Source organism: Paenibacillus sp. JT31N17, from assembly GCF_056269255.1.
Genome location: NZ_JBWDNP010000007.1, coordinates 115,344 through 330,114, shown reverse-complemented (window position 1 = coordinate 330,114; position 214,771 = coordinate 115,344). Strand labels below are relative to the sequence as shown.

Annotated in this window: 187 protein-coding genes, 16 tRNA genes, 1 rRNA gene and 2 pseudogenes (1 of these 206 running past the window's edge); 160 read left to right on the top strand and 46 right to left on the bottom strand. The window is 51.2% G+C overall.

Annotated features, from left to right (window positions below):
- The 19 genes from AC0YOB_RS23180 to AC0YOB_RS23090 all read left to right on the top strand — a co-directional run.
- Positions 1 to 182: ribosomal RNA gene (locus AC0YOB_RS23180) — 23S ribosomal RNA — on the top strand; the annotation flags it as partial.
- Positions 183 to 306: 124 nt separating this feature from the next.
- Positions 307 to 382 (top strand) — tRNA-Asn (locus AC0YOB_RS23175).
- A 3-nt stretch (positions 383 to 385) separates the two neighbouring features.
- Positions 386 to 476: transfer RNA gene (locus tag AC0YOB_RS23170), tRNA-Ser, on the top strand.
- A 55-nt stretch (positions 477 to 531) separates the two neighbouring features.
- Positions 532 to 606: transfer RNA gene (locus tag AC0YOB_RS23165), tRNA-Glu, on the top strand.
- Positions 607 to 685: 79 nt separating this feature from the next.
- Positions 686 to 761 (top strand) — tRNA-Val (locus AC0YOB_RS23160).
- Positions 762 to 788: 27 nt separating this feature from the next.
- Positions 789 to 865, top strand: a tRNA-Met gene (locus AC0YOB_RS23155).
- Positions 866 to 900: 35 nt separating this feature from the next.
- Positions 901 to 977 (top strand) — tRNA-Asp (locus tag AC0YOB_RS23150).
- A 12-nt stretch (positions 978 to 989) separates the two neighbouring features.
- A tRNA-Phe gene (locus tag AC0YOB_RS23145) sits at positions 990 to 1,065 on the top strand.
- Positions 1,066 to 1,085: 20 nt separating this feature from the next.
- Positions 1,086 to 1,161 (top strand) — tRNA-Thr (locus tag AC0YOB_RS23140).
- Between the two features lie 5 nt (positions 1,162 to 1,166).
- Positions 1,167 to 1,252 (top strand) — tRNA-Tyr (locus tag AC0YOB_RS23135).
- A gap of 9 nt (positions 1,253 to 1,261) precedes the next feature.
- Positions 1,262 to 1,335, top strand: a tRNA-Trp gene (locus AC0YOB_RS23130).
- Between the two features lie 15 nt (positions 1,336 to 1,350).
- A tRNA-His gene (locus AC0YOB_RS23125) sits at positions 1,351 to 1,426 on the top strand.
- A gap of 30 nt (positions 1,427 to 1,456) precedes the next feature.
- Positions 1,457 to 1,531: transfer RNA gene (locus tag AC0YOB_RS23120), tRNA-Gln, on the top strand.
- A gap of 7 nt (positions 1,532 to 1,538) precedes the next feature.
- Positions 1,539 to 1,613, top strand: a tRNA-Gly gene (locus AC0YOB_RS23115).
- A gap of 8 nt (positions 1,614 to 1,621) precedes the next feature.
- A tRNA-Cys gene (locus tag AC0YOB_RS23110) sits at positions 1,622 to 1,695 on the top strand.
- Between the two features lie 19 nt (positions 1,696 to 1,714).
- Positions 1,715 to 1,791, top strand: a tRNA-Arg gene (locus AC0YOB_RS23105).
- Positions 1,792 to 1,798: 7 nt separating this feature from the next.
- Positions 1,799 to 1,880 (top strand) — tRNA-Leu (locus tag AC0YOB_RS23100).
- Positions 1,881 to 2,975: 1,095 nt separating this feature from the next.
- Positions 2,976 to 3,788 carry an SDR family NAD(P)-dependent oxidoreductase gene (locus tag AC0YOB_RS23095; RefSeq protein ID WP_475794754.1) on the top strand — a complete coding sequence of 271 codons (813 nt, stop codon included), beginning with the start codon at positions 2,976 to 2,978 and terminating at the stop codon, positions 3,786 to 3,788.
- A gap of 71 nt (positions 3,789 to 3,859) precedes the next feature.
- Complete coding sequence (locus AC0YOB_RS23090) at positions 3,860 to 4,216, top strand: VOC family protein (protein WP_475794753.1); 357 nt, start codon at positions 3,860 to 3,862, stop codon at positions 4,214 to 4,216.
- A 242-nt stretch (positions 4,217 to 4,458) separates the two neighbouring features.
- Here AC0YOB_RS23090 and AC0YOB_RS23085 read toward each other — a convergent pair whose 3' ends face one another.
- Both AC0YOB_RS23085 and AC0YOB_RS23080 read right to left on the bottom strand, forming a co-directional pair.
- Positions 4,459 to 4,878, bottom strand: coding sequence for a TetR family transcriptional regulator C-terminal domain-containing protein (locus tag AC0YOB_RS23085; protein ID WP_475794752.1), 420 nt, complete (start codon positions 4,876 to 4,878; stop codon positions 4,459 to 4,461).
- 6 nt (positions 4,879 to 4,884) lie between these two features.
- Positions 4,885 to 5,004 (bottom strand): annotated as a pseudogene (locus AC0YOB_RS23080) (TetR/AcrR family transcriptional regulator); the annotation flags it as partial.
- A gap of 352 nt (positions 5,005 to 5,356) precedes the next feature.
- On the opposite strand from AC0YOB_RS23080, the gene AC0YOB_RS23075 reads away from it, so the two are divergent.
- The 11 genes from AC0YOB_RS23075 (at position 5,357) to AC0YOB_RS23025 (ending at position 17,003) form a co-directional block, all read left to right on the top strand.
- Positions 5,357 to 7,072 carry a sensor histidine kinase gene (locus AC0YOB_RS23075; RefSeq protein ID WP_475794751.1) on the top strand — a complete coding sequence of 572 codons (1,716 nt, stop codon included), beginning with the start codon at positions 5,357 to 5,359 and terminating at the stop codon, positions 7,070 to 7,072.
- Positions 7,050 to 8,654 carry a response regulator transcription factor gene (locus tag AC0YOB_RS23070; RefSeq protein ID WP_475794750.1) on the top strand — a complete coding sequence of 535 codons (1,605 nt, stop codon included), beginning with the start codon at positions 7,050 to 7,052 and terminating at the stop codon, positions 8,652 to 8,654. The genes AC0YOB_RS23075 and AC0YOB_RS23070 overlap by 23 nt, the downstream gene beginning before the upstream one ends.
- 99 nt (positions 8,655 to 8,753) lie before the next feature.
- Complete coding sequence (locus AC0YOB_RS23065; RefSeq protein ID WP_475794749.1) at positions 8,754 to 9,737, top strand: ABC transporter permease; 984 nt, start codon at positions 8,754 to 8,756, stop codon at positions 9,735 to 9,737.
- Between the two features lie 19 nt (positions 9,738 to 9,756).
- Positions 9,757 to 10,692: a carbohydrate ABC transporter permease gene (locus AC0YOB_RS23060; protein ID WP_475794748.1), complete on the top strand. Its 936-nt coding sequence runs from the start codon at positions 9,757 to 9,759 to the stop codon at positions 10,690 to 10,692.
- A 120-nt stretch (positions 10,693 to 10,812) separates the two neighbouring features.
- A complete protein-coding gene (locus tag AC0YOB_RS23055; protein ID WP_475794747.1) occupies positions 10,813 to 12,381 on the top strand; it encodes an ABC transporter substrate-binding protein in 1,569 nt (522 codons plus the stop codon).
- Positions 12,382 to 12,858: 477 nt separating this feature from the next.
- Positions 12,859 to 13,149, top strand: coding sequence for a LiaF transmembrane domain-containing protein (locus AC0YOB_RS23050; RefSeq protein WP_210038114.1), 291 nt, complete (start codon positions 12,859 to 12,861; stop codon positions 13,147 to 13,149).
- Between the two features lie 54 nt (positions 13,150 to 13,203).
- Positions 13,204 to 13,899 carry a PspA/IM30 family protein gene (locus AC0YOB_RS23045; RefSeq protein WP_475794746.1) on the top strand — a complete coding sequence of 232 codons (696 nt, stop codon included), beginning with the start codon at positions 13,204 to 13,206 and terminating at the stop codon, positions 13,897 to 13,899.
- On the top strand, positions 13,896 to 14,408 hold the full coding sequence (locus tag AC0YOB_RS23040; RefSeq protein ID WP_475794745.1) for a PspC domain-containing protein: 513 nt from the start codon (positions 13,896 to 13,898) through the stop codon (positions 14,406 to 14,408). The genes AC0YOB_RS23045 and AC0YOB_RS23040 overlap by 4 nt, the downstream gene beginning before the upstream one ends.
- Position 14,409: 1 nt before the next feature.
- Positions 14,410 to 15,129, top strand: a complete 720-nt coding sequence (locus AC0YOB_RS23035; RefSeq protein ID WP_475794744.1) for a PspA/IM30 family protein — start codon at positions 14,410 to 14,412, stop codon at positions 15,127 to 15,129.
- Between the two features lie 89 nt (positions 15,130 to 15,218).
- Positions 15,219 to 16,304 carry a sensor histidine kinase gene (locus AC0YOB_RS23030; RefSeq protein ID WP_475794743.1) on the top strand — a complete coding sequence of 362 codons (1,086 nt, stop codon included), beginning with the start codon at positions 15,219 to 15,221 and terminating at the stop codon, positions 16,302 to 16,304.
- 21 nt (positions 16,305 to 16,325) lie between these two features.
- Positions 16,326 to 17,003, top strand: a complete 678-nt coding sequence (locus AC0YOB_RS23025) for a response regulator (RefSeq protein WP_210038118.1) — start codon at positions 16,326 to 16,328, stop codon at positions 17,001 to 17,003.
- Between the two features lie 134 nt (positions 17,004 to 17,137).
- On the opposite strand, the gene mobB is transcribed toward AC0YOB_RS23025, so the two are convergent.
- Positions 17,138 to 17,749 (bottom strand): molybdopterin-guanine dinucleotide biosynthesis protein B, encoded by a 612-nt coding sequence (mobB, locus tag AC0YOB_RS23020; RefSeq protein WP_475794742.1) that lies wholly within the window; start codon positions 17,747 to 17,749, stop codon positions 17,138 to 17,140.
- A 107-nt stretch (positions 17,750 to 17,856) separates the two neighbouring features.
- On the opposite strand from mobB, the gene AC0YOB_RS23015 reads away from it, so the two are divergent.
- The gene (locus AC0YOB_RS23015) at positions 17,857 to 19,242 is read left to right on the top strand and encodes a molybdopterin molybdotransferase MoeA (protein WP_475794741.1); all 1,386 of its coding nucleotides are present in this window, start codon (positions 17,857 to 17,859) and stop codon (positions 19,240 to 19,242) included.
- A gap of 128 nt (positions 19,243 to 19,370) precedes the next feature.
- Here AC0YOB_RS23015 and AC0YOB_RS23010 read toward each other — a convergent pair whose 3' ends face one another.
- Complete coding sequence (locus AC0YOB_RS23010) at positions 19,371 to 20,648, bottom strand: hypothetical protein (RefSeq protein ID WP_475794740.1); 1,278 nt, start codon at positions 20,646 to 20,648, stop codon at positions 19,371 to 19,373.
- Positions 20,649 to 21,258: 610 nt separating this feature from the next.
- On the opposite strand from AC0YOB_RS23010, the gene AC0YOB_RS23005 reads away from it, so the two are divergent.
- The 3 genes from AC0YOB_RS23005 (at position 21,259) to AC0YOB_RS22995 (ending at position 25,498) form a co-directional block, all read left to right on the top strand.
- A complete protein-coding gene (locus tag AC0YOB_RS23005) occupies positions 21,259 to 22,089 on the top strand; it encodes a YwmB family TATA-box binding protein (protein WP_475794739.1) in 831 nt (276 codons plus the stop codon).
- 136 nt (positions 22,090 to 22,225) lie between these two features.
- Entirely contained in the window at positions 22,226 to 23,782 is a 1,557-nt protein-coding gene (zwf, locus tag AC0YOB_RS23000; protein ID WP_475794738.1) for a glucose-6-phosphate dehydrogenase, read from the top strand.
- A 126-nt stretch (positions 23,783 to 23,908) separates the two neighbouring features.
- Entirely contained in the window at positions 23,909 to 25,498 is a 1,590-nt protein-coding gene (locus AC0YOB_RS22995; RefSeq protein ID WP_475794737.1) for a peptide chain release factor 3, read from the top strand.
- 579 nt (positions 25,499 to 26,077) lie between these two features.
- Here the strand turns inward: AC0YOB_RS22995 and AC0YOB_RS22990 are convergent.
- Positions 26,078 to 27,241: an iron-containing alcohol dehydrogenase gene (locus AC0YOB_RS22990; RefSeq protein WP_475794736.1), complete on the bottom strand. Its 1,164-nt coding sequence runs from the start codon at positions 27,239 to 27,241 to the stop codon at positions 26,078 to 26,080.
- Between the two features lie 414 nt (positions 27,242 to 27,655).
- On the opposite strand from AC0YOB_RS22990, the gene AC0YOB_RS22985 reads away from it, so the two are divergent.
- From AC0YOB_RS22985 to AC0YOB_RS22910, 16 genes are all read left to right on the top strand, one after another.
- The gene (locus AC0YOB_RS22985) at positions 27,656 to 28,405 is read left to right on the top strand and encodes an IclR family transcriptional regulator (protein WP_475789408.1); all 750 of its coding nucleotides are present in this window, start codon (positions 27,656 to 27,658) and stop codon (positions 28,403 to 28,405) included.
- 181 nt (positions 28,406 to 28,586) lie between these two features.
- The gene (locus AC0YOB_RS22980; protein WP_475794735.1) at positions 28,587 to 30,032 is read left to right on the top strand and encodes an NAD-dependent malic enzyme; all 1,446 of its coding nucleotides are present in this window, start codon (positions 28,587 to 28,589) and stop codon (positions 30,030 to 30,032) included.
- 32 nt (positions 30,033 to 30,064) lie between these two features.
- On the top strand, positions 30,065 to 31,669 hold the full coding sequence (aceB, locus tag AC0YOB_RS22975; RefSeq protein ID WP_475794734.1) for a malate synthase A: 1,605 nt from the start codon (positions 30,065 to 30,067) through the stop codon (positions 31,667 to 31,669).
- 470 nt (positions 31,670 to 32,139) lie between these two features.
- Positions 32,140 to 33,153 (top strand): HoxN/HupN/NixA family nickel/cobalt transporter, encoded by a 1,014-nt coding sequence (locus tag AC0YOB_RS22970; protein WP_475768447.1) that lies wholly within the window; start codon positions 32,140 to 32,142, stop codon positions 33,151 to 33,153.
- 122 nt (positions 33,154 to 33,275) lie between these two features.
- Positions 33,276 to 34,532: a nickel pincer cofactor-dependent isomerase, group 22 gene (locus AC0YOB_RS22965; RefSeq protein ID WP_475794733.1), complete on the top strand. Its 1,257-nt coding sequence runs from the start codon at positions 33,276 to 33,278 to the stop codon at positions 34,530 to 34,532.
- Between the two features lie 410 nt (positions 34,533 to 34,942).
- On the top strand, positions 34,943 to 36,274 hold the full coding sequence (locus AC0YOB_RS22960; protein ID WP_475794732.1) for a four-carbon acid sugar kinase family protein: 1,332 nt from the start codon (positions 34,943 to 34,945) through the stop codon (positions 36,272 to 36,274).
- The gene (pdxA, locus tag AC0YOB_RS22955; protein WP_475794731.1) at positions 36,271 to 37,269 is read left to right on the top strand and encodes a 4-hydroxythreonine-4-phosphate dehydrogenase PdxA; all 999 of its coding nucleotides are present in this window, start codon (positions 36,271 to 36,273) and stop codon (positions 37,267 to 37,269) included. The genes AC0YOB_RS22960 and pdxA overlap by 4 nt, the downstream gene beginning before the upstream one ends.
- 60 nt (positions 37,270 to 37,329) lie before the next feature.
- Positions 37,330 to 38,313, top strand: coding sequence for an amidohydrolase family protein (locus AC0YOB_RS22950; RefSeq protein ID WP_475794730.1), 984 nt, complete (start codon positions 37,330 to 37,332; stop codon positions 38,311 to 38,313).
- 17 nt (positions 38,314 to 38,330) lie between these two features.
- Positions 38,331 to 39,200, top strand: a complete 870-nt coding sequence (locus tag AC0YOB_RS22945; RefSeq protein WP_475794729.1) for an aldo/keto reductase — start codon at positions 38,331 to 38,333, stop codon at positions 39,198 to 39,200.
- Between the two features lie 72 nt (positions 39,201 to 39,272).
- Positions 39,273 to 41,411 (top strand): hypothetical protein, encoded by a 2,139-nt coding sequence (locus AC0YOB_RS22940; protein ID WP_475794728.1) that lies wholly within the window; start codon positions 39,273 to 39,275, stop codon positions 41,409 to 41,411.
- 176 nt (positions 41,412 to 41,587) lie between these two features.
- Positions 41,588 to 42,298 carry a cyclase family protein gene (locus AC0YOB_RS22935; protein ID WP_475794727.1) on the top strand — a complete coding sequence of 237 codons (711 nt, stop codon included), beginning with the start codon at positions 41,588 to 41,590 and terminating at the stop codon, positions 42,296 to 42,298.
- Between the two features lie 31 nt (positions 42,299 to 42,329).
- Positions 42,330 to 43,124, top strand: a complete 795-nt coding sequence (locus AC0YOB_RS22930; RefSeq protein ID WP_475794726.1) for an aldo/keto reductase — start codon at positions 42,330 to 42,332, stop codon at positions 43,122 to 43,124.
- Between the two features lie 317 nt (positions 43,125 to 43,441).
- Positions 43,442 to 44,482 (top strand): LacI family DNA-binding transcriptional regulator, encoded by a 1,041-nt coding sequence (locus AC0YOB_RS22925; protein ID WP_475794763.1) that lies wholly within the window; start codon positions 43,442 to 43,444, stop codon positions 44,480 to 44,482.
- A gap of 109 nt (positions 44,483 to 44,591) precedes the next feature.
- Positions 44,592 to 45,755, top strand: coding sequence for a Gfo/Idh/MocA family protein (locus AC0YOB_RS22920; protein ID WP_475794725.1), 1,164 nt, complete (start codon positions 44,592 to 44,594; stop codon positions 45,753 to 45,755).
- 33 nt (positions 45,756 to 45,788) lie between these two features.
- Positions 45,789 to 46,415, top strand: a complete 627-nt coding sequence (locus AC0YOB_RS22915; RefSeq protein WP_475794724.1) for a ThuA domain-containing protein — start codon at positions 45,789 to 45,791, stop codon at positions 46,413 to 46,415.
- 119 nt (positions 46,416 to 46,534) lie between these two features.
- Positions 46,535 to 47,629 (top strand): Gfo/Idh/MocA family protein, encoded by a 1,095-nt coding sequence (locus AC0YOB_RS22910; protein ID WP_210038142.1) that lies wholly within the window; start codon positions 46,535 to 46,537, stop codon positions 47,627 to 47,629.
- A 219-nt stretch (positions 47,630 to 47,848) separates the two neighbouring features.
- On the opposite strand, the gene AC0YOB_RS22905 is transcribed toward AC0YOB_RS22910, so the two are convergent.
- A complete protein-coding gene (locus tag AC0YOB_RS22905) occupies positions 47,849 to 48,142 on the bottom strand; it encodes a small acid-soluble spore protein SspI (RefSeq protein ID WP_379113916.1) in 294 nt (97 codons plus the stop codon).
- Positions 48,143 to 48,228: 86 nt separating this feature from the next.
- On the opposite strand from AC0YOB_RS22905, the gene AC0YOB_RS22900 reads away from it, so the two are divergent.
- The 22 genes from AC0YOB_RS22900 (at position 48,229) to AC0YOB_RS22795 (ending at position 75,431) form a co-directional block, all read left to right on the top strand.
- Positions 48,229 to 48,894 (top strand): potassium channel family protein, encoded by a 666-nt coding sequence (locus AC0YOB_RS22900; protein ID WP_210038143.1) that lies wholly within the window; start codon positions 48,229 to 48,231, stop codon positions 48,892 to 48,894.
- Positions 48,895 to 48,902: 8 nt separating this feature from the next.
- Positions 48,903 to 49,700 carry a TrmH family RNA methyltransferase gene (locus AC0YOB_RS22895; protein WP_475794723.1) on the top strand — a complete coding sequence of 266 codons (798 nt, stop codon included), beginning with the start codon at positions 48,903 to 48,905 and terminating at the stop codon, positions 49,698 to 49,700.
- Positions 49,701 to 50,125: 425 nt separating this feature from the next.
- A complete protein-coding gene (locus AC0YOB_RS22890; RefSeq protein WP_475794722.1) occupies positions 50,126 to 51,043 on the top strand; it encodes an oxidoreductase in 918 nt (305 codons plus the stop codon).
- A gap of 500 nt (positions 51,044 to 51,543) precedes the next feature.
- On the top strand, positions 51,544 to 52,131 hold the full coding sequence (locus AC0YOB_RS22885; RefSeq protein ID WP_475794721.1) for a GNAT family N-acetyltransferase: 588 nt from the start codon (positions 51,544 to 51,546) through the stop codon (positions 52,129 to 52,131).
- A gap of 329 nt (positions 52,132 to 52,460) precedes the next feature.
- Positions 52,461 to 54,227: a sensor histidine kinase gene (locus tag AC0YOB_RS22880; protein ID WP_475794720.1), complete on the top strand. Its 1,767-nt coding sequence runs from the start codon at positions 52,461 to 52,463 to the stop codon at positions 54,225 to 54,227.
- On the top strand, positions 54,202 to 55,230 hold the full coding sequence (locus tag AC0YOB_RS22875; RefSeq protein WP_475794719.1) for a response regulator transcription factor: 1,029 nt from the start codon (positions 54,202 to 54,204) through the stop codon (positions 55,228 to 55,230). The genes AC0YOB_RS22880 and AC0YOB_RS22875 overlap by 26 nt, the downstream gene beginning before the upstream one ends.
- Before the next feature lie 254 nt (positions 55,231 to 55,484).
- Complete coding sequence (locus tag AC0YOB_RS22870; RefSeq protein WP_475794718.1) at positions 55,485 to 57,152, top strand: extracellular solute-binding protein; 1,668 nt, start codon at positions 55,485 to 55,487, stop codon at positions 57,150 to 57,152.
- Positions 57,153 to 57,190: 38 nt separating this feature from the next.
- Positions 57,191 to 58,087, top strand: a complete 897-nt coding sequence (locus tag AC0YOB_RS22865; protein ID WP_475794717.1) for an ABC transporter permease — start codon at positions 57,191 to 57,193, stop codon at positions 58,085 to 58,087.
- Between the two features lie 16 nt (positions 58,088 to 58,103).
- The gene (locus AC0YOB_RS22860) at positions 58,104 to 58,988 is read left to right on the top strand and encodes a carbohydrate ABC transporter permease (RefSeq protein WP_475794716.1); all 885 of its coding nucleotides are present in this window, start codon (positions 58,104 to 58,106) and stop codon (positions 58,986 to 58,988) included.
- A gap of 136 nt (positions 58,989 to 59,124) precedes the next feature.
- Complete coding sequence (gene melA, locus AC0YOB_RS22855; protein WP_475794715.1) at positions 59,125 to 60,423, top strand: alpha-galactosidase; 1,299 nt, start codon at positions 59,125 to 59,127, stop codon at positions 60,421 to 60,423.
- A 186-nt stretch (positions 60,424 to 60,609) separates the two neighbouring features.
- A complete protein-coding gene (locus AC0YOB_RS22850) occupies positions 60,610 to 61,356 on the top strand; it encodes a class I SAM-dependent methyltransferase (RefSeq protein ID WP_475794714.1) in 747 nt (248 codons plus the stop codon).
- A 67-nt stretch (positions 61,357 to 61,423) separates the two neighbouring features.
- Positions 61,424 to 61,702 (top strand): hypothetical protein, encoded by a 279-nt coding sequence (locus tag AC0YOB_RS22845; RefSeq protein ID WP_475794713.1) that lies wholly within the window; start codon positions 61,424 to 61,426, stop codon positions 61,700 to 61,702.
- A 253-nt stretch (positions 61,703 to 61,955) separates the two neighbouring features.
- Positions 61,956 to 62,702, top strand: a complete 747-nt coding sequence (gene uppS, locus AC0YOB_RS22840) for a polyprenyl diphosphate synthase (protein ID WP_475794712.1) — start codon at positions 61,956 to 61,958, stop codon at positions 62,700 to 62,702.
- Between the two features lie 158 nt (positions 62,703 to 62,860).
- The gene (locus tag AC0YOB_RS22835; protein ID WP_475794711.1) at positions 62,861 to 63,448 is read left to right on the top strand and encodes a TetR/AcrR family transcriptional regulator; all 588 of its coding nucleotides are present in this window, start codon (positions 62,861 to 62,863) and stop codon (positions 63,446 to 63,448) included.
- A 240-nt stretch (positions 63,449 to 63,688) separates the two neighbouring features.
- Complete coding sequence (locus AC0YOB_RS22830; protein ID WP_475794710.1) at positions 63,689 to 64,432, top strand: SDR family oxidoreductase; 744 nt, start codon at positions 63,689 to 63,691, stop codon at positions 64,430 to 64,432.
- Between the two features lie 127 nt (positions 64,433 to 64,559).
- On the top strand, positions 64,560 to 64,718 hold the full coding sequence (locus AC0YOB_RS22825; RefSeq protein ID WP_475794709.1) for a hypothetical protein: 159 nt from the start codon (positions 64,560 to 64,562) through the stop codon (positions 64,716 to 64,718).
- A 221-nt stretch (positions 64,719 to 64,939) separates the two neighbouring features.
- Positions 64,940 to 66,505 (top strand): extracellular solute-binding protein, encoded by a 1,566-nt coding sequence (locus AC0YOB_RS22820; protein WP_475794708.1) that lies wholly within the window; start codon positions 64,940 to 64,942, stop codon positions 66,503 to 66,505.
- A 151-nt stretch (positions 66,506 to 66,656) separates the two neighbouring features.
- Positions 66,657 to 67,619, top strand: coding sequence for an ABC transporter permease (locus AC0YOB_RS22815; RefSeq protein WP_475794707.1), 963 nt, complete (start codon positions 66,657 to 66,659; stop codon positions 67,617 to 67,619).
- A 15-nt stretch (positions 67,620 to 67,634) separates the two neighbouring features.
- Positions 67,635 to 68,495 carry a carbohydrate ABC transporter permease gene (locus AC0YOB_RS22810; protein ID WP_210038162.1) on the top strand — a complete coding sequence of 287 codons (861 nt, stop codon included), beginning with the start codon at positions 67,635 to 67,637 and terminating at the stop codon, positions 68,493 to 68,495.
- Between the two features lie 113 nt (positions 68,496 to 68,608).
- The gene (locus AC0YOB_RS22805; protein WP_475794706.1) at positions 68,609 to 71,005 is read left to right on the top strand and encodes a helix-turn-helix domain-containing protein; all 2,397 of its coding nucleotides are present in this window, start codon (positions 68,609 to 68,611) and stop codon (positions 71,003 to 71,005) included.
- Positions 71,006 to 71,010: 5 nt separating this feature from the next.
- The gene (locus AC0YOB_RS22800) at positions 71,011 to 74,352 is read left to right on the top strand and encodes a glycosyl hydrolase (RefSeq protein ID WP_475794705.1); all 3,342 of its coding nucleotides are present in this window, start codon (positions 71,011 to 71,013) and stop codon (positions 74,350 to 74,352) included.
- A complete protein-coding gene (locus tag AC0YOB_RS22795; RefSeq protein WP_475794704.1) occupies positions 74,349 to 75,431 on the top strand; it encodes a mandelate racemase/muconate lactonizing enzyme family protein in 1,083 nt (360 codons plus the stop codon). The genes AC0YOB_RS22800 and AC0YOB_RS22795 overlap by 4 nt, the downstream gene beginning before the upstream one ends.
- 126 nt (positions 75,432 to 75,557) lie before the next feature.
- On the opposite strand, the gene AC0YOB_RS22790 is transcribed toward AC0YOB_RS22795, so the two are convergent.
- Positions 75,558 to 75,986: an Lrp/AsnC family transcriptional regulator gene (locus AC0YOB_RS22790; RefSeq protein ID WP_475794703.1), complete on the bottom strand. Its 429-nt coding sequence runs from the start codon at positions 75,984 to 75,986 to the stop codon at positions 75,558 to 75,560.
- Positions 75,987 to 76,115: 129 nt separating this feature from the next.
- On the opposite strand from AC0YOB_RS22790, the gene AC0YOB_RS22785 reads away from it, so the two are divergent.
- Positions 76,116 to 76,862 (top strand): MBL fold metallo-hydrolase, encoded by a 747-nt coding sequence (locus tag AC0YOB_RS22785; protein WP_475794702.1) that lies wholly within the window; start codon positions 76,116 to 76,118, stop codon positions 76,860 to 76,862.
- A 238-nt stretch (positions 76,863 to 77,100) separates the two neighbouring features.
- On the opposite strand, the gene AC0YOB_RS22780 is transcribed toward AC0YOB_RS22785, so the two are convergent.
- The 3 genes from AC0YOB_RS22780 to AC0YOB_RS22770 all read right to left on the bottom strand — a co-directional run bounded on the left by AC0YOB_RS22780 (position 77,101) and on the right by AC0YOB_RS22770 (position 84,539).
- A complete protein-coding gene (locus tag AC0YOB_RS22780; protein WP_475794701.1) occupies positions 77,101 to 78,300 on the bottom strand; it encodes an aspartate aminotransferase family protein in 1,200 nt (399 codons plus the stop codon).
- A 201-nt stretch (positions 78,301 to 78,501) separates the two neighbouring features.
- Positions 78,502 to 81,612 carry a hybrid sensor histidine kinase/response regulator gene (locus tag AC0YOB_RS22775; RefSeq protein ID WP_475794700.1) on the bottom strand — a complete coding sequence of 1,037 codons (3,111 nt, stop codon included), beginning with the start codon at positions 81,610 to 81,612 and terminating at the stop codon, positions 78,502 to 78,504.
- A gap of 263 nt (positions 81,613 to 81,875) precedes the next feature.
- A complete protein-coding gene (locus tag AC0YOB_RS22770) occupies positions 81,876 to 84,539 on the bottom strand; it encodes a family 78 glycoside hydrolase catalytic domain (RefSeq protein ID WP_475794699.1) in 2,664 nt (887 codons plus the stop codon).
- Between the two features lie 142 nt (positions 84,540 to 84,681).
- On the opposite strand from AC0YOB_RS22770, the gene AC0YOB_RS22765 reads away from it, so the two are divergent.
- The 3 genes from AC0YOB_RS22765 to yunB all read left to right on the top strand — a co-directional run bounded on the left by AC0YOB_RS22765 (position 84,682) and on the right by yunB (position 87,374).
- Complete coding sequence (locus AC0YOB_RS22765) at positions 84,682 to 85,548, top strand: AraC family transcriptional regulator (protein ID WP_475794698.1); 867 nt, start codon at positions 84,682 to 84,684, stop codon at positions 85,546 to 85,548.
- 149 nt (positions 85,549 to 85,697) lie between these two features.
- Positions 85,698 to 86,384, top strand: coding sequence for a TerC family protein (locus AC0YOB_RS22760; RefSeq protein ID WP_475789444.1), 687 nt, complete (start codon positions 85,698 to 85,700; stop codon positions 86,382 to 86,384).
- Between the two features lie 126 nt (positions 86,385 to 86,510).
- Complete coding sequence (yunB, locus tag AC0YOB_RS22755; protein WP_475789445.1) at positions 86,511 to 87,374, top strand: sporulation protein YunB; 864 nt, start codon at positions 86,511 to 86,513, stop codon at positions 87,372 to 87,374.
- A 147-nt stretch (positions 87,375 to 87,521) separates the two neighbouring features.
- Here yunB and AC0YOB_RS22750 read toward each other — a convergent pair whose 3' ends face one another.
- Positions 87,522 to 88,556, bottom strand: a complete 1,035-nt coding sequence (locus tag AC0YOB_RS22750; RefSeq protein WP_475789446.1) for a M23 family metallopeptidase — start codon at positions 88,554 to 88,556, stop codon at positions 87,522 to 87,524.
- A 67-nt stretch (positions 88,557 to 88,623) separates the two neighbouring features.
- Between AC0YOB_RS22750 and lipA the strand changes: the two are divergent.
- The 3 genes and pseudogenes from lipA to AC0YOB_RS22735 form a co-directional block, all read left to right on the top strand.
- Positions 88,624 to 89,577: pseudogene (gene lipA / locus AC0YOB_RS22745) on the top strand (lipoyl synthase); the annotation flags it as partial.
- Positions 89,578 to 89,599: 22 nt separating this feature from the next.
- On the top strand, positions 89,600 to 90,346 hold the full coding sequence (locus tag AC0YOB_RS22740) for a YutD family protein (protein WP_475789558.1): 747 nt from the start codon (positions 89,600 to 89,602) through the stop codon (positions 90,344 to 90,346).
- Positions 90,347 to 90,529: 183 nt separating this feature from the next.
- Complete coding sequence (locus AC0YOB_RS22735; RefSeq protein WP_210038177.1) at positions 90,530 to 91,129, top strand: nitroreductase family protein; 600 nt, start codon at positions 90,530 to 90,532, stop codon at positions 91,127 to 91,129.
- A 104-nt stretch (positions 91,130 to 91,233) separates the two neighbouring features.
- Here the strand turns inward: AC0YOB_RS22735 and AC0YOB_RS22730 are convergent, their stop codons facing one another.
- The 3 genes from AC0YOB_RS22730 to ylbJ form a co-directional block, all read right to left on the bottom strand.
- Positions 91,234 to 92,973, bottom strand: coding sequence for an ABC transporter ATP-binding protein (locus AC0YOB_RS22730; RefSeq protein ID WP_475794697.1), 1,740 nt, complete (start codon positions 92,971 to 92,973; stop codon positions 91,234 to 91,236).
- Between the two features lies 1 nt (position 92,974).
- On the bottom strand, positions 92,975 to 93,772 hold the full coding sequence (locus AC0YOB_RS22725) for an NAD kinase (protein ID WP_210038179.1): 798 nt from the start codon (positions 93,770 to 93,772) through the stop codon (positions 92,975 to 92,977).
- 66 nt (positions 93,773 to 93,838) lie between these two features.
- Positions 93,839 to 94,864 (bottom strand): sporulation integral membrane protein YlbJ, encoded by a 1,026-nt coding sequence (gene ylbJ, locus AC0YOB_RS22720; RefSeq protein ID WP_475794762.1) that lies wholly within the window; start codon positions 94,862 to 94,864, stop codon positions 93,839 to 93,841.
- A gap of 512 nt (positions 94,865 to 95,376) precedes the next feature.
- Here ylbJ and AC0YOB_RS22715 point away from each other — a divergent pair.
- Positions 95,377 to 95,775 (top strand): globin domain-containing protein, encoded by a 399-nt coding sequence (locus tag AC0YOB_RS22715; protein WP_475794696.1) that lies wholly within the window; start codon positions 95,377 to 95,379, stop codon positions 95,773 to 95,775.
- 4 nt (positions 95,776 to 95,779) lie between these two features.
- A complete protein-coding gene (locus AC0YOB_RS22710) occupies positions 95,780 to 96,484 on the top strand; it encodes a DUF2225 domain-containing protein (RefSeq protein ID WP_475794695.1) in 705 nt (234 codons plus the stop codon).
- Positions 96,485 to 96,584: 100 nt separating this feature from the next.
- Here the strand turns inward: AC0YOB_RS22710 and AC0YOB_RS22705 are convergent, their stop codons facing one another.
- Both AC0YOB_RS22705 and AC0YOB_RS22700 read right to left on the bottom strand, forming a co-directional pair.
- Positions 96,585 to 96,815: a hypothetical protein gene (locus AC0YOB_RS22705; RefSeq protein WP_210038183.1), complete on the bottom strand. Its 231-nt coding sequence runs from the start codon at positions 96,813 to 96,815 to the stop codon at positions 96,585 to 96,587.
- Positions 96,812 to 97,003, bottom strand: a complete 192-nt coding sequence (locus tag AC0YOB_RS22700; protein WP_475789450.1) for a YycC family protein — start codon at positions 97,001 to 97,003, stop codon at positions 96,812 to 96,814. The genes AC0YOB_RS22705 and AC0YOB_RS22700 overlap by 4 nt, the downstream gene beginning before the upstream one ends.
- 193 nt (positions 97,004 to 97,196) lie before the next feature.
- Between AC0YOB_RS22700 and AC0YOB_RS22695 the strand changes: the two genes are divergently transcribed.
- The 12 genes from AC0YOB_RS22695 (at position 97,197) to AC0YOB_RS22640 (ending at position 110,481) form a co-directional block, all read left to right on the top strand.
- On the top strand, positions 97,197 to 99,020 hold the full coding sequence (locus AC0YOB_RS22695) for a M3 family oligoendopeptidase (protein ID WP_475794694.1): 1,824 nt from the start codon (positions 97,197 to 97,199) through the stop codon (positions 99,018 to 99,020).
- 136 nt (positions 99,021 to 99,156) lie between these two features.
- Positions 99,157 to 99,630, top strand: coding sequence for a nucleoside-diphosphate kinase (gene ndk / locus AC0YOB_RS22690; RefSeq protein WP_475794693.1), 474 nt, complete (start codon positions 99,157 to 99,159; stop codon positions 99,628 to 99,630).
- Between the two features lie 210 nt (positions 99,631 to 99,840).
- The gene (locus AC0YOB_RS22685) at positions 99,841 to 100,983 is read left to right on the top strand and encodes an AAA family ATPase (protein WP_475794692.1); all 1,143 of its coding nucleotides are present in this window, start codon (positions 99,841 to 99,843) and stop codon (positions 100,981 to 100,983) included.
- A complete protein-coding gene (locus AC0YOB_RS22680; protein ID WP_475794691.1) occupies positions 100,949 to 102,187 on the top strand; it encodes a CpaF family protein in 1,239 nt (412 codons plus the stop codon). Before AC0YOB_RS22685 ends, AC0YOB_RS22680 begins: the two co-directional genes overlap by 35 nt.
- Complete coding sequence (locus tag AC0YOB_RS22675) at positions 102,184 to 103,023, top strand: type II secretion system F family protein (RefSeq protein WP_475794690.1); 840 nt, start codon at positions 102,184 to 102,186, stop codon at positions 103,021 to 103,023. Before AC0YOB_RS22680 ends, AC0YOB_RS22675 begins: the two co-directional genes overlap by 4 nt.
- A 19-nt stretch (positions 103,024 to 103,042) precedes the next feature.
- Complete coding sequence (locus AC0YOB_RS22670; RefSeq protein WP_475794689.1) at positions 103,043 to 103,924, top strand: type II secretion system F family protein; 882 nt, start codon at positions 103,043 to 103,045, stop codon at positions 103,922 to 103,924.
- A 95-nt stretch (positions 103,925 to 104,019) separates the two neighbouring features.
- Positions 104,020 to 104,208 (top strand): Flp1 family type IVb pilin, encoded by a 189-nt coding sequence (locus AC0YOB_RS22665; protein ID WP_210038191.1) that lies wholly within the window; start codon positions 104,020 to 104,022, stop codon positions 104,206 to 104,208.
- Between the two features lie 43 nt (positions 104,209 to 104,251).
- Complete coding sequence (locus AC0YOB_RS22660) at positions 104,252 to 104,911, top strand: pilus assembly protein (protein ID WP_475794688.1); 660 nt, start codon at positions 104,252 to 104,254, stop codon at positions 104,909 to 104,911.
- A 28-nt stretch (positions 104,912 to 104,939) separates the two neighbouring features.
- Entirely contained in the window at positions 104,940 to 107,171 is a 2,232-nt protein-coding gene (locus AC0YOB_RS22655) for a hypothetical protein (RefSeq protein ID WP_475794687.1), read from the top strand.
- The gene (locus AC0YOB_RS22650; protein WP_475794686.1) at positions 107,134 to 108,105 is read left to right on the top strand and encodes a TadE/TadG family type IV pilus assembly protein; all 972 of its coding nucleotides are present in this window, start codon (positions 107,134 to 107,136) and stop codon (positions 108,103 to 108,105) included. Before AC0YOB_RS22655 ends, AC0YOB_RS22650 begins: the two co-directional genes overlap by 38 nt.
- Before the next feature lie 30 nt (positions 108,106 to 108,135).
- Entirely contained in the window at positions 108,136 to 108,654 is a 519-nt protein-coding gene (locus AC0YOB_RS22645; protein ID WP_475794685.1) for an A24 family peptidase, read from the top strand.
- An 18-nt stretch (positions 108,655 to 108,672) separates the two neighbouring features.
- Positions 108,673 to 110,481 carry a DUF6382 domain-containing protein gene (locus AC0YOB_RS22640; RefSeq protein WP_475794684.1) on the top strand — a complete coding sequence of 603 codons (1,809 nt, stop codon included), beginning with the start codon at positions 108,673 to 108,675 and terminating at the stop codon, positions 110,479 to 110,481.
- A 41-nt stretch (positions 110,482 to 110,522) separates the two neighbouring features.
- Here AC0YOB_RS22640 and AC0YOB_RS22635 read toward each other — a convergent pair whose 3' ends face one another.
- The 3 genes from AC0YOB_RS22635 to AC0YOB_RS22625 form a co-directional block, all read right to left on the bottom strand.
- Positions 110,523 to 111,425 (bottom strand): TIGR01777 family oxidoreductase, encoded by a 903-nt coding sequence (locus tag AC0YOB_RS22635; protein ID WP_475794683.1) that lies wholly within the window; start codon positions 111,423 to 111,425, stop codon positions 110,523 to 110,525.
- Between the two features lie 87 nt (positions 111,426 to 111,512).
- Complete coding sequence (locus AC0YOB_RS22630) at positions 111,513 to 112,097, bottom strand: hypothetical protein (protein ID WP_475794682.1); 585 nt, start codon at positions 112,095 to 112,097, stop codon at positions 111,513 to 111,515.
- A gap of 157 nt (positions 112,098 to 112,254) precedes the next feature.
- Entirely contained in the window at positions 112,255 to 112,692 is a 438-nt protein-coding gene (locus AC0YOB_RS22625; RefSeq protein WP_210038199.1) for a DUF2621 domain-containing protein, read from the bottom strand.
- 299 nt (positions 112,693 to 112,991) lie between these two features.
- On the opposite strand from AC0YOB_RS22625, the gene AC0YOB_RS22620 reads away from it, so the two are divergent.
- From AC0YOB_RS22620 to ppnP, 4 genes are all read left to right on the top strand, one after another.
- Positions 112,992 to 114,119, top strand: coding sequence for a deoxyribonuclease IV (locus tag AC0YOB_RS22620; protein WP_475794681.1), 1,128 nt, complete (start codon positions 112,992 to 112,994; stop codon positions 114,117 to 114,119).
- Positions 114,120 to 114,182: 63 nt separating this feature from the next.
- Positions 114,183 to 115,082: a formyltetrahydrofolate deformylase gene (purU, locus tag AC0YOB_RS22615; RefSeq protein WP_475794680.1), complete on the top strand. Its 900-nt coding sequence runs from the start codon at positions 114,183 to 114,185 to the stop codon at positions 115,080 to 115,082.
- Between the two features lie 421 nt (positions 115,083 to 115,503).
- Entirely contained in the window at positions 115,504 to 117,516 is a 2,013-nt protein-coding gene (tkt, locus tag AC0YOB_RS22610) for a transketolase (protein WP_475794679.1), read from the top strand.
- Positions 117,517 to 117,665: 149 nt separating this feature from the next.
- Positions 117,666 to 117,983 carry a pyrimidine/purine nucleoside phosphorylase gene (ppnP, locus tag AC0YOB_RS22605; protein WP_475794678.1) on the top strand — a complete coding sequence of 106 codons (318 nt, stop codon included), beginning with the start codon at positions 117,666 to 117,668 and terminating at the stop codon, positions 117,981 to 117,983.
- Between the two features lie 188 nt (positions 117,984 to 118,171).
- Here ppnP and AC0YOB_RS22600 read toward each other — a convergent pair whose 3' ends face one another.
- On the bottom strand, positions 118,172 to 119,479 hold the full coding sequence (locus tag AC0YOB_RS22600; RefSeq protein ID WP_475794677.1) for an NAD(P)-binding domain-containing protein: 1,308 nt from the start codon (positions 119,477 to 119,479) through the stop codon (positions 118,172 to 118,174).
- A gap of 315 nt (positions 119,480 to 119,794) precedes the next feature.
- Here AC0YOB_RS22600 and AC0YOB_RS22595 point away from each other — a divergent pair, with 315 nt between their 5' ends.
- The 6 genes from AC0YOB_RS22595 to AC0YOB_RS22570 all read left to right on the top strand — a co-directional run bounded on the left by AC0YOB_RS22595 (position 119,795) and on the right by AC0YOB_RS22570 (position 125,797).
- Positions 119,795 to 121,144 (top strand): glucose-6-phosphate isomerase, encoded by a 1,350-nt coding sequence (locus AC0YOB_RS22595; RefSeq protein ID WP_475794676.1) that lies wholly within the window; start codon positions 119,795 to 119,797, stop codon positions 121,142 to 121,144.
- Positions 121,145 to 121,174: 30 nt separating this feature from the next.
- On the top strand, positions 121,175 to 121,807 hold the full coding sequence (locus tag AC0YOB_RS22590; protein WP_475794675.1) for a YigZ family protein: 633 nt from the start codon (positions 121,175 to 121,177) through the stop codon (positions 121,805 to 121,807).
- 188 nt (positions 121,808 to 121,995) lie between these two features.
- Entirely contained in the window at positions 121,996 to 122,802 is an 807-nt protein-coding gene (gene cysT / locus AC0YOB_RS22585) for a sulfate ABC transporter permease subunit CysT (protein ID WP_379114083.1), read from the top strand.
- Positions 122,799 to 123,596 (top strand): sulfate ABC transporter permease subunit, encoded by a 798-nt coding sequence (locus AC0YOB_RS22580; protein ID WP_210038208.1) that lies wholly within the window; start codon positions 122,799 to 122,801, stop codon positions 123,594 to 123,596. Before cysT ends, AC0YOB_RS22580 begins: the two co-directional genes overlap by 4 nt.
- Before the next feature lie 3 nt (positions 123,597 to 123,599).
- Positions 123,600 to 124,664 carry a sulfate/molybdate ABC transporter ATP-binding protein gene (locus tag AC0YOB_RS22575; RefSeq protein ID WP_210038209.1) on the top strand — a complete coding sequence of 355 codons (1,065 nt, stop codon included), beginning with the start codon at positions 123,600 to 123,602 and terminating at the stop codon, positions 124,662 to 124,664.
- A gap of 62 nt (positions 124,665 to 124,726) precedes the next feature.
- Positions 124,727 to 125,797 carry a sulfate ABC transporter substrate-binding protein gene (locus AC0YOB_RS22570; RefSeq protein WP_475794674.1) on the top strand — a complete coding sequence of 357 codons (1,071 nt, stop codon included), beginning with the start codon at positions 124,727 to 124,729 and terminating at the stop codon, positions 125,795 to 125,797.
- 107 nt (positions 125,798 to 125,904) lie between these two features.
- Here the strand turns inward: AC0YOB_RS22570 and gpmA are convergent, their stop codons facing one another.
- The 8 genes from gpmA to AC0YOB_RS22530 all read right to left on the bottom strand — a co-directional run bounded on the left by gpmA (position 125,905) and on the right by AC0YOB_RS22530 (position 134,053).
- Positions 125,905 to 126,636, bottom strand: a complete 732-nt coding sequence (gpmA, locus tag AC0YOB_RS22565) for a 2,3-diphosphoglycerate-dependent phosphoglycerate mutase (RefSeq protein ID WP_475794673.1) — start codon at positions 126,634 to 126,636, stop codon at positions 125,905 to 125,907.
- 55 nt (positions 126,637 to 126,691) lie between these two features.
- Entirely contained in the window at positions 126,692 to 127,834 is a 1,143-nt protein-coding gene (locus tag AC0YOB_RS22560) for a stalk domain-containing protein (RefSeq protein WP_475794672.1), read from the bottom strand.
- 132 nt (positions 127,835 to 127,966) lie between these two features.
- Positions 127,967 to 129,082 (bottom strand): GerAB/ArcD/ProY family transporter, encoded by a 1,116-nt coding sequence (locus AC0YOB_RS22555; RefSeq protein ID WP_475794671.1) that lies wholly within the window; start codon positions 129,080 to 129,082, stop codon positions 127,967 to 127,969.
- Positions 129,083 to 129,103: 21 nt separating this feature from the next.
- Entirely contained in the window at positions 129,104 to 129,328 is a 225-nt protein-coding gene (locus AC0YOB_RS22550) for a hypothetical protein (RefSeq protein WP_210038214.1), read from the bottom strand.
- Positions 129,329 to 129,334: 6 nt separating this feature from the next.
- Positions 129,335 to 130,534: a Ger(x)C family spore germination protein gene (locus tag AC0YOB_RS22545; protein WP_475789474.1), complete on the bottom strand. Its 1,200-nt coding sequence runs from the start codon at positions 130,532 to 130,534 to the stop codon at positions 129,335 to 129,337.
- Positions 130,535 to 130,545: 11 nt separating this feature from the next.
- Entirely contained in the window at positions 130,546 to 132,072 is a 1,527-nt protein-coding gene (locus AC0YOB_RS22540) for a spore germination protein (protein ID WP_475794670.1), read from the bottom strand.
- A 242-nt stretch (positions 132,073 to 132,314) separates the two neighbouring features.
- Entirely contained in the window at positions 132,315 to 133,115 is an 801-nt protein-coding gene (locus tag AC0YOB_RS22535) for a Cof-type HAD-IIB family hydrolase (RefSeq protein WP_475794669.1), read from the bottom strand.
- Positions 133,116 to 133,204: 89 nt separating this feature from the next.
- Positions 133,205 to 134,053, bottom strand: coding sequence for a helix-turn-helix transcriptional regulator (locus AC0YOB_RS22530; protein ID WP_475794668.1), 849 nt, complete (start codon positions 134,051 to 134,053; stop codon positions 133,205 to 133,207).
- Between the two features lie 138 nt (positions 134,054 to 134,191).
- Here AC0YOB_RS22530 and AC0YOB_RS22525 point away from each other — a divergent pair, with 138 nt between their 5' ends.
- The 3 genes from AC0YOB_RS22525 (at position 134,192) to AC0YOB_RS22515 (ending at position 138,195) form a co-directional block, all read left to right on the top strand.
- Complete coding sequence (locus AC0YOB_RS22525; RefSeq protein ID WP_475794667.1) at positions 134,192 to 135,136, top strand: aldo/keto reductase; 945 nt, start codon at positions 134,192 to 134,194, stop codon at positions 135,134 to 135,136.
- A 193-nt stretch (positions 135,137 to 135,329) separates the two neighbouring features.
- On the top strand, positions 135,330 to 136,757 hold the full coding sequence (locus tag AC0YOB_RS22520; RefSeq protein ID WP_475794666.1) for a S41 family peptidase: 1,428 nt from the start codon (positions 135,330 to 135,332) through the stop codon (positions 136,755 to 136,757).
- Between the two features lie 220 nt (positions 136,758 to 136,977).
- Positions 136,978 to 138,195 (top strand): CapA family protein, encoded by a 1,218-nt coding sequence (locus AC0YOB_RS22515; protein WP_475794665.1) that lies wholly within the window; start codon positions 136,978 to 136,980, stop codon positions 138,193 to 138,195.
- A 29-nt stretch (positions 138,196 to 138,224) separates the two neighbouring features.
- On the opposite strand, the gene AC0YOB_RS22510 is transcribed toward AC0YOB_RS22515, so the two are convergent.
- Both AC0YOB_RS22510 and AC0YOB_RS22505 read right to left on the bottom strand, forming a co-directional pair.
- A complete protein-coding gene (locus AC0YOB_RS22510) occupies positions 138,225 to 138,833 on the bottom strand; it encodes a DUF2087 domain-containing protein (protein ID WP_475794664.1) in 609 nt (202 codons plus the stop codon).
- 715 nt (positions 138,834 to 139,548) lie between these two features.
- Positions 139,549 to 140,313: a tryptophan-rich sensory protein gene (locus tag AC0YOB_RS22505; RefSeq protein WP_475794663.1), complete on the bottom strand. Its 765-nt coding sequence runs from the start codon at positions 140,311 to 140,313 to the stop codon at positions 139,549 to 139,551.
- A gap of 235 nt (positions 140,314 to 140,548) precedes the next feature.
- Between AC0YOB_RS22505 and AC0YOB_RS22500 the strand changes: the two genes are divergently transcribed.
- The gene (locus AC0YOB_RS22500) at positions 140,549 to 141,250 is read left to right on the top strand and encodes an MBL fold metallo-hydrolase (RefSeq protein WP_475794662.1); all 702 of its coding nucleotides are present in this window, start codon (positions 140,549 to 140,551) and stop codon (positions 141,248 to 141,250) included.
- A gap of 119 nt (positions 141,251 to 141,369) precedes the next feature.
- Complete coding sequence (locus AC0YOB_RS22495; protein WP_475794661.1) at positions 141,370 to 141,843, top strand: MarR family winged helix-turn-helix transcriptional regulator; 474 nt, start codon at positions 141,370 to 141,372, stop codon at positions 141,841 to 141,843.
- 16 nt (positions 141,844 to 141,859) lie between these two features.
- Here the strand turns inward: AC0YOB_RS22495 and AC0YOB_RS22490 are convergent, their stop codons facing one another.
- The 4 genes from AC0YOB_RS22490 to AC0YOB_RS22475 all read right to left on the bottom strand — a co-directional run bounded on the left by AC0YOB_RS22490 (position 141,860) and on the right by AC0YOB_RS22475 (position 145,267).
- Positions 141,860 to 142,915, bottom strand: coding sequence for an RluA family pseudouridine synthase (locus AC0YOB_RS22490; protein ID WP_475794660.1), 1,056 nt, complete (start codon positions 142,913 to 142,915; stop codon positions 141,860 to 141,862).
- A gap of 175 nt (positions 142,916 to 143,090) precedes the next feature.
- The gene (locus tag AC0YOB_RS22485; protein ID WP_475794659.1) at positions 143,091 to 143,900 is read right to left on the bottom strand and encodes a hypothetical protein; all 810 of its coding nucleotides are present in this window, start codon (positions 143,898 to 143,900) and stop codon (positions 143,091 to 143,093) included.
- Positions 143,901 to 143,903: 3 nt separating this feature from the next.
- Positions 143,904 to 144,719 (bottom strand): DUF4367 domain-containing protein, encoded by an 816-nt coding sequence (locus tag AC0YOB_RS22480; protein WP_475794658.1) that lies wholly within the window; start codon positions 144,717 to 144,719, stop codon positions 143,904 to 143,906.
- Complete coding sequence (locus AC0YOB_RS22475) at positions 144,716 to 145,267, bottom strand: sigma-70 family RNA polymerase sigma factor (protein ID WP_475794657.1); 552 nt, start codon at positions 145,265 to 145,267, stop codon at positions 144,716 to 144,718. Before AC0YOB_RS22475 ends, AC0YOB_RS22480 begins: the two co-directional genes overlap by 4 nt.
- Before the next feature lie 244 nt (positions 145,268 to 145,511).
- Between AC0YOB_RS22475 and AC0YOB_RS22470 the strand changes: the two genes are divergently transcribed.
- The gene (locus tag AC0YOB_RS22470) at positions 145,512 to 146,288 is read left to right on the top strand and encodes a squalene/phytoene synthase family protein (RefSeq protein ID WP_475794656.1); all 777 of its coding nucleotides are present in this window, start codon (positions 145,512 to 145,514) and stop codon (positions 146,286 to 146,288) included.
- A 134-nt stretch (positions 146,289 to 146,422) separates the two neighbouring features.
- Here the strand turns inward: AC0YOB_RS22470 and AC0YOB_RS22465 are convergent, their stop codons facing one another.
- Complete coding sequence (locus tag AC0YOB_RS22465; protein WP_475794655.1) at positions 146,423 to 147,235, bottom strand: phytanoyl-CoA dioxygenase family protein; 813 nt, start codon at positions 147,233 to 147,235, stop codon at positions 146,423 to 146,425.
- A 150-nt stretch (positions 147,236 to 147,385) separates the two neighbouring features.
- On the opposite strand from AC0YOB_RS22465, the gene AC0YOB_RS22460 reads away from it, so the two are divergent.
- The 4 genes from AC0YOB_RS22460 to mgrA all read left to right on the top strand — a co-directional run bounded on the left by AC0YOB_RS22460 (position 147,386) and on the right by mgrA (position 153,188).
- Complete coding sequence (locus AC0YOB_RS22460) at positions 147,386 to 148,267, top strand: helix-turn-helix transcriptional regulator (protein WP_475794654.1); 882 nt, start codon at positions 147,386 to 147,388, stop codon at positions 148,265 to 148,267.
- A 119-nt stretch (positions 148,268 to 148,386) separates the two neighbouring features.
- Positions 148,387 to 149,955, top strand: a complete 1,569-nt coding sequence (locus tag AC0YOB_RS22455; RefSeq protein WP_475794653.1) for a stalk domain-containing protein — start codon at positions 148,387 to 148,389, stop codon at positions 149,953 to 149,955.
- A 146-nt stretch (positions 149,956 to 150,101) separates the two neighbouring features.
- A complete protein-coding gene (locus tag AC0YOB_RS22450) occupies positions 150,102 to 151,928 on the top strand; it encodes a B12-binding domain-containing radical SAM protein (protein ID WP_475794652.1) in 1,827 nt (608 codons plus the stop codon).
- 270 nt (positions 151,929 to 152,198) lie between these two features.
- Positions 152,199 to 153,188, top strand: coding sequence for an L-glyceraldehyde 3-phosphate reductase (gene mgrA, locus AC0YOB_RS22445; protein ID WP_475794651.1), 990 nt, complete (start codon positions 152,199 to 152,201; stop codon positions 153,186 to 153,188).
- 62 nt (positions 153,189 to 153,250) lie between these two features.
- On the opposite strand, the gene AC0YOB_RS22440 is transcribed toward mgrA, so the two are convergent.
- The 3 genes from AC0YOB_RS22440 to AC0YOB_RS22430 form a co-directional block, all read right to left on the bottom strand.
- The gene (locus AC0YOB_RS22440) at positions 153,251 to 153,622 is read right to left on the bottom strand and encodes an EamA family transporter (protein ID WP_210038233.1); all 372 of its coding nucleotides are present in this window, start codon (positions 153,620 to 153,622) and stop codon (positions 153,251 to 153,253) included.
- The gene (locus tag AC0YOB_RS22435) at positions 153,619 to 153,981 is read right to left on the bottom strand and encodes a DUF2304 domain-containing protein (protein ID WP_475794650.1); all 363 of its coding nucleotides are present in this window, start codon (positions 153,979 to 153,981) and stop codon (positions 153,619 to 153,621) included. Before AC0YOB_RS22435 ends, AC0YOB_RS22440 begins: the two co-directional genes overlap by 4 nt.
- A gap of 80 nt (positions 153,982 to 154,061) precedes the next feature.
- Complete coding sequence (locus tag AC0YOB_RS22430; RefSeq protein WP_475794649.1) at positions 154,062 to 154,766, bottom strand: glycosyltransferase family 2 protein; 705 nt, start codon at positions 154,764 to 154,766, stop codon at positions 154,062 to 154,064.
- Positions 154,767 to 154,880: 114 nt separating this feature from the next.
- Here AC0YOB_RS22430 and AC0YOB_RS22425 point away from each other — a divergent pair, with 114 nt between their 5' ends.
- The gene (locus AC0YOB_RS22425; protein WP_475794648.1) at positions 154,881 to 156,170 is read left to right on the top strand and encodes a glycosyltransferase family 39 protein; all 1,290 of its coding nucleotides are present in this window, start codon (positions 154,881 to 154,883) and stop codon (positions 156,168 to 156,170) included.
- 250 nt (positions 156,171 to 156,420) lie between these two features.
- Positions 156,421 to 157,059, top strand: a complete 639-nt coding sequence (locus AC0YOB_RS22420; RefSeq protein WP_475794647.1) for a hypothetical protein — start codon at positions 156,421 to 156,423, stop codon at positions 157,057 to 157,059.
- A 30-nt stretch (positions 157,060 to 157,089) separates the two neighbouring features.
- Here the strand turns inward: AC0YOB_RS22420 and AC0YOB_RS22415 are convergent, their stop codons facing one another.
- Entirely contained in the window at positions 157,090 to 158,505 is a 1,416-nt protein-coding gene (locus AC0YOB_RS22415) for an NAD-dependent malic enzyme (RefSeq protein ID WP_475794646.1), read from the bottom strand.
- Positions 158,506 to 158,659: 154 nt separating this feature from the next.
- Positions 158,660 to 159,775 (bottom strand): MGDG synthase family glycosyltransferase, encoded by a 1,116-nt coding sequence (locus AC0YOB_RS22410; protein WP_210038239.1) that lies wholly within the window; start codon positions 159,773 to 159,775, stop codon positions 158,660 to 158,662.
- A gap of 347 nt (positions 159,776 to 160,122) precedes the next feature.
- On the opposite strand from AC0YOB_RS22410, the gene kapB reads away from it, so the two are divergent.
- The 4 genes from kapB to AC0YOB_RS22390 all read left to right on the top strand — a co-directional run bounded on the left by kapB (position 160,123) and on the right by AC0YOB_RS22390 (position 163,979).
- Positions 160,123 to 160,521, top strand: coding sequence for a kinase-associated lipoprotein KapB (kapB, locus tag AC0YOB_RS22405; protein WP_210038240.1), 399 nt, complete (start codon positions 160,123 to 160,125; stop codon positions 160,519 to 160,521).
- A gap of 15 nt (positions 160,522 to 160,536) precedes the next feature.
- Complete coding sequence (pyrE, locus tag AC0YOB_RS22400) at positions 160,537 to 161,070, top strand: orotate phosphoribosyltransferase (RefSeq protein WP_475794645.1); 534 nt, start codon at positions 160,537 to 160,539, stop codon at positions 161,068 to 161,070.
- Positions 161,071 to 161,239: 169 nt separating this feature from the next.
- On the top strand, positions 161,240 to 161,827 hold the full coding sequence (locus AC0YOB_RS22395; RefSeq protein ID WP_475794644.1) for a TetR/AcrR family transcriptional regulator: 588 nt from the start codon (positions 161,240 to 161,242) through the stop codon (positions 161,825 to 161,827).
- Positions 161,828 to 161,954: 127 nt separating this feature from the next.
- Positions 161,955 to 163,979: a YhgE/Pip family protein gene (locus tag AC0YOB_RS22390; protein WP_475794643.1), complete on the top strand. Its 2,025-nt coding sequence runs from the start codon at positions 161,955 to 161,957 to the stop codon at positions 163,977 to 163,979.
- Between the two features lie 122 nt (positions 163,980 to 164,101).
- On the opposite strand, the gene AC0YOB_RS22385 is transcribed toward AC0YOB_RS22390, so the two are convergent.
- Positions 164,102 to 165,484 (bottom strand): stalk domain-containing protein, encoded by a 1,383-nt coding sequence (locus AC0YOB_RS22385; protein ID WP_475794642.1) that lies wholly within the window; start codon positions 165,482 to 165,484, stop codon positions 164,102 to 164,104.
- Positions 165,485 to 165,906: 422 nt separating this feature from the next.
- On the opposite strand from AC0YOB_RS22385, the gene gltB reads away from it, so the two are divergent.
- From gltB to AC0YOB_RS22365, 4 genes are all read left to right on the top strand, one after another.
- The gene (gltB, locus tag AC0YOB_RS22380; RefSeq protein ID WP_475794641.1) at positions 165,907 to 170,511 is read left to right on the top strand and encodes a glutamate synthase large subunit; all 4,605 of its coding nucleotides are present in this window, start codon (positions 165,907 to 165,909) and stop codon (positions 170,509 to 170,511) included.
- A gap of 193 nt (positions 170,512 to 170,704) precedes the next feature.
- Entirely contained in the window at positions 170,705 to 171,742 is a 1,038-nt protein-coding gene (locus tag AC0YOB_RS22375) for a right-handed parallel beta-helix repeat-containing protein (RefSeq protein WP_475794761.1), read from the top strand.
- A gap of 506 nt (positions 171,743 to 172,248) precedes the next feature.
- Positions 172,249 to 172,395: a hypothetical protein gene (locus AC0YOB_RS22370; RefSeq protein ID WP_475789504.1), complete on the top strand. Its 147-nt coding sequence runs from the start codon at positions 172,249 to 172,251 to the stop codon at positions 172,393 to 172,395.
- Between the two features lie 198 nt (positions 172,396 to 172,593).
- Positions 172,594 to 172,734 carry a hypothetical protein gene (locus tag AC0YOB_RS22365; protein WP_475794640.1) on the top strand — a complete coding sequence of 47 codons (141 nt, stop codon included), beginning with the start codon at positions 172,594 to 172,596 and terminating at the stop codon, positions 172,732 to 172,734.
- Between the two features lie 172 nt (positions 172,735 to 172,906).
- On the opposite strand, the gene AC0YOB_RS22360 is transcribed toward AC0YOB_RS22365, so the two are convergent.
- A complete protein-coding gene (locus AC0YOB_RS22360; protein ID WP_210038249.1) occupies positions 172,907 to 173,275 on the bottom strand; it encodes a helix-turn-helix domain-containing protein in 369 nt (122 codons plus the stop codon).
- A gap of 297 nt (positions 173,276 to 173,572) precedes the next feature.
- Between AC0YOB_RS22360 and AC0YOB_RS22355 the strand changes: the two genes are divergently transcribed.
- From AC0YOB_RS22355 to AC0YOB_RS22305, 11 genes are all read left to right on the top strand, one after another.
- Positions 173,573 to 174,307: a YveK family protein gene (locus AC0YOB_RS22355; RefSeq protein WP_475794639.1), complete on the top strand. Its 735-nt coding sequence runs from the start codon at positions 173,573 to 173,575 to the stop codon at positions 174,305 to 174,307.
- Positions 174,288 to 174,977, top strand: a complete 690-nt coding sequence (locus AC0YOB_RS22350) for a CpsD/CapB family tyrosine-protein kinase (RefSeq protein WP_475794638.1) — start codon at positions 174,288 to 174,290, stop codon at positions 174,975 to 174,977. The genes AC0YOB_RS22355 and AC0YOB_RS22350 overlap by 20 nt, the downstream gene beginning before the upstream one ends.
- 241 nt (positions 174,978 to 175,218) lie before the next feature.
- A complete protein-coding gene (gene galU, locus AC0YOB_RS22345; RefSeq protein ID WP_475794637.1) occupies positions 175,219 to 176,115 on the top strand; it encodes a UTP--glucose-1-phosphate uridylyltransferase GalU in 897 nt (298 codons plus the stop codon).
- An 11-nt stretch (positions 176,116 to 176,126) separates the two neighbouring features.
- A complete protein-coding gene (locus tag AC0YOB_RS22340) occupies positions 176,127 to 176,825 on the top strand; it encodes a sugar transferase (protein ID WP_475789507.1) in 699 nt (232 codons plus the stop codon).
- Positions 176,826 to 176,862: 37 nt separating this feature from the next.
- Entirely contained in the window at positions 176,863 to 177,801 is a 939-nt protein-coding gene (locus tag AC0YOB_RS22335; protein ID WP_475794636.1) for a GDP-L-fucose synthase family protein, read from the top strand.
- 24 nt (positions 177,802 to 177,825) lie between these two features.
- Positions 177,826 to 178,818, top strand: coding sequence for a GDP-mannose 4,6-dehydratase (gene gmd, locus AC0YOB_RS22330; protein WP_475794635.1), 993 nt, complete (start codon positions 177,826 to 177,828; stop codon positions 178,816 to 178,818).
- Positions 178,809 to 180,134, top strand: coding sequence for a hypothetical protein (locus AC0YOB_RS22325; RefSeq protein ID WP_475794634.1), 1,326 nt, complete (start codon positions 178,809 to 178,811; stop codon positions 180,132 to 180,134). Before gmd ends, AC0YOB_RS22325 begins: the two co-directional genes overlap by 10 nt.
- Positions 180,135 to 180,190: 56 nt before the next feature.
- A complete protein-coding gene (locus tag AC0YOB_RS22320; protein WP_475794633.1) occupies positions 180,191 to 181,255 on the top strand; it encodes a glycosyltransferase family 4 protein in 1,065 nt (354 codons plus the stop codon).
- A 4-nt stretch (positions 181,256 to 181,259) separates the two neighbouring features.
- The gene (locus tag AC0YOB_RS22315) at positions 181,260 to 181,820 is read left to right on the top strand and encodes a putative colanic acid biosynthesis acetyltransferase (protein WP_210038258.1); all 561 of its coding nucleotides are present in this window, start codon (positions 181,260 to 181,262) and stop codon (positions 181,818 to 181,820) included.
- Complete coding sequence (locus tag AC0YOB_RS22310; protein ID WP_475794632.1) at positions 181,817 to 183,052, top strand: glycosyltransferase family 4 protein; 1,236 nt, start codon at positions 181,817 to 181,819, stop codon at positions 183,050 to 183,052. The genes AC0YOB_RS22315 and AC0YOB_RS22310 overlap by 4 nt, the downstream gene beginning before the upstream one ends.
- A 95-nt stretch (positions 183,053 to 183,147) precedes the next feature.
- Positions 183,148 to 184,422: a UDP-N-acetylglucosamine 1-carboxyvinyltransferase gene (locus AC0YOB_RS22305; RefSeq protein ID WP_475794631.1), complete on the top strand. Its 1,275-nt coding sequence runs from the start codon at positions 183,148 to 183,150 to the stop codon at positions 184,420 to 184,422.
- A gap of 89 nt (positions 184,423 to 184,511) precedes the next feature.
- Here the strand turns inward: AC0YOB_RS22305 and AC0YOB_RS22300 are convergent, their stop codons facing one another.
- Positions 184,512 to 184,667, bottom strand: coding sequence for a hypothetical protein (locus AC0YOB_RS22300; protein ID WP_475794630.1), 156 nt, complete (start codon positions 184,665 to 184,667; stop codon positions 184,512 to 184,514).
- Between the two features lie 42 nt (positions 184,668 to 184,709).
- Between AC0YOB_RS22300 and AC0YOB_RS22295 the strand changes: the two genes are divergently transcribed.
- The 13 genes from AC0YOB_RS22295 (at position 184,710) to AC0YOB_RS22235 (ending at position 198,389) form a co-directional block, all read left to right on the top strand.
- Positions 184,710 to 185,006, top strand: coding sequence for a serine O-acetyltransferase (locus AC0YOB_RS22295; protein WP_475794629.1), 297 nt, complete (start codon positions 184,710 to 184,712; stop codon positions 185,004 to 185,006).
- Entirely contained in the window at positions 184,999 to 186,291 is a 1,293-nt protein-coding gene (locus AC0YOB_RS22290) for an oligosaccharide flippase family protein (RefSeq protein ID WP_475794628.1), read from the top strand. The genes AC0YOB_RS22295 and AC0YOB_RS22290 overlap by 8 nt, the downstream gene beginning before the upstream one ends.
- A gap of 27 nt (positions 186,292 to 186,318) precedes the next feature.
- Positions 186,319 to 187,365, top strand: coding sequence for an NAD-dependent epimerase (locus tag AC0YOB_RS22285; RefSeq protein WP_475794627.1), 1,047 nt, complete (start codon positions 186,319 to 186,321; stop codon positions 187,363 to 187,365).
- Positions 187,366 to 187,369: 4 nt separating this feature from the next.
- Positions 187,370 to 188,383: a glycosyltransferase family 2 protein gene (locus tag AC0YOB_RS22280; RefSeq protein WP_475794626.1), complete on the top strand. Its 1,014-nt coding sequence runs from the start codon at positions 187,370 to 187,372 to the stop codon at positions 188,381 to 188,383.
- Between the two features lie 25 nt (positions 188,384 to 188,408).
- A complete protein-coding gene (locus AC0YOB_RS22275; RefSeq protein WP_475794625.1) occupies positions 188,409 to 189,779 on the top strand; it encodes a sugar phosphate nucleotidyltransferase in 1,371 nt (456 codons plus the stop codon).
- A 10-nt stretch (positions 189,780 to 189,789) separates the two neighbouring features.
- A complete protein-coding gene (locus AC0YOB_RS22270) occupies positions 189,790 to 190,902 on the top strand; it encodes a hypothetical protein (protein ID WP_475794624.1) in 1,113 nt (370 codons plus the stop codon).
- Between the two features lie 34 nt (positions 190,903 to 190,936).
- Positions 190,937 to 192,274 (top strand): UDP-glucose dehydrogenase family protein, encoded by a 1,338-nt coding sequence (locus tag AC0YOB_RS22265; RefSeq protein ID WP_475794623.1) that lies wholly within the window; start codon positions 190,937 to 190,939, stop codon positions 192,272 to 192,274.
- A 155-nt stretch (positions 192,275 to 192,429) separates the two neighbouring features.
- A complete protein-coding gene (locus tag AC0YOB_RS22260; protein ID WP_475794622.1) occupies positions 192,430 to 193,674 on the top strand; it encodes a sulfotransferase family protein in 1,245 nt (414 codons plus the stop codon).
- Positions 193,671 to 195,605: an asparagine synthase-related protein gene (locus AC0YOB_RS22255; RefSeq protein WP_475794621.1), complete on the top strand. Its 1,935-nt coding sequence runs from the start codon at positions 193,671 to 193,673 to the stop codon at positions 195,603 to 195,605. Before AC0YOB_RS22260 ends, AC0YOB_RS22255 begins: the two co-directional genes overlap by 4 nt.
- A gap of 26 nt (positions 195,606 to 195,631) precedes the next feature.
- The gene (locus AC0YOB_RS22250; RefSeq protein ID WP_475789520.1) at positions 195,632 to 195,775 is read left to right on the top strand and encodes a paeninodin family lasso peptide; all 144 of its coding nucleotides are present in this window, start codon (positions 195,632 to 195,634) and stop codon (positions 195,773 to 195,775) included.
- A 101-nt stretch (positions 195,776 to 195,876) separates the two neighbouring features.
- Positions 195,877 to 196,827: an aldolase gene (locus tag AC0YOB_RS22245; RefSeq protein WP_475794620.1), complete on the top strand. Its 951-nt coding sequence runs from the start codon at positions 195,877 to 195,879 to the stop codon at positions 196,825 to 196,827.
- Between the two features lie 35 nt (positions 196,828 to 196,862).
- Positions 196,863 to 198,044: a nucleotidyltransferase domain-containing protein gene (locus AC0YOB_RS22240; protein ID WP_475794619.1), complete on the top strand. Its 1,182-nt coding sequence runs from the start codon at positions 196,863 to 196,865 to the stop codon at positions 198,042 to 198,044.
- A gap of 198 nt (positions 198,045 to 198,242) precedes the next feature.
- Positions 198,243 to 198,389 carry a paeninodin family lasso peptide gene (locus tag AC0YOB_RS22235; RefSeq protein ID WP_210038272.1) on the top strand — a complete coding sequence of 49 codons (147 nt, stop codon included), beginning with the start codon at positions 198,243 to 198,245 and terminating at the stop codon, positions 198,387 to 198,389.
- Between the two features lie 183 nt (positions 198,390 to 198,572).
- Here the strand turns inward: AC0YOB_RS22235 and AC0YOB_RS22230 are convergent, their stop codons facing one another.
- Entirely contained in the window at positions 198,573 to 199,835 is a 1,263-nt protein-coding gene (locus AC0YOB_RS22230; RefSeq protein WP_475794618.1) for a right-handed parallel beta-helix repeat-containing protein, read from the bottom strand.
- A 330-nt stretch (positions 199,836 to 200,165) separates the two neighbouring features.
- Here AC0YOB_RS22230 and AC0YOB_RS22225 point away from each other — a divergent pair, with 330 nt between their 5' ends.
- The 7 genes from AC0YOB_RS22225 (at position 200,166) to AC0YOB_RS22195 (ending at position 207,253) form a co-directional block, all read left to right on the top strand.
- Complete coding sequence (locus AC0YOB_RS22225; protein ID WP_475794617.1) at positions 200,166 to 201,107, top strand: glycosyltransferase family 2 protein; 942 nt, start codon at positions 200,166 to 200,168, stop codon at positions 201,105 to 201,107.
- Between the two features lie 22 nt (positions 201,108 to 201,129).
- On the top strand, positions 201,130 to 202,011 hold the full coding sequence (gene murB / locus AC0YOB_RS22220; RefSeq protein ID WP_475794616.1) for a UDP-N-acetylmuramate dehydrogenase: 882 nt from the start codon (positions 201,130 to 201,132) through the stop codon (positions 202,009 to 202,011).
- Between the two features lie 309 nt (positions 202,012 to 202,320).
- The gene (locus AC0YOB_RS22215) at positions 202,321 to 203,502 is read left to right on the top strand and encodes a right-handed parallel beta-helix repeat-containing protein (RefSeq protein WP_475794615.1); all 1,182 of its coding nucleotides are present in this window, start codon (positions 202,321 to 202,323) and stop codon (positions 203,500 to 203,502) included.
- Between the two features lie 191 nt (positions 203,503 to 203,693).
- A complete protein-coding gene (locus AC0YOB_RS22210) occupies positions 203,694 to 204,665 on the top strand; it encodes an aldolase (RefSeq protein ID WP_475794614.1) in 972 nt (323 codons plus the stop codon).
- Entirely contained in the window at positions 204,637 to 204,945 is a 309-nt protein-coding gene (locus AC0YOB_RS22205; protein WP_475794613.1) for a lasso peptide biosynthesis PqqD family chaperone, read from the top strand. The genes AC0YOB_RS22210 and AC0YOB_RS22205 overlap by 29 nt, the downstream gene beginning before the upstream one ends.
- 67 nt (positions 204,946 to 205,012) lie before the next feature.
- Positions 205,013 to 205,453 carry a lasso peptide biosynthesis B2 protein gene (locus AC0YOB_RS22200; protein WP_475794612.1) on the top strand — a complete coding sequence of 147 codons (441 nt, stop codon included), beginning with the start codon at positions 205,013 to 205,015 and terminating at the stop codon, positions 205,451 to 205,453.
- Entirely contained in the window at positions 205,454 to 207,253 is a 1,800-nt protein-coding gene (locus tag AC0YOB_RS22195) for an ABC transporter ATP-binding protein (protein WP_475794611.1), read from the top strand.
- Positions 207,254 to 207,361: 108 nt separating this feature from the next.
- Here AC0YOB_RS22195 and cysC read toward each other — a convergent pair whose 3' ends face one another.
- Positions 207,362 to 207,994: an adenylyl-sulfate kinase gene (gene cysC, locus AC0YOB_RS22190; RefSeq protein ID WP_475794610.1), complete on the bottom strand. Its 633-nt coding sequence runs from the start codon at positions 207,992 to 207,994 to the stop codon at positions 207,362 to 207,364.
- Positions 207,995 to 208,313: 319 nt separating this feature from the next.
- Between cysC and AC0YOB_RS22185 the strand changes: the two genes are divergently transcribed.
- The 5 genes from AC0YOB_RS22185 to AC0YOB_RS22165 all read left to right on the top strand — a co-directional run bounded on the left by AC0YOB_RS22185 (position 208,314) and on the right by AC0YOB_RS22165 (position 212,913).
- Positions 208,314 to 209,279, top strand: coding sequence for an LCP family glycopolymer transferase (locus tag AC0YOB_RS22185; RefSeq protein ID WP_475794609.1), 966 nt, complete (start codon positions 208,314 to 208,316; stop codon positions 209,277 to 209,279).
- A 64-nt stretch (positions 209,280 to 209,343) separates the two neighbouring features.
- Positions 209,344 to 209,850, top strand: a complete 507-nt coding sequence (locus tag AC0YOB_RS22180) for a hypothetical protein (protein WP_475794608.1) — start codon at positions 209,344 to 209,346, stop codon at positions 209,848 to 209,850.
- 181 nt (positions 209,851 to 210,031) lie between these two features.
- Positions 210,032 to 210,493: a PilZ domain-containing protein gene (locus tag AC0YOB_RS22175; protein WP_210038281.1), complete on the top strand. Its 462-nt coding sequence runs from the start codon at positions 210,032 to 210,034 to the stop codon at positions 210,491 to 210,493.
- 703 nt (positions 210,494 to 211,196) lie between these two features.
- Positions 211,197 to 212,126 (top strand): ABC transporter ATP-binding protein, encoded by a 930-nt coding sequence (locus AC0YOB_RS22170; RefSeq protein WP_475794607.1) that lies wholly within the window; start codon positions 211,197 to 211,199, stop codon positions 212,124 to 212,126.
- Positions 212,119 to 212,913, top strand: a complete 795-nt coding sequence (locus AC0YOB_RS22165; protein WP_475794606.1) for an ABC transporter permease — start codon at positions 212,119 to 212,121, stop codon at positions 212,911 to 212,913. The genes AC0YOB_RS22170 and AC0YOB_RS22165 overlap by 8 nt, the downstream gene beginning before the upstream one ends.
- Positions 212,914 to 213,013: 100 nt before the next feature.
- Here the strand turns inward: AC0YOB_RS22165 and AC0YOB_RS22160 are convergent, their stop codons facing one another.
- On the bottom strand, positions 213,014 to 213,460 hold the full coding sequence (locus AC0YOB_RS22160) for a bactofilin family protein (RefSeq protein ID WP_475794605.1): 447 nt from the start codon (positions 213,458 to 213,460) through the stop codon (positions 213,014 to 213,016).
- A 210-nt stretch (positions 213,461 to 213,670) separates the two neighbouring features.
- On the opposite strand from AC0YOB_RS22160, the gene cls reads away from it, so the two are divergent.
- Positions 213,671 to 214,771, top strand: partial view of a cardiolipin synthase gene (gene cls / locus AC0YOB_RS22155; protein WP_475794604.1) — the 5' portion only. 327 nt of this gene lie beyond the right edge of the window; 1,101 of the gene's 1,428 nt are visible here — the first part of the coding sequence; the start codon lies at positions 213,671 to 213,673; its stop codon lies beyond the right edge, outside the window.

Genomic DNA, 214,771 nt, shown 5'->3' with positions numbered 1-214,771 from the left:
CACCGCTGGGTAGCTACGTACGGACGGGATAAGCGCTGAAAGCATCTAAGCGCGAAGCCCCCCTCAAGATGAGATTTCCCAATTCGTAAGACCCCTGGTAGACGACCAGGTCGATAGGTTCGAGGTGGAAGCATCGCAAGATGTGCAGCTGACGAATACTAATCGGTCGAGGGCTTATCCTACACCGGAACAAGAGAAAGTCTTGTTCCACCCGTCAGCCGAAGGGCTGGAGGGAATCAAGCCGCTAAACGTTTCGCAAACGTTCGTATCCAGTTTTCAGGGTGTAACAACCCGAAGTATTACCGTTCCCTGATAGCTCAGTTGGTAGAGCACTCGACTGTTAATCGAGTTGTCACAGGTTCGAGTCCTGTTCGGGGAGCCATATGGAGAGGTGTCCGAGTGGTCGAAGGAGCACGATTGGAAATCGTGTAGGCGCTAACCGTGTCTCGAGGGTTCGAATCCCTCTCTCTCCGCCATAATCTCATCATTATTACTCAATATTACATACTGATCGATGAGAAATCTTATCATGGCCCGTTGGTCAAGCGGTTAAGACACCTCCCTTTCACGGAGGTAACAGGGGTTCGATTCCCCTACGGGTCACCAAATTCTTTTACAAAAACTTAGAATTAGGACTTGCAAAGCACACTTAATATGATGTATAGTATTAAATGTCGCGCATTATGGAGGCTTAGCTCAGCTGGGAGAGCATCTGCCTTACAAGCAGAGGGTCGGCGGTTCGATCCCGTCAGCCTCCACCATTAACTGCATAAGCAGTACTATATTGACGCGGGGTGGAGCAGCCCGGTAGCTCGTCGGGCTCATAACCCGAAGGCCGCAGGTTCAAATCCTGCCCCCGCAACCAACTTTACCTTCGGAGTCATCCGAGATCCATATTGTGGAGCTGTGGTGTAGTGGCCCAACATGCCTGCCTGTCACGCAGGAGACCGCGGGTTCGAATCCCGTCAGCTCCGCCATTTACACCAGATGGCTCGGTAGCTCAGTCGGTAGAGCAGAGGACTGAAAATCCTCGTGTCGGCGGTTCGATTCCGTCCCGAGCCACCATTCTTTAAAGAATTGAATATGCCGTTGTAGCTCAATTGGTAGAGCAACTGACTTGTAATCAGTAGGTTGGGGGTTCAAGTCCTCTCGACGGCACCACTCATGGAGGATTAGCGAAGTGGCTAAACGCGGCAGACTGTAAATCTGCTCTCTTACGAGTTCGGTGGTTCGAATCCATCATCCTCCACCAGTTTACCTTAGGGGCATAGTTTAAAGGTAGAACAGCGGTCTCCAAAACCGTTAGTGTGGGTTCAATTCCTGCTGCCCCTGCCAAAACTTAATACCGTGGCGGTCGTGGCGAAGTGGTTAACGCATCGGTTTGTGGATCCGACATTCGGGGGTTCAATTCCCCTCGTCCGCCCCATTTTTATCCTAAAAAAAGAAAAGAAAATGTTGGGGATTAGCCAAGCGGTAAGGCAACGGACTTTGACTCCGTCATTCTCAGGTTCGATCCCTGAATCCCCAGCCATTTATATGCGGAAGTGGCTCAGCGGTAGAGCATCGCCTTGCCAAGGCGAGGGTCGCGGGTTCGATTCCCGTCTTCCGCTCCATTTTTTTTGGCGCCATAGCCAAGTGGTAAGGCAGAGCTCTGCAAAAGCTCTACCCCCAGTTCGAATCTGGGTGGCGCCTCCACCATTGTTTTATAATTGATGTGCCCTTAGCTCAGCTGGATAGAGCGTTTGACTACGAATCAAAAGGTCGGGAGTTCGAATCTCTTAGGGCACGCCATGTCCATGCCGGCGTGGCGGAATGGCAGACGCGCGCGACTCAAAATCGTGAGGGAAACCGTGGAGGTTCGAGTCCTCTCGCCGGCACCATATTGAATATTACAAAGTCTAAAGGAGATTATCCTTTAGACTTTTTTTGTTGGTCATTTAGGCATGTCCATAAGAATGGAATTAACGAAGATGGATAGGTTCCGGCAGACTTTATTGCAAGTTTTCACGTTTATAATAAAATAACTGATTAATTGTTCCATAATGAATGCTCAACTTAATTCCGACTAAATTACCCGATTGTTTCCTCAAGTATTTCCTTATTTTCAACCCTACAATAGTCTTCCCTTCAGCTTTCTGAAATTGATCTGATGAACCCAAGCGCTATTATAATACTTCTTAAATTAAGGCCATAAGACAAAAATGTATTGCGACTTACTGGTTGGGTATTATTGCGTATCCGGTTTCTGAAAACGTTCCTTCTTTATTGTAAGTATATCAAATTAGCCGATTAATCCTTACTGGTTACCTTGCCGGTTTCCATGACCATATTCACATTGGGATTGGCGGCTGTAATTTCCGCCTGCTTGCGGCTGATGAGCGCATTAACCTGATCCTGGGAGCTTAAATCGTCGATAAGCTGGCCGTCCCTGTATCAGGATAAACGTCACTTCCTGGGATTAATTCTTTGTGTGAGCAGAGAGTTCCTTTTGGTGCATACAAATCGGTGTGTACGAGATCCTAAAGAGGCGCACTCAATGGAATTAAAGAAGTTTATTGGTTGCACCGGATGTAATTATTAAGAGAGTGCTGGAGAAAGGGCTGGATTAATTCGCATATTTGAGAATGCTCGATTGTGGGAGTTTCCAGGAAATGTTATGGATGACTTTTTGCCAGTTGAGATATGTAGAAGAAACAAGATTACCAGCATGTGTTATAAGGAAAAATTCCTTTTCTGCGTCAAACAATCTTGGATTTCGTTAACAATCAGGCTTTTCAAATAAGGCTTGTATAATCCAGCCAAACCATTTTTTGATCGGCGGGTTACTTTATTTATTTGCTGCGGATATTGACTTATCTGCTTATAATGAATATAATAAAAAAACGAACGGTCTGTCTTTATTTTGTTTCGAAATGTATATTTCTAATCAATATAAAACGGTATCAGTAAAAAACACAGAAAAAGGAGAGATTTTCATGAGTAAGGTATGGTTTATTACAGGAACCTCAACAGGATTTGGTCGTGAGTTTGTAGAGCAATTGATCAATACAGGTGATAAAATTGTCGCGACTGCACGTAATATTGATTCGATTGCTGATTTAAAGGAAAAATCACCTGAGAATGTCCATATTGCAGCGCTGGATGTGACTAAAAAAGGTCAGATTCAATCTGCGGTCGCAGAGGCTTTGGAGGTTTTCGGAAAGATCGATATTGTTGTCAATAATGCTGGATATGGACTTTTCGGCATGCTTGAAGAATACACGGATGAGCAAATTAGAGATCAGTTTGATGTCAATGTTTTTGGTATGATTGATGTGATTCGTGAAACACTCCCTATTTTTAAGAAGCAAAAGTCAGGGCATTATGTCAATATTTCATCCATCTTTGGAGTCTGGGCAGTCCCTGCATTCAGCATGTACGCTGCATCCAAGTTTGCAGTAGAAGGTCTTTCAAAGGCCATGGCTGACGAGCTTGCGGCATTTGGCATCAAAACAACGATTGTAGAACCAGGTGTATTCGAAACAGAATTTATGGGAAGTTCAAGAAAGCTGAGCGAATCGAAACCGGAATACGCTCCTGTATATGAGGCATTCTACAAAGGTTATGATGCCTTGGAAAAAGGGAAGCAGGATAAAGCGGTAAAAGCAATAATCACCATGATCAACAGCGAGAAACCGCCTCTTCATTTCCCGGTCGGATCATTGGCGTCATATGGCATTCGCGATTCGTTGAGCAAAAGAATTGATGAGGTTGTGGCATGGGAAAAGGTATCGGGAATAGCGGACTGATTATTGTAACGTACTTTGAATTGCACCTTAAGATATGAATAATCGCTGAGGTATTTCGGGGAGATGTAAATTTGAAAATCAATGAAATGTTCGTGACGGTTCATTTGAATAATATGGATGATGCATTGCCTTATTATGAAAAATTAGTAGGTAAATCCTGTGAAAAACGTTGGAATGCGCCTCAAATTAATCTTGAATTCTCTGTAGTAGGCCAATTTGTTCTTGTTGCAGGTACCGATGAAGCATTATCATTTGTATCGGATATTCATAATATTCTCTATGTGGACTCGCTTAAAGACTTTCAGAATTTCTTTGCTGAAAATGGGGTATCTATTCTCCGTGGTCCAATATCCAACCCTGTAGGAACGCTCATCGTTGTTAAGCATCCGGATGGCAGTGTTCTGGAATATTTGGAGCCGTACTCTTAAAAGCAGCTGAACTAAAAAACAGAGCCGTCTTGCCAGTAAAGAGCGATCTGAGGCTAGTGAAACGATTTTCGGATCCCGTGTATTATCAATTATAATGTCCGTTCCGTTATCATGGATGGGTACGAATTCTTTTTCTTGTACAGAAGAATTTGATGTACCCATCTCATGAAGGGACTTGGCTCTCACCCGGAAGTTTAATGGTTGAATCATTGTCCAGAGCCGTTTGATTTTTGGCGGTATGATTATTTCAAATCACTGCTTATATACCGAACGAGCTGATTCCTGACCGCTGTCATTGAACTGGAGGAAGGAAAGAGCTTTTTCATCAGAAGGCCTCCCTCAATTGCCGAGAGGATGACTAATGCGGTATCTTGAGGATTAACGTCTGGTCGAATCTCACTCTTGGTAATACCTGTGCTGATAATCTCTTCAAGCCGAATCAATAATCCTTTCATAGCCTCCTGAGCATGGCGATAAAGGGGTGCTGATACGGCATCCGCTTCGACAGCCGCATTGGTTATCGGACATCCGCCGGGAAAATCCAGATTACAGTAAAGCTCAGTAAAGGCTAGGAGTTGATCGATGGATGTTAATTCAGATGCGATTGCTGACTCTACGCGTTCATTAACCAGCATGCAGCAGTATTTGAACGATTCGATCATCAGGTCTTCCTTATCTCTGAAATGATTATATAATCCTCCCTTTTGCAGACCTGTAGCATCCGTTATTTCAGCTAGAGAGGTGGATAAATAGCCGCGTTGATTAAGTAAAAGAGATGTCTTCTCGATTACAAACTGTTTAGTTTTTTCACCTTTTCGAATTTTTAGTCTCTCCCTTTAAGCCCGATTGTTTATCTTATTTTATGGGGTATAAGAGATACGTGTCAATAACACAATAAAAGACAAACCGATCGTATTTACGGTGAAAATGAAACGATCGGGTAAACAAACACTCCCGTAGATCCTCCGTATTTTTGATGCCCCACACAGTTCGAACCGCGAACTCTTTATTGCTTAACCGATTCCCTCCTGATAGACTTACACTAATTAGGAGCTAAGGGGATGGGCCACGCTGAGACGCTCTGTAAAGACCCAATTAATTATCAGCTTTTTTGCGGTTATGCTGCCGGTTGTCGCCTTTTTGGTCATCAATAATTGGTATGCCAAAAACATCGTCCGTGACAAGGTATCGGAAACGTATCAGAATACCCTCAATATTTTCGTCAGCCAAACCGATCGAAGCCTGCTTGAGGTAGACGATTATTTGAAGAAGCTCGCCGTTTTGGATTCCGATGCCGGTCTGCTTATGTCCTTTCCCTATGGAAGCGATAATTACGTACTGACGAAGATCAGAATTTTAAATAAGCTTAACCGGGATATCGGATTTTACAAGCCGATTGACACTGTCTTTCTATTTCATGAAAGCGATATCATTTTCAGTACTTCCGGACCCTACACGAACACACAGCAGGTGTTAAAAAATAATACCGCACGCATTGTTGCCACGCAGAAGCCTGGGGAGGTCAGCCAGTGGATGCTTTGGGAGGACGATCTGGTGCCAGGGCGTGATTTTCTCGTCAAAGTGTTCCAGGTTACCGATGGCCTGTATGTAGGGGCCATTATCAATATTGCCGATTTGCTGAACTTGTTATCGATTCAATGGGATCACGGGGACATCGGGGAGAGTGCCATTTACCGCCGCAATGGCATTCAATTGGCCAAATCGCTGGCAAACCCGAACCCTAAGGTCCCGCTCAACGATATGATGCTGCTGAGCAAGCCTTATCAGATTATTAAAAATAAAGTTGACGGTCAGAAATATATGGTTATAGAACGCTCCAGTAAAGTTGCCGATATGACGATCAGCATCATTATACCGGAGAGCTATATGCTGCAGGGGCTGCCTTATTTTCAGAAGGCTGCTTATATAATGGCATTCGGCTTCATCCTGGTGCTTGTTTTGTATCTCCTATTTATCCGGCAAATGATTTTTAATCCGCTTCATCAGCTCATCAAGGGAATGAAAAAGCTGTCGCTTGGCATTCTTGACGTCCGCTTGCACACGAATGAAACGATAGAATTCGTATTTCTGGCCAATACCTTCAATAATATGGCGCAGCAGATCAAGCTGCTGAAGATTGGAATGTATGAAGAACAAATCCGGGCGCAGCGAATGGAACTGAAGCAGCTGCAGGCCCAAATCAATCCCCATTTCTATATGAACAGCCTGAATATAATTTATAATTTTGCCGCGTTGAAGGATTATGACTCGGTGAAGAAGATGTCGCTCCATCTGGCGGATTATTTCCGCTTCATAATGAGGATAAATCAGGATTCTATTCGTCTGGCGGAAGAGCTGAAGCATATTGAGAGCTATATCGAAATTCAAAAGTTTCGGTTTCCGAACAAGCTCTACTGCAGTTATGATATTCCGGAACGCCTGAAATCGGTCACTCTGCCGGCATTATCCCTCCAGCCTTTTGTAGAAAATGCCATTATCCATGGCTTTGTCAACCGGAAGGAGCCATTCTTCATTCAATTGACAGGCTGCATCGTATTTGACGGGGGGAATCGATTCGTGTCGATTGTAGTCGAGGATAACGGCGTTGGTTTCCCAGATGATGTGCTGGAGCAGTTGAACGGCGATGGAGCACTTCCCCAGGCGGAAACAAGCAGGCTCGGCATTCTCAATGTCATCCAGCGGCTCAAGCTGCGCTATCATGGCGAAGCGGATATTGCATTTGACAATAAGTCGGCGAGCGGAGGGGCTGCCGTACGAATCAGGCTGCCCCTTCAGGCTATGGATTCAGAAGCAGAGCACGAGGAGGATGACGATGTTCAATCTGTTGGTCGTTGACGATGAGGAAATTGCTATTCGGGGGATAGCGGAGGGGATTGACTGGTCGGCTCTTCCCATCCTGAATATTTATAAAGCCTACGATGCGGAAGAAGCACGTCAGATATTCGCCCAATATCCGATTCATGTTCTGATTTCGGACATTGATATGCCCAATGAGAACGGAATTGACCTGCTCGCCTGGGTCAATGAGCATTCACCGGATACAGCGACTCTTTTCCTAACCGGACATGCCGATTTCCTGTACGCCCAGCAGGCGATTCAGCTGAGCAGCTTTAACTATTTGCTCAAGCCTATAGATCATGAGCTATTGAGGGATAGTGTGGGTAAAGCAATAGAGAGTATCCGCGAACAGGCTCAGAAGGAATCCCTTCGTAAAACGTATGAGGTTTATTATGAGCAGTGGAACAGACAGCTCCCTTTTCTGATTGAGCGTCTCTGGCAGGATGTGCTGAGTATGCGGATCCCCGCCACTGCCGGCAAGCTCGAGCCCTTGTTTGCTCTTTACGGATTGAAGCTGGATATGAGCAAGAGGATTCAGCCCATGCTGATCAGCGTGGAAGAATGGAAACAGGAATGGAATGCGCAGGATGAGGAAATTATGGCTCATGCATTGAAGAACGCAGCAGCCGAGATTTTGTTGAAGGACTGGTGCGGGCATGTCATCAGCGATCGGAACGGTTTGATTTTTGTGCTGCTGTATGATCCGGACGAAAGCCATACGGCTGAGCTGAACGCCCGAAGTGAGGAATATATTCAAAAATGCAGCAAATTTTTGTATGGGGTGGTGTCCTGCTATATCGGGGAACCGGAAATGATTGGTGATTTGCGCTCCGGCACACAGCTTTTATTGGAGATGGAAAGATGCAATGTTGCTCAGACAGGCCGTGTATTACATCTGGAGGCGTTTACCAGGCCCAAAAGCTTAACGGTACCCGTGCCAAGCTTCCAGGACTGGGCGGTATTGATTGAGCAAGGCAAAAAGCAGGACGTCAGGCTAAGAGTTATCGAGCTGTTTGAGCGTCTGAGGAATGAGCAGGTGGATCATAATTACATGGTCAATTACTATTATAGTCTCGTAACGATGGTGTTTCAGCTGCTGCAGAAGAAGCAGCTGGCACCTTCGGTTGTGTATCCCCATGGGGATTGGAAAGATGGCGAGCCGGCCATGAAGACGCTGGTCACCATGAAAGCATGGAGCTTGCAATTCATCGATGAAGCTGCGGATTATCTATTCACTCAGGGAAAAGAGGTATCGAACACCATTGTGAAGGTTCAGCAGTTCATCGAGTTTAATATGGATAAGGATCTAAACAGGGAGATGATCGCCGGGCATGTATATCTGAACCCCGCTTATCTGTCGAGATTGTTTCGGAAGGAAACCGGTCAATCCCTGACGGATTACATGGTTGAATTGCGTTTGTCCAAAGCGAAGTCTGAGCTGAAACAAACCAATCATAAAATCAGCGATATTGCGATGTCTGTCGGTTACTGCAATTTTTCGCATTTTTCCAAACTATTCAAGAAAATAACCGGACTCACACCGCAGGATTACCGCAAGAAATACCAGGATGTGCAGTAAGAGGTCACCACAGCGTTAATCAAGTCACGATGCCGATAGAGCGCGGCATCGTTTTTTATTATGATGGATTTATCAATAAAGAGAAGGAGGAGGAAGACGGTGGATAGTGCAGCAACCCCGGAGGTAATTGATAACGCTTACAGATTGGAACGTGCGACGGGCCGGAAATTCACGCTGTTTCGAACGATCAGAAAGTTCTGGATGTTTTATCTGATGATGCTGCCGGCAATTGTTCTTCTCGTGCTGAATAATTACATTCCCATGTTCGGCATTATTATCGCATTCAAGACGGTTAATTATACCGACGGGATCCTGAACAGTCCTTGGTCGGGGCTGACCAATTTTCAATATTTGTTCAAAACCTCGGATGCCTGGATCATTACACGCAATACGCTTCTCTATAATTCCCTGTTTATTGTGCTGAACCTGATTTTTCCGGTGGCTTTCGCCATTATGCTGAACGAAATGAAGAACCGGTTCCTCTCCAAGATGCATCAAACCATTATGTTTCTGCCTTACTTTCTTTCTTACATTATAATTGCATACCTGGTATTCGGATTTATGAGCGATGAGCATGGCTATTTAAACGGGACACTGCTGCCGGCGCTTGGTCTGGATCCAATACGGTGGTATTTCACCAAAGAGGTATGGCCTTTCATTCTGCCGCTCGTCAATCTGTGGAAAGGGATAGGCTATTATACCGTCATCTATATGGCCGCCATTATCGGCATTGACGATGAATACTATGAAGCCGCTACGATTGACGGAGCAGGCAAGTGGCAGCAGATGACAGGCATTACGATTCCGCTCATTATGCCGATTCTCACAATTATGACGCTGCTTCAGGTCGGGAGGATCTTCAATGCGGACTTTGGATTGTTCTTCCAGGTGACAAGAGATTCGGGCGTGCTTTTCCCGGTTACCAATGTTATCGATACCTATGTGTACCGGACTTTCCTCACGGTTGGCGACATTGGGCTCTCTTCTGCGGCGGGACTGTTGCAGTCGGTTGTAGGGTTTGTGCTGGTCTTTCTGGCCAACTGGATCGTCCGCAGGTTTAATAGCGACAATGCTTTATTCTAGTCTCCAAGGAGTGAAATGAATGGAAGCTGTAAAAGCAAACCTCCCGTCCATGTCCAATCCGCAAAATAGACTGCCGTCTGCGGCATCATGGGGAATTAATCTGTTCTTCATTATTTATTCATTCCTATGTATTATACCGCTGCTCCTGATCATCTCGGTGTCCTTCTCCAATGAGCAATTCGTTGTTCGTGAAGGCTATAAATTCATCCCGGAGCAATTTGATATGAGCGCCTATAAGTTCCTTATGCGGGATATTCATCAAATTGTTCATTCTTACGGGATTACCATCTCGGTCACCGTGATTGGAACGATATTGAGCATGCTCATTATCGCTTTATATGCATACCCCATCTCCAGAACGAATTTCCCCCATGCCAAATTTTTCACCTTCTTTGTTTTCTTCACGATGCTCTTCTCCGGCGGGCTTGTTCCGTGGTATCTGGTGTATGTGCAAATGCTGGATTTGAAGGATACGTTATGGTCGTTAATCATGCCGCTTATCGTATCCGCTTTCTTCGTGCTTATTGTCAGGACTTTCTTTCAGACCACCATTCCTGCTGCCGTTCTTGAATCCGCCAAGATTGACGGGGCAGGCGAGATGAGGATTTTCATTCAAATTGTGATGCCGTTATCGCTGCCGGTGCTTGCCACGGTCGCGCTGTTTCAAACGCTGAACTATTGGAATGACTGGTTTCTTAGCCTGGTGTTCATCACCAACAATGAGAATATCTCGGTTCAGTATCTGTTGTATAAAATGATGGCTAATATCCAGTATCTGGCGAGCAATCCTACTGCTGCTGCAGAGATTGCCAAAGCAGGCGGCATGATGAATTTTCCCAGTGAGACGGTTCGCATGGCAATGGCGATCATCGGAGTAGGGCCGATTGTGCTGGCTTATCCGTTTTTCCAGAAATATTTTATTAAAGGACTGACGGTTGGTGCGGTAAAAGGGTGAATGCGCTTCAAATGAATCTGGAGCGACTCGGCATTTATTGATAAGAGCAAGAAATCTGTTCAGCTGCAACCGGCGGTGCCGGATTAACCTATAAAAAAGTTTAAGGAGGTATATCCGCTCATGAAACAGACGAAAAGTAAAATATCGTTGACAGGTATATTGATTTTAGCCATCATTCTGGTAACCACAGCGTGCGGGGGAGCAGGTAATAATGGGGGCAACGATAACAGCGGAGGAAATAAGCCGGCAAATGAAACCGCAAGCAGTAATAATGCAGCAGGCAAAGAAGATAACGCAGCGGCCCCCGCATCGGATCTGGAGCCCTATGAGCTGAAGGTGGTTTATGAAGGACCGCCTCAGCCGGATGAGAAGAAAGTGGAAGAGGCCATGAATAAGCTGCTGAAGGCCAAAATCAATGCGACAATCGATCTGATGCCGATTGATTGGGGCGCATGGGACGATAAAATGAACCTGATGATCGCTTCCCGCGAGCCGGTGGATGTACTGTTCACTGCAGCATGGAACGGATACGCCAAGAATGTGGCCAAGGGCGCCTACCTGGAGGCGGATGATCTGCTGCAGGAATATGGCAAGGGTATCCTGGAATCGCTTGATCCGGCATTTCTGGAGGGCTCCAAAATCAAAGGGAAGAATTACGGGATTCCGACGAACAAGGAGCTTGCCGCAGCAGGCGGCATTGTGTACCGCAAGGATATCGCGGATGAGCTGGGGCTGGATATGAGTGCGGTAAAAACAGCTGAAGATCTGGATGCGATTTATAAAGTGGTCAAAGAAAAGAAGCCGGATATGATTCCGCTGTATACGACCGGCGGCCTGTTCACTTCTCATTTTTTCGCTGAAACCGATTTCCTCGGGGACAGTACGATCCCAGGGGCGATCATTAAAAGCTCGGATGATGCCGCAGTACGGATGGAACAGGATCTGGACATCTACAAACGTTATTTGAAGGTGGCCCGCGATTTCTATGTAAAGGGTTATGTGAACAGCGATGCCGCGACAACACAGCTCGCCAGTGGAGACGCCTATAAAGCCGGCAATGTATTCTCTACCGTTGAACCGATAAAGCCGGGCAAAGCGGCGGAAATAGCCAATGCGGCCGGACTGTCAGGCAAATTGGATCAAATCACCCTGACGGGCAAAACGGTGTCCACGGATGAAACGGCAGGCTCGATGCTGGCCATTTCCTCGACCTCCAAGGACCCGGCGCGCGCGATGATGTTCATTAATCTGCTGCACACAGATAAGGAGCTCGTCAATCTGATCAATTTTGGCATCGAAGGAGATCATTACACGCGCAATGGCGAAATTATTACGTCCTCGGCCAATTCCCAGCAGTATGCGCCTGGCGTAGCCTGGGAGCTTGGAAACCAGTTCCTGAATTATGTGTGGGATTCGGAGGATCCGGACAAATGGGAAAAATTCCGTGAGTTTAATAGGAATGCCAAATCGTCGCCTGCTCTTGGATTTGTATTCGACAGCGCGGAGGTGAAGTCCGAGGTAGGCGCTATCGCAAACGTCGATAAGCAATATAAGAAAGCGTTGGAAACCGGATCGGTTGACATTGACAAGGTGATGCCGGAATATATGGCCGCATTGAAAGCGGCAGGAGTTGACAAAATCATCAAAGCCAAGCAGGAGCAGTTCGATGCTTTCCTGGCTGGGAAATAGTAATTCATGCGAGCCGGTCATGCCCTTCCTGAAATACGAGCGAGAAAAGGCTTTCTGGGAATAACTGTGTGGTCCGGTTATCCAGCCCGTGTCCCTTTGAGACACGGGTTTTTATTGATTATCCAATATTAGGAGCATATCAGTTATAATGTATATGCCATCATTACTGCACTGGCCATCAATAGCAGCAATTGCCGGGAAAGGACGCTTGTTGCTTCCCATCTTAGCAGCGCATCTTATGTACATATATTCAGGTTCAAATAGGCTGCTTAGTTGAAAAGTGAGCCGTTTTCGGTCCGCGGGTGGGGCGTATCCCCGACTGAGGTCTAGGAACAAAAACCGTCGCGGGTCCGTTTTGAAACCCCTGAAAATAACCTACAATGAGTACATAAGCAAAGCGGTGAAACAAATTCAAGCGCAGCGAGGTATCAACGAAAACAAAAATATAAAAAAGGTCGAAAGGCGGTGACACAAACAATGAACGGAAAATCGGCGCTTGGTGTTATACTCGTTATTGTTGGCGGTCTGGTGGCAATGAATTTTTTCGGTATTCATCTCGGTGGAATTATCGGATTCCTGATGCCATTCATACTGATCGGGTTGGGCGTTGTCGGTTTGAAGAACGACAGCAAGGTGATCGGCGGCATTCTGATTGTAGTTGGAGCATTCATGCTGCTTGGCAAAATGATGGGCCTGATTACGCTTTTGCTGGCAATCGGCTTGATCGTATGGGGCGTATCCATTTTCAAACGTGAGAAACGTGTTTAAATACATGCGATGTCAGCAAGGAAGCAAGAACAACGGGACTAAGGAGGTATACCGATGAGTATTATTCGCAGGGTTCGTGACTTGACAGTCGCGACATTAAATGAGCGGCTGGAGAAAGCGGAAGATCCGGTCAAGCTGATCGATCAATTTCTATGGTCGACGCGTGAAGAGATCATCCAGGCCGAGCGGCTGTATCAACAATATATGGGACACGGGAACCACCTGAAAAACCAATGGCTGCAAGCCGAGCAAATGAAGGAAAAGCGGGAGCAGCAAGCGATTATCGCTCTGAAGGCCGGCGAAGAACAGGTAGCGCGCATTGCGCTGCAGGATAAAGCGGGAAGCGAAGAACGCGCCCTGCAGTATCGCGAATTGTATGAACAGACCCTTAACAACATTCAGGACCTTGAGCAGCAGCTGCGTGAGCTGCGCAGCGAGTATCAGGCTGTCTACGATAAACGTGAGTATTACGCCGCAAGGATGGAGTCGCTTCGACTGCAGCAGCGGATGAATGCCCGCTATGCCGGAGGCCCAACAGCAGCCGTTCCCGGACAGCAGCCATCAGGCATGTTCCGCAGGCTGGAGGACCGCATCACCGATATGGAGCTGGAAGCTAAAAGCCTGCGTGAAATACGCCGGGCCGGGGCAGAATTTCTCTCTGAAGCGGGCTCTACGATCCAGTCGGCCATCGAGCGGGAAATGGAACAGCTGAAACGCAAATTACAGCAGGAAGGATGGAAATCGTCATGAAGAAACTGTATCGGTCGCGACGGGACAAGAAGCTCTTCGGATTATGCGGCGGCATCGCCGAGATGCTCAATGTTGATGCGACACTGCTGCGGATTCTTCTGATTGTCCTGACTGTGTTTACAAGCGGCGCTTTAATTGTTGTTTATATATTAGCCGGTCTGGTCGTTCCCAAGGAGCCTATCCCATATAATGGATTTGGCCCAGGCGGATTCGGTCCCGGTCCTGGCGGCTATGGCGGCGGGAACTACAATAACGGTGGCTGGAATAATGCTGGAGGCTACTACTCCAATCCAGGCCAAGGTCCGGGATATAACGGTTCTTATACGAATACAAACCCGAACCCGAACATACCTCCATCCGGTCCCCAACGCGGTTCTGCCAACTGGCAGCAGGGGCAGCCTGCATCCAATCTGGATGCGATGATGGAAGAGCTGGAAATCAAGGCGCTGCGCCGTGAAATTGACGAACTGAAAGCCAAACTAGCCAAGCAAGAGAAGGGAGAGTTTTAAAATGAGTATATTTAAACGTATGAAAGATATGACGAAGGCATCGATGCATGAGCTTTTGGATAAAATGGAGGATCCGGTAGTGATGCTGAATCAGTATCTGCGGGATATGGAGGCCGAGATCCATCAGGCAGAGCTGACCGTCGCCAAGCAAATGGCCAACGAGCGCCGCATGAAACAGCGCCTGGACGAAGCAGTCCGCAGCGCGGCAGACCGGGAGGCAAAAGCCGAAACGGCCATTCGCGCCGAACAGGAAGAGCTTGCACGCAAGCTGCTGGAAGAGAAAATTTTCTTCGATCAAAAAGTAACGGAATATGGTGAAATGCATGCCGGGGCAAAAGCGCAGGCAGAAGAGCTCATGCAGCAGCTGCACGGTATGAAGGATGAGTTCTACCAGCTTCGCAACAAACGCAATGAGCTGGCGGCCCGCGCTCAAATGGCGAAAGCCAAGAAGCAAATGGCGCAGGTAACAACCGTTCATTCCATCGAAAGCGGAAATGCTTCGCGCGGCTTTGGCCGGATGGAAGAGAAAATTATGCAGCTGGAAGCGGAAGCCGATGTAATGCGCGTTCCATTCAGCACGCATGGCAGCAGCACTTCTGCCGGGATCGTGGATCCTTCCAAACAGCTGAAGGTGGAAGAGCAGCTGCAGGCCCTTAAAAACAAGCTGAACCCTCCTTCATCCTCGCCATCACTTGAGAAAGCAAGTGTTACAGAAGAATAAGCATAAACAAACCTGCAGTCGGGGCTTCAAAAAGAAGCGCCGGCTGTGGCTTGTCTTTATGCTCTTTACATAGAGAGGAGCAACCTTTAATGGCTGACAAGTCGCCTGCGGATTTGCCGCCGGATGGCCATTCACGTAAACCGGAAAGCGCGAATACGGAAGGGCAGCGTCAAGCTCCATCCTTGCTGCGCAATGATGGCGGGATTCCTCAGGGAGTCCGGGATCAGGGTAAACGGGGAAATGCCGCCGAGACAGTCATATGGCTGCTCGTCATTCTTGGATTGATTGTACTGGTCATGCAGGGAACGAACTATGTGCAGCTGTTCGCTCTGCAAACGAAGGCGGCCGCTATCGGTCTTTCCGTGATTGGGGTTGGACTTGCTGCTGCTGCGGTTTACAGCTATCTGCAGGGAATTAAACTGCGGGCCGCGATCAAACGGTTAACCGATCAGCAGCGGCGGAAGAAGCAGCGTGTGACGCTTCCTTCCGAAGATCATGAAGCGGGAACTGTGGATGAAATGACCAAGGATCAGGAAGTATGGACCGAGCAGGTCCGCTTCTCGGCTGTTATTCAGGAGCGGGAACGGCTTGCGCGGGAGCTTCATGATGCGGTCAGCCAGCAGTTGTTCGCGATTTCGATGACGGCGACGGCGGTCAGCCGTACATTGGAGAAGGATTGGGAGCGGGCGAAACGACAGGTGCAGCTGATTGAAGAAATGGCATCTGTCGCCCAATCCGAGATGAGAGCGCTGCTGCTGCATCTTCGGCCCATTCATCTGGATGGCAAGAACCTGGGGCAGGCTTTATACAGTCTGGTCGAGGAATTGAAACAAAAGGTGCCGATGCACATTACGCTGGAAGTGGATGATTCGATTATGCTCGACTCAGAGGCGGAGGATCATCTGTTCCGGATCGCTCAAGAGGCATTATCCAATACGCTTAGACATTCCAAGGCAGATCAGGTTCTGATCCGGCTGAAGGGTTATGGAAATGATGTGCAGCTCACCTTTCAGGACAATGGGGTCGGCTTTGATCTGGAAGCGAAGAAACAAACTTCGTATGGGCTGCTGACGATGGAAGAGCGCGTCAATGTGCTCGGCGGTTCCATACGTCTGACTTCTGCACCCGGACAAGGCGTGCATATTGACATTAAGGTTCCGGTTACGGTTCAATGAAGAGAGGGGAATCGCACCTTGATGGAGGCGACGAATTCAGTGGATATATTGGAACAACCGATTAAAGTGCTGCTTGTCGACGATCACGAGATGGTGAGAATTGGTTTGGCTGCTGTGCTTAATACCGAGGATGGCATCGAAGTCGTGGGTGAAGCGAGCAATGGCATGGAAGGCATCCGTCTGGCCCAGGCCTATAAGCCGGACGTTGTCCTGATGGATCTGGTTATGGAAGGGATGGACGGCGTCGAGACGACACGCAAGCTGCTGGAGCTGTATCCCGATTGTAAAGTCATTGTATTAACCAGCTATCTGGACGACAGTAAAATGTATCCGGTTATAGAGGCCGGAGCGTTCAGCTACCTGCTCAAAACCTCGCGCGCAAACGAAATCGCCGATGCGATCCGCGCTGCCGCAAGAGGACAGTCGGTGCTGGAGCAGCAGGTTGCCGCGAAGATGATGAACCGTTTTCGCCAGCCCAAGGCAGACTCGGTGCGCCCTGCGCATGAGCAGCTGACTGAGCGGGAAATGGATGTATTGAAATGTGTAGCCAGAGGACAGTCCAACCAGGAGATTGCCGAAACGCTGTTTATCGGCATCAAGACCGTCAAATTTCATGTGACGAATATTTTTGCCAAGCTTGGCGTGGATGACCGTACGCAAGCCGCGATTTATGCGCATAAGCAGGGATTGGCGGATTAATTTAATTATGGACTGTGCCGCATTGCAGCTGTGACCGCATGAGAGGAAAAACATGGAAGCCGTTCCCGTTTTGTTGGGGAAGCGGCTTTTATCCATTCTCAAGGATACCGGCCCATCCCCGTATTCACTCACTCTCACTCACGATGTATCATCAATTGAGTATGCATCCATTCAAATATACCGGTTAAATCCTCCAGTTGGAACAACTTCCGGTCTTTTTCCAGAGAGAATGACGCGGCGGCGGAAACATGATCGCTAATCGGTTGCGGAGTATCCGACGGCCCACCGCTATTCGCAGCAGGTATGCAAAATGACGGCCAAACTGCGGCGGCCGCTACGGCATGAAGCGTAAGAAGAAGCTTTATATCCTCCGGTTCTTTCAGCAGAACAAGCTTGGGATAAAGCTCTTGCTTGAAGCCTTCGACAAAAACGATATCCATATCGGCCATCTGTGCCAAAAGCCGATGAAGGGGCTCCGGGCTGTTTCTCATGATGGCGCTGCGCTCCGGCGAGCTGATAGCCGTGGCATCCGCACCGGCTTGCTGGTGCTTCCACGTATCCGTGCCCGGCGTGTCGATCGTGAAATGATGGGCATCATGCTTGACGGTGCCGACTTTGAAGCCAAGTCCCTTGAAGCGTTGGATCATTTCCGCGATTATTGTAGTTTTGCCGCTGTTCTTGAAGCCGACAATTTGCAAAACAAAGACCGAAGTGGTCCGGGAAGGGTTCGAATTAGAAGTTGTCATACCATTACTTTATCATAATATTGTGAATGCCGGGACAGCCCTTTTTCTGCTCCAGCTATGGAGCGGTTCTGCCGGTAATGATACAATTGAAGGGTTAGCAGGTATGCATGGCAAAATCAATTGGTAGCGTCATCATTATACAGCCTAGCCTGGATGACAGCAGCAGGAGGAGGACGATTGTGCAGGACCTGCAGGGATCGTCGCGATTTGACAGGCGCGCGGTGAAGGTGGATGAAGCGGCGCGTCTTGTGCTTGAGGCAGTCCGGCCTTGCGGGCACGAAATCGTGCCGCTTGAACGGGCTGCCGGCCGGCGGCTGTCGGAGCAGATGCGCGCAAGCTGCGACTGGCCGCCCTTTGCGCGGTCGGGACTGGACGGTTATGCCGTCCGCAGCGCCGATACGGCGCAAGCCTCGCCGCAGGCTCCAGTGGCGCTGCGCGTGGTTTACGCCGTGGCCGCGGGGGAGCTTGCCCCGGTGGCCGTTGAACGGGGAACCGCCGTGCGCATCATGACCGGCGGGGCGGTTCCCGAAGGGGCGGACGCCGTCGTCATGCTGGAGCAGACGGAGGACGCCTGGGAGGGCGGGCAGCCGGTGGTGCGGGTGAAACGCGCCGCCGCGCCGGGCCAGAACATTGCGCCGCCCGGCGAGGAATTCCGCCGGGGAAGCCTGCTTGCGGAGGCCGGCGCGCTGCTGCGGCCGGGCCATCTGGCTCTGCTCGGCACATTCGGCTATGCCAATGTGCCGGTGTTTGCGCGCCCGCGCGTCGCGGTGCTCGCAACCGGCGCGGAGCTGCTGCCGGTTGCAGCTCCGCTTGCGCCGGGCAGCATCCGCGACAGCAACAGCGCCATGGTCGCGGCAATGGCGGAGCAGAGCGGCGCGGTTGCGCTGCCGCTCGGAAGGCTTGCGGACGACCGGACCACGGTCGTCCAGGCGCTTGCTTCGGCGCTTGCCCAAGCCGATATCGTGGTAACCACCGGAGGCGTCTCGGTGGGTGACTACGATATCATGGCCGCCGTTATGCACGGCCTTCGCTCCGGTGAGCCTGACAAAGACCCTTCCAATGAAGGGTCCGGACAGGCAGGCGACAGGCTGTTGTTCAATAAAGTGGCGATGCGCCCGGGAAGCCCGACTTCCGCAGCCATTGTGCAAGGCAAGCTGCTGCTCGCCTTGTCAGGCAATCCCGGAGCCTGCTTCGTAGGCTTCGAATTGTTTGTCCGGCCGGCGATTCTGCATATGCAGGGCGCCTCCAGGGAGGCAGCGCTGCATAAGGTCCTGACGGCCAGGCTTGCTGCCTCCTATGAGAAAGGCTCTCCGCATGAGCGGTTCGTACGGACCCGCTTGTATGTGGATCAGGGAATGCTGCATGCCGATCCGCTTGCCTTCGGAAAGTCGAGCATGATGGCTTCCATCCCGGACGCGGAAGGGCTGATCCGGATTCCGGCCGGACCCTCAGGGCCGCGTGCAGGCACGCTTGTTGATGTGCTGCTTCTATAGCTGTGGTCGACCGCCGTCATGCAGCGCCCCACCGCGCGCCGGGAGCTGCGCACGGTGAAAATCTCTTATGTACTTATTTCTAACATAACCTGCTTGGGGGCGGGCCACCTACATGTTCTTTTCACTCTTCAAATGGTGGAATTGACAAGCACTCCATTCATTTGCAGCTGCAGGTAGGACTGCATGGAGGCCTGATAGGCCATAAAGGATTGGAATTCCGGGGAGGAAGGGCTTAATAAGGCATCGGTGGGCAGCTGCTCGAAGCGGGCCAGAGACTTGGCCAGCCGCGGTGCTATCCCGTCCAGCCCGGTGACGATCCGCCGAACCTCTTCCGGCTGCCCGGCAATAACCGCGCTGAGTTTTTTTTCATTCAATTTCCATTCACCGGCGGCTGATTGCCAGATCCCGATACGGGCCGACGCAGCTTCTTTTAATGGCTGATCCACGCTTTGCTTGAGCGATTTATTCAAATAATCGGAGGCATCGTCATAGGCCGAATTAAGCTTGTTGGCTTGATTTAACAAAGCTGTCAGCTGCTCAGATATAGCTTTCTCATTGTAGCCGATACTGATCTTTACAGGAGATTTGGTTGTATCTCTTAGCTGAATGGAGGCCTTCCCGTCCTGAAGCAGAATTTCGTTGCTATGGGAATTCCGGGGTTGGTCGTCATTCAGACGGTACACTGCGTTTGTTCCGGGGACCGCAGCTGTGCCGATGCCAGTTGCCGCAATCGCGCTGCCGCCAAGATCAGTCAATGAAAAAGAATACTCCGCACCTGTCTTATCTGCTTCCGCTTCGAGTCTGACGGTGCCTTCGGCCGTATCTTCCCTAACCATCACGGTAATCCCGAACTTAGCGCTGTTGAGTGCATCCCGTATCTTGCCAAGCGAAGCGGCGTTGCTGCTTGATGTGCCGACCGATACGGCAATAACACGCTGACGGCCATCAACAGCTATAACGAAGGTATGGGTTCCGGCGCTGATAATAGACGGCGCTGATCGGGTAAGATCGTAACCGGCATTACGCTGCGGTTTGGCGATGGCAAGTGCCTGAACCTCGAAGGAGGCCCGGCTTGCTTCGAAAGAGGCTTGTCCCGTTACGGCATCAGGATCGGTAGAATTAACCGAACGCTGCTCAAAAGCAGAGGTGCTCTTGTTAGCCAGCGCATTGGCGGCAGCCCTCAGCTCGAAGCTCTGTCTCAGCCACGACGCGGCAAAATCAGCCGCATGCTTCATTGTTTTCACTGCATGAGGCGGAATCTGGAAGGATCTGTTATTATGGAAGGAGCCGCCTCTGTTAGAGGAAGAAGGCTCTCCATCATATGTAAATGGATACTGATCTGTCTCAATAGCGGGCTGCACGGAATAAAGCTGATTACGCGAAATGGATGATACAGGATCGATCATGAACCATCACCTCCGGGAATATTTTAAGCGCCTGCCAGAAGACAGCCTTCGCGGGTTTTGTGCAAGATGGCGCGCGGGCTGTCTGATTCTGGCATTCATCTGCTGCTCGACTTACCTATATAAGAAGAAACAAGAACGCAATCAATGATAAATCAATAAATGATTCAACAAATGGATTGTAGCCATATCCGTAACCGTACGGGCCGAAAGCTTTGACTTGCGCCTTGGCTGTCTGCGGGATTGCGGCTTTTGTTTTCAATTTTGTGGATTTGCCTTTTTTCTTGGATATATGGGGTACGCATAGGAGTCCGCTCTGTAACTCTGCTGAAGTGCTCAGCAGTTGGTCGGGTCTTTCGTTTAAATATACCCTGCCGCCTTCGCATCTGCTCAAAATGCCGATATGCCGACTGCCATCGTGGGTGATAATGCATACGGGCATTCCGCAAAATCGGTTGATATGCTCCTCATGAAGCGGGAAACTGAATCCCATCCTTAGATTGATACCTCCCTGATTGCTTTTCAACAGTGTATTCAACCAGGTACGGATGTGTATGGTTACTTACCCACTCCAGCCGCGTTTTGAAGCTGATGCTTAAGGAGGAATTTGTTCATGGGAGTCAAGACGCATACGCAGAAGGACCAAGTACCCGGATCGAAAAAACGGACAGGTATTTTTGCCGCTCTGATTGTCGTCGCATTGGCGGCAGCGGCAGGATTATGGCAGACCAGGCATAATCAGCCTGATGGTTCTGAGAGCAGCCAGCTGCTCGCGGATTTAACTGCCTTCTGGGAATGGGGGGACCGCGAATTCGCAGAGGGGGCGCAGCAGGCGGGCTGGACATTCCGCTGGGATGGAGAAGCTGCTGCAGACACCGCCAGCCGTTTGGCGGAAAGGCTTCATATAGAAATGTCCCCCATAAGCTCCCCGCTTGGCTATGCGTATCAAGGATCAATTGGCGGCGGGCCGGACAACCCGGCCGTTACGGTTTGGTATCAGGAACAGGCGGATCGTCAGAAGAATCCGTCCGAGGGAGCGTTTATCCAAGCGGACGGGAAGGCACCCGTGCAATTAATTATTTTGCTGCAGCCGGATAAAGGCAGCAAATTGGATATCATAAAAGCATCGGCCGCCGAAATCGAGGAGATGGCAGTGGAAGAGGAAGTTCCGCTAAAGGGGAGCTTTACCGTCCGCGCAATGCCTGCCGCGGGCGCTTCGGCGAAAGCATTCGTCAGGCTTGCTGCTGCCAAGCAAATCGAATCCTATGATGACGGACATACGCAGAGCGTCACCTACTTGAGCCCGAAGCTGCGCTCGGAAATCATGAGCGGCACTCAAAGTGTGAATATGCAGATTGCCCAGGTCCACTCTATGTCCGGGGACGAAGGGGAGCTGGTAATCGGAGTGCCGCTCATAACGGGTGATTATTCCGCAGGGAATTAGGATTTATTGAGGCTAGGATCAGATTTTTTTATGGGCTGATGAATAGCATCTCTCGTTCTGATATGCTAAACTACATAACATGATCCATGTAGGAATTCGGCTTTGCTGCTTAAAAATACATAAGAGAGAATGAGGAATGACCGACGTGAGCAACCATGAATCAATTGCCGCAGCGGGCGCGGTTTATTATTTGTTTGGCGCTACAGGTGATTTAGCGCGGCGAAAGCTTTTTCCTGCGCTCTTCAGCTTATATAAAGAAGGCAAGTTGGCCGAGGATTTCGCCGTAGTGGGGCTGGCCCGCAGACCACGTACGAATGAGGAATTCCGTACTGACGTTTATGATTCCATCGGCGAATTTTGCCGGTACAAGCAGGGCGACGATGAGACTTGGCAGAAATTTGCGCAGCATTTTGTCTATATGTCGCTCGACATCAATAATCTGGACGGCTTCCGGGCGCTGAACAACCTGACGGAAGAGCTTGACGCTAGATTCGACATTCCCGGCAACCGCCTGTTCTATCTGGCCTTGTCTCCTGAGCTGTTTGGACCGGTATCGCTCAATCTGCGTGATGGAGGCCTGCTGGAATCCAAGGGATGGAACCGTCTTGTTATCGAGAAGCCGTTCGGTTACGATTTGCAATCTGCCCGCGAGCTGAACGAGCAGCTCAGTCATGTGTTCAAGGAAGAGGAAATTTTCCGGATTGACCACTACCTGGGCAAGGAAATGGTTCAGAATATCGAGGTTATCCGCTTTGCCAACGCGTTCTTCGAGCCGCTCTGGAACAATAAGCACATCGCCAATGTGCAGATTACATTGTCCGAAACCGTCGGCGTTGAAGAACGGGGAGGCTATTATGATAAATCCGGCGCCCTGCGCGACATGGTGCAGAATCATTTGCTGCAAATGCTGGCGATGATTGCCATGGAGCCGCCAAGCAGGCTTCATCCCGAGGATATCCGCGACGAGAAGGTTAAAGTATTCCGCTCGCTCCGCCGCTTCGCCAGCGGCGAGGAAGTAAAGCAGAATGTTATACGGGGCCAATATTCAGAGGGCTCAGCCAAGGATAAATCATTGAGCGGGTACCGGCAGGAAGACTCCGTGAATCCGGAATCCAAAACCGAGACCTACTTTGCAGCCAGGGTGTTTGCGGATAATTTCCGCTGGGCTGGCGTGCCCTTCTACATCCGCACGGGCAAACGGCTTCCGGTCAAGACAACGGAAATCGTCATCGAATTCAAAAACGTGCCTGACAATATTCTGTTCGCGCGGCGTCATGATCTTTCACCAAACCTGCTCGTCATCCGCGTTAATCCGATGGAAGGCATCTACATCAAAATCAATGCCAAAAAACCGGGCGTCGATAATGTTGTACAGCCGGTTGCCATGGAGTTCTGCCAAAGCTGCCAGGTCGGCTTGAATACGCCGGAGGCATATGAACGTCTCATCTATGATGCTGCGCGCGGCGAATCGACTTACTTCACCCGCTGGGATGAAGTGGCCCAGGCCTGGTCGTTCGTTGACCGGATCGCCGAGGCATGGAGAGAAGATGACGACAGTCTGCAGTTTTACCCGGCCGGTTCATGGGGACCCGAGCAAACGGACAAGCTCCTTGCCGAGGACGGTTATCATTGGTGGCCGGTAAACGGCCAGGATGAGGATAACGTCATCTGGATATCGGGAAGCTCCAAATAGTAGTTTCACCATAAAAGTCCACTCGCATCGGTCCCAATATCCTTATGTGATATTACGGATCGATGCTTTGCTGCATATGTTAGTTGAAGGCAAGCAGCGTTACGTAAAAACGAAGGGAACAGGGTAATGAGTAAAAGTTTAAAGGACGAAATCAAGCAAGAAGTAGATAAGCGGCGGACCTTCGCCATTATCTCCCACCCGGATGCGGGGAAAACTACCTTGACGGAAAAGCTGCTGCTGTTCGGTGGCGCAATACGTCTTGCCGGAACGGTTAAAGCGCGTAAAGCAAGCCGTCACGCAACAAGCGACTGGATGGAAATCGAGAAGCAGCGTGGTATTTCGGTCACCTCTTCGGTCATGCAGTTTGACTACAATGGGCACCGGGTCAATATTCTGGATACCCCGGGCCATCAGGATTTCAGTGAGGATACCTATCGGACCTTGACTGCCGCGGACAGCGCAGTGATGCTTATCGACGTGGCCAAAGGCGTCGAGGCGCAGACGATCAAGCTGTTTCAGGTCTGCCGCAAGCGGGGAATTCCGATCTTTACGTTCATCAACAAGCTGGACCGCGAAGGCCAAAGCCCCTTTGACTTGATGGAGGAACTGGAACGCGTTCTCGGTATCCGGGCGGTCCCGATGAACTGGCCGATCGGCATGGGACGTGAGCTCTGCGGCGTCTATGACCGGATGAAGAACCAGGTTGAGCTGTTCAAGGGCAATGATGATCATTCCAGCATCTCTGTGCGCAAAGTGGATGACTACAATGATTCGATCATTCGTGAAATGGCCGGCGATTATTTGCATAACCAGCTCGTTCAGGATCTCGAATTGCTGGATGTTGCAGGCGACCAGTTCGACTTTGAGAAAGTGCGCGCCGGCGAACTGACGCCGCTGTTTTTCGGCAGTGCAGTTAACAATTTCGGTGTGCAGACATTTCTGGAGAACTTCCTGCAGCTTGCGCCGTCCCCGACGCCCCGCAATACGACAGACGGGCCGCTTGACCCGACGAATGAGAAGTTTTCCGGATATGTGTTCAAAATCCAGGCCAACATGAACCCGGCTCACCGTGACCGGATCGCTTTCCTGCGCATCTGCTCCGGCCGGTTCGAGCGCGGAATGAGCGTTCGACACACGCGCGTGGGTAAAGAAATCAAGCTCGCGCAGCCGCAGCAGTTTCTGGCTCAGGACCGGGATATTGTCGAATCGGCATATCCGGGCGATATTATTGGACTATTCGATCCCGGCATTTTCCGGATTGGGGATTCGCTTTCCCAAGGAAGCGAGATCGTCTTCGATGAGCTTCCAACCTTCTCGCCGGAGCTTTTCGCCAAGGTAACCGTCAAGAACGCGTTGAAGCACAAGCAGTACCAGAAGGGAATCGACCAGCTGACCGAAGAGGGGACCATTCAGGTCTTTCATTCCACAAGCGGTTTTGACGAAACGATTCTGGGTGTGGTCGGCCAGCTGCAGTTTGAGGTTTTTGAATACCGGATGAGAGCGGAGTACGGTGTGGAAATTCAGCTTCACCGGATGCAGTTCCAATTTGCCCGCTGGATCGTGGATGACAAGATTGACCCTTCCAAATTCCGGATCAACTCATCGCTGGTTAAGGATAAGAAGGATAATTACGTCGCTTTGTTCGAGAATGAGTATGCCATGCGTACCGCGATTGATAAGAATCCGACATCCAAGTTTCTGGAGATGGCGCCATAGATTGGGGGTGAAGCTGCCAATGAAAATTTCACGGGTCTTGCGATTTATTTCCGCGATATTGGAAGCGTGTCTGGGAATTCCGATTATTGGGGGTATATTCGTTATCTCAATGTCCTATTCCCCGTTGGTCTTTATGTTTGTACTGCATCTAGTTACCTTGTTCTTCTGTTTCAGAGAACGTTCAGGGAAGATCGGAAGCATAGTGGGAATTGTTACTTCCTTGATTGCATGGATTCCTATTGTCGGGATGATTATGCATATCATTAGCGCCATCATTCTCTTGATCAGTGCGGCCGGTGACCGGTCATCGAATAATGCGGGGAACCGTATTTAAGAATAGCTTCAGCTTCGTCAAATGATAACAGCCGTCTCATCCCCTCTGGATTCCGATTCCAGGGGGGATTTTTTTAGAAGTCAGATCTTGTCGCAGGACGATCGGAGTTTAATGGGGGCGTCCGCTTCATGGTCTGTTAAAAAACAAAGAAAACTTGCACAACGGTGTGCAAGTTTTCTTTGTTTTTTCAAAAATTATATTAAAACTATATGCCTCCAAACACTGCCGAACCCTATGAGGAACTCTTACAGGGAGCTCACGTAAATAGCCCGGACATCCTCGCGGTCCAGCTTCTTGAAGTTGCCGAAAGGACCGTTAATCATCGCTTTGTCGACCATGATGTCAAGCTTGTCGTCGCCGATTCCGTAATCAGCCAGCCGACTTGGGGCGCCGATCGAGTTCCAGAAGACGCGGAGCGCCTGTATGCCTTCAAGCGCGGTTTCACGGTCGGATTTGCCAGCAGGATCGACTCCGAACACATTTACGGCAAATTGCTTGAAGCGGGGAACGCCGGCATCCAGAACATGCCCCATCCAGTTCGGGAACAAGATGGCAAGTCCTCCGCCATGCGGGATATCATAGACTGCGCTGACCGCATGCTCGATATTATGGCTTGCCCAGTCGCCCACTGTGCCCATGGAGAGCATGCCGTTCAGGGCCATCGTGCCGCTGTACAAAATCGTTTCGCGCTGCTCGTAGCTGTACAGGTCGGCGATCAGTTTGGGAGCCGCATCAATTACGATGCGCAGCAGGGACTCAACAAACGCCGACTGGATCGGTGCGTTGGCGGTATGGTTGAAATAGTGCTCGAACAGATGGGACATGATGTCCGCGATGCCGTAGATCGTATGGTCCTTGGGTACGGAGCTGGTGGATTCGGGATCAAGGATGGAAAATTGCGGATAAGTCAAATTGCTGCCCCATCCGTATTTCTCCTGTGTGTCCCAATTGGTAATGACGGAGCCGCTATTCATTTCGGAGCCGGTTGCGGCGAGCGTCAGCACGGTTCCAAAAGGAACTGCGGCCTTCGGCTCGGCTTTGCGCGTAACGATATCCCAGGCATCGCCGTCATATTTGGCTCCGACCGAAATGGCTTTTACGCAATCGATGACGCTTCCTCCGCCGACGGCAAGGATAAACTCAATGCCTTCCTTCTTGCACAAATCCGCACCTTTGTTCACCGTGGTATGCCGCGGGTTGGGCTCTACGCCGCCGAGCTCATGAATTTCGGCACCGATGCTGCGGAGCTGCTGCATGACGCTATCGTAGATGCCATTGCGTTTGATGCTGCCTCCTCCGTAAACGACAAGTACCTTGCTTCCGTATGGCTTGACCAGATCAGAGAGTCTCTCAAGCGTCCCCTTGCCGAAAACCAGCCGGGTTGGATTATGGTAAACGAATGTGTTCATAATTTCGATCTCCTCCTGAATGATTTTGGAATTTTATATGTAGCATTCCCCAGCATTTATTATTATACCTGAGCGTTCATCCAGATTACATCTTAAGAAGCTGTGAATGTCTTAAATATATGAACGTATGAAATCCCATGATGCGCTGCTAATATTTCTGAGGGGAGAAATCAGGCTGCACCGCCGAAGGTCGAAGACTGTCTATTTCTTGGAAAAATCACGATTCAAGTTCAAGAAGGTGAATTGACTGAACTGGACCTGCATGATAAGATGACTTTGTTCGAAATACGGAACAAGGGTTTGTAATTTATTTGACCGTTTGATCTGTATTAATCAGCGAATGCCCACCATGCAAGGATAGCATTCAGAGTGAAGAGCGTTAGAGATGAGAAGGAAGAAAGAGGGAACGGGATTATGAATCAAAAATATGCTGTGCCGGCTCTTGACCGAGCACATGCCGTCATGGCGCTGCTCGCGGAGGAGCCGTATGTGTGGAAGCTGTCGGATCTCTCCAGAAGGCTTGAAATCAGCAAAAGCACGCTGTTTTCGCTGCTCAGCACGCTTGAGCGGCTGCGGTGGATTGACCGCGACCGGAACGAAACCTACGCGCTGGGGAGCGTCATGGGCGATTTCGGAGGCGCTTACTTCCGCCAATATGATCTGATCGACCAATTCAAGCGCAATGCGGAGCCGGTTGTCCGCCGGCTGCAGGAGTCCATCCAGCTGGCGAGGCTGGATGGCGGGGATGTGCAGTATCTGGCGAAGGTGGAAGCGCCATCCCCGGTGCAGATGGTATCGGGCGCCGGCATTCGCTTCCCCGCCCATGCGACCGGGCTTGGCAAGTCGCTGCTGGCCTTCAGGAGCGAGGAGGAGGTGCGGGCAATCCTGCCGCAGGAGACGCTCAGCAAGATCACGGTGCATACAATCGGCTCGCGCGAAGCGCTGCTCAAAGAGCTGGAGGAGGTGCGCGCAAGCGGATGCTCCATGGATATTCAGGAAGGGGTTATGGGCTTCTGCTGCGTAGCCGCGCCCATATTCGACCGCAGCCGGCAGGCTGCCGCAGCGATCAGCTGCTCCATGCCCATTCACCATTGGGAAGGCAAGAAGATGGAAGCCATACGCGAGATTAAGGCCCTCGCCCAGCTGCTGTCCATTGCCGTCTGAGGCGTTCGCGAGGCAGGCGCATGGCGGTTGCAGGCGAGCCCGCGGATCCCATTTTCGGAAGCGACCCGGAAAAGGGATCTTTTTTTATATTGACAGAGAGTAGGATGTATGAAAGAATAATCTCAATCATAATAATAAACGTTGTTCATAATAATGAACAACAGGAGGTGTACAGCAGTCGATGGCGATCAGCACAACGATTATTTTTCGTATTGAGATGGATTTGTCGCTCATCAAGTTCAGTGATATCGCTGCAGTTGTACATCAAGGAGGCGGCGATATTGTCGCAGTCGACGTGATCCGCGCTTCCAGGGATGTAACGGTCCGCGACATTACCGTGCAGTTGAATGTAGACGTACACGAACAGCTTGCCGGGGCGCTCCGGGCTCTTCCCGGCCTTCGGATCGTGAACGAGTCGGACAGCACCTTTCTGGCTCATCTGGGCGGCAAAATTCAAGTCACTCCCAAGATCCCTATCAAGAACAGGGAGGATCTCTCCCGCGTCTATACACCCGGGGTGGCCAGGGTATGCATGGCGATTCGCGACGATCCGTCCAAGGTGTTTACTCTCACTGCGAAACGCAATTTGGTAGCGGTTGTCACGGATGGCACCGCAGTGCTGGGCCTTGGGGACATTGGGCCGGAAGCGGCTATCCCGGTGATGGAAGGCAAAGCGGTGCTGTTTAAACAATTTGCCGATGTGGATGCGTTCCCGATTTGCCTGGCGACAAAGGACACAGAGGAAATTATTTTGATTGTCAAAGCGATGTCGCCGATGTTCGGAGGCATTAATCTGGAGGATATCAGCTCGCCCCGCTGCTTCGAGATCGAGCGGCGCCTGCAGGAGGAGCTGGATATTCCGGTCTTCCATGACGACCAGCACGGTACGGCTGTCGTGCTGCTGGCGGGTCTATTGAATGCGCTTCGCCTTACCGGCAAACGCATCGAAGAGGTATCGGTGGTCGTCTGCGGCGTCGGTGCCGCCGGTGCGGCATGCATCGAAATGCTGCTGGCAGCGGGAGTAACCGAGCTTGTGGCGGTGGATCAAGCGGGCGCTCTGATCGCCGGCGAGCATGATGACCATCCGGCGCATAAGCGGATTGCGGCCAAGACGAATCCGAAAAGCAAGCGCGGCTCGCTGTCCGATGTGATTGATGGAGCTGACGTCTTCATCGGCGTGTCCCGCGCCAATCTGCTTAAGCCGGACGATGTCAGGCGCATGGCCCCTGAGCCGATCGTCTTTGCGATGGCCAATCCGGAGCCGGAGATCGATCCGGAGGTTGCAGAGCCGCTGGTTGCGGTACTGGCAACGGGTCGAAGCGATTATCCGAATCAGATTAATAATGTATTGTGCTTCCCCGGCATTTTCCGCGGGGCTCTGGACTGCCGGGCCAAGGTAATCAATGAGGAAATGAAGCTGGCAGCCGCCTATGCCATTGCCGCCATCGTAAGCGATGACGAGCTGGGCAAACAGTATATCATCCCAAGTATTTTCAATGAGAAGGTGGTTCCGCGTGTACGGGATGCCGTGATCGAGGCGGCTATCCGCACCGGCGCTGCGAATCGGATACCGCGTGCGCTGCAGCCATCGACACGCCAGCCGGTCGCGGCCGATGAGGTTTTCTGAAATGATTTCAAATCAGAGAGGAACGTGAAGACATGAACGCTAACAACCAGGCTTTGCAAAATGCAGGGATTCAACTGACCGCCGACCTGACCCCGGAACAGCTTGAAATTCTGACCCCTGAGGCGCTGGGCTTCGTCGCCGAGCTGCACCGGTCGTTCAACGGTACGCGCGAAGAACTGTTGAAGGTCCGCATTGAGCGGCAGGAACGGATTGATGCGGGCGAGCTGCCTGATTTTCTTCCAGAGACGCTTGCCATCCGGCAGGGAGATTGGAAAATCACCTCCGTGCCTGCCGATCTTCAGGATCGCCGTGTGGAAATAACCGGGCCTTCCGGCGACCGGAAAATGGTTATCAACGCGCTTAACTCGGGCGCCAAGGCCTTCATGACCGATTTCGAGGATGCGAATTCCCCGACCTGGGATAATTCAATCGGCGGACAAATCAACCTTCGAGACGCGATCCGCAAAAGCATCGACTTCGTGAGTCCGGAGGGAAAAGCTTACAAGCTGAACGAGCAGGTTGCTGTACTGATTGCCCGCCCGAGAGGCTGGCATATGACGGAGAAGCATATGCTGGTGGATGGCCAGGAGGTATCGGCAAGCCTGTTCGACTTCGGTCTTTATTTCTATCATAATGCCAGAGAGCTGCTGGCCCGCGGCAGCGGTCCATATTTCTACCTTCCGAAGCTGGAAAGCCATCAGGAGGCCCGTTTGTGGAATGACGTATTCGTTCAGGCGCAGCGGACGCTGGGTATTTCGCAGGGAACCGTCAAGGTAACGGTTCTGATCGAGACGATCATGGCGGCGTTTGAGATGGATGAGATCCTGTATGAGTTGAAAGAGCATATCGCGGCACTCAACTGCGGCCGTTGGGATTATATTTTCAGCTACATCAAAAAACTGCGCAAGCAGCCGCACATCATCCTGCCTGACCGCAGCGTTGTCACGATGACGGTTCCTTTCATGCGCTCCTACTCGCTGCTGGCGATCCAAACCTGCCATAAACGCGGCGCTCACTGCATGGGCGGGATGGCGGCGCAAATTCCCATCAAGAATAACCCTGAAGCCAATGAAGAAGCGCTTGGCAAGGTCAGAGCGGACAAATGGCGGGAAGCCTCGGATGGCCATGACGGCACATGGGTGGCGCATCCCGGCCTCGTGCCGATAGCGCTTGCGGTATTCGACGAGCTGATGCCGGAAGCCAATCAGGTGTCCAAGCAGCTGGATGTCACCATTACGGCAAGCGATCTGCTCACTCCCGCTGCCGGCGATATTACCGAGACCGGGCTGCGTACCAATATCAGCGTCGGCATCCAGTATATCGAGGCATGGCTCAGGGGAATCGGAGCCGTACCGATCAATAACCTGATGGAGGATGCGGCGACAGCTGAGATTTCGCGGGCGCAGGTATGGCAGTGGATCAAGCATCCCCAAGGCGTTCTCAGCGACGGACGCCGCATAACGGTTGAACTGACCCGTACCTTGATTGACGAGGAGCTGCAGGCAATCCGTACGAAAATCGGGGAAAGCGCGTATGAGAGCGGAAAATTCGATGTGGCCAGCCGCTTGTTCGCCGAGATGAGCGAAGCGGAGGATTTCGAGGAGTTTCTGACACTGCCCGGTTATCGTTATTTGTAGGATGGCAGGCAGATGCCCGGCAAGAAGCATATCTTGGAGGCTTGAACTTGCAGACTTGGAACAGACATTCCTTCATCTGACTTCTCTGGTTCAGCGTCTTGGCGGCCGATGACAGCAAGCGGCGCTGGAACATGTTTATCAGGCGGAGCGCGGAAATGCGCTCCGCCTGTATACGTTAAGCGGCGCAGGCAGCGGGCGCGGGGAGCGACAGGGATCGCTTTTCGCACCTCGGGCGCCCGCCGCGCGCGGTTTTTCACTGCATGACGGCGGTCGGTTGACCACATGCAGCCCTTGCAGCACGGAGAAATTTCCGGGAGGCAGGTTACTTTCTGGCGATCAATTCGTTACAATGGATGTGGGAAGCTTGTCGCAGCTGCAGCTTGAATTGTCTTCTACATAAGTCCGCAGATTTTAATTTCCCCAAGGGAGGCAGGCCCGCATTTCGAAGAGGAAAAGAGGAAAGACCGACCATGTCTGAAAAGGTAAAAAAAGGCTCATGGATCCACTACGCCATTATTATCGCGGTCCTTCATATTGCCGGTCTTGCAGGGCTGCTCACGGTTGTGCATGATCTTCCCGCTTTCTGGAGCATGGGCTTGTTGGCGTATACACTTGGTCTCCGCCATGCTTTTGATGCTGATCATATCGCGGCTATCGACAATTCGGTACGGAAGCTGGTGCAGGAGAAGCGGAATGCGCTGGGGACAGGATTTTATTTTTCCCTTGGCCATTCTTCGGTTGTTTTTCTGATGGTTGTCGCTTTATGCATATCGCTCCAGTGGGCGCAGGGCTTCATGCCGGATATGCAGCGGGTCGGCGGTGTGATCGGAATGAGCGTATCGGGGATCTTTTTGCTGATCGTGGGGCTTATCAATCTGGTGGTTCTGGTGAAGCTGGTTGCCATCATACGCAAAGGCCGCCATGTCAGGACGGATCCGGCCAAGCTAGAGCAGCTGCTTGAATCGCGGGGACTGATCGCCCGGCTGGCCAAGCCTGCATTAAAGCTGGTAAGCCGCAGCTGGCATTTGTACCCGCTCGGGTTCCTGTTCGGTCTGGGCTTCGATACCGCTACGGAGATTGGGCTGCTTGCGCTGTCTGCTTCAGCCGTGCAGAACGCCGCACCTGTATGGGGCTTGCTTTCGCTGCCCCTGCTGTTCGCTGCAGGCATGAGCCTGCTGGATACGGCAGACGGCGTATTTATGACGAGAGCCTACAACTGGGCGCTCATCACGCCGATGCGAAAGCTGTATTACAATACGACGATCACCGCAGTCTCGGTAGCTGCTGCTCTTATCATCGGAGCAGTAGAATTGCTGCAGACGTTTTCCGGAGAGATGGCGCAGGAAAATCCGCTCTTCAGTTGGGTGAACCGCCTGAATTTCGATTACATGGGTTACGGCCTGGCGGCCCTCCTGTTTGGAGCGTGGCTGGTATCGGTGCTTCGCCGGAGATCGAATCCAATCATTAAAAATGTTGAAAGCTGATATTGAGTTCTCTGGACTACCTGCAAAGCATTGGGCGGATTTTAGTGATGAATCCGTCCTTTATTATGATGATTGGGATGAGGGGCTGAATTATACTTATTTCATGAGGAGGCGTTGTGCATATGGCCTTGCCGAAAATGATAAAAATCCGTCAGCATTTTCATGCACCAGCGGTCGAAAATATAGAGGCGACAGTTGCCGCGGAGATCAGGAAACCGGAAATTGCCGGGCGAATTCAACCGGGTCAGCGGATTGCGATTACGGCTGGCAGCAGGGGAATTGCGAATATATCCCGGATCATTGCAGCAGTCGCAGCTGAAATCAAGTCATACGGGGCTCATCCTTTTATTGTGCCGGCTATGGGCAGCCATGGAGGAGCGACCGCAGAAGGACAGATTGAGGTGCTGGAAAGTCTGGGCGTTACCGAGGAGAAGTGCGGGGCGCCTGTGATCAGCTCCATGGATGTGGTAGAAATCGGGCAGACGCAAGGCGGAACCGCCGTCTACATGGACCGTCATGCTTCTGAGGCGGATGGCGTCATATTGGTCGCACGCATCAAGCTGCATACCGATTTCAAGTCGCCTGTCGGTATTGAGAGCGGCCTGACGAAAATGGCGGCGATCGGGCTGGGCAAGCATAAGCAGGCGCTGCTGCTTCACTCCTACGGAGTACCCGGCATCCGGGATATTATGCCCGAAGTTGGCAAGGTTGTGATTGAATCGGGCCGGATTGTGTTCGGCCTCGGGATTGTGGAAAATGCCATCGAGCAGACATCCATCCTGGAAGCCATAGAACCGGATAGGATCAATGAACGCGAGCAAGCGCTGCTGCTTGCTTCTGCGGCCATGTATCCGAAGCTTCCGACGGATGAACTGGATATTCTCATTGTCGACGAAATCGGCAAAAACCACAGCGGCACCGGGATGGATACGAATATCATCGGCCGAATGCGGATTCAGGGAGAAGCGGAGCCGGTATCGCCCCGGATCAAATACGTCATCGCAGGCGATCTGAGCGAGGAATCCCACGGCAATGCGCTTGGTATCGGACTTGCAGATCTGACCACGACCCGTCTGGTTGATAAAATCGACCGGAAGATAATGAATGAGAATGTTATTACCAGCACGTTTCTCTCCCGGGCATCGGTACCGATCACCCTGGACAATGACCGGGAGGCGCTGGCGGCGGCGCTGCGGGCCAATTGGAACGTACCGGAGGAGCGGGCGAGAATTGCCCGCATCGTAAGCACGCTTCACGTCGAGCATGTCTATGTATCGGAGTCCGTTTATGAGGAAATTCAAGCTTCGCCGAACATCGAGACCGAAGGCGGGTGGGAGGAATTCCGGTTCGACGAGTACGGGAATTTACCGTCATTCTAACAGGCCGGTGATAGTCCGGTGAAGCAGGCGGAAACAGAATGGTAAAGCTACAAGCTGCCTGTGGAAAGATGCCTTGTAAGCTTCTGGTTGCGAGCAATGTGCCTCGAATTAGCAGCATTGCGCTTGCGAGCAAAGTGCCTCGAATTAGCAGCATTGCGCTTGCGAGCAAAGTGTCTCGAATTAGCAGCATGCGCTTGCGAGCAAAGTGCCTCGAATTAGCAGCATTGCGCTTGCGAGCAAAGTGTCTCGAACTAGCAGCATTGCGCTTGCGAGCAAAGTGTCTCGAATTAGCATTGCGCTTGCGGAGCTTTGTTCCTCGAATTTAACAGTATGCGCAGCCGACTTTTTTGAGCCTGCAAGCCAACCGGGCTGAGGGCAAGTGATCCTCTTTGATTACGAAAGGAGAAGCTATGGAATTTGCTATGATCGCTGATGATCTTACAGGTGCTAACGACAGCGGCGTGCAGCTGGCTGCGAGCGGCTACAGCACGTCGGTGCTGTTCCGGCTTGACGGGGAAGCCCTGGGCAGTCTTGATGCGGTTGTGCTCAATACGGACAGCCGTGCGGATTCGCCCCAAACAGCCTATGCCAAGGTGAGGAATGCTGCCGATTATGTGAGCCGGCTAACCGCCGGAATCGTATATAAGAAGCTCGATTCGACGCTTCGGGGAAATATCGGAGCCGAGCTTGATGCAGTGTACGATGCGTTCAAGCCGGATTTTATCGTGCTTGCGCCGGCATACCCCGGCAATGGCCGGACAACCGAGAACGGGTACCAATACCGGAGCGGGACGCTTGTTCATAATACAGAAGCGGCCCATGATCCGGTGACGCCGGTGACGGAATCCTATATTCCAAGACTGGTGGGGATGCAAAGCCAGCGGGCTTGCGCGCTCATCACCCGCGATGAGCTGATGGATCAGCCTGCGCTGGCCGTACGGCTGGACTTGCTGCGGAAGGCCGCGGTTCCGTACCTTCTGTTCGATGCCCTATATGATGAGGATCTGAATCATGTAGCAAGGTCGATGGCAGGCAGCGGTCTGCGCATCGTCTGGGCAGGCTCGGCAGGGCTTGCCCGCAGCCTGGCGCTGCAAGCTGCGGATCGGGCATGGGGCGGCGGGGCCGGATTGAAGTCACAGAAACCGGGGACCGGACAAGGCCCAACCTCCGGAATGGGGACACAGCCGGCGCTTGCCGTTATCGGCAGTGTCAGCGGCATCTCCAGAGGACAACTGACCTATATGCTGGAAGCGGGAGTGAACGGTGTGGCCGTTCAATCCGATTTGCTTGTTGGCGGCGGCGACGCCTGCAATCAGGAGATTCACCGTGCGGCGGTTGAAGTTGGAGCTTCCCTGTCGAGCGGGAAGGACACCGTATTGTACTGCTCCGCCAGTGAAGAAGATATCGTTCGCGCGAAAGCGATGGGAGAGCGGCAGGGACTGCATCCCACAGAGGTGGGGGCAGTCATTGCCCAGGGGCTTGCGGAAGTATTGGTGGAAGCGCTGCCAGAATGTGAGCCGGCCGGGCTTGTCATGACCGGCGGCGATACCGCGGGACATATCTGCTCGCTGATCGGGGCGAAACGATTCGACCTGCTGGGCGAAGTGGAGACGGGCGTTCCGTTGGGGCGTCTGATCTGCAGGGACAAGCAATGGACGGCAGTGACCAAAGCGGGCGGATTTGGTACGAAGGCAGTACTGCTGGAGGCAATGAAACGAATTAAGGAGGCGAGTCGGATATGAAGCCGATTATTGGTATTACGATGGGCGATGCGGCGGGTGTGGGCCCGGAGGTAATTGTAAAAGCACTGGCAACCCAAGAGGTGTTTGACCTGTGCCGGTCAGTTGTTATCGGGGATGCCGGAATTCTTGAGCGGGCCGTTCGGGTAACAGGGTCGCCCATAACGATCAGACGCATCCAATACGTGAGCGAGGCGTTATATGACAAGGGGAGCATCGATTGCATCGATCTGAATGTGCTGCCGGATGATCTGCCCTTCGGCATTCTGTCGGCAAGCGCGGGCGATGCCGCATACCGTTTTATCGCCAAGGCGGTGGAACTGGCGCAGGCTGGGGAAATCGATGCCATCTGCACGGCTCCGCTCAATAAAGAGGCGCTCCATATGGGCGGCCACCGGTTTCCGGGGCACACGGAGATTCTGGCTCATTTGACGGAAACCGAGGATTACTCCATGATGCTGGCCACGCCAAATCTGAAAGTTATCCATCTGACAACGCATCTCGGACTTATCGATGCGATCGCAAGTATCAATCCGGAGCGGACCTACCGCGTAATCAAACTGGCACACGACACATTGGAGCAGGCGGGCTTCCCTAATCCGACAATCGCGGTGTGCGGCATTAATCCGCATGCCGGGGAGAACGGATTGTTCGGATACGGCGAAGAGGAAGAGAAGCTGATTCCCGGCATCAAGCGTGCGCTTGAAGAGGGTATTCAGGTATCCGGTCCTTATCCGGCGGACACGCTGTTCTACCGGGCGGCCCGCGGCGATTTTCAGATGGTGGTGGCTTGCTACCACGACCAGGGGCATGCGCCGATCAAGGTGCTCGGAATCGAGGCCGGGGTCAATATTACGGTCGGACTCAAGGGCGGCGTGATCCGCACATCGGTCGATCATGGAACGGCCTTCGATATCGCGGGCACGAACAAGGCCGACGAACGCAGCATGATCGCGGCGATCCGCTATGCCGCAGAGCTTGCCCCGAAGAAACGCTAGAGCTATTATTCCATAAAACAATTTCATAGTAGATGGAATCACGTCTGATGGGGGGAATAGATGATGAAATGGCATGCGACAGATGCATACTCTCATTTCGGACTGCCTCGTTTCGGTTCGGTTGAGCAGCTGCTTCACTATATGGACGTTCATGAGGTAGAGCGCGCGGTCACGGTGCTGGGTCCGCTTGTGCCGGACCTTCAGTCGCTGGCACGGGCAAACGCGGAGCATGCCGATCGTCTGCGGTGTGTCGGCATCCCTTTCGGGGAAACGAAAGCGCAGCGTCAGGAGATTACCCGGCTCCAGCTGGATGCCGGCGCGATGGCGATCCGGTTCGAATACCGCGAAGCGATGGAAGACCCGGAGGTGCTGGATATCGTCGGGGAACGGGGACGGTGGGCTTACGGAATCGACGCCTGCCGCGACCAGCGGATAGCGAAGCTTTATCTGGAATGGCTGGCCCGTTATCCGGATGCGCGGCTGGCTGCGCCGCACTTCATGTACGCCGGCTTTCAGGCAAATGATGCAGAGCGTGCAGGAGGTTTCATCACCGAGCTGATGGGTCATCCGCGTTTCTACGGTATTCTGGTACGGAACCTGGGGATGTGCGGTTCTATTCCCCCGCATGGCGAATATAAAGCGTGGATCAACTATGTGCTGGAGCATTGCGGAGCGGAGCATCTCATGTGGGGCAGCGAGTATCCTGTCCTCTTCTGGCGCAATGAGCGCGCGGAAGCGGCGCTTGAGCTGTTCCGCGGATTTATGGACACATGCAGCGAGGAGCAGTTCCGCCTGATCGCCGGTACTAATGCGAATGAGCAGTTTTTCTCCGGCGAGCCTCCGGCATCCCGGGCGATCGAAATTCCGGGATGGGTAGAGGAGCAGTTCCGCAGGAACCGCAATGTGACCTTCTTTCCGAAGGGGCTTGAGCTGCCTGTTGACGATTACGAACGGCTTCTGGCGGCTTATATGAATTCACCTGCGTTCAGCCAGGGCGCAAGCATGTCGGATTATTTGCTGAAGACCTGGAAAAGCGATATGTAAGGAGGCAGCCAGCTGATATGGAGTACACGAAACTTGGCAAAACAGGAGCAACCGTCAGCCGCGTCGGCTATGGCGGGGCGGCGGCGGGACTGAAAAATTATTTGCATGCCTTTGACCCGGAAAATGCCGAAGACCGTGGCCGCATCATCGCTTCCATCGAAGAGTCGCTTGCTTCGGGCATCAATTATTACGATACAGCGCCTGCCTATGGTGATGGTCAAAGCGAAGCGATACTGGGCGAGGCCCTTGAAGGAGTCAAGGCGAGCGGCTCTTATCCGCTGTTCCTCTCTACCAAGATCGCCTACAGTCAGCGCGGGGAGCTGCGCGCCTCGCTTGAGGCCAGCTTGAAGCGGCTGCGCCGGGACCGGATTGATTTGCTGCAAATCCACGGCGACTCCTTCAAGCCGGAGCAGACCGACGATATCCTCAGCAGCGGCGGCATGGCCGAGCAGATGCTTCGGTTAAAGGAAGAAGGGCTTGTCGGCCATATCGGCTTCACAAGCGAAGATAATAATGACGCGGTGTACCGTCTGATCCGCAGCGGCGCGTTTGATACGGTACAGCTCTGCTACAATTTTATTTTCCAGCATCCCTATGAGCCTAGCCGACCCTTCGGCAGCCTGCTGGAAGCGGAGAAGGCCGGGATGGGCATTCTGACGATGCGCACCCCGACCTCGGGCACCTTCCAGCGCTGGATTCAAATGGTGAACCCCGGCAATACCTTCGACTATACGCCAGCGCTGATCCAGTTCGTGCTGTCCAACCCTTATGTGGACGTGGCCCTGATGGGCATGCGCGATGCGGAGATTGTACGCAGCAATGTGAGCATCTGCAATGATTTCGAAGGCCGGATCAGCCTCGATGAGCTGCACAGCCGCTACGTATAGGATGCGGTTAAAAAGTTGAACGGGACGTTGCATATACAGGCTACTATGGTTACTAAGGAAAGGAAATGACCCATGACGGATAATACCTTCTGGTACCAGAAGCAGCTGCGCATTCTGCAGACCGTGCTTCGCGAGCCCGATATCGTCGATTATGACGCCCAATCGGTGGTGGCGTATTTGGAGAGCATTCACTCCAACTGCATTATTATTAACGGCGGCGGGATTGTCGACTTCTTCCGGCATAATCTGGTCACCGCCAATCCCAATCCCTTTATGCAAGGCGAGGATATTCTGAAGGACCTCACGGATGCCTGTCATGCAAAAGGCATCAAAGTGGTTGTCCGGGTTGATTTTCGCGGCGTGGACAAAAGGATTTATGAGCTGCGTCCCGACTGGTTCAGCGTCAATGCGCAGGGCGAGCCGCTTATCCGCGACAATCCGCTGCATTCGGCTATTTTTCAACCCTGCTATCAGAGCAAATACCGCAATGAGCATGCCTATGCCTTTATAGATTACCTGTTTCAGAATTACGATATCGACGGGGTATGGGAAAATTCCTATAACCAGTGGGGCATCTGTTACTGCAAAAGCTGCTCGGACCGCTACCGCAGCGAAATCCGCAAAGAGCTGCCGCGCGGGGATGATTTCTTCGATCCGCATTACGACGAGTACCGTATCTGGAAAGCGGCCTGCGTCGAGGAGCATTTGCGCGACTGCCGCGCCGTTGTGAAGAAATATGGAGAGGACAAAGCTTTTGCAGCGGAGATATTCGGCTTGTATCATGACCAGTTCAAGGGCAGCAGCCATGATCTGTACGCCATCAGGGAGCATTTTGATTTCCTGGTCACGCCGTTGTTCACTGCCGATTATGAACCACTTAACGGTCCATCCACGCTGATTAAATTTCTAAAGAGCCTGTCGCCGGACAAGACGCCGGTTATGCTGTTCGGCCATCTGGGCACCAACAACAATTTGCGCTACATCTCTTCTCCGAAGCAGGAGACGAGGCTGTGGATGTGGGAAGCCATCAGCGCCGGCGGTTCGTTCTGGAATGTGATCTTCAACGGAGCGCATCCCGGATCGACCTATGACCGCCGCAACGCCATGCTTCCCGCGGATATTTATGACTATATGGAACGCCATGAGGATGTTCTGACCATTCAGAATACGGACCCTGAAGTAACGGTTCTCTATTCACGGGCATCCAATGCGGCGCTGGGTAACCATGACCGTTCCAAGGACGCTTATATGACGCATCTGATCGGGCTGGAGCAGGTGCTTACCGACCGCCGGATTCAATACCGGCTGCTGACGGATGACAGGCTGAACCTGGAGACGCTGGCTCAAACCCGCGTACTGATTCTCGCCAATGCGGCTTGTCTGTCCGACAGGGAGATAGAGACGATCCGCAGCTTTGTGAAGGCTGGAGGCAAGCTAATTTCGACCGACCGCACCTCGCTGCTCCGCGAAGATGGAACCGAACGCCATGATTACGCGCTTGGCGATGTATTTGGCTGCTCGTTCACGGGGATCGTCAAGGATAATTCGACGTCCGGCTACCAGAAGATAAGAGAGCGTCATCCCCTGGCCCGAGGGTTCGAGGATACGGAGCTGCTGGCAAGCTGGGGGCCGCAGCGTCTGGTCCGCAGAACGGCGGATACCGCAGAGTCCATCGCAACCTATGTGCCGCAAATTTTCCCTCAACCGCCTGAGCGCTCCTGGCTGAGAAGCTACGATACCGAATATCCGACGCTTCTATTGAATCGTTATGGACTTGGCGAATCGGTGTTCTTCCCGTATGGCGTAGACCGGAATATCTGGCTGCACGGCCATGCCGATTTTGCCGGGCTGCTGGCGGGCAGCGTGGATTATTTGCTCGGCAGCCAGTATAAAGTCAGCACGACTGCGCCATCCAGCGTCCATTTCAGCCTGAATTGCAGCGGCTCAGACGGGGATGCCTACATTTTGCATGCGGTGAACACAACATCGCTGCCAAGGCGCCCCATTCTGGAGACGATTCCCGTAACGGATATAGAAGTCTCGCTGACGCTTGCGGGCTCGCGGGTTCAAGAATTCCGCAGTCTGCACGAGGATGCGCCGGTTCAGCTTATCTCCTCCGATACCCGGGATGACGGCAGCATCTTGCTGCGAATCGCAATTCCAAAAATCTATGAGTACTCCGGACTTTATATCAAAGTTGGCGAGGCGTGAATTCATCCATCCTGTCAAGCGGCGGAGAAATGAACATGATTCGAGAGGCTTTTTTCCCGCATCAGAAGCCTTGCCTGCTGCATGGCGTCATGAGAAGCTTGAAGAGAAGCCGCAAGGTCCCGTTCTCAATTCCGCAAATCTGTTCCATGCACAATATTTACAAGGAGGGGATCAATATGTCTAAAGTCAGTCAGCTGGCGGAGCTGCTGTCCACGATGAAGGTCGTGGATCTGTCCCACACGCTGGAGGAAAATATGCCTGTCGTTCAGTCGCATTCCCGTTACTATCACACGCTTCTGGATTCTTTCGAAACGGGAAGCATCGCCCTTGCCTATCAGCTGATGATGAGCGAGCATTGCGGAACGCATATGGATGCGACTGCGCATTTTATTAAGGAAGGGCACCCTGCCCACCTGTATATGGATGAAACGCCGGTCGCCAAGTTTTACGGCCGCGCGTTGACGCTGGATTTCTCCCATTACACAGCCGAGGATGAAGTAACAGCAGAGGAAATTGAGCAGTGGGAGCGGGATAATCAGCCGATTCTGCCTGGCGATATTGTATTCTTCCGCTTCGGCTGGGACCGTTATTGGATTCCCCGGACCAAAAGTCTTGATTTCAGCCTTGCCTGGCCGGGTATTAATAAAGAAGCGGCCGAGCTTCTGGTGGCGCGGGACATTAAAGTTGTCGGCTGTGACGCTATTGCCATCGATGGCAGCAGCGCCGGTCAATCGCCTGCCCATTATGTGCTGCTGGGCAATGGGGTGAACATTATCGAGAATCTGACCCGGCTGGATCAGATTCTTGGTGAATCCTATGTTATGGCAGCGCCGCTTAAGGTAAAGCAAGGTTCCGGCGCGCCGATGCGCGCGCTTGCTTTTGTATAGAAAATACAGATAGTCGAGAGGACGATGACCGATGAACCGGAGTTTTGGAATGGGTCTTGGAGGCCACTCGTTTATCGAAGCGCTAGGAAGCGACCCGCTTGCTTCCTTCGAGGAGCAGTGCGCTATCGTCGCTGCTTGTCTGGATAACGGCATCGCGGTTATCGATACGACCTATTATCAGGAGCGCGTGGCGCTGGGCAGAGTTCTGGAGCAGCTGGGCCGGCGGGATGAGGCGCATATTATGGCCTGGAATTTCTTCAAGCCCGCAGTTGAATCAGATGAGCTTCCGGGGCCGACGCCTTATGAGGCGGAGCATATCGATATCATGCTGGAGGAGCTTGGAACCAACCGGATCGATACGCTTGTGATTCATGTGCACAACGATAAAAGCAGGTTCGGGCAGGAGCTGGAGCTGGCGCAGGAATGGCTGTCCGCGGGGAAGATCAAACGCGTGGCGCTGGGCATGGCTCGTGCGGAGGATCTGAAGGGGCTGCCGGACAAGCATCCCGTATCGTGTGTGCTTGCGCCTTATAACGCGTTTAACCTGGGCGCGGAGGAAGTCTTCAAGCTGGCCAGGACTGCGGGTATGGAGGTGCTTGCCTTATCTCCCTTCATACGCGGCTGGAAGCTGGAGGAGATCGGGGAGAAAGAGGATGCGCCAGGCATTCTGCTGCGCTGGGTCGCGCAAAGCCCGCTTGTCGATAAAGTGATCGTTTCCATGCGCAAACCGGAATATGTGAGGGGCAACCTGCAAATATTGAAGCAGGGCCAGTTGAGCATCAGTGAGCAGGAGAAGCTTGTGGGCTGGGTGAACCGGTTCAAATGAAATCCCGGACGCATCAGACCGGGTTCAAAGATAAACATGAGAAGCGGAATCAGGCGCAGTGCCGGATTTCCGCTTCTTAATTGAGGTCATAACTCTGCTGCAAAGGACGGCGGAGCCGTTTCTTCCTGCCATGCTTACCAGGAGCCTCGAGAAGACATGAAACTTCCGGGAGCGGACGCCTTATTTAGGATTGACACGGAGGCGCTTACATGAGAAAATGTACGCGTGTACACTGCGTGGGTTTTCCATCTGACAAGACACAATGAAGTGAGGTTTAATCGCGGATTAAACCCAAGCAGAATTGGGAGGAAGGACTTATTCGCAGAAGAGAGGTCGCTAGGCTTGCGGGTGTGTCGGAAGCTACCGTTTCGCGGGTGCTTAATGGGGTCGGACCGGTTAAGGAGGAGACGAGAGAGCGGGTGCTGGCTGCGGCCAGGCAGCTGAATTATGTTCCCAGTGCGCTGGCGCAGCGGTTTGCACGCAGCAAAAGCGGCAATCTGGGTGTCATACTGCCGCTGCTGCCCAAGGTCAATCTGTTCTCGACCTATTATTTCTCGGAAATTCTGAGCGGGATCGGCGTAACGGCCAAGGAACGCGGCTACGATCTGCTGCTCTTGTTCCGAAAACCGGATGAGTCCAGGGATTACGCGAATTTGTTCCGCACCCAAAAGGTGGACGGCTGTATTATTCTTGGCGCACAGGATGTACCGGGCGAGCGTGCGGCATTAGCAGAGCTGCAGGAGGGGAATTATCCTTTTTGCCTGGTGAATCAGCGGTTCGACGGCGAAGCCTATAATACGATTGACGCCGACCAGCGCATGGGCAGCCATGAAGCTGCGAGAACTCTCATCGGACAGGGCTGCAGACGAATCCTGTTCCTGAACGGACCGGGTGTGTACTCCAACAGCTTGGATCGTTTGGACGGCTATAAGCAGGCGCTGGAAGAAGCCGGACTGCCCTTCGATCCCGCGATGGTGCTGACCGGCAATTACAGCCGGACAAGCGGCTATCAGCATGCGGAAGCCGTTGCCGCCATGATAGGCGCAGGTCTCGCGGACGCGGTTATCGCCGCCAATGACCGGATGGCGATCGGTCTGCTGCAAGGCTTGAAGGAGCGCGGAATGCGCGCCGGCGTGGATGCCGCCATTATCGGCTGCGATGACTCCGAAGGCGCAAGATTGACAGATCCGCCGCTGTCCTCCATTATGGTCCCTTTTTATCAGATCGGGTGCGAGGCTGCTTCCCAACTGCTGGGTATTATAACGGCGGATAGCAATGATCAGGACCGGCAGGAGGCTATTCATGTCAAATTGCCCGTACGGCTCGTGGTAAGGGCATCATCCAGGACTCCGACCTAACGTGTTTGATTCTTAATCCGGAACCCGCCACTTTCTATCTGCGGCGGAATCCGGATGTATGGAATGAGCTTGACTTATGATATCCAATTGAATGAGGAGGGCACAATGTATGAGTAATATTCGTGTCGGTATGATTGGTTATAAATTTATGGGCAAAGCCCACAGCAACGCTTACCGGGCCCTGCCGATGTTCTTCCCGAATGTGCCGAAGCCGGAGATGAAGGCGATCTGCGGCCGCGATCCGGAAGGGCTGGAGCAGGCACGAGCCCAGTTCGGCTGGGAATCGTCCGAGACCGATTGGCGCAATCTGATCGCCCGCGACGATATTGATCTGATCGATATTAACGCCCCAAGCGACGCCCATAAGGAGATCGCGCTTGCTGCAGCGGCCGCGGGCAAGCATATCTTCTGCGAAAAGCCGTTGGCGCTTAACCTGGCTGATTCTGTGGAAATGCTGGAAGCTGCGGAGAAAGCGGGAATCAAGCATCTGGTTGGCTTCAACTATCGGTTTGCGCCTGCGGTCCAGCTTGCGAAGAAGCTGATCGCGGAAGGGCGGATCGGCAAGATTTATCATTTCCGCGGCATGTTTCTGCAGGATTTTATCGTGGACCCGGACTTCCCTCTTGTCTGGCGTCTGCAGAAGGAAATTGCCGGCTCCGGCTCGCTTGGCGATCTTGGCGCGCATGTGATCGATATGGCCCGCTTCCTGGTAGGTGAATTTCAGGAAGTGATCGGCATGAACGAAACTTTCATTAAAGAGCGTCCGCTTCCGTCCGCCATGACCGGACTCAGCGCCAAAGGCGACAAGGATGCTCCGCGCGGTCCTGTTACCGTCGATGATGCCACGCTGTTCCTGTCACGATTCGATAACGGGGCGCTTGGCAGCATTGAAGCGACGCGTTTTGCTCCAGGACACCGCTGTACGAATTCCTTTGAAATCAACGGCAGCAAGGGCAGCATCAAGTTCGATTTCGAGCGGGTCAACGAGCTTCAGGTTTATTTCACGGATGATGCCGCAGATGTTCAGGGCTTCCGCCGTGTGCTGGCAACCGATCCGGCGCATGCGTACAGCGAAGCCTGGTGGCCGCCGGGCCACACGATCGGATACGAGCATACCTTCACGCATGAGCTGCATGAGTTCATGCTGGCTCTGTCGGAAGACCGTCAGCCGGTTCCGAATTTCCATGACGGGGTAGCGTGCCAGGCAGTACTGGAGGCCGTAGACAAATCAATTGAGGAACGCCGCTGGGTCGCGATTTCCGAGCTGCGCTAGAAACCAAAGCGAGATGAAGAAAGGTGTGTTGTAATGAGAAAGGCATTGATCGTATGGGGTGGATGGGATGGCCATCAGCCAAAGGAAGTCGCGGCTATTTTCGCCGATTTGCTGCGCAAGGAGAACTTCGAGGTAACCGTGTCCGATACGCTTGACGCCTATAAGGATGCCGAACTAATGGCGCAGCTGGATCTGATTGTTCCCGTGTGGACCATGGGGACGATTGAGAAGGAGCAGCTGCGTCCGCTGCTGGATACCGTTCAAGCGGGCTGCGGTATTGCCGGCTGTCATGGCGGGATGTCGGACTCCTTCCGCAATGAGGTGGAATACCAGTACATGGTCGGCGGCCAATGGGTGGCTCACCCGGGCAATGACGGGGTGCTGTATGAGGTGAACATGGTGGATGCCGAGGATTCGCTTACGCAGGGAATCGGCGATTTTGAAGTTTCTTCGGAGAAATATTATATGCATATCGACCCTGCCGTCCGGGTTCATGCGACAACCTCTTTCGGCGATGTCAAGATGCCGGTTGTCTGGAGCAAGACCTGGGGTGAGGGCCGCGTATTCCATAACACATTGGGACATCAGGCCAATATTGTGGAAATCCCGCAGGTGCTTGAGCTCATGCGCCGCGGCTTCTTGTGGGCTGCGCGCGGTTAGTTAATGTCTAACGGGGTCAGCCGTCTCTTCATTATATACCTGCGGCGTTCTGCACGGAGCAGGCCGCCGCGGCTTCACGGCATGTATTCATTGTCATAACCTTAGGAGGGTTCCCTATTATGAAGCGGGTTAAAGTCGGTATTGTCGGCTGCGGTAATATCAGCAAAATTTATTTCACCAATTTGCAAAAATATCCAGAGCTCGAGCTTGTCGCTGCGGCTGATCTGGATCTATCCCGTGCCGAGCAGCGCGCGCAGGAATTTAATCTGGATAAAGCCTATACCGTCGATCAGCTGATGGCCGATCCGGAGATTGAAATTGTCGTGAATCTGACGATTCCCAAAGCGCATGCATCGGTATGTCTTCAGGCATTGGAGTCCGGCAAGCATGTTTACGTAGAGAAGCCCCTGGCTGTAACCCGCGAAGAAGGGCAGCAGGTGCTCAAGCTGGCGAAGGAGAAGGGGCTGCGCGTTGCCAGCGCGCCGGAAACGTTCCTGGGCGGGGGCATTCAAACCTGCCGCAAGCTGATTGATGACGGCGCTATCGGAACGCCGATCGCGGTTAGCGGGTTCATGATTGGCGGCGGACATGAGAGCTGGCATCCGGATCCGGAGTTTTATTATGAGGTCGGCGGCGGTCCGATGTTTGATATGGGACCGTATTATTTGACCGCTTTTGTCAATTTGCTGGGACCGATCAGACGCGTAACGGGCTCTGCCGTTATTTCTTATCCGGAGCGCACCATCACAAGCGAGAAGAAACGCGGTCAGAAGATCAAGGTCGAGACGCCGACGCATATCGCGGGTGTGCTGGATTTTGAAAGCGGCGCGGTCGGAACGCTGATTACCAGCTTTGACGCCAAGGGAGGAACATCGCTGCCGAACATTGAAATACACGGCAGCGCAGGGACCCTGCTGGTGCCGGACCCGAACGGTTTCGGCGGCAAAGTGAAGCTGAGGAAAGCGGGCGGCGAATGGGAAGAGATTGCGCTGACTCACGGCTACACCGACAACAACAGGGGAATCGGCGTTGCCGATATGGCCCGGGCCATCAATGAAGGCGGACCGCATCGTGCGAACGGGGAGCTTGCCTATCATGTGCTTGAGGCTATGCATGGGTTCCATGATGCTTCGCGTGACGGCAAGCACTACAACATGGAGAGCACCTGCGAGCGTCCTCAGCCGATGCCGGCGCTTGAAACCCAATCCAAATAAGCAAACAATCAATCAGCTTGCCTTCCCGGCAAGCTGGTTTTTTTATATGACTCAGGAGCATAGGATATGGAAAAAGAATTGGCGCTATGGCGGTTCGTTATGTATATCCGGGCGCGCCAAAGAATAATAGCCGGCGCGGCCCGTCATGAAGAAGGATTAGGAATCAATTCCGTTTTACGGGCAACAGAAAACACCGGATATGAGACTAAGATTCGTTCCTTAACTTGGACTTGGAGGAGCATTCTCTGCGGAACGCAGATGGTTATATAAGGTTTGCACCATTCGGTTCTGATCGGGAGAAGGGCTGTTCTTCCAGATCATTTCGAACAGGACGCCAAGACCTGGAAGCGCCTTTTCATCGGTGCCGATGGACCCTTCGATGACTTCTGTCAATTCTTCACCTGTTTTGTCATGAACGCGCTGGACGATGGCCTGACGCAAATCAAGTATGTTCAAGGGGATCCCTCCATTATCGATTTCGGGTTTAATATATCCCGCAGCGTCTGGTTTCATCCCGCCTCCCTCGTATCGGATATAGAGGAAAGCTGTGGTATAATAAGAAAAGTGTGTTCACCTGAATACAAGGAGTGTGCGGACTTTTGGCGAAGAAGCAATTTGCAGTCATTGGAATGGGACGTTTCGGTTCAAGTGTCGCCAGCGCTTTGTCCAATCTGGGTTTTGAAGTGCTGGCCATCGATTCTGATGAACAAAAAACACAGGATGTCGCGAGTATAGTGACTCATGCCGTTTCTGCGGATACGACGGATGAGGACGCGCTTCGGGCGCTTGGCATCCGCAACTTTGACGTGGTTGTCGTCGCGATTGGAGCGGATATCCAAGCGAGCATTTTGACCACCCTGATCTTGAAGGATCTGGGCGTGCCCAAGCTGATCGTCAAGGCGCAAAATGAGCTGCACGGCAAGGTGCTCAGTAAAATTGGCGCAGACAAGGTTATTTTTCCGGAACGGGATATGGGCCTTCGGGTTGCACATCATCTGATCTCGCCCAATATTCTGGATTTTATCGAGCTGTCGGATGACTACAGCATTGTCGAGATGAAGGCGCCTGCCCAAGCGGTTGGGAAAAACCTGAAGCAGCTGGATATCCGGGCTAAATATAAATGCAATGTGCTGGCGATAAAAACCGATAATCACATGAATATATCTCCTTATGCGGACGATATTATAAAGGACAACGATATTCTGGTTATCGTCGGTAAAAATCAGGATTTGACAGATCTTGAAATCGTATATGCGGAAGGCTGAAACAATCTGTGAATAAACCAATATCCCATATTACTTCCATACAAAATGATACCGTGAAGGCGATGGCCGCCTTGCTGGACAAGAAGCATCGTGACCGCAGCGATGCTTTTCTGGTTGAGGGTGTTCATCTAGTCCAGGAGTCGCTGCTTGCCGGCGCTGACGTCCTGAAGGTTGTCTATGATGCTGCACGCGGCATCCCGGCCGAGCTTCTGGAGCTGCTGGAACAAAGCAGCTGCGAGCTGATTGCCGCTTCTTCCGCAGTTATGTCCAAATGCACGGGAACCGACAGCCCGCCGCCGGTATTCGGCATCGTTGCCAAGCTAAAGCCCGACTTGTCCGCTTTATACCGGGAGCATTCGCTGGTTGTGGTGCTTGACGGCGTCCGCGATCCCGGCAATGTCGGGACCATTATCCGGAGCGCGGATGCAGTGGGAGCGGATGCGGTGCTGATAGGCGATGGCAGTGTGGATTTATACAATCCCAAGACCGTCCGTTCCACGATGGGCTCGTTGTTTCATTTGCCTATTATTGAAGGAAGCCTGTCGGACTATCTGCCGGAGGCGGCAAGCAGAGGAATTCAGCTGGTTGGCACCAGTCTGCAGGCGGAGAAGAGCTGCTACAGCCATAACTGGACGGTGGCGACCTGGCTGCTGCTGGGCAGCGAGTCGCACGGGTTGTCGCCGCTTGCGCTTGAATCGGTCAGCGCCAGCGTAATTATTCCCATGCGCGGGCAATCGGAGTCGTTGAACGTAGCTATGGCCGCCACGGTGCTGCTGTATGAGACGCTGAGACAGCGGGAATTTTAAACAAATAATAATTCCTGTCCGCTGTGAATTATAAGGTAAAATGGAGACTGATTTATAAGATAGTTTGCGACTGTTTATAACATCAAAATGAAACGGCTGGATGGCAGCAGATCCTTGTATTACAAGGGTTTGCTGCCATTTGGTTTATGTGAGTTTTTTATAGTGAAGTTTATCGATTTTGGAAACACGATGATTATTTGCTAAAAATGTAAATTTCATATATTCATACACCAGCATCCGGCCGAAAGATGGAGCCTTTAGGGGACTCCTTTTTTTTATTATTGAACACTTCCGGCGCAGTTGTTGGATATGAAACAAAACTGCATTGATTAGCGATTGAATTAGCTTGTCAATCCGATATAATAATCAACATAAGTTAAATAAACAACGATAGTTGAATTAATAATATCACGGGGGGAATCATTGTGGAAAGCATTTGGACAGCCGAAAAAATGCCGAACCAACAAGGGACGAGAGTGGTGATTACCGGCGCGAGCAGCGGTATCGGTTATGAAACCGCCCGGGCTTTTGCCTCGAAAGGCGCTGAGGTGGTGTTTGCCATTCGAAATTTAGAAAAAGGAGAGGTGGTCGCCAGACAACTTAAAAAAGAGTATCCGAACGCATCGCTGAAAATGATGAAGCTGGACCTTAGCGATCTTTCCAGTGTCCGCCGATTTGCCCAAGAGTATAAGCAATCTTATGATTCGCTCAATCTTCTCATCAATAATGCCGGCGTCATGACTCCGCCTTTTCAAAAAACCAAGGATGGTTTCGAGCTCCAGTTCGGCAGTAATCATCTCGGTCATTTCGCGCTTACTGGACTTATGTTGCCGATGATGAGTCATATCCCTTCTTCTCGCGTCGTCACTCTAAGCAGTACCGCTATAAGAGGAGCCAAAATTAATTTCGATAATCTCGATGGCAGCAATGGCTACAACAGAGTGAAATTCTATGGTCAAAGCAAGCTAGCCAATTTATTATTTGCCCAAGAGCTGAATGTACGATTGAGGGCAAACGGCTCGAATACCATCAGTCTGGGCAGCCACCCGGGAAGAGCGAATACCAATCTGTTCTCGCTAGGATCCGAAAAAACAGGACCCCTGATGAAAATTGTAAAGGCACTCTTAGCCCCGCAATCCGCGGAGATGGGTGCTTTACCGACCTTGTATGCGGCAACTTATCCCATACTCAAGGGAGGCGAATACATTGGTCCGGACGGAAAAGGCGGAAATAAAGGGTATCCGAAGGTGGACACGTCCGTTCTGAAATTATATGATCCGCAGATTACCAAACAGTTGTGGGACGTGTCGGAGTCCCTTACAGGTATTTCGTATTTATCTTAAAGAGAGTTTAACCGGCAAATACGGCAAGACTAACGGCCATAACTGAATTTGCTGGAACTGCCAATGTTATGGTGGATGCGTCCGGAGCTGTAGGATCGCTAGTAGTTAAAATGAAATCCGAGTCGGATAAACTTACAAGTGTTGCGGCCACCGACTCTGCCCGGTACGAGCAGCGCTTGAAGATGACCCGACGAATAAAGCCGGTTGTCCAGAACTCCAGGGCAGCCAGGCTTTTTGCCGCGAGCAGACAATCCGTTCAGTGGCCGACTATTTCAGAGGAGTCGGTCCATCTAGAAGGGGCTGTTTTTGTCATAAATGATCTTATAACTCACAGGAATTGTAATTCCGAACACGTTTGGGATTGTTTTTTCAAGAATGTGCAGGTACCGAAGATCGGAATTTCAGCTCCAAGGGGGTGCCGCGCAGCATCCTTTCTTTCATATGCGGGCAGTATAACGGGAAGGCTATTTGAGTGATATGATATTGATAGGAGGGATAACATGCAGCTTAGCTCTAAAGAAATTTTTATTCGTCGACTTCAAATGGAGGACATGAATTCCTTGCTTGATCTGCGCATTCGAAATCGACAGTTTTTTCAGCCATTTGAACCTATCAATACGGATTCTCACTATAGCCCGGCAGGACAAAGAGAATTACTTGAAAAAGTGCATCAAAGCTGGGAGAACGGATCTGGATATGGTTTTGGAATCTTCTTAAATGACAATAGTCGCTTGATCGGAAGGGTTAATTTAAGCAACGTTGTTCTTGGCGCATGGGAAAGTTGTACAATTGGTTATTTTCTGGATGAAGCATGTAACGGACGGGGATTAACTACCGAAGCCGTTTATTTGGCTGTCCGGTTTGCATTCGAGCACGCTGCATTACATAGGGTACAAGGCGCCGTTATGCCCAGGAACGTGGGATCCATTCGGGTTCTTGAGAAGGCAGGATTTCGTTATGAAGGTTTCTCAGAATATTATTTGAAAATTAATGGAAAGTGGGAGCATCATAATATATACAGTATTACCCGTGAATTATGGGATCCCGGGAAGACGGCGATGAAACATTTGAACCAGGCAAAGCCGTGATTGTTATGCCAATAGTGCTCCGATTGAAGAAATGAAGGAGGACCTTCGCCCAGATCGAGACGAACCTCTTCGGTGTCGTAAACGTACGAGCGGCGCTTCCGATGCTGCGCAAGCAGCGTTCGGGTCATTTTATCCAATTCTATCCCTTGCCTCCACACTAAAAAGCCCGACCTCACACGGCGGGTTTTTCGGTGTGCCGGAAACAATAATCACCATGAAACAATTCAGCTGCAAAAATTCATGCTAAAAGTTCCACACTGCATTACCCACCACCCTTGTGATAAGATAATCCTGTTCTTTACACTCATCGCATTGGAGGCGCCTGGCGCATGGAACAGGACCACCGCTTTTCATTGATCAGGTCACTTAAGGGCAGACTGGCCATTATCTTGACGATCGCGACGATCATTCCTATTTTGCTGACCGGATATATCTCTTACCGGTGGATCTATATTGTGCAGACCCAGAAGATCGAGGCGGATTGGCTGGACAAGGTGCAGCGGGAGCGGGACGAGCTTGAACGGAAGCTCGACGAACTCGGCAGGGTTTCGCAGCTTATGGATATCGAGGGCGGGATCGGCCGGGACGTTGTGACGTTCATTACCAGCAAGGATTCGTTCAACCGCTCGATCCTGTTCCGCAATATTAATCAGTCCGTAGCGAACGTGAATTTCTCCAACCCCAATTTAGGGGTTATGTTCTATTATGCGCCGGAGCTGGCGGAGCCTTTATTATTTCCCAATGCCAGTGTGAAGATTAATTTCAAGCCGGAAAATCTGAAAGCGTTCTTCAAGCAGAAGCTGTTCACTTATTATGGGCCTTATGAATCACTGGACCAAGGAAATCAGCAGGAGCTCGTGTTCTCTCTGCTCCGCAAGCTGGAATATGGGAATGGGCGCTCGATCTATGCCTATATTGAGACGAAGGTCGTCGGACTCGAAGCGCTGTTCACTGCGGCGGGCGAGCCGGATTCCACGGTGGATTATCCCGTATATCATGTGCTGACCACGCCGACGGGGCAGGCTGCATTCAGCAATATGGCGGATGAGTCGGTTGATATCGGGGCAACATTTGCTGTGCCAGAAGGGACGTATCAGACCTTTCAGGCTGCAGGAAGGCAGGGCTGGACGCTATACCAGCTTATTCCCAAGGATGCGTACAACCGCGAGATGAACAAATGGCTGTCGCAGTTTATCCTGTTTGCTTCGTTCTCGCTCATTCTGGGCATCGTTCTCGCCTGGCTGATCTGGCGGATGGTGTACAGACCTATACGCATCATCAACAGGGAAATCACGAGATTCAGCTACAATCCGTCTCTGACGAGCGTATCGGCAACCGGGCTTGCGGAGTTCAATCACATACTGGCTAACTTTCACCAAATGAGCCGGCGCATATCGGAGCTGATCTCGGATGTGGAGGACAAGGAGAAGCGAAGAGGCCAGCTCGAGGTGGAGAAGCTGCTTGTGCAGATCAATCCGCATTTTCTTCATAACACGTTGAATACGATTCAATGGCTGGCCAGATTGGAGGGTCAGACAAATATTGCGAGGCTCGTATCGATTTTTACGAGGGTATTGCATTATAATCTGGGCAAGAAGAATATTATCGTTACCGTGAAGGAAGAGGTAGACGCCGTCCGCGATTATATCGAGCTCCAGAATATCCGGTATGATCATTCCTTCAATGTGAAGCTGCTCGTAGACCCGGACTGCCTTGATGTCCCGATTCCGCGCTTCATTCTTCAGCCGCTTGTGGAAAATGCGCTGTATCACGGCTTCGACAACGACGATAAAGGTGAAATCGAGGTTGCGATAAGCCGGGAGAAGCATGCGCTCTATCTGCGGGTGACAGACAATGGCAAGGGAGTGCCGGAGGAAAAGCTGCTGGAGATGCTGGAGGAAAGTGACGGCCAGCTGCACAAGTCGGGGCTTGGGATCGGTTTAAGATATGTGAAAAAAATGTTATCCGTCTATTATGGCGCAGAAGCGCAGCTGATGATTGAAAGCGGGGCCGGCATCGGTACGACGATCGCCATTCGGCTCCCGGATACCTTAAGAGGAGTGGATGTCCTTGATTCAGGCCCTGATCGTGGATGACGAAAGCCTGGTGCGCAAAGGGATGCGGCTCATGTTCCCGTGGGATAAATTCGGAGTTGAGATTGCAGGGGAAGCCGCGACGGGCGAGAAGGCCATGGAGTTTCTGCGGTCGCATCCCGTTCAGCTGCTGATGACCGATATTACGATGCCCGGGATGTCAGGGCTGGAGCTGGTCAGACAAGCGCAGGAGCTCGATCCCGCAATCAAGGTCGTCATTCTGACCTGTCATCAGGATTTTGATTTCATCCAGGAAGCGCTCCGCATGGGAGCGGTCGATTATATCGTCAAAACCCAGCTTGAGGAGATTGATCTGGACCTCACGATGGAGCGAATCCTCAGAGCTGTCCGGCAGGATCTTCCAGGGAGCGCTCTTGTCAAAACGAAGCCTGCGCATGCGCGGAAGGCGGCAGCCGAGCGGGCGGCGGGAGTGCTGTGGGTCATGGATGACGGTAGCTTCCAGGCGCTGGCGGATGCGGTCGCGGAGCTGGAAGGAAGCGATGCTGCGGAGCTTCAGCCGATTCTGCTAGACGCCATGGAACGATGGAGGCGGAGCTTCCCGATGTTCGGCTGGGACAAATGGTCCAGTCCGCCTGGGGAGGAGACAGCAGTATGGCTGCTACGGCTTCGCGCTGAGTTGGCCGCATGGCTGCGTAGCTCCGCCTATTCCGAGGATGTCATACGCTCAATCGTCAAGGCGGTTGATCTGATCACGGAGCAGCCTGGCGTGCATATGAAGCAGAGTGAGATCAGCCAATTGGTGAATCTGAGCAAAAGTTATTTCAGCACCAGCTTCCGCGGTATTACGCGGCTGACGTTCAGCCACTTCCTGCAGGCCGCAAGCCTGCATGCGGCAAGGGAACTGCTCCTTGCAACGAACCATCCCGTCTATTGGATCGCCGAGAAATGCGGCTTTACGGATCAGCGTTACTTCAGCAAATTATTCAAGGAACAAACCGGACTGCTGCCAAGCGAATACAGACAGCGGCATGCGGAGCGAGCCTGAATCTATTCAAACCCGCGAGCGGATCACGGCCATTCGGCCTGAACGCGATCGGGTTTTTGTGCTTTTTCATGATGAATCAGCAGCTGAGAGAGAACATTTTCTTCAAAAGGTGCGGCGATTATTTTCTCCAGGCTCCAATGAGAAGAAAATATTCGAACTTACTTAGAATCAGAGCCGCTCACAGGGCTGTGCAAGCGTTTGCTATAATCATGGTGCAATAGAAAATAGATAAGGGGAAAGGTGATATCCTCATCATGAAAAAACGAAAACAGGGAATTGCGCTTTTACTATCCGTCATTCTCATCCTGACGCTTGCCGCATGCAGCGGAGGCAACGGGAATAACGAAGGAGCGGCGCCCGAAGCGAACGCACCAACTAATGAAACTCCCAAACCGGATGCTCCGGCAGAGCCTTTGGGCAAATATGATCCGCCGATTGAAATAACGGCTGTGCGGGGGATAACCGAGGGAACGAAGTACAATGAAGGAGAATCGCTTGAAAATAACGTCTGGTCAAAAGCATATGAGAACGACCTGGGCGTTAAAGTCAAATACTTATGGACGACGCCTACCGCCCAATATGACCAGAAGCTGAATATTGCCATCGCTTCGGGCGATCTGCCCGATATTACGCCGGTCAGCGCATCGCAGCTGAAGGGCCTTGTCGAAGACGATGCACTGGAGGATTTGACCTCCCTCTATGATCAATATGGATCCGGGCTTACGAAGGACATCATGTCGCAGGATGGAGGCAACGCCATCAAATCCGCGACCTTCGACGGCAAGCTGTACGGCCTCCCGAACATGACCTCCGGACTTGGCCAAACACATATTTTGTGGGTGCGGACCGATTGGCTGAAGAAGCTGGGGCTGCCAGAGCCCAAGACAATGGATGATGTGGTCAAAACCGCTGAGGCTTTCGTCAAGTACGACCCGGACGGCAATGGCAAAGCGGATACTTACGGCCTGGGCATCAACAAGGATATTTTCGGGTTCTACGCCGGTATGCAGGGCTTCTTCAACGGTTTTCATTCCTACCCCAACACCTGGGTGAAGGACGCTTCCGGCAAGTTGGTTTATGGAAGCGTGCAGCCTGAGACCAGGGCAGCTTTGCTGAAACTGCAGGAAATGTACAAGAATGGACTGCTCGACAAGGAATTCGGCACGAAGGATGCGACGAAGGTAAGCGAGTCCGCCAATTCCGGCAAGCTGGGATTATTCTACGGCTTCTTCTGGAATGCGGGCTGGCTCCAGGATGGCAAGAATGTGGATCCCGCTATGGAATGGAAGCCGATTCCGATCGTTTCGGCGGATGATCAGCCGGCCAAGGCACAGGTTCCTTTTGCCATCAGCACGTATTATGTGGTCAAAAAAGGTGCCAAAAATCCGGAAGCCGCAGTCAAGCTGCTGAATTTCGATTTCGAGAAGCTTTGGGGCAAAACGGCACAGCCGGATGTGTACAGCTCGAGCAACAACATCGCGCTGTTCGAATATGCGCTCCTCTACGGCGAAGCGCCGCGCAAGAATCTGGACGCTCATCTGAATGTGGTCAAGGCACTGGAGTCCAAGGATCCTTCTGCCCTGAATACGGAAGAGAAGGGCTACTATGACAATATTCTGGCCTACCGCGCAGGCGACAACAAGATGTGGGGCAATAATCTGATGTACGGTCCCGAAGGCGCACTGGCGGTTATCGAGGGCTACTCCGAGAAATCCCGGCTTGTCGACGATGCCTACTACGGAGCTCCGACGCAGGGAATGACGGATAACAATGCGACGCTTCAGAAGCTGCAGCTTGAAGTGTTTACCCAAATCATCATGGGCGGCTCCATCGACGGGTTCGATAAATTTGTAACGCAGTGGGATGAGCTTGGCGGCAGTACGATTACCGGAGAAGTGAATGATTGGCAAGCCTCCCGCTAAGGGAGAGCTTCCTCCGGCAAGGAAGAGGCGAATACGCAATGAAACGTAAGACCATCCGGGAACTGCCCTTTCACCTGATGATTCTTCCCGGATTTCTCCTGGTGCTCGTCTACAGCTACGTGCCGATGGCAGGGATCATAATGGCGTTTGAGAGATTTGTTCCGTCCAAGGGGATGTTTCATTCCCCATGGGTTGGATGGAAGAACTTCGAGTACATGCTGCATCTCCCCGGAACGTTAAGCGTGTTAGGCAACACCTTCTTCATCGCGGGGATGAAAATGATCGGGGGCATTATCGTTCCCGTCACCTTCGCCCTGCTGCTGAACGAAGCCCGTCACCGCCTGTTCAAGCGGAGTGTGCAGACGATTATTTATTTTCCGCATTTCCTGTCATGGATCATTCTGAGCGGGATTCTGATTGATATCCTCTCTCCATCGTCAGGCATTGTCAACGGATTGCTTGGTTCGCTCGGCATTCCCTCCGTTTATTTTCTGGGCGATCCCGGCTGGTTCCCTTACACACTGGCGCTGACCGATGTCTGGAAGGAATTCGGGTACGGAACGATAGTCTATCTGGCTGCCCTGACCAGCATCAATCCGGCCCTCTATGAAGCCGCTTCAATTGATGGGGCAGGGAGAATCCGGCAGACGGTGAGCGTGACGCTGCCCGCCCTGCTGCCGATGATCGTGCTTATGTCGGTGCTCAGTCTGGGGAATGTGCTCAATGCGGGCTTCGAGCAGGTATTCAATCTGTACAGCCCGCAGGTCTACAAAACAGGCGATATTATCGATACGCTTGTCTTTCGCATCGGCCTTGAAAATGCCAATTACGGCGTAGCAACAGCTGTCGGCTTGTTTAAATCGGTCGTTTCCTTCGTCATGATCGGCGTGTCCTACGTACTCGCTTACCGGCTGACGAACTATCGGATTTTCTAGGAGAAGTGGGTTGATCATGAATAAACACGCATCTATGGGCAGACGGACGTTTCTCGCGTTCAACTACTTGTTCCTGACTGCGGTAGCCGTGGCCTGTCTGTTTCCGTTGCTGAACGTGCTTGCCATTTCGTTCAGCTCCAGCGCCGCAGTGGGATCGGGAAAGGTAAGTCTCTGGCCTGTCGGCTTTAACCTGAAATCCTATTCTTTTGTCCTGAACAAGCCCGAGTTCGGGCAAGCCTTCCTTATTTCACTGGGCAGGGTGGCTGTAGGCGTTCCGCTGAACATGCTGCTTACGATACTGATCGCCTACCCGTTATCGAAGGGGATCAGGGAATTCCGTTTCCGGAACCTCTATGCCTGGTATTTCGTCCTGACCATGCTGTTCAGCGGGGGATTGATTCCCTGGTATATGACCATCAAGATGACAGGCATCATCGACACGTTCTGGGCGCTTATTCTTCCCGGAGCGGTGCCGATATTCAACGTCATCCTGCTGCTGAATTTCTTCAAGTCGCTGCCGGATGAGATCGATCAGGCTGCACAGATCGACGGGGCAGGCAGATGGCAGGCGCTGTGGCGGATTGCCGTTCCCTTGTCGGCTCCGGCGGTCGCTACACTGACGTTGTTCTGCATTGTCACGCATTGGAACGCCTGGTTCGACGGGTTGATTCTGATGAACAGGCCGGACAATTATCCGCTGCAAAGCTATCTTCAGACCGTTATCATCAACCGCGACTTATCGCTGATGACGGCGAATGATGTCTTGAAGTGGGCGGAGGTTTCCGACCGGACGTCGAAGGCGGCTCAGGTATTCGTCGCGGTGCTTCCTGTCCTGTTCGTCTATCCCTTCCTGCAGAAATATTTCGCGGAAGGCATCGTAATGGGAAGCGTGAAGGGATAATCGCCCAAGCGCAAGCGCCATGCCAAGTGTACAACAGCGGTCGGAAGATCACATGGCACTGGAGCGCCTCTCGGGTGAACAGATATTATTTACACAATTAGCAGGAGCACACCAAAAAAAGGAGTAGAGAGAAGCCATGCCAAAAATCGCATTCATCGGTGCAGGCAGCACCATTTTCGTCAAAAACGTGCTGGGGGATTGCATGCTCACCCCGGCTCTTGCCGATGCGCATATCGCGCTGCACGATATCGACCTGGAGCGCTTGAAGGAATCGGAGAAGATGCTTGTCAATTTGAACCGGAATCTTGGCGGGAAGGCCACCATCAAGGCTTATGCAGACAGACGTGAAGCGCTTAAAGGAGCTAACTACGTGATCAACGCGATTTCCGTCGGTGCTTTCGAGCCCGTCATCCGCAGCGATCACGAGATCCCGCGCAAATATGGCTTGAAGCAAACCTATGCGGATACGCTGGGAATGGGCGGCCTCATCCGGGGGCTGCGGACCATCGACGTCATGCTGGAATTCGCCCGGGATATGGAAGAGCTGTGTCCCGACGCCTGGTTCCTGAATTACACGAACCCGATGGCGATTCTCACGGGAGCCGTCTTGAGGGAAACCGGCATTAAGGCGGTCGGTCTATGCCACAGCGTGCAGGTATGTGCCAAGGAGCTTCTGGAAGGCCTGGGTATGAGTACCGAAGATGTGCGCTGGAGGATTGCCGGCATTAATCATCAAGCCTGGCTGCTGGATATTACGAGGGGCGGCGAGGACCTTTATCCGGAGATCAAACGGCGGGCGGCCGCACGGCCGGGACCGCATGACGATATGGTCCGGTACGAAATGATGAAAACCTTCGGCTACTATGTAACCGAGTCCAGCATGCATGGAGCCGAGTACGTGCCTTATTTTATCAAAAACGCGTATCCGGAGCTTTTGGAAAAATACAATGTCCCTACGGAAAATTTCAAGGGATGGGGAGGCAGCAGCAAGGCGTATTGGGAGCAGGCGATGAATGATCTGGTGCATAACACGTCGGTATCCCATGTCCGTACGCACGAATATGCTTCCTATATCATGGAGGCCATGGAGACGAACGTGCCGTTCAAAATCGCGGGCAACGTCCTGAACACAGGCGGCCTGATCTCGAACCTACCCGAGGAAGCCTGCGTGGAGGTTTCCTGTCTCGTTGACGGGGAGGGCGTGACGCCGACCCGGTTCGGTGCGCTTCCACCCCAATTGGCTGCGCTTAACCGGACGAACATCAACATGCAGCTGCTGACCATAGAAGCCGCCGTAACCCGCAAACGCGAGCACATCTACCATGCTGCCCTGCTCGATCCGCATACTTCCGCAGAGCTGCCGATCGACACAATTAAGGCTCTGGTGGATGAAATGCTCGAAGTAAATCAACATTTTCTGCCGGATTACCGGTAAGAGCTGAAGCCTGCTAAAGAAGCAGTTATCGTGTGCCTATGCACGATGGCTGCTTTTTTTCATGTGAAGCCAAGCCGGCCTCGTGATAAGGAGGGAAAAGCTGAGGGAAACTCGAATACAGAAAGAGGAAAAAATGGATATCGGCAGCTCGGTTTTTGATCTCATTTGAAAAGGCGGAGAAACGTTATGAACGAGTTGGAATACAGGAAGTTTTACGATCGGGTTGGACAATTAAACGGCTGGGATTTCAGTAAGGTGAAATGCGTGTCTGAGGGCGTGAAATGGGACTTTTATTCTGAGGTTACCCGGAGGTGCAGGAAATCCGACCTGCTGCTGGATATCGGGACTGGCGGCGGGGAAGCTCTCTTATCGATAGCCGATTGTGCCGCACTCCTGGTGGGAATTGACGATTCGCCCGGCATGATTCAAGCTGCCCTTGCCAACCTGGAACAATCGAAGACATCCAATGTACGTATTTTGCCGATGAATGCTGAAAAAATCGATTTTCCTGCGGCATTTTTTAATGTGGTGTCCTGCCGGCATGCGCCCTTTTCCGCACAGGAAATTGCCAGGGTTTTAGAAGGTGGCGGTGTTTTCCTGACCCAGCAAGTAAGCGAAGACGATAAGCTCAATCTCATCCAAGCGTTTGGAAGAGGCCAGAAAGCGGCTCAGGACGGGACACTGAAAAATATATATAGTTCAGAATTGAGTGAAGCCGGGTTCAGCGATATCCAGTCGTTTGACTTCGATGCATCGGAATATTACAAAACATACGAAGACCTGGTGTTCCTGTTGAAGCATACCCCGATCATTCCGAATTTCGGTCAAGGCTCGGATGATTTTGCCATACTTGAAGCATTCATTCATGACAACCAAACCAGTAAAGGAATCAAGACCAACTCCAAACGCTTCATGATTGTAGCCAGAAAATAATTCGAAGAGGGCAGGGGCAAATTAGCGCTTGGCTTCCTCCTCTTCTCCAGTTGAAGGAGAAAATGATATGTCCAAAAACAATATATTTCTTGGTCTGATGATGATCTGGCTTACAATTTTAACGGTTTGGGCGGTAAACCGTTTAACGACCTCATTTGAAAATACTCGATCGCTCCATCTTACTGGCATTCCCGGCCAGGCGGCGACTTCCCAAATTTCAACCGTTCAAATCGATAAAGATACGATATGGTTAATTGATGCGAACAGCAGCTATATAAAAGTAATCACACATGATGAAAACGGCTATCATATCACGCAATCCGAGATGTCCTTTCAAGAGAAATGAATTGCTCTCTTTTCATCGGAAATTCACTGCAGTAAACAAGAATTCAAATATGGTAAAATGAATTGGAAATGAAGCACACAAGGATCCTGCGTGAAGAATATGAATTATTACGCAATTATCAGCGAACCAGCGGTTGGTTATTCTGGTAAGACATTAAATAGCGGGAAAAAACCAAGAGGAGAATAAGCATCTCCTCTTATTTTGTTTACTGCTGAAGAGCGTAAATCCCTAGAACTGTATATTCAAAAAGGCGGTGTGGAACTTGTTTTTTGGCTTAAATCATTCGGTACGAGCAAGGTTTTGGAGGAAAAAAATTAATTGGAATGCCGTGCTGCCAAGACATATCGCGATTATGATGGACGGTAATGGAAGGTGGGCAACCCGAAGGGGATTGCCTCGTACGGCAGGACATTTTGCAGGAATGCAGACCATGAGAAGAACCATACGCTTTTGCAAGAAAAACAACGTGGAATTTCTGACTCTGTATGCCTTCTCCACGGAGAACTGGAAGCGTCCCAGGGCAGAGGTTGATTATATTATCAGTCTGATTCATGAATTTATAACCGATGATACATTGGACGAAATGAACAGAAACAAGATCAGGATAAACTTTATTGGCGACATCTCCAGATTTTCAGCAGAAACTCAGGATATGATGAGGCACGCCGCCGCACTAACGAAATCGAACACGGATATGACCGTTAATTTTGCTGTGAATTACGGCGGACGCAGTGAAATAATTCATGCAATGAAGTCGTATTTGAAAGACGGAGCACATGAGCTTACCGAAGAGGAATTCGAACGTTTCCTGTACACCTCCAAATCCCCTTGTCCAGAACTTATCATCAGAACAAGCGGGGAGAAGAGATTAAGCGGTTTTCTGCTTTGGCAGTCTTCGATGTCCGAACTATGGTTTACTGATGAGATGTGGCCAAGCTTTAATGAGTATCTGTTTTACAAGGCTATTTATGATTATCAGTGCCGTAAACAGCATGCATGAAGCAATGAAAGACAGGATGCGAATAACAAAATAACAATATTGATACTTTATTATTGTTATGTTATGGTTGGTTGTAATATAAACAAGGAGGTTGAGAAGAAGGGCAGGGAAATATAACCGGCTCCTATACCGGGATTTGTTTGCTCTTCGACTAGAATATGATAAATGATCTGCCATTAACGAGAGAAACGATTTTAGATGCGGCAGAGCAGGTGCTGCGGCGCTTTGGACCAGACAAAACCTCCGTTGTGGATGTGGCCCGCGCGCTTCAAGTCAGTCATGGCACGATCTACCGCCACTTTCCCAGTAAAGCCGCTCTGCGGGAGGCCGTAACCGAGCGCTGGCTGCATCAGATATCCGATCCCCTGGCCACGATCTCCGGAATAACCGAAGCCGGAGCTGCTGAATGCTTGCGGATGTGGTTTGAGACGCTGGTACAAAGTAAAAGGAAATACGCCGCGGATGACCCGGAGATGTTCGCGATGTATACAGCTGTTACCCTGGAATCTGTAGACATGATTAAGTCCCATATCCACAACCTCATTCTTCAGGTTTCCCGAATCATCGAGAGGGGGATGCAGCTCCTTGAGTTTAAATCAGGTGAGCCTGAGCCAATGGCCAATGCAATGTTTATCGCGACTTCACGCTTTCATCATCCGGCTCATGCCTATGAATGGTCGCTCTCCACGATTGATCTGGAATTTGATGCCGTCTGGGACCTGCTCTTTTCGGGAATTACTCGATGATATACAAGAGGAAGAACTTCTGACGCTAACCGTCCGAAAGACTTTCTCTTTTTTGTTACCCTGATAAACAAATGACAAAAATTAAAATATGTCACTTGATTATTGATTTTCGATATTATATAATCAAAGCACAGGAACGAGTTGAACATTCGGTATCGACTTTTAAATGAAGCGAACCGGTTTGTCCAGGTATAGTTGGGTCATCATAATACTTAACAAGAAATTGGGAGGTTCATCATAATGGAAAATAAACTTGCAGGCAAAGTAGCGTTAGTCACAGGCGCATCAAGAGGAATGGGGCGTGAAATAGCTGAGGAGCTGGCACGGAACGGGGCCAGGGTAGTGGTTAACTATGCGAGCAGCCCGGGCAAAGCGGAAGAGGTTGTTTCCGGAATCAAGAACAGCGGCGGGGAAGCGGCAGCCATCCAGGCGGACATCAGCAGCGCAGCTGAAGTGGAGAAGCTGTTTGAGGAGACATTGAAGGTCTACGGACGAATCGATATTCTTGTCAATAACGCAGGCATTATGATAACCAAACCGATTGCGAGCATGACGGAAGAGGATTTTGACAAGCAGTTTGCCATTAATGTAAAAGGGACCTTCTTTGCGATCCAGCAGGCCTCAAAACATATGGAACACGGCGGCCGTATTATCAACTTCTCCACTTCGGTTGTCGGTCAGATGTTCCCTACTTACAGTGTGTATGCTGCAACCAAGGGAGCCGTGGAGCAGTTTACCCGTCAGCTTGCCAAAGAGCTCGGTCCCAAAGGGATCACGATCAATGCGGTTGCGCCAGGCCCGATTAATACGGAGCTATTCACCGTTGGCAAAACGGAGGAGCAAATTGATGCTACCCGCAAAACGAACGCCTTCGGACGCATGGGAGAGCCCGATGATGTCGCGAATGTCGTGTTATTCCTGGCAGGCGGAGAATCTCAGTGGATTACCGGACAAACCATTCGTGTCAATGGAGGCTTTATTTAAAATCATTCAAAAGCATGATGAAGGAGCTGCCGCCGGCGGCTCCTTTTTTGCCATATAGGATAAGCGGCGGTTTGAGCACCTCATATATGATAAAATATTGGATATAAAGAAAGAGGAGACGTTTGAAATGAGAACGAACAACTTTCAGACTTTCAGATATACGGCCGATAAGACCGCATCAGACGCGAGCATCCGGATCGTCCCCGCCTTTGATAAGGCAGGGGGCGATTTTTCCATATCGCTTCAGGCAACCCGGAAGGGATTGCTGCGGGCAGCGGGCCTCTAACCCGTCGTGTACCTGAAAACGCTGCAGTGCTGCGGGTTTCAGCGTATTTATCCCTCTTTTGCAGAGCCCTGATAATTGCAATAATGTGCAAATGCATGCCCATCCGGCGATACAAAAAAGTCAGCTTGTTGGAAAACGCGGACTCATATAGACTTCAAGTCGTATCAGGTATTCTACAATCACAGTTCAAATGTTGACCGCAAAGAAAAGGGAGGATGTACATGAAAAGAAAGAAACAAATGATGCTGGCAGCGGCACTGGTGCTCGGCTTGACGGTATTGTCGGGCTGCGGCGGAAATGCTTCGCCAGGCGGCAGTGAAGGAAATGCCCCATCCGGAGCATCGGGAGAAGCGGCAAGCGCACCAACAGCAATCAAAATTATGAGTGCGTTTTCAACCGCAAATCCGCCGGATCCCAAAGGCGACGTGCAAAAGGCGATTGAGGAAGCGACCAACACGAAACTGGACATTCAATGGGTATCCGCCAACAACTACAAGGAGCGCCTCAATGTAAGCTTGTCGTCCGGCGATATTGCGGATGTGGTCATGATTGACGATCCGTTCTCCACGGTATTCCGCACATCGGCGAAGCAGGGAGCATTCTGGGATTTGACTGAGCTGTACGGCAAATATCCCAATATTCTCAAACAGGTTCCGGCTGCAGCCTGGGAAGCGTCCAAAATGCAGGACGGCAAAAACTACGGCATTCCGAGACCCCGCGGTGCGGAGGGCGCACGTTATTTTGTCATCCGCAAGGATTGGCTGGATAAACTGGGCCTTCAAGTGCCAACCACAACCGATGAGCTGTACACGGTTATGAAAGCGTTTAAAGAACAGGACCCAGACGGGAACGGCAAGGACGATACAATCGGCTTCACAGCAAATGTGCTGCCGACAGATATGGGAACATTGGGCATCATTATCAACAGCTTTACCGGGGCAAATGGAACGGGAGCAACCGGAAGCTGGGTCGTTCGTGACGGCAAGCTGGAGAATGCGGATCTGCTGCCGGAAACCAGAGAGGCATTGGAGTATTTAAACAAGGCCTATAAAGACGGCTTGATCCCGGCCGACTTCGCATCCCTGAAGCCAAGCCAGGTCGATGAAATTTACGCATCAGGCAAAGCCGGCATCATTGCCGACAAAACAGGCAATATGCAGGAAATGATCAGCAAGCTGGGGAAGGTTGACCCCACCGCCAAGGATGAGCAGGCCTTCTACCCGGTAACCTCGATTAACGGTTATAATCCCAAAGGCCCCGGGTTCCTGGGCATGCTCGCGATCTCCAAGAAAGTGCCTGAAGAAAAGCTGGATGCCATCCTGACCGCGATTGACAAGTGGATGACTCCGGAAGTATTCGATCTGCAAACATGGGGGATAGAAGGCACGCATTACACGGTCAAAGACGGCAATAAGGAACCGATCCAGGATAAATACGAGGCTTCCGGGATCGAAAATTATAATCAGATTGTGTACGTAGCCGATCCGTATGCCAACTCGCTGCACCGTAATTTTCCTCAAGCCAGCATCGATCTGTATACCAAGCTGCAGGACGAGAAGGCCAAAACAAGCAAGCCGGATGAAAGCATCGGACTTTATTCCGAGACCTTCCAATCCTACGGTCCGGAGCTTGCCAAGCAGGCGCAGGATATAAAGACGAAAGTTATTTTGGGTGTTACGCCGTTTACCGCATGGGATGATTTCGTCAATAAAATGAAAAGCGATCCGCAAATGACGAAAATCGTTCAGGAAATGAACGATGCTTATCAGGAGCGAAGCGGCAAGTGATGAATGAGCCTTATTAGATCCAAGCCCCCAACCGGCAAGGAAAGCTGGGGGCTTTCTTTAACAATAACAAGAAGCGAGGTGACTAGAAGACGGTTCCGCATGCGCAGCCCGTCTTTTTCACTGGACTTTCAAGAGAGGAGGCTGCTAAAGAATGGCCGATCAGCACACTTACGCAGGCACCATAGCGGGCTATGAGAAGCGGGGCAGGCTGCATACTTTTTTCAGACGGTTAAGACGCGATAAATATATGTACTATTTGGCGATTCCCGGCTTGTTGTTTTTTCTTATTTTCAAATATATCCCCATCACGGGAGTCGTCATTGCCTTCCAGGATTATTCCCCTATAGCGGGAGTATGGAACAGCCCCTGGGTCGGATTCCAGCATTTCCAGCGCTTCTTTTCCGATCCCCAGTTCTGGATTCTGTTTCGAAACACGATGATGATCAATATACTCAGCCTTGTTTTTTTCTTTCCGCTGCCGATTTTATTGTCCCTGCTCATGAACGAGCTGAAGAACGAAGTGTTCAAGCGGATTATTCAATCGATTGTCTATTTGCCCCACTTTCTGTCGTGGGTCATCATTGCCGGTCTGACGTTCATGCTCTTGTCCGTATCGCGCGGATTTGTCAACGAGGTTCTGACGGCCTTGGGCATGGCCAAAATCCAGTTTCTGAACGATCCCCATCTGCTCTGGATCATCCTGACGGTGCAGACGATCTGGAAGGAAACCGGCTGGGGAACGATTATTTTCCTTGCGGCCATTGCCGGAACCGATCCTCAGCTTTATGAAGCGGCCCGTATGGACGGAGCGGGCAAAGCGAGGCAAATGTGGCATGTTACGCTGCCGTCCATCCGTAATGTGATCTTCATTTTGCTGATTCTTCGTCTGGGCCATATGATGGATATCGGCTTCGAGCAGGTTTACCTCATGTATAACGGAGCTGTATCGAATGTAGCCGAAGTATTCGACACTTATGTGTATCGGCTCGGCGTCCAGCAGGGACAGTTCAGCTTCAGTACGGCCGTAGGGCTGTTTAAATCGGTCATCGGGCTGACGCTGGTTATTGCTGCGAATAAACTTGCAAAAAAATTCGGCGAGGAAGGCGTCTATTGACGGGAGGTGAAACATATGGACAACAGCACCGGAAGCCGGACGTTTCATGCCGCTAATATCGTGTTTCTGACTGTCGTTGCTTTAATTACCTTATTTCCGATCTATTATGTGTTCATCGTTTCTTTTACGGATATTGGGGAATATTTATCAAGAACCATCATTTTATTTCCGGAAACCTGGTCCTTCGACTCCTACGAGTATTTATTAAGCAGTCCGACCATCATCCGGGCAATCGGCGTCAGCGGGTTTCTGGCCGTTGCCGGAACAGCCTGCAGCCTGATCATAACCGCGTCGCTTGCCTATACGCTGTCGAGGAAAAAGCTGATGGGCAGACGCGTTATCCTGATGCTCATCCTATTTACGATTTTGTTCAATCCCGGCATTATTCCGAACTATATGCTTGTCCGCAATTTGGGTCTGATCGATAATATCTGGTCGCTTATCCTGCCTGTGCTGTCCAGCGGCTGGTACGTTATTTTGATGAAGGGCTTTTTTGACAACATCCCGGACAGTCTGGACGAAGCCGCCGCCATTGACGGCTGTAATGAAATAACGGCGTGGTTTCGCATCGTGCTGCCCTTGTCATTGCCTGCGATTGCGGCGTTCGGCTTGTTCTATGCGGTTGAGTTCTGGAACTCGTATTTTACGGCGCTGCTTTATATAAACGACTATCACAAATGGCCGATTCAGGTGCTTCTGCAAAATATGCTGGCGGAGAATCCGCTCGCCGAGGCGGACCCTCTCCATCAGCCTCCTCCGGCGGAAATGCTCAAGATGGCGGCGGTCGTCATCGCGACCGTACCGATTTTATGCATCTATCCGTTTTTGCAGAAGCATTTTGCCCAAGGCGTTATGGTAGGTTCCATTAAGGGATAAAAAGTTGTTCAGATAAGAAGGACATCAGGTCCCTCATCCCTAATTGGTTACTTGAAGCGAGGGAAGGGGGACTTACGATTTCTACGAACAGCATTAAGAAATTTCTTCGCTCGGTGTACGGATTTCAAGGTGAAGGACGCTTCTTCCGCCGCAGTCTGGTCACGGTCATTGTCATTGCCAGCCTGCCGGGGCTGCTGATTGGAACGGGGATTTATTTTGTCGGCAGCGAGCAAATTGCAAGCGAAACCAACCGGCTTCATCAGGAGCAGCTGGAAAAGGCGCGCCAAAGCATTGACGATCAATTTGCCGCTTTGGAAATTTCCCTCTCGCATTGGGCGTTCGATCCGCAGTTCGACGATAAGCTGAAGCAGCTTGACCCGGTTTATGGCTACAACCAGGTACAGGATATTTATAAGACGCTGCTCGTTATGAAGCAGCTCAATCCGGTGATCCAGCAGGTCAGGCTGTATGTGGAAGAGCCGGCTCCGCTGCTGTTTACCGAGGCGGGTTTTGTCCGCTTGACGGACGATCAGTACCAGGAGTACCACGACATTATGATGAATCAGCAGAATCAGGCGGCATGGAGCGGCTTCGATCCCGAACAAGAGGGATATATCGGGCAAGGGGAAGATCCCGAACAAGGAGCAGCAGGCAAGGAGCCGCAATTGGCGGCTCCTCTGTCGCTGATTCATAAAATTCCGGGCGGCAGCCCCCGTCCCTTCGGGATGTTCCTGGTGACCGTCGATCCGGATAAGCTGCAGGAGATTGTCACAATCCTGACTCCCCGCAATGAGGGGACTTCGTTTCTGATGAAAGGAAACGGGGAATGGATCCCGCCGTTCGGGCAGGGCGGTGACGCGAAGGGCCTGAACGGAGCTTTGCGAGCACGGGTGCTGGAGGAGCACGCGGCGGAGGATCATTTTATCTTCAAGTGGCAGGAGGAGAGCTACTCGGTTTCGTACGGCACTTTGAACCGGCTCGGCGAGGAATGGATCTATATCTCGGCAACGCCGCTCAAAGCGTTGACCGGGCCAGTCGTGTTCATATCGCGGATTATTCTTGGCTTCAGCTGCTTCGGGCTGCTGCTGGCCGTTGTGCTGTCCTGGTTCGTGTCCAAACGGCTCTATAAGCCGGTGGCCCGGCTTGTAAACCTGCTTGGCGGCCACGGCAATCAGGCCAAGCATGCCGGCAGGGATGAATTTGAGCTGTTCGAGAGTGTCTGGAATGATGTGACGCGGGAGAGCCAGACGCTGCAGGTGCGTCTTGAAAGCCAGCTGCCGCAGGTTCGCGAGGGCTTCCTGCTGCAGTTTGCCCAAGGGTATTTGTATTATTTGTCCGAGTCGGATCTGCAGGAGCGGATGGGAAATTTGGGCTGGGACGCGGGAGCCAGCCGGTTTACGGTCGTGTTCGTGCAGCTGCTCGGATTCTCAAGCCTGATGGGGCGTTTCTCCGAAGGCGACGAGGTGCTGGTCACGTTTGCCGCTGCAAATATAGTGCAGGAGCTGGCCGAGGAAGCCTTTGAGCAGGCGGATTCGATTAACTTTCATGATTTGACGATCGGCCTGCTGCTGGGCGATACGCTGGAGGAGCCTTTGGACCAGTGGCGCGACCGCATATACCGTCTGCTCCACGACATCACAAGCAGGCTGAATACATTCCTGCATGTGAGAGTCGCGATTGGCCTCGGGCGGCCGGTATCGCAGATTAAGGATGTTCCGGCGACGCTGGAGGAAGCAAGGCATGCTCTGCGTTTCCGCGATTTGCAGGAGGATAATCAGATTATCGACCTCAGCAGATGGGTGACGCAGGGGGAGAAGGCTTCCGAGTTCCCGTTTCAGCTGGAGAAAGAGGTGCTCCGCGCCTTCCGCTCAGGGCTTGAAGAGGAGACGGCGCTGGCAGTCAAGCAGTTCCTTCAGGAGCTGCGGGTATCCGCGGGCAAGGAGCTGTGGGTGCAGCAGGGCATGCTTCATTTGCTGGGGTCCGTGCAGCATTCGATGATGCAGACCGGGGTCAGTCTCAGCGAGCTTTACGAGGGGGCCAATCTATACGGGCAGCTGTGCCAGATCAAGGAGCCGGAGGAGATCGAGCGATGGTTTTTGAACCAGGTTATAACGCCCTTTATGCAGGAAATGACGCGTAAACAGGACGTTTTTTTGCAGCAGGCAGTGGATCGGGTCGTCACGAGAATTCACGAGAACTATATGGAGGAGCTATCGCTCGATTCGCTTGCAGAAGCGGAGGGACTGAGTTCCTATACGCTGAGCCGCATGTTCAAGCAGGCGGCCGGCCTCAACTTTATTGATTATTTGACCGAAGTGCGGCTGGAGAAAGCAAAAGAGCTGCTGCGGGAAACGGACATGAAATTGAATGATATCGCCGAGCATGTGGGCTACCAGCACAGCTATTTCAGCCGGATCTTCAAGAAACATACGAGAGTTACGCCAAGCCGGTACAGGGAGAACAGCAGGAACGGCGAAGACGATGCCGGCAATGAAACGGATGGAGAGTGATCGGATTGATAAACGACAGCTGGTTTCAGAATCCGCCTGTGGATTATCGCGTGCAGCCGTTCTGGTTCTGGAATGGGGATATGGAAGAAAGCGAGATTCTAAGACAGATAGAAGAAATGAAAGAGAAGGGCGTAGGCGGATTCTTCATCTGCGCCAGGCAGGGCATGACGATTCCGTATTTGTCCCGTGTCTGGTTCGACCGGGTGAAATTCGCTGTGGAGGCGGCCAGGCAAGCGGGCCTTAACGTCTGGCTGTATGACGAATACCCGTATCCCAGCGGCATTGCCGGAGGCGAAGTAACGCTGGAGCATCCGGAAACGGTCCAGCGCATGCTGTCGCGAACGGCGCAGGAAGCGGATGCGGGCGAGCATATCGAGCTGAATTTGCCATGGGGCAGGGTGCTGACAGCCAAGGCGGTTCCTCTCTCCGGTAACGGTGCCCGGGAATGGGGGCAGGCGGTGGACATTGCGCCGTGGATCGGCAGCTTTCAGGACGAGACTGTGTTCCAGCAGACGGGTTTGACCAAGCACAGCCATAAGCGCTATTTTACTTATCATACGGTTAAGCGGCTGGACTATAGATTGCCGGAGCATGCCGCAAAGTGGGAGATCATTGTCATTGTCGAGCAGGAGGTAGAAGACTTTAAATATTACGGAACCTTTGTTGACCCGCTGCACCCCAAGGCCGTCGATACATTCATGCGGTTGACGCATGAGCGGTACACGCAGGAGCTGGGCCAATATTTCGGAAATACCGTGAAAGGGATGTTCACCGATGAAGTCGGCCTGCGGGCCGGCAAAATTCCATGGTCTCCGCTCATTGCGCCTTTCTTCGAGGAACGGTGCGGATACAGCCTGCTGGACCGGCTTCCCTGCCTGTTCGAAGATGCCGGGCCCGATACGGCGAAGGTCCGCTATGATTTTTATCAATGCATTCATATGATGCTCCGGGACAACTTTCACAAGAAGGTCGCCGAATGGTGCGATGAGTATCGGATGGAATATATCGCCGAGGTACCCGGCGTCCGGATGACCACGCAGCTGTACAGCCATATTCCGGGCGGCGACAGCGCCCATGAGAAGCTCGGCAAGCCGCTGTCGGCCATTATGGAAAGCTACGCGCACAGCCTGAGGCATAATCCGAAGATGGGCAGCTCGCTGGCCCGCCAGCTTGGCAGAAAACGGGCGCTCATTGAATGCTTCCACAGCATCGGCTGGACGATGACCCTGCAGGATGCGCGCTGGATGATTGACTGGATGGCCGTCATGGGCACGAATATGTTTAATTTTCATGCGTTCTTCTATTCGGTCGACGGGCTCCGCAAGCATGACGCGGCTCCCTCGCAGTTCGATCAGAATCCGTATTGGAAGCATTTCCGGCAGCTGGGTGATTACATTGGGCGCATCAGCTACATCATGAGCGAGGGCAGCGCCAAGATCGACATTGCGGTGCTGGATCCAACCACCTCGTTATGGACGAAAATGGGCAATCCGTTTCACCAGTTCGGCTTTGCCGGAACGGACCCGCAGGACAAGCAGCGGCTGGAGAGAATGAAGTCGGATTGGATTGCCATTCAAACCGCCCTGCTGAACAACCAGCGCGACTATGATACGCTTGACCCGGAAATGCTGATGCAGGCTGAGATTGCGGATGGTTCACTGAACATCGGCGCAGGCCGGTACAAGGCGCTGATTATTCCGCCGGTATCCAATCTGGAGGCTGCCGCCTGGGAACGGATTCAATCATTCGCCGATCTGGGCGGAATTGTTATCAGCGTCGGGCTGCTTCCCTATGAGCAGATAGAGGCTCATAGCGTAGCCGTTGAAGGGGCTGCGGCGCTGTTTCACGCTCAGGCAGAGGATCCCGCGCATTATTGGCAAGGCCTGCTGCCGGACGAAGCGTCGCCTGCGGCTTGGAGGAAAGGCGAGAAGGAAGCCTATTTCGTCCCGCATGGTCCAGCTTTCATAAATTCCTCACGTCCTGCCGGGGTTGACGGCATAACATCCCTGCTGCAACTGCTGGACCAAACACTTCCGCGCGCTGTTGAACTCAGCTCGGAGGATGGTCGAACCGGCTGTCTGCTGCTCCAGCACAGACAGCTTGACGGGCAAAGCGACATTATATTTATCGCCAATCACGAGGGCTTGGAGAAAAAGGTGCACATCCGGCTCGCGGAGTCTCATTTTGGCTCCCGTCCGAAGTGGCTGTACCGGAACCTGGAGACTGGCGAAATCCGTCCGCTGTCATCGCAATCCGGAGCCGGCGACAGCATGGCGTTATTGACATTCGCGCCGTATCAGTCGCATCTGATCGAAATCGTTCGGGTTCAGGACGAAACTGCCGTGCAACCGGGCGGCCAAGCCGATACTGTCAGCCAGCTTGACGGCAGGCAGCAGACGGCTCCCCATATTCAAATCGAAGCCGACACCAACTGGGAATTCGAGCTGGCGCAGCCGAATCTGTTAAGGCTGGGGCAGCTTCAAATGTCGCTGGACATGAAGGATGAGGGGTTAGATCAGGGGTGGCAGTTGAATCACAGCTCCCTGCCGGGAGCAGAGTGGCTGGATGTGGAGGCAAAGCCGTGGATTAACCAATGCGCCGATCATAAAGAGGTTCTCCGGCATGCCTTGGGCTTCAGCAGCCGTTCGTTCGGGACGCCATATCAAGTGACGGTCGCCTATCCGGTCATCTGCTGGTACAGAATCATTTTCGATGCCGACCGGATACCGGAATGGTGTGAATTGACGATGGACCGCGAGGCCATCGCGGGCGAATACCGCCTGTTCGTCAACGGCATCGAGTGGGACGGCGGGCAGCCTGAATTGATCAATGGAACCAATACGATCATGATCAGAATGGTGATCAGGCATGGGCATGACGGCGTTGTCGATCCGCTTTATTTGCGCGGTAAGTTTGGCGTTCGCTTCACGGCGGAGCAGCGTCCCGTGATCACCGCCCTGCCGTTAGCCGGCAATCCGAATCGTCCCGTGCCGGATGGATCTCCCTACTATTCGGGAACGCTGGTATTCCGACGCCAGATTGCCGTACAGGATGAAGCGGCCCGGTCAGAGACATTCGAGCTGTCGTTCACAGGATTAAGCGAGCATTTCCATGATTGTGCGGAAGTGATCTTGAACGGGCATTCGTTGGGAGTTCGCCCATGGACGCCGTATGTTTGGAAGGGACCCGGACAATGGTGGAAGCCTGGAGAGAACCTGCTTGAGCTGCGGGTCGACAATGCGCTGGGTCTCAGGCTGGACGGCTCTTATTTTGACTATGACAGCCATCAGGTGAAGGAATCAGCCCGGTTTGGCTCTGAAGTGAATCCCAAGGAGGCGCAGCAATGAAAGTAACGAATGTGATTTGCTATTTTGCCAAAGGTCTGTTCTATGTGAAGGTGGAGACGGACGAAGGCGTGTCGGGCTTTGGGGAATGCAGCCCCATGCAGGTCGATGCGGTGCTGTCGATTATTCAGACCGTCATTAAGCCTCAACTCATCGGCCATGATGTGTTCGAAACAGAGAAGCTGGAAGAGATTATTTTAAGAAAAAATTATAAAATCTCCGGGCAGCTGCTTGCCATGGCGTACAGCGGCATCGAGATTGCATTATGGGATGCCAGAGCGCGGTTCCTGAAGCAGCCTTTGTACAATTTGCTGGGCGGCAAATACCGTGGGGAAATTCCGCTGTACGGCTCCAGCATGAGCCGGGACCTCAGTCCGGACGAGGAAGCCGAGAAGCTGCTCGAAGGCATCGAACGCTTTCAATTCAAGGCGGTCAAGATCAAAACAGGCCCGCGCATGGGCTCGGGACTGCCGGTTGACCTGAACCGGGACGCCCTGAAGGTCAAGACCGTGAGGGACGCGATCGGCCCCGACTGCCGCCTGATGGTAGACGGCAACAGCTCGTATACGTATATCCAGGCGGTGCAATTTTATGAGAAAATAAGCCAATATCATTTGCATCATTATGAGGAGCCATGCCCCTATTATGACCTTGATACGTATATCAAGCTGTGTCAGACGCTGCCGGTACCGATCCATGTAGGGGAGCAGGACTGGAATATTTTCACGTTCCGCGATTTTATCGCCAAGGGTGCCTGCCACCTGTATGCGGCAGACCCGATCAAATGTGGCGGTATCGCACAGGCGAAGCGCGCTGCGACATTATGTAGGGCCTTCGGCATCCATTATGTGCCCCACAATACGACCAAGGGTGTCGGTTTTGCCGCAGCTCTCCATTTGGCGGCCAGTACGCCGGAATGCACCAGCTATTATGAATATTCAATCGAGAAGGATACGGTAAGAGAGCAGTTCGCGCCTTCTGAGTTCGTAGTTGCGGACGGGTTCATCCAGATCCCCGACGGAGACGGGCTTGGCATTCAGCCGGACGAGGAGAAAATGAACCGGCTGCTTACCCGCGTATAGCGTATAAGCCGGGCCATCCGGTACAGAATATAAGGGACGCTTGGAATTGCCTTCATAATTAAGCATGGAATCCTGAAATAAATACTGGAAATCAGAGCATGAGAATTCATCTGCTCTGATTTCTTTTTATTTTATCTGTCCAATCGACAGACTGACCTTGTAGTTGCCATACTGCAGCAGCTCGTCGAGAAAGGCGGTGAGCTCAAGCGACGTGCGGACACGAACCCGCATCCAGTAGCAGCCTTCGCCGCTGACGCGATGCGTTTCAGCGACCATCTCATGCTGCTTGGCGAATGATTGAAAGGATTGATGGGCTGTGGTTGATTTCATAAACACCGTAATAAAGGCATGAACCGCCAGCCCGATCTTGTCCGGATTCCAGATTAGCGTGTAGCCTTCAATAACCCCCATATCCTGCAGCTTCCGTATTCGGGCGCCGACTGCTTGGCCGGTCATATGGACGATTTGTCCGACTTCTTTATGAGAGCGGGCGGAGTCCTCCAGCAGGCACTGCAGAATTAGAAGATCGACATCATCAATGATTGCATTGTTCATCGCCATAAGACTCCTTTCAATATGAAAACAGAAACCGGTTTTTCATTTCATCCATCTGTATAGGGATAATTCAACTTATTCTATAATTGTAACAGGAACTGAATACGAAAGATAAGAGGTGGACCGAACATGAAGCTGCAGTTGATCCGTAATGCAACGATGTATCTGGAATACGCTGGTGTGAGCTTCCTATTTGATCCGATGTTCAGCGATATGGGAGCCAAGCCTCCGGTCATTAATACGGCGAACGATAGGCGCAACCCGCTTGTTCCGCTGCCTGTTCCAATCGGGGAAGTGTCTGCACCGGACGCCGTCATCGTGACTCATTTGCACCCCGACCACTGGGACGACGCAGCAATAACGGCACTGGATAAATCAGTTCCGGTTTTTTGCCAGCCGGGAGATGATGCCGCAATCGCTTCGGCAGGCTTCGACTCGGTATCGTCAATTGATACGAAGCTGGAATACAAGGGAATCACGATCCGCCGAACCAGCGGCAGGCATGGCACAGGCGAGATCGGGGAAAAGATGGGCCTTGTATCAGGTTATGTTCTTCAGGCAAAGGGTGAGCCGGTCGTCTATATCGCTGGAGATACGATCTGGTGCGAAGATGTCAAGGCAGCACTGGACGCTTATCGGCCCGATGTGACTGTCGTCAATGCAGGCGGGGCGCGGTTCGCAGTGGGCGACCCTATCATTATGGACGCGGACGATGTAGTAAGCTTATGCCGGTATGCAGGCTATACGAGAGTAGTGGCGGTACACATGGAGGCGATTAATCATTGCCTGGTTACAAGAGAGGATTTGCGAAGCCGGCTGGCAGTTGAAGAATTGCTTGATCGGGTTATCATTCCGCAAGATGGCGGCTGGGTATGACGGCAGATAAAGCTGCTGTTTCGGGTGAGCATTACAAGCTGCCCCGGCCAATTGGATGAAAGGTTTGTTTATCAATATATAAACGATTACATGTATTGGGCAAAGTCTCTTACTTTCGATGCATTCCGGCGTTCACTGCATATTTATGCACTCAATGAATGGTCAGACAACAAGCCACCGTTCAAATTATACGGTGGCTTGGATTAATTCAGGTATCATTCACAGACTAATTGGATGTTCAAGGTTGAAGCACTCTTGCCAGGCTGCGGCTTAAAATTTGAATCATATGATCAATATCCTGTTCCGATACAATTAATGGTGGCATTAACCGAACCGTATCAGGGTTTGGAGCATTAATCAATAATCCTTCATGAAGACAATCTTGAACCAATTCTTTTCCTACCGGCTGCGGCAGGTCAAAAGCCATAAGCAGGCCCTTTCCCCGTATATTGGACAGCTGAAATTTGCCTTTTATTTGCTCCAGCGCCTGGAGCGAGTACAGTCCTTGAATCCGAGCGTTAGTTGAAAGATCCATTCGAATGACTTCATTCACGACTGCTTGTCCCACACTCATAGCAAGCGGTTGTCCGCTATAAGTCCCTCCTTGGTCGCCGGGATCAAAAATATTATATTTGTCCTTGGTTAACATGGCCGAAAGCGGGAACCCGCCTCCGATTCCCTTCCCCAGTGTCATAATATCCGCTTCTATTCCGTAATGCTGATAGGCAAACATCTTTCCTGTCCTGCCCATTCCCGTTTGAATCTCATCAAAAATCAATAAAATCCCTTTTTCGTCGCAAAGCTGACGAAGTTGATTTAAATAATCCGGCTCAGCGGCATGTACTCCGCCTTCTCCCTGAACGAGCTCCAGCATAATCGCACATGTCTTATGATCTATCGAGGACTCGCATGCAAGAATATCGTTTAGCGGCACATGTTTAAATCCGGGAACTTTTGGTGCAAATAGATCTTTCCATTTCTCCTTCCCGGTTGCGGACATGGTTGCAAGCGTACGGCCATGGAAGCTGTTCGTGAGCGTTATGATTTCATTGGCACCGTTTAAAAAGGCAGCACCATATTTCCTGGCCAGCTTAATTGCGCTTTCGTTGGCTTCCGACCCGCTGCTGGCGAAAAATACTTTGTCATAGCAGGTGATTTCCGCTAACCTTTTAGCGAGTTCAATCATGGGTCGGTTATAATAGGCTGGACTGGCCGTAATCAAAGCAGATGCTTGTTTATTCAAGGCCTGTTTAACCGCATCTGGTGAATGCCCCAAGCTTGCTGCCGCCCATCCTCCTACAAAATCCAGGTATCTCTTACCCTCAGTGTCCCATATGTACATTCCTTCTCCGCGATCCATAACGATATCAGGCCGATCAGCAGTAAATAATACGGAGTTCACTGCATCTTTCAAAAGTTCTGCTTTTTCCAAGCCCATCAACCCCACCACCCCAACGCATAATTATTCAATATTAATGAATTATTATACATTTCAGTGATAATAAATGCAATATGGAATCAGAATAATGATTTCATATGCTGAGCATCTTTTCTTATGATGGTTATTTGACATAGCCAAGGATTGATTCCAAAGGAAAGGTTTAAGCAGAGTATCAATGTCACTTGTTCCACTTATATCTCAACCTGCATTATTCTTGTCCACGATGAATGATACTCGGGTCCCGCGGCCAGGACCGCTGCTGATTTGAAGCCCTTTTCCAAAATGCCGTTTTAACCGCAGATCCGTATTAAGCAGACCGACTCCCGAACCGGTGTCTTTTTTGCTCTCCGGCAGACGTTTAAGCAAGCCCTCATCCATCCCGACGCCATCGTCCTCAACCGATATCTCCGCATAAGTTTCATTGTTCGTGACCCGGATCGTAATCGTTCCCCCTTGGGTACGGTTCATGACGCCGTGTTTTATCGAGTTTTCAACAAGGGGCTGGATCGTAAGCTGCGGGATTTTTAATTCTTCGCATTCGTCTATCTCCCAAATGACATGAAGCCGATCGTCAAATCGCTCCTGTTCAATGAACAGATAAGACCGTACAATATTTAACTCATCTTCTATAGGGGAAAGCTCGTCAAGATTTTTAAGCTTATATTTATCCCTCAGAAAATTGCTGAATGCCTCAAGCAGACTGCGCATCCGGTTCATATCGATTTCGCTTAATGCCGCAATGGCATTTAAGGTGTTAAACAGGAAATGGGGCTGTATTTGCGCCTGAAGCCAGGACGCTTCCATCCGCAGCCGCTCGCGTACAGATTGCTTCACGTCCGTCAGCGCTCTGACCCGCGACCGCAATTCCAGCGCATCCACCGGCTTGGTCACGTAATCGTTGGCGCCCGATTGAAATCCGATCCCGATATCCCCGGGCTGGCTTCTCGCCGTAAGCAGCAGTATGGGAAGTTCTGTGATCGTGAATCGGTTGCGGATGGTGCGCGACAGCTCATAACCCGACATCTGGGGCATCATGACGTCCGAAATGATCAAGTCCCATTCCCTGAAGTCCAATGCAGCCAGCGCTTGTCTGCCGCTCGTCACCGTCATCATGTCATATTTCTCCAATGAGAGAATCGTCTCGATTACTTTAAGGTTGACGGGATCGTCGTCCACGACTAATATTCGGGGGCGGTCTGCCGGCAGCTGCGGTTGCTGTCCTGAAGCCGGTTCAAGCTGTTCTGAAGCAGCGGCCAGAGCTGATTTTGCCAAAGCGACCGGTTCGGGAATTCCGCTCCCGGTTTCCGCGAGCAAGGCATCCGGTTCGGCCAGCTGCAGGGTGAAAACGAATTCCGACCCTTGGCCGGGAGCGGAGACGACCTGCAGCGTTCCCTCATGCAGCTCCACCAATTGTTTGCTGATGCTGAGGCCGAGGCCAAACCCTCCCTCAATCATCGTTGGGCTGCGATCACCCTGCTCATAAGGCTCGAACACGCGTCGCATAGTTTCGTGGTCCATGCCGCTGCCCGTATCCGCTACTGCAATATGCGCCTTCCCGTCCTGCACATACCCCCGGATCGAAACCTCGCCTTCATTCGTAAATTTAATCGCGTTGTGAAGCAGATTGAATACGATTTGAATAACCCGGTTTTCATCGGCAAAGACCTGCGGGAAATTGTCGGGAATCCGATCCGTCAGCCGCACCGGCTTACCTTCCGTCATATGATGTAGCATGTCCAATATGCCGGTTGCAATGGTTTGAATGGAGAACCTTTGGAGCTGCAGCCGCGGTATGTTTTCCTTCAATTTCGCCGCATCAAGCAGATCATTGAGCATGAATGACATGCGGCGGCCCACTGACAACAAGACCTCCAGATCCTTGATGCTTTGTTCATTCAAGGAATACCGCTCTCTTTCCAGGACGGCTTGCGACATGTTGAGTATGCCGTGCAGCGGATTACGCAGCTCATGCGACGTATTGGCAAGGAATTCATCCTTCAGCTCATCCGCTTTTTGAAGCTTTGCCGCCAGCCTCCTGGTTTCGAAATGAATTTGAAAATATTGCTTGAACCAGACAGACGCAAAACAGGTCGTCGACACAATCAGATCAAACGGATAATAGACGACTTTAATTCCGCTGGCCATCATAATGCCCCACCATGAAAAGTTGCTCGTGAAGGCAATAAGAGAGAGCAGCAATAGGACATTATCCTTGAAATCCTTCCTGGAAGCCCGGAGCATGGATACGATCGTTAATATAATGGAAATCCCTACGATCGAGGCGTATAAAGGCTGTATCGTCACCACATAATGGGCAGGCAGCAGCAGCGCTAATAATGCGGAAACCCCGCAAAGAAGCGCATAACCCGGGGCAATTCCAGACCAAAAGGAAGGCAGCAGCCGGAACACGCTTTGCAGCAGAGAGTAAGCGACACCCGTCATGGACAAATGAACCAGCTTAAATCCCCATTCGTAATTGATCGGAAGCCAGTAATGCAATAATTTCTCATCGGTCCCAAGAAGATTCATAAGCGTGGCGCTGACAATGAGCATAGAAAAATAAAGCAGTCTTTTCTCCCTGGTTCCGACCACGAATAAAATAATCGCATAGATGGCATGCATCAAAAATACGACGGAGACCATTTGCTGCATAGCCATGGACAGCTGTGTCTCCCGGTCAATCGCTTCTTCCGTCCCGAATTTCATCGACCGGACAATGCCGCTGGGACGGGGATCCTTAAAGTTGGCCGCCTGGACGACAACCTCAATGAGATTGCTGCCGTTTGCTGTGAAGGAAGCGGAGTAGGGAACATTCCGCGCAGTGTACGCCTTCTCATTTTCCCCCGGCTCTCCCGACTTGGCCAGCAGCCGGCCGTTTATATACAATGCCGACGAGCTTCGGACGCTGGGAACGCGAATGCTGAAGTTGATATCGTTGTCCGGATTGACCAGAATCCGCAAACGATAAGAGCCGAAACCGTACGGAGTGTTGTCTCCCGGTTTTAAGGAGGCATCCCAATTACCCGGTACCTGAATATATTGGGACTCCCTAACAGGCTTGATCCTTTCATTATCATCATTGATCAGCCATTCACCAGCATAAAACTCCCATTGACCATCCAGCGTAATCGTACGGCTTTCCGCAGCATTCCAGTCCCGCAAATCCACAAATCCATTCACGGCATAGGGTTGATCGATACCATGGAACGACACAATCCAGAGTACGCGCGAACCGGTTAGAACGATTAAAAACAGGCTGGCAATAATAAAAATTTTCCGGTTTCCAATCTTATGCAGAATATGTGACAAAATAGCCTGTCTCCTCAGCTCAAACTTCATAAAAGGGAAAAGATTGCAGTTATCACAATTAATATGGAAAGTATACCCTAAGCAAATGGCCTGGTTCAATTAAATTAAATACGATGAAAAAGCAGCCAAACGGCCCATAAGAAGGCTGCTGACTGAACGAATTGAGAAGTAGATCCGGCGGCTTTTCAAATGCATATGAAAAAGGGACCCGAATGGCTCGCGTCCCTTGATCATCCCTATATATCCAAGCATATGCCTGACCCTTACAGAACGGCTGTATACGTAAAATGATAGCTGCCCGAGCCCAAAGTGAGCGCAATTCCGCTTTCTGTCCGCTCGATGTAATGAATGCCATCCCCTTCAGCAACAGCCTTTCCGCTTTCTTGAAGCTCTGCTCCAGCAGCATGGGGCAGTTGAACGGAAGCGGTCGTATTAGGCGGAATCGTCACCTGAACCTCCATTGCAGAGCCTTCGCCCACGCTCCATCCGGACTCGACAAGACCATACATCGTCTCGAGGCTTGCCTTGGCCCAGCTCAGTCCTTCTCCAGGATGCGGGTCGATCCGGATATGCTTATAACCCGGCGCCGCCTCGTCCGTATCAATACCTGCCACGCAGCGGTACAGCCAATCGCCAATGGCGCCGTAAGCGTAATGGTTGAAGGAGTTCATATCCTTGCTCCAGAAGCCTCCGTCCTCCCTGATTCCGTCCCAATGCTCCCAAATCGTGGTTGCCCCTTTGGTAACCTGATAGAGCCAGGAAGGATAATCGGTCTGAAACAGCAGCTTGTAGGCCGCGTCATTGCTGCCGATCTGACTGAGCACCAGGTTCAAATACGGGGTGCCGACAAAGCCGGTCGTCAGATGGTGCTTGCTTTCCTCCAGCAGCTCCAGCAGCTTCTTCGCCGCTCTTTCCTTGGCCGGACCCTCCACAAGACCGAACATCAGCGCCAGCACATGAGCGGTTTGGGTCGGGACCGACAATCTGCCGGAAGGTGTGATGAACTCATGCCGGAAAGCATTCAGAACCTGTTCATACACATTCGTATAGTACGAGACGTCCTCTTCCTTCTGGAGCACCGCTGCAGTTTTCACAAACAGGGAAGTGGAGTAGGCGTAGAAGGCTGTCGCGATAAGATCCCGGTCAGTCGCTCCGATATAGGAGCCGGGTTTGGAATCCAAGCCAAGCCAGTCGCCAAAATGGAAGCCGGTATTCCACAGGAATTCCTGCTCTCCTTGTGCGTGCATATAGTCTATCCAGGCTTTCATGCTCTCATATTGCTGCTCCAGAATCTGTTTGTCCCCGTAGCACTGGTAGATGACCCAGGGACAAATGACCGCCGCATCCCCCCAAGCCGCCGAGGAGTGGCTGTTCTCGTCAAGCACATGCGGAATGACAAAAGGAACACCGCCATTGTCAAGCTGATCGGCCGCCAGATCCTTCAGCCATTTGCCGAAGAATGGAGCCACGTTCATCAAATGGGCGGAGGTGCGGATGAACATCTGCGCGTCCCCGGTCCAGCCGAGCCGCTCATCACGCTGCGGGCAGTCTGTGGGAACATCGAGGAAATTGCCTTTCTGGCCCCATAAAATATTATGCTGCAGCTGATTGATCAGCGGGTCCGAGCACTCGAAATCCCCTGTAACCTCCATATCCGAATGCAGCACTACGCCGGTGAAATCCGCAAGCTTGACCGGCTCGCTGAATCCTGTCAGCTTCACGTAGCGAAAGCCCTGGAAAGTGAAATGCGGTTCAAAGGTTTCGGGTCCCTGTCCTTTCAAAATATAGCGGATCGCCTGCTTGGCGCTGCGCAGATTCTCCGTATAGAAGTTGCCTTCCTGGTCCAGCACCTCGGCATGCTGCAGGCTGACCTCATGGCCTTCTTGGCCAGTCACGGTGAAACGGACCCAACCGACCATGTTTTGCCCCATATCGATAACGGTTTCACCCGCGGGCGTTGTGATCAGGGCAATTGGCTGCAGCTCCTCGATTTTACGGACCGGAACATTCTCCTGCGCGACCAGGATGTCTTTGGCGTGCTGCAGCACCTCTGCCTGCTCCCAATCGCCGTCATTATAACCAGCTGTGCTCCAGCCGGCTTTCTCCAGCCGCGCGTCATAGGTTTCTCCATGGTAGATTTCAGACAGTAGAACCGGACTCCCGGATACCTTCCACTGCTCATCCGATGCGATAATGTCCTCGGTGCCGTCATCGTACCGGATATGCAGCTGCAGAAGCAGCGCCGTCCGGTCGCCGTATATATTTTTGTGATCGACCCATCCCAGATTTCCTTTATACCAACCGTTTCCCAGCATGGCGCCAACGGCATTGCCGCCCTCCGCCAGCAGGTCCGTTACCTCGTAGGTCTGATACTGAAGCCGCTCATTGTAGCTGGTCCATCCCGGCGTAAAATAATCCTCTCCCACTCTGATTCCGTTCAGGCTTATTTCATAGATTCCCAGGCTCGTCGCGTAGATTCGGGCGCTCTTCACCTTGGCTTTCACACTGAATGTGCGTCGGAGAAAGGGGGACTGCTCAGACTCCGGAGGGAAGGAGGCAAGCGGCGCACTGACCCAATCGGCCTGCCATCCGGCCGGCTCCAGCAGCCCCGTTTCCCAGTAAGCGATTTCAGACCAGGGAGAAGCTTGTTCTTGTTTGTCCCATACCCGGATATGATAGTAGTAGCGCTGAGCGGCTTCAACATTCAATTCCGATAGAGCAACATGAGTGGACTGATCCGATTGAACCTTCCCTGAATCCCAGAGCGCGGCGCTCAAATCCGCTTCCAGGGAAACTTGAATCTGATAAGCCGACTGCTCCCACGACCTCGTATCGGATTGAACTTGCCAGCTGATTCTCGGCTTACGGATGTCAAGGCCGATGGGATTCTCCCGGTATTCACAACGAAGCTTCGTAACCATTGTCATAACGCATCCTCACCTTTCCAACATATAATGTCCATTCTACTCTGCATACCCCCTATTATAAGGATTGAATTCTTTATTTTTATGCGGTATAAAGGACAATATGTAGAGGTAATCACGACATTTTGGGAAATGGTGATGGGATATGGAGCAGGTCAGACAAACGTTTAAAGCGGAATCGTTTTTCAGCAATCTGCTTCTTTACGTCAACCGGGCGGTAGAGGACTTCACTCTGCCCCTGCATTCGCATGAGTTTATTGAGCTGGCTTATGTAGCCGAAGGCAAAGGGTTTCATTATATAGAAGACGATGTGCAGCGGATTCATCGGGGCCAGCTGCATGTAATTCCCATCGGAACGTCGCATGTGTTTCGTCCTTCATCTACCAATGCCCTGCAGGACCCGTTAATTGTCTATAATTGCATTTTTACAAAGCAGCTCGTTGACAATCTGATTCCGTTGGTCTTCGACGGTCCTATTGCTGCTTACCTCGAAGGACTCAAAGAAGAAACCCTTCCTTACCACGCCGTATTCGATACGGATGATGAGATTGGAAAGCTGTTTCTTTCTTTGTACAAGGAGTATTCACTGCCTCGGAGCGGCTCCACGACTTATTTGAACACGCTGCTGCTGCAGCTGATTGTAACGATCTACCGGCTGCATTCGGAAACAAGCCGCACCGCTCCCGGAAGTCCCGCCCGTTTTCTTCAGTTATTAAGCTATCTGGAGCAGAATTATGCGGAGAAAATAACATTATCCCATTTGACCGAACGGTTCCAATGGAGCGAACGTCATTTGCAGCGGCTGTTCAAGCAGCATACAGGGCAAAGCTTTAATTATTATTTGCAAAGCCTGCGGATTCAGAAAAGCTGTGAGCAGCTTAGAAGCACGCAGCAGAAAATAAGCAGAATAGCCGAAGCTGTCGGTTACAAGGATCTGAATTCCTTCATGGTCCTTTTCCGCAGGATGGTTGGCGAAACCCCCGGCGCCTACCGCCGGCAGTTCAGAGAATAGCGGACGGTTCGCATCGCATAACTGCAGCTGAATCTGCCGGTCCTGTTTTAAAGCCTGCAGCTAGGGGCAGAACTATAGAGGGCAAAACAGCTGCCAACATTTGCCTGCATCTTCAAGAAACCGGCTATTGCTGCACAAGGGAGAACATAATGGAAGGAAACTTTGTTTTTGTTTTGCTGGAGTTGATCTTGATCAATGTGGTGCTCAGCGGCGACAACGCGGTTGTGATCGCCCTGGCAAGCCGCAATTTGCCTGCCGAACAGCAGAAAAAAGCTGTGTTCTGGGGCAGTATGGGGGCCATCGGCCTGAGGATCGTATTGACGTTTGCCGCCGTATGGCTGCTTCGCATTCCGTTCGTTCAGGCGCTTGGAGGACTCCTGCTGTTGTTTATTGCCGTGAAGCTGCTGAAGCAGGAAGAAGAGACGGAAAGCATTCAATCGAGCTCACGCCTGTCGGGCGCCGTCAAAACGATCATTGTGGCCGATCTCGTCATGAGTCTGGACAATGTACTGGCCATGGCAGGCGCGGCTGGCGGGAATCTCCTGCTTATCGTCATTGGTCTGGCAATCAGCATTCCCCTGATTATTTGGGCGAGCCAGCTGCTGATGCGCTTGATGAAGCGATTTCCGATCATTGTCGTGCTGGGAGCGGCACTGCTTGGCTACACCGCAGGCGAGATGATTCTGGATGATAAAGGCGTCAGCGCCTTTATTGAGTCGACGCTTCCCTGGACGAATCATCTGCTTCCTATCGTGCTGGCGATTGCGGTTGTTGCCGTAGGCCATCTGATCAATCGGACCCACAATAAACGGGCGGAAGCGAAAGCCGCCCGCTGAGAACTACAGGCTTGAGATCGGAAGGGAAACACCTCACTTAAGGGGTGTTTCTTCTTTTTTGCCGTCCCTTTGCATAAGCTTGGATAGAAAAGGCGGACGAAGGTGCAAAAAGGGGGCGCTAAAGTTATGCCGAAGTGGGGAAGACGAGGCTGGCACAGCAGCGGCAAACGCCGGAACGGCAAACCCCGCAGCCGCCGGAGGCTGTGGCTGCTCATCATGCTTATTGTATTTCTGTTTATTTTCCAGCTGTTTATATTCGTAGAGCGCAATCTGCAGGGACCGCTGATGACGGTCGCCAAGGTCAGGGTCAAGCAGGTGGCTACGCAGGCAATTAACAAAGCCATCACCGACCAGGTCGCAAGCCAAGGCGATGTCGAGAAGCTGATTGAATGGAAAACCAATAATAGCGGTAAAATATCCGGGTTTATGCTGAATTATGCGGAGCATATGCGGATTACCTCCCAGACCGCCGACCGCGTGCAGGGCATGCTGAATGAAATTAAACACATCCCGGAGAAGATTCCTGTCGGCCAGGCGCTCGGCAGTGCGATCATTGCTTCCTACGGTCCCCGCGTTCCGGTGAAATTCGAGCCGGCTGGAGCGGTTAAGGTGGATCTGGAGACCAGGCAGCAGGATGCCGGAATCAATATGATTCTGGTTGAAGTTTATATGCGCATCGTGGCAGAGGTGTCGATCATCATTCCCTTTGATACTCAACCTGAGCTTGTGGAGACGGAAATTCCCATTTCCTATCTGCTCGTGGTAGGCGATGTGCCCATGTATTACTATGATAACAAGGGCAATCCTGTCGGGGATTCGGCGTCAGGAGCTCCCAGCATCTCACTGCCCATGCAGGAAGGCCAGGACGGCGTCACCACGACGAGCCCGAGAAACAGTGGCGGGACGGACAATGAACAGCAGCTGCCGGATACCTCGACTGATTATTTGAACGAATCCGATAATGACTGGTCGGCGAATAACGGCAGTTGAAAAAAATAGATACAGGAAAAAGGCGCTTGTCATCAAGGACAGGCGCCTTTTCCTAAATAACCGGATTCTTCTTTATAGAAGGGAAATGTCAAGCTCCGTTAGATCTTACAATAATATGCGGCGGGAGAGTTTTTTACGCCAGCGAAATTAATGGTTGCTTTGCTTCAGCTGCCTTCGCTCGCTGTTTTCCCATTGCCGCAGCAGCGGGTAGGGGTCGAAGGACCATTCGATCAGACCGCTGTCCCGGTAAACGCCATAATGCAGATGCGGCGGGAATTTTCCCTGCGTTCCCGGCTTGCCGTAGCCGGAGCTTCCGACGAAGCCCACCAGCTGGCCGGGCTTTACGATGCTGCCGACCCGCAAGTTTTTTTCATAGCCCGACAGATGCGCGTAATAATGATAATTGTTGTTCAAATCGCGGATGCCGAGCCTCCAGCCGCCATAAGGATTCCAGCCTTTAATTTCAACAATGCCGTAGCAGGTGCTTCGCACATTGATTCCATAATTGGCGAAGATATCGGTCCCTTCATGAATGCGGAAGCCGCCCCAGCTTCTGCTTGTTCCCCAGGTACCGCGATAAGAGTAGTTGGTTCCGATAGGAAGCGGAAAAGCATGCTCGAAGAGCTCCAGACGGCCGAAATGTGCATACAGCGCGGAGAATTGGCGGACCCGCTGGACAGCCCGGGTATTGTGGTAATACTGCCAGGCGCCAATGGCGAAGTCCTCTTCCGATGGCCCGAAGTGCGTAAAATGGTCGGCTACTGAATACAGCAGGTCGGTGTCGCTGGTCCGCTTCGCGAGACCGTCGCCATCCCCATCCCTGCCGATGCCGCTGAACCAGCGGATAGAAGCGGGAAGCTGATCCTCCGTGTCAGGATTCAGCTCGCCTGTCCATCCGGGCTCCGTGACGAATACACTGACAAACTCTCCAAGCTGTTTTCTTGTTTTCGGGCGGACTTTGGTGATGGTCCGCTCATACTGATCAACGGCTGCAAGCCGGTACCAGGGAATGCCGGTCAGGCTGCTTATTTGCAGATACAGCGCCTTCCGCTGCTCGAACTCATTTTCCTTCTTGGGCGGTTCGGCGGGCTTCTCCTGCGCTGTTGCAATGCTGCCAAATGATTGCAGCATACCCATCACGCATATCAGGAGCAAGATGGGACAAAGTAAAAACCGTTTCATGGATCCCCTCCTCCTCAGACGGAAATGGCCAAATGGACTGTAGTTATCATTTGCAAATCATTGGTTTTTATCCGAAACGTGCTATAATAAGACGCAGGAGACTACAGAAAGCAGGTATGCTTCAATGAAGACAAAAGAGAAGAACGCTATGCCAAAGCCGGACTGGCTGCGGATAAAATTAACAACAGGCGGCAACTATGCCGAGATTAAAGATATGATGCGTTCCAAGACACTGCATAGCGTTTGTGAAGAAGCCCGATGCCCGAACATCTATGAGTGCTGGGCCAACCGGACTGCAACTTTTATGATATTAGGCGATATTTGCACGCGTGCGTGCCGTTTTTGTGCTGTTAAGACAGGCCTTCCGACCGAGCTTGATCTACAGGAGCCGGAACGTGTGGCGGAAGCCGCGGAGCAGATGGGACTGCGCCACTGCGTGGTCACCTCTGTAGCCCGCGATGATTTGGCGGATGGCGGGGCGATGATATTCGCCGAGACCGTCAAAGCGGTCCGCAACCGCATGCCGCTATGCAGCGTGGAAGTGCTGATTCCCGATTTTCTGGGCAACGAGGCCGCGCTGCAAACCGTAATGGATGTGAAGCCGGATATCCTCAATCATAATATCGAAACCGTTGAGCGTCTCTCGGACCGCGTTCGCGCCAAAGCGAAATATACCCGTTCGCTGGAGCTGCTCAAGCGTGCCAAAGCCATGCAGCCCGGTATCCCGACCAAATCAAGCATCATGCTTGGACTTGGCGAGGAATGGGATGAAATCCTCCAGACGATGGATGATCTTCGCGCGGCTAATGTGGATATACTGACATTGGGACAATACCTGCAGCCGACACCCAATCATCTGGCGGTAGAACGTTATGTTCACCCGGACGAGTTTGCCAAGCTGAAGGAAGAGGGGCTGCGCCGCGGATTCAGCCATGTGGAATCTGCTCCTCTGGTGCGGAGCTCCTATCATGCCCATGAGCAGGTGCAATCGGCAACGGAGGCAAGAACAGCAACATTGTGAGAAGGAGTGGGGAGCACCCTTGATGCATATCAATGGCAGAGCCTATGAATTGATTCACGAGAACAAGGACGGCTGGAACCCCGAAGCATTTCGTGAGCGTTTCAGCGAGGTGCTGGAGCGCTACGATTATGTTATCGGAGACTGGGGCTATAATCAGCTGCGTCTGAAGGGCTTTTTTCGGGATAATCATCCTAAAGCAACAAGAGACAGCGCGTTCTCAAGTATGCTTGATTATATTAATGAATACTGCAATTTCGGCTGCGCTTATTTTGTATTGCAGAGGCATCCCGGCGTCAAGCGCCAGGGAGAGGACGGCAGCGAGCTCGATTCCGAGACGGATAACGCAGAACTGTTTGAGGGTATTGAAGATGCCTATGAGCTTTCTACACAGACAAGTGACGCTATCCAGGGTGAAGAAACCGGCCAGGAGCAGACACGGACTCCTCGGATCGTCAGAGAGCATCAAAGACGCGAATACCATCCCAAGCATCTTCGTAAGGATTCACCCAAGGATGTGGAGAAAGAACCGGTTAAGGAAAACCGCAAGACGTTTAACAAGGATAAAGACCGGGACAGGGACGGCGGGCGCCAGCAATCGGCAATTCAACAGGAGGAGCGGCCCCATAATGGCGAGCGCGAACGCAGCGGCCGGCATCGCAAGCCTCATTTTACCGCGCCTAAGGCACCTGTAGCGGCAGCTGCCGAAATCCAGACGCATTCAAAGCAGAATCAGGGAAATCGTCAGAAGGATTCCGGACCCAAAGCTTAAGATCTGCCAGGCTTTGTGCCGAACCCATCAAACTCAAAAAACCGCGTATCCGGTTATTTTCCGTATACGCGGTTTTTTTTACGGAAATTTACGATAAAAAAATTTGATTTCTATGAAAAATGAGTTACAATATTAAAGTAAGTTAGTGAAAAAATATTACCAACAAAAAGGAGATTCAAACACATGGCTAAAGATTTCTATCAAGCAGTCAAAGAAAGACGTACATTCTACGGGCTTTCAAAAGAATCCGTTTTATCCGATGACCGCATTCAAGAACTCGTTTCCGAGGCTGTTAAACATACGCCATCATCCTTCAATTCCCAAAGCTCGCGCGTTGTTGTCCTGCTCGGAGAGCAGCATGACAAGCTGTGGAATCTGACTAAAGAAGAGCTTCGCAAAATTGTTCCGGCTGAGCAGTTCGCTTCCACTGAAGAGCGGATCAACGGATTCTACAACGGTTACGGAACTGTCCTGTTCTTCGAAGACGAGAATGTGGTCAAAGGACTTCAAGAGCAGTTTGCTTCTTATAAAGATAACTTCCCGATCTGGTCTCATCATGCGTCCGGCATGCTTCAGCTGGTGGTATGGACAGGTCTGGTGAATGAAGGACTCGGCGCATCCCTGCAGCACTACAATCCGTTGATTGATGCAGCTGTGCAGCAGGAATGGGATGTACCGGCAAGCTGGAAGCTTGTTGCCCAAATGCCGTTTGGCAATCCTACAGCAGTTCCTGGCGACAAACAATTCAGCCCCATTGAAGACCGCATGAAAGTGTTCAAATAATGTAATCCGCAATATCCTTTGCAAAATCAAAAGAGTACAGCTGAGCCTTCTTCAGGCATGCTGTACTCTTTTTGATTGTCATGAATAACAGCTCTCAATTAATCTTATAAATGCTGGACATTGTACAGCCGCGCATAGGCGCTGTCTCTGTTCATTAATTCCTCGTGATTGCCCTGCTCGACGATTGATCCGTGCTCGATGACGACGATCGTATCCGCATGGGTGATCGTCGACAGGCGATGCGCCACGATAAGCGTTGTGCGATTCCGCGCAAGCACCGCGAGCGATTCCTGGATCGCATGCTCGGATTCCAGATCCAGCGCGGAGGTTGCTTCGTCCAGAACCAGAATAGCCGGATCCTTGAGAAATACCCGGGCAATGGCAATCCGCTGCTTCTGGCCTCCGGAGAGCTTCACGCCACGTTCGCCGATTTCCGTGTCATAGCCGGCAGGAAGCGCAGTAATAAACTCGTGGGCATTGGCTCTGTGTGCCGCCTCAATGATGGCTTCTTCGGAAGCTGCGGGATCGCCAAGCCGTATATTATCCCTCACCGAGCCGCTGAACAGAATATTATCCTGCAGCACCATGCCAATATGGGATCGTAGGCTTTGCTGCCTGAAGGCTTGAATATCGCGGCCGTCAACCGTAATTTGCCCTTCCTGGATATCATAAAACCTCGCAAGCAGGCTGACCAGAGACGATTTGCCGCCGCCGCTCATCCCGACCAGCGCCACGGTATGGCCCTGTGGAATTGTGAGATTGATATGCTGCAGCACCCATTCGCCGGTATCCAGGTAGCGGAAGGATACATCGCGGAATTCGATATCTCCACGCACCTTCTTGAGCTCGATGGCATCCGGCGCATCTTTGATCTCAGGCTCCTCGTTCAGCAGCTCCATGACCCGCTCCAGCGAAGCGGAGGCTTGTGTAAGCTCTGTGGATGAATTTACCAGCCTTCGCAGAGGGCCGTACAGCCTGTCCAGATACCCGTAGAACGCGACGAACTCGCCAAGGGTAAGCTGCTTCTTGATGACCAGATAACCGCCGCAGGCAAGAACCAGGAGCGGAGCGATCTCGGTCAGAGTATTGGTAATGGATTGTGTCAGAGCGTTCCAGCGGGTCAAGGCAAACGCCCGTTCGAGAAAGCTCCGGTTGCGGACTTGAAACTGCTCCTGCTCGTGAGCCTCGAGAGTGAAGCTTTTCACCACAGGAATCCCGTTGACATGCTCATTAAGATAGCCCTGCATCTCGGCCAGCGACTGGGATCTGGAGCGCGAATAAGCCTGCAGCCGCTTGTAGAGCTTCTTGACCGCATATGCGTATAGAGGCAGGATGGCGATGGCTACAAAGGTGAGCGGCACATTCATATTGAACATGATGACCACCGCAATGACCAGCGTGAACATGTCGAGCCAGATGTTCATCAGGCCGGTTTCAACCAGGGACTTGGTCTGCTCGGCGTCGTTCATGACCCGTGATATGATCTCGCCGGATTTGCGGTTTTGATAGAAGCGGATGGAGAGCAGCTGCAGGTGGGAATACAGCTTGTTGCGCAGATCGAATAAAACGCGGCTTGTGGTGAACTGCGCGAAATATTGCCTGAAGTATTCAATGGGGTAGCGGACGATGACAAACAGGACAAAGGCCAGTCCGATAACGCGCGCCAATTTATCCAATTTCTCATTGGCGGGCAGCGTTGCGGTGAGGATCTCGTCCACCACGTATTTGATAAAAAGCGGCATCGTCAGAGGAATGGCGAATTTCATAATGCCGATGATCAGCGTGAACGCGACCAGCCAGCGGTATGGCTTTACAAATTGCAAATAAGATCGGAAAAGCTTCATATTATTTCACATCGTATCCAAGAAACGCCTCACGCACCCGGTTCCAGAACGGGAAGGGCCGGTACCTGGCGAAGCTGACCTTATGTCCCGCAACACTGCAGCGGATGGATCGGATATCGTTTCTTGTAATGTTTAAATGATCGAATGATAGCTGCAGCCTCTGATCCTTACGCGAAATAATATCGCAATGATGATGCTGCGGCAGAACGACGGAAGAGCCAAGCGTGCGGTACACCCGATTGTTGATTGAGGCGATCTCCGCTATTTGCAGCGATTCTATGGAAGGATGGATAACGGCTCCGCCCAGGCTTTTGTTATAAGCGGTGCTGCCCGATGGAGTGGAAACGACGATGCCATCGCCCCGGAACATTTCAAAGAGTTCGTCATTGATATCGATTTGGGCTACCAAAGTATTGTCCACGCCTTTAAGGGTGAATTCATTCAGCGCATAATGTGTTGAAATGCCTTCGGTCGTGTCCAGTTCAATCTGCGCGATGGGATACCGTACGATCTTCGGTTCATCTTCGGCCATCATGCGAACCAGTTCATCGAGCTCATCAGCCTTCCAATCGGCAAAAAAACCGAGATGACCCGTATGAACGCCGATAAATGCGACGCTGGCGACCCGGTCGGAATAGGAATGAAAGGCCTGAAGCAGCGTTCCGTCACCGCCGATGGAAATGACGATATCCGGTTTTTCCTCATTCCGCGTAAATCCTTTTTCCGCTGCCTTGATGTGAAAATGCTGTGCCAGCTCCTGGGACAGTTTATCGCCTCGATCGACCACTGCGTAGTTCAAAGAAACAAGCTCCTTCCAAAACGGTAGATAGTTCGATCATATCGGAAAACGCCCTTGAATACAATGTCAACCGATGGGACCCAGGCTGTTCCAGAGCAGATAAACAAGCGCCATGGCAAGGATGCCGTGAACCAAGCGCGCGATCAGAAATGGGATATACCGCAGATTCGTCCGGCTGAGCAGACTGGCAACCTGCGCATGTACGGATAATCCGCCCCAGGAAAGAATGAATGCCGCAATCGCAGCCTGATGGACAAGTGAGGTTCCTGCCGCGGAGCCTGAGGCTTGCGCCCCAAGGGTCACTTCGAACAATCCGTTAATCACGGCATTGGCAAGGGACAGCGGCAGGCCGAACAGATTCATGATTCCGCCGAGTATATATGTGAGCACGCCGATCGCTCCTCCGCTTGTCAGCAGCTCCATAATAACGGAGAAGACGACCACAAGGCCGCCGACGACGATCATCAGCCTTAGGGCCGCTTGTACCGCATCCTGAAGCAGCCTGCCAATGGGCCTTCCGTCCAGCAGCCGTGCCTCATGCATGGCCTTAACCGCCTCGACAAGGCGTGACTTGCGCCTCCCTGCGGGGGGAGCGGCTTGCGTATGTGCCGATGATTCATATTTCCGGTCATGGAAGCGCATCATAAGACCTATGAGCAATCCGCCGCCATAGTGGGAAACCGCAAGCAGCGGGGCGAGAGCCACATTATGAAAGAAGCCGACCGATACTGCGCCAATCAAAAAAATCGGGTCCGAGGTAGTGGTGAAGGCTACAAGCCGCTCCCCTTCAGCGCGGTTGACAAGGCGCTGTTCCCACAGCTGGGCAGTCAATCTGGCCCCGACGGGATATCCGGAAGCGTAGCCCATTGTCACGACGAAGCCGCCGATGCCCGGCAGCCGGAACAGCGGACGCATCAAGGGATCCAGCAGCTTGCCGAAGAAATGGACGATTCCGAAACCCAGAAGCAGCTCGGATATAACAAAGAAGGGGAAAAGCGCCGGAAACAGCACCTGCCACCAGATGGAAAGTCCGCGAATGGAGGCTTCCAGCGAAGCGGCGGGAAAAACGGCAAGAAGCAAAACAAAAAGCATGGCGGACCAGGCCGGGATAACAGCCGGGCGGATCAAATACCGGACAATATGCACAAAGTCCCCCTCCAATCGATCTAATAAAAGGCCTACTAATCGATATATGAGCGGAATGGGACAATCATCACAATTGTGGGTAATATATATATAAAGTCGGATACTTTGTTGACAGTTTTCTGTAAAAATAAATTAAAGAAAACGCTTGCAATCCAGGTATTATTTTCGACATGTTTATGGTACACTAGAAGTATATCGAACGCTTGGGGTGATGACTTTATGAGTTTTATTGCCGGCATCCTCGTGTGCGCATTCGTTTACGTAATCCGTGAGTCATTGATGGCTCCCGGTGAAGAGGATTATGAGAGCTGACCTTCGTTGCTTATTTGTACTATCCAATGACCGAATGCCCTCCTTTAGAAGGGCATTTTTTTTGTTTGACCACCTAAGACTTAAGGCGTAAAAAAATAACTTGTCAACTATTACCAAAGACCTACAAAATGGAGATGCATATGACGATGAATAACTATAGAACTATTTATGAGGCTGTTGGCGGATTTGAAGGCATAACGCGAATTGTCGAGGCCTTTTATCCCAGAGTGCAAAAGCATCCCTTATTGGCCCCGCTTTTCCCGGAGGACATTTTTCCCGTTATGGAGAAGCAAGCATTGTTTTTATCCCAATTTTTTGGCGGACCGGCGCTTTATTCCGATCAATACGGCCATCCCATGATGCGTGCAAGGCATATGCCGTTTCCGATTACGCCGGAACGCGCCGAAGCTTGGCTGTCCTGCATGCGCGGAGCGCTGGAAGAGAACGGCTTGCCGGCAGAGCTTCAGGAAATCGTACTTGAGCGGCTGTCCGGCCCTGCCCATCATTTTGTGAACACGAATGAGACGAACGAACAGGAGACGTGATTGCATGGAGCCGCTCTATTTAACCTCGGTCACTTGCATTTGTTGTGAAGCGGACTATCAGAGCTCGCGTGTTAGACCAAGCTTCAAGAAGGCTTCATCGCGTGACAGCGATTTTTGTGCGCATTTCAAGAGTGAAATCAATCCTGATTATTATGTGGTTCGGGTATGTCCCAAATGCGGCTTCGCCTCCACTGAGAATAGTGCTGAACAGCTGAGCGATGCACAGAAGAAGCTTTATTACGACAGGATTGGAATGCATTGGGTGGTGCGTGACTACGGCGGGAGCCGGACCCGGGACCAGGCACTCGAATGCTACAAGTTCGCTTTGATATGCGCCCAGGTGATTGGTGACAAGGAACGCGTTATCGCAGGCATCCTGCACCATATCGCATGGATTTACCGGTATAAGGAGCAGACGGAGCAGGAGCTTCGCTTTCTGCGGTTTGCACTCGGTGCTTATGTCCGCGTCTATGAGACGGAAGGCGTCGACTTGAATAATGCCAAGCTGATGTTTCTGATCGGCGAGCTGCACCGGCGATTAGGTGAGCCAATCGACGCTGTGCGCTGGTTCTCGCGCGTGGTGAACGACAAGAAAATTACGGATGGTTCGATGATCCGCGCCTCCCGCGAGCAATGGCAGCTGCTGCGCTTGGAGAATGCCGGAAATACGGATTTTATTGATGGTGTGCAGGCCAAGATTAACGCATAAGCAATGGTCTTTGAAGGAATATGCAAAAGAAGCCGTCCGGTTATGGGCGGCTTCTTTGTCATGGAGTGAAAATGGTATGGAAGAACAGGCCTGAAACAAGTCACCTAAGCTTGGTATCCGTTAGCAAATAGTCCTGATCCGCGTCAATGACCGTTACGCGGCTGTTGCAGCAGGGGAAAACAAGAAGACGCTTCTTGCCGCTTCGAACATCAGCCAGCTCCCTGGGCCTCATCGGCAGCAGCACGTTATCCCTGCCGCAGAATGGACAGGACGGCACGTAAAGGTCTTTCATGAGAATGTCATAAGGCCAGGTGCGCTCGAAAGGAATCACGAATCGGAGGCTCCTTTGCCGGATTCATCAGATCCGGAATTCTCGGGAGCAGGACTTGCCTTGGCAAGCTCAGCCAGCTTTTGCAATAAAATATGTTTGGGCATATGCATCAGATGCTCAAGCGGAACATTCAACTCTTTGGACAGTTTGATGGCCGTTTCGGCCGAGAGCTGTAACGGTTTGGACATGCAATCAACTCCTCGTATGGCGGCCGGCGCCGGGCAAAGCCCGTCTCACCGCGCGATAACTCAAGCTTAATAACGAATTATTGGCAATAGGGGTCAAGCTTTCGTTATAATTCAGTTATACACCGATGACGTGGAAATCGCAACGCGAGAGCAAAAGATAGGGCAATTATCAGTTTGGAGGAGGAATGCGGCAATGGAGCAAGGGTATCCACAAAGTTGGAATCTGGACGTTCTGTACGAAGGAGGCTCAAAGTCGGAGGATTTCGCAGCGGAATTAAAAGGCATCGAGTCGGATATTGAGGCGCTGGCTGCAGGGCTGCAATCGTCTGCAGCCGGGGGACAAGGCGAGCCCGCATCGACTGCTTCCCTGGGGCAGCTTTCGGATTGGACGCAGCGCATTCAGTCCATCCTGCTCAGACTCCGCCAGTCGGAATCTTTCGTTTCCTGCCTAATGGCGCAGCAGGTGAAGGACACGGCGGCAAGCGGACTTAGCGACCGGGTGAAAACACTGACCTCCAAATTCAATGCAGCACTCACCGATTATGACGAGCAGCTGCGATTGACAGATGAGGCCAAGTGGCAGAGCTGGCTGAAACAAGAGGATATAAGCCCACTTGCCTTTACCTTGAATGAGCGCCGCAGCGCGGCAAAAGAGAAGCTTCCGCCGAGTCTGGAAGCGCTGGCCGGAGAGCTTGCGGTTGACGGTTATCACGGATGGGGTGATTTCTATAACACGATCGTATCCCGCGCCCGTTTTGAAGCCGTGGAGAAGGATGGGACAGTGAAATCCCTCTCGGCAGGACAAATGCACAACCGTCTCTCCAGCGGGGACAGAGCGATACGCGAGGCTTCCTTCGCCGAATGGGAACGAGTATGGGGAGAACAGGCTGAGCTGAGCGCGGAGACGCTTAACCGGATCGCCGGATTCCGGCTCAAGCTGTATGGCAGACGTGGCTGGGATTCGGTGCTTAAGGAGCCCTTGTCCATGAACCGGATGAGCGAGAAGACTCTGGACGCCATGTGGGCAGCCGTTAATGAAGGCAAGCCCGAGCTTGTCCGCTACCTGGAGCGCAAAGCGGAGCTGCTTGGCGTTGCCAAGCTTGACTGGCATGATGTCGACGCGCCGATCGGATCCGCCACACGGACGGTTCCCTACGATGAAGGAGCGGCGTTCATTCTGGAGCAGTTCCGCGCGTTCAGTCCGGATTTGTCCGATTTCTCGGAGATGGCCTTCCGTGACGGCTGGATCGAAGCGGAGGATCGTCCGGGCAAGCGGCCCGGCGGTTTCTGTACGGCCTTTCCGAAAAGCGAACAGACCCGGATCTTTATGACGTATTCCGGCACGGCATCCAATATTTCCACGCTTGCCCATGAGCTGGGCCATGCCTATCACCAGCATGTGATGAATGATATGCCTCCCTTTGCCCAGGAATATGCTATGAATGTGGCGGAGACAGCATCCACCTTTGCCGAGCTGATCGTGTCCGATTCGGCCATGCAGGCGGCTGAGGACCCCGAAGAGAAGCTGGCTCTGCTGGAGGATAAGCTTCAACGGTCGACGGCATTTTTTATGAATATTCATGCCCGCTTCCTATTCGAGACCCGCTTTTACCAGTTGCGCAAAGAGGGAATGGTTGATCATGAGCAGCTCTGCAAACTGATGGAGGAAGCGCAGCGCGAAGCCTACAGCGGCATTCTCGGCGAGGCTCATCCGCATTTCTGGGCATCCAAGCTGCACTTTTATTTGACGGATGTGCCTTTTTACAATTTTCCTTATACCTTCGGTTATCTGTTCAGCAGCGGTATTTATGCGCAAGCCAGGCAGGAGGGACCTGCATTTGCCGGACGTTATGTGGCATTGCTTAGGGATACGGGCCTGATGACGGTGGAGGAGCTTGCGCAGAAGCATTTGGGCGTACGCCTCGATGAGCCGGAATTCTGGCGCGCGGCGGTTGCCCTGACCACAGAGGATGTACGGACCTTTTTGGAACTGACGGAAGATATAAAGAATAAATAGGCTGTTTTCCTGCGGCTGTGGTTGTATTCTCTTCCCATGAATGAATATTGGCGGATTATGGAAAGACTTATAAAGATGTGGCGGTGCGGCATACACTGCTGCGCCGCCGAGCCGATACTCAAAGGAGATAAGCCGTATGGAACGCACATTTGTTATGGTTAAGCCGGATGGGGTAAGACGGGGATTAGTCGGTCCGATCCTTACACGTTTTGAGCAAAAGGGCTTTAAGCTCCAGGATATGAAGCTGATGATGATTGACCGCGAACTGGCGGAGCAGCATTACGGGGAGCACCGCGAGAGACCCTTTTTCGGGGAGCTGGTCAGCTTTCTGACATCGGGAAAGGTATGTGCGATGGTGTGGGAAGGACCGAATGCAATAGCGGGCGCCCGTCTTCTCATCGGCCAGACCAATCCGGCAAACGCCGCCCCAGGAACGATACGAGGGGATTTTGCGCTAGAGGTTTCAGAAAATATTATTCATGGCTCGGACTCCGCTGAAAGTGCCGGCCGGGAAATCGCTTTGTTTTTCGGAGACGCAGAGGAGCCAGATATTCCAAGATTTAATGTTGATGAGATTGATAGTTATCAGGCGGAAGGCACGGTTCACTAGATAGGTGAAGCTTCCATAATCCGAACCCCGGGTCAAATTCATCTTGTGAATTTGGGGGTTGACGATATGCAGGATGTCGTGGTAAATTGTGGTCATTCATAGTTGAGCGATACGGAAGCACCGTAATTGCGCAGTTTATCTGCGTTGTTATGGTGCTTTTTTGTGTTTTTCAGACTCTTTATCAGGCAAAGCAGGGAGGGGAGACACAGCGTGAACAAACGAAGTTTGATCGTGGCCGTCAAGGAATCGGGCTATATCGAGCGCTTAGCTGAATATATCCGTCATTCCCCGTTCGGAGAGGAATGGCAGCTGACAGCTTTTACAAATCCGGCTGCTCTGCGGCATTTTATTCGCGGGGGCTATGCTGTGGATCTGATTGCAGCCCAGCCATCCATTATTGAAGAGATGGGCGAGCCGCCAATTGGCGTACCGGTTGCAGCGCTTATCGACCAAAGAGGGCAATATCCGCAAGGTACGGAGGTGCTGCAATACCAGCCTCTGCCGCAGCTGCTGCAGGCTATGTCCGCTGTCCATGCCGCAGCAGGCATGCATACGGGAGTTCGGCATGGGGGAGCGAATGCGCCTGTGATTGCCGTTTATTCGGCGGCCGGAGGAGTGGGCAAGACGACACTTGCGATTCAACTTGCCCAGCAGGCGGGGGTCCGCGGTGCACGTGTTTTTTATTTGAATCTGGAACAGTGGAATGCGACGTCGCTGTGGCTGGGAGATGACGGTCCGGAGGATTTCTCGCAAATGCTTTACACCCTGCAGGCCCAGCCGGAGCAGTCGTCTCTTCGATTATCGGAGCTGCGCAAACGCCATCCTACGCTCCAGGTGGATTATTTTGCACCGGGCGGAAACGCCGGGGAGCTCCTGTCGCTAAACGGGGATCAGACAAGGCTATTAATCAATATAATCGCCGGTTCCCGGCAATACGATCTGGTCATCGTCGATTTGGACAGCAGATTGGAAGAGCTTCATCATGCGGTGCTTCAGGCTGCAGATCATACCTTATGGCTGATAACCGGGGACGCGGGAGTGCTCCGCAAAACACAGCTTGCCCTGCGCTACGGCGAGCAGAAATGGAGAGATGAGTTTTTGGCTTACAGGCGAAAGTTCAAATTTGTTAACGCCCGTTTCTGGAATAATGATTCCATCTGCGAGGAGGCATTGAAGCTCCGTCTGGAGGGGGCGCTGCCTTTTGTGACGGAATGGATGAACGAGCATAAGGGGGCGGATGGCAGCAGCTCACCCCTGTACCGGGGCGCTGTTGAAGCGCTGCTGGTCCGACTGGCTATTTTGGAAAGGGGAGGGGAAGATGCAAGAGGAAATCGTACTGCAGCTAAAAGCTAAGATACGCGGCCAGCTCGACATGGATAATGCGATATCCGATGCGGATTTTATGGGAGTGATTGAACGGACAGTTTTTCAATGGTCCCGCGAGCATCCCTTGACTGCAAGCGAGAAGGTGCAGTTGGTCCGCCGACTGTTCCACGCATTCCGGGGGCTTGATCTGCTTCAGCCGCTGATGGATGACCCGACAGTAACGGAGATTATGATCAACAGCCATGAGGAGATGTTCATAGAGCGTGCCGGCAAGCTGACACGGCTTCCGCAGTCCTTCGAAAGCCGTGAGCGGCTGGAGGATCTGATTCAGGCTGTAGTGGCCGGAGTCAACCGTGTCGTTAATGAGTCTTCTCCCATTGTTGATGCCAGATTGAAGGATGGGTCGCGTGTCCACATTGTGCTTCCGCCTGTTGCCTTGAAGGGGCCGACGATGACGATCCGCAAATTCCCGGAGAAGCCGCTTCACATGAATGATTTGATTGCGCTCGGGGCACTCACGGAAGAAGCTGCGGCTATGCTGCGCAAGCTCGTCGCCGCCAAATACAACATTTTTATCAGCGGGGGAACGGGATCGGGCAAAACCACTTTCCTTAACGCCTTGTCCCAGTTTATTCCCGCCGATGAGCGAATCGTTACAATCGAGGATTCAGCAGAACTCCAAATTGCCTCGATACCCAATCTGGTCTCGCTGGAGACTCGCAATGCCAATACCGAGGGCAAAGGCGAGATCAGCATGCGTGAGCTGATCAAGGCATCGCTGAGGATGCGGCCCAACCGCATCATCATCGGCGAGGTCCGCGGCGGGGAATCCATCGATATGCTGCAGGCGATGAATACCGGACATGATGGGAGCTTATCAACCGGGCATTCCAACAGCGCCCGCGACATGATGGCCAGACTGGAGACGATGGTGCTCAGTGGAGCCGATCTGCCTATTACGGTTATCCGTCAGCAGATCGGCTCGGCCATCGACATTATTGTCCATTTGTCCCGCCTTCGCGACCGTACGCGCCGCGTGACGGAGATCTGTGAAATTACCGGCGTTCAGGATGGGGAAGTATCGCTCCAGTCGCTTTACCGTTTCGAGGAGGAGGGGGAGACAGCCGGACGGGTAATCGGCGCCCTGAAGCCTACCGGCAATCGGCTGAAGCGAAGATGGAAGCTCCAGATGGCAGGTCTTGAGGATGCAATCAGGGAGGAGGTGGGATGAAGCGGAAAATCAGGAAGAACAATGAAGGCTGGTTGGAATGGCTTGGCTGGCCTGTGGATGGTGACTCGGTTCGTGAGGTTCAGAGCAATAACGGTTTGCCGGATTATTCGGTATACCATCTGAGCAGACGCCAGTTCATCCTCGCTGCGGCTGTCGGATGGGCATTAATGTTTGCCGCGGCCTATCTTTTCTACCGCTCTGTAATTCTCGCTCTTATTCTATCTTTGGCCGGCTTGATCGCTCCACGGATCAACCGCAAGAGCCTCCTGGCCAGGAGAAGGGTGAGATTAACTCTTCAGTTCAAAGAGGCGTTGTATTCCGTTACCTCCTCTCTTGCTGCAGGGCGCTCCGTGGAGAACGCATTTGTTACTGCTCTGGATGACCTGAAACTGCTCTACCCGGATCCCGATACCGAGGTGTTGGTCGAATTTGAAATTATCCGAACCCGCATGGTCTACGGAGAGCCTCTTGAGCATGCACTGGAAGACTTGAGTCAAAGGGCTGGAATCGATGATATCGCCCAGTTTGTCGATGTGTTCGCAACCTGCAAGCGTTCGGGCGGAGATTTGGTTGAAGTGATCCGCAGGACATCGCAAACCATTGGAGAGAAGTTGGATATTCAACAGGATATTACGGTTATGCTTGCACAGAAACGTTATGAATCCCGGATTATGATGGCTGTTCCATTCGTATTCCTGGCGTTCCTTGGATTCAGTGCTCCCGATTATATGGAACCTCTGTATAAAGGAATCGGCTATGTGCTGCTGACGGTTTCTCTTCTGTTATTGCTTCTGTGCTACTGGATTATGACTAAAATTATGGATATCCGGATGTAAGGAGAAAGGCGGGAAAAACATGAGCCTGCTGCTTGGAGCGGCTTTGACCTTCGTGTGGGCCTGGGCCTTCATTATGGCGGGGAAAAAAGACAAGCATTACGCGGCCTCATTGACCGGCCAATCGTCGTTGGATACGCAGAATAATCGAAAAATAGTGATCAAGCCGTTTTATTTTCTGCTGGACAGGTCCGGCATTTGGGATCGCATACAGACAATGCTGGCAGGTTTGCATGGAAAACTGCTTATACTGGGCGGAACAAGCTGGACAATCGAGTCGACAAGGCTGTTTGTTGCTTTTTCGGCAGGAATCGGCTACCTGGCCATTGTCGCAAGCTGCTGGCTCAGCTTGCTCAGCGGGGAGAACACCCTGCTGCTTGTCGGGGGGGTGCTTGGCATCGGGATTCCGGCAGCAAGATGGAGGGACACGGGGAAGAAAGTTGAGCGGCGCAAGCAGGAGATCCTGCTGATGCTTCCTGAAGTGCTGAGCAAGCTTATGCTGTTGCTGGGAGCGGGAGAAACGGTTCAGCGGGCGCTTCTGCGATGCACTCTGCGGATGGATGGCAAGCAGTCCAGCGTGTTGCTCGAAGAGCTCCGCCGGGCCAATGAAGGCATCCGCAATGGCGAATCCTTCGCATCCGCGATGGAAGCCTTCAGCAGACGCTGCGCGGTGCAGGAGGTATCGTTGTTCACCACAACGCTGCTGCTCAATTACCGCCGCGGTGGAGACAAGCTTTCTCTATCGCTCAAGGAGCTGTCATATACCTTATGGGACAAGCGCAAGGCCGTTGCCAGATCCATGGGCGAAGAGGCATCCTCGAAGCTGGTTTTTCCTCTTGTAGGAATATTCCTTATTCTAATGGTGCTCGTTGCCTCTCCGGCTATTATGCTGATGGGTGGGTAGAGTCTGCCGATACGGCGCTTGCGTTTAATGACAGGCAAACACATAAATTCATTATGAGTGCGGATATCCGCAGCGACAAAAAGGAGAGCTTGAATATGGAAAAACAAATGAACGGTCTTCGTAAATTTTGGAGTGACGATGACGGTATCGGCACACTTGAAATCGTGCTTATTATTGCTGTAATTATTATTCTGGCGCTTTTATTCAAGGATTGGATTATCGGCTTGCTGCAGAATCTCATGGGCGAAGCGGATAACAAAGCCAACGAAATTTTTAATGAATAGCCGGCTTCAGCGTTGGCTTAAAGGGGAGGAGGGGAGTTTCACTTTGGAGTCCTCCATGGTGCTTCCGGCTATCTTTTTCGCTCTCCTCACTCTCATAATGCTGAGCATGTATATGTACCAGAAGGTCGTTCTTTATGATGCCGCTTCGGTCTCTGCGGAGCGGGCCGCATTCCGTTGGGATAACAGCTACCGTGACCCGCTGAGCGGCATGGGGCAGACAGGGCAGTATGATGGTCTCTATTGGCGGATGTCCGATAATGGCGCACTGCAATCGCTCTTCGGTTTTGGCGGGAGCAGCGGGAGCGGTGAATATGTTGTGGCTATAGGTGGCGATGTCGTCAGCGGTCAGGATGAAAGTGTGGATGAGACTCCCTCCGCACTTCCGGCAGCTAAAATGGGCAAGATCGCACAGCGGATTCCGAAGCCCTTCGAAGGCGAAATGAGCTACTCCTACGGACCGCTCCAGAAACGAATCGGAGTCAAGCTGCGGCAGCCTTTGTCCATTGGGCCTTTGGAAGCCATGCTGGGGCATTCCGAGCCCAGAGCCGTCAGCGAAGCTGGTGTTGTTGACCCTGTAGAGCTGATTCGGAACATCGATCTGGTGAGGTATTATACAGCAAAATTCGGAAATGCGCCTGACGCCGAATCCAAGCGAAAGCAAGCCGCGAAGGTGCTTGAGAAACGTTCCCTGATGAAAAAGTAGAAGGCAGCCGATTTGGAAAAAGCTGCGAATGGAGGTGATGATCGTCAGAGGATATAAGCATCAGCAAGGCCAGCACCGGAGAGGATTTATAGATAGCGAGGACGGTGCAGTTTCGATTTATCTTATCATTGCCACTACAGGCATTCTGCTGCTGACATCACTGCTTATTGATTATGCGCGGATCGCCGCGTTTCAGAAGCAGCTGGAGGTTGCGGCACAATCCGGTGTCCGCTCGGCGCTGTCCGCTTATGATGGCCCGTTGTATGAGAAGTATGGCTTGTTTGGCGCCGGCGGAACGGACCGGAATGAAATATTCCAGCATGTCACGCAGAACAACTGGTTGGGTGATCATAATGCTTTTCAAATGCTGCGTATACAATCAGAGAACTCACATGTGAACAGCTATGAGGTTCTTGGTACGCATGAGGTTTTTAAGCGGCAGGTGCTGGAAGAGATGAAATATAAAGCGCCAATTGATTTTACACTTGAAGTGGTCTCCAAATTCGCTCCTTTGGCCGGGGCGATGAAGGAAGCTGCGGCTTCCGTTGAGGTGCTCGAAGAAGTCCGCAAGCTGTATGACGAGCGGGAAAAGCATCTGCGGGAAGCATTGGAGCTTCAGCGGAAATCGGCCCAATCTGCGGAAGAGGGGATTGCTGCTTTCTTTCCGGCGGGCGGTTCTGGCTCATCAGGGGGAACGGCTGCAAATATTATATCCGGTTATAGCTCATATCTCGGCTGGATTGCCCATGATTCTGCACTCCCCGAAGGGGAGAGACCCAAGTATGCGATGGAAATAAGCTCTTATGCATATTCTGCGAGAACTGTCTCCAATGAATTAATAGAAGCAAGCCATAAAGCGTTGGCGCGGCATCGGGAGCTTGAGCTGAAAGCTTCGCAGGAATTGGAGGAAGCCCGGCGCTGCAATAATGAGATGAGGACGGTTATTCAACAGCTGCAGGAAAATCAGGACAGCAGCGGTTATGACCGGATAGACGGCGAGCAAACGGATGATCAGCCGGCGTCTGATGCTTCGGCGAATATTTCGCAGCTGCAGCAGATTGGACAGGTCTCCGAGGATATGCTTCTCTCCGATGATTGGTTTACTGCATACAAGGGGGAATTATCCGCACAGACGGCGGGTTTTGCTGCATTTGATGACGGGACAGCGGAATTTCAAAGCGCTGTATCGATGGCCCTCTCAAACCCGGGTTCAAGCTCATTAATGTCTGCCAGCGCGGGTGGACTGCAAAATGAATTCAATCATTATGCGGCCAACTATATTAGGCCGGCTGTAATTATCAGCGCCAGGGCCAACGAGATGAATGACCGCCAGTCATCAGACGAACAGCGGAAGCAGAAGGAAGAACAGGCCAAATCCAAGTGGAGCGAGGTTCGCGGCTGGATGAGTGGGATGAGCGCTTCCGCAAGTTCGGAAGATCAGAAAGCTTTCGATGAAGTCAAACAGCGTTTCGAAGCCAATCTTCTATTTAATGACCTGGCTGGAGGCAATGAGCTGCCGGAGGCTGAACAGCTTGATCCTTATGATGCTGCGGCATCCTCCATGGACGGCATGGGTTCGATATTCTCGGGGATGGCCGACATGCTGGCAGGCATTCGCGATCCCTTGTATATGAACGAATATATCGTTCACCGTTTCCAAGCTTATGATCCGAAGCATTTTGAGTCTATTATGACAAGCGGAGGCGGAAGCGAATTTGCAGATTCCCTGAGCCTGGACAATCAGGAGGTGGAATATATATTGTACGGGTTTCACGATCCTGCTGCCAATATTGCCGCTGCTTACGGTGAAATATTTGCTTTTCGGCTTGCAATCCGGACCATGGAGGGCCTGGTCGAAAGCAGAGGCTTGGGGCATCCCCTGCTTGTGTTTGCCGGGGCTTTACTCTATGGCTTGGAGAAATCCATCGGGGATATGATGATGCTCGCCAAAGAAGGGAAGACCCCCTTGTCCAAATATGTTTCCACGGATTTAACCTATCCTGATTATTTGCGGGTATTTCTGCTGCTGCATGGGAGCAGTGACAAGCGGACGGCGCGGACGATCGCAGTTATCGAGCAGAATACAGGAATGACGCTGTCCGGAACCTCAACGGGCGTATCCGGTGAGCTGACCGCTTCGGTTAATCTGTGGTTTTTGCCGGGGCTGCTGAAAAGCTTTACGGCATCCGGTATTTTGAATGGAAAGGTGAAGGGCAGCCGCTATGAAGCGACAAAAACGATCGGCTGGTCGTACCAGTAGACATCAGGGCGAATCGGGAAGCATTGCGCTTGAAGCAGCGCTCGTTATGCCGATTGTGCTTATGGTCATTATTTTCTTCATTTGTCTGATCCGTTTATGTTCGGTGCAGATGGCTCTTCATGGTGCGGCATCGCAGACGGTCCGGCAGGCGGCTGCCAATATCCGTCCGGTTGAGCTAGCTTCCCATTATCTCTCGGAGCAACTGCCTTCATCCGAACCTTCTTCACCGTCTGTATTACAGCCGCCTCTTCCAGGTATACCCTTTGTTGCTGAAAAGCTGGAGGGCTGGCTTCCTGCCCCTGCCGGTTTGTTGATGACAGCGATGTTGACGGGAGATTGGAAGCCTGTGCAGGATGCCGCAACGACCGAACTGGCACGTGCAGTAATAGAACCGATGCTGCGGCAAGAGGCGGATCAGTCGATTCTTGAGCCGGACCAGCTTAAGCTGAGCCTCCTTTCACTACCGGATCTGGAAGATCGCGCAGAACCTTATCTTCGGATCGAAGCAGAATATACATTCAAGCTCGGTTTTCCATTCACCCAAAAAACGATTGTTCTTAAGGATCAGGCTGAGGAGCGTGTATGGGTCAGCGATGCTGTTCAGGCTCCGCGTGGAGACGCAGAGGGTGGGGAGACAGCTGAGGCTTTGATCCAGATTGTGTCCATTGAACCTGATCCTCTCAGACCAGGGCGTCAGGCGAGCCTGGTTGTTCAGACAGATCCCGGGCGGACGCTTGATCTGGTTATCGATTATAAGAGCGGGCGGAGCCAGGCAAAGCATCTGGGGGCAGCCACGGCGGATGGTGAAGGTAAAGTGGTCTGGCAGTGGCTGGTTTCGGGCAATACAACGCCTGGCGTGTGGGAGCTGACGGTTACGGCTGATGACGGTACGAAGGTTACCAGACATTTTGTGGTACAGAAGAGAACGGGGTAACCATTCCCCTACAGAGGGGGAATTGCCGTTATGGAATCATGGATTTCCGGCGCTGCCGCTGCGCTGCTGCTGTTAGCAGCCTTCATTAGTGATATGAGGGCAATGCGAATTCCAAATGTGCTTACGGCATCTTTTTTTGTTGCTGGCTGCTGTTATCATCTGTTCGCCGGCGGCATCAATGGCGGTTATTATTCACTGCTGGGTGCTTTGGCGGGTTTCCTGCCGCTGCTCGCCATATATGTGCTCAAGGGAATTGGAGCCGGAGATGTAAAGCTATTCGGAGCGCTTGGCGCATGGATTGGCGCTGCGGCGGTTGTTCAGGTCATGATGTACGCCATCTTGTATGCTGGTGCAGCTGGTGCAGTGTTATTATTCTTTCACAGCAAACTCGGAAGACGTATGAAAGCATGGCTGTATTCCCTGCTTGTTCCGAACGTATGGAGCAAGCGGGAGTCGTTCAAGGAATTGGCTGCGGAGGGTTTGCGTTTTCCATTTATGCTGGCGGTTGCTCCCGGGGCTTTGACCTTCTGGTTAATCATTGGTTTGTAGAGGGAGGAGGAATGCAGGATGGGATTAGAAGCTTTTCGCATCGATTTTTCGATGAATCGCGGCCACGAAATGATTGTTGACCGGGAATCGGGCATAACCCGCGAGATGTTGGATGAGATTGAAATTCATATGCTGCAGGCGCAAAAAATCCCTAAGCTGCTTGATGTGGAATGGATTGATATCGACGGGAGAGTCAGCTTTCGCTATCCGTTGAATGGAAAACGAATGCTCTTGCATAAGCTGCAATCGCATACGCTAACGATGGGGGATTTCTACTTGCTGCTGCTGGCGATCGTGGAGGCCATCGATGATTGCCAGCATTATATGCTCAGGCCTGCCGGATTTATGCTGCATGAGCAGTATCTCTTTGTGGGTGAGCGCTGGCAGGATATTGGCCTCGCTTATATCCCGCTGAGCGCGGAAGGGGTTCTTCCCTCAGCGGGTGAAGCTATGCTTGCGATGGCTGTGCGCTGGATCGCGCATATCGATCATCCGGATGGAATCGGGCTGCAGCGGGTATTCCAACATTTGAAGGGTGAGTATGTTTCCTGGGGAGCATTAAGGCAAACCTTGCTGACCTTGGTACAGGATCATCACCTTGGTATCCGGGACAGAGTACCTGTACCTCCTCATGCCGAACCGATTCAATATAATAAGGGCAGGGTTATTCCCGGACAGCCGAACAGCCTGCTGCAGCCTGTTCCCAATGAGCCTGGCTTAACGGTGCAGGAAGAGACGATATCGCGAAGCAGGGCTGAATTTCTGGCACCGAAGGTCGAAGCAGCTGCAGGAAAAAGAGCCGGAGACGGGAGATTTACAGCAATTCCAGAGGGAGGAGAGCTGCCATTCTTGCAGCTTGACGATGAAGAGGCGAGGGATGAAGCGGACGCCGGCTCTTCGAGACAGAAATGGATCCTGGGCTGCCTGTTTATTCTGGCTGCCGCCTTGATATGGCGTTATCTGTATATGGCTTCGCCTACACGAACCAGTCTGTTGATCAGCTTGGGACTCACTTTAATGGTGGGAGCTGGAATGCTGTTCTATAAACGGAAAGTAGGCGTTAGTGCGGATTCTGATCTTGAGGGGGAGAGCGTGGGCAAATGGTCCGACGATGAAGAGGGGTTTGTACCGGATTCAGCGTTATTAAATCGGGGCAGCGTTACGATGAATCGTGAGCTTCCGGCCGTGATGAGCTCCTGGTCAACCCGTCTGTCAGGTCTCAAAGCGCAGGCATTCGCACAGGGTCGCCCCCCTGTTCCTCCCGGACCATCCATGGCAGTCCCGGATGGCTATGCAGATGCACCCGCAATGATTCATTCACCACAAGGATTTGATTATGATCGCGCAAATCAACAATCTATTAACGAGTCGGATGCAGGACGGGGAAAGGCAGCCCCATCATCTTCATTTACTGTTCCCTCCCAGGAAGGGTCCGGTCCCACACAAAATATGGAGGTTCAACAGGATATAACCGTGCTGCTAGGGGGTGACGCTGCCGCAGCCCAGGAGCGACAGCTGGTTGTTCCATGGCTGGAAAGAGACGCGGATGGCAAGATGGACAAGGTGTCCATGGTGGCCGAGCGCTTTGTCATTGGCCGTTCAGCCGAAGCAGCGCATTATGTGGATACTTCATCAGGAATTTCCCGCTCGCATGTGGAGCTGATGGCAGCAGGTGAAGCATGGACAGTCCAGGACGTCGGCTCGAGGAATGGAAGCACGCTGAACGGAGACAGCATGATTCCATATAAAGTTTACCGGCTCCAACATGGCGATATCTTACAGCTTGCAGGCGACAAAGGCCCGAAATATAAATTTCGGGCCGAATAATCCGTTATGCTGTTCGATAACAGGTTTATACTTTAATCTACTTATCCATTATGCACAGCGATATTCTCCATTACGCTTTTTATGGTGGGATAATGAAATTCAAAACCATTATTCAACGCTTTGCCCGGGACAGCCCGCTGCCCCTCCAGAAGCAGCGTCGACAGCTCGCCGAACATTAATTTCATCATGAAGCCGGGGACCGGGAACCAATGCGGCTTGTGGAAAGCAGCCCCCAGTGCACGGCCGAACCGGTCATTGGTTACAGGCTCGGGAGCGCTCGCGTTAATGGGACCTTCGATTTGGCTGTTATCGATGCAGAATAAAAGGAGTCGAACCATATCCTCAATATGTATCCAGGACAGCCACTGCTTTCCGCTGCCGATTTTACCTCCGGCAAACAGGCGGTAAGGCATCAGCATTTTAGGGAAAGCACCATCGTCGCCGGCGAGCACTACCCCTACTCTTACCTTGACCAGACGGGAGACATGGATGCGGTCTGCTGCGGCTTCCCACTTCTGCGAAACGGCCGAGAGAAAGTCGTTTACGTTGATTGGGCTCTCTTCATCGAATATTTTATCTGTTGAAGTGCCATATATCGATATACCGGATGCATTGACGACAACATCGGGCTTTTGCTGCAGAGAAGCAACCAGCTTCTCGATTTGCTCAGCAGCATCGAGGCGGGATTGAAGAATTCGGACCTTGGCCGATTCGGTCCATTTCTGATTTATGGATTCGCCTGCCAAATTCACAATCGCGTCAATACCCTCAAGAATCACTGGGGATTTAGCGAGATCCTCCCACGTTATCTGCTTCAATCCCGTTCGTTCATGCCGTAAGGAGCTTGTTCGGGAGACGATGGTTACTTCATCCCCGCGGTTAAGCAATGCATCGACAAGCCTGCCGCCAACAAAACCGGTCCCGCCGGTCACCGCAACCTTCATCCCATGCGCCCCCATTTTCATATGCACAATTTATGATGAGTATGGTTTGATTTATCGTCCTGTTCTGTTATCCCCTGAAGGTTGCAGTTATTTTTGCTTGATGCTTTTCAGCCAATATTGCTTGACCTTTTCTCCATCCACATCTGTATCCTTCTCGATGTATTCATAAGTAACATTGGAATTATCGCTTAGGCTGGTGAGCTGCTTGGACACTTCATCATCCACTTGAAAGACAGTCGCCGTATCATTCATCTTGATTTCCACGGAATGGGTGTCCACTTCACCGACATACTCTCCCTCCCCCTTCAACACGGTATCCTGGGCAGGGTCTGTATTTGCGCTCCCTTCCGTTCCGTTATCAGAGGATTCGGATGAACCGGAATTCGCATTGTCCGGCGCCGAGTTATTTGAACCTGAATCAGGTACAGCCGTACCGGGATCTGTCACGCTTCCATTATTATTCGTGCTTTCACTATTGTCCGTGCCGCTATTGCTGTTTGTACTTCCATTGTTGTTCACATCTGTATTGGCCGGCAGTGAAGTGTTGCCATTGTCCTGCGCATTATTGTTTCCTCCGCTGTTGCAGCCAGCCAAAACGGCAAGAGCGATTGCACAACCGATCAGCCAAAGCGTTCTCTTGTTTTTGCTTCGTTTTATTTGTGTATGGTTCATTGAAGAACACCTCCTGCTATCTTTAACGTATGTATACCCGATTAGGTTTCCTTTCAATCTGGCACATGCCTTGCTGCGGATACAGGTAAAGCCACCTCCGAGGTGGCTTTAAGCTGCGGTTTTACTGGATTATAGGCAGGAAGCGAGGGGCTCCTGTTTATTTGTTAAGCAAGTGCTTGTAAGGAGTATAATCGATCCCCTGTTTCTCCAAAAAGCTGACAAGGCTGCGGTAATCACGTTTGGGCGTGGCGCGGATATAGCCTTCAATGCAATGGCCCTGTGTGACCTCAGACGCTCCGCTTTCTACGGCAACCTGAGCGATTTTTGCGGCAATGGAATGTTTGGCGATATCACGGAAGGCTTTGGGGACAGGCGAAACCAGCCGCTCAAGAAAAGTCTTTGAATCTTCCGGCCACATTTCCCTGCTGCGATCGACCCAATAGTTCTGCCAATCAAGCTTGGATTTGCCGTCACGTTTGGGCAAAACCTTCAAAAATTTACGGAACATAAAGTAACCGCCTATTGACATAAATCCGAGCATGACAAACGCCCAGAAAACGATAAAATACATAAACCAATTCGGCGTGTTGCCCATATCCGATCACCTCTTCATGCTATTATACCCGATGCGCAGCTGCCATTGTAAGCAGAAAGCTCCATTGTGCCTTCGCTGCAGTTGAATTTATTATAATCCACGTCGCGCCCAGGCTGCAACAACAGGATAGGAAGGAAGGATCTGCACGAAATAATCTGCTTATATGCAAAATAAGGCTGAGCGGACAGACTCCTAGATTTATTTTTCTATTCCCTGTAAAATGAGAGGGACAAACATGTTGATAGACGGGCTGCTAGTAATAGAGGCTGTTATAGATGAAGGGAGCGAGTGAATAAATTATGTTGAAAATCGGGTCCCATGTTTCGTTTTCTGACAAAGGGCTGCTGACCGCGGCGCGAGAGGCAATCTCATACGGTTCGAGTTCCTTCATGATCTATACCGGAGCACCGCAAAACACCAGACGCAAGCCAATAGAAGATTTATACATTGAAGAAGGCAGGGCTTTAATGAACGAAGCCGGCATTAACGAGATTGTCGTTCATGCCCCGTATATTATTAACCTGGGTTCTTATAAAGAAGATACGTTCGAGCTGGCTGTCCGTTTTCTGCAGGAGGAGATCCGCCGCACCGACAAGATTGGCGTCCGCAACATCGTGCTGCATCCCGGCGCATACACCGACAAGGATGCGGATTACGGCATTGCCCGAATTGCCGAAGGACTTAATGAGGTGCTTGACGGAACCAAGGAAACAAACGTCAATATCGCACTGGAGACTATGGCCGGCAAAGGAACGGAAATCGGCCGCAGCTTTGAAGAGCTCGCCCGCATCATAGAAAAAGTACATGAGAATGACCGGCTGACAGTCTGCATGGATACTTGTCATATGCATGATGCCGGATATGATCTCATTGGCGATCCGGACGCGGTATTTTCCGAATTTGACCGGATCGTTGGGCTGGACCGGGTTGCCGTTGTTCACGTCAATGACAGCAAAAACGGGCGCGGGGCGGGCAAGGACCGTCATGCTCCTGTCGGAGCGGGGTTCCTCGGCTATGAAGCGATCAACAGAATCGTGCATCATTCGGAGCTGCAAGGGCGGCCTTTCATTCTGGAGACGCCGTGGATCGGCCAGGAAGACAAGACGCAGCGTCCTATGTACGAAGCGGAAATCGCTTTGCTGCGGGGAGACACCAAGGAACGTTTCGGGGAGGAGTTTCTCGGCGACGTTGAGCGTCTGCACCACTTCTTCGGCAAGCAGGATATCGATCACCGGGATTTTGTGCTCCAAACCTGGGATGTGCTGAAAAATGATGCGAAAGCGAAGAAGGCTGATCCGCGGGAGCCGATGGACCGGTTGTATCAGCTTGTAGCCGAGAACCGTATTCTTCCCGAGCTGTCGGAGGAAGCGATCAACCAGCGCATTACGGGATGGTTTGCAGGCAAAGAGCTGCTTGTGAACGCTTAGGGCATAGGCAGTAGTTCTTGCGGCATTAAATATCAAAGGCGATGGAAGGAAGTCTGCAACTTTATGGCAAACACGTATCAACCACAGCAGTTCTCGGACCGTCCCGACAAACGGAACCGGGCAAGAATGCTGATTTCATGTCCGGACCGGTCGGGGATTGTCGCTGCTGTCTCCCAGTTTTTGTACGAGCACGGAGCAAATATCGTTCAATCGGATCAGTATTCCATGGATCCGGGCGGCGGAATGTTTTTTATCCGTTTTGAGTTTGACCTTAATGACCTGGAGCGTGAGCTTCCTGTCCTGCAGGAGGATTTTGCCCGGGTATCCGATCGCTTCGATATGAAATGGTCGATTTTTCGCGCCAGCCGCAAGAAGCGTCTTGCCGTATTTGTGTCCAAGGAAGACCACTGTCTGCTGGAGCTGCTCTGGCAGTGGCAGGCGGGCGATTTGGAAGCTGATATCGCAATGGTTATCAGCAATCACCCCGACATGGGAGAGCTGGTTAAGTCCTTCGGTATTCCCTATCACTACATTCCTGTAAAAGCAGACACGAAGGCGGAAGCTGAGAAACAGCAGCTCGAAGCCGTCGTCGGCAAAGCCGATCTGATCGTATTGGCACGCTATATGCAAATTATTACTCCGAAGTTTATCGAGCAGTTCCCGAACCGGATTATTAACATTCATCACTCCTTCCTGCCGGCATTTGTCGGAGGGAAGCCTTATGCTCAAGCATATCAGCGGGGAGTGAAAATTATCGGGGCTACGGCGCATTATGTAACAGAGGAGCTTGATGGCGGACCGATTATCGAGCAGGACGTGCAGCGGGTCAGCCACCGCGATGATGTCGACAATCTGAAGCGGATCGGCAGGACGATTGAGCGCGTTGTGCTCGCCCGTGCCGTGAAGTGGCATATCGAAGACCGCCTCCTGGTGCATCAGAACAAAACGGTTGTTTTTAATTAACATAAACTTCATGAACATGAAGATCATGACCTGGATGTGAAACGTATCTGATCCGCAGCGGCGGATGGGATACGTTTTTTTTCTTGCCCACAGGACGCCTAATTCAGCAAACAGGAGGATTTGCATGCACAGTATAATTACGAAAAATAACGCAGTACAACCTCGCCCAGTTCGGCTTATTCGGTCAGCAATCCGGAAGATTCGACCGAATGTTTGCCTTGCGATTTGATAAAGGATGGAAATGGGGAAAAGGTAATGGTACAATATTTCAAAGCCAGTGCGCGCAAAAATAGACAGCGCAACACCAGAAAAAACAAGGGTCATCTTGCGTTTATAAGTAAAGTTTTGAAGGTTTATTTATACTTTCTTATAAATGAAGAGAGACTAGGAATGGACATGAGAACAGGAGGAGTTAAAAGCTATGACAGTCACACAGAAATCCATCGACCAGCTTTCTGTCGATACGGTCCGCACCCTCTCCATCGATGCGGTTGAGAAAGCCAATTCCGGCCACCCGGGTATGCCTATGGGTGCTGCACCGATGGGATACCAGCTCTTCGCCAAAAGCATGCATCACAACCCTTCCAATCCAACATGGATTAACCGCGACCGTTTCGTATTATCGGCAGGTCACGGCTCCATGCTTCTTTACAGCCTGCTGCATTTATCCGGTTACGACCTTCCTCTGGAGGAGTTGAAAAACTTCCGTCAATGGGGCTCCAAAACGCCGGGTCATCCGGAGTTCGGCCATACGGCCGGCGTTGACGCAACAACCGGGCCGTTGGGCCAGGGGGTAGCCATGGCAGTAGGTATGGCAATCGCCGAGGCACAGCTGGGCGCCACCTATAACAAGGAAGGCTTTAAAGTAGTTGATCATTTCACATATGCGATATGCGGCGATGGAGATTTGATGGAGGGTGTTTCGAGCGAAGCGGCTTCCCTGGCAGCCCATCTGAAGCTCGGCAAACTCGTTATGCTTTACGATTCCAACGATATCTCGCTTGACGGTGAACTGAACATGTCCTTCTCGGAAAATGTTCATGGACGCTTCGAAGCTTATGGATGGCAGGTGCTGCGCGTTGAAGACGGCAATGACCTGGATGCTCTTGCCAAAGCAGTTGCGGCAGCGCAAGCGGAGAGCGGCAAGCCGACTCTGATTGAAGTGAAAACTGTAATCGGCTACGGCAGCCCGAACAAAGGCGGCAAGGGCGGACATGCCGGACCGCATGGTTCACCTCTCGGCGCCGACGAGACCAAGCTGACGAAGGAGTTTTACGGCTGGAACAATGAGCCGTTCTTCGTGCCTGATGAAGTTCGCGCTCACTTTGCCGAGGTGAAAGCAAACGGCGAGAAAGCCAATGCGGATTGGGACAAGCTGTTCGCTGACTATAAAGCCGCACATGCCGATCTGGCCAAGCAATTTGAAATTGCGATCAGCGGCAAGCTTCCTGCGGGCTGGGATAAGGAGCTCCCTGTCTACACGACAGAGGACAAAGCGATATCCACGCGAGTTGCTTCAGGCAATGCGCTCAATGGATTGGCCAAAGGCGTGCCGAACCTTGTCGGCGGGTCGGCAGATCTGGAGAGCTCGACCATGACGCATCTCAAAGGCTTGCCGGTCTTCAAGGCGGGTGCGTACGATGGCCGGAATATTTACTTCGGTGTTCGTGAGTTTGCGATGGCTGCAGCCATGAACGGGATCAGCCTTCACGGCGGATTGAAAATTTACGGAGGCACATTCTTCGTCTTTACCGATTACCTGCGTCCGGCAATTCGTCTGGCATCCATTATGAAGCAGCCGGTAGTGTATGTTTTGACGCATGACAGTATCGCTGTCGGCGAAGACGGACCCACTCATGAGCCGATCGAGCAGCTTGCATCGATCCGTATTATTCCGGGTTTGACGGTGATCCGCCCTGCCGATGCCAATGAAACCTCCGCAGCCTGGGCTTATGCGCTTGAGAACGGCAGCAAGCCGGTTGCGCTGGTATTGACTCGCCAGAATCTGCCGATCCTTGAGGGTACAATCGCCAATGCCCGCGAAGGAATCGCCAAAGGCGCTTATATCGTATCCGATGCTGCCGGTAAGCCGCAAGCGCAAATTATTGCTACCGGTTCGGAAGTGCAGCTTGCTGTCGCTTCCCAGAAAGCTCTGGCAGAAGAAGGCATCCAGGTTCGTGTTATCAGCATGCCGAGTTGGGATCTGTTCGAACAGCAGCCGCAGGCTTATAAGGATTCCGTATTGCTCCCGGATGTTAAAGCACGTCTGGCTGTTGAAATGGCTTCCCCGTTCGGTTGGGAGCGTTATGTAGGCGACAAGGGCGCCATTCTCGGAATTGATACCTTCGGCGCATCCGCCAAGGGCGACCGTGTCATTGCAGAATATGGCTTCACCGTTGCGAACGTAGTCAGCAAAGTGAAAGAATTGCTGTAGGCTAAAGCGCCGGCAGCACCTTGAATGAGGCGGGGGCGGTCGCATTGCGGCCTTTAGTCCCCGCTTTCTTTCTAAAGAAATGACATATTCGTTTCTACAGAAGTTCGTTCTAACACATTCCACCTATAATAAAAGGAGCTTATACCCACATGTCCCAGTTCGAAAATGTAACCATTTTCAAGAAAGCCAATACCTATTTTGACGGCAAAGTGACCAGCCGTACCGTGCTGTTTGCCGATGGCACGAAAAAAACGCTTGGCATCATGCTGCCGGGGGAATATGAGTTTGGCACAGATGACAAGGAAATTATGGAAATCCTCGCAGGCGAACTGCAGATCCTTCTGCCCGGTGACGAGCAGTGGATCACGATCTCCGGAGAAGGCGAGTTCACGGTTCCTGCGCAATCCAAATTCAAGCTTAAAGTGACAGGCGTTACTGACTACTGCTGCTCTTATATTAAAGAATAACCGTGAAAAAAAGCTGCTCCATGCTCATCCATACGGATAAGCAGAGCAGCCTTTTTTGTAAACGTATGAAAATATAAAACTCCATCATACATCGCTTATATTTCCAAAGAAAAAAACTGGGCTTAACCGCCAAAGGACGGCGGGCAGCCGTTTCTTCTTGAAATGTCAGGGAAAAATGGGCCGCAGGCTCAGTCGGCAATGATGACCTGCTTGCCTATGTAAGCCTCCAGCTGAAGCCGCTGATAGGGCGCGAGGCCTGCCAGCATGCAGCCGTAACGGAACTGGCCGCCGCTCGTTTCGATCCGGATGATGCGTCCGGTAACCGGAGGAAGCTCCGAATCCTTGGGGAAATGGATAACAATAAACATATCCAGCTCAAGCGGGGAAGAAGATGATATTTGAAGGCCGCTGTCGGAGAGATCCCATAGCATGCCTTCAATCAGCTGGCCGGAGAAGGCGCCTTCCTGCTCCCACTGATAAACAGACAGCTTCAATGGAATCTGCAGCTCCACCCGCTCGCTTTTTCGTCTGTCACCAGTATCCGCTCCGCTCCTGCCTGCAGCTTCTGAGGTGGCTGCAAGCTCGTTCCGCAGCTGCTGGTTACCGGAGTGGTTGGTAAGGCGCTTGTCAATCCACTGCTCATAACAGTTGGCCAGGGCCGACAGATCGAGATCGCCAAGCCCCATGGACTCGCCCATCTGGAAGAGGCTTTTGACCGTCTCCAGAACGGGGGTTGGCGTCTTCAAGCCATCAGAGAGAGCTGAAGAAAGACGAAGATCCTTCAGCATCAGGGAAAGGGAGAATTGAACGCTGAAGTCGCGGTCAAGCAGCCGCGGCCCTTTCATCTCGGCCATCCGGCTTGCCGCGCCGCCGGACTGCACGAGTTCAATGAAGGAGGCAGCATCAATGCCGCCGCTTGCCGCAATGGCCATGCCTTCGACCAGTCCGGCAATATTAATGCCGACTACCGTGTTATGGGCAAGCTTGGCAGTTGCTCCGCTGCCGCTTGGTCCCATGGGAATGACTTTACGTCCCATGGCCAGCAGCACATCGTTGATGCGGTGAGTCACTTCGATGTCGCCGCCGACCATAAATACAAGCGAGCCGTCCTCGGCGGACGGTTTGCTCCCTGTGACGGGCGCATCCAGGAAGTCGGCGTACCGCTGCGCGGAGTCGGCAGCCAGCTGCCTTGCCAAAGCAGGCGAAATCGTGCTGCTGTCGACGATAATCGTGCCGGGCATAATGCTGCTGAGCAGGCCGTTTTCACCATAGTAGATTTCACGAATGGCCTCGTCGTTGCTGATCATCGTAATGATCAGCTCTGAGCTGCGGGCGAGGGCAGCCGGTGAAGCGGCTTCTTCGCCGCCAAGCTCGAGGAGCTTGTCCACTTTGCCCGGCGTACGGTTGTAAAGTGTAACGTGATAACCCTTGCGAAGCAAGTTTGCCGCCATCGGCGCACCCATAACACCAAGGCCAACAAAACCGATTTTATTCATTCATTTTCATCTCCTTGTCAGGTCAATCATGATCTTCTCATTTTATCATAAACAGGCCAGGAGAAGAATTGCACAACCTTCGGGAACAACCGCCGTATAAGTGGTTTTCGCCTTCAATTAACGCCTGTGTCCTGTCTGCCCGGATCACCGGGAGCTGCTGGAGGACGGCCGGAGCTGTCTCCTCTTGCCTTGTTTTTGCCTGTGAAATCCATTATTCTAATGCTATCGTAGGACATGCTTACGAGGTGCTTTTTCTTCCTGGCAGGCAGGAAGATATCCATGAACGTATCGCTAAAAACTTAGGAGGTTTCACCCATGAGTAAAGCAGTGAAATTTGATTACAGCAAGGCGCTTGCTTTTATTGGTCAGCACGAGATCGACAATTTAACCCAACAGGTACGGGCGGCGCATGACCAGCTGCATAACGGAACGGGCGCGGGCTCCGATTACCTGGGATGGATTGATCTTCCGAACAATTATGATAAAGAAGAGTTTGCGCGCATTCAGAAGGCGGCAGCGAAAATCCAGTCCGATTCCGAAGTGCTGATTGTCATCGGCATAGGCGGATCATACCTGGGCGCTCGCGCGGCTATCGAAATGCTGTCGCATTCCTTTTATAACTTACTGCCGCAAGGACAGCGCAAAACGCCGCAAATCCTGTTCGCCGGCAACAATATCAGCTCTACATATCTGACCCATCTGCAGCAGCTGCTCGAAGGCCGCGACTGGTCGGTCAACGTGATCTCCAAATCCGGCACAACGACAGAACCGGCCATTGCCTTCCGGATTTTCCGCGAAGCGCTGGAGAGCAAATACGGCAAGGAAGAGGCGCGCAAACGGATCTACGCCACAACCGACCGTGCTCAGGGCGCACTGAAGAAGCTGGCTAATGAAGAGGGCTACGAGTCATTCATTATCCCGGATGATGTTGGCGGACGTTATTCCGTATTGACCGCTGTCGGCCTTCTGCCAATCGCTGCTGCCGGCATTGACATTGATGCCATGATGAAAGGCGCGTCGGACGCCTCGATGGCCTATGCCAGCCCGGAGCTTGCCGAGAATGAGGCCTATCAGTACGCCGCAGCCCGCAATGCCTTGTACCGCAAAGGCAAAGCGACTGAAATCCTCGTCAATTACGAGCCATCGCTGCATTTCGTCTCAGAGTGGTGGAAGCAGCTGTTCGGAGAGAGCGAAGGCAAAGACTATAAAGGGATTTTCCCGGCGGCGGTCGATTTCTCGACGGATCTGCATTCCATGGGGCAGTTTATCCAGGAGGGCAACCGGAATATTTTTGAAACGGTGATCCAGGTGGAGAATGTCCAGGAGCAGATCACGATCGGTCATGACGAGAACAATCTGGACGGGCTTAACTTCCTGACTGGAAAATCGATGGATTTTGTCAATAAGAAAGCATTCCAGGGCACGCTGCTTGCACATACGGACGGTCAGGTGCCGAACTTTATCGTCAATATTGCCGATCTTACGCCTTACACGTTCGGCTATCTCGTTTACTTCTTCGAGAAAGCATGCGGGATCAGCGGATATCTGCTTGGCGTGAATCCTTTTGATCAGCCGGGCGTTGAAGCTTACAAGAAGAATATGTTCGCCCTGCTTGGCAAGCCTGGTTTCGAGAAAGAAAAAGCCGAGCTGGAAGCACGCCTATAATCCTCTGCCGGCAAGGAGTTTGCAACTGATATGCTGAACCGATACAAGACGCTCCGTCAGCAGGCAAGCGGCGAGATCGTCATCAGAAAGTCGCGTTTCATCGGACATGGCAAGCCGGTAGAATCGGAAGCCGAAGCTGCCGCCTTCATCGATGAAATCAAGAGGCAGCATAGAGATGCGTCGCATAATTGTTCGGCGTATCTGATCGGTGAGCGTGATGAATGCCAGAAGCAGTCGGATGACGGTGAACCAAGCGGCACAGCCGGCAAACCGATACTGGAAGTGATGAAGCACCAGGAGCTCAAAAACGCCGTTATCGTCGTCACCCGGTACTTCGGCGGCATTATGCTCGGCGCAGGCGGGTTGATTCGTGCCTATGCCGATGGCGCTGTCGCGGCAATTGATGCGGCTCAGCCGATTGTGAAGATCCTCCGCCGCGAGGTGATCGTGGATGTGGATTACACCTGGTACGGCAAGCTGGAGAATGAGCTGCATGCCAAAGGCTGGAGGGTCGGCGACACCGCGTTTACCGACCGTGTGGTAATGACCTGCCTCCCGGAGGAACCGGAGGCCGAGCGTTTTACAGCCTGGATGACGGATGTGACCCAGGGGCAGGCAATCATTACGAATGGCAATACCAAATATGATATCGAAGGGGAATAGCCCTTCATTTGAACTCCCCGGAGATGTGGCCGGGGAGTTTATTTTTTCTCATAAATTCGATCATTATTTCTTATATAAGCATTGACTGGACAGGCAGCTATCTGCTACATTATCAATACCGAGTAATTTAATGGGAATTAGCGCGATTCCACAAGGAAAGCGCCGGGGGGTAAGTCAGCTTGAATTTTATGATGCGCAGCCGCTGGTGGAGTTTCGGTTTTCGCAGCACCATTATGCTTTACTTTATTGTTTTAATCATTTTGCCGATTATTGGCATTTACACACAAGCATTTACTCTGGGCTGGGGGCCATTCTGGGAAAGCATCACCGATCCACTTGCGTGGAAGGCGGTTCTGCTCACAATCAAGCTTTCGGTTATTGCGACTGTTATTAATATGCTGCTGGGCACCATGATCGGATGGGTATTGATCCGTTACCGGTTTCCGGGCCGGCGGCTGCTGAACAGTCTGGTTGATTTGCCATTTGCGCTGCCGACGGCTGTCGGCGGATTAATGATATTGCTATTGCTGGGACCTAACAGCTTTGTTGGGGGATTGGCCGATAATCTCGGTTTTCAGATTGTTTTTCACGAACCCGCTATAATCGTGGCGATGGTATTCGTCACCTTCCCGTTTGTCATCCGGGCGATTCAGCCGCTGCTGGAAGAGATGGACAAATCGGAGGAGGAGGCCTCTTACACGCTGGGCGCTTCCAAGGCCCGAACCTTCTTTCAGGTGATATTTCCGTCGATGCTGCCAGGCATTCTGAGCGGCTCGATGCTGGCCTTCTCCAGGGCGCTCGCCGAATTCGGGGCGGTTGTGCTTGTGGCGGGCAATATTCCTGGCAAGACCTTGATTGCAGCGGTTTATATTTTTGGTGAGATTGAAAGCGACAATACGCAGGGTGCAGCTGCCACCTCCGTGCTGCTGCTCACGCTTTCCTTTCTTATTCTATGGGCCGTCAACCTCGTTCAGACGAGGAGGGCGGATAAATGAAGAGGCTGTGGATTCCGCTTACGTATCTCGTGTTTCTTATACTGCTGATTGCGCCGATCGTGAAGATATTCACCGGTGCCTGGGCGGATGGCTGGAGCGGCTTTGCTGAAGCGCTGACCCGCAGGGAGGCGCTGAACGCGCTGATGATGACAGGCATTATTGTCCTTGTCGTTACGGCCATCAATACCTTGTTTGGCGTGATGCTGGCCCTTTATCTGGTCCGGGCGACCTGGCTGGGACGAAGGATCAAGCAGTTGCTCAACAGCATCGTCGATCTGCCGTTCGCGGTTTCGCCGGTCATTGGCGGCCTGATGATTGTGCTGCTGCTGGGGCCAAGCTCCATCATCGGTACGTTCTTCGAGGATATCGGCTTTAAAGTGGTGTATGCGCTGCCGGGGATGATTCTGGCGACCTTGTTCGTTACATTCCCGCTCATGGTGCGGGAGGTAATGCCGGTGCTTCAGGAAATTGGAGCCCAGCAGGAAGAAGCCGCATCGACGCTTGGCGCCTATTCCTGGTATACCTTCTGGCATGTGACCTGGCCATCAATCCGATGGGGTGTAATCTATGGCGTCGTTCTGACCGTCGCTCGGTCATTGGGGGAATTTGGCGCCGTGCTGGTCGTCTCGGGCAATATAATGAACAAGACACAGACAGCGACAACGCTCGTCTATCAGGATGTTGAGAATTTCAATGTGACGGCTGCAAACGGTGTGGCGCTTGTGCTGGCGGCTTTCTCTGTCGGACTTCTGCTGCTCATGGAATGGGCCAAAAAGCGAAAGGAAGTGCATTAGACGATGCATATCGAGGTGCGCGGATTAAACAAGCAATTCGGTGATTTTCATGCGGTGCGCGATGTCAGCTTTGACATAGAGAAGGGAAGGCTGATTGGCCTCCTGGGACCGAGCGGCGGGGGGAAAACCTCTATTCTCCGCATGCTGGCCGGACTGGAACAGCCATCTTCCGGGGATATCGTATTTCACGGCAAACGGGTCAATGATCTGCCGCCGCAGGAGCGCGGGATCGGGTTTGTGTTCCAGAACTACGCCTTGTTCAAACACATGACCGTTTACGACAATATAGCTTTCGGCCTCAAGGTGAAGAAGCAGTCCAAGGGAGCCATTCGCGACCGCGTTATGACCCTGGTTGAGCTGACGGGGCTCAAGGGCTTCGAGCATCGTCTGCCGCATCAATTGTCCGGCGGCCAGCGCCAGCGCGTCGCGTTTGCCAGAGCCTTGGCGCCTGAGCCTCAATTGCTGCTGCTGGATGAGCCGTTCGCAGCGATCGACGCCAAGATCCGCTCCGAGCTTCGCACATGGCTGAAGGAAATGATTGAACGTGTGGGCATTACCTCCATATTCGTCACGCATGACCAGGATGAGGCCATCGAGGTAGCAGACGAGATTATGATTATCAATAAAGGGCGGCTGGAGCAAAAAGGGTCGCCATGGGATATATACAAAAATCCGCAAACCCAGTTTGTGGCGAGCTTCATCGGAGAGTCCACGATCGTATCGCAGGTGGAGAATCTCAAGGGCTTCGAGGATGCATCCAAGTGGCCGGGAACCCAGGCGCTTATCCGTCCGGAATATATTGAAATCGGCAGGCATAATGAGTTCCGTATTGCATCCGCGACTGCGCGGGGCAAGGTCAAGCAGGTTCATTTCCGCGGCAGCGAGTGGATGGTTGAAGTTGAGGTTGGCGATATCAAGCTGATCACGTACCGCTCGCTGGAGAAGGAAGTCCTGCAGCCTGGAGACGAGGTCAGTGTGCTGATACACCGGGCCTATCTGTTTAATGATAATGACACATGGATCATGGAGAATAAGCTGAAGGAAGACCCCATGCCGATTCATATCTAACAAGGAGGTGCTTTGCGGATTCTCGGGCAGAGCAGCCTCTGACAGAAAGTGTTGTGTAATGTATGAACCCTACCCTGACAAAAGGATGGCGTCTTAGCGGTATTCTATGTACGATTCTAATCCTGATGATCGTCACCGCCTGCGGGGGAAATGATCAGGGACAGGATGGCTCCGTTCCGTCTGCGCCCAAGGGCGATGTGACGCTGGTAATTGGCGCTTATTCCGTGGCCAAGGATGCCTTTGCCGAGCTGCTTCCGAAGTTTAAGGCGAAGTGGAAGGCGGAAACCGGACAGACGGTTGATTTCCAGGAGTCTTATGAAGCGTCCGGAACACAGGCGAGAGCCATAGCCGGCGGCTTCGAGGCGGATATCGCCGTGCTTGCGATGGAAGGCGATATCGACAAAATCCAGAAGGCGGGCTTTATCACACATGACTGGAAGCAGGCCATTGCGCATGATGGCATGATTACACGATCCATAGCCGTTCTGGGCACGCGGGAGGGCAATCCCAAGGGCATCCAAGACTGGGCGGATCTGACCCGCAAAGGGATCAAGGTGCTTTACCCCAATCCGAAAACCTCAGGCGGCGCCCAATGGGATATTAACGCGATGTACGGGGCCGGACTCAAAAAATCGGAGGCGGATACCGGCAAGAAGGATCCTGCCTATGCCAAGGCTTTTCTGGAACAGATCCATCACAATGTGGAGTCGCTCGACAAGAGCGGGCGCGCATCGATGGCAGCTTTCGAATACGGTGTAGGCGATGTGATCGTGACATATGAGAATGAGCTGATTGCCCGAATCAACCAAGGGGTGAAATATGAGATCGTTGTGCCCAGCTCCACGATTCTGATCGAGAATCCGGCTGCGGTGGTTGATGTCAACGTGGATAAGCACGGAACGCGCAAGGTGGCTGAAGCGTTCCTGAATTATCTGGAGACCCCGGAGGCGCAGCATATCTTCGCCGACTATGGCTTTCGACCTGTTGACGATAACGTGCTGGCAGAGGTGAAAGACCAATATCAGCAGCCGGCCGATCTGTTCGATATCAGCTATCTTGGCGGATGGGACCATGTACGGGATACGCTCTATTCCCCCAAAGGCGTATGGTATCAAGTGCTTGCGGGGCTATGATCCTTGGAAATAAAGCATGCAAAAAAGCACTCTGCTCCGGTCTTTGGGCAGGGTGCTTTCGTTTGCGGCAAAGGTAAATGAGTCGAATATCAGCTGCGGGCAGCTCTTCAGGTCAAGGGATCGGTAACGGCCCTTCCCTCCACCTCGCCGGATTCGCCCAGAAAATAATGCCGCAGCGGCTTCAGATTGTCATCCAGCTCATATACCAGCGGGGTGCCTGTGGGAATATTGAGATCGGCAATCCCGTCCTCGGGAATCTGATCCAGGTATTGGACAAGCGCCCGTAAGGTGTTGCCGTGAGCAGCGATCAGGACCCGACTGCCCGATTTCAGGGCGGGCTGAATGGTTTCGTTCCAATAGACCAGTGCCCTCGCTTTGGTATCATCCAGATTCTCCGTTAGCGGGACACATTCCTCAATGCCCGCATACCTGCGGTCAGACCTCTCACAGCGCGTATCGGTCAATTCCAGGGCAGGCGGCCGGATATGGACGGATCTCCGCCACTCATGGACCTGCTCATCCCCGTATTTCAAAGCGGTTTCAGCCTTGTTCAACCCCTGAAGGGCTCCGTAGTGGCGTTCATTGAGCATCCACGTTTTAAAGACGGGAATCCACATCAAGTCCATTTGATCCAAAATAATCCATAACGTGCGAATCGCTCTCTTCAAGTAAGACGTATAGGCGATATCAAAGACATACCCGTTCCGCAGCAATATTCCCCCGGCTATTCGGGCTTCCTCAAAGCCTGTGGGGGACAAATCGATGTCTGTCCAGCCGGTAAAACGGTTTTCGAGATTCCACTGGCTTTGGCCGTGGCGTATCAGTACAATTTTAATCATTCCGGGGTTGTCTCCCTTTCGTTGACGCTGTCTCGAACATTGGTCAGGAGCAAATTCAGGCTGTGATCATCACTGCAGCCGCTGTATAAACGACCTTTGCCTGAAGCAGCCCGGAATAGAAGACAAGCGGAACATATAACGTTCCATTCTTAATGACAGGGGCAGTTTCCAGGGAGAGAGGGGCGTTTTTGCCGGAAATGTAGGAGTCCTTTCCCGCGGTTGCCGTAATATGCTGCGAGCCTTTGAACAGCTCAGCCTGCTGCGAAGCTTCCGTCCAATTGAGCTTGTAGCCAAGCGCGGCGGAGATGGTACGCAGGGGCGCCATGACGATACCGCTCTCATTTGTAAACAGCGGCGCTTGTCCGAGATCCAGCTTGACTCCATTGATGAACACAGGCAGCGAAATCAATTGGCCGCTCCCGGAGGAGCTGTCGCCCCCATAAGGAACCTTGATTTCGGGCAAGCCTGCGGCATACGGGGCAATTTCATAATTTTGAAATACAATGAAGGCGTTGCCGCCTTTCACGTAGAAGGTCTGGTCATCGGTAATGCCTGTGAAGGCATCCTGAAAATAATGATCGGGGTTTGACGCTATTTCTTCTTTCACTTTTTTATTGATAACTGCTTTGTAATCGGCTCCAAACAAGTCCTTGAGCGTAATAAGAGAAGGCTTGTCGGAGTTCCGGATATTATAGGTATCCATGCGGGTGATGCCATGAGCGCCTCCCGTGAATAGATAGGTAAGCACTTTTATGGATAAATAATTGCTGTTCCCGGGACTTCCATCGGACATAACCTCATACTTGACCGTGATATCATAGGGAATAAAATCAATACCTGCATCGATCGCCTCTGCGGCACCGCTGGCAGCCTGCTTCTTGACAGCCTCCAGATCCTGCCGGGAAAGCTCGGAGATGCGGTAATTAAGCTCTCCCTGATACTGGGTGCTCCGCAGGCCAGCGATAACCGGATACTGGACGTTGGCGGTATACGTTTTTGAAATTGTTTTGATTGTCTTTGCGGAGACCTTGATGGCGGATGTTTTTTGGTTGGCTAAGGGGCTGCCGACATCGATTGTGTCAGCAATCCCGTTCCCACTGGCAAAAGAAAGCGGGGTGCCGGCATGGAACATCAGGCTGCTAATTGCTCCAAGGACCAGTATTCTCAGGCAATTGCTCGTCAAACGGTGTTGGGTCATCTAGATCCCTCCATGATGCATGATATAACATAATTATAAGTGATACGGGCGCCTTATAAAGTAACAAAATGGTTAAAACACATAACTATTTTTAACCCGAATGAACCAGGGTTGAATACCCCGTTGCCCGACTCAGCTCTCAGGAATTGAAGACGCCTTTTGTTTGTTTTTTCTGATCAGGTAACTGACCAGCAGCAGCAATACGATGGCGGCAATATAGGTGTAATCCCAGAAAGGCCAATATTTTGCCGTTATTTCCGTCAGGTAAGAGTAATTGGGGGAGAAGTAAAAGGCGAGTCCGAATAAGATGAACCCAATGGGAGCAGCAAGCATACGATAGTCCTTCAATCGGAATAGCTGGGCCGTTCCCAGAACGGTGGCGTAATAATACAGGACGGTTTTGAAAAAGATCGAGAAAATCCAGATAATGGCCAGCATGGCCTCAAGCCGCTCCAGAAAATGCCCGATGCTGATTTTTTTGGCCAATGAGTAAGAGGGGTAGATATGAAAAGAGCTCATAGTCGGTCCCAGTACCAATGTGGATAGCAGGACCAGAATGAAAATGATCATTCCCCCGAACAAGGAGCCAAGCAGCAGATCCCTCTGCAGATGCGTTCCCTCATTGACATAGGGAATAATTACCAGAAACACGAGAAGCTCCGAGAACGGGAAGGCAACCGAGTAGAGCATTCCATGCAGCACGGGGCCAATTCCGCTGCCCAGTATCGGGAGCATATTCGTCAGTTTTATCTGGGGCAGCAGAAGCAGAACCAGGGAGAAAAAGAACAGCAGAAACCAGGGGAAGAAAATCTCGCTTGCCCTTGCGAGGGGCTCCAGCCCCAATTTAATCCCGAACAGCATCACAATAATCATCATAAAGTGAATCACATAAAGCGGGGTTTGCGGCAAAATGATGGTCGTAATGAAGTCGCTGATTTCACGCAGCATCCCCGAAGTAAGCACGAGAAAGAACATCAGAAATAGAACCGATAGAATCCCGCCGAAAAATTGACCCAGGAGCTTCTGGTTCATTTGAAATAGTGTCGATTTGGCCTCCATCCGGCTTAGCCGCAGCATCAGCCACAAGATGAACAGACCGATAGGAATGCCCAGCAGTACGGATAACCATGAATCCTGTTTGGCCGCTGTTGTCATCATGGAAGGCAGGAAGAGGATGGAATCCCCGATTGTAGTGAAGATGACGAGGATTGTTATTTGTTGGATGCTGATTTTTCCATGTTCACGCAAATATATCCACCCTTTCCTAACTTAGTTGAAAATCCAGCTGCTAATCGGGGAATAGACCATCTTGAGTACGATTAGTGGACTTGGTAATGGAACCGATTTAACGGACGCTATGCTCAGAGCGATCCCGGCGACGAACAGAACGGAGAAAATGACGGTTTCTTTGATCCACCGTTTCCTGATCAGGACCGGCAGTTCAAGTGCAGCCGCTGCCAGGGCGAATATCAGGACAGCAATTAGCATCATCACAAAGCATCACTCCTTCAATTCCTTCGTAATCGGGTTGCCTATGGCTCCCAGCTTCCGAATGATCACCTTTACTTGGTAATTCACCTTGATCCTCGGGAATTCCACATCCCAATCTTTTTTCAGCTGATTCCATTTTTTCGGATGAGAATGATAGATCACTTGGCCGAATCCGAAAATATCGCTCTTATATTTTCCCTGCACATGAGCCATGGTTTGTTCCATCTGCTGCTTGATTTCTTTCTCCGCTTGTTTTTGCAGTTGATTGATCACGGGCGGGCTTGTCAAATCGATATCGCATTCAACCTCCCCAATGTCTGCCGTAATATTCACATTAATGTTCATAAGAGTCTTGCCTTGTTTGATCTGGCTTTTAGTAGAGGTCTTGGAGTTGTAGACTTCTATCGTGAGATTTCCTCCATCCGGACAGGCCACTCTATTTACAGTGGTGTTTATATTATTCATGATGTAATTGAAGCCTTTGGTTTCTTCCGGATCTAACCAGCCGATCAGACGGTCCCCCTTGAAGACGCCAAGATTGGAATACTTCAAGCGTGCGGTGCTGTCGATTTCCTTGACATTCTGTTCCTTCTCTCCGGTGCGTTGATTGCCGATTACGTTGATTCCCGTCAGTACGGGATTGATACCATCGGTAATTAACTGGCTTACAAGCTTATCCAGTGTCACATCCGCGGTTGTGGCCCAGACCTTGGAGGATGCCTCAAGCGAGCTGTACATATTGACTGCCGGAATCTCCTCCAGAGGCGTCATGATTTTCAGAACATTTTCAGCAGTGCCGTTCTTGGCAATCATCACGAAGAGGTCTGGCCGCGGTTCCGAAACCCGGGTCTGGAAGTCCAGGATTTTGGAGATTCCTTCCCGGGCCAATGCTTCACCAATGACCAGAACGCGAATGTGAGCCCCATAAATTTTTCGTGGACTTGTTAACGTAAGTTTACGGAAGGCTTCGAATAATGTTGGGGCTGAGGCTTTATACATAACAACAGGGGACCTGCTGCCATTGCCGTTTTTCGTTGAAACGGCTGAGGGGTTAACGACTTGGACGGAAACCTGATAATTATCGCCGATTTTATCAAATCCCGTCCCCAGTTGGATTCCAAGATCACTGAGCTCGCGCCGGTCCCAGCAGCCGGTTAAGCACATGACAATCAAACAAACAGCCAATATCCATCTGCATATACATTTCATATTGGACTCCTTTATTTGTCTGATTTATTTCCGGCTTGCTGCCGAACAATATTTTTTTGACTGATAAGCCGAGGTCGTTTTAACATGGAAGACCATGGAACCCGGAATAGGGTATCCTTCTGATCCGCCAGATTAAAAGGAGCGAACGGACTCATATAAGGGATCCCGAAGGAGCGCAGCGAGCATAGATGGAGAATAAGCACAATGATTCCGGCCAGAATGCCGAAGAGACCGAAGGAGGCGCCCAGGCCCATCAGTATAAAACGGAGCATCCGAACGGAAATGGACATGCTTGTTGCCGGAATGACATAGCTCGAGATTGCCGTTATGGATACGATGATAACCATAACCGAAGACACAATCCCGGCTTCCACTGCCGCCTGTCCAATAACGAGCGTTCCCACGATAGATACTGCTTGCCCGACTGTCCTGGGCATCCGCACGCCAGCCTCACGCAGGATTTCATATGTGATCTCCATGAGAAGCGCTTCTATGAATGCGGGAAATGGAACGCCATCGCGCTGGGCGGCAAGATTAATAAGCAAATCAGTGGGAAGCATCTCCTGATGAAAGGTCGTAATAGCGATGTACATTGCAGGAGCCAGCAAGGAGATGAAAAAGGCTAAATAACGGATAAGCCGCAGCAATGTGCTGACATCGGCGCGCTGCGCATAATCCTCAGCCGATTGAAAGAATTGAGCGAAAAGGGCTGGAACAAGCAGCACGAAGGGAGTACCGTCAATGAGAATGGCCACCCGGCCTTCCAAAATACCTGCAGCAATGGTGTCCGGCCTTTCGCTGTTGTAGATCGTGGCGAATGGCGAAAGCGTCTTATCCTGAATCAATTCCTCGATATAGCCGCTCTCTAATATACCGTCGATATCGATCCGGTCCAGCCTTGTTCGCACTTCCTCTACAATTTTGTCATTCGCAATATTTTTCAAATACATGATGGCTACGCTTGTTTGCGTAACCTTGCCGATATGGCGCTCTTCCATCCATAATTGCGGGTCACGTATTTTGCGTCTGACCAGGGCGGTATTCGTCCGCAGATTCTCATTGAAGGCTTCCATCGGGCCCCGTACCACTGCTTGTGTGATCGGTTCGGAGACATTTCGGCACTCCCATCCGGCTACCCCGATGCGCAGGCATTCCCGAAAGCCGTTCACCATGAGGATCGCATCGCCGGACAAGAGATAAGTCATCATGGTATCCAGGTCACCCAATATGCTTATATCTCCTGCCATCAGGATATCATTCCTGATATAAGCCAGAACGCTGCTGCTTTTTGAATTCATTTCCTGAACGCTCGGGATACTTTTGGAAGACATCAGATTATTAATGACACAGTTGTGCAGCTCTTTGACATCTACAAGTCCATCGATATAGATCAGGGCTGTCGAGACGGTCCCGGATAAAGAAATCTCCTTGATGATCAAATCGGGGCTCGCACCCATGACACGATAGATATGTGTTATATTCTCTTTAAGGTTTTCATGTAATGGTCTGGCGGTGCTGTTATTGTTGTGGGCTTCCATTTCTCTCCTCCTCGAAGGGGGATATCGTTATTATGTATCAGGTCTCTTGCGTTTTCCTATTATCACCAAGGGGTGAAGAATTTATTAAAAGCAGAAGGAAATGGCTCACGCCTGTCGTTGGAGCGCGAAGGGACAGTATGTTTCTTGACCCTTTATATAAATGAACCTGTTGACAAAAAAAGCCGCATCACAAGCAAGAATTCTGCTTGTGATGCGGCTTTCATTCGAACCGGATAACGGAATCAGGATGGATCAAGTACAAATTTCTCGATGACATGACGTACGCCTTCTTCATTGTTGGACCGGGTTACATATTGAGCAATTTCCTTGAGTTTGGGAAGCGCATTGCCCATCGCCACGCCGAGTCCGGCAACTTCGATCATTTCATGGTCATTCCATGAGTCGCCGATGGCGATCACCTCTTCGAGCTTGCAGCCGATATGTTCGGCCATAAAAGCGATCGCATGACCTTTGGTCCCTTCCTTGTGCATGAATTCCAGATAATGGGGCTTGGATTTGGTGATATGCACACGATCTCCAATCAGCGGCGCCAGCTCCAGCGCAATTTCGTCCAGGTAAGCCGGGTCATCGATAATCAGCATCTTGGTTGAAGGCTGATCGATCAATTTATTGAAGTCGGGCTCGACGACAAACGGAATCTTGGAGAGCGCAGAGTATCCGCGGCCAAGCTCAGTATCCTCCTGCACATAAAGTACATCGTTGATATACAGCTGAAGGTGCAGCTTGCGTTCCCTGCAGAACTCAAACAGCTGCTGGGCGGCGTCCTTGGGTACGCTTCGCTCATATAAAACCTGCTCATCCATCAGTGTCTTGATAAGCGAGCCCTGGTAGGTGATGATCGGCACATCAAAGCCGATTTGCATGGCAATTTTTTTGGCTGAGGGAAACATGCGGCCGGTGGCGAGTGTAATAAATACTCCCCGTTCAATAGCTTCCGTCAGTGCGGCTTTGGTCCCGGGCGTAACGATCAGATCGTCGGTCAGCAAGGTGTCGTCCACATCAATGGCAATAAGTTTATACATATGGTTATTCCTGCTCCTGTTCTCTCTTTTAGGTTTTCATTGATTGTATCGGATATTGATACGGCGGACAAGCGTTTTTTACGAAACCTTTAAGAACGGCGGCCTGTCAAAAACAGATTGCGGTACGCTGTCGGCGTCATCCCTTCGCTTTGCAGGAATCGTTTGTTGAAGTAGCTCGGGCTTTCATACCCGCAAAGCTGCGCTACATCATTTATTGCCAGACTGTGCTTCTCGATTAACAGCTGCTTGGCTTTGCCGATCCGGCACATGGTGACGAATTCAAGCGGTGTTTGACCTGTGGCTCTCCGGAACCATCGGCAGAAGGCGTAACGATTCGTGCCGGCCTTCGCGGCCCATGTATTCAGGTCGAAGGAGGCGGAAGCAGCGGCCTGCAGCTCAGGGAGCAGCAGCAGGATACGCTCACTGGCCTCCTCGCCGGGTGTATGAGCCGACAGAGGCTCTGCTTGTTCGATTAATTCGGCTATAATTCCATACATCAGCATCGACAGGCTGGTGGGATACAGCGATTTATGCTGCTGGATTTGCTGCAGCAGGTCGTCCATCCGGCTTTCAAGCATTTTGGGCGAGCGAATTCGCCAAACAACCGACCGGTGAAAGCCGCGCTCCGTGAGATCGGCGAATGCTCCGCCGCCGTAGAAGTGGATCCATTTTACACTCCAGGCATGCGCGGGATCGCTGTAATAGATCTGTTTATCACCCGGGAAATAAAGAAAAGCGTCGCCGGCCTTAAGCTCCAGAAGGCCGCTCTCTTCCTCCACAAAGCCCTGGCCGGCTGTAACCAGATGGAGATTGAATTCCAGCAGGCTGCCGGCGGATCGATTTACTTTGTGATTCCTGATTTCCTTATAGAAACCGGCGGATTCGGGGAAGCAGTAGTAACGGTCCCGCCGAACCATGGGCAGTGTAAGATGTTCCATTTGCGCCCAGGAAGCCTCCTTTATTTGAAAGCGATGTCTTTATCAATATTGTACTAGTCATTGCAATATATTTCGATTTTACTGCCGTTAATCCTGCTTTATAATAATCAATATATGACAATAGGGAGTGGATTTCGGATGATGAAGCAAATCAGGGTGGAAGGTGTTGAGCTGGGAATTTCCCAGCTGGTGCAGGGATCCATGATGCTCAGTATCGATAAGATGGATTACTCCAGCGAATTGCTTGATGCCTATGTATCAGCAGGAGGGAATGCAATCGATACGGGACATATCTATGGCGCAAAAACGGCCCAGGCTGTCGGGCAGTGGATGGAGGAGCGGGGAAACCGCAGCGAAGTCGTTCTGATCGGCAAAGGAGCCCATCCGTATGAGCAGTCCAGGATGACCAAGACCTGTATTCAGAGCGACCTGGTCGAATCGCTGGAACGGCTCAAAACCAATTACGTCGATATTTACATGCTCCACCGCGACGATCCCAATGTCCATGTGGGATATATACTTGAGGGCTTGAACGATCAGATTGCCGCTGGCCGCTGCCTGTCCCTCGGGGCTTCCAACTGGACGGTGAGCCGTATCCGTGAGGCGAATGCGTATGCGGAAAAGAACGGCATGAAAGGCTTTGCCAGCAGCAGTCCCAATCTTGGCCTGGCCAAGCCGATCGAGCCGCGCTGGGCGGGATGCGTCTCGACCTATGCCGGGGATGAGGCGTGGCATGAGCAGTCGCAGCTGCCGATTATTTCATGGTCCTCCCAATCCGGGGGCTTCTTTACGGATCGTTATGCGCCTGAGATCACACAGGATGCCGATATGGTCCGCGTATACTACAGCGCAGAGAACTGGGAGCGCAAGCGCCGTGCGGCCGTGCTGGGCGCCAAATATGGCGTCAGCGCCAACCATATCGCCCTGGCGTATGTGCTGAACCAGCCGTTCCCGGTTGCGGCGATCATAGGTCCCCATCAAACGTCGGAGCTTTATGACAGCATCAAGGCGCTTCCCGTCGCTTTGACTGCAGATGAACTGGCTTGGCTCAGCCTGGCGAAGGAAGCTCTGGCTGCTGAATAGAAAGAAGACATGCCGGATTTGCATTTTTCTCAAGCCTCAAGCCCTTCTTTAACCAAGGATCATGCGGATATTTGTCGCATCGATGACATTGGATGAGGAAGGGCTCTTTGGACTGTGCGCCAAGCTTGCGGCTGACGGGGGAATGCGATAAAGTGAGTAGCAGATTCCTTGTTCCGGAACGGAGTGATTGAAGATGAGCTTGTATGGTCAGCAGGAAGCAAAGCAGCGGCGGAATGTGAATATGGTTCTGCTTATTGTGGTGGCATGTGTTCTCGGTTTTATCGGTGGACGTATATCGATGACGGTGCAGTATCCCATATTGAAGGAATCGACTTTCCACAATTTATCCTACGCTTATAACGAAATTATGGATAATTTTCTGGACGGAGCCAAATCCAAGGCGCTTGTCGAAGGAGCCGCGGAAGGTATGGTTGCCTCGCTGAATGATCCGTATTCCGTTTATTTAAGCGGGGATAAGGGCGAGCAGTATGTACAGTCCTACGAGGATACCTTTGTCGGGATCGGGGTTGAGATAAGGGAGCAGGATGGGGAATTCATCATTGAGAATACGATAAAAGGGGCTCCAGCGGAAAAAGCGGGCTTGCAGTCCGGCGATGTGTTTCTGTCGGTGGACGGCAAAGAGGTCAAAGGCATCACGCTTGAGGAGCTCAAGCAGCTGGTTCAGGGCAAGGAAGGATCGATTGCGAAGCTGACAATCCGCCGCCAGGGGATGAATGAGCCGCTTGATGTTCCCGTTACCCGGGGGGCCGTGCCCGTGCATACGGTCACGTATGAGATGAAGGCGGACAAGATCGGTGAAATTACCGTTACCCGCTTTGCAGAGAAGACGGGCGACGAGTTCAAGGAAGCGGTCACGAAGCTGCAGGAGCTTGGCATGAAATCGCTGCTCATTGATTTACGGGGCAATCCGGGTGGGCTGCTGACCCCAACCGTTGAAATTGCCAATCTGTTCGTACCCAAAGGACAGACGATTCTCCAGGTGGTTTATAAAGGCGAGAAGCAGGTTATTACGCATAAATCAGAGCAAAAAACACCATGGACGCTCCCGATCGCGATATTGGTCGACGACAACACGGCAAGCTCGGCGGAGGTGCTGACCGCAGCACTCAAAACAACGGCAAACGCAACAGTGGTCGGCCAAAAAACATTCGGCAAAGGGATCGTCCAGAACTTCAGACAATTAAAGGACGGCTCTGTGCTTAAGCTTACGGAAGCCCAGTGGCGTTCTCCGGACGGGCAGTGGATTCACAAGAAGGGAATCGAGCCGAATATCGCCGTCGAAGCGCCTTCCTACACGCTTCTGCCAAGGCTTCCGGCGGGACTGCAGATCAAAGCGGGGGATTATGGGGACAAGGTGCAGACGGTTCAAAGCATGCTCAAGACGCTTGGCTATGACGTCGGCGCCGGAACCGGCATCTATGATGATGCAACTTCAACGGCAGTGAAGAAGTTCCAGCGGGATGAGGCGCTGCCGGATAACGGGGTTGTGAACGACAAGACAGCCTACCGGATGACGACACGTTTAATGGAGAAATATAAGCAGGAAGACCCGCAGATGGCCAAAGCCCTGGATGTACTCCGGACGGGGCCAGCCAGTTAAGAAGATATGTCGGCATGATGAGGCAAACGGGAAAGATCGATTGAGTCGGTCTCTTCTGTTTGCCTTTTTCTGTATGATAAGGTATAAAGTTACTGTAGATGGTTTACATCACCGATACAAGTTGAAACGGTGCGGAAAAAAGTCTGCGTTATATTTGATGAATGAAGCGATGCCCGAAGCAATAGCTTACATAGAGGAAACCGTGACGAAAGGTGATTATATGAGCAAAAAATGGTTTTTTTCTATATCCGTATCTGTGTTGATTGTGTTGGCAGTGCTGCTCATGCTTCTTCCTGCAACAGGCGAAGCGCCTGGTGAAGGAGCTGTTCCAACCGGTCCCCATGAACAAGCCGTACAGGGAGCAGGGAGCAATCCGGAAGCAGCGGAGGCAAATACCGGGGAGCCTGAAGATAATCCAATACCTCCTATAGACATGCAGACACCCCCCGAATACATAGAAGCGCCAATTGCAGCCAATAAGGAGCCCATTCATCTGGTTTTTGCCGGTGACGCAATGATGGATGCGTCGGTGAAGAAGGCTATTGCGCAAAAAGGACCCGATTATCCGTTTGTGCATGTAAAGAAGAAGGTAACGGCAGCGGATATTGCCTTTGTCAATCTGGAGACAGCCGTTACGAATGAGAAAAATAAGGATACAAGTCAAATCTTCAATTTCAAATCGGATGCGATTTCGCTCAAAGGGATCAAAAATGCCGGCTTTGACGTTATTTCGGTCGCAAACAATCATGTCCTAGATTTCCAGCGGAAGGGTCTGCTGGATACGCTGGACCACCTGGAGGCATACGACCTCATACCGGTGGGGGCCGGCCGCAATGAGAGTGAAGCCTTTTCGGCCAGAACGGTCAAGGTGAAGGGGGTAACAGTGAAATATCTGGCCTTTTCCCGCTTCCTGCCGGAGCTTAATTGGGTAGCTGAAGGAGAGAGACCCGGTGTGGCCGGAGCCTATGACCAGAAGAAGGTGCTGGCTGCCATTGCGCGCGAACGGGAAGGGGCGGACTACCTGATCGTATATATGCACTGGGGGATTGAGCGAAACAACCGTCCGGAAGCATGGCAGCGGAAGTTTGCCAAAGAAATGATCGATACCGGCGCAGACGCCATTATCGGCAGCCACCCTCATGTGCTTCAGGGCTTCGAGTCCTATAAAAGCAAGCCGATTGCCTATTCCATTGGAAACTTTCTGTTTCCGGATTATGTGAAGGGGCGTACAGCAGACACCGGTCTATTGAATCTGACACTCCAGAACGGCAAGGTCACCATGCAGTTCGACCCTTTCTACATCAAGAATAATCAGATCATTCCAAGGGAGAAGGCGTACATCCATAATCAGTTGGATTATCTGGAGGCCTTATCGTACGGCATGGAGGTTAAGGGTAACACAATACAGGCATCGGGCAAGGCGCAAGCTTTAAAGTAAGTCCGGCTGCGCTCTTCCCGGGCAGTCCGTTACGAAAGGGTCTCCCATTTCTCCCACATCGAGCGGGGGTTTCGTTCATATACCTCGTTGTCGCGGTACAGATAAGCGTGCATGATAAACTCGCGGCGGATGGTGGCGAAGTCATCATGGAATTGTTTGATGAAGCCGTTGATCTCCTGCTCGGAGTAAGACCGTCCCTCTTCCAGGCGGTCAGCCAGGCTCTCCAGCACGATCCGTTTCTTTTTGAGCTGTGCCGGAATATGCTTCAGCTTCCCGTCTCCGCTAAAGAAATTGCGCAGAACGGACTGTTTAAGACGTTCATTCTTCTCATCCATCGTTGATGTCTCCTCTATATCGTGGTGTTGTTCCTGAAGCAGATTGTGCATGGCGCCGGCATACTGCTTGAGAAAGTAACGATCCAGCGAAAAATAAATCGCGTTCTTCTCCCGCCGTTCATGGAGCAGACTGACGGCGCGCAGCTTGGCGGCATGATGGGTAATGGTCGCTGTTGAAAGAAACAGCTTTTCGGCCAGCTCCTGACCGGTCATCTCGCCTGCGGCCAGCAAAATGATCATCCGGACACGCGTCAGGTCGGCCAATGCTTTGTGATAATTAACGATTTTATCCAGCTGGAGCATCTCATAACCACCTTATTAGATTAATATCTAATTAGATAATATTCTAATAAGATACAGGATGTCAACAATTAAAGGAATGGATCACGAATGGATCGTACAGGAGGGAGTACAGCGTCCTCATGGGAGAATCCGTTTGGAAGGGGGGGCGGGGTTATTGATGACTTTGAAATTTGCACATAAATAGGGCTCCTGCTTGTCGGCGACAACCAGGAGCCCTATCCGATGCTTTCAATCGTATTCAATTGTTACCTGCACTCCATTCAGACAACTTCCGTTGCAAAATTATTAATCCCAATCATTCAAGCCCAGCTTTGAAGAATAGCCCGACGCTCCTCTTTAGCGGCAATGCCTATTCTTCCTCACATCATCCAATGTCTGATTTCCCGCAATGTCCCACAAGCAAGCGGCTTTCCTTGAACGCATAGAATGAATATATGTTGGCATAAATTCAATTCTATACGCTTCTTTCTTGCTTACTCCTCTCCATGAATTATCATATCCATAGAAATCTAACCTTTTTGTTCATACTGGGACACGCTTCGCTAACCTTCTCCAATGGACTATCCCCTCTCGGTGGACTGTGTACCATTCATGTTCTGAATGATATGTCCTTATTGTACAAACTGTATGTAAGTTTTGTAAATATTCAGAATAATCTAAATTTACAGAAAATAAGGGCATTTATGGCCATTTACTCTCCTATGCTCCCTTGTCTTTACCATTTCGAGACATTTCGCCTGCGGAAAATGAGATAGATAGCGAATACAAGAAGCAGAATCGCCCCCACCATGGCAACGGTGTAAATATTCTCGTAATCCTGCTGCTTGAGGGCGATGGCAATAAAGGCCCAGACGAATACAAGCACATAGAAGGGATCACGGAAAACACCTCCGATTATCAGAGCAAGCACCCAGGCGGCAGCAAGCAAAACGATGGCCCATAACGCATCCGACCAGCCGAATCCGTTCCAGCCCGCCTGGTACAGACCAACTGCAATGTTCACAATCGTGGCGACCGTGATCCACCCGAAATACAGACTGAAGGGCAGTCTGACCCAGATAAATTCTCCCGCAGCAGGCCTGGAGGTGGCGAATCGGATCCGTTGATACAAAATAATTAAAGTCAGCAGCAGGGCGATCATAATAAACACACTAATTCTTACATGTTCATAATGCCAGGCGAAGACCCACGCGATATTAAACAAGCAGGTGATGAAGAACCAGGGACCGGTGCTTCGAACGGAAGGCTGATCCCCGGTGCGGGAGCCCAACTGGTAAAAAACAAAGCCGATCAATAAGACATAAATCAGCATCCAGATTGAAAATGCATAATCGGCCGGTGTAATCAAAACCGGATATTGAGCCGACAGCTCGGCGGTTGTTTTGCCATTGAGGGGAAGATATTGAGCGAGTGCGTTCACAATCAGTACAGCGATCAGTCCGACTATATTCCACAGACGATATGGATTTCTGTTGTACATAGGGCAAGCCTCCTGATAATTTAATCCTCTGCAGTTTGTTATATATTCACCTAATCCCATTTCCATTAAACGAGGAAGCGCGTGCCAATCGAATCCGGTGAGACGCCCCGGCCGGAGATTGGCGTATAAAAATCGTTTTTCTTCAGCCGCCTATTGACAGGGAGTGAATAATCAAATATATTATAACCAGCGGTTAGTAACCAATGGTTATAAAAAAGAGCGGAGATGATGGCAAATGAAAGTACAACAACTGTCTGAGCATATCTGGAGTTTGAAAACATGGATGATCATTCCTATCCATGTATGGGTGGTGGTAGAAGAGGACGGCGTTATTTTGGTGGACGCGGGTCTGGGGAGCATGACGAAGGGCATTTTGTCCTTTATCGGGAAGCTTGGGGCGGGTCCATTGAAAGCGATCGTGCTTACTCACGGTCATTCCGATCATGTTGGGGCTATTAAGAAAATCCGGCAGCACTCATCCGTCCCTGTGTACGCACATTCAATCGAGATCCCGTATATGGAAGGAAAGCTTCCTTATCCGGGGCGCAAGAAAGCGGCAGCAAGCGTGGAGGCAGGCCTTGCCAAGCCGCTTCAGGCAGATGCGGATGGGGAGCTTGCGGCATTTGGCAGCTTGAGACCCTATCTGACTCCCGGACATTCACCTGGCCATGTCGTATATTATCATGAACGGGACCAGGTGATGCTGGCAGGAGACTTGTTTACCTCCAAGAATGGTCAACTCCGGCTGCCAATGAAAATGTTCACCTTCGACATGAATGAAGCAGTCAGATGCAGCAGGATTGTATCTAAGCTGAAGCCTATACGTCTGGAAGTATGCCACGGATCTTCAGTCCTGCAGCCGGCTGACCAGATGGATGCTTATCTTTCGGCCTATCAGGGCAACAAGGAACAATCAAGTTCATTTGTCCAGTTATAAGAAGTGGATATTTTCCTCATACTTTGTTAGCCAATGCGATGCGAGTTCTATCCTGTATGTTATAATAGTTCCGATATGAATAATTCATATCGGAACTATTATCGAAGGGATGATTGAATATGGAGGATTTTCAAACGGCAGCCGCAAAAAGGAAAATTGAAATCTTGCAATCCATCTGGTCAGTCAACAAGATGACCACAAAGATCATGCAGGAGGATGCGGCACGATACGGACTGAGCCTTCAGCAGTTGTCCGCGCTTAATTTGATGAGGAATCATCCGGAGATGAATCTGGACCAGCTCAGCGAGAAGCTCTTGTCGCCTAAGAGCACCATGAGCGTAACGGTAGACAGTCTGGTGAAACTGGAATTGGTGAACCGGGAGCAGGACCCGGCAGACCGCAGGCAGTTAAAGCTCAAGGTAACTCCTGCGGGCGAAGAGTTGTCCATTACATCAAGCAGAAGCTCGACGTTGTACGCCAGGATGTCCCGGGTGCTGGAGCATATTTCCGAAGAGGATATTCAGTCCATGCTGTCCGTTCACCAGCGCATATCCGATTATCTGTCCCGTCAGGACGATGAGAGCATTGTATAATTCTCTGCTCAACTGATCAAGTCGATGGCCGGACATCGCGAAGCGCATTAAGGAACTGCTTGGGGATTTCCGTTTCGAAGCGCATCCGTATTCCGGTTATGGGATGGTCAAAGGAAAGAACGCGGGCATGAAGGCCGAGCCGTCCCATCGCCTTCGACTTTGACCCGTATTTTTTATCGCTGACGACGGGATGCCCGATATCCTGCATATGAACGCGGATCTGATTCTTGCGCCCAGTCTCCAGCTCCACCTCAAGCAGGGAAAATTCACTGCTTGTCTGCATGATTCTGTAATGGGTGACAGCCAGCTGGCCGTCATTGGGGTAAGGGCTGGAATACATGCGCAGCGTTTTGCTTTCTTTCAGCCAGGATTTGATGGTGCCTTCCGTCTTACGGACTTTGCCTTCCACAAGGGCTACATAGGTCCGCTCCTTCACAGCGTCCTGCCATGAATTCTGCAGAAGCTGCTGTACTTCCTCGCTCCGGGCGAACATCATAACGCCTGAGGTGTCGCGGTCCAGACGGTGTACCACGAATATGCGGTTCTCCGGATTCTCCAATCTGACATATGCCGTTAACTGCCGGTAGGCTGTCAAATCGGTTTCCTGCGCCGATGCGATCGACAGCAGGCCGGCTTCCTTGTTGATGACAATGAGATGTTCATCCTCGTACAGAATGGACAGACCCATCAGCGGAGGCTTCTCTACGATCTTCTCTCTGCTTACCAAGACCGAATCCCCGGGCTTAAGTGCGTGGTTATATAAGGTGACTACGCGTCCATTCACTGATATCTGACCGCGGCCCAGAAGGGACTTAATCGCATTGCGGCCCTGATGCTTGATGGCCTGCAGCAGAAAGGCCAGCAGTTCCTGCGGCTCCTTCACGATAAAAGGCTTGCTGTCGGCACGGGCAGCGCTTCTCTCGCTGACTCCGGCAGACGGTCTTCGGCTGGAGGCAGATGTCCCTGCCGCTGCGGCGCGGACGCCGCTCCCGCGCGAGGATGATCCGCGCGGCGGTAAACTGCCGCGTTTAGCGGCAGCATTGTGTTTTGGGGCTGCTTTTCGTTTGTCCATGGTAAGGCTCACACCGTCCTATAAAAGTTATCCCCAATATAGCATGAAAGAGACCGATATTGCTATTATCGGTCTCTTTCCGTATGTCAGCGCGCCGCCTGCACTGCCTGGTCGGCATTGCCGGTTGGATACCCGGGATCATAAACTGTTAATCAAGCCCGAGGGCCTCGGGTGGTCAATGCTTTCTGGAAAATAACTGCTTGCGTCTGATTGCCGCTGCAGCACCCAAGGCAAGAACGGCAATAATGATGATGACCATCAGAGGGCTGGTCCCGGACATTCCAGCGGATGCGTTCGGGCCGCCGGGGGAAACGGAATCAGCATCAGCTGTATTCTGGGCGGCGGCAGGTGCTGCGTCCAGCAGCTGTGCCTGCTCCATTTCCACAACCTTCACCTGGTCACGGCCGAATTTCTCGTACAGAAACTCCGCATGGGCTTCACTATAAGGTGTGATGCCGATCTCGACCGCGTCCTGCCCGGGGGCTGTGGTGGTAACCTGGAAGCCCTGTTCTGCAAGTTCATCCTGTCCTTCGCCCGCGACATAGCTGTCGATTTCCTGCTGCTTCTGCAGCAGATCCGCGGAAGGTTGATCTGCTGCAGCCGGCATCATCTCGCCGAACAGTACAGCCTGCTCTCCTTCCACAACCTTCACCTGGTCACGGCCGAATTTCTCATACAGAAACTCCGCATGGGCTTCACTATAAGGTGTGATGCCTATTTCAACCGCGTCCTGACCGGGGGCTGTGGTGGTAACCTGGAAGCCCTGTTCTGCAAGTTCATCCTGCCCTTCACCCGCGACATAGCTGTCGATTTCCTGCTGCTTCTGCAGCATATCCTCCTGGCTTACGGCCTGGTTGCTTTGGGCGGTATTGCCCGGCGAGTTCTCAGGTGCAGCGAATGCCGCATTGGCCGACAAGAGCATAAGACAGCCCCCGATCAGCAGCACCTTCGCCAAACGCGCTTTTACATTTAATAGTGTTGTCATGGTTTATTCCTCCTGTAGAGATTTCATGGAACGTGCGATTTGCAGCGCCTCTGCCTCCGGTAAAATCCCGGAGAGCATATAGTCGATATCGTTGGCCTGCCAATGGAGCTGAATGTTCCGATCCGTATCCCCTGCATCCTCGCCCGGATCGCCTATTGTGATGGAGCCGGCAGCCCCATTGATATCGACGGCTTTGCCATTTGCGGGAAAATCCGCTATAACCCGCTTCTGCTGAAAGATCCCGAAGGATTGATTGGCAGAAACGTAACTGAAGACAATTTCTGCTGCTTCTCCTTCACGGGGGCCGCTGGCATTAATTTCACGAAGCGAGAATCCTGCTGTTACGTAAGAGGGCACCTGCAGCGCGTCACCGAACCAGACCTTGGCTTCCTTAATGGATGGAAGCACCCATATTTCCTGACTGGAGGATCCCGGCGCAGGTGGGGGAAGGTCATCCCCTGGATTGTTCTGCCCAAGCATAGGCGTGTTCAGCGTACCGCCGGGCTGCTGCCCTTCAACCATCGGTTCCGATTGGCCGTTGTTGCCTCCTTGAGTACCTGCAACGCTGCCGGGCACTGCCGGTGACAAGAGAAATGGAGCCGCAACCAGCAAAATCAATATAATGGCGGCTGCAGCTGCCGATCCCCAAATCCAGCCTTTGGCCGGCAACCGTCTTTTACGAGAAGGAGGCTCCTGGATGTCCAATAGCCGCTGCCGTACAGATTCTTTCAGGCGGTTATCGAAATGCAGATCTTCGAACAGCAGCTCATCGGCTTCCTGCTTAAATGTTTGACGGAGTTCTGTATCCGGTGTCTTCATCGGGCCAGTCCCTCCTTCTCCAGATAGTCGCTGAGCATCTCTCTTGCACGATGAAGCCTGCCGCGGACGGTGCCTTCGGGGGAACCGGTCGCTTCCGCTATTTCACGCGTAGATAAATCGAGATAATAAAACAAATAGATCACCTCATGATAGTGGGAGGGCAGCTTGACAACATGCCTCAATATTTCTGTCCGGTTCCATCTGGCCATCGCTTCTTCTTCGGCGCTGTACCGTTCCGCTTTGGTCAGCAGAACGGGATCGGTCGGCTGTTCCAGGGCAGCTTTTCTACCCAAACGGTCTTTGCATAAATTAATCGTTATTCTGCTCAGCCAGGTTTTCACACTGCTCTCCCCGCGGAAAGTGGACCAGTTCCGGTAAGCGCGGATAAACACTTCCTGACTGACGTCCTCGGCCAAATGTCTGTCGGCCAGATAGAAATAAGCAGTGCGAAGCACGGCAGAGCCATATTCCGCCATTAAGCCTTCAAGCGCTGAGGAGGGATTTTCAGGGAAGCTTGATTTGTCTTTGGGGCCGGCCGGCCTTGGCATGTCACCACCTCCGTATCCTATAGACGGCGCCAATACCTTTTTCGCTACACTTTTTATGGAGAAAATAAATGAAATTCAGAAAATGGGCCTTACAGACGGTCGCTAATAGTCCGTGGATTGGTGCTTCAAGGGACAGGTATGGTATTATGATAGAAAAGTAAAATAAGTTTGAACCAGCACGATTAGTAAAGCTACTTTGGAGGGACTCCCCATTACGAACGCCATTTTGAATGACGCCTTGACTATGCTGCAGAAAACGAGCCGTACCTTTTACATTCCGATCAACGGCCTGGATATGGGCTTGAAGGAAGCCGTAACCTCTGCCTATTTATGTATGCGGGCAATCGATGAAATCGAAGATCATGAGGAGATCTCGGGTCAACTGAAGATTGAACTGCTGCGAGGAATTTATGAAGCATCCCAAACCTCCGATATTATTCATGCAACTAATGAAGTTCTGACGCCTTATCGCGATGTCCTGCCGGAAGTAACCATGAGACTGCGCGATTGGATGCTTCTTTGTCCTCCTTCCATTGTGGATACGGTTATTCACTATAATGCGCAGATGGCCAAGCAAATGGGAGAGTGGGCCCAGGCGAAATGGAATATTCAAACCGAAGAGGATCTGGACGGTTACACTTACAGCGTAGCGGGTATGGTCGGAGAAATGCTCTCTGAGTTGTGGTTATGGTATGATGATACCCAATCTGATAGAGTGAAGGCTGTTGCTTTCGGCAGAGGGCTGCAGGCGGTCAATATCCTGCGAAACCGCAAAGAAGATCTCAAACGGGGCGTGGACTTTTATCCAAATGGGTGGGACTTCAAGGAAATGCTCATATATACACAGCGCAATCTGAAGCTGGCTGATGAGTATATTGCCGAATTAAAGCCGGGACCGGCCCGGAAGTTCTGCAAAATTCCGCTTGCGCTCGCTCAGGCTACGGTGAACATTCTCGCTGCCGGCGGCAGCAAATTAACAAGAGATGCCGTTCTCAAGATTGTCAATCGGCTCAACGGGTAGCCATAACCGTTAGTTTTTTTAGGGTGTGAAGTTATAATGAAGAGATTGTATTGTGAAAAAAACCAGTTTTGCACGTTTTCGTGCAAAACTGGTTTTTTTTCCCGGTCAAACAGAACTTTGGTTGGCTTTTATTCTTATCGTTGATAGACGAGCGGGAAATGATCTCCGGTCAGCAGCTCGCCCGGTTCAACCGAGACAAAAGGCAGCATGGGGTGCCCGGCAGTTGGCGCATAACGTGTGTGGCCAGGCATATAGTGAACGGCGATAGCGCGGCGCTTGTGTTGCGAGCGGTTATTCGGGCTGCCGTGCCAGGTCAGGCAGTGGTGGTAGCCGACCTGGCCCTTTTTAATTTCAAACGGCACCGGTGTAGTATCCGCCCCCTCCGGAAGCAGCTCAGGCTGCTTGTGGACCGGTTTGAATTCCGCATTGCTTTCCAGATACCGCTGATGATTCCCCCATTTGTGGCTGCCCGGCACCATCCACATACAGCCGTTCTCGATCGTGGCATCATCCAGGGCAACCCAGGCGCTGACGAGATCGGAAGGGGTAATGATCGGCCACAGCGGGTGATCCTGATGCCATTTGGTCGGTCCGCCGGTAACAGGAGGCTTATATTGAATTTGATCATGCCAGATACGGACTTCATCGGTCCGCGTCAGCTGGGCGATTTCCTCGCAGATCGTCTTGTTAGCCGTATGCTGGAAATAAACATCGCTGGCCATCCAGATGTTGACGATCTGCACGACGGACTCGCTGACCGTCATTTTCATATCGTCATAACCCTTCGCCAGCATATTGTGCGAAAGCACTGGTTTTTTCACGGATTGCCCGTTCATGACCAGATCCAGCTCATCGCGGAGCGCCTCAACCTCGGCATCGCTCAAGACAATGCCGCCTTTCAAAAAACCGTTGTTTTCAAATTCCTCAATTTGTGCTTGACTTAACATAGTATATTCCTCCCGGATGTGTTGGCTGTATTTCGTTGATAAGCTAAGCATAGTGGAGAATGGTAACGCTGTCTTTACAAATACTGAAGAGGGATTTGCACTTTTCCAATACGAATCATAATGGCTCGCGAAGGGGAGGGAGGGGCGTTTTTGAAATCAACTGATCTGGGATCGATTCATGAGCTTGCGCCAACCGTGAACTTTGCCGCCCGCGCGGAGGCGCTTGCGAATACGGTTTGGGGCCCACGCAAAAATCCCGATTTTCAGCTGTTCTATATCTTGTCCGGAGAAGCGGAGGCCCTTATCGGGGGGCAGCGGTATTTGCTTGCAGGCGGAGATTGCGTCATCTATGGTTCTTTGCACCCTCACCGGCTGAGGACCTTGAGCAGGACTGAATATATTAGCCTTCATTTTCACTTGCGGCATGCCTCACCCGAGCCGGTCCACCCGGCTTATGCCCTGCAGAACTGCTCGGAAGAGGAGATGCTCCATTCTACAGACAGCGGCTTTACCATTGAAGTTCCAGGCCATGACAGACTCGGTCTGCCAGCCTTCATTACGATGCCGGCCCTGGAGCCGTACCTGCTGCGGATCGTTCAGGAATACAGCAATGAACAGCCCGGGTATGCGGTTTATTTGCGCGCCTTAATGACAGAGCTGATTACGGCTCTAGTCCGGCATCTGCTGAACCGTCAGCCTCCGTCGGCGGAGCGGATCAAAATCGAACCGGCGCTTGCCGGGATCGGCCAGCATCCCGAGGCGAACTGGACGGTAACGGAGCTGGCGGGCTTATGCGGCTATCATGCGATTTATTTCTCTTCGCTGTTCAAGAAATGCACAGGCGTGACGCCCAAGCAGTACCTGATTTCCGAGCGGATCCGCAAGGCCAAATACCATCTGCTCCAGGGAGAGAAGATGGAGCGGATTGCAGAGCGTCTGGGCTATGCCAGCATCCATTATTTTTCACGGAATTTCAAGGATGAAACAGGACTGACCCCAACGGAATTCAAGCAGCAGGAGCATGAAATTTAATAGCTGGTTAATGGCTTGAAATCTATAAATCTTTCATTTCAATTTCATAGACAAAAGAGAGGACGGGGTGATACGATAGCCACGTGGGAAATTGGCAGATAACTGGAGGAAATTCAAAAGTGAAATGGAAGCTTGTCTGGAAACGAAGTGTATTGTTATCTGTCCTTGCGGCCGGATTGGTATTCGTACCGCTCCCGGGTTTGACGGATTACAGCGCTGCTGCTGCGGCCTCCAAGACCGCTGCACAAGCTGCTGTTATACCGGTATTTGTGGATGGAACGAAGCTGGCTTTAACACCATCGCCCCTTACGATTAAAGGAACGACCATCGTGCCGATGCGCACTATTTTCAATGCATTGAAGGCCAGCGTAACCTGGGAGCCCGCGACCAAGACAATTATTGTTGTCAAGGACCGTACGACCATTACGCTGCAGCTTGGGTCAAGCAAGGCCGTCAAGAACGGGAAGAACGTGACCCTGGCGGTACCGCCGCAGATGATTAAAGGAGCGACAATGGTGCCGCTTCGTTTTGTTGCGGAAGCGCTTGGCGCCGAGGTTAAGCTCGATTCAGCCGCCCGCGTGATCCGCATCACTTCCTTTGAGGCGCTGCAAGCGCAAGCCTATGAGGATGAGGATGAGACGGAAGCCGATGATCCTGATTCCGGTTATGGGGAGTATGATACGTTTTCGACCGAGGAAGTTGTGGAGATGAACGACGATAAGGTCGTCATGATTACGACGGATTCGGCGCAGGGCAGCGGGGTAATTATTGGACCGAACCGGATTGTTACCAACCTTCATGTGATGCAGGAAGCCGGGAAGGCAACTGTTCTGCTGCGTAGCGGCGATACCTTCGAGGTGGAAGGCATTGTCGGCTATGATGAGAAATCGGATTTGGCGGTCATTCAGACGACAAAGCCCCTGGGAGTTGAGCCTGCAACGATCGGATACGGCGTGGGCAAAGGCGCGCATGTCATTGCCATAGGCAGTCCGCTGGGACTCCAGAACACAGTCTCTGATGGCATTGTCAGCAATTTGCAGCAGGCGGATGGCGTTCAGACCTATCAGATCAGCGCCCCGATTGATCACGGCAGCTCGGGCGGCGGGCTGTTCGACGATTACGGCGAGCTTGTAGGGATCACCTCATCGGGAATCGAGTCCACGCAAGCGGATTTGAATTTTGCGGTATCCGTGCTCAATGTCAGCATCCTTCTTTATAATATTGAAGACAACAAAGCCAACGAGAAGATTGATTTCCTGCCCTCAACGTTGCCGGATACCCTTGTGGGTGCAACTGACGATGAGATCCGCGATCTGGTCGACAAGGAGTTCGGGGAAATCAGTACCTCGCAGGGCGGAACGAAGCTGCAGCGTATTGAGGTCAAGCGTGATGACAAGGGCTGGCTGGTTGTTTCGGCCGTAATCGATCCTGCATTTTATATGCTGTACGGGAATATGGCTAATGATGATCTGCGCTTCTGGGCGCTCGATGCGGGCACCAAGCTGCATAAGCTGCTGCCGGACGACACCATTCAGCTTGCGGTCTATTACGAGCAGGAGTTCAGCTTCGAGCCCCGGAATTTGAACGCGGCAGAAGTGACGGCTGCTGCAGATGGCAAATGGCTTGTCCGTTATCCCGTTGTTCAATTGCAAGGCAAAGAGAAGATGATCGTTCAGGTCCGCACCTGACCTCTTTGAACGATAATAGAAGCGGGGCGGTTTTCTCTCTTGCGGCATTATGCTGCGGGAGCGGGGACTGCCCTTCTTTTTTTGTGCCATATTCGGTACAATAGAGTTGCTTGTAAGCCATAACGATAAAGAGGGAAGTAAACAATATGAAAGTCGTACTGGCAACCTTGAATGCCAAATTTATTCATACCTCACTCGCGCTGCGCTGCCTGAAAGCCTTCAGCGAGCATGAGTTCGACATCGAAATTGCGGAATATACGATCAAAGATCCGGTGATGAACATTGTGGCCGACATCTACGCGAAGAAACCGGGTGTAATCGGCTTCTCCTGCTATATCTGGAATATCGAAGAGACGATTACGGTCATCGATATGCTGCGTAAAATCATGCCTGAGCTTCGTATAGTACTGGGCGGCCCCGAGGTTAGCTATGACACGGCCTTCTGGATGGAGCGTCTGACGCAGGTCGATTATATTGTGGTTGGCGAAGGCGAAGAAACCTTTCATCATCTGCTCACGGAGCTGCGGGATACGCAGAAGCTGCATATGGTGTTTGGCGTCGCCTACCGCAAAGAGCGCAAGGACGGTACGATAGAAATCATCGTCAACCCCCCGCGTCCGAAGCTGGAATTGGCCAAGCTTCCGTCACCGTACCGTTTCCCGGAGGATATCGCCGGCCTGCAAAGTCGTGTCACTTATTTCGAGACCAGCCGCGGCTGCCCGTTCAGCTGCCAATTCTGCTTGTCGAGCATTGAGGTAGGGGTCCGCTATTTTGATATGGAACGGACCAAAGCGGACCTGCTTTATTTGATCCAGTCCGGCGCGAAGCTGATCAAGTTTGTGGACCGCACCTTTAATATCAAACGCGACTATGCGCTGGAGATTTTTCATTTTCTCATTGAAAATCATGGAGGCTGCGTGTTCCAGTTTGAAATCACCGCGGATATCATGCGCCCCGAGGTGCTTGATTATTTGGCCGAGCATGCGCCGCCGGGGATTTTTCGCTTCGAGATCGGCGTGCAGTCAACCAATGATCCAACGAACGCGGAGGTGCAGCGCAGGCAGAATTTTGCGAAGCTGAGCCGCACCGTTACCAAGGTGAAGGAGAGCGGCAAGATCGATCAGCATCTTGATTTGATCGCCGGTCTGCCGCTGGAGAATTACGATACTTTCCGCAAAACCTTCAACGATGTCTTCGCGCTTGGGCCGGAGGAGCTGCAGCTTGGCTTCCTCAAGATGCTGCGGGGCACCGGCATGCGCCGCGATGCGGACAAGCACGGATACATCTATATGGACCGGGCGCCTTACGAGATTCTTGGCAACGATATTATGCCGTTCTCGGATATCGTGCGGATCAAGCGGGTGGAGGACGTGCTGGAGAAATATTGGAATGCGCACCGGATGGACCATGCGCTGTACTATCTAATCGGGCAGGCCTTTGATTCGGCCTTCGACTTCTTCCAGCAGTTCGGCGATTATTGGGAGGGACGCGGCTGGCAGAAAATCGGCCATCAGCTGGAGGACCTTTTCTCCCGGTTGTGGACGTTCCTGTCCGAGGTGCATATTCACCGCACGGCAGAAGCGGGCAAGCACTGGCAGCCCGAGGTTGCGCTTGGGCTCATGAAGCTGGATTATTATCTGAATCACAAGTATAAGCCGCGCAAGGTGTGGTGGGATTTTACGATGGACAAATCCGCCTGGAACGGCTGGATGCAGCAGCTGGCGAAAGAACCGCAGGACGTCTCGGAGGCATTCGCGGCGCTGGGCCTCGGCGAGAAGGAGCTGCATAAGCACGCTGTTATCGAACTGCTGCCATTCGATCTGGAGCTCTATCTGTCAGAAGGCATATTGTCCCTGGAAGCACAATCGCTGCTTATTGTGATCTACAGCGGCGGCGGCAAGGAGGATGGTGTAGCGGCGAAGCCATTCATTCAAAGGCTGGTTCAAGCCAAGCAGCGTACGGGAACGATGTAGAACGGACTGTGGGGAGAATGCCATCCTCACTCCGGCATACAGCAAGCTTGGACTATTCCACAGCGTGAGCGTGGGATAGTCTTTTTTTAGGGAAGAAGCTTCCTGTGCCGCCAAAGTACGGTGACTGCCGTTTGTTCTTGCATTTATATCAAATGTGTAATCCCTCATGGCGCAGGCTGTTTAAGAGACTTGAGTACGGTAGTGCAGTAGTGTAAGATAGGGGAGGCAAGTTATTCTTTCGATTAAATCGAATGAAGAAGGAGCGATAACGTGGTATATTCGGCAAATAAAGAGCGGTATTCGTCCATGACGTATAACCGTGTTGGACGGACAGGCCTTAAGCTTCCAGCCATTTCACTTGGTCTTTGGCATAATTTTGGCGGCGTTGATACATTTGAGAATGGCCGCGCCATGCTTCACCGGGCATTTGACCTGGGAATAACGCATTTTGACCTGGCCAATAACTACGGCCCTCCGGCGGGCTCGGCAGAAGAAATGTTCGGGCGAATTATGGCGAACGATTTCAAGCCGTACCGGGACGAACTGATTATTTCCTCCAAAGCAGGATACTATATGTGGCCAGGCCCATACGGGGAGTGGGGCTCACGCAAATATTTAATCGCTTCCCTTGACCAAAGCCTGAAGCGGATGGGTGTCGAATACGTCGATATTTTCTACTCCCACCGCCCGGATCCGGAAACGCCGCTTGAAGAAACGATGGGGGCGCTTGACCATATCGTACGCTCGGGCAAGGCATTGTATGTCGGTATCAGCAGCTATAGTGCGGAACAATCCGCAGAGGCGATTGCCATCATGAAACGTCTTGGCACACCGCTTGTTATTCATCAGCCCAGCTACAATATGTTTGACCGCTGGATCGAGAATGGCCTGCAGGATGTGCTGGAGGAGAACGGCGTAGGCAGCATCGCCTTCTGCCCGCTCGCTCAAGGACTGCTTACGAATAAATATCTCGGCGGTATTCCAGAAGATTCGCGTGCTGCCAGCCGGACCGGCGCTCTGCAGGAAAGCGCGGTAACGCCTGAGCGTGTGGCCAGACTGCAGAAGCTTAATGCAATTGCAGCCGAACGCGGCCAGTCTCTGGCACAGCTTGCGCTGGCCTGGGTGCTGCGCGGCGGACGCGTAACATCGGCGCTGATCGGGGCAAGCAGGGTCAGCCAGATCGAGGATAATGTAGCCGCGCTCAGCAATCTGGACTTCTCCAAAGAAGAGCTTTCACAGATTGAGGATATTCTGCGCTAGAACAAGCCAAGCCTTCCACTTGAGGAGTGATCCTCATGCGGAAGGCTTTTTTTTGTATCCGTCTAGGCATATTTGGCAGAGAGTCCGATGCAGGCGACACCGGCGAGAATGAGCAGGCAACCGGCGATTTTCAAAGCGGAGAGCGATTCGTCAAATATGTAGTAGGCGCCGATGATTGATATGACATAGGCCAGGCTTTGGATAGGGTACGCAAGACTCAGATCCACCTTGGAGACGATATACAGCCAAAGAATCGTAGCGCAGCCGTAGATGAACAATCCGCCCAGAATATAAGGGGAGAACACTAATTCCAGAATGGTGCGGAAGCTTTCGAATGGCCTGGATTTCTGCATGAGGCCATACTTCCATATAAATTGACCGGTTACGAGCATGAGCGTATTGACCAGAATGAGTACAAATTGAACCAGATTCAATGCTTTTCACGTCCTTCGACTGCCTGCTGCAGCTCCATCATTTTCTTCTCCATCACGGCAAGCTCCTGCGTCAAGGTCTTCATGCGGTCCGACTGATTGGACAAGCTCATTGTCTGTCTAACCAGCAGTCCGAGGATGAACAGGATCGTCATCATAAAGACAAAAGTCGGCATGTAATAGATGCCGATCCACAACGCAAACCGGTTGAGCAGCGGGATGCACAGCGCCGCGACGACGCCGGCGATGGCTGTTATAAGCCACAGAAACGCATAGCGGTCCCTCAGCCGGTGCGACACCGTCAGGTAAACAATGATAACAAGAAACAGCAGCGTAATAATGAGAGAAACGATTTGATTCATGTTAAATGATCCTTTCCAGGGCGCATGCTTTTCAGGAATCGCTTGCAGGCTTACTAAGAAGCACAGGCTTTACAAGGCTTCTAGGAGAAGCTTTTGCGGATGAGTGAGATCATGGTGACCTTCATCATATAGTAAACCGATTTGGACAGGTTGATCGAAGAGACCCCGCCTTGGCGGTTTCTCATCTCGACGCTGATTTCTGTTATTTTACGGCGCTGCTTGCACAGACTGACAAGCACCTCGACCTCCGGATAATCCGTTGGATAGGCTCGTGAAAACTGCTCGATGGTCAACCGGTTCACAATGCGGAAGCCGGAAGTAGGATCATAGATGGAAACGCCGGTGAGCACTCTCACCAGAAAGTGAAAATAGAAGATCCCGAATCGCCGCAGAAGACTGCCTTTATAGCCGCTGTGACGGACAAAACGGGAACCGATGACCATATCGCAGCCGCTGGACTGAATATGCTCCACGAGCTTGGCGATATCTTCGGGGCGGTGCTGTCCGTCCGCATCCAGCTGAATGGCGTAAAGATAGCCATTGCTGTCGGCGTACCGGTAACCGCTTTGCATGGAGCCGCCAATTCCCAGATTAACCGCATGGCGCAAGGAGGGAAATCCCTCTTTGCGGATGATTTCCGCCGTTCGGTCCCTGGAGCCGTCGTCAATGACGACAAAATCATAATCGGTATGGCGTTTGAGCTCATGCACGGTCCGTGCGAGCGTCGCTTCCTCATTATAGGCGGGAATGATCACTAGTATATCACTGGCTCGTTTGTGCTCCATTTCCGATCCATCCTTCTCTTTTCAAATCATTTGCTTTTATACAGGGCCTGTATAGTATAATGGAAAACGTTGGGCAATGGATACCAAATATTTGTAAAAGAAGGAGATGTAGGATTGTTTTCCTTGAAATCTGAGACGCCTGTGATAAGAAGATGGGTTTATACCGTGATGGCGCTTGTCCTGCTTGTGCATGCAGCGTCCGTGCTTGTGCTTGGCGATCATTTTCTCCTGGGATCCTATGAGAAGCGCAATAATGACGATGTCAAATATGTTTATGCCGCACAGGTTCTGTTGCAGGACCATACGCTTGTTTATAACAGCGGCGACCTGCCTACTAATTTCATTATGCCCACCATACCGGTCATGCTAAGCGGGTTTATCGCCATTTTGGACCGGGATGCTGGAGTTATGGCTTTCCGGCTGCTGCAATGTCTGATGCAATCGTTCTCTATCTATCTGCTTTTCATTCTGGCCAGATCGGTGTTCAACAGCCGTGTCGGCCTTGTGGCAATTATATTGGCTGCCTGCTATATTCCGGATCTGTTCGCTTCGGGAGCAATTCTAACTGAATCGACGTTTAAAGTGCTGCTTTTGTTGCTGCTTTGCAGCACAATATTTGCCATTCGCAAAAAAACGGCCCTCGCTTATGTATGGGTTGGCATCATGCTGGGTTTAGCCTGTTATGTAAAGCCGCAAAGCGCCTTGTTTCCCATATGCCTGCTTATACTTTGGCTTGTCCACCGTTACAGCTGGAAGGATATTGTCAAATATACGGCTATCGTCGGCGTTTGCAGCATGGCGCTGCTCTCGCCCTGGTGGATCCGCAACTACGTGCAGTTTCATGAATTTATTCCGTTCACCAAATCAACCGGAAACCCCATGCTGCTCGGCGCGCTGGTCAAACGGGGCATGCCGCCCAAGGGCTTCTTCGAGCAGTATCCCGAATACAAGGACAATAAGCTGTTTGGGCCCAACGATACGGCGCAGAAGATCGCGGCACAGCGTCTCATCGCTTATAGCTTCAAGCATACGTCGATTGCTTATACCTATTGGTTTACGGCGGGCAAAACCTATTATTTGTTCTCGGCTCCTTTCTATTCAAGGCCGGTGCCGGGTCTTCCAAGACCTGCGATTAATGTGCTTCATTGGCTCTATGTATTAGCGGGCTTCGTTGGCCTTGTACTGCTTCTGGCCCTCAAGAGAATGAAGCAGACGCTCCCGGTTCTGCTCCCCTTCCTCTATTATTGGTTTATCCATCTGCCTTTTATAACCTTTGGACGCTACGGTTATCCTCTTGTGAGCCTGCTGATTATTTTCGCCGCTGCGGGAATTGTGTTAATAGCGGAGCGGCGCAAAAGAATGAGCGATGGCAGCAGGTTGCCAGGTGCATTAAATCAGCCATAATCATCTGCGAAATCCGGGGAGAACTTGCCCCGGATTTCTATTCGGATGCATGGTTGCAACCTTGTTGCCCTATGGAGCGTCATGAAGGATATGCATAGTGGGGGTGACTTCCATATACGGAAATAAGTTAAAGGTTTGGGCGTTGATGATGATAGCAGCCGTAATTACGCTGGGAGGCTGTTCAACTGTTTCATTATCCAGACCAGCAGCCGTGCAAGCGGAGACTGTTAAAAATACGAAGGCTCAAAACATGAAGGAAGATCCGAAAAACTGCGGAAATGCCGCCATAGATTATTTTGCGGCAATCAAATTCGACGGCCGTATGTATATCGAGAACCGGGATAGCGACTCCTCCGGATTGAAGCCCGGGAAGAAGGTCGGAGAGATCGGCTACAGGATGGCTGACGACGCCTGTCTGGGCTATCAGATGAAGGACGGCGATGCCACCCTGCTGCAGGCAGGGACTCCGCTGTATGCGGTGAAGGGTTATAAGACAGGCTATCGTCTTCTTGCCGGAGACCAGCTGTATGAAGTCGCGGAGAATCCTTCTGCCCGGACCGTTGGCGAGCTTTATGATATCGGGGAGGAAATAGCGGGAGTCCGTTTCGAAAGCGGCATTGACGGCTCCCCGATGAAGGCCTTTACAGCGGAGGCGGCAAAGGTGTTCAAGGAGGAGTACATCAAGCTCGAGCTGGTTGACCGGACGAAACTCAATAAAGAAACAAAAAGCTTAAGCGGAGGAAGCTATCATCTGCGCGTACTGCTTAAGGACGGCTCCTCATTCCGGGTGGCTTATTATATCAAACCCGCTGTGCTGTCGCCCGGAGCCTATGCAACAGAAAGGCTGAAGGAGACCATTGCCGGGCAGCGCAGGCTGCTGTATGAATAAGTAGCCTGCATAAAACGCATAAAACGTCATTTACTCCCGCGGCGTGCGTCTGGCGACTCTGCTGTCGATGGCGGCCTGCACGACCCGTCTTCGCACCTCTTCGACCACGCGCTGGTTGAATACGCTTGGTATGATATACAGCGGACTCAGCTCGTCAGGACTGATGACCGAGGCGATCGCCTCGGCGGCAGCCAGCTTCATCGGCTCGTTGATGCAGCTCGCACGGCAGTCCAGGGCGCCGCGGAAGATGCCGGGGAAGCACAGTACATTATTGATCTGGTTCGGGTAATCGGATCGTCCCGTTGCGATGACAGAGACGATATCCTCTGCCGTTTCCGGACGGATTTCCGGCTCGGGGTTGGCCATCGCGAATACGATCGGATCCGGGGCCATGCTCATGACCAGCTCCCGCTTCAGAATGCCTCCGGCAGATAAGCCGATGAACACATCGGCGTCCTTGAGCGCTTCAGCCAGGCCGCCGTTCATCCGCTCATCATTGGTGTGCTCGGCATACCACTGCCACATGCCGTTCGGATAATGATGGTCACGGCATATGATGCCTTCGCGGTCGACGCCGACAACATGCTGCGCTCCGCCGGCAAGCAGCATTTTCGTGCATGCCGTTCCTGCCGCGCCAATGCCGCAAACGACAATCCGCGCATCGGCAATATTCCTTCCGGTCAGCTTCAGGGCATTCAGCAGTCCGGCATACAATACGACGGCAGTCCCATGCTGGTCATCATGAAAGACGGGAATGTCAAGCTCATCCCGCAGCCGCTGTTCGATTTCAAAGCAGCGCGGCGAGGAAATATCCTCAAGATTGATGCCCCCGAAGCCGGGAGCAATGGCCTTGACCGCGGCAATGATGCCTTCGGTATCATGGGTATCCAGGCAGATAGGAAAAGCATCCACATCGGCGAACTGCTTGAACAGCATCGCTTTTCCTTCCATTACAGGCATAGCCGCATAGGGACCGATATCCCCAAGACCAAGCACGGCCGTTCCATCGGAAACAACTGCGACTGTATTCCGTTTGATCGTCAGGGTATAGGCTTTGGAGGGATCCTCGAAGATCGCATTGCAGACGCGGGCAACCTCGGGCGTATAGACGCGCGACAGATCATCGCGGTTTTGAATCGGCGTTTTCGGCTGAACGGAGATTTTGCCGCCAAGATGCAGCAGGAAGGTCCGGTCCGAAATATTGATCAGGCGAATGCCGGGCAGCTCTTCCAGAGCCTTGGCAATTCGTTCATTGGTCGCCGCTTCACTCACTTTGACGGTCAGATCGCGCACCGTGCGGTCGCGTCCGGTCTGTATGACGTCAATGGCGATAATATCGCCGCCTGCCCGCTCAATCGCCGTGGCAGCGGCGCCAAAAAAGACCTTTTGCGTATCCAGCTCAATCCGTAAAATAACGGTTTTCCCATCCAGCGGCACATTCCTCATTCTTAATAGCCTCCCTGATTGTGAATGAACACATGTACTTTCGTTTATTTACCCTCAAAAGAGGCAGGATATGCAAAAGCGGCGCAAACTCTACACTAATCCTTCAGGACGGGACTCAAGCTCAAAGCTTCAAGCGCTCTGAAAAAAGAAGCCGTCACTGCATCAGCTGCAGGACGGCACGGGAGCATTGCATCGGGTTATAATGCTGATTGCGTTTGGTCATCAGATCACGCCGATGTTGGACAGCGCTGTAAGGCTCCTGAATCATTTCAAACCATTTATCTATCGTCTCTGTGTCTATAAGCATTTCGCCGAAGCCGCTCTCAACAAAATATTCGCAGTTGACCTCTTCCTGTCCGGGAATCGGCTCATAGAACAGCATCGGAATGCTCTTGCTGAGACCCTCGGTACAGGTCATGCCGCCGGGTTTGGTAATCAGCAGATCGGATACGTCCATCAGCTTGCTGATCTCCTTGGTAAAGCCCAGCACTTTGATGTTGGGATGCTGGAAATGCGGATCAGCCAGCATTTTCTCTCTGGCCTTGTCGTTGTTCCCCACACAGTAGATAATCTGTATGCGGTCCCGCCAGCGTGTCATATACTCCAGCAGATTGTCGCTGTACATAATCCCCCAGCCGCCTCCCATAATAAGGACAGTGGGCATGGGCTTCAAATCGAATTGAGCCTGCAGCTCGGCTTTATCATGTGTTTCCCAGAAGTTCGGATGAACCGGAATGCCCGTCACTTCAATTCTGCTTGCAGGGATGCCCCGGTCGGTAAGCTTCTTCTTCACAAGCTCGGTGGAGACCAGATACTTGTTGACCTCGGAGCTGGTCCACGTGCCATGAGCGTCATAATCGGTAATAAGCGTGTATAATGGAACATTGAGACCAAGACGCTTCAAGCGGGAGACCACCGCGTTGGGAACCGGGTGGGTGCATACGATCAAATCCGGCTTCAGTTGGGAAATCACTTGAGAGGTATGCGTATAAAATATCCGGTGAAGCGCAAGCTGGGTGAACCTGTTTAAAGATTTTTTGTATTGTCTTCGATATACGATGCCGACTAGCTTCGGCTGTTTGCTGACTGTTTTGCGATAGGCGGAAACAATTAACGGACCAAGCACGGGATTTAAAAATTTGCCAAGCTCAATGACGCGGGTGGAAATACCCGGATTGAGCGCACGCAGACCGACAGCCAGCGCATAGGCGGCTTGAGTATGACCTGAACCGAATCCTTCAGAGAGCAGCAGCACTCTTTTTTTACGCAACTTCTCACCTACTTTTCTGACCACATAGGAAAAAATGTCCCCAGGATGTCTTTCCTATCGGCGATAACAACACGCAAGGTGAAACGGCTATCGCCGTCCTTTGGAGGCGGGGTGCGTTTCATTCCGGAGAAATATAAGCAAAGTATGATGAAGATTAATACTTTCTTATATTTCAAAAAATCCCCTCTACCCTATATTACTTTGCAAGTCCGTTCAAAACAAGTTAGGAATTGAGACTTGCGGAGGAATCCTCAGTAATTTATCCTAAAAATTAGGTAAACGAAGGACAGGCGCCTTATTCTTAAATAAACAGCTTGATTTTATAGACGAGCAGGAGGATAAAAAAGATGCAGCAGCAACATAAATTTATTCCGGAAATCGGTTCTTTGGTGGCGGTCCGCTACAAGACAGGAGAGTATATTGGTGAAGTGATGGAAGCTGCGGGCGGCAGTCCGCGCGCACTGGTGAAAGTACTGGCTGTGCTCAAGCATCCGGAGCAGGGCGATCTCCATAATCCGCAAAATCCGGACGTGCCGATGTTTCATGAGCGCAGAGCGCTCAGCTATACGGAGAAGGCCAATATTCCCTATGGCGATCTGGTGCCCTACAAGGGTGAGGTCCCGTCTTATCCGGATTCGCTTAAAGAAGCCCTGGAGAATGAGCTGGCAGCGCTTGACCGGTTGAAGCGGTGGGCTGAGCGCGGCCTGGAGCAGCTTGCGCAGCTGCAGCGGGAATATAAAATTTAAGGAGGCGCGCACAAGATGGGGAAGGAATGGCTGGCCAAGGAGATTTATGCGGTATCCCATTTAACCGGAGAATTTGTACTGCGTTCAGGTCAAATTTCCAATGAATATTTTGATAAATACTTGTTCGAATCCGACCCCAGACTGCTGGGGGTCATCGCCTCGGAAATGTCAGCCTATATTCCGATTGGAACGCAGGTTCTGGCTGGCATCGAGATGGGAGCGATTCCGCTGACAACGGCACTTTCGCTGGAGACGGGCATCCCTTCCGCATTTGTCAGGAAGAAAGCGAAGGATCATGGAACCTGCAAAATTGCCGAAGGAATCGATGTGGCGGGCAAAAAGGTATGTGTCGTCGAGGATGTTATAACCTCGGGAGGGCAGGTTGTCATGAGTGTCAATGCGCTGCGTGAAGCGGGGGCTATCGTGGATAACGTCATCTGCGTCATCCTGAGGAGTCCGCAAGGACGCAAAAGGCTGGAGGAAATAAACCTGCGGCTGCATGCGCTTTTTACAATGGAAGAACTGAATGAGCTGGGACAGCGGCAGTAGTCCGGAGGGCGGAGGCCGTGCAACGAACGGGTTAAAGGGATTTGAACAATAAGGGTTGCCTGGTGCGGCAAAAGGTGGTATTATTTGCTTATCGACCAGATGACCGATTTGGGATTTTGGTCAATAACAGATTTTGAGTGGTAAATCCGCGAGAAGGAGGCTTCGGCAAATGGATACCAGAAAGCTTCCGGTTGACCGCCGGCTGCAGGTTGTCGAAGCGGCTGCCCAATCGTTCGCCATGTTCGGCTATAAAGCAACGACAATGGAGCTTGTGGCCAAAATCGCAGCAGTCGGCAAGGGCACCATCTACACCTTCTTCGCCACCAAGGAGGAATTGTTCGATGAAATAATCGGACAGCTGACCGGCGAGCTGCGCTCGCTTGCCGATCGCACGATTAATCGCGAAACGCCCTTCTTCGATAATTTGACGATTGTGTTGTATGAACTGCTCCGCTTTCGCGAGAAGCATGAGCTGATCGTCAAGCTGTCCCAGGAGGTCCGCGATTTGGGCACTCCCATGGCCAAGGAGGGGATTGCCAAGCTGGAGCGGGCTATCGTCTCATGTATACAAAATGAAGTTGCACTGGCAGTCGAGAAAGGCGAGGTGCGCAGCGTCGATCCGGAGCTGACGGCTTTCATCATGCTCAGACTGTACATTTCGCTTGCCGTGGACTGGAGCAAAGAGCATGAACCCCTTGCGCGCGAGGAAATCGCCGGGTATTTTGCTTCCCTGCTCAAAAGCGGAGTGGGGGCTTGAAGGTTGTACCCGTATAACGAAGCTGTTATTGACGGTTTGAGAAGCGGCACACGCTGCTTATTTTTTTGAATTAAAATGACCGAATAACCAAACTGGTCATATGTTCACTATTCATTCGGAGGCGGTTATGATGGGTTTTACCTTGTTTGGCAGAGAGCTTGCACGTATTGTCCGCAGTCCCAAGCTGTTGATCCCGATCATCGGGGTTCTGTTCATTCCGATTATGTACAGCGGCATGCTTGTCGGCGCCTTCTGGGATCCTTACGGGAAGCTTGGCGAGCTGCCGGTTGCTGTCGTTAATGAGGACCAGGGAGCCTCATTTGAAGGTGAAACGCTGACGGTAGGCTCGGATCTGGTCGCAAGCCTGAAGGAAAACAAGCAATTCCGCTGGGCCTTTGTCGATCGGGCAGCTGCGGAGAAGGGCATTGAGGCCGGGGATTATTACTACGCCATTGAAATTCCGCCGGGCTTCTCCGAGCAGGCAACCACGCTGCTGGACGAGAATCCGCAGCCCGCTTCGCTGAAATATATCTCCAATGACAGCGATAATTATCTGGCTGCAAAAATCGGTCATACGGCGATGGATCAGCTGCAGGCGGAGCTGTCGCAGGAGGTTACCAAAGCCTATGCCCAAGCGGTATTCCATCAAATCGGCGATGCTGCCGACGGCATTACGGAGGCCAGCGCGGGAGCCGCCAAGCTGAGGGACGGGGCTGCGGACGCGGCGAACGGCGCTTCGCTGCTGCTCGAGAACGCGGGCAAGCTGGCCAGCGGAACGCTGGAACTGAAAAGCGGCGCCGATAAGCTTGGCAAGGGAGCGGGCAGCGTAGCGGAAGGCACGGCTGCCCTGAGCTCCGGCGCGGCGGCCTTGTCAGACGGGCTCGGCAAGCTTGAGGCTGCCGCCCGACAGCTCAGCGGCGGTGCTGGAGATGCCCTGCAGGCGGGCAGGCAGCTGGCAGGCGGGCTTGTGACGGCGAAGACGGGCAGCGGGCAGCTTGCGGACAGCTCGGCGAAGCTGTCGGCGGCGCTTGAAGCTTACGCCGCCGCCAGAGGCGATGCAGCGCAGGACCCCGCGCTGCAGGAGCTGCTCGCCGCCGCCCGCAAGCTGGCGGCGGGCGCGGACGGGCTTGCCGGCAGCAGCGCGAAGCTGGCTGCCGGGGCGGCGCAGATGCAGCAGGGGCAAAGCGCCCTGCTGCAGGGCATGGACGCGCTGCACGCGAAGCTCGCAGACGCGAAGAAGAGCGGCGCCCGGCTGGCCGCGGGCGCCAGTGAAACGGCCGGCGGCGCCGCGCAGGTCGCGGACGGCGCAGCCGCAGCAGGCCGTGGAGCGGCCGAGCTTGCCGCTGGCACCGGCAAGCTTCAGAGCGGCTCCGCCGCGCTTGCCAGCGGCGCGCAGCGGCTCGCCGGAGGCTCGGCGGAGCTGGCCGGCAAGCTCGGCGCAGCCGCAGCCCAAACAAGCGGCGTCCAGGGAACCGACGCCCTGTATGACATGTTCGCGAAGCCGGTCCATGTCGAGGAGCGCAAGCTCAGCGAGGTGCCGAACTACGGCACGGGCTTTACGCCCTATTTCCTTTCGCTTGGCCTGTTTGTAGGAGCATTGCTGTCATCGATGGTGATGCCGATGCGGGAGACCGGCGAGCTTCCCCGCTCCGGCTGGAGCTGGTTCGCCAGCAAGGCGCTCTTGTTCCTGAGCGTCGGCATGATTCAGGCACTCATTGCCGATGCCATCCTTGTCTACGGGATCGGCGTGCATGTGAATCATCTGTGGCCCTTCGTCGGCCTCTCGGTGCTGACAAGCATTACCTTTATGATGATTATCCAGTTCCTCGTTACGACGATGGATCAGCCCGGACGATTCGCCGCGGTCATTCTGCTTATCCTGCAGCTGACCGGCAGTGCCGGCACCTATCCGCGCGAGCTGGTTCCGGCCTGGCTGAGGAGCATCGGCGACTGGCTGCCGATGACGTATTCGATCTCGGCCTTCAGGTCCATTATTACGGGAGAATCGCTTGACCAAACAGGGAACCAATCCCTCCATATCGCCTTGTTCGGTATTGTCTTCGCGGGACTGACATTGGCTTTCTTCCTGTTTCTTTTCCGCAAAAACCGCCGCAGAGCGGATGTGCCGGAAAGCAGGATGCTGAGTGTATAAGCCGGCTGTTACCTAATAACGGTATGGCAGTTATCCGGTGTGCAGCCAAAAATAAAGCCGTATTCCCTCATTAAAGTGTGGGGAATACGGCTTATTACCTTTCAGGAGAAGAATCAAGAGGCTTAAGAATTAATGAATGCGGTTTGAAGGGACTTGCGGTAAACGACCTGGTAGCCGAGTCCTCTGGAAAGAGCCGCCAGCGGCAGGTAGGTGAATGAACCTCCGTTTGTCTGCTGCAGATAAGCCGGCGTCTCCAAGGGAACCGTCGTTCCGTCGACGTTCATCGTCTTGGCTCCAATCGTGAAGGAGACGACCTTATTGTTTGCGCTGATTGTGGCTGTCTTGGTTTTGCCGTCCCACGTCAGCTGAGCTTTTAAGGCATCCGCGATGTCGCGCATCGGAAGGAAGGTCGTGTCGTTTTTGAGAATCGGTTTGTTTTTGCCGCCTAGCACGCTGCCATTGATGACGATATCCAGCGGCACCCCCGCCGGAAGCGGAGCGGGCTTGCGGTATTCGCCCCAGATGCCTTTGGCGAACGCCATGGCCATTTGCTCGTAACCGGCCTGCTTGGGATGGATGTCTCCTTGAAGAATACTGGTATAGGCCAGCTCTTTGCCTATGAACGGCTCGGATACGTCCACGGTTTTCACCCGATAGCCCTGTTCGAGGAAACGTGACGCTACGGATTCGTCAAGCTCGCGCAGCTGCTTCACGGCGCCCTGCAGGACGGCATACTGCTCCTCGGTTACCGCCTTGTTGATTGGGGAGGGCTTGGGCACGGGAAGATACTGGTCGGCAAATACAATTTCAGCCTTGGGATTGATGGCGAGCGTAGCGGTTAGGGACGCTTCGAGGGAAGTCTGATAGCTTGCCAGCATCGTGTCGATCCAGGTCTGGATATCGCTTGGACTCATCACATGCCGCTTCATTTCATCGAATAAGGGCAGGAAGTCATTGCCGCCAATCGTCATGATGATCAGATTGGCTTGCTCCAGAACCGTGCGAAGCTCAGCAGACTTGGCAATGGTCTCAGGCGCGAGACGATACTTTGAAAGGCCGGGCTGAATGCCGTCAGCGGTCACGCTTGTTCCGTTCTGCGCGGCCTCCAGCCATTGGCGGAGCCCGTCGGATTTCAGGCCGAGCACGCCGAAGTTCTGGAGCTCCGCCGCTCCGTGATACAGAGCCTGCTCATAAACGCGGTCTGCATAGCCATACGGAACGGTGCTTTCTGTCATTCCATTCTCATAGCCGGCCGTGAGGGAGTCGCCCACAGCCGCAATGCGCAGCGGAGCGTTTGTTTCCGCGGCTGCGGCCAGCGCCGCATAAGTCTGCTGCAGGGCGGCGGCGTTCGGCTGCATTCCCTGGTAGCCGGTCGTTCCGATTGAAGAAGTGCCTGCAGCCGGCATAAGCGATGATGTTTCCGCCGCATAGGCGGCAGGTCCTGCCAGCAGCGAGGCTGCGAGTATGTAGGCGGCGACATTCATTTTCCTGAAGTTGCTATTCAATCTCTCCACGTCCTTTTGATAAAATGTAAAAGTATTCGGTTCGAATTGCTTGTATTTCTAAGATGAAGAAACTTGTTGTGAGCCGCCAAAGGAGGGTGGAGCTGTTTCTTCTTGACTGTTAAAACCTGCGCACCGTAAAAGATCTCTTATCAGAACCATAAAAAATATTAAATTGATATCATTATGGGGTGATGTTAAAATAAAATAATAACGTTTTGACGCAGATTTATCGGAAGATGCTGATGATTACAGCTTGCTTGCGAGCGTACAACAGCGTCTTTTAACTTGTTCATTTTTCGCTGGTTTGGTATGCTGTATGCTTACGCATTCCTTCATTCTAAACCAAAGCAGGGCGAAAATGAAGACGGATCTTTTGTAACCACCGTTTATCCACAAATTTTCTCATAGAGAGGTTGCACGACATGAAAGAGAATCGTTATGGGTTGCCGCCGAAGCAAGGCCTGTACGATCCGCAATTAGAGAAAGACGCTTGCGGTATGGGCTTTGTGGCTAACATCAAAGGGAAAAAATCACATACCATTATTCAGCAAGCGCTGACGGTGCTTGAGAATATGGAACACCGCGGCGGCCAAGGGAGCGAGCCCAACACGGGAGACGGAGCGGGCATCATGCTGCAGATTCCGCATGCTTTTTTCGCTCGGGAATTGAAAGGGCAAGGCATTGAGCTGCCGGCAAACGGAGAGTATGCGGTAGGCATGCTGTTCTTGTCGCAGGATGAAGCGCTGCGCAGCACGCACGAGCGCGAGCTTGAATCCATTATTCGGGAGGAAGGCCAGACGCTGATCGGCTGGCGCACGGTTCCGACGAACGATGGGAAGCTTGGCGAATCCGCCAAGAGCGTAAAGCCGTTTGTCCGCCAGGTGTTTATCGGCCGCAGCGCCGATATCCAGGATGAGCTTGCCTTTGAACGCAAAATCTATGTCATCCGCAAGCGTTCAGAGCATGCTATCCGCTACTCCGGTGCCGAAGGGGCGGACACGTACTATATCCCGAGCATGTCGAGCAAGAAAATCGTTTATAAAGGAATGCTTACAACCGAGCAGGTTCGTTCGTTCTATCTGGAATTGAACGATGAAGCGGTGGAAACGGCAATCGCGCTGGTACACTCCCGTTTCTCCACGAACACGTTCCCGAGCTGGGAGCGGGCGCATCCTTACCGTTATATGATTCATAACGGCGAGATCAATACGCTGCGCGGCAATGTCAACTGGATGCATGCGCGCCAGACCCTGTTCGAAACCGAGCTGTTCGGTTCCGATATGGATAAAATCAAGCCGGTTATCGATCCGGACGGTTCCGATACCGCGATGTTCGATAACACGCTGGAATTTATGTATCTGTCCGGCCGGTCTCTTCCCCATGTCGCAATGATGATGGTTCCCGAGCCGTGGTCGAACCATGAGGGCATGGATGACGACAAGAAGGCATTCTACGAATATCACAGCACGCTTATGGAACCATGGGACGGGCCTGCGGCAATGGGGTTCACAGACGGTACCCAGATTGTCGCTCTGCTCGACCGCAATGGGCTTCGTCCTGCGCGTTACTACGTGACGAAGGATGACGTTATCATTCTGGGTTCGGAGGCGGGTACCGTACCGGTTGAGCCGGACAATATTTTGTACAAGGATCGTCTTCGCCCGGGACGGATGCTGCTGGTGGACACCAAGGAAGGCCGCATCATTACCGATGAAGAAGTCAAAGCGCAAATCGTGAAGGAGCATCCTTACCGCGAATGGCTCGACGAGCATCTCGTCGGTCTGGATGATCTGCCCGATGCGCCGGAGCTGCCTGAGCCGGATCATGCAACCGTGCAGCAGCGCCAGCAGGCTTTTGGCTACACATTCGAAGATTTGCGCAAAGTGCTGGAGCCGATGGCTGGCAGCGGCGTGGAACCGATTGCATCCATGGGCTACGATGCTCCTCTGGCTGTGCTGTCGGAGCGTCCGCAGCGTCTTTACAATTATTTCAAGCAGTTGTTCGCTCAAGTCACGAATCCGCCGATTGATGCCATTCGTGAGGAGATTATTACAGCGACTGGAACGACTCTCGGACCCGAGCGCAACCTGCTCCACCCGGAACCAGAAAGCTGCCGTCATATCAGACTGGCTTCGCCTGTTCTGTCCAACGAAGAGTTTGCCAAGCTGCGCCATGTGCGCCGCCCCGGATTCAAGTCGATTACACTGCCTATTCTGTACCAGGCGGCTAAGGGCGAAGAGGGTCTGCGCAGCGCTTTGACCCAAATGTGCGAAGCGGCAGACCGCGTAATCAGCAAAGGGCACAATATCCTGATCTTGTCCGACCGCGGCGTAGACCGCGAGAATGCGGCGATTCCGGCTCTGCTTGCGGTATCGGCGCTGCATCATCATCTGATCCGCGAAGGATCGCGGACCAAGGTCTGCATCCTGCTTGAATCCGGCGAACCGCGCGAGGTGCATCATTTTGCCCTGCTGCTCGGCTACGGCGTCAGTGCGGTTAATCCGTATCTGGCTTTCGAGACGCTTGACGATATGATCCGCCAAGGCATGCTGCGCGGCGTTACGCATGATAAAGCTGTGAAGAATTTCATCAAGGCAGCGACCAAGGGCGTTGTAAAAGTGCTCTCCAAAATGGGGATTTCCACCATTCAATCCTACCGCGGCTCGCAAATTTTCGAAGCTGTTGGCTTGAAAGAAGAGCTGGTGGACGAATATTTCACCTGGACGCAGTCCCGCATCGGCGGTATTGGCCTTGATGTAATTGCCGACGAGAATCTGAAGCATCATAACCGCGCGTTTACCGAGCAGGAAGGCGGCGAGAAGGAGCTGGATTCCGGCGGCGAATATCAATGGCGCAAGGATGGCGAGGACCATCTCTTCAGTCCCCAAACGATCCACACGCTGCAGATGGCATCGCGCTCGAACGATTACAAGCTGTACAAGAAATTTTCGGCGCTTGTGCAGGGCGAGGACAAGAAGCATCTGACCCTTCGTTCGCTGCTTGATTTCAAGCATAATTCCGAGCCGATTCCTCTGGATGAGGTTGAGTCTGTGGAGTCCATCGTCAAACGGTTCAAAACCGGGGCAATGTCCTACGGCTCCATCAGTAAGGAAGCCCATGAATCGCTTGCAATTGCGATGAACCGCATTGGCGGCAAATCCAATACGGGCGAAGGCGGCGAGGATCCGGCCCGGTTTATCCCGGATGCCAATGGGGACTCCAGACGAAGTGCCATTAAGCAGGTGGCCTCCGGCCGCTTCGGCGTTACCAGCGATTACCTCGTCAATGCGGATGAGATCCAGATCAAGATGGCACAGGGCGCCAAGCCTGGTGAAGGCGGGCAGCTGCCTGGCCGCAAAGTTTATCCGTGGGTTGCTGAAGTGCGCGGATCGACGCCGGGTGTGGGTCTGATTTCTCCGCCGCCGCATCATGATATTTATTCCATCGAGGATTTGGCGGAGTTGATTCATGATCTGAAGAATGCCAATCCGCGGGCGCGCATCAACGTGAAGCTGGTATCCGAGGTAGGCGTCGGGACGATTGCCGCAGGGGTGGCCAAGGGCCGTGCCGATGTTATTCTGGTCAGCGGCTATGATGGAGGAACAGGAGCATCGCCTCTGGCTTCCATCCGTCATGCCGGAATGCCTTGGGAGCTTGGTTTGGCGGAAACGCACCAGACGCTGATGCTGAACAATCTTCGTGATCGCGTCGTCGTCGAAACCGATGGCAAAATCATGAACGGGCGCGACCTTGCCATCGCTGCATTATTGGGCGCTGAGGAGTTCGGTTTCTCCACGGCTCCGCTGGTCGTACTGGGCTGCATTATGATGCGTGTCTGCCAGCTGGATACCTGTCCGGTGGGAGTGGCAACGCAAAACCCTGAGCTGCGCAAGAAATTCATGGGCGATCCGAGCCACGTAGCCAACTATATGCTGTTCGTTGCACAGGAGCTTCGGGAAATCATGGCTGAGCTTGGATTCCGCACGGTGCAGGATATGGTTGGACGTGTCGACCGTCTGGAGACGAAGACATTGATCGAACATTACAAGCTCAAAGGAATCGATCTGACGCGCTTGCTGCATCAGCCTGAGCTGCCTGAAGGCGCTGTGCGCTACTGCATTCAGGAGCAGGATCACAAGCTTGACGAGTCGCTTGATATGCAGAAGCTGCTTCCGATCGCGGAGCGTGCGCTTGAGAGCGGCGAGAAAGTCAGCGCTACCCTGCCGATACGCAACATCAACCGTGTTGTCGGTACGATATTGGGCAGCGAGGTAACCCGACGTTATGGAGCAAAGGGTTTGCCGGAGGATACTATTTCGTATCACTTTATCGGCTCTGCAGGACAAAGCTTTGGCGCTTTCGTACCGAAGGGGATTACACTTTCTCTGGAAGGCGACTCCAACGACTACGTCGGAAAAGGGCTATCCGGCGGCAAAATCATCATCGCTCCTTCGCCTCAGGCGACGTTTAAGGCCGAGGAGAATGTCATCATCGGCAACACCGCGCTCTATGGCGCTACGAACGGTGAAGCTTATATCAGCGGAATTGCCGGTGAGCGTTTTGCCGTACGGAACTCGGGCGCCAAGGTCGTTGTCGAAGGCGTAGGCGATCACGGCTGTGAGTATATGACAGGTGGCCGTGTTGTAATTCTGGGGAACACAGGCCGTAATTTTGCCGCAGGGATGTCGGGGGGCGTCGCCTACGTGCTGGATGAGACCGGTGACTTCTACAAGCATTGCAACATTGAAATGGTGCTTCTGGAGCGCGTGGAAGATGCCAGAGAAGTTACGGAGCTTCGTGATATGATTGCGCGCCACGTGACTTATACGGGCAGTGCAATCGGCGAACGGGTGCTGAAGGATTGGGATGCGTCGATAACGAGGTTTGTGAAGATCATTCCGAAGGATTACAAACGGATGCTGGAGCAAATCGAGAAGATGGAGCAAACCGGCTTAGCCGGCGAGGCTGCTCTCTTGGCAGCTTTTGAAGCCAATATGAAAGAGCTGGCCCGCATTGGCGGTAACTAAACAGATGGAATAGGAAAGACTGCCGGGTAACCTCGGCAGTCTTTCTTTTTTTTGTACTTATGGAATGTGAAAGATTCAAGAGGAAGGCCCTGCATCCACTTATCGGCATAGGGGGCATGCAACCAGAAACAATCGGAGGCTTCAATAATAGAATAGATTATCAGGTTGAATAGGAGGAGGAATTAAGGTGAGTATGAATGTGATAACAGATTTTAATGCTGTAGGTGACGGTATTCATGATGATACTCTGGCTATTCAAACCGCCATTAATTCTGTCCCGGAAGGCGGAACTCTGTTTGTACCCGCGGGTAATTACAAGGTAAGCAAAAACCCGCTTCATAAAATATCAACTGGCTATGGAACCAGTTATGCAGCATTGAAAATCGTAAAGCCGATAACCATTATAATGAACGATGCCATTTTTGAGACCAAGACTGCTGGCAGTTACGGAGTATTCTGGGTTTATAAGGCTTCGAATGTCCATTTCCAGGGCGGAAGTCTTAGAGGGGATCAACTACCTTCGGACGGCATTCTCACCTCGAGGGTGGGTCTCCTGCTTCAGGATTGCCGCTCCTGTTCGGTTGAAGGGATGACCATAAGGAATTACTCCCAAGGTATTAATGTATATAATTCTGAGGACTGCTCGATCTCCCGGATCACAAGCGAATATAATAATGGTTCCGGCATTATTAACTTCAATTCTGAGCGCTGCCTGATTGACTCCTGTCAAATCCGAAATTCCCGCGACGGACATCTTTCGCTTTTTGGGGGCGGCCAATATAACACGGTATCGAACTGCACGGTGACCGAGGATCGCGACGGAAATTTGAATCAGCAGGGAATCACCCTTGAAAAAGAGAAAAACAGCATAATCAAAAACAATACGGTGACCGGCTTTTATTATGGAATTGATGTTAAAAATGGGTCGGATTCCTGTATCCTTCTTGAGAATCAGTGCACGAATAATCAATTTAATATTGCGATTCGACCAGGGGATGACGGCAACAATCTTCAAGCCACAAGCAACAATATTACTATTTCAAAAAATGATGTCACAAGTCCGCGCAGGCTAAGTCCCAGTGCCGGTATTCTTGTAAAGGTTGGAATCGGGCATGTGATTTCGGAGAATATCATCAATAAAAACATGCTGATCATGATTGGCGGCGTACGGATCAATAACAATCTGTCTCTCAATCAAATTAAAATTATTAATAATCGTTTCATTTCCTAAAAGTCGGGGTAATTATCATTTTGGGATGGTGCGGTTTTATGGGCTGCTGTGAAATTGCTTTATGCAAGCTTTCACAATCCTGTAAGACCGTTTTTTGCTGCAACGAGGTGATTGTATGAGAAAAACATTAGAATATCTGAGAGAAACTTAATCGCGAAATGAGGCATTTTGGTACCTAAGGAGGCTTACATACGGGAATATACATGGTATGATGCTTCTTGTAATCCGTTATTGAAATGGATTGCGCAGAGCTGGAGCTGAAGACAGTACGATCCCATAGTGAGCTGTCAAGAGATCAGAGTAGATCCATTATCGGCTATATCGGTAATAAGCTATGAAAAATGAATAGTAACTCCCAATATGATTGCGAATTCGACAAAATAACAGGAAGATAGTACGGTTTTGACTTCCAACAAACGACAACTTAAACAAATCAAAGCGGTTACAATGATTACAGTCTTTCAGTAGCCGGTCGATTTAATAGGTCTAAGGAGTGATTTGTTGCAATGATTCATACGAATGAAAGACAACTGCACGATATGAAGCTTAAGCAAAAGGAAACCATTGATATTCGAATGATTATGGAGCAAATGGGCATATCCAAGGAATGGGAGGATGAGTATCGAAGCAGCGCCAAGAAACGGTTAAGCTGATCGGCAGTTCTTCTTGAAAACAGGTTTCTGACAACCATCATAGATCATTATAATCTTTGTATGTAAGAAAACGAATTCTTATATGCGAAGATTTTTTAATTGAGATGTCAGTTTGAAATCGATTTGAATAATAACCAATTAACAAGAGCGCATTTGTATGGTTCGTGAAAACACAAAGAGCTGAGGTGTTGATTTGGAATGAATTCAAACCAGGACAAAAAGACCGATCGCGCGGCAGGCAAGCAGGTAGAACTCGATGTGAGAGCAATTATGGAACAGCTCGGCCTTACTTCTAACAGCTGGTCTCAAATCAACGCTTCCGTGGAAGGGAAAAAATGAGGATAAGCAAGAAGAGACGGTATTTGCGGGTATCTGGCGGCAAGATTGGCTTCTTCCTTCTAACCTTATAGACATTTAGAGGAGTGAAACGTCATAATTTCTATAAGGACAAAAAAACCATAGTTGGCTTAGCTGGCCAACTGTGGTTTTTTTTTTGAAAAGTGATGCTCATTTAATTCATCATTCTCTCTGCGCGTACAAAAGCAATGAACCGCCGCGCTTCTTCAACAGTTAACTTGCGGCCATCTATGGTCAAGGCGAAATTTTGCAGCAATTGTTCGTCCGCCAATTCTAATTGATCGACAAACTGGCGTATCGGATCGTCGAGTGTAACATGAGGAGAATTTGTTCTTCCTACGAGGAAGTCTACAGAAACATGAAACAAGTCGGCGAATTTGGAAAGTGTTTCGGTATCTGGTTCCCTGCGGTTCTTCTCGTAATGAGATAATGCCGCTCGCGAAATTCCCAGTGAAGCAGCGGTATGTTCCTGAGTCCACCCCCTATCTTCCCTCAATTTAGCAATACGAATTCCTATGTTCATAATACTCCTCCTAACCAGCCATACCAACATATTAATACGAAACGCTTACAAATGCATGATATGAAACAAAACGTAGCAAGCTTGAAAGAACTATGAAAAAATCCTTGACATGCTACAATCCGTATCGTAAAGTAAACATTGAAAATGATACATTACGTATCATACCTGTTATTCAGTATTACCACAAATCATTTTTTAATTCGTACTGGATAAACAGTTTTTTACATTTATTGCTGAATAATCGAACTTGTTTTATTAAATGAGGGCTGAAACCTCATTCTCACGGGAGGAACAAAGGTGGAACTTAAACAATATTTTAAAATTGTAATCAAAAAGATTTGGTTGGTCATTATCGTTGTTGCGATCGGATGTATTCTTGCAGGCATTAAAAGCTTCTACTTAACAACACCAATGTATCAGGCCAACGCCAAGCTAATTGTCAATCAGTCCTCCCAGATTGCAGACTCCATCAATGTGAGCAACATACAGACAGGCATTATGTTGATAAATTCATACAAGGAAATTATTAAATCTCCGGCAATCATTAATAAAGTGCATCAGCAATTTCCAGAGCTTAGAGTGAGCCCGGGCAAGATTTCGGTGGCTTCTGCGAACAACTCGCAAATCATGAATCTGGTTTACAGCGATGTCTCCTACGAGAGTGCGGCCAAGAGCGTGAATGCGATATCGCTTGTGTTCAAGGAGCAAATCCCCACTATTATGAACATTGACAACGTAACGATACTCAGCGAGGCGAGCGAGGTCGGCTCCCCGGTTCCATTTAATACGAGTCCGATGATGAATTTCCTGGTGGCTATCATCCTTTCATTAGTGATCGGCCTTGGTATAGTTTTCCTGCTCGATTATCTCGACAACACCTTCAAGAATGAATATGAATTGGAAAGTGAGCTTGGTCTTCCGACACTGGCCCTTGTTATGAATATAACGAAAGAGGATCTCAGCCCGCGCAAAGCATCGCTTTCTAAAAAGAAGAAAGTAGGTGAAGGTGCTTATGCCTCAATCAACCAATGAGAGTAATCTGATCACATTATTGAATCCCAAGTCGCCTATTTCAGAAGCTTACCGCAAGTTGCGTACAAATATCCAGTTTTCTTTCCTTGATACGCCCATGAAAGTTCTAATGGTTGCTTCCGCTCAAGTAGATGAAGGGAAAACAACTACCATCAGCAATCTGGCTGTAGCTTATGCCCAGGAGGGCAAGAAGGTTCTGCTGCTGGACGCTGATCTTCGAAAGCCATCTCTGCATAATGTTCTTTCCCAAAATAATCGAAACGGTTTGACTAACATACTGACAGACCAGATCAAGTGGCAGGAGGCTCTTAAAACGACAGGTGTTGATAATCTGTCTTTAATTGTCTCGGGACCTATTCCCCCCAATCCTTCCGAGATGCTGGGCAACCATCGTATGAACACGTTGATTAAGGATCTCAAGGAGCATTTTGACATCGTGCTGATCGATACGCCTCCCGTTCTTGCCGTAACCGACAGTCTGATCGTCAGCTCGCTTTGCGACGGGGTTATTATGGTTGTGGCTGCGGGCAAGGCGGAGAAGGAAATGGTCAAAAAGGCCAAAGCCAGCCTGGAGCATGTCAATGCGCGGATTATCGGCGCTGTTCTGAATAACCTGAACCGCAAAGACGTCAAATCGAGCTTCAAAAATGTCTATGGTACTGCTGAGTAACTAAATATGGCGCGTGTATAGGTAATGTCTACTGCACCTTTATCACTGTAGGCACTCGGTCACGCTGTGGGTTATGAAACCTTAGACATCATTGTCAAGGGTGTGATGAGAGGTCGGGTTTGATGCCCGTTTTTCTAAAAATTCGAGCTATCGATTTTTCTGTAGATAAAATCGATAGCTCGCATTTTTAGCAACCTAGACTTAACATATAAAAAAATATAACAGGATAGGGTGAAGTTGAATGAAAAAAGTGAGAAAAGCTATTATTCCAGCCGCAGGCATGGGGACAAGATTCCTCCCGGCCACCAAAGCGATGCCCAAGGAAATGCTGCCCATCGTCGACAAGCCAACCATCCAGTATATTGTTGAGGAAGCCATCGCTTCTGGTATTGAGGATATTATTATTGTTACCGGCCGCGGCAAGCGTGCGATTGAAGATCATTTTGACATCGCCCTGGAGCTGGAGCAAAGCTTGATGGAAAAAGGAAAATTGAGCATCCTGGAGGAGGTTCAGAAATCCTCCAATGTTGATATACATTACATACGCCAGAAGGAACCGAAAGGGCTCGGTCATGCTGTCTGGTGTGCGCGCAATTTTATCGGCGATGAACCATTTGCTGTTCTGCTGGGCGATGATATTGTCGTTTCGGAAGAACCCTGCACCAAGCAGCTGATTCATCAATATGAGAAAACGAACCGTTCCGTAATCGGTGTCCAAGCCGTCTCTTACGAGCAGACAGAGCGTTATGGCATTGTCGATCCGGTGGATTCCAACGGCAAGCTGCACATGGTCAACCGTTTTGTGGAGAAACCGAAGCTGGGGAGCGCTCCATCCAATCTGGCGATTATGGGACGTTATGTACTGACGCCGGAAATCTTCTACTTCCTGGAGAAGCAGGAAAAGGGGGCAGGCGGAGAGATTCAATTGACCGATGCGATTCAGCGGTTGAATGAGGTGCAGGGCGTATTCGCCTATGATTTTGAAGGCACCCGTTATGATGTGGGAGAGAAGCTGGGATTCATTACGACAACCTTGGATTTTGCGCTTCGCAAAGATGAGTTGAGAATACCTCTGCTGGAGGCCCTGGAAGGCATTCTTGAGCGCGAACATTCCAAAAATAAGATTATTTCAAGATGAGGTGATTTCAATTGGCTCCTACATCACAAAATAAAGAAGCCGAGGTTGCGCTGGAGAGCGGCTCCATCTATGGCAGCTATGGCCTGGAGCGGAAGAGTAATAAACGTTCTTATTTGATGATGAAGCGTGCAATGGATATCATCCTTGCTTTCATCGGTCTGGTCGTAATCAGTCCGGCATTTATTGTAGTCGCCATCATGATCAAGCTTGAGGATCCCAAGGGATCTGTCTTCTTTCAACAAGTGAGAGTAGGCAAGCATGAGAAGACCTTCAAGATGTTCAAGTTCCGTTCCATGGTCTCCAATGCCGAGGAGCTGCTGACGAATCTTCTCGAGCAGAACGAAATCAGCGGTGCGATGTTCAAGATGAAGGATGATCCGCGGATTACAAGAATCGGCAAATTTATCCGTAAAACCAGCATCGACGAGCTGCCGCAGCTGTGGAACGTTATCCGCGGCGACATGTCGCTGGTTGGTCCCAGGCCTGCGCTCCCAAGGGAAGTCGCGGAATATACGAATTATGACAAATTGCGCCTGAGAGTCATACCGGGCTGCACGGGCTTATGGCAGGTCGGCGGCCGCAACGACCTCAGCTTTCATGAAATGGTTCAGCTCGACCTTCTTTATATTAAGCAAAGAAGCATCCTGTTTGATATCAAGATTATTTTGAAAACCGTCAAAGTGCTGCTTGGTTCCAAAGACGCTTTCTAGAACATATAGAGATAAGCCAAAGAGTGAGGTGAGAAGCATGGATTTAAACGCAAAAATATATATTGCCGGACATAAAGGCCTGGTTGGATCCGCCATTCTCCGAAAATTGGAGGCAGAGGGGTATACGAATCTTGTTTGCCGCACAAGCAAGGAACTGGATTTGAGGGAGCGCGAAGCTGTGCTCCGGTTTTTCGCGGAAGAGCAAATCGATTACGTGTTTCTCGCGGCGGCAAAGGTCGGCGGCATAGCGGCGAATAATGATTATCCGGCGGACTTTATCCGCGATAATCTGTTGATTCAAACCAACGTTATCGATGCCGCTTATCAGTACAATGTGAAGAAGCTGTTATTCCTCGGTTCAACCTGTATCTATCCAAAATTTGCGCCTCAACCCCTCAAGGAAGAGTATTTGCTCACAGGTGAACTCGAGCCTACCAACGAGCCATACGCCATCGCCAAAATTGCCGGCATCAATATGTGCAAGTCATACAACCGTCAATACGGCACAAGATTCATATCGGCGATGCCTACGAATATGTACGGGCCCAATGATAATTTCGATTTGAAATCCTCTCACGTGCTTCCGGCATTAATCCGGAAATTTCATGAAGCCAAGCAAAGCGGCGCACCGGCTGTAGAGGTGTGGGGTACCGGTACTCCCAAACGCGAGTTTCTGCATTCGGACGATCTCGCTGAAGCATGTCTTTTCCTGATGAAGCACTATGAGGACAATGAAATCATCAATATTGGCGTCGGAGAAGATATCGAGATTAAAGAATTGGCCGGTCTGATCAAATCCATTGTCGGCTATGAGGGTGATATTTCCTTCAATGCTTCGATTCCAGATGGTACGCCGCGCAAGCTGGTTGATGTCACCAAGATTAACTCATTGGGCTGGAAAGCGAGAATTCCGCTTGATGAAGGACTTCGTTCGGTGTACAGCGCCTTTAATCAGGACACTCTCATCCAGGCTTAAAATCCGATTAAATGGAGGAATATTATGAAAAGAGCATTGATCACCGGCGTAACCGGTCAGGATGGTTCCTATTTGGCTGAATTGTTACTATCAAAAGGCTATCAGGTATACGGCATGCGCAGACGCACAAGCACGCCTAACTATGAGAATGTTATCCATATCAAGGATCAAATCAACTGGGTTTCGGGAGATTTGAACGATCTGGCTTCGCTTATTGAAGCGGTCAGGGTCTCGGATCCGGATGAGGTCTATAATCTTGCCGCACAATCCTTCGTGGCAGCCTCTTGGCCGCAGCCTATCGCAACGGGCCAGATGACGGCTATTGCAGTCACGAATATGCTTGAAGCGGTTCGTATTATGAAGCCGATGGCCAAATTCTATCAGGCTTCCAGCAGTGAGATGTTCGGCAAGGTGGTTGAGACTCCGCAGAAGGAAAGCACGCCTTTCTATCCGCGCAGCCCTTACGGCGTAGCAAAATTATACGGCCACTGGATTACGGTGAACTACCGGGAAAGCTATAATATGTTCGCTTGCTCCGGCATTTTGTTCAATCATGAGTCGCCCAGACGAGGGCTGGAATTTGTGACGAGAAAGGTAACTGACGGCGTGGCCAGAATCAAGCTTGGTCTTGCCAACGAGCTGAGGCTGGGAAATCTGGACGCACAGCGGGATTGGGGCTTCGCTGGCGACTATGTCGCCGCGATGTGGCTGATGCTGCAGCAGGACACCCCGGATGACTATGTAATCTCAACTGGAGAAACCCATACAGTGCAGGAATTCGTTGAGATTGCTTTCTCTTCCGTCGGTCTTAATTGGAGAGATTATGTGGTCATGGATGAGCAGTTTATGCGTCCGGCCGAAGTGGATCTGCTGCTTGGCGATTGCACCAAAGCCAAGGAAGAGCTGGGCTGGGAATTGAAAGTAAGCTTTGAGGAACTGGTGAAGATGATGGTTGAATCGGACCTGAAGCGAATGGAAGCCATACAAAGCCAAGGGAAAGCACTTCAATGGATCTAAAGGCCCAAGCAATAAGCAAGGACTTCATCACGAAATATTTCATATTCGGGATAGGCGTCATCTGCTTAAGCGCCTGGTATTACTTTAAATCGGCGGAAATCTTTCTTTATTACGGAATTCTCGTAAATATAGCTTTAATTTACCGGGTGAGAAACAGCAAAATTCTGCAAATTATGTTTTTGTTTATTCTCACCTATACGTTGAATCTGCTGCCTTATTTTTCATTCGGCATTAATATCACTTACTATTCACGCTTTCAGAAGGAAGACGTATTTCAATTTGTCATGTTCCTGCATGTCTTGTTTCTGCTTATTTTATACTTGTTCCTGAAAAAGGATATCAACAAAAACAAGGAAGTCTTTATTAACCGGCTTCCGAGTAAAGACAATGCCATTGTGTATGCTCTTGGGGTAGCGGCGATGTCTATCATTCTCGTTATCGGTCAAACCGGACATCACCTGTCAGAAGGGCAAGGGTTTCAGTTGACAGAAGGCCTTGCAATTAATGAGTATTTTCTTATCTTCGCTGCATTGGCCTATTTGTTCTCCGGCAGGATGAAGTCCAGGAACCTGCTGGTGATTGTGCTTTCCATCCTGTTCATCATCAAAAATACGGTTGCGGAGGGACGAATTGAGTCCCTTCAAATGATTATCCTGTTATTTGTTTTGTATGTCGACCACAAGAAAATAAATAATCTGTTGTTTTTCTTTGGGTCGATAATCGGATATTTAGCCATGACCCTATTCGCGGATATAAGAATGGACTCGGGAACGGTTTCCTTGTTCAAAGTAGGGCAGGATGGATCAAGGTTCCTGCAGAGCAATCAAGGAGATGTATTCTACAACTCCGCGGTCTATATTGGTTTGATGAACGAACATGTAATAGATGCGGGTGTTCGAATCCGTTCTCTTATCGGCTTTATTGAGCGCATATTTTTACCTTCCAAGTTCGCGACGGTAGAAGCCAATTTGTCATCATTTATTCGGGGATATGCCCCGTCTGGCGGCGGAGGTTTAATCAGCACATATTTTTATGTGTGGCTGTCGTATGCCGGGATCATTCTGATCGCTATCTTTCTGGCCTATGTGTTCAATAAATTGTATAAAGCAAAAAATCAATATCTGTTGTTTTATTTCGTAATGGTTCTCTCCACCATTCCCAGGTGGTTTGCTTATGATCCGATTACGCTGTTCAAGCTTACCTCCTATGGGGTCGTCATTTTCTTTTGTTTTAATCAGCTGGAAACGATTCTGGGGAGAAGCAGCAAGAGTGTTCGCGAATTGCCTCCTAAATTAGCCAGCCGTGCGAATCATTAAGGGTTTGTATCCCCATACAAGCCCTTAATTAATACGATGATGTAAGGTGAGAAACGATGAAGAGAATTTGTTTGGTTGGCCAGCTTCCACCGCCGGTGCATGGGTTGTCCAAGGCGCTGCAAACCATTATTAATTCCAAGCTGTTCAATGAGAAGTATGATCTCTCGTATGTTGATATCAAGGATAATAAAAAAATCGCAGCGCATATCAACAAGGTGGAGAGCATCGATGTTGATATTTATTATTTCACCATCTCCCAAACGAAGATGGGCAATCTTCGTGATATGTTCATATTATGGCGGCTGCTGCGCAAGAAGAAAAGAGTGGTTATCCATTACCACGGCGGCTACTACAAGGAGCTGTACAAGCAGTTCAATCCCGTTCAGAGAATGATGAACCGGAAACTGCTGTCGCGAATCGATATTATGATCGTTCTGAGCGACGGTCTCCGGGATTTGTTCGCAGGGCTGCTTAGTCCGGAGCAGATCAGGGTTTGCGAGAATTGCATTGAGGATGACGTTTTGCTGAGCGAGACGGAGTTTGAAGCTAAGCTGAATCAGCTGTCAGCAGGAAAAGAGCAGCTGGACGTCCTTTATTTGAGCAATTTTATCAAGAGCAAGGGATATTTCGATTTGCTGCTTGCAGCCAGGCAGCTCAAGGACAATCCGGTCCATTTTCATTTTGCCGGAAAATTTTATAACGCACAGGATGAGAAGGAATTCTTTGATTTTGTAAAACACCATCAATTAGAAAATTCGGTTCGATATTACGGAATCGTGGCAGGGGAAAGCAAGAAAGAACTGCTCGCTCGATGTGACGTGTTTGCACTACCTACTTATTACCCGAACGAGGGGCAGCCGATTTCCATTATCGAGGCGATGGGAAACGGACTGACCATTATTTCGACCAAGCATGCAGGCATTCCTGATATCGTAACTTCCCATAATGGTTTTCTGGTACAACCGCAAAATCCCGACGCGCTTGCTTCCGCCATAACCGGCCTGCTTGCGGACCGGAGCCAGCTTACTGCTTTTGCCCGCGAGAACAGAAGCAAGACGCTGAAGAACTTCAAGGAAATTGATTATATCAACCGGCTGGAAGTCATAATGGATGAGGTCTGAACCGATGAATGTGGACTTGTCAAAATATGATCAATCGTGGTATTCACGGGGACGCAGCGGCGTTGTTGTGCTTCTATGGTGGTTCGTGCAGGGCACGGTGTTCAGATTCTCGCTGCACAATATGTACGGGTTCAGAAACCGCCTCTTGCGTTTGTTCGGAGCGAAGATTGGTGTCGACGTAAGAGTCAGGCCGACGGCCAAATTCACCTATCCCTGGAAAGTGAGCATTGGCGATCATTCCTGGATCGGCGATGATGTCGAGTTCTACAGTCTTGATGAGATCATCGTCGGCAGCAACTGCGTGATCTCGCAGCATTCGTACTTGTGCACCGGGAGCCATAAGCTTAATGATCCTGCTTTCGGATTGATCGTGAAGCCCATTGTGATCAAGGATGGAGCATGGATTGCGAGCGATGTGTTCGTTTGCCCCGGCGTAACGGTCTATGAGCTCGGTGTGGCGGGAGCGCGGAGCACGGTGATGAAGGATATACCGGCAGGCGAGATCCATGTCGGGTACCCAGCGAAATACTTGAAAGAACGAATAATGAAAGAGGTTATGGCATGAAGCGTAATATTGTGTTTGTCATTAATTATTTCTATCCGGATTACGCTTCAACCGGTCAACTGCTGACGGAATTATGCCTGCACATCCAGCATGACTTCAACATAACCGTTATTGCCGCGCAGCCCGGGTATGCGGGGGAGAAGAATGAGGAAAGCAAGCGGATCACCTATGACAAGCTGGAGAATATCAGCATCATTCGGATCAAGCTCCCCAAGGTTGATAAACAAAACAAGTTAAGTAGGCTGCGCTTTATTACAACCTACTTTTTTTATGCCAATATTCTGGTTATGCGCCAGAAGAATCTTGATTTTATTTATACCATCTCCCAGCCGCCGATACTGGGCGGATTGATTGGATCGCTCGGAAAATTTTTCAAAAGAGCGAAGCATATTTATAACATTCAGGATTTCAATCCTGAACAGGCTGAGGCAGTAGGGTTCTCCAAGAGCAAGCAGCTGTTCAAGGCGGCAAGGTGGATGGATACGCTGAATTGCAAATATGCGGATCACATCATTACTGTAGGCCAGGATATGCAGGAGACGCTGATGAGGCGTTTCGCCGACCAGAAGGTCACAGAGAATACAGTGATCAACAACTGGACGAACGAACAGGAAATTATCCCGCTGTCCAAGAAACATCCCAAGGTCGCCGAGTTTATTGCGGAGAACGGCTGGCAGGATAAGTTTATTGTGATGTATTCGGGAAATTTGGGCCTCTATTACGATCTGGAGAATGTGATCAAGATCACCAAGGAGTTCAAGGACAAGAAGGATCTTGTTTTTGTCTTTATCGGTGAAGGGGCAGTCAAGAAGCAGATGCAGCAGTTCGTGCAGGAGAACAGCCTGGAGCAGGTTTATTTTCTTCCCTATCAGCCGATAGAAAATCTGAAATATTCGCTTAATGCAGCTGACGTTCATATGGTCGTGAATCAAAAGGGAATAAAAGGCGTATCCGTTCCAAGTAAAATCTATGGCGTCATGGCTGCCGGGAAATCTGTGCTGGGCGTTCTGGAGAGCGGCAGCGAGGCTCACCGGCTGATTGAGAAAAGCGGCTGCGGCGTAGTGGCCGAGCCGCAGGACTACGAGGAGACGATCAGGCAGCTGAATGTCCTGTATCATCTCGACCGGCGCGAGCTGGAAGCGACCGGCGCACGCGGCAGAGCTTATCTGGAGCAGCATTTGCGAAGGGATCTGTCGTTGGAGAAATACAGGAAGCTGCTTCTGTCGATGTAATAGCGGCTGACAAGAAGTCCGTTATTGAACATGTAAAAGTCGTGTTTTAATGGTTTGCCTATATATAAAAAACCTTGGATAGGGAGTGTTCAGACATGATAACGACAATGACTCAAACCAAAACCTTTGCAGTGACAGGAGGGAATGTGCTGTCGGGAACGGTAAAGCTGTCGGGTGCCAAGAATGCGGCGCTTCCGATGATCGCAGCGGCTTGCCTGGGCGAAGAGCCTACCATACTGGACAACGTACCGGTAGAGCTGCGGGACGTAAAGATTTTGATTCAGGTTCTCAATGAAGCCGGGGCGGAGATTCAAGTCGACGGCACAACGGTATCATGTGCGAGAGGCGCCTTTCCAAGCGGCAGCATTAACCCCATTGCAAGCGAGATCCGTTACTCGCTGCTGCTTCTCGGGCTGGCATCGGCGCTGAAGTCCGAACTGCTGCTGCCGATGCCGGGCGGCTGCAAAATCGGTGACCGCAAATATGATCTGCATCTTCTGGGGCTCAGCAAGCTTGGTTCCGCCGTGGAGGAAACGGATGAGGGAATCCATATCGCCTCAACAGGGAATATCGGGGCTGAAATTGAATTCTACCTGCCTACGACTTCGGGCACGGAGAACATCATGATCGCTGCTGCTATCGCAGATGGCGAAACAACCATTCTCAATGCCAACACGCGGCCAGAAATTATGGAGCTTGCCAAGCTGCTCAACCTGATGGGGGCGGATGTGGAATGCTCTAACCGGGTCGTTCAGATCAAAGGCGCCAAATCCATCAAAGGCGGTATCCGCTATTCGGTCATGCCCGGCTGGGATGAGGCGGTCACCTACATCATCGCTTCGACGATGACGGGAGGCGAAATCTGCATTCCCGACTTCTCGCTGGATTTCATCAAAGAAGACGCCAGGCTCCTGAAGGAAATCGGCATTGACGTATTCGAGTGGGGCGGCTCGGTATATGCTTCCGGCAAGAAAGCGAAGCGCTCGTTCGATTTGTTCACGGCCCCTTATCCGGGAATCAATTCCGATATGCAGCCGATCTTCGCGGCCCTCGCATTCGTGGTAGACGGGAAAAGCACCATCACCGATCTGCGATTCACGGAGCGCTTCAAATATATCGACGAGCTGAAGAAGTTCGGAGGAAGCGTACACTCCTTCGGAAATACGGCAATCGTTGAAGGCGGCCGTCCGCTCAAGGGTGCGGAAGTGAAGGCGACTGATCTCCGGGGAGGCGCATCCTGCATCCTCACGGCTCTGGTGTCCGAAGGCACGACGGTGATCAGCAATGTCAGCCAGATTGAGCGCGGCTATGAGAACATTGTGAGCAAGCTGCAGCAGCTGGGCGCGAACATTGAGAGCCAACAGTCCTAATACGGAACCGAGGAATCCATGTGAACGGAAAACATACATTTCGTGATCTCCGAAGCCGGGTCAGGCAGGATTTGCAGGATTGTGCGAATTCAGGATCCAGGAAGGCAAAGCTGATCACTTTCTTCTTTTCTATAAATTTTCAAGTGCTGTTCCTTTACAGACATATCACTTACTTTCAGCATCAATCGAAGCTTCATAAGCTGTTGATGCTGATCTTTTCTTATTTTTGCAAAGTCGTGTTCCACTGTCATATCTCCGAGCGCTCGACGATCGGCAGGAATCTCAAGATGCCGCATCCTACTGGCGTTGTGATCGGGGAAGATGTGATGATCGGCGACAATGTTACGATCTTTCAACAGGTCACGCTGGGAAGTCACGGCAAGCCGGGGCTGAGCAGGAGCTACCCGATCGTCGAGGATCATGTGACGATCTATGCCGGTGCAAAAATTATCGGCAATGTAACGATAGGGAGAAATGCTGTAATCGGCGCTAATGCCGTCGTCACCAAGGATGTTCCCCCGAATGCGGTAGCGGTGGGCGTACCGGCTAAAATTATTGAAAAAAGAGTTGATAAAATTGGTTGAAGTAGCAACTGCGCGCCGCATACCGTCAAAGATGGTAAAAGATATTATCACGACTGTTTTGACCAGGGGAGTTACGCTGTTCGGCGGATTTCTGATTTCCGTTTTGCTTGCCAGATTTCTTGGCGCCGAGGGCAGAGGCATCGTAACTGTCATTTTTCTGGTACCGACGCTGATGTTCACGATCGCCGATCTTGGCGTCCGGCAGGCAACAGCTTATTTTGTCGGACAGAAGGTTCATGACTTCAACGATATTATAAAGACCACTTACTTGATCTGGACCGCTACTTCAGTCATTTCCATGTTAATTGTGTCTGGTTATTACGGTTTCTTCTATTACGGGAAGTACAGTGGGACGCTGCTGCTGATTGCTTTGCTCAGTGTCCCGTTCACTCTGTTTACCAGATACACGAACGGGATCCTGCAGGGCAAGGAAAGAATCGGCAACATCAATAATCTGGAGCTTTGGAATATAGGTCTGAATGTCGTTCTGGTTGTGGTCTTGGTGGGATTGTTGCGCATGGATGTCCTGGGCGCCACTCTGGTAAACCTGGTGTTGGCCCTTATGGTTGCCGTTCAATCGTATCTGATGGTCAGAAGGCTTGCTCCCTTTCGTATCGGGTATGTGAAGGGCCTTCCGTATCAGTTTCTGAAAAAAGGGATCGCTTATGCGCTGGCCTTGTTCGTTCTGCAGCTTAATTACCGGATTAACATTCTGATGCTGGAACAGTATACGGATGTTAGTTCCATCGGTATCTTCTCCGTGGGGACGGTATTGGCTGAATTGATCTGGCAGCTTCCTGCCGCCGTAGGAATGGTGCTTTTCGCCAAGAGCGCGAACAGCAAAACCGAGCAGGAGGCGATCAACAGGGCTGCCAAGCTGCTTCGCATGCTGCTGCCCGTGGCTCTGGCGGTATGTATCTTTGTCGCATTATTTGCTTCGGTAATTGTGAATATCCTTTATGGGAAAGAATTCGCCGAAGCGTCCGGGGTGATCCGACTGCTGCTGCCGGGCATCTTTATTATGTTTTTCTTCAAAGTATTGAATGCTGATCTAGCGGGCCGGGGTAAGCCGCTTTTTGCTCTTGCCGCTTATATTCTGCCGCTGGTGCTGAATATTGTTTTGAACTTGATATTCATTCCGCTTTATAATATTAATGGCACAGCTATTGCTTCCTCCATCAGCTATGTGATCGGAGGCCTGTTATTTCTCATCATTTATTCCCGCAATACGGGCGTCAAAATGAAGGATTTGCTCATTATCAAGCGCAGTGATCTGAAAAGGTAATTTTAACGAGGAAAGCGGGTGGAATGTATGGCTAAAATATTGGTGACCGGAGCAGCCGGTTTTATCGGATTTCATCTGGCAAGCAAACTGCTCGGCGAGGGCTGTGAAGTGGTGGGATTGGATAGTATCAATGATTATTATGATCCTGCTCTGAAGCAAGCCCGTCTGGAGCTCCTGAAGGAACATCAACATTTTCAATTCCATTTATGCCATCTGGAAAGCTATGAACAGGTTGAAGAAATTTTCAAGGAGCATGACATTTCCGTTGTGGTCCATTTGGCCGCACAAGCAGGGGTGCGCTACAGCATCACGAATCCCAGAGCGTATGTCGATTCCAATCTGACAGGCTTTATGAACATTCTGGAAGCATGCAGGCATCATAAGGCAGAGCATCTGATCTATGCCTCCTCAAGCTCCGTGTACGGTGCGAATACACAAATGCCGTTCTCGGTAACCCATAATGTCGACCACCCGGTAAGCTTATACGCGGCGACTAAGAAAGCGAATGAGCTGATGGCCCATACTTACAGCCATCTCTATAAGCTGCCGACGACAGGCCTTCGTTTCTTTACGGTATACGGACCATGGGGCAGACCGGACATGGCGTATTTCTCCTTTACCAAAGCGATATTAAACAATGAGCCGATCAAAGTGTTCAACCACGGCAATATGAAACGTGATTTTACCTATATCGACGATATCGTAGACGGGATTGTGAAGCTCATCGGCAAGAAGGCAGAGCCGAATCCAAACTGGAACAGCGATCAGCCTGATCCAAGCACAAGTACAGCCCCTTATCGGATCTACAATATCGGGAACAACAATCCGGTAGAGCTGGGTCATTTCATATCGGTTCTCGAGAAAAAGCTGAACAAAACGGCGATCAAAGAATACCTTCCGATGCAGCCGGGAGATGTTCATGCTACCTATGCCAATGTGGATGATTTGATCCGGGACATCGATTTCAAACCTTCTACTACGATTGAAGAAGGATTGGAGAAGTTTGTGGAGTGGTACCTGCGCTATTATGAATCGGTAAGCCAGGATGGTATCCAGTCCGGAATTATGAGGTGAACGAATGGTATCCATCGTAACGCTTTACTACAACCGTGCCAATCATGTTACTGAATCCATTCAGAGTCTGCTCGATCAATCCTATCGGGATATTGAAATTATCGCGATCGATGATGGATCGAGCGACGATACGTTTGACAGGCTGATGTCCTTTAAGGATCCGCGCCTGAAAGTGATAACGCAAAAAAATATGGGCTTTGTCAAATCGATTATAAAAGCAGTCGAGCTGGCGTCCGGCGAGTTCATTGCCATTCACGGGTCAGGCGATATCTCTTATGAGACCCGAATCGAGAAGCAGTTGGAGCTGATCCAGTCCAGGCCGGAAATCGGCGTAGTAGGCTGCTATGTTGAGAATAAGATGGAGACGACCGGATCCGCTTTTGTCAATAAACCCTATATCGATCCGGGGCTTGATCTCACAAATCAAATAATCAAGGAAAATGCGTTTACGCATGGTGAAGTTATGTTCCGCAAAGCCGCCTACACACAGGCTGGCGGGTACCGGGAGTTTTTTAAATTTTGTCAGGACTATGATTTATGGTTGAGAATGAGCCTGATTACCAGGTTCGCCATTGTACCCGAAATTTTATACCGGCGATATGTGCTGGCCGATGGAGTCAGTGCTTCGCTGGAAAAATTAATGATGCAGAAGTATTTTGTTGAAATCGGGATACAATGCGTGGAACTGAGAAGGCGCAATAAACCGGATTTAATCGATAAATACGGCATATATGGACCTTTCTTCCGGGTTCGAACCAAGAGATTCGCCAAAACGATGTGGAGACTTGCGTTGACGGCGTTCTATCGCGGGCAGAAAACGGATGCGCTCCTGATGAACCGAAAAAGCATAGAAGAGAAGAGGGGCTTGTATAATCTATGTTTCCAAGCCTTTCTGGTCGTAATGAACCGCAGTAAGCTGATGCAGCGGATGGCAGAGAAAGGCCTGGCGGTTATGAAAGCGAGAAAAGGCCGTCAAGCGGCAGAACTTAAAAATGAGCCGCAGAAACAGACGGCATAAAGAGTGATGGAAGGGGAGTGATAGGATGAAACTGGTTCTGTTGTCCGGAGGTTCCGGAAAACGCTTATGGCCCTTATCCAATGATGCAAGATCGAAGCAATTTCTAAAGGTGCTGGAAAACGACGATGACCAAATGGTATCCATGGTCCAGCGGGTCTGGAGCCAGATCAAGGCCAATGGCTTGGGGGACTCCAGTTATATCGCTACCAGCAAATCACAGATCGAAATGATGCAAAGTCAGATCAGCTCTGACGTGCCTTTGATCATAGAGCCTGAACGAAGAGATACGTTCGCCGCCATTGCCTTGGCTGCCACGTATCTTTATTCATTTCAGGGCGTCAGTCTGGATGAGGTCATCGCGATTTTGCCTGTCGATCCATTTGTCGAGAATCATTTCTTCGAATCCGTGAAACAGCTGGAGACGGTGCTTCGTTCTTCGGATGCCGATCTTGCGCTGATCGGTGTCCGGCCGACCTACCCCTCATCGAAATACGGCTATATCATACCTCAGGAGCAGGATACGGACACGTCCGACTACCGCACGGTCAGCCGCTTCCTGGAGAAGCCTACGGAGGAATACGCGGAAGAGCTGATCAGGGAGCATGCCTTATGGAACTGCGGCGTGTTCGCTTTCAAGCTTGGCTATGTCATCCAACTGCTGGAGCAGAGGGGGCATTCCATTCATTATGAGGAGCTGGCGAAGCAGTATCATACGATGCCGAAAATCAGCTTCGATTATGAAGTGGTGGAAAAGGCGGCCAATATCGTCGTCCTGCCTTATGAGGGATATTGGAAGGATCTGGGCACCTGGAATACACTGACGGAAGAGATGAAGAACAATCAGATCGGCTGGGGTACGATCAGTCATGACTGCGAGAATACGCATCTGATCAATGAAATTGATATCCCGGTATCTATTCTCGGCTTGTCCAACGTGGTTGTTGCTGTCAGTCCGGACGGCATTCTGGTTACGGACAAGAGCGCAAGCCCGCGCATTAAGGATTTTATCAATTACGATCAAGGACCGATGTACGAGGAAAGGCAGTGGGGCTGGCACCGCATTCTGGATGACCAGAAATACGAGAACGGCCGCTGTGTGCTGACCAAGCGCGTCTGCATCAAGTCGGGCAAGAACCTGAGCTATCAGCTTCATTCCAACAGGGAGGAAGTATGGACCATTGTCAAGGGCGAGGGCGAATTCGTCCAGAACGGCAATTTCATGCAGGTTCAGGCGGGCAACGTGCTTCACATCCCAATGAAGACCCTGCATAGTGTCCGCGCCATCTCGGAGATGGAAATTATCGTGGTGCAGAGCGGCGTTGAGCAGGATGTCAATCAGGTGGTTGAGATCTACACGACATGGGACGAAGTGACGGAGCACTGCATTAAGCTGTAAGGAAAGGTCCATGGCTTTTATGATAACAATTTGTTACTATATTTCTGATTATGGGTATGGCCATGCCGCGCGCAGCATAGCCGTTATCCGCAGGCTGGCGGAGCAGTCGCAAACGAGGCTCAGACTGATTGTCTGCTCTTCCCGATCGCTTGGATTTATAAAGGAATCGTTGAAGGACTGCCGCGAAGCGGAGATTGAATACCGCTCTGCCGCCAGCGACCTCGGCTACTGCCTGAAGGCGGGCTCCATTGAACCTGATCTTGAGCTGCTGAAGCTGCAATATACGCGATACATCGCTGCATTCCCTGAGGAAGTGGACAGGGAATGCATGTTTCTCCGGCAAAATAAGGTGAGCCTGGTCATTTCGGATATTTCACCAATCCCTTTGTTGGCTGCAAATCTAGTAAACGTAAGATCCGTCGGCTTGTCTAATTTTACTTGGTTTACAGCTTACAAACAGATGTTGAATGAACCGCTTCTCGAACCGCTATACGAGGCATATTCGCAAATGGATTATTTTATCGCCCTGCCAGGCTCCGGGAATGAACCCCCTTGGGGACGCCATGGCGGAATCAGAACGGATTTCTTTTGCCGCCGGTCCGACGATAAGGAACTAGACAGGCTCCGCAAAGAGTTACGGCCTGACCGCTCCGGAATGCTTGTCTTCTTTGCACTTGGAATGAGCATAACGGTCGATGATCTTTCCGAATTGTCCCTGTGGGAGGATGAGAGCTGCCGTTTTATCGTATCGAGCAATATGGTGGTGGACCGTGCGAATGTGATCCGGATACCGGAGGGTTACACGGAATCCCAGCATTACGTTGCCATGTCGGACATTGTGATTACCAAGCCCGGCTGGGGAACGGTAAGCGAGGCTGTTATGCTGAACAAACCGTTGATTTTGCTGGATCGCAGCCTCTTTGCCGAGGACAGGAATACGATTGAGGCATTGAATGGCCGGCACCCCTACCGTCTGATGGGATGGGGCCAGTTAAAGCATGCGGATATAAAGGAGCCTGTTCCGGCATACATTGGTCAGCAGGGTGAATCGCAAGCAAGCAGTGAATTTCCGCAGGATGCGGTGCAGGATATAAGCGATTTTATAGGCGGCTTGGTGATGTAAAAGAGAAGCAGTACAAAGTGGGAGAGTGCTAAAGATGAAACTGGCTGTTATTGGTACCGGTTATGTTGGGCTTGTATCTGGTGTGTGTTTCTCGGATTTGGGCAATGATGTGACATGCGTGGACAAATTGAGCGAGAAGATCGAACTGCTGCAGCGGGGAGAAGTTCCGATTTATGAGCCTGGACTCAAGGAGCTGATCGAGAAGAATACCGAAGCGGGAAGGCTGCGCTTCACGACAGATCTGACCGCAGCGGTACAGCATGCCGACATCGTCATTCTGGCGGTCGGTACGCCATCGCTTCCAAACGGGGAAGCCAATCTGACTTATATTATGGGAGCGGCCAGGGAAATTGCGCTATCCATTAACGGCCCCAAGGTCATCATGACCAAAAGCACGGTGCCTGTGGGCACCAATGAAAAGATTGAAAATGAGTTCAGGCAGTTCTCGCTTCATCCGGTCTCCATCGCATCCGTACCCGAGTTTCTCCGAGAAGGATCGGCTGTGCGGGATACGATGAATCCGGACCGCATTATTGTTGGCACAACAAGCGATAAAGCGCGTCAAATGATTGAGGAGCTGCACAGGCCTCTGACGGATCAGATCCTGTTCACGGATGTCAGAAGCGCGGAAATGATTAAATACGCCTCCAATGCCTTTCTGGCGACCAAAATATCGTTCATTAATGAAATCGCCAATATTTGCGAGAAGGTCGGAGCCGACGTTACGCTGGTTGCCGAGGGTATGGGACATGACAAAAGGATCGGCTCCTCGTTCCTGAAAGCGGGCATCGGCTACGGGGGCTCCTGTTTCCCGAAAGATACACAGGCTCTGATCCAGATTGCCGGGCATGTCGACTATGAATTCAAATTGTTGAAATCGGTTGTTGAAGTGAACCGGGACCAGCGGTTTAATGTCATCCGCAAACTGGAAACCATTCTGGATGATCTGAGCGGGAAGACAATTGCCATATGGGGCCTCGCGTTCAAGCCGGAGACAGACGACGTCAGAGACTCGCCGGCATTTGAGATTATTACTTCTCTGCTGCAGCGCGGTGCGGTTGTCAAGGCGTATGATCCGATCGCGACAGATAATTTCCGGCAGAATCTTGAGCACGCCAAGGTGAAGTACTGCAATTCAGCCAAAGAGGCAGCTCAAAATGCCGATGCATTATGCGTTCTGACGGAATGGAAAGAGTTCCGCAATATCTCGCCGACAGAGATTCAGGCATGGCTCGCAAGGCCGAACCTGATCGACGGCCGCAATATGTATTCGGAAGAGGAACTGGCGAATACAGGGCTGGTTTATTATTCTGTAGGGCGGCCGAACATGAACAACGGCGTAAAAGAACAAACGCCGCAGCTTTCTTTTTAATAGCTGACGTGCGGCAATATTCCAATGTTTTTTAATTTCTTTTTGACTAAAGTTTTAGTAAAAAGAGGATTTATGCTGTAATCATAGTTACAAAATGTATCATTTAGTGTATAATTGAAACATTAAGTAGCAAAACGCTCTATGGGGGGATCAACTTGATCAACAATCGTGGTAATAATCTTATATTTTTACTATGTACTCCCCGGAGCGGCAGCTCGCTGGCAACCGTGATGCTGCAAAACCACAGCAAGGTATTTGCAACCCAGGAGATGTGGTTCCTGATGGGACTCAGCGATTTGCAGGTGGCTGCACATCGCCCCTATGGAGGCAATGGAATTATCAAGCAGTTCTATCATGGCATTCTTCCGAAACAGACGTTCGAGAATGCAAGCCGGGCTTTCTCTCTCCAGGTCTATAACGGATTGCTGCAAAGCAGCGGAGCAGAGATGCTGATCGATAAATCGCCAAGGTATTATTACAATCTAGAATTTATCGATTCGTTGTTCCCGCAGTCCAAGAGGATCTGGCTGATCCGCAATCCATTGTCCATTATCTCTTCCTATAAAAAAGTGAATAAGCATGTCAATGACCGCTTCAACCTGAAGGAAGATCTGCTGCATCCGGGCTTCAACATTAAAATGACAGATATCACTGTGGGTTTGTTCCGATATTTGGATTACTTCTCCGTCAAAAGCAAATATGCCTACCATCTTCGTTACGAAGAAATGGTCAAGCGGCCGCAGGCGGAATTGCAAAAGCTTTGCAGCTTCCTCGGCCTGTCGTATGAAGAGGGCCTTGAGAAATACGGCGATTTTCAGGACACGGCCAAATCGGATTTATATTACAGCATGGGGGTAGGCGATCCATTCGTCACTCATCATAATGAGCCGCATCTGGATTCGCTGCACAGCTGGAAAGAAATTTTGGACAAAGAAGAAATTGAAATGTACTGCCGGGCGATCGGGGCGAAAATATTCCATGATCTTGGCTACACCGAGGAGCTGGAGGAAGCGCAGCGGATCACCGGAGCAACGTTTCAACCGGAGCCTGATACGGCATTGCTTCAGCTGCGCAGGAAGCAGCTCATCGAAGCATCCGGCTGCAGCTGGTCGGACGGGTATCAGCTGAGAAGCGATTACACGGACGCCGCCGACAGCGCTGCAAGTGAAATGACCCTGCCGGAGCTGCAGCAGAGTGTCAATTCGCAGCAGCTGCAGCTGCAAATTACTCTTCGTTCCCTGGAGAGGCGATTGGAAAAAAGCTATCTGGAGCAACGACGTCTGCAATCCCAGCTGGAAGCAACCAAGCAAAAGATAAAACGGGTGAAATCGATGATTCCATTCGGAAATCAATTGTCTCATCTGGCCTCGACCTATTTGATCGGCGGTAAAAAAAGATGAGTGCAATCGCTGGGATTGTGTCTCACAATAATGATCATTTCAAGGCAGATGAAATTCATCATCTCATGGAATCGCTTGAGCGCTATCCCGCTGATGATACGCGTATTTGGCAGGAAGGCGCTGTTTCGCTTGGCTGCCTTGCCCAGTGGGTCACGCCGGAATCCGTGCATGAACGCTTGCCCTTCTATGATCCGGAGAGCAGGCTGGCGATAACGGCGGACGCTGTTCTGGATAACCGCAATGAGCTGCTCAGCAGGCTGCGCGTCGGGATTACCCATAAGGAGCTGTTAACTGACAGCGATCTCATTTTGCTTGCTTACCGCAAATGGGGAATGGAGGCTCCCGGCTATCTGATCGGCGATTTCACCTTTATGATCTGGGATGAAGCGAACCGGCTCCTGTTCGGGGCAAGAGATTTATTCGGCAACCGGACACTTTATTTTGATCAGAATCAGGAGCGGTTCGCGTTCTGTACGACAATCGGCCCTCTGCAGACACTGCCGGGAACCTCGAAAGAATTGAACCGGATGTGGCTTGCCGAATTTCTGTCCATTCCGGTCATGATCGAATCAACCGACACGTCGTCAACGCTGTATAAGGGAATCCGGCAGCTGCCGCCTGCCCATACCCTTACGGTGAAGAACGGTCAGATTGCCCTGTCTCGTTACGGAAGCGTAATGCCCGCCGAGCCGCTTATCCTGAAATCGGATGAGGAATACGAAGAGGCGTTTCGTGAAGTGTTCGAATTGTCCATCCGTTCGGGCATCCGTTCGTACGGCCAGGTTGGCGCCAAGCTCAGCGGAGGCCTTGATTCGGGAACGATCGCAAGCTTCGCTTCGAGCGCGCTCGCCAGGGAGAATAAAGCTTTGCATACGTACAGCTATGTGCCCGTATCGGATTTTGAGGATTGGACGACTCGCGGCAGAGTTGCAGACGAACGGGAATATATTCAGGCAACGGTGGAGCATGTAGGAAATATTAAGAGCCACTATCTGGATTTTCCCGGAAGAAGTCCGATTTCGGAGGTGGACGACTGGCTGGAGCTTCTCGAGATGCCCTACAAATATTTCGAGAACACCTTCTGGATCAGAGGCATCTATGAATCTGCTGCGAAGCAGGGGGTCCGGATGCTCCTGACCGGGGCTAGAGGCAACCAGACCATCTCCTGGGGACCTGCGATTCAGTATTACACGATGCTGCTGAAAAGAATGCGATGGCTGCAGTTCTACCGGGAACTGCATATGTTCAGCCAGCGCAGAGGAATCGGACGCTCCTATCTGATGAGACTGATCGGGAAGCAGGCGAGGCCGTTCGTGGCGGAACAATCGGTTGCCACGGGAGAGTCCGAGCTGCCCCGTATGATCAATCCCGAATTTGCCCGGCAAACGAAAGTGGTGGATAGGCTTCTGGAGCATGACGAAGCGCTGAGCGGTTTCCTGAAAAGAGACTATAATGAAGCGCGTCGAAGCCATCTGGAGAGTCTGATGATTGCCAATTTGCGGGGGACGAAAGGCACCAAGCTTTCACTGAAATACTCAATCTGGGAGAAGGATCCGACCTGCGACCCGAGAGTGGTCCGTTTCTGCCTGTCGGTGCCGATTGACCAATATGTCAAGAACGGCATGGACCGCGCGCTGATCCGCAGAGCGACCAAAGGCCTTCTGCCGGATAAGGTCCGCTTGAATCAGCGGGTGCGGGGGGTTCAGGGCGCGGATTGGGTCCACCGTATGATCCCGGTATGGAAGCCTTTCAAGGAAGAGGTTCAGCAGCTGTGCGGCAGTCCTCTTGCAGCGGAATTTTTGAATGTGGATGCGATCCGGACGGCGCTTGCCAAGATTGGCGACAGCCCCAGGCCGGACGAAGCCTTCGATCCGGATATCCGGCTTCTGATGCGAAGCGTGATTGTCAACCGGTTTCTCAGCCGGCTGTAGCTGTGCAAGGGATGGGAGAGGGGGTGATGGCATTGGAAAACCATGTGAAGAAATCATGGCAGGAACCAAGTCTTGAAGTCCTTGAAGTGAAGCTGACGATGGAAGGCAAGGGTACAAAAGTAATCGATATCGTTACCCCGTCCGACAGCGACATCTACGATCCTTCCTAAGGAAAAACATCCCATGGCCCTTATTCTTGCCGTCCATGGACTAAGGGCCCCTTGTTGACATACGCGTGAAAGCATAGGACTTATACCAGCTTTGAAGGGTGATGATCATGGTTACAGCCGAGAAGACGATCTATACAGCCTTCGGTATGCGGTTAACCAGTGAAATCCCGCTGCCTGAGTTGATCCGTTCCACGAATCAGACAGAACACATCGATGTTGAAATTGTACAAGGCGATTTGTCCTTTATATGGAATGAGGGTCGAGCCATGGATCGTCATTTCTGTATCTTCGAGGATGGGCGTGTGCTTTTCTATATTCCGGGTTCGGCTGTCTACAGCATTCAAGAAGGCCGCAAAGTGGTTGTATCTCCTATGCCTGATGCGGATCAGAAAAAGGTACGCGTCTATTTGCTGGGATCCTGCATGGGAGCGCTGCTGTTCCAACGGAATCTGCTGCCTCTGCATGGGAGCGCAGTGGTCATAGAAGGCAAGGCATACGCTTTTGTAGGCGATTCAGGAGCTGGCAAATCAACGCTGGCTGCCGCCTTTCTCAGCCAAGGCTATCCGCTGCTGACAGATGATATCATAGCAGTCTCGTTGGCCGAGGCAAGCGGACCGACCGTTATTCCGGCTTATCCGCAGCAGAAATTATGGCAGGAAAGCATCGATCAGCTGGGAATGGAATCCAGCGGATTCGTGCCGCTTTATGAGGAAGTGACCAAGTTTGCGGTACCGGTTGCCGCCAAATTTTATGCGGAGCCTGTGCCATTGGGCGGTGTATTTGAACTTGTGAAGACAGAAGGGGCAACCTGGGATATTCAGCCCGTTAAGATGCTGAACCGCCTCCCCTTGCTGCTGCTTCATACATACCGCAGTTATTTCATCTCGCTTCTGCATTTGGAGCAATGGCATTTTGCAGGCACGGCAAGCATCGCCAAGCATTGTGAAGTCTTCCAGCTGCGCCGACCTACAGCCGGGTTTACTGCTCATGAATTGGCATCCCATATTATTCAGCTTGTCAGCCGCAAGTTGGAATTCGCCAATGACATTTAACCTGACTGCGGCGTAAGATCAAAGGAGCATTTGTTATGAATAAAACATCCAAGCTGGATTTAAGTGTATTTTCAAAAGAATTCAAGCTTATGCTTTCATTCGCCGGTGCTGATCCCGATCCGGAGCTGCAGGAAAGCCTGCTCCAAAATGCCGGACCTGTGGATTGGGGGAAGTTCATCCAATTGGTGAGGCATCATCGGGTGTATCCGACTGTCTATCTTCAGGCCAAAAGGATGGATAGGCAGTGGCTTCCTGACGAGGTTGTGGATGCGCTTCAGCATGACTATACCGGCAATGTATTCAAAATGCTTCATTTGACAGCTGAAATGAATAAGGTTTGCGCCCTGCTCCATGAGAAGCATGTCCGCTCCCTGATGCTGAAAGGACCGGTTTTATCGGAGATCCTTTATGGCGATCTCTCTCTTCGAACGTGCAAGGATCTGGATATTCTTGTGCCGCTGCAGGATGTGGAGAAGGCCGAACAGCTTTTGCTTCAAAGCGGGTTCGTTCTGGACAGCGATGAAGTGCGGGTTCTCAGTGACTGGAAGTGGAGAGTTCATCATATCTCCTATACCCATCCGGATAGCAAAATCCAGATCGAGCTGCACTGGAGATTGAATCCCGACAAGGGAAAGGAGCCTTCCTTTGATGAATTGTGGGAACGAAGAAGAGCCAGCTCGCAGGCCGGACCCTTTGCTTACACATTAGGTAATGAAGATCTGTTTTTCTTTCTTGCCCTGCATGGCGCGCGTCACGGCTGGTTCCGACTGCGCTGGCTGGCCGACATCGATCATATGGTCCGACAAGAGCTGGATTGGTCCAGTGTCCTCCGTATTATGATGAGACATGATTCCATACAAGTGGGAGGACAGGCTCTTCTATTAGCTGCAGAGCTGTTCCACACGCCGATTACGATGGAGATGAAGCCCCTCACGGCCGGTCTGCATTCAAGCAGGCTCGCACAGGGAGCGATAGTTTTTATGAAGGATATGATTACATTGTCCCCGGTCCCCAAAGACCTGGACATTTATTACCGGAAATACTTGTTCTCCTTAAGATCCATGCCGCAAAAATGGTATTTGATTGTCAGTTTGATGTATCCCAACAATCGGGATCTTGAAACCTTGCCTTTGCCCAAACAGCTGCATCTGCTCTATTTCCCCTTGCGGCCGTTCCTGTGGTGCTGGCGAAGGATGAGACAGCAGACGTCGCCATAAGAAGCGATTGCTTGCTCTTTTCACCCAACCTGATATGCAGCATTGGAAGATCAATCAGGCTTTATTAAGGCCTATCTAGAGCCGCTCCTGCCCAGAGTGGAGGAAAGTCTGATTTCACTTATAGAATCACATCCCAAATAGAGAGCGACCATCAGCCGCATGCAAACGGATAAATCGCTAATGAAAGGAGGTGATAACATGGAACAACAAGTGAAGAATGTCTGGGAACAACCAACCCTGGAAACATTGCAAGTGAGCAGAACGCTCGAGGGTAAAGGTTCGAAGTACATCGACTCCGTATCTCCAAGTGACCTTGATATTACCGATACGCCTCCGGTCTCTTAATTCGTACTTAACTGCAAGTCCAAGTCCCCTATACCTTTGTGTATAGGGGCATTTTTTCATGCTTATTTGCCTGTACGCAAATAAAAGAGCCCGGATTGTTGATCGGGCGCTTTCTTTATTGTGCATTTTTTTTTGCGGGTGAAAGCTGCTTCAGCTTCCCTGAGACGGTGCAGCTGTTCATTCTTATTTCAGGATATTGGCTATAAAATTAACAAATTTGTTTCTCATATCTTCTTCCACGACTGTACTGCCATAAATAAGCTTACCTTCGTTGGTTGTGTTGCCTTGTATAATATGTCCGCCTCCCGCATAGGAAACGTAGATGCCGGCATTCGGTTTACCTTTACGGGGATTCATCGCGTTGTTCTTGAAAATGATAATGCCATGACTCGGCTGAAGTTTACTGTTGGGGTCACCCGTACGCAAAGCGATGTTATATCTGTTATTTGTGGCCGTGTTTTGTGTGATATTGCAATATCTGGAACCATTTTTAATATCGATGCCATAGTAGAAGCCTGTCACCGTGTTGCCCTTTATCAAGCTGTTCTTTTCCGCTTCCACCGTTATTCCCTGCTGATCGCTTTTGTTTAAGCGATTCTCGGAAACCGTATTATTGGAAACCGTATTGTATTCTCCTCCACCATACAGTGAAAGATGTCCGTCGCCCGAATTGCGGATGATATTGGAATCGATGATGGAGTTCTTGGATTGCATGCTGATAATACCGGAGCCGCTGTTGCTTTCTGTAACGATATGCTTGACTGTGCACTTATCCGACTTGTATAAGTTAACGCCTTGCGAGAAATTCTTCGTCGCCATATCCTCAATCAAACAATCTTTGCTTTTCTGGACAAGGACGGCAACTCTGGTCATGTAATGACCATCCGTTGGCATTGCGTTGCCTATTAAGCTTCCACCTTTCAGATGCACGTTCGATGTATTATAGATCCAGAATACCCCGTATTCATACGCTGTTGCAGTTTTAAATGTGACGTTGTCCATAACGATTGTAATGGGCTTGGTGATCTTCAAAGCAGAATAGCTCTTCCCGTAATCCGTGTAGACGATAAACTTGGGATTTTTATTAATATTGTAAACTCCCGGGGGGATGACGATCTTGCCTCCGCTTGGCGCTTGATCGATCATTTTTTGAATAGCAGGGGTATCATCCCTGATGACGGGAGCAGAAGCTGCGGCCAACTTGTTATTAGAAGAAGGGCTGAAACTATCCGGATGTAATGGAGGAAATGTCTGGTTGAGGCCGGTTAAGGAAAAAGCAATGGGCAGGCACAGAATGGCAATTATAAAAAAATAAAATCTATTTATTTTGGTTTTTGTTACTGTCAGTTTACTGTCCGGCAAAATGGAATACGGGAGTTTGTCCGAGACAGCCGCAGGAAACAAAAAGAGCGGATATATACCGGCAGCGAAGCGATTTCTCTTCAAATTTCATAACCTCCAATGATTTAATGTCCTGTCCATTACATAAGTGTTTACTGATTTCTCCATTAAATGGACGTCAATGCTATACTTCCGGATCAACTCCTTTCAATTAGATCGGTATGAAAAGATAACAACTCACAGATAACGATACAATATGTATCATTATTTGTAAATCGTCCATACTTTATAATTGAACATGTCCGGTAAAATCACATCTATTTACCTAGATTGTCCTAGATTGACGTGATACTAATTGTAACATATAATGAATTCGAGATACCATTTGTAGCAAATGAGTTTTTTTAAGGAAAACCATAGCAAAGCAGGTGTAACATGAAGGTCTCAGTAGTAATACCCGCCTATAATTGCGAGGATTTGATTGTTGAAGCAATCCGGAGTATTTATAATCAAACCCCTGATTCCTGTTATCAGCTGCATGAAGTAATTGTGGTTGATGACGGCTCCAAGGATCGCACGGGACAAGTCATTCAAGCCTATCAGACCACTATGGATTCCGATAATCTTATCTATATAAAACAGGAAAACAGCGGCCCTTCGGCCGCCAGAAATGCTGGAATGCTTCGTGCAACAGGGGATCTTATCGCATTTCTGGATGCAGACGACCTGTGGCTGGAAGATAAGCTCAGGAAGCAGGTCAAGGAGTTTGAGCTGGATAGCAGGGTTGGCATCGTATACGGACAGTTTATTAACCGGGTTTTTAAAAACAAGGATCAATATGTCGAGTACCCGGTAATCAAGCAGTTCTATAAAGGCGACATCAAGAAGGATCTGCTTTTGTGCAATTTCATGGGAACCTCGACGGTTATGATCAGAAGGGAAGTACTGGACCGCGTGGGCTTGTTCAATCAGGAGCTGCGGCTTGCCGAGGATTATGATTATTGGCTGAGGATCGCAGATCTCTATGACGCCTCCTTCTGCGAGTCGCCTATTCTGGTCAAACGATATTACGGGACACAGAACATCAGCGGGGGAAGAAGCCTGAAGATGCTTTACAGCACCAGAGATGTCATATCCAAGCATATCCGGAGTTTGAATGAAGCCGAGCAAAGCATTGTGCTGCAGGCCCAGGACATTTCCGAAATGGAAACCTTCATCCTGCTTGGCAAGCGGGCTCAAACGTTCAGGAAAATAGCCAGCAGCAAAGCTAGCGGACGATTAAAGCTTAAATACGGCCTGCTTGCGCTGGTACCGGTTAAAATGATCAATTATGCAGTAGCCCGAAGAAATATGCGGTTAAGCGAGTCCAATCACTAAATTTGAGCAAGGGGATGAGATGATGTTCGAAAAACTGGAGTGCAGAGTGGAAGAGAATTTCTCCATGAAAGCCATTACGACGATGGCTGTAGGCGGTTCCTGCAAATACTATGTGGTTCCCCAAAGCATTGAAGATCTTCAAACCGTTGCGAGGATAAGCAAGGACCGCGGCATGCGCTTATTGGTAATGGGCAACGGCTCCAATATTATAGTGGATGACGAAGGGTTCGACGGAGTTGTCCTTCATATCGGCAAACGTCTGGGGAATCTGCGGCTGGAGCAGGACCGTCTCTATGCAGAGGCGGGCGTTACGCTGCCGAATCTGGCTTTTACGATGGCGAAGGAGGGTGTCAAGGGTTTTGAGTTCATGGTCAGCATCCCTGGCACTGTGGGCGGAGCCGTCATGATGAATGCCGGCAGCTCGGGCAGGGAACTGTCGGATGTACTGCAGTCGGTCACCTACCTGGACGAAGAGGGCAGCTGCGTGACCAAGACGGCAGAGGAATGCAATTTGTCGTTTCGATCCAGCGGTTTCACAGGAACGGATGCCATTATCCTGAGCGCCACCTTCAATGTCGAATACGAAGCGGATAAAAACAATTTGATGCTGGCCACCAGAGAAATTGCCAATGTGCGAAAAAAGAAATTCCCGATGAATGTTGCGACCGTCGGAAGCACGTTCAAGAGCCCGGCAAACGGCCCTCATCCCGGAAAATGCATCGAAGCAGTAGGTTTGAAGGGATACCGGATTGGAAATGTTGAAATCAGCCCCGTTCATGGAAACTGGATCATCAATCTCGGCGATGCCAAATCGCGGGATGTGAAGGACTTGATTTCAATCATGAAAGATACTGTAGCGAGCCAGCTTGGAATAGAAATGGAACGTGAGGTCATTTTTATTTGAAATAATATGCTGGAAGAGCGGGCCAGAATGCATGCCCGGACTTTTTACCGGTGTTCAAGGGGGGATGTCTCTTTGTGGGAGACAGCCCCTTCTCCATATCATAACCCCGATATTAACCGATAATTGGCTGCATGAAACATGCTGATAATCATTATTTTGATTATTTTCATGTTTTTTTCATTTTCGCTGTAAAAAATAAGGCGAAACATGTCGATTATAAAAACAACAAGATTCTACTAACTGGGGGTTATGATAATGGAGTTTACGTTTAAGAGACGCCTTGTGTTCAGAGGAAGAGGTGGTGATGTCTTGGGTGATAAGCCGCAGGGAATGTCAATGCGCCTGTTCATAGCATTAATTTTATTCAGTACGCTAAGTCTTGCTGTTTACATGTATCTGTCGAATCCGGCCAACCAGACCCTTCAGAATGATGCTGTTACATGGAATGTCAAGAGCGATTATAATGCCAAAGGCGACGGGATTCAAGATGATACCCATGCTATCCAGTCCGCGATAGACGGAGCCAATAATGGAGATACCATTGTCGTTCCTCCGGGGATTTACAAGATCAGCAAGAATGCCGCCAATAAAGCGGTAACCGATTATGGAACAAGCTACTCCGCTTTTAAAATAACCAAGCCTGTAACGATTATTATGGAGGGCGCAACTTTCCAGACTCAAACCAAAGGCGAGTACGGCGTTTTCTGGATATACAGAACTGCAAATGTTGCTCTGAAAGGCGGTATTCTAAAAGGGGATACATTGCCGACTGACGGTATTTTGACTTCCAGAGTTGGCGTATTGGCCCAAGGATGCGATCATTGCTCCATTGAAGACATGTCTCTGACAAACTTCTCGCAGGGAATCAATTTGTACAATTCGCAATACAGCACAGTAAGAAATGTCACCACAGAATTTAATAAGGGTTCGGGAATCATCAATTTGTCTTCCGATTACACCTTGATCGATTCCTGCAAAATCAGAAATTCAGGCGATGGGGATCTGTCGTTGTTTGGCGGAGGAAACAATAATACCGTCATCAATTCAACTGTCATCGAAGACAGGCCCAAGGTTCTCGATCAGCAGGGGATTACGTTGGAAAAAGAAAAAAACAGTCTGATAAAAAATAATAATGTTTCCGGCTTTTATTATGGAATTGATATCAAAAATGGATCGGAATCCACGACCATCGAAGGCAATACCGTATACAATAATCAATACAATATTACGGTTCGTGCCGGGGATCCGGGGCAGAACGGCCGGGCAATAAGCAATAACATCAAAATCATTAATAATGTGGCAGCCAATTCCCGTAAAGGAGCCAACACAGCGGGGATCTACATTATGGTGGGAAGCGGACACCAGATTCAGGGAAACACGGTTGATGAGGGAACGCTGCTCATGCCGGGAGGGTTTCAACTGAAAAATAATCTTGAATTTAATAAAAACAAATTTATCGACAATATATTTATTAAAGCCGACAAGAAATAATGATTATCCCACCCGGCTTATCGCGGAGAGACTTTCCTGATCAAAGGAGAGTCTCTTTTAGTTTGGGAAAATCAGGAAAACCATGATGAACAAAATATCTAGTTACAATATGTATCTGTTTGTGTATAATGGATACGTATAGTAGCAATTAGTTCTGATTATCAGGAATCTTCCAGTAAAGGTGAGGCTAAATGATTTCGACTACGGAGAAAAGAACCGTCTACAAAGCTTTTGGTCTGACGATATCCAGTGAAATTCCGCTGCCGGAATTAATACCGTTGAGCGGACAGGAGCAGCCGGAGATTGAAATTGTGATCGGGGATCTGTCGAAGGCCTGGGAGCAGGCAGGACCTCATACCAGCTATTATGCCGCTGTGGACAAACAGGTGTTGTTTCATATTCCCCATACCGTTATTTTTGCCGTTCAGGAAGGAAAGCGGATCATTGTATCCCCTTTTCCGGACGCGCCCTTTAACATGATTCGTCTTTATCTGCTCGGCACCTGCATGGGGGCGCTGCTGATGCAGCGTCATATTCTGCCGCTTCATGGCAGCGCCGTCGTTATCGAGGGGAAGGCCTATGCTTTTATAGGGGAATCGGGAGCGGGCAAATCGACGCTGGCAGCGGCATTTGTCAGCCAAGGTTATGAGCTGCTGAGCGATGATGTGATTGCGGTTTCCATATCGGAGGATACGGGGCTTGCTTCGGTCATTCCTTCCTATCCCCAGCAGAAGCTGTGGCAGGAAAGCATCGAGAACCTCGGCATGGAAGCCAGGAAATACACTTCGCTTCATTATGAAGCAGACAAATATGCCGTTCCCGTTTCTTCCCGGTTTTGTGCCGATTCCATTCCGCTTGCAGGTGTGTTCGAACTGCTGCCGGTGGACGAGGAGCGGTCATCGATCCAGCCTGTCGTGAAGCTGGAACGGTATGCCATCCTCAATTTGCATACATACCGGAATTTTCTTGTTCCCTTGCTGGGCTTGATGCCGTGGCATTTTGATGTATCGTGCGGCATCATCAGGCAGGCCGGGATGTACAGACTGCACCGCTGTGCATCGCCATCGGCCGGATTCAGCGCACAGGAATTGGTTTCCTCCATTACAAATATGATTAAAAAAGGAGCAGATGATCATGGAACAATCAACCGCAATCTTGAATAAGCGTTATTCCCAGGTGGAAGGCAATCTGGCCAGCGATATGGACGGAGAGAAAGTGATGATGAGCGTCAAAACCGGCAAATATTATAATCTGGGTCAAGTAGGCGGAAGGATTTGGGACATTATCGGGACTCCGACCGCAGGTACGGACATCATTGCGATATTGACGGCTGAATACGATATTGAAGAATCGGAATGTCAAAGGCAGGTGCTTGCCTTTCTGGAGCAGCTGCGCGGTGAGGATTTGATTCGCGTCGAGGAAGAGTCTGGCGCCAAAATCTGATGGGAGAGGATCATCAACCTTGTGGAGAATAGCGAAGAAGTTTCTTTCCATGCGTCCGGAGCTGAGGATGCTGCTGCTGGAGGCTTTCTTTTATTTAGGTTGGGCACGCATTCTGAAGGCGCTGCCCTTTTCCAGGATTGCCCCCTCCCTCGGCAAACAAATGGAGGAGACAACCTACACCCGCGTACGATCCAACGAACCGCTGCTGGCTGATGTGGCCCGGGCGATCCATATGGTCAGCCGTCACACCTTCTGGGAGAGCAAATGCCTGGTCATGGCCATAGCGGGGATGAAAATGCTTGGGCGGCGGCAGATTGAAAGTACGCTCTACATGGGAACAGCAAGGGATGCTTCCGGAAAAATGATCGCCCATGCCTGGCTCAGAAGCGGCGCGATTTATCTGACAGGTGCGGATGAAATCAAGAAGTATACTGTTGTGGCTATATTTGGAAAACAGTTTCAGCAATCAGAGCATAGCCAAAGCCGTATATGGAGTGGTGGTGATTAAATGAAGGAGCTCCTTTTTTATGTCAAAAGGCTTCGGGATTATGCCGGGAAAAAACTGTATATTAATTTGATCAGCTCGGTCATTATCAGCTGCCTGGAAGGCGTTGGCATCTATTTATTGATTCCCATGCTCAGCCTGATCGGCGTATTTAGCGGAGGCACCGGCAGTATTCCGTTTATTTCCGGTTTTTTTGACTTTATCCGCTGGATTCCGGAGAAGTGGAATTTGCTTGTTATTTTGTCGGTTTATGCGGTGCTGATTATCGGCCAGGCTGTTATGCAGAAATATCAATCCATTCGGAGCAGCGAAATTCAGCAGGGCTTCATTCGTCTCCTGAGACTGGATATTTATCAGGCCTTGCTTGAATCCAGATGGAGCTTTTTTGTGAAGAAAAGAAGATCTGACTTCAATCATGTGCTCACCTCGGAGCTTGCGCGAGTCAGTCAGGGCACGGTACAAACGATGATGCTGCTGACCTCGCTGATTTTTACAGTGATCCAAATTGCCTTTGCCTTCTGGCTCTCCGCGAAGCTGACCGCTCTGGTTATGATCTGCGGCATCGGCTTTGTGCTGTTTTCCCGGAGATTCGTCAAAGGCGCGAAGGTGCTGGGGGACCGGACATCGGAATTATCGCAAAGCTACTTCGCCGGTGTTGCCGATCATTTTAACGGGATCAAGGACATCAAGAGCAATATGCTGGAGAAAACCAATTTAAACTGGTTCCGCGCGTTGTGCGAGCGGATGGAGCAAAATATTGTGCAGTTTGTCCGGATGCAGTCCAACAGCCAACTGCTCTACAGAGCGTCATCGGCGCTACTAATTGTATTGTTTATTTTTCTTTCCTTTGAAGTTCTGCATGTCAGAGCGGAGCAGCTGATGCTGATCATTCTGATTTTTTCCCGCTTATGGCCAAGGTTCACGGCAATCCAGGCGAATCTGGAGCAAATCGTATCGACCCTTCCGGCCTTCAAGGGCTTGACCGATTTGCAGCGCGAATGCAGGGAGTTCCAGGAGATGGCGCTTGCGGAACGCGACGCGCAGATACGCCCATTTTCCATCAAAGAGGGAATCAGCTGCCGTCAGGTATATTTCCGGTACGATTCCAGTCATTCGGACTATGCGCTTGAAAATATTAATTTGCATATTCCAGCCAACAGCACAACCGCCATTGTAGGCAAATCCGGTGCGGGAAAAAGCACATTGATCGATATATTGATCGGTCTGTTTCAACCGGAGAAGGGTCAGGTCGTGATTGATGGCGTGCCGCTGACGGCAGACAATCTCTTCTCGTATAGAAGCTCGGTAAGCTATGTATCGCAGGACCCTTTCCTGTTCAATGCCAGCATCCGGGAGAACTTGATCATGGTAGAGCCTGATGCGAGCGAGGAGCAGATCTGGGATGCCTTGAGATTCTCGGCATCGGACGAGTTCGTAAGCCGGCTGCCCCAGGGACTGGATACGGTTATCGGCGACCGCGGCATTCGTCTCTCCGGCGGCGAGCGGCAGCGTATTGTCCTGGCAAGGGCCATACTTCGCAGACCGGCCATCCTGGTGCTGGATGAAGCGACAAGCGCACTGGACAATGAGAACGAGGCGAAGATTCAGGGCGCATTGGACCGGCTGAAGGGGAACATGACCATCATTGTCATCGCGCATCGGCTGTCAACCATCCGCAACGCGGATCAGGTGATTGTACTGGAGCAAGGCGGTATCATCCAGCAGGGAGCCTATCAGCAGCTGTCGAATGAAACGAAGGGCACATTTGGCAGATTGCTGGCATACCAGACGTCGGGCCAATAGCTTGGGGAAATCACAAAGCGGGCAATAAAGGCCCGCTCTTTGCCGGTTAGCCACCGGGCTTCCAGAGGCGCCCGCGCCAAATGCTGCAAAAACAGGAACTCCCCGCAATTATTGCGGGGAGTTCGCTGCTTGCCCGGTTGTAAAGTAGTTTCTGTCCCGGAGATGATCCACCAGCTGCCGGGTCGATTCCTCGATTGTTAAGTGCTCGGTGTCTATAACGATATGCGGGTTTTCCGGAATATCATAAGCGGCGCTTATACCCGTGAAGTTGGGGATCTGGCCGTCTCTTGCTTTTCGGTACAGTCCTTTGGGATCTCTGCGCTCACATTCCTCCAGGGAGCACTTCACATATATCTCCAGAAAAGCCTCCGGCTCAAACATCTCACGAACCATCTGCCTGTCCTTCTCGCTGGGTGAAATGAATGCGGCTATGATGAACATGCCGGCATCCACGAACAGCTTGGATACCTCGCCAATTCTGCGGATATTCTCTTTGCGGTCCTCCTGGGAGAACCCCAGATCCCGGTTAATGCCATGTCGGATATTGTCGCCATCCAGAACATAGGAATTGACATTTTCTGCGAACAAGGCCTTTTCCAGGGCGAAAGCTAAGGTGGACTTGCCCGATCCCGACAAGCCCGTGAACCATAATGCGCAGCTCTTATGCCCGTTTCGGGTGTAGCGGTCCTGTCTGTTCAGGTTGGAATTATGCCAGGTAATATGATTGCTTTTAGGTTCCATCTCGTTAATTCCTCCTGATTATGCCGGAAATTCCAACAATGAATAATTAAGGCTTTGTTCATGATACAATTTGTATACTTAATAGTTTAAATGTAACGTAATCCCGCTGTTTATGCAAGGTCTATATGGTAAAAAAATACATTAATCAGTGTGAGGACCCGGACCTGAGGTTCCATGCCGGCGCTAAAAAGGATTTTTACAATGCGAAATATATGTGATACAATTCGTATCATAATACATAAGGATGAACAGTCCTCTAAGTCATTTGAACTATGGTTTCAAGGGGAATTCATTTATCCATGAGAAATGCGGTGTATCTATGAAACGTCGAACCAGGAAAATGTTGATTTGGACCGGGAGCTCGGTGCTTGCTATTTTGTTAATTGGAGGGGGGTTCGTCTGGTATCTCTATCACTCCGTTCATCAGGTTGCAGACAAGATCTATGAAAAACCGAATAAACCGGTCTATGTCAGCAAGGATCCTGATATCAAGAACGATATCGTGCCTGTATTTGATAATCTCGATGCTTTCAATGTCCTTGTAATGGGTGTGGACCAGCGGGAGAATGACAAGGGCCGTTCGGATGCGATGATAGTACTTACGGTGAATCCGTCGAAGCACTCGATCCTCATGTTCAACATTCCCCGCGATACGAGAACGGAGATTGTCGGACACGGGACGGTAGATAAGATCAATCATGCCTACGCCTTTGGAGGTGTGGATATGGCCATTCAAACGGTGGAAAATTTTCTTGATTATCCGATCGATTACTATATGAAGGTGAATATGGAAGGGTTCGAGAGACTGATTGACCAGGTGGGGGGAGTAACGGTCAATAATCCCTATTCCTTCAACATGCAGGGGCATGAGTTTGCCAAAGGCCAGCTGTCACTGAACGGCCAGGAAGCGCTGCTCTACTCCAGGATGCGGTATGATGACCCCAGAGGCGACCTCGGCCGGAATGCAAGGCAGCGGGAAATATTGATCGAAGGTATGAAAAGCTCGCTCAGCCTGTCCAATATCGTCAAGGTGCAGGGTTTGCTGAATGAGGTGGGCGACAGCGTGAAGAGCAATATTACCTTCGAGGAAATGAAAACATTTATAACGGATTACCGTCCCAATATTGATAAAATCGATTCTGTAGAGATCAAGGGCAAGGGCGAAACGATTGATGGCATCTGGTATTACATCATCTCGGATGCGGAGAAGAACCGGATTCATCAGGTCATCAAGGATCATCTGCAGGCGGGTTCCGCTTCAGCTCCGCTGACAGCGGCCAAATGATGTATAAAAGCGGTACTTGTCTCATAAAGTGTATAAGCTTTATGGGACAGGGGGTTATGGAAGAATGCGAGGAAAGCGCAAGACCGGCCCACTGGCATTCAAGCTGGTGCTGGGCGGCCTGATCATAATCGTGGCATGGATGACCTGGATCAACAGCGCCCGGATGTTCTCGCCAAGCGAAGAGAGCAATGCGCTTGACGCGGTGGAGCAGTTCTATAAATATGAGCAGGTAGGCGACTTCGGGAGCGCTTGGGAGCTGTTCCATCCTTTCATGCAGCAGCGCTTTGCCAAATCGGAGTACATCCAGAAACGGGCGCATATCATTTTGCAGGATTTTGGCGTAAAAACCTTTGAGTTTCATACCGGCACTCCGAAGCATATAACAGACTGGAGAATGAGCGAGGATGCGGAGCCAATTGCCGAGGTATACGAGATTGTCGTTACCGAGGTTTTTCACAGTCCCTATGGCAATTTCCAAATCGTTCAGCCGACTTATGCCGCCTATCATTCGGGGCAATGGACCTTGTTGTGGTCGTACCGGAAAGATATGGACACAAATAATTCACATTAGCTATTGACTTGATACTTAATGTATCATAAATTATGGGTGAGGGCTTTGTTTTTGGCAATTGGAAAGAGGGAACGCCAGCGATCCAAATTGCCGGAAAGAGAGCCCATATTTTTAACTTCCTAGATACATAATGTATCGTGACCATAAGAACGCCATTCCCCCGAACAGGAAGGTGAAAAGGATGATAACAGTTAATAAACCGGCTGCCCGGAACAGGCAGCATATGCGGATGCGGATTCGTGAAGGGATTCAGGTAAGCGTATTCATTGCTGGTGTACAGGGAAACAAGCTCGAATCAAGAGGCATCCCGGTGATGTTGAAGGATATCAGCCCTACAGGTCTGCGTTTTCAAACGCATCTTCGCTTTCCGGTCAGCGGGGACTACACGATCCGTTTCAATATCAAGCTGAATGAATGGGAGTTTAATATATATGGAAATGTAGTATGGAGAGGACGGGAAGAGAATCAGTACATGTATGGTTCTTTCTTTCAGCCTGATCCCAAAATGCGCCGTGCGCTGATTCGTGCGATTTCCTGGAAATTGAACGACCACAATCCCCATGGAAGCCGGATATATGAAATGTATACCCGCTTGAGCGAGGATAAGGAGCAGCTGGGCTTAATGGTAGATCTTAAAAGCTAGATTGAAGGGAGCGGGAAGCCAAATGGCTTTTCGTTCCCCTTTTGGGCTCGATTTGGACAGGCATGATTACCTCTTTTTGAAAACGCATACACGACAATATCCGCCAGAGTAAATCCTGCTAATATTGACAAAAAGAAGAATTTGTCATAATCTGAACTAAAAATAAGATACGTTATGTAACATAAAAATGATTTTTGCTACATAAAGTATAATATAGGGGTTTGAAAAGGAGATGGATTTATGCAAACAAGGAACACATTTTGTTGTGTAAGCTGTGAGGTTATGTACTCGTGCGAGGAAGCACATATGATCTTTCGGACAGGATTCTTTCGTAATGTGCATCCATTGGGCTGCTGTAAAGCCTGTTATAAGGAAGAAGAGAGTTCAAACGCCGCAGCACTTGTGGAAATCCCCCATTCTATTCATGGAGAAGAGGTTGCCTCTATCCTGCATATCCCCGTTCACGCTCATGTACCGGAGTTTCAAAAACCGGTCGGCTCGCCGGAAGTTCCTTTTTCCTGGGCAGTCTCCTTATAATTTCAATGAAGCTTTCATGCCTTTTCCTGGGCGCGGGGTACCGCTGACGGGGAAGGCATTTATTTTTTTCCTTTAATCTTAACTTCCAATCGTTTCCTTCGTTCAGTATAATGAGAGGGATGTGAGGCATCTTCAGCTCGTGCTTCATGTGAACAGGAGGAAAAAGATGGTAAACCCAACACCGAACGATCCCGTCGTTCAACTCAAGAATGTAACCAAGGTCATTGGACGCAGAACCATCATCGATCATGTGACGCTTGATCTGCCTCCGGCGGAGGTCTTTGGCTTTCTGGGGCCCAACGGCTCCGGTAAAACAACAACCATCCGCATGATGGTTGGACTCATGGCGATGACGGACGGCGATGTGATCATTCGCGGTCATAGTGTTCGGACCGATTTCGAGAAGGCCATCCGCCATGTCGGCGCCATTGTAGAGAACCCGGAGATGTATAAATATTTGACAGGTTTCCAGAACCTGCTGCATTATTCACGCATGGTTCCCGGTATTACCCGGCAGCGCATCGATGAGGTTGTAGAATTGGTGGGCCTTACAGCCCGTATTCACGATAAGGTGAAAACCTACTCTCTCGGGATGCGCCAGCGTCTGGGCGTTGCCCAGGCAATTATGCATAAGCCGTCCCTGCTGATTCTGGACGAGCCTACTAATGGTCTGGATCCTGCAGGTATCCGCGAGCTTCGCGATTATTTGCGCAAGCTGGCCAAAGATGAGGGCATTACGGTATTCGTCTCCAGTCATCTGCTCAGCGAGATGGAATTGATGTGCGACCGTGTCGCCATTATTCAAGCGGGCAAGCTGATTGATGTACGAAGCATCCGCCAAGGGGTGCCGCTGGCCAGCGACCTGAATCGAGTATTGTTCGACGTGGACCGTCCCGATGACGCGGTCAAACTGCTTGCGGATAACGGTGCGATGCTTGAACAGGGTGCCGTGCTTGTAAATGCCGACAGGGAATCCATTGCCCGGATCAATGCCGCTTTGGTATCGGCGGGGCATAATGTATACGGAATTCGTGTCCTGAACAAGTCGCTGGAAGAGCAATTCCTCGAAATGACAGGAGGCGAAAGCGTTGTTTAACTTCTTACAGCTGGTCAGCAACGAGAATATGAAAATTTACCGCCGGATGCGGACATGGATCATGTTCGGCATCATTGCGGTCGTGCTGGTTGCCATATCGGTGATCGCAAAATTCGTTGGCGACGGTGATCCCGGCAACTGGTCGATGACTCTGATTGAATCCGATGTGCTTTTCATGTTCGTTACGCTGTTCACGGTCGTTGTTTCTGCGGATAGCGTCGCGGGGGAATTTACGAGCGGTACGATCAAGCTGCTGCTGATCCGTCCCTGGAGCCGCTCCAAAATTTTGCTCTCCAAGTATATCAGCCTGCTGCTGTTCGGTTTGTTTATGGCGGTTTTCCTGTTCGTGCTGTCGCTGGTGTTGAATCTTCTGTTGTTCGGCAACGACACCTCGCAGTCCTCCGAGGCTCTTTTCGGGATCAACAGGGATATTTCACCGTTTGCTTACATGCTGCTGTATTATGTGGCCAAATTTGGATCACTGATCATTACCGTCACATTGTCGTTTATGATTTCCACCGTATTTCGCAGCGGGGGCCTTGCGATCGGCCTTTCCTTGTTCGTGCTTCTCGGAGGCGCTTCGATCAGCGCGCTGCTGGGTATGCTGGATTATAAATGGGTCGATTACATTTTGTTCCAGCATATGAATCTGACGCAGTATATCAATAGCGGACCCAATGCCGAGGGTATGTCGCTGGGCTTCTCGCTGGGCGTTCTGGCCATCTACTATATCGTGTTTATGGCGCTCACCTGGCTGACATTCAACAAAAGAGATGTAGCTGCATAGACAGGCCTCCTATAGCCGATCTATGGCGGCAAAACATCCAATAAGAAGCCCCGCTGTCCGTCTTGCCGGAAGCGGGGCTTCTTGCCGCCTTCAGGAGAGGTCAGCCGGCTTGACGGGCCTTCTCCTTGGCTTGCTGTTCTTTGATGGCCGCGGCCGCATCAGCCTCGGCTGAACGGAGTGCCTGGTTGGGTGTTGACCGTTCCTTTTCCGGCTCCATAAGGCAGGTTCCGCTGAAGATGCCGCCGTCTTGGATAAGGAGCGAATAGGCTTGGATGCTTCCCTGCACCGAACCGGAAGAGGTGATGGTCAGCCGGCCTCCTGCTGTGACATCTCCTATCACTTTGCCGGCTACAACAACATCCTTTGCCGAGATATTCGATCTGGCTAAGCCGCATTCCCCGATAATGATGTCGGCCTTGCACTCGATGTCACCCCGGTATTCGCCTTCGATGCGAATGCTGGCCTCGCTGGCCAAGGTTCCTTCGATCAAGGTTCCTTGTCCGATCAGGGTATCGGTTGCGGTCGTCTTTTTGTTTTCCTTAAACATGGCCGGTCCATCCTCCCTCACCCCATGCAGCTGATTTGAACGTTTGCCTGGGGTTTCGTCTAGTATGGCGTCGATTCATGATGCTTTCTAGAACGTTCCTATAGCTTATTTATTCCCGGAAGCATGAAAACATGCCTGTAAAGAACGTATACAGCCAGCGGCGTAAGCTAAAGCTATATCTGCCAAGAGCAGAAAATCAGGGGGAAAGTTATGATTTGGGTTGTAGTTGCACTTCTTATTTTCATTTTCCAGATTGCGACTATTCTGATCGTGGAATTTCGCCGGCCTTCCAAAACAATAGCCTGGCTGCTCATATTATTTATTTTGCCTATCATCGGGTTTGTTATGTATTATTTTGTAGCCAAAGAATATCAGCGGCGGCGGACCGTGCGCAAGAGAGGCGTTATTGCGGAGGAAATAAGACTGCAGGCATTAATGCGCTGCCAAATCGTTCATCGTCCGGGAGATATGAAGAATAAGGAGTTCATGCATCAGGAGCGCCTGTTCCGATTGCTGCAGAGCATGAGCTTGTCCCCGATTACAAGCTGTAATGAAACGCAGGTTTTGACGAATGCGGATGCTGCTTATGAAGCGATTATGGCAGCCATCGAGCAGGCCAGACATCATATACATGTGGAATTTTATACGATTCGCGATGATGGCATTGGCCGGCGCCTGAAGGAAATTCTGATCCGCAAGGCGAGGCAGGGCGTAGAGGTAAGGATCATCTATGACGGCGTGGGGAGTCTTGAGCTCGGAGGGCGGTATTTGCAGGAGCTTGAACAGGCGGGGGTAGAGACCCGCTGTTTTCTCACACCGCGGCTGGCGTTTTTCGAGAAACGGATGAATTACCGCAATCACCGAAAAATTGTTGTGGTCGACGGGCTTACGGGTTTCTTCGGCGGGATCAATATCGGAGACGAATATTTGGGCGGCAATCTGAGGCTCGGATTTTGGCGCGATACGCATATGCAGATCAGAGGCGATGCCGTATATTTTCTTCAGGATGTATTCATGCGGGATTGGTGGTTCACTTCCAGGCAGCGTCTGGCTGATTCCGCTTATTTGCCGGAGCATAACTGCAAGGGGACGGAGCAGGTGCAGATCATCTCCAGCGGTCCGGACAGCAGTGAAGACGCTATTCTGGAATGTGTCTTTGCCGCCGTATCGGTAGCGAAGACGAGGATTTACATTACGACCCCCTATTTCATACCGGATCACAGCGTGCTGATGGGGCTGCGGACGGCTGCGCTCAGCGGAGTCGACGTGCGAATCATCATTCCGGGTGTCAGTGATTCCAAGCTGGTTCTC

Bases quoted from the DNA above. Each gene is read 5' to 3' on its own strand.
- AC0YOB_RS23040 (WP_475794745.1), top strand. From the start codon at position 13,896: ATGAAGAAACTGTATCGGTCGCGACGGGACAAGAAGCTCTTCGGATTA.
- AC0YOB_RS22415 (WP_475794646.1), bottom strand. From the start codon at position 158,505: ATGAGGAATGTGCCGCTGGATGGGAAAACCGTTATTTTACGGATTGAG.
- AC0YOB_RS22180 (WP_475794608.1), top strand. From the start codon at position 209,344: ATGCGAGGAAAGCGCAAGACCGGCCCACTGGCATTCAAGCTGGTGCTG.
- AC0YOB_RS22820 (WP_475794708.1), top strand. From the start codon at position 64,940: ATGAAAAGAAAGAAACAAATGATGCTGGCAGCGGCACTGGTGCTCGGC.
- AC0YOB_RS23010 (WP_475794740.1), bottom strand. From the start codon at position 20,648: ATGATCGATCCTGTATCATCCATTTCGCGTAATCAGCTTTATTCCGTG.
- AC0YOB_RS22505 (WP_475794663.1), bottom strand. From the start codon at position 140,313: ATGTACAACAGAAATCCATATCGTCTGTGGAATATAGTCGGACTGATC.
- ndk (WP_475794693.1), top strand. From the start codon at position 99,157: ATGGAACGCACATTTGTTATGGTTAAGCCGGATGGGGTAAGACGGGGA.
- AC0YOB_RS22830 (WP_475794710.1), top strand. From the start codon at position 63,689: ATGGAAAATAAACTTGCAGGCAAAGTAGCGTTAGTCACAGGCGCATCA.
- AC0YOB_RS22965 (WP_475794733.1), top strand. From the start codon at position 33,276: ATGGCCTTGCCGAAAATGATAAAAATCCGTCAGCATTTTCATGCACCA.
- ppnP (WP_475794678.1), top strand. From the start codon at position 117,666: ATGTCCCAGTTCGAAAATGTAACCATTTTCAAGAAAGCCAATACCTAT.
- AC0YOB_RS22255 (WP_475794621.1), top strand. From the start codon at position 193,671: ATGAGTGCAATCGCTGGGATTGTGTCTCACAATAATGATCATTTCAAG.
- AC0YOB_RS22700 (WP_475789450.1), bottom strand. From the start codon at position 97,003: ATGTCCAAACCGTTACAGCTCTCGGCCGAAACGGCCATCAAACTGTCC.
- AC0YOB_RS23050 (WP_210038114.1), top strand. From the start codon at position 12,859: ATGAACGGAAAATCGGCGCTTGGTGTTATACTCGTTATTGTTGGCGGT.
- AC0YOB_RS22485 (WP_475794659.1), bottom strand. From the start codon at position 143,900: ATGACAACACTATTAAATGTAAAAGCGCGTTTGGCGAAGGTGCTGCTG.
- AC0YOB_RS23045 (WP_475794746.1), top strand. From the start codon at position 13,204: ATGAGTATTATTCGCAGGGTTCGTGACTTGACAGTCGCGACATTAAAT.
- AC0YOB_RS22310 (WP_475794632.1), top strand. From the start codon at position 181,817: ATGAAGCGTAATATTGTGTTTGTCATTAATTATTTCTATCCGGATTAC.
- AC0YOB_RS23095 (WP_475794754.1), top strand. From the start codon at position 2,976: ATGAGTAAGGTATGGTTTATTACAGGAACCTCAACAGGATTTGGTCGT.
- AC0YOB_RS22670 (WP_475794689.1), top strand. From the start codon at position 103,043: ATGAGCCTGCTGCTTGGAGCGGCTTTGACCTTCGTGTGGGCCTGGGCC.
- AC0YOB_RS22360 (WP_210038249.1), bottom strand. From the start codon at position 173,275: ATGAACATAGGAATTCGTATTGCTAAATTGAGGGAAGATAGGGGGTGG.
- AC0YOB_RS22315 (WP_210038258.1), top strand. From the start codon at position 181,260: ATGAATGTGGACTTGTCAAAATATGATCAATCGTGGTATTCACGGGGA.
- AC0YOB_RS22835 (WP_475794711.1), top strand. From the start codon at position 62,861: ATGATAAATGATCTGCCATTAACGAGAGAAACGATTTTAGATGCGGCA.
- AC0YOB_RS22535 (WP_475794669.1), bottom strand. From the start codon at position 133,115: ATGTATAAACTTATTGCCATTGATGTGGACGACACCTTGCTGACCGAC.
- AC0YOB_RS22285 (WP_475794627.1), top strand. From the start codon at position 186,319: ATGGCTAAAATATTGGTGACCGGAGCAGCCGGTTTTATCGGATTTCAT.
- AC0YOB_RS22735 (WP_210038177.1), top strand. From the start codon at position 90,530: ATGGCTAAAGATTTCTATCAAGCAGTCAAAGAAAGACGTACATTCTAC.
- kapB (WP_210038240.1), top strand. From the start codon at position 160,123: ATGCAGCAGCAACATAAATTTATTCCGGAAATCGGTTCTTTGGTGGCG.
- AC0YOB_RS22175 (WP_210038281.1), top strand. From the start codon at position 210,032: ATGATAACAGTTAATAAACCGGCTGCCCGGAACAGGCAGCATATGCGG.
- purU (WP_475794680.1), top strand. From the start codon at position 114,183: ATGGCAAACACGTATCAACCACAGCAGTTCTCGGACCGTCCCGACAAA.
- AC0YOB_RS22675 (WP_475794690.1), top strand. From the start codon at position 102,184: ATGAAGCGGAAAATCAGGAAGAACAATGAAGGCTGGTTGGAATGGCTT.
- mobB (WP_475794742.1), bottom strand. From the start codon at position 17,749: ATGACAACTTCTAATTCGAACCCTTCCCGGACCACTTCGGTCTTTGTT.
- cysC (WP_475794610.1), bottom strand. From the start codon at position 207,994: ATGGAACCTAAAAGCAATCATATTACCTGGCATAATTCCAACCTGAAC.
- AC0YOB_RS22580 (WP_210038208.1), top strand. From the start codon at position 122,799: ATGAAGAGGCTGTGGATTCCGCTTACGTATCTCGTGTTTCTTATACTG.
- AC0YOB_RS22645 (WP_475794685.1), top strand. From the start codon at position 108,136: ATGGAATCATGGATTTCCGGCGCTGCCGCTGCGCTGCTGCTGTTAGCA.
- AC0YOB_RS22595 (WP_475794676.1), top strand. From the start codon at position 119,795: ATGAGTAAAGCAGTGAAATTTGATTACAGCAAGGCGCTTGCTTTTATT.
- AC0YOB_RS22985 (WP_475789408.1), top strand. From the start codon at position 27,656: ATGAATCAAAAATATGCTGTGCCGGCTCTTGACCGAGCACATGCCGTC.
- AC0YOB_RS22365 (WP_475794640.1), top strand. From the start codon at position 172,594: ATGAATTCAAACCAGGACAAAAAGACCGATCGCGCGGCAGGCAAGCAG.
- AC0YOB_RS22430 (WP_475794649.1), bottom strand. From the start codon at position 154,766: ATGGAGCACAAACGAGCCAGTGATATACTAGTGATCATTCCCGCCTAT.
- AC0YOB_RS22630 (WP_475794682.1), bottom strand. From the start codon at position 112,097: ATGAACCATACACAAATAAAACGAAGCAAAAACAAGAGAACGCTTTGG.
- AC0YOB_RS23030 (WP_475794743.1), top strand. From the start codon at position 15,219: ATGGCTGACAAGTCGCCTGCGGATTTGCCGCCGGATGGCCATTCACGT.
- AC0YOB_RS22375 (WP_475794761.1), top strand. From the start codon at position 170,705: ATGAATGTGATAACAGATTTTAATGCTGTAGGTGACGGTATTCATGAT.
- AC0YOB_RS22325 (WP_475794634.1), top strand. From the start codon at position 178,809: ATGGATCTAAAGGCCCAAGCAATAAGCAAGGACTTCATCACGAAATAT.
- AC0YOB_RS22885 (WP_475794721.1), top strand. From the start codon at position 51,544: ATGCAGCTTAGCTCTAAAGAAATTTTTATTCGTCGACTTCAAATGGAG.
- AC0YOB_RS22235 (WP_210038272.1), top strand. From the start codon at position 198,243: ATGGAACAACAAGTGAAGAATGTCTGGGAACAACCAACCCTGGAAACA.
- AC0YOB_RS22740 (WP_475789558.1), top strand. From the start codon at position 89,600: ATGCATATCAATGGCAGAGCCTATGAATTGATTCACGAGAACAAGGAC.
- AC0YOB_RS22160 (WP_475794605.1), bottom strand. From the start codon at position 213,460: ATGTTTAAGGAAAACAAAAAGACGACCGCAACCGATACCCTGATCGGA.
- AC0YOB_RS23070 (WP_475794750.1), top strand. From the start codon at position 7,050: ATGTTCAATCTGTTGGTCGTTGACGATGAGGAAATTGCTATTCGGGGG.
- gpmA (WP_475794673.1), bottom strand. From the start codon at position 126,636: ATGATTAAAATTGTACTGATACGCCACGGCCAAAGCCAGTGGAATCTC.
- AC0YOB_RS22650 (WP_475794686.1), top strand. From the start codon at position 107,134: ATGAAGCGACAAAAACGATCGGCTGGTCGTACCAGTAGACATCAGGGC.
- AC0YOB_RS23085 (WP_475794752.1), bottom strand. From the start codon at position 4,878: ATGATCGAATCGTTCAAATACTGCTGCATGCTGGTTAATGAACGCGTA.
- AC0YOB_RS22420 (WP_475794647.1), top strand. From the start codon at position 156,421: ATGAAGGAAGATCCGAAAAACTGCGGAAATGCCGCCATAGATTATTTT.
- AC0YOB_RS22915 (WP_475794724.1), top strand. From the start codon at position 45,789: ATGAGAAAGGCATTGATCGTATGGGGTGGATGGGATGGCCATCAGCCA.
- AC0YOB_RS22495 (WP_475794661.1), top strand. From the start codon at position 141,370: ATGGAGGATTTTCAAACGGCAGCCGCAAAAAGGAAAATTGAAATCTTG.
- AC0YOB_RS22510 (WP_475794664.1), bottom strand. From the start codon at position 138,833: ATGCTCCAGCTGGATAAAATCGTTAATTATCACAAAGCATTGGCCGAC.
- melA (WP_475794715.1), top strand. From the start codon at position 59,125: ATGCCAAAAATCGCATTCATCGGTGCAGGCAGCACCATTTTCGTCAAA.
- AC0YOB_RS22710 (WP_475794695.1), top strand. From the start codon at position 95,780: ATGGAGCCGCTCTATTTAACCTCGGTCACTTGCATTTGTTGTGAAGCG.
- AC0YOB_RS22520 (WP_475794666.1), top strand. From the start codon at position 135,330: ATGAGCTTGTATGGTCAGCAGGAAGCAAAGCAGCGGCGGAATGTGAAT.
- AC0YOB_RS22590 (WP_475794675.1), top strand. From the start codon at position 121,175: ATGCTGAACCGATACAAGACGCTCCGTCAGCAGGCAAGCGGCGAGATC.
- AC0YOB_RS22945 (WP_475794729.1), top strand. From the start codon at position 38,331: ATGGAGTACACGAAACTTGGCAAAACAGGAGCAACCGTCAGCCGCGTC.
- AC0YOB_RS22655 (WP_475794687.1), top strand. From the start codon at position 104,940: ATGGAGGTGATGATCGTCAGAGGATATAAGCATCAGCAAGGCCAGCAC.
- AC0YOB_RS22560 (WP_475794672.1), bottom strand. From the start codon at position 127,834: ATGACCCAACACCGTTTGACGAGCAATTGCCTGAGAATACTGGTCCTT.
- pyrE (WP_475794645.1), top strand. From the start codon at position 160,537: ATGGGGAAGGAATGGCTGGCCAAGGAGATTTATGCGGTATCCCATTTA.
- AC0YOB_RS22940 (WP_475794728.1), top strand. From the start codon at position 39,273: ATGACGGATAATACCTTCTGGTACCAGAAGCAGCTGCGCATTCTGCAG.
- AC0YOB_RS22930 (WP_475794726.1), top strand. From the start codon at position 42,330: ATGAACCGGAGTTTTGGAATGGGTCTTGGAGGCCACTCGTTTATCGAA.
- AC0YOB_RS22730 (WP_475794697.1), bottom strand. From the start codon at position 92,973: ATGAAGCTTTTCCGATCTTATTTGCAATTTGTAAAGCCATACCGCTGG.
- tkt (WP_475794679.1), top strand. From the start codon at position 115,504: ATGACAGTCACACAGAAATCCATCGACCAGCTTTCTGTCGATACGGTC.
- AC0YOB_RS22500 (WP_475794662.1), top strand. From the start codon at position 140,549: ATGAAAGTACAACAACTGTCTGAGCATATCTGGAGTTTGAAAACATGG.
- AC0YOB_RS22870 (WP_475794718.1), top strand. From the start codon at position 55,485: ATGAAAAAACGAAAACAGGGAATTGCGCTTTTACTATCCGTCATTCTC.
- pdxA (WP_475794731.1), top strand. From the start codon at position 36,271: ATGAAGCCGATTATTGGTATTACGATGGGCGATGCGGCGGGTGTGGGC.
- AC0YOB_RS22715 (WP_475794696.1), top strand. From the start codon at position 95,377: ATGAATAACTATAGAACTATTTATGAGGCTGTTGGCGGATTTGAAGGC.
- AC0YOB_RS22950 (WP_475794730.1), top strand. From the start codon at position 37,330: ATGATGAAATGGCATGCGACAGATGCATACTCTCATTTCGGACTGCCT.
- yunB (WP_475789445.1), top strand. From the start codon at position 86,511: ATGCCGAAGTGGGGAAGACGAGGCTGGCACAGCAGCGGCAAACGCCGG.
- AC0YOB_RS22970 (WP_475768447.1), top strand. From the start codon at position 32,140: ATGTCTGAAAAGGTAAAAAAAGGCTCATGGATCCACTACGCCATTATT.
- AC0YOB_RS22265 (WP_475794623.1), top strand. From the start codon at position 190,937: ATGAAACTGGCTGTTATTGGTACCGGTTATGTTGGGCTTGTATCTGGT.
- AC0YOB_RS22240 (WP_475794619.1), top strand. From the start codon at position 196,863: ATGAATAAAACATCCAAGCTGGATTTAAGTGTATTTTCAAAAGAATTC.
- AC0YOB_RS22370 (WP_475789504.1), top strand. From the start codon at position 172,249: ATGATTCATACGAATGAAAGACAACTGCACGATATGAAGCTTAAGCAA.
- AC0YOB_RS22960 (WP_475794732.1), top strand. From the start codon at position 34,943: ATGGAATTTGCTATGATCGCTGATGATCTTACAGGTGCTAACGACAGC.
- AC0YOB_RS22210 (WP_475794614.1), top strand. From the start codon at position 203,694: ATGATTTCGACTACGGAGAAAAGAACCGTCTACAAAGCTTTTGGTCTG.
- AC0YOB_RS22390 (WP_475794643.1), top strand. From the start codon at position 161,955: ATGATGGGTTTTACCTTGTTTGGCAGAGAGCTTGCACGTATTGTCCGC.
- AC0YOB_RS22435 (WP_475794650.1), bottom strand. From the start codon at position 153,981: ATGAATCAAATCGTTTCTCTCATTATTACGCTGCTGTTTCTTGTTATC.
- AC0YOB_RS22620 (WP_475794681.1), top strand. From the start codon at position 112,992: ATGTTGAAAATCGGGTCCCATGTTTCGTTTTCTGACAAAGGGCTGCTG.
- AC0YOB_RS22465 (WP_475794655.1), bottom strand. From the start codon at position 147,235: ATGTTAAGTCAAGCACAAATTGAGGAATTTGAAAACAACGGTTTTTTG.
- AC0YOB_RS22490 (WP_475794660.1), bottom strand. From the start codon at position 142,915: ATGGACAAACGAAAAGCAGCCCCAAAACACAATGCTGCCGCTAAACGC.
- AC0YOB_RS22470 (WP_475794656.1), top strand. From the start codon at position 145,512: ATGCTGCAGAAAACGAGCCGTACCTTTTACATTCCGATCAACGGCCTG.
- AC0YOB_RS22575 (WP_210038209.1), top strand. From the start codon at position 123,600: ATGCATATCGAGGTGCGCGGATTAAACAAGCAATTCGGTGATTTTCAT.
- zwf (WP_475794738.1), top strand. From the start codon at position 22,226: ATGACCGACGTGAGCAACCATGAATCAATTGCCGCAGCGGGCGCGGTT.
- AC0YOB_RS22695 (WP_475794694.1), top strand. From the start codon at position 97,197: ATGGAGCAAGGGTATCCACAAAGTTGGAATCTGGACGTTCTGTACGAA.
- ylbJ (WP_475794762.1), bottom strand. From the start codon at position 94,864: ATGCTTTTTGTTTTGCTTCTTGCCGTTTTTCCCGCCGCTTCGCTGGAA.
- AC0YOB_RS22320 (WP_475794633.1), top strand. From the start codon at position 180,191: ATGAAGAGAATTTGTTTGGTTGGCCAGCTTCCACCGCCGGTGCATGGG.
- AC0YOB_RS22635 (WP_475794683.1), bottom strand. From the start codon at position 111,425: ATGAAGGTTGCGGTGACCGGCGGGACCGGTTTTGTTGGCGGCAGGCTT.
- AC0YOB_RS22335 (WP_475794636.1), top strand. From the start codon at position 176,863: ATGGATTTAAACGCAAAAATATATATTGCCGGACATAAAGGCCTGGTT.
- AC0YOB_RS22810 (WP_210038162.1), top strand. From the start codon at position 67,635: ATGGACAACAGCACCGGAAGCCGGACGTTTCATGCCGCTAATATCGTG.
- AC0YOB_RS22600 (WP_475794677.1), bottom strand. From the start codon at position 119,479: ATGAATAAAATCGGTTTTGTTGGCCTTGGTGTTATGGGTGCGCCGATG.
- AC0YOB_RS22935 (WP_475794727.1), top strand. From the start codon at position 41,588: ATGTCTAAAGTCAGTCAGCTGGCGGAGCTGCTGTCCACGATGAAGGTC.
- AC0YOB_RS22860 (WP_475794716.1), top strand. From the start codon at position 58,104: ATGAATAAACACGCATCTATGGGCAGACGGACGTTTCTCGCGTTCAAC.
- AC0YOB_RS22665 (WP_210038191.1), top strand. From the start codon at position 104,020: ATGGAAAAACAAATGAACGGTCTTCGTAAATTTTGGAGTGACGATGAC.
- AC0YOB_RS22350 (WP_475794638.1), top strand. From the start codon at position 174,288: ATGCCTCAATCAACCAATGAGAGTAATCTGATCACATTATTGAATCCC.
- AC0YOB_RS22185 (WP_475794609.1), top strand. From the start codon at position 208,314: ATGAAACGTCGAACCAGGAAAATGTTGATTTGGACCGGGAGCTCGGTG.
- AC0YOB_RS22245 (WP_475794620.1), top strand. From the start codon at position 195,877: ATGATCATGGTTACAGCCGAGAAGACGATCTATACAGCCTTCGGTATG.
- AC0YOB_RS22815 (WP_475794707.1), top strand. From the start codon at position 66,657: ATGGCCGATCAGCACACTTACGCAGGCACCATAGCGGGCTATGAGAAG.
- galU (WP_475794637.1), top strand. From the start codon at position 175,219: ATGAAAAAAGTGAGAAAAGCTATTATTCCAGCCGCAGGCATGGGGACA.
- AC0YOB_RS22270 (WP_475794624.1), top strand. From the start codon at position 189,790: ATGGCTTTTATGATAACAATTTGTTACTATATTTCTGATTATGGGTAT.
- AC0YOB_RS22795 (WP_475794704.1), top strand. From the start codon at position 74,349: ATGAAAGTAACGAATGTGATTTGCTATTTTGCCAAAGGTCTGTTCTAT.
- AC0YOB_RS22845 (WP_475794713.1), top strand. From the start codon at position 61,424: ATGTCCAAAAACAATATATTTCTTGGTCTGATGATGATCTGGCTTACA.
- AC0YOB_RS22480 (WP_475794658.1), bottom strand. From the start codon at position 144,719: ATGAAGACACCGGATACAGAACTCCGTCAAACATTTAAGCAGGAAGCC.
- AC0YOB_RS22170 (WP_475794607.1), top strand. From the start codon at position 211,197: ATGGTAAACCCAACACCGAACGATCCCGTCGTTCAACTCAAGAATGTA.
- AC0YOB_RS22530 (WP_475794668.1), bottom strand. From the start codon at position 134,053: ATGGAACATCTTACACTGCCCATGGTTCGGCGGGACCGTTACTACTGC.
- AC0YOB_RS22990 (WP_475794736.1), bottom strand. From the start codon at position 27,241: ATGAACACATTCGTTTACCATAATCCAACCCGGCTGGTTTTCGGCAAG.
- AC0YOB_RS22850 (WP_475794714.1), top strand. From the start codon at position 60,610: ATGAACGAGTTGGAATACAGGAAGTTTTACGATCGGGTTGGACAATTA.
- AC0YOB_RS22450 (WP_475794652.1), top strand. From the start codon at position 150,102: ATGAAAGTCGTACTGGCAACCTTGAATGCCAAATTTATTCATACCTCA.
- AC0YOB_RS22640 (WP_475794684.1), top strand. From the start codon at position 108,673: ATGGGATTAGAAGCTTTTCGCATCGATTTTTCGATGAATCGCGGCCAC.
- AC0YOB_RS22570 (WP_475794674.1), top strand. From the start codon at position 124,727: ATGAACCCTACCCTGACAAAAGGATGGCGTCTTAGCGGTATTCTATGT.
- AC0YOB_RS22790 (WP_475794703.1), bottom strand. From the start codon at position 75,986: ATGAACAATGCAATCATTGATGATGTCGATCTTCTAATTCTGCAGTGC.
- AC0YOB_RS22275 (WP_475794625.1), top strand. From the start codon at position 188,409: ATGAAACTGGTTCTGTTGTCCGGAGGTTCCGGAAAACGCTTATGGCCC.
- AC0YOB_RS23055 (WP_475794747.1), top strand. From the start codon at position 10,813: ATGAAACAGACGAAAAGTAAAATATCGTTGACAGGTATATTGATTTTA.
- AC0YOB_RS23035 (WP_475794744.1), top strand. From the start codon at position 14,410: ATGAGTATATTTAAACGTATGAAAGATATGACGAAGGCATCGATGCAT.
- AC0YOB_RS22780 (WP_475794701.1), bottom strand. From the start codon at position 78,300: ATGGGCTTGGAAAAAGCAGAACTTTTGAAAGATGCAGTGAACTCCGTA.
- AC0YOB_RS22865 (WP_475794717.1), top strand. From the start codon at position 57,191: ATGAAACGTAAGACCATCCGGGAACTGCCCTTTCACCTGATGATTCTT.
- AC0YOB_RS23060 (WP_475794748.1), top strand. From the start codon at position 9,757: ATGGAAGCTGTAAAAGCAAACCTCCCGTCCATGTCCAATCCGCAAAAT.
- AC0YOB_RS22515 (WP_475794665.1), top strand. From the start codon at position 136,978: ATGAGCAAAAAATGGTTTTTTTCTATATCCGTATCTGTGTTGATTGTG.
- AC0YOB_RS23005 (WP_475794739.1), top strand. From the start codon at position 21,259: ATGGGAGTCAAGACGCATACGCAGAAGGACCAAGTACCCGGATCGAAA.
- AC0YOB_RS22250 (WP_475789520.1), top strand. From the start codon at position 195,632: ATGGCATTGGAAAACCATGTGAAGAAATCATGGCAGGAACCAAGTCTT.
- AC0YOB_RS22785 (WP_475794702.1), top strand. From the start codon at position 76,116: ATGAAGCTGCAGTTGATCCGTAATGCAACGATGTATCTGGAATACGCT.
- AC0YOB_RS22225 (WP_475794617.1), top strand. From the start codon at position 200,166: ATGAAGGTCTCAGTAGTAATACCCGCCTATAATTGCGAGGATTTGATT.
- gltB (WP_475794641.1), top strand. From the start codon at position 165,907: ATGAAAGAGAATCGTTATGGGTTGCCGCCGAAGCAAGGCCTGTACGAT.
- AC0YOB_RS22920 (WP_475794725.1), top strand. From the start codon at position 44,592: ATGAGTAATATTCGTGTCGGTATGATTGGTTATAAATTTATGGGCAAA.
- AC0YOB_RS23015 (WP_475794741.1), top strand. From the start codon at position 17,857: ATGGCAAAATCAATTGGTAGCGTCATCATTATACAGCCTAGCCTGGAT.
- cysT (WP_379114083.1), top strand. From the start codon at position 121,996: ATGATGCGCAGCCGCTGGTGGAGTTTCGGTTTTCGCAGCACCATTATG.
- AC0YOB_RS22980 (WP_475794735.1), top strand. From the start codon at position 28,587: ATGGCGATCAGCACAACGATTATTTTTCGTATTGAGATGGATTTGTCG.
- AC0YOB_RS22205 (WP_475794613.1), top strand. From the start codon at position 204,637: ATGGAACAATCAACCGCAATCTTGAATAAGCGTTATTCCCAGGTGGAA.
- AC0YOB_RS22305 (WP_475794631.1), top strand. From the start codon at position 183,148: ATGATAACGACAATGACTCAAACCAAAACCTTTGCAGTGACAGGAGGG.
- AC0YOB_RS22680 (WP_475794691.1), top strand. From the start codon at position 100,949: ATGCAAGAGGAAATCGTACTGCAGCTAAAAGCTAAGATACGCGGCCAG.
- AC0YOB_RS22825 (WP_475794709.1), top strand. From the start codon at position 64,560: ATGAGAACGAACAACTTTCAGACTTTCAGATATACGGCCGATAAGACC.
- AC0YOB_RS22475 (WP_475794657.1), bottom strand. From the start codon at position 145,267: ATGCCAAGGCCGGCCGGCCCCAAAGACAAATCAAGCTTCCCTGAAAAT.
- AC0YOB_RS22880 (WP_475794720.1), top strand. From the start codon at position 52,461: ATGGAACAGGACCACCGCTTTTCATTGATCAGGTCACTTAAGGGCAGA.
- AC0YOB_RS22295 (WP_475794629.1), top strand. From the start codon at position 184,710: ATGCCGCATCCTACTGGCGTTGTGATCGGGGAAGATGTGATGATCGGC.
- AC0YOB_RS22625 (WP_210038199.1), bottom strand. From the start codon at position 112,692: ATGGGCAACACGCCGAATTGGTTTATGTATTTTATCGTTTTCTGGGCG.
- murB (WP_475794616.1), top strand. From the start codon at position 201,130: ATGTTCGAAAAACTGGAGTGCAGAGTGGAAGAGAATTTCTCCATGAAA.
- AC0YOB_RS22760 (WP_475789444.1), top strand. From the start codon at position 85,698: ATGGAAGGAAACTTTGTTTTTGTTTTGCTGGAGTTGATCTTGATCAAT.
- AC0YOB_RS22995 (WP_475794737.1), top strand. From the start codon at position 23,909: ATGAGTAAAAGTTTAAAGGACGAAATCAAGCAAGAAGTAGATAAGCGG.
- AC0YOB_RS22195 (WP_475794611.1), top strand. From the start codon at position 205,454: ATGAAGGAGCTCCTTTTTTATGTCAAAAGGCTTCGGGATTATGCCGGG.
- aceB (WP_475794734.1), top strand. From the start codon at position 30,065: ATGAACGCTAACAACCAGGCTTTGCAAAATGCAGGGATTCAACTGACC.
- AC0YOB_RS22200 (WP_475794612.1), top strand. From the start codon at position 205,013: ATGCTGCTGCTGGAGGCTTTCTTTTATTTAGGTTGGGCACGCATTCTG.
- AC0YOB_RS22540 (WP_475794670.1), bottom strand. From the start codon at position 132,072: ATGGAAGCCCACAACAATAACAGCACCGCCAGACCATTACATGAAAAC.
- AC0YOB_RS22905 (WP_379113916.1), bottom strand. From the start codon at position 48,142: ATGAAACCAGACGCTGCGGGATATATTAAACCCGAAATCGATAATGGA.
- AC0YOB_RS22280 (WP_475794626.1), top strand. From the start codon at position 187,370: ATGGTATCCATCGTAACGCTTTACTACAACCGTGCCAATCATGTTACT.
- AC0YOB_RS22770 (WP_475794699.1), bottom strand. From the start codon at position 84,539: ATGACAATGGTTACGAAGCTTCGTTGTGAATACCGGGAGAATCCCATC.
- AC0YOB_RS22910 (WP_210038142.1), top strand. From the start codon at position 46,535: ATGAAGCGGGTTAAAGTCGGTATTGTCGGCTGCGGTAATATCAGCAAA.
- AC0YOB_RS22545 (WP_475789474.1), bottom strand. From the start codon at position 130,534: ATGAAATGTATATGCAGATGGATATTGGCTGTTTGTTTGATTGTCATG.
- gmd (WP_475794635.1), top strand. From the start codon at position 177,826: ATGAAAAGAGCATTGATCACCGGCGTAACCGGTCAGGATGGTTCCTAT.
- AC0YOB_RS22525 (WP_475794667.1), top strand. From the start codon at position 134,192: ATGATGAAGCAAATCAGGGTGGAAGGTGTTGAGCTGGGAATTTCCCAG.
- AC0YOB_RS23025 (WP_210038118.1), top strand. From the start codon at position 16,326: ATGGAGGCGACGAATTCAGTGGATATATTGGAACAACCGATTAAAGTG.
- AC0YOB_RS22765 (WP_475794698.1), top strand. From the start codon at position 84,682: ATGGAGCAGGTCAGACAAACGTTTAAAGCGGAATCGTTTTTCAGCAAT.
- AC0YOB_RS22395 (WP_475794644.1), top strand. From the start codon at position 161,240: ATGGATACCAGAAAGCTTCCGGTTGACCGCCGGCTGCAGGTTGTCGAA.
- AC0YOB_RS22750 (WP_475789446.1), bottom strand. From the start codon at position 88,556: ATGAAACGGTTTTTACTTTGTCCCATCTTGCTCCTGATATGCGTGATG.